Source organism: Microbacterium fluvii, from assembly GCF_025515205.1.
In the GTDB taxonomy this organism is placed as follows: domain Bacteria; phylum Actinomycetota; class Actinomycetes; order Actinomycetales; family Microbacteriaceae; genus Microbacterium; species Microbacterium fluvii.
Map to the genome: position 1 here is coordinate 279,818 of NZ_JAOPFX010000002.1, position 226,911 is coordinate 506,728.

At 70.8% G+C, this 226,911-nt stretch carries 204 protein-coding genes, 2 tRNA genes and 1 riboswitch (2 of these 207 only partly in view); of the genes, 126 read left to right on the top strand and 80 right to left on the bottom strand.

The genetic code is table 11. The annotated features are described in order from the left end of the window. Nucleotides 1–547, top strand: the 3' portion of a protein-coding gene (locus OAW74_RS09975) for an enoyl-CoA hydratase/isomerase family protein (protein WP_262874211.1). Its footprint begins 518 nt before the window's first position; 547 of the gene's 1,065 nt are visible here — the last part of the coding sequence; its start codon lies off the left edge, out of view; its stop codon occupies nt 545–547. 1 nt (nt 548) lies between these two features. Further along, on the top strand, nt 549–1,484 hold the full coding sequence (locus tag OAW74_RS09980; protein WP_262874212.1) for a J domain-containing protein: 936 nt from the start codon (nt 549–551) through the stop codon (nt 1,482–1,484). Nucleotides 1,485–2,004: 520 nt separating this feature from the next. Here OAW74_RS09980 and OAW74_RS09985 read toward each other — a convergent pair. Both OAW74_RS09985 and OAW74_RS09990 read right to left on the bottom strand, forming a co-directional pair. After that, a complete protein-coding gene (locus OAW74_RS09985; protein WP_262874213.1) occupies nt 2,005–2,424 on the bottom strand; it encodes a GIY-YIG nuclease family protein in 420 nt (139 codons plus the stop codon). A gap of 4 nt (nt 2,425–2,428) precedes the next feature. Continuing rightward, on the bottom strand, nt 2,429–3,322 hold the full coding sequence (locus OAW74_RS09990; RefSeq protein ID WP_262874214.1) for a zinc-ribbon domain-containing protein: 894 nt from the start codon (nt 3,320–3,322) through the stop codon (nt 2,429–2,431). A gap of 78 nt (nt 3,323–3,400) precedes the next feature. Here OAW74_RS09990 and dinB point away from each other — a divergent pair, with 78 nt between their 5' ends. Continuing rightward, on the top strand, nt 3,401–4,597 hold the full coding sequence (gene dinB / locus OAW74_RS09995; protein WP_262874215.1) for a DNA polymerase IV: 1,197 nt from the start codon (nt 3,401–3,403) through the stop codon (nt 4,595–4,597). A 100-nt stretch (nt 4,598–4,697) separates the two neighbouring features. On the opposite strand, the gene OAW74_RS10000 is transcribed toward dinB, so the two are convergent. Continuing rightward, the gene (locus OAW74_RS10000) at nt 4,698–7,898 is read right to left on the bottom strand and encodes a glycosyl hydrolase 53 family protein (RefSeq protein WP_262874216.1); all 3,201 of its coding nucleotides are present in this window, start codon (nt 7,896–7,898) and stop codon (nt 4,698–4,700) included. A 217-nt stretch (nt 7,899–8,115) separates the two neighbouring features. Further along, nucleotides 8,116–9,666 (bottom strand): D-alanyl-D-alanine carboxypeptidase family protein, encoded by a 1,551-nt coding sequence (locus OAW74_RS10005; protein WP_262874217.1) that lies wholly within the window; start codon nt 9,664–9,666, stop codon nt 8,116–8,118. 38 nt (nt 9,667–9,704) lie between these two features. Beyond that, nucleotides 9,705–9,814, top strand: a riboswitch (TPP riboswitch). Between OAW74_RS10005 and OAW74_RS10010 the strand changes: the two genes are divergently transcribed. The 3 genes from OAW74_RS10010 to OAW74_RS10020 all read left to right on the top strand — a co-directional run bounded on the left by OAW74_RS10010 (nt 9,813) and on the right by OAW74_RS10020 (nt 12,692). Next, on the top strand, nt 9,813–10,436 hold the full coding sequence (locus OAW74_RS10010) for an ECF transporter S component (protein ID WP_378733786.1): 624 nt from the start codon (nt 9,813–9,815) through the stop codon (nt 10,434–10,436). Its footprint overlaps the riboswitch before it by 2 nt. After that, complete coding sequence (locus tag OAW74_RS10015; RefSeq protein WP_262874219.1) at nt 10,429–11,907, top strand: ABC transporter ATP-binding protein; 1,479 nt, start codon at nt 10,429–10,431, stop codon at nt 11,905–11,907. The genes OAW74_RS10010 and OAW74_RS10015 overlap by 8 nt, the downstream gene beginning before the upstream one ends. After that, on the top strand, nt 11,904–12,692 hold the full coding sequence (locus OAW74_RS10020; RefSeq protein WP_262874220.1) for an energy-coupling factor transporter transmembrane component T family protein: 789 nt from the start codon (nt 11,904–11,906) through the stop codon (nt 12,690–12,692). The genes OAW74_RS10015 and OAW74_RS10020 overlap by 4 nt, the downstream gene beginning before the upstream one ends. Here the strand turns inward: OAW74_RS10020 and OAW74_RS10025 are convergent. Together OAW74_RS10025 and OAW74_RS10030 are read right to left on the bottom strand one after the other, a co-directional pair. Beyond that, nucleotides 12,673–13,086, bottom strand: a complete 414-nt coding sequence (locus tag OAW74_RS10025; protein WP_262874221.1) for an MmcQ/YjbR family DNA-binding protein — start codon at nt 13,084–13,086, stop codon at nt 12,673–12,675. The genes OAW74_RS10020 and OAW74_RS10025 overlap by 20 nt on opposite strands. Then, nucleotides 13,083–13,442, bottom strand: a complete 360-nt coding sequence (locus OAW74_RS10030; RefSeq protein ID WP_262874222.1) for a DUF488 domain-containing protein — start codon at nt 13,440–13,442, stop codon at nt 13,083–13,085. The genes OAW74_RS10025 and OAW74_RS10030 overlap by 4 nt, the downstream gene beginning before the upstream one ends. A 111-nt stretch (nt 13,443–13,553) precedes the next feature. Between OAW74_RS10030 and OAW74_RS10035 the strand changes: the two genes are divergently transcribed. Genes OAW74_RS10035 through OAW74_RS10045 form a run of 3 tightly spaced genes read left to right on the top strand, consistent with a single transcriptional unit; the run spans nt 13,554 to nt 15,927 of the window. Continuing rightward, nucleotides 13,554–14,315, top strand: coding sequence for an SDR family NAD(P)-dependent oxidoreductase (locus tag OAW74_RS10035; RefSeq protein ID WP_262874223.1), 762 nt, complete (start codon nt 13,554–13,556; stop codon nt 14,313–14,315). Further along, nucleotides 14,312–15,103 (top strand): enoyl-CoA hydratase/isomerase family protein, encoded by a 792-nt coding sequence (locus OAW74_RS10040; RefSeq protein WP_262874224.1) that lies wholly within the window; start codon nt 14,312–14,314, stop codon nt 15,101–15,103. Before OAW74_RS10035 ends, OAW74_RS10040 begins: the two co-directional genes overlap by 4 nt. After that, nucleotides 15,100–15,927, top strand: coding sequence for an SDR family oxidoreductase (locus OAW74_RS10045; protein ID WP_262874225.1), 828 nt, complete (start codon nt 15,100–15,102; stop codon nt 15,925–15,927). The genes OAW74_RS10040 and OAW74_RS10045 overlap by 4 nt, the downstream gene beginning before the upstream one ends. Nucleotide 15,928: 1 nt before the next feature. Here the strand turns inward: OAW74_RS10045 and OAW74_RS10050 are convergent, their stop codons facing one another. The 5 genes from OAW74_RS10050 to OAW74_RS10070 all read right to left on the bottom strand — a co-directional run bounded on the left by OAW74_RS10050 (nt 15,929) and on the right by OAW74_RS10070 (nt 21,803). After that, a complete protein-coding gene (locus tag OAW74_RS10050; RefSeq protein WP_262874226.1) occupies nt 15,929–16,750 on the bottom strand; it encodes a Cof-type HAD-IIB family hydrolase in 822 nt (273 codons plus the stop codon). Further along, nucleotides 16,747–18,165 (bottom strand): glycoside hydrolase family 1 protein, encoded by a 1,419-nt coding sequence (locus tag OAW74_RS10055; RefSeq protein WP_262874227.1) that lies wholly within the window; start codon nt 18,163–18,165, stop codon nt 16,747–16,749. The genes OAW74_RS10050 and OAW74_RS10055 overlap by 4 nt, the downstream gene beginning before the upstream one ends. A gap of 66 nt (nt 18,166–18,231) precedes the next feature. Continuing rightward, nucleotides 18,232–20,091: a beta-glucoside-specific PTS transporter subunit IIABC gene (locus OAW74_RS10060; protein WP_262874228.1), complete on the bottom strand. Its 1,860-nt coding sequence runs from the start codon at nt 20,089–20,091 to the stop codon at nt 18,232–18,234. 147 nt (nt 20,092–20,238) lie between these two features. Continuing rightward, nucleotides 20,239–21,120 (bottom strand): PRD domain-containing protein, encoded by an 882-nt coding sequence (locus OAW74_RS10065; protein WP_262874229.1) that lies wholly within the window; start codon nt 21,118–21,120, stop codon nt 20,239–20,241. A 41-nt stretch (nt 21,121–21,161) separates the two neighbouring features. Beyond that, a complete protein-coding gene (locus OAW74_RS10070; protein ID WP_262874230.1) occupies nt 21,162–21,803 on the bottom strand; it encodes a LysE family translocator in 642 nt (213 codons plus the stop codon). A gap of 49 nt (nt 21,804–21,852) precedes the next feature. On the opposite strand from OAW74_RS10070, the gene mmuM reads away from it, so the two are divergent. Then, nucleotides 21,853–22,728 (top strand): homocysteine S-methyltransferase, encoded by an 876-nt coding sequence (mmuM, locus tag OAW74_RS10075; protein WP_262874231.1) that lies wholly within the window; start codon nt 21,853–21,855, stop codon nt 22,726–22,728. Nucleotides 22,729–22,734: 6 nt separating this feature from the next. On the opposite strand, the gene OAW74_RS10080 is transcribed toward mmuM, so the two are convergent. After that, a complete protein-coding gene (locus OAW74_RS10080; protein WP_262874232.1) occupies nt 22,735–23,562 on the bottom strand; it encodes a hypothetical protein in 828 nt (275 codons plus the stop codon). 120 nt (nt 23,563–23,682) lie between these two features. On the opposite strand from OAW74_RS10080, the gene rlmN reads away from it, so the two are divergent. The 3 genes from rlmN to OAW74_RS10095 all read left to right on the top strand — a co-directional run bounded on the left by rlmN (nt 23,683) and on the right by OAW74_RS10095 (nt 25,846). Further along, nucleotides 23,683–24,927 carry a 23S rRNA (adenine(2503)-C(2))-methyltransferase RlmN gene (gene rlmN / locus OAW74_RS10085; RefSeq protein WP_262874233.1) on the top strand — a complete coding sequence of 415 codons (1,245 nt, stop codon included), beginning with the start codon at nt 23,683–23,685 and terminating at the stop codon, nt 24,925–24,927. 4 nt (nt 24,928–24,931) lie between these two features. Further along, entirely contained in the window at nt 24,932–25,408 is a 477-nt protein-coding gene (locus tag OAW74_RS10090; RefSeq protein ID WP_262874234.1) for an NUDIX domain-containing protein, read from the top strand. Between the two features lie 75 nt (nt 25,409–25,483). Then, nucleotides 25,484–25,846: a VOC family protein gene (locus OAW74_RS10095; RefSeq protein WP_262874235.1), complete on the top strand. Its 363-nt coding sequence runs from the start codon at nt 25,484–25,486 to the stop codon at nt 25,844–25,846. 6 nt (nt 25,847–25,852) lie between these two features. On the opposite strand, the gene OAW74_RS10100 is transcribed toward OAW74_RS10095, so the two are convergent. From OAW74_RS10100 to OAW74_RS10115, 4 genes are read right to left on the bottom strand one after another with little or no spacing between them, the layout of a single operon-like run. After that, complete coding sequence (locus tag OAW74_RS10100; RefSeq protein ID WP_262874236.1) at nt 25,853–26,833, bottom strand: squalene cyclase; 981 nt, start codon at nt 26,831–26,833, stop codon at nt 25,853–25,855. Nucleotides 26,834–26,843: 10 nt separating this feature from the next. Next, on the bottom strand, nt 26,844–27,320 hold the full coding sequence (locus OAW74_RS10105) for a GbsR/MarR family transcriptional regulator (RefSeq protein WP_262874237.1): 477 nt from the start codon (nt 27,318–27,320) through the stop codon (nt 26,844–26,846). Then, entirely contained in the window at nt 27,317–28,939 is a 1,623-nt protein-coding gene (locus OAW74_RS10110; protein ID WP_262874238.1) for an ABC transporter permease, read from the bottom strand. Before OAW74_RS10110 ends, OAW74_RS10105 begins: the two co-directional genes overlap by 4 nt. Further along, nucleotides 28,936–29,892: an ABC transporter ATP-binding protein gene (locus tag OAW74_RS10115; RefSeq protein ID WP_262874239.1), complete on the bottom strand. Its 957-nt coding sequence runs from the start codon at nt 29,890–29,892 to the stop codon at nt 28,936–28,938. Before OAW74_RS10115 ends, OAW74_RS10110 begins: the two co-directional genes overlap by 4 nt. A gap of 145 nt (nt 29,893–30,037) precedes the next feature. Here OAW74_RS10115 and OAW74_RS10120 point away from each other — a divergent pair, with 145 nt between their 5' ends. The 5 genes from OAW74_RS10120 to OAW74_RS10140 all read left to right on the top strand — a co-directional run bounded on the left by OAW74_RS10120 (nt 30,038) and on the right by OAW74_RS10140 (nt 35,217). Further along, nucleotides 30,038–30,685, top strand: coding sequence for a GntR family transcriptional regulator (locus tag OAW74_RS10120; RefSeq protein ID WP_262874240.1), 648 nt, complete (start codon nt 30,038–30,040; stop codon nt 30,683–30,685). Next, nucleotides 30,682–32,202: an MmgE/PrpD family protein gene (locus OAW74_RS10125; RefSeq protein WP_262874241.1), complete on the top strand. Its 1,521-nt coding sequence runs from the start codon at nt 30,682–30,684 to the stop codon at nt 32,200–32,202. Before OAW74_RS10120 ends, OAW74_RS10125 begins: the two co-directional genes overlap by 4 nt. Nucleotides 32,203–32,347: 145 nt before the next feature. Further along, nucleotides 32,348–33,247, top strand: coding sequence for a methylisocitrate lyase (gene prpB, locus OAW74_RS10130; RefSeq protein WP_262874242.1), 900 nt, complete (start codon nt 32,348–32,350; stop codon nt 33,245–33,247). Between the two features lie 9 nt (nt 33,248–33,256). Next, nucleotides 33,257–34,441: a bifunctional 2-methylcitrate synthase/citrate synthase gene (locus tag OAW74_RS10135; protein WP_262874243.1), complete on the top strand. Its 1,185-nt coding sequence runs from the start codon at nt 33,257–33,259 to the stop codon at nt 34,439–34,441. Then, nucleotides 34,441–35,217 carry an enoyl-CoA hydratase-related protein gene (locus OAW74_RS10140; RefSeq protein ID WP_262874244.1) on the top strand — a complete coding sequence of 259 codons (777 nt, stop codon included), beginning with the start codon at nt 34,441–34,443 and terminating at the stop codon, nt 35,215–35,217. The genes OAW74_RS10135 and OAW74_RS10140 overlap by 1 nt, the downstream gene beginning before the upstream one ends. A gap of 231 nt (nt 35,218–35,448) precedes the next feature. Here the strand turns inward: OAW74_RS10140 and OAW74_RS10145 are convergent, their stop codons facing one another. Continuing rightward, nucleotides 35,449–37,101, bottom strand: a complete 1,653-nt coding sequence (locus OAW74_RS10145) for an alcohol dehydrogenase catalytic domain-containing protein (protein ID WP_262874245.1) — start codon at nt 37,099–37,101, stop codon at nt 35,449–35,451. A gap of 4 nt (nt 37,102–37,105) precedes the next feature. Next, on the bottom strand, nt 37,106–38,677 hold the full coding sequence (locus OAW74_RS10150) for an AMP-binding protein (protein WP_262874246.1): 1,572 nt from the start codon (nt 38,675–38,677) through the stop codon (nt 37,106–37,108). Between the two features lie 181 nt (nt 38,678–38,858). Between OAW74_RS10150 and OAW74_RS10155 the strand changes: the two genes are divergently transcribed. Next, nucleotides 38,859–40,223: a TetR/AcrR family transcriptional regulator gene (locus OAW74_RS10155; RefSeq protein ID WP_262874247.1), complete on the top strand. Its 1,365-nt coding sequence runs from the start codon at nt 38,859–38,861 to the stop codon at nt 40,221–40,223. 7 nt (nt 40,224–40,230) lie between these two features. Here OAW74_RS10155 and OAW74_RS10160 read toward each other — a convergent pair whose 3' ends face one another. Continuing rightward, nucleotides 40,231–41,724, bottom strand: a complete 1,494-nt coding sequence (locus tag OAW74_RS10160) for an aldehyde dehydrogenase family protein (RefSeq protein ID WP_262874248.1) — start codon at nt 41,722–41,724, stop codon at nt 40,231–40,233. A 238-nt stretch (nt 41,725–41,962) separates the two neighbouring features. Between OAW74_RS10160 and OAW74_RS10165 the strand changes: the two genes are divergently transcribed. Further along, nucleotides 41,963–42,571, top strand: a complete 609-nt coding sequence (locus OAW74_RS10165) for a TetR/AcrR family transcriptional regulator (RefSeq protein ID WP_262874249.1) — start codon at nt 41,963–41,965, stop codon at nt 42,569–42,571. A gap of 84 nt (nt 42,572–42,655) precedes the next feature. Here OAW74_RS10165 and OAW74_RS10170 read toward each other — a convergent pair whose 3' ends face one another. The 4 genes from OAW74_RS10170 to OAW74_RS10185 form a co-directional block, all read right to left on the bottom strand. Then, entirely contained in the window at nt 42,656–43,621 is a 966-nt protein-coding gene (locus OAW74_RS10170) for an NAD(P)H-dependent flavin oxidoreductase (protein ID WP_262874466.1), read from the bottom strand. A 109-nt stretch (nt 43,622–43,730) separates the two neighbouring features. After that, a complete protein-coding gene (locus OAW74_RS10175; RefSeq protein WP_316250217.1) occupies nt 43,731–45,908 on the bottom strand; it encodes a 3-hydroxyacyl-CoA dehydrogenase NAD-binding domain-containing protein in 2,178 nt (725 codons plus the stop codon). A gap of 23 nt (nt 45,909–45,931) precedes the next feature. Beyond that, nucleotides 45,932–47,140 carry an acetyl-CoA C-acetyltransferase gene (locus OAW74_RS10180; RefSeq protein WP_262874250.1) on the bottom strand — a complete coding sequence of 403 codons (1,209 nt, stop codon included), beginning with the start codon at nt 47,138–47,140 and terminating at the stop codon, nt 45,932–45,934. 14 nt (nt 47,141–47,154) lie between these two features. Then, the gene (locus tag OAW74_RS10185; RefSeq protein WP_316250218.1) at nt 47,155–48,306 is read right to left on the bottom strand and encodes an acyl-CoA dehydrogenase family protein; all 1,152 of its coding nucleotides are present in this window, start codon (nt 48,304–48,306) and stop codon (nt 47,155–47,157) included. Between the two features lie 160 nt (nt 48,307–48,466). Between OAW74_RS10185 and OAW74_RS10190 the strand changes: the two genes are divergently transcribed. From OAW74_RS10190 to OAW74_RS10230, 9 genes are all read left to right on the top strand, one after another. After that, nucleotides 48,467–49,228: an SDR family oxidoreductase gene (locus tag OAW74_RS10190; protein WP_262874251.1), complete on the top strand. Its 762-nt coding sequence runs from the start codon at nt 48,467–48,469 to the stop codon at nt 49,226–49,228. Further along, entirely contained in the window at nt 49,225–50,430 is a 1,206-nt protein-coding gene (locus tag OAW74_RS10195) for an acyl-CoA dehydrogenase family protein (RefSeq protein WP_262874252.1), read from the top strand. The genes OAW74_RS10190 and OAW74_RS10195 overlap by 4 nt, the downstream gene beginning before the upstream one ends. Next, the gene (locus OAW74_RS10200) at nt 50,427–51,485 is read left to right on the top strand and encodes a phosphotransferase family protein (protein WP_262874253.1); all 1,059 of its coding nucleotides are present in this window, start codon (nt 50,427–50,429) and stop codon (nt 51,483–51,485) included. The genes OAW74_RS10195 and OAW74_RS10200 overlap by 4 nt, the downstream gene beginning before the upstream one ends. Before the next feature lie 76 nt (nt 51,486–51,561). After that, a complete protein-coding gene (locus OAW74_RS10205) occupies nt 51,562–52,338 on the top strand; it encodes an electron transfer flavoprotein subunit beta/FixA family protein (protein WP_262874254.1) in 777 nt (258 codons plus the stop codon). Between the two features lie 12 nt (nt 52,339–52,350). Then, nucleotides 52,351–53,337 carry an electron transfer flavoprotein subunit alpha/FixB family protein gene (locus OAW74_RS10210; RefSeq protein ID WP_262874255.1) on the top strand — a complete coding sequence of 329 codons (987 nt, stop codon included), beginning with the start codon at nt 52,351–52,353 and terminating at the stop codon, nt 53,335–53,337. A gap of 330 nt (nt 53,338–53,667) precedes the next feature. Next, the gene (locus tag OAW74_RS10215; RefSeq protein WP_316250219.1) at nt 53,668–55,194 is read left to right on the top strand and encodes a cytochrome b/b6 domain-containing protein; all 1,527 of its coding nucleotides are present in this window, start codon (nt 53,668–53,670) and stop codon (nt 55,192–55,194) included. Nucleotides 55,195–55,407: 213 nt separating this feature from the next. Then, complete coding sequence (locus tag OAW74_RS10220; RefSeq protein ID WP_262874257.1) at nt 55,408–56,676, top strand: sensor histidine kinase; 1,269 nt, start codon at nt 55,408–55,410, stop codon at nt 56,674–56,676. After that, nucleotides 56,664–57,335 (top strand): response regulator, encoded by a 672-nt coding sequence (locus OAW74_RS10225; RefSeq protein ID WP_262874258.1) that lies wholly within the window; start codon nt 56,664–56,666, stop codon nt 57,333–57,335. The genes OAW74_RS10220 and OAW74_RS10225 overlap by 13 nt, the downstream gene beginning before the upstream one ends. After that, nucleotides 57,332–58,204: a DUF4097 family beta strand repeat-containing protein gene (locus OAW74_RS10230; RefSeq protein WP_262874259.1), complete on the top strand. Its 873-nt coding sequence runs from the start codon at nt 57,332–57,334 to the stop codon at nt 58,202–58,204. Before OAW74_RS10225 ends, OAW74_RS10230 begins: the two co-directional genes overlap by 4 nt. A 123-nt stretch (nt 58,205–58,327) precedes the next feature. Here OAW74_RS10230 and OAW74_RS10235 read toward each other — a convergent pair whose 3' ends face one another. Beyond that, the gene (locus OAW74_RS10235; protein ID WP_262874260.1) at nt 58,328–59,116 is read right to left on the bottom strand and encodes a coenzyme F420-0:L-glutamate ligase; all 789 of its coding nucleotides are present in this window, start codon (nt 59,114–59,116) and stop codon (nt 58,328–58,330) included. A 2-nt stretch (nt 59,117–59,118) separates the two neighbouring features. Further along, entirely contained in the window at nt 59,119–59,625 is a 507-nt protein-coding gene (locus tag OAW74_RS10240; protein ID WP_262874261.1) for a GNAT family N-acetyltransferase, read from the bottom strand. Nucleotides 59,626–59,758: 133 nt separating this feature from the next. On the opposite strand from OAW74_RS10240, the gene OAW74_RS10245 reads away from it, so the two are divergent. The 3 genes from OAW74_RS10245 to OAW74_RS10255 are packed head-to-tail and all read left to right on the top strand — an operon-like array spanning nt 59,759 to nt 65,364. Further along, nucleotides 59,759–60,319 (top strand): acyl-CoA thioesterase, encoded by a 561-nt coding sequence (locus OAW74_RS10245; RefSeq protein WP_262874262.1) that lies wholly within the window; start codon nt 59,759–59,761, stop codon nt 60,317–60,319. Nucleotides 60,320–60,353: 34 nt separating this feature from the next. After that, nucleotides 60,354–64,067 (top strand): bifunctional proline dehydrogenase/L-glutamate gamma-semialdehyde dehydrogenase, encoded by a 3,714-nt coding sequence (locus tag OAW74_RS10250; RefSeq protein WP_262874263.1) that lies wholly within the window; start codon nt 60,354–60,356, stop codon nt 64,065–64,067. A gap of 58 nt (nt 64,068–64,125) precedes the next feature. Then, nucleotides 64,126–65,364: a D-arabinono-1,4-lactone oxidase gene (locus OAW74_RS10255; protein ID WP_262874264.1), complete on the top strand. Its 1,239-nt coding sequence runs from the start codon at nt 64,126–64,128 to the stop codon at nt 65,362–65,364. Between the two features lie 153 nt (nt 65,365–65,517). Here the strand turns inward: OAW74_RS10255 and OAW74_RS10260 are convergent, their stop codons facing one another. Beyond that, on the bottom strand, nt 65,518–66,255 hold the full coding sequence (locus OAW74_RS10260) for a hypothetical protein (protein ID WP_262874265.1): 738 nt from the start codon (nt 66,253–66,255) through the stop codon (nt 65,518–65,520). A 151-nt stretch (nt 66,256–66,406) separates the two neighbouring features. On the opposite strand from OAW74_RS10260, the gene ddaH reads away from it, so the two are divergent. Then, on the top strand, nt 66,407–67,282 hold the full coding sequence (ddaH, locus tag OAW74_RS10265; protein ID WP_262874266.1) for a dimethylargininase: 876 nt from the start codon (nt 66,407–66,409) through the stop codon (nt 67,280–67,282). An 11-nt stretch (nt 67,283–67,293) separates the two neighbouring features. Further along, nucleotides 67,294–68,517: an ornithine--oxo-acid transaminase gene (rocD, locus tag OAW74_RS10270; protein WP_262874267.1), complete on the top strand. Its 1,224-nt coding sequence runs from the start codon at nt 67,294–67,296 to the stop codon at nt 68,515–68,517. A gap of 6 nt (nt 68,518–68,523) precedes the next feature. On the opposite strand, the gene OAW74_RS10275 is transcribed toward rocD, so the two are convergent. Next, nucleotides 68,524–70,047 (bottom strand): molybdopterin-dependent oxidoreductase, encoded by a 1,524-nt coding sequence (locus OAW74_RS10275; RefSeq protein ID WP_262874268.1) that lies wholly within the window; start codon nt 70,045–70,047, stop codon nt 68,524–68,526. 106 nt (nt 70,048–70,153) lie between these two features. Between OAW74_RS10275 and OAW74_RS10280 the strand changes: the two genes are divergently transcribed. The 4 genes from OAW74_RS10280 (at nt 70,154) to OAW74_RS10295 (ending at nt 74,239) form a co-directional block, all read left to right on the top strand. Beyond that, a complete protein-coding gene (locus OAW74_RS10280; protein ID WP_262874269.1) occupies nt 70,154–71,878 on the top strand; it encodes a circularly permuted type 2 ATP-grasp protein in 1,725 nt (574 codons plus the stop codon). A 64-nt stretch (nt 71,879–71,942) separates the two neighbouring features. Then, complete coding sequence (locus tag OAW74_RS10285) at nt 71,943–72,875, top strand: alpha-E domain-containing protein (protein WP_262874270.1); 933 nt, start codon at nt 71,943–71,945, stop codon at nt 72,873–72,875. Next, the gene (locus tag OAW74_RS10290) at nt 72,872–73,717 is read left to right on the top strand and encodes a transglutaminase family protein (protein WP_262874271.1); all 846 of its coding nucleotides are present in this window, start codon (nt 72,872–72,874) and stop codon (nt 73,715–73,717) included. Before OAW74_RS10285 ends, OAW74_RS10290 begins: the two co-directional genes overlap by 4 nt. 21 nt (nt 73,718–73,738) lie before the next feature. Further along, a complete protein-coding gene (locus tag OAW74_RS10295; RefSeq protein ID WP_378733806.1) occupies nt 73,739–74,239 on the top strand; it encodes a MarR family winged helix-turn-helix transcriptional regulator in 501 nt (166 codons plus the stop codon). Between the two features lie 6 nt (nt 74,240–74,245). Here the strand turns inward: OAW74_RS10295 and OAW74_RS10300 are convergent, their stop codons facing one another. Beyond that, nucleotides 74,246–74,716: a MarR family transcriptional regulator gene (locus OAW74_RS10300; RefSeq protein WP_262874273.1), complete on the bottom strand. Its 471-nt coding sequence runs from the start codon at nt 74,714–74,716 to the stop codon at nt 74,246–74,248. A 138-nt stretch (nt 74,717–74,854) separates the two neighbouring features. Between OAW74_RS10300 and OAW74_RS10305 the strand changes: the two genes are divergently transcribed. After that, complete coding sequence (locus tag OAW74_RS10305; protein WP_262874274.1) at nt 74,855–75,208, top strand: DUF7882 family protein; 354 nt, start codon at nt 74,855–74,857, stop codon at nt 75,206–75,208. Next, nucleotides 75,205–75,546, top strand: coding sequence for a peptide ABC transporter permease (locus OAW74_RS10310; RefSeq protein WP_262874275.1), 342 nt, complete (start codon nt 75,205–75,207; stop codon nt 75,544–75,546). The genes OAW74_RS10305 and OAW74_RS10310 overlap by 4 nt, the downstream gene beginning before the upstream one ends. Before the next feature lies 1 nt (nt 75,547). Here the strand turns inward: OAW74_RS10310 and OAW74_RS10315 are convergent, their stop codons facing one another. The 9 genes from OAW74_RS10315 to OAW74_RS10355 form a co-directional block, all read right to left on the bottom strand. After that, nucleotides 75,548–75,886, bottom strand: coding sequence for a protein-L-isoaspartate carboxylmethyltransferase (locus tag OAW74_RS10315; protein WP_262874276.1), 339 nt, complete (start codon nt 75,884–75,886; stop codon nt 75,548–75,550). Nucleotides 75,887–75,957: 71 nt separating this feature from the next. After that, a complete protein-coding gene (locus OAW74_RS10320) occupies nt 75,958–77,394 on the bottom strand; it encodes a rhamnulokinase (protein WP_262874277.1) in 1,437 nt (478 codons plus the stop codon). 91 nt (nt 77,395–77,485) lie between these two features. Further along, nucleotides 77,486–79,522, bottom strand: coding sequence for a bifunctional aldolase/short-chain dehydrogenase (locus OAW74_RS10325; protein WP_262874278.1), 2,037 nt, complete (start codon nt 79,520–79,522; stop codon nt 77,486–77,488). A gap of 2 nt (nt 79,523–79,524) precedes the next feature. After that, nucleotides 79,525–80,691 (bottom strand): L-rhamnose isomerase, encoded by a 1,167-nt coding sequence (rhaI, locus tag OAW74_RS10330; RefSeq protein ID WP_262874279.1) that lies wholly within the window; start codon nt 80,689–80,691, stop codon nt 79,525–79,527. Next, the gene (locus OAW74_RS10335; RefSeq protein ID WP_262874280.1) at nt 80,688–81,086 is read right to left on the bottom strand and encodes an L-rhamnose mutarotase; all 399 of its coding nucleotides are present in this window, start codon (nt 81,084–81,086) and stop codon (nt 80,688–80,690) included. The genes rhaI and OAW74_RS10335 overlap by 4 nt, the downstream gene beginning before the upstream one ends. Nucleotides 81,087–81,147: 61 nt before the next feature. After that, nucleotides 81,148–82,191, bottom strand: coding sequence for a rhamnose ABC transporter substrate-binding protein (rhaS, locus tag OAW74_RS10340; protein ID WP_262874281.1), 1,044 nt, complete (start codon nt 82,189–82,191; stop codon nt 81,148–81,150). A 61-nt stretch (nt 82,192–82,252) separates the two neighbouring features. Continuing rightward, nucleotides 82,253–83,305, bottom strand: a complete 1,053-nt coding sequence (locus OAW74_RS10345; RefSeq protein WP_262874282.1) for an ABC transporter permease — start codon at nt 83,303–83,305, stop codon at nt 82,253–82,255. Beyond that, a complete protein-coding gene (locus tag OAW74_RS10350; protein WP_262874283.1) occupies nt 83,302–84,333 on the bottom strand; it encodes an ABC transporter permease in 1,032 nt (343 codons plus the stop codon). The genes OAW74_RS10345 and OAW74_RS10350 overlap by 4 nt, the downstream gene beginning before the upstream one ends. Continuing rightward, nucleotides 84,330–85,835 (bottom strand): sugar ABC transporter ATP-binding protein, encoded by a 1,506-nt coding sequence (locus OAW74_RS10355; RefSeq protein WP_262874284.1) that lies wholly within the window; start codon nt 85,833–85,835, stop codon nt 84,330–84,332. Before OAW74_RS10355 ends, OAW74_RS10350 begins: the two co-directional genes overlap by 4 nt. A gap of 159 nt (nt 85,836–85,994) precedes the next feature. Between OAW74_RS10355 and OAW74_RS10360 the strand changes: the two genes are divergently transcribed. Next, the gene (locus OAW74_RS10360) at nt 85,995–86,999 is read left to right on the top strand and encodes a LacI family DNA-binding transcriptional regulator (RefSeq protein ID WP_262874285.1); all 1,005 of its coding nucleotides are present in this window, start codon (nt 85,995–85,997) and stop codon (nt 86,997–86,999) included. Here OAW74_RS10360 and OAW74_RS10365 read toward each other — a convergent pair whose 3' ends face one another. Beyond that, a complete protein-coding gene (locus OAW74_RS10365) occupies nt 87,000–88,343 on the bottom strand; it encodes an MFS transporter (RefSeq protein WP_262874286.1) in 1,344 nt (447 codons plus the stop codon). Continuing rightward, nucleotides 88,340–88,792, bottom strand: a complete 453-nt coding sequence (locus OAW74_RS10370; RefSeq protein WP_262874287.1) for a MarR family winged helix-turn-helix transcriptional regulator — start codon at nt 88,790–88,792, stop codon at nt 88,340–88,342. The genes OAW74_RS10365 and OAW74_RS10370 overlap by 4 nt, the downstream gene beginning before the upstream one ends. An 81-nt stretch (nt 88,793–88,873) precedes the next feature. On the opposite strand from OAW74_RS10370, the gene OAW74_RS10375 reads away from it, so the two are divergent. The 4 genes from OAW74_RS10375 (at nt 88,874) to OAW74_RS10390 (ending at nt 92,749) form a co-directional block, all read left to right on the top strand. Next, entirely contained in the window at nt 88,874–89,737 is an 864-nt protein-coding gene (locus tag OAW74_RS10375) for an alpha/beta hydrolase (protein ID WP_262874288.1), read from the top strand. Nucleotides 89,738–89,757: 20 nt separating this feature from the next. Continuing rightward, nucleotides 89,758–90,807 carry a lipoate--protein ligase family protein gene (locus OAW74_RS10380; protein ID WP_262874289.1) on the top strand — a complete coding sequence of 350 codons (1,050 nt, stop codon included), beginning with the start codon at nt 89,758–89,760 and terminating at the stop codon, nt 90,805–90,807. Continuing rightward, nucleotides 90,804–91,670 carry a DNA-methyltransferase gene (locus tag OAW74_RS10385; protein WP_262874469.1) on the top strand — a complete coding sequence of 289 codons (867 nt, stop codon included), beginning with the start codon at nt 90,804–90,806 and terminating at the stop codon, nt 91,668–91,670. The genes OAW74_RS10380 and OAW74_RS10385 overlap by 4 nt, the downstream gene beginning before the upstream one ends. 92 nt (nt 91,671–91,762) lie before the next feature. Beyond that, nucleotides 91,763–92,749, top strand: a complete 987-nt coding sequence (locus OAW74_RS10390; RefSeq protein ID WP_262874290.1) for an LLM class F420-dependent oxidoreductase — start codon at nt 91,763–91,765, stop codon at nt 92,747–92,749. A 3-nt stretch (nt 92,750–92,752) separates the two neighbouring features. Here the strand turns inward: OAW74_RS10390 and OAW74_RS10395 are convergent, their stop codons facing one another. Genes OAW74_RS10395 through OAW74_RS10410 form a run of 4 tightly spaced genes read right to left on the bottom strand, consistent with a single transcriptional unit; the run spans nt 92,753 to nt 94,675 of the window. Next, a complete protein-coding gene (locus OAW74_RS10395; protein WP_262874291.1) occupies nt 92,753–93,190 on the bottom strand; it encodes a hypothetical protein in 438 nt (145 codons plus the stop codon). Nucleotide 93,191: 1 nt separating this feature from the next. Then, entirely contained in the window at nt 93,192–93,605 is a 414-nt protein-coding gene (locus OAW74_RS10400; protein ID WP_262874292.1) for a VOC family protein, read from the bottom strand. Between the two features lie 4 nt (nt 93,606–93,609). After that, nucleotides 93,610–94,047 carry a helix-turn-helix transcriptional regulator gene (locus tag OAW74_RS10405; protein ID WP_262874293.1) on the bottom strand — a complete coding sequence of 146 codons (438 nt, stop codon included), beginning with the start codon at nt 94,045–94,047 and terminating at the stop codon, nt 93,610–93,612. Continuing rightward, nucleotides 94,025–94,675 (bottom strand): TetR/AcrR family transcriptional regulator, encoded by a 651-nt coding sequence (locus OAW74_RS10410; RefSeq protein ID WP_262874294.1) that lies wholly within the window; start codon nt 94,673–94,675, stop codon nt 94,025–94,027. Before OAW74_RS10410 ends, OAW74_RS10405 begins: the two co-directional genes overlap by 23 nt. Before the next feature lie 92 nt (nt 94,676–94,767). On the opposite strand from OAW74_RS10410, the gene OAW74_RS10415 reads away from it, so the two are divergent. Then, nucleotides 94,768–97,053 (top strand): glycoside hydrolase family 3 C-terminal domain-containing protein, encoded by a 2,286-nt coding sequence (locus OAW74_RS10415; RefSeq protein ID WP_262874295.1) that lies wholly within the window; start codon nt 94,768–94,770, stop codon nt 97,051–97,053. Between the two features lie 2 nt (nt 97,054–97,055). Here the strand turns inward: OAW74_RS10415 and OAW74_RS10420 are convergent, their stop codons facing one another. The 3 genes from OAW74_RS10420 to galT form a co-directional block, all read right to left on the bottom strand. Continuing rightward, nucleotides 97,056–97,892 (bottom strand): alpha/beta fold hydrolase, encoded by an 837-nt coding sequence (locus OAW74_RS10420; RefSeq protein ID WP_262874296.1) that lies wholly within the window; start codon nt 97,890–97,892, stop codon nt 97,056–97,058. 93 nt (nt 97,893–97,985) lie between these two features. Then, entirely contained in the window at nt 97,986–99,107 is a 1,122-nt protein-coding gene (galK, locus tag OAW74_RS10425) for a galactokinase (protein ID WP_262874297.1), read from the bottom strand. Next, complete coding sequence (galT, locus tag OAW74_RS10430; protein ID WP_262874298.1) at nt 99,104–100,279, bottom strand: galactose-1-phosphate uridylyltransferase; 1,176 nt, start codon at nt 100,277–100,279, stop codon at nt 99,104–99,106. Before galT ends, galK begins: the two co-directional genes overlap by 4 nt. Before the next feature lie 74 nt (nt 100,280–100,353). Here galT and OAW74_RS10435 point away from each other — a divergent pair, with 74 nt between their 5' ends. Further along, nucleotides 100,354–101,340, top strand: coding sequence for a LacI family DNA-binding transcriptional regulator (locus OAW74_RS10435; RefSeq protein WP_262874299.1), 987 nt, complete (start codon nt 100,354–100,356; stop codon nt 101,338–101,340). A 2-nt stretch (nt 101,341–101,342) separates the two neighbouring features. Here the strand turns inward: OAW74_RS10435 and galE are convergent, their stop codons facing one another. Continuing rightward, entirely contained in the window at nt 101,343–102,320 is a 978-nt protein-coding gene (galE, locus tag OAW74_RS10440) for a UDP-glucose 4-epimerase GalE (protein ID WP_262874300.1), read from the bottom strand. Between the two features lie 136 nt (nt 102,321–102,456). On the opposite strand from galE, the gene OAW74_RS10445 reads away from it, so the two are divergent. Then, nucleotides 102,457–103,647: a glycerate kinase gene (locus OAW74_RS10445; RefSeq protein ID WP_262874301.1), complete on the top strand. Its 1,191-nt coding sequence runs from the start codon at nt 102,457–102,459 to the stop codon at nt 103,645–103,647. A 230-nt stretch (nt 103,648–103,877) separates the two neighbouring features. Here the strand turns inward: OAW74_RS10445 and OAW74_RS10450 are convergent, their stop codons facing one another. Next, nucleotides 103,878–105,032, bottom strand: coding sequence for an ROK family transcriptional regulator (locus OAW74_RS10450; RefSeq protein WP_262874302.1), 1,155 nt, complete (start codon nt 105,030–105,032; stop codon nt 103,878–103,880). Nucleotides 105,033–105,176: 144 nt separating this feature from the next. Between OAW74_RS10450 and OAW74_RS10455 the strand changes: the two genes are divergently transcribed. From OAW74_RS10455 to OAW74_RS10470, 4 genes are read left to right on the top strand one after another with little or no spacing between them, the layout of a single operon-like run. After that, on the top strand, nt 105,177–106,481 hold the full coding sequence (locus tag OAW74_RS10455) for an ABC transporter substrate-binding protein (RefSeq protein WP_262874303.1): 1,305 nt from the start codon (nt 105,177–105,179) through the stop codon (nt 106,479–106,481). A gap of 2 nt (nt 106,482–106,483) precedes the next feature. Further along, nucleotides 106,484–107,476: a carbohydrate ABC transporter permease gene (locus tag OAW74_RS10460; protein ID WP_262874304.1), complete on the top strand. Its 993-nt coding sequence runs from the start codon at nt 106,484–106,486 to the stop codon at nt 107,474–107,476. A gap of 1 nt (nt 107,477) precedes the next feature. Continuing rightward, entirely contained in the window at nt 107,478–108,368 is an 891-nt protein-coding gene (locus OAW74_RS10465; protein ID WP_262874305.1) for a carbohydrate ABC transporter permease, read from the top strand. After that, nucleotides 108,365–110,665 carry a beta-xylosidase/alpha-l-arabinosidase gene (locus tag OAW74_RS10470; protein WP_262874306.1) on the top strand — a complete coding sequence of 767 codons (2,301 nt, stop codon included), beginning with the start codon at nt 108,365–108,367 and terminating at the stop codon, nt 110,663–110,665. Before OAW74_RS10465 ends, OAW74_RS10470 begins: the two co-directional genes overlap by 4 nt. 8 nt (nt 110,666–110,673) lie before the next feature. Here the strand turns inward: OAW74_RS10470 and OAW74_RS10475 are convergent, their stop codons facing one another. After that, entirely contained in the window at nt 110,674–111,675 is a 1,002-nt protein-coding gene (locus OAW74_RS10475; RefSeq protein WP_262874307.1) for a LacI family DNA-binding transcriptional regulator, read from the bottom strand. A gap of 120 nt (nt 111,676–111,795) precedes the next feature. Between OAW74_RS10475 and xylA the strand changes: the two genes are divergently transcribed. Then, nucleotides 111,796–112,983, top strand: coding sequence for a xylose isomerase (xylA, locus tag OAW74_RS10480; protein ID WP_262874308.1), 1,188 nt, complete (start codon nt 111,796–111,798; stop codon nt 112,981–112,983). A 311-nt stretch (nt 112,984–113,294) separates the two neighbouring features. Further along, nucleotides 113,295–114,632 carry an FGGY family carbohydrate kinase gene (locus OAW74_RS10485; RefSeq protein WP_262874309.1) on the top strand — a complete coding sequence of 446 codons (1,338 nt, stop codon included), beginning with the start codon at nt 113,295–113,297 and terminating at the stop codon, nt 114,630–114,632. Nucleotides 114,633–114,738: 106 nt separating this feature from the next. Here OAW74_RS10485 and pgm read toward each other — a convergent pair whose 3' ends face one another. Both pgm and OAW74_RS10495 read right to left on the bottom strand, forming a co-directional pair. After that, nucleotides 114,739–116,382 (bottom strand): phosphoglucomutase (alpha-D-glucose-1,6-bisphosphate-dependent), encoded by a 1,644-nt coding sequence (gene pgm, locus OAW74_RS10490; protein WP_262874310.1) that lies wholly within the window; start codon nt 116,380–116,382, stop codon nt 114,739–114,741. A 58-nt stretch (nt 116,383–116,440) separates the two neighbouring features. Next, nucleotides 116,441–117,085 (bottom strand): hypothetical protein, encoded by a 645-nt coding sequence (locus OAW74_RS10495; RefSeq protein ID WP_262874311.1) that lies wholly within the window; start codon nt 117,083–117,085, stop codon nt 116,441–116,443. Nucleotides 117,086–117,173: 88 nt separating this feature from the next. On the opposite strand from OAW74_RS10495, the gene pheA reads away from it, so the two are divergent. Continuing rightward, on the top strand, nt 117,174–118,133 hold the full coding sequence (pheA, locus tag OAW74_RS10500; RefSeq protein WP_262874312.1) for a prephenate dehydratase: 960 nt from the start codon (nt 117,174–117,176) through the stop codon (nt 118,131–118,133). 1 nt (nt 118,134) lies between these two features. After that, nucleotides 118,135–118,974, top strand: coding sequence for a PhzF family phenazine biosynthesis protein (locus OAW74_RS10505; RefSeq protein WP_262874313.1), 840 nt, complete (start codon nt 118,135–118,137; stop codon nt 118,972–118,974). Nucleotides 118,975–118,980: 6 nt separating this feature from the next. Here OAW74_RS10505 and OAW74_RS10510 read toward each other — a convergent pair whose 3' ends face one another. Both OAW74_RS10510 and OAW74_RS10515 read right to left on the bottom strand, forming a co-directional pair. Further along, the gene (locus tag OAW74_RS10510) at nt 118,981–120,027 is read right to left on the bottom strand and encodes an LLM class flavin-dependent oxidoreductase (RefSeq protein ID WP_262874314.1); all 1,047 of its coding nucleotides are present in this window, start codon (nt 120,025–120,027) and stop codon (nt 118,981–118,983) included. Nucleotides 120,028–120,067: 40 nt separating this feature from the next. Beyond that, entirely contained in the window at nt 120,068–122,218 is a 2,151-nt protein-coding gene (locus OAW74_RS10515; protein WP_262874315.1) for a hypothetical protein, read from the bottom strand. A 102-nt stretch (nt 122,219–122,320) separates the two neighbouring features. Between OAW74_RS10515 and OAW74_RS10520 the strand changes: the two genes are divergently transcribed. From OAW74_RS10520 to OAW74_RS10540, 5 genes are all read left to right on the top strand, one after another. Then, a complete protein-coding gene (locus tag OAW74_RS10520) occupies nt 122,321–123,328 on the top strand; it encodes a LacI family DNA-binding transcriptional regulator (protein WP_262874316.1) in 1,008 nt (335 codons plus the stop codon). A gap of 198 nt (nt 123,329–123,526) precedes the next feature. After that, on the top strand, nt 123,527–125,230 hold the full coding sequence (locus OAW74_RS10525; RefSeq protein ID WP_378733862.1) for a glycoside hydrolase family 13 protein: 1,704 nt from the start codon (nt 123,527–123,529) through the stop codon (nt 125,228–125,230). A 38-nt stretch (nt 125,231–125,268) separates the two neighbouring features. Then, on the top strand, nt 125,269–126,639 hold the full coding sequence (locus OAW74_RS10530; RefSeq protein WP_262874318.1) for an ABC transporter substrate-binding protein: 1,371 nt from the start codon (nt 125,269–125,271) through the stop codon (nt 126,637–126,639). A 189-nt stretch (nt 126,640–126,828) separates the two neighbouring features. Then, nucleotides 126,829–127,791 carry a carbohydrate ABC transporter permease gene (locus tag OAW74_RS10535; protein ID WP_262874319.1) on the top strand — a complete coding sequence of 321 codons (963 nt, stop codon included), beginning with the start codon at nt 126,829–126,831 and terminating at the stop codon, nt 127,789–127,791. Then, nucleotides 127,788–128,783 (top strand): carbohydrate ABC transporter permease, encoded by a 996-nt coding sequence (locus tag OAW74_RS10540; RefSeq protein ID WP_262874320.1) that lies wholly within the window; start codon nt 127,788–127,790, stop codon nt 128,781–128,783. Before OAW74_RS10535 ends, OAW74_RS10540 begins: the two co-directional genes overlap by 4 nt. Before the next feature lie 88 nt (nt 128,784–128,871). On the opposite strand, the gene OAW74_RS10545 is transcribed toward OAW74_RS10540, so the two are convergent. Beyond that, nucleotides 128,872–129,819: a hypothetical protein gene (locus tag OAW74_RS10545; protein ID WP_262874321.1), complete on the bottom strand. Its 948-nt coding sequence runs from the start codon at nt 129,817–129,819 to the stop codon at nt 128,872–128,874. Between the two features lie 184 nt (nt 129,820–130,003). After that, entirely contained in the window at nt 130,004–131,008 is a 1,005-nt protein-coding gene (locus OAW74_RS10550) for a diacylglycerol/lipid kinase family protein (protein WP_262874322.1), read from the bottom strand. Between the two features lie 73 nt (nt 131,009–131,081). Here OAW74_RS10550 and serS point away from each other — a divergent pair, with 73 nt between their 5' ends. The 5 genes from serS to OAW74_RS10575 all read left to right on the top strand — a co-directional run bounded on the left by serS (nt 131,082) and on the right by OAW74_RS10575 (nt 134,981). Next, nucleotides 131,082–132,347 carry a serine--tRNA ligase gene (gene serS, locus OAW74_RS10555; protein WP_262874323.1) on the top strand — a complete coding sequence of 422 codons (1,266 nt, stop codon included), beginning with the start codon at nt 131,082–131,084 and terminating at the stop codon, nt 132,345–132,347. After that, nucleotides 132,344–133,261: an HAD family hydrolase gene (locus OAW74_RS10560; RefSeq protein ID WP_262874324.1), complete on the top strand. Its 918-nt coding sequence runs from the start codon at nt 132,344–132,346 to the stop codon at nt 133,259–133,261. Before serS ends, OAW74_RS10560 begins: the two co-directional genes overlap by 4 nt. A 108-nt stretch (nt 133,262–133,369) precedes the next feature. After that, nucleotides 133,370–133,454 (top strand) — tRNA-Ser (locus tag OAW74_RS10565). Between the two features lie 109 nt (nt 133,455–133,563). After that, nucleotides 133,564–134,811 (top strand): LCP family protein, encoded by a 1,248-nt coding sequence (locus OAW74_RS10570; protein ID WP_316250220.1) that lies wholly within the window; start codon nt 133,564–133,566, stop codon nt 134,809–134,811. 78 nt (nt 134,812–134,889) lie between these two features. Beyond that, a tRNA-Ser gene (locus OAW74_RS10575) sits at nt 134,890–134,981 on the top strand. A gap of 250 nt (nt 134,982–135,231) precedes the next feature. Here the strand turns inward: OAW74_RS10575 and OAW74_RS10580 are convergent. Both OAW74_RS10580 and OAW74_RS10585 read right to left on the bottom strand, forming a co-directional pair. Beyond that, the gene (locus tag OAW74_RS10580) at nt 135,232–136,647 is read right to left on the bottom strand and encodes a DUF1593 domain-containing protein (protein ID WP_262874325.1); all 1,416 of its coding nucleotides are present in this window, start codon (nt 136,645–136,647) and stop codon (nt 135,232–135,234) included. 28 nt (nt 136,648–136,675) lie between these two features. After that, a complete protein-coding gene (locus OAW74_RS10585; protein ID WP_262874326.1) occupies nt 136,676–138,124 on the bottom strand; it encodes an NAD-dependent epimerase/dehydratase family protein in 1,449 nt (482 codons plus the stop codon). Between the two features lie 126 nt (nt 138,125–138,250). Between OAW74_RS10585 and OAW74_RS10590 the strand changes: the two genes are divergently transcribed. The 6 genes from OAW74_RS10590 to OAW74_RS10615 all read left to right on the top strand — a co-directional run bounded on the left by OAW74_RS10590 (nt 138,251) and on the right by OAW74_RS10615 (nt 149,524). Next, nucleotides 138,251–139,243: a LacI family DNA-binding transcriptional regulator gene (locus OAW74_RS10590; protein ID WP_262874327.1), complete on the top strand. Its 993-nt coding sequence runs from the start codon at nt 138,251–138,253 to the stop codon at nt 139,241–139,243. A gap of 114 nt (nt 139,244–139,357) precedes the next feature. Beyond that, entirely contained in the window at nt 139,358–140,641 is a 1,284-nt protein-coding gene (locus OAW74_RS10595) for an MFS transporter (RefSeq protein WP_262874328.1), read from the top strand. Nucleotide 140,642: 1 nt separating this feature from the next. Next, nucleotides 140,643–143,087: a glycoside hydrolase family 3 N-terminal domain-containing protein gene (locus OAW74_RS10600; protein WP_262874329.1), complete on the top strand. Its 2,445-nt coding sequence runs from the start codon at nt 140,643–140,645 to the stop codon at nt 143,085–143,087. After that, nucleotides 143,084–145,540: a DUF4982 domain-containing protein gene (locus tag OAW74_RS10605; RefSeq protein WP_262874330.1), complete on the top strand. Its 2,457-nt coding sequence runs from the start codon at nt 143,084–143,086 to the stop codon at nt 145,538–145,540. Before OAW74_RS10600 ends, OAW74_RS10605 begins: the two co-directional genes overlap by 4 nt. Next, the gene (locus OAW74_RS10610) at nt 145,537–146,907 is read left to right on the top strand and encodes a family 43 glycosylhydrolase (protein ID WP_262874331.1); all 1,371 of its coding nucleotides are present in this window, start codon (nt 145,537–145,539) and stop codon (nt 146,905–146,907) included. The genes OAW74_RS10605 and OAW74_RS10610 overlap by 4 nt, the downstream gene beginning before the upstream one ends. A gap of 58 nt (nt 146,908–146,965) precedes the next feature. Beyond that, nucleotides 146,966–149,524, top strand: coding sequence for a glycoside hydrolase family 78 protein (locus OAW74_RS10615; protein WP_262874332.1), 2,559 nt, complete (start codon nt 146,966–146,968; stop codon nt 149,522–149,524). A gap of 72 nt (nt 149,525–149,596) precedes the next feature. Here OAW74_RS10615 and OAW74_RS10620 read toward each other — a convergent pair whose 3' ends face one another. After that, nucleotides 149,597–150,280: a response regulator gene (locus OAW74_RS10620; RefSeq protein WP_262874333.1), complete on the bottom strand. Its 684-nt coding sequence runs from the start codon at nt 150,278–150,280 to the stop codon at nt 149,597–149,599. Next, the gene (locus OAW74_RS10625) at nt 150,277–151,557 is read right to left on the bottom strand and encodes a sensor histidine kinase (RefSeq protein WP_262874334.1); all 1,281 of its coding nucleotides are present in this window, start codon (nt 151,555–151,557) and stop codon (nt 150,277–150,279) included. Before OAW74_RS10625 ends, OAW74_RS10620 begins: the two co-directional genes overlap by 4 nt. A gap of 148 nt (nt 151,558–151,705) precedes the next feature. Here OAW74_RS10625 and OAW74_RS10630 point away from each other — a divergent pair, with 148 nt between their 5' ends. Then, on the top strand, nt 151,706–153,151 hold the full coding sequence (locus tag OAW74_RS10630; protein WP_262874471.1) for a cation:dicarboxylate symporter family transporter: 1,446 nt from the start codon (nt 151,706–151,708) through the stop codon (nt 153,149–153,151). A gap of 48 nt (nt 153,152–153,199) precedes the next feature. Here the strand turns inward: OAW74_RS10630 and OAW74_RS10635 are convergent, their stop codons facing one another. Then, nucleotides 153,200–153,775, bottom strand: a complete 576-nt coding sequence (locus tag OAW74_RS10635) for a TetR/AcrR family transcriptional regulator (protein WP_262874335.1) — start codon at nt 153,773–153,775, stop codon at nt 153,200–153,202. Nucleotides 153,776–153,849: 74 nt separating this feature from the next. Here OAW74_RS10635 and OAW74_RS10640 point away from each other — a divergent pair, with 74 nt between their 5' ends. The 6 genes from OAW74_RS10640 (at nt 153,850) to OAW74_RS10665 (ending at nt 157,755) form a co-directional block, all read left to right on the top strand. Then, a complete protein-coding gene (locus tag OAW74_RS10640) occupies nt 153,850–154,833 on the top strand; it encodes a hypothetical protein (RefSeq protein ID WP_262874336.1) in 984 nt (327 codons plus the stop codon). A 9-nt stretch (nt 154,834–154,842) separates the two neighbouring features. Then, on the top strand, nt 154,843–155,193 hold the full coding sequence (locus tag OAW74_RS10645; protein WP_262874337.1) for an ArsR/SmtB family transcription factor: 351 nt from the start codon (nt 154,843–154,845) through the stop codon (nt 155,191–155,193). Further along, complete coding sequence (locus OAW74_RS10650; RefSeq protein ID WP_316250221.1) at nt 155,190–156,419, top strand: MFS transporter; 1,230 nt, start codon at nt 155,190–155,192, stop codon at nt 156,417–156,419. Before OAW74_RS10645 ends, OAW74_RS10650 begins: the two co-directional genes overlap by 4 nt. 68 nt (nt 156,420–156,487) lie before the next feature. Next, complete coding sequence (locus tag OAW74_RS10655; protein ID WP_262874338.1) at nt 156,488–156,886, top strand: VOC family protein; 399 nt, start codon at nt 156,488–156,490, stop codon at nt 156,884–156,886. Beyond that, nucleotides 156,883–157,167 carry a winged helix-turn-helix transcriptional regulator gene (locus OAW74_RS10660; protein WP_262874339.1) on the top strand — a complete coding sequence of 95 codons (285 nt, stop codon included), beginning with the start codon at nt 156,883–156,885 and terminating at the stop codon, nt 157,165–157,167. The genes OAW74_RS10655 and OAW74_RS10660 overlap by 4 nt, the downstream gene beginning before the upstream one ends. 30 nt (nt 157,168–157,197) lie before the next feature. After that, nucleotides 157,198–157,755, top strand: coding sequence for a hypothetical protein (locus OAW74_RS10665; protein ID WP_262874340.1), 558 nt, complete (start codon nt 157,198–157,200; stop codon nt 157,753–157,755). 28 nt (nt 157,756–157,783) lie between these two features. Here the strand turns inward: OAW74_RS10665 and OAW74_RS10670 are convergent, their stop codons facing one another. Both OAW74_RS10670 and OAW74_RS10675 read right to left on the bottom strand, forming a co-directional pair. Further along, a complete protein-coding gene (locus tag OAW74_RS10670) occupies nt 157,784–158,086 on the bottom strand; it encodes a DUF1540 domain-containing protein (RefSeq protein ID WP_262874341.1) in 303 nt (100 codons plus the stop codon). Between the two features lie 123 nt (nt 158,087–158,209). Continuing rightward, nucleotides 158,210–159,235, bottom strand: a complete 1,026-nt coding sequence (locus OAW74_RS10675; protein ID WP_262874342.1) for a lactonase family protein — start codon at nt 159,233–159,235, stop codon at nt 158,210–158,212. A gap of 141 nt (nt 159,236–159,376) precedes the next feature. Between OAW74_RS10675 and OAW74_RS10680 the strand changes: the two genes are divergently transcribed. From OAW74_RS10680 to OAW74_RS10690, 3 genes are read left to right on the top strand one after another with little or no spacing between them, the layout of a single operon-like run. Next, nucleotides 159,377–159,889: an RNA polymerase sigma factor gene (locus OAW74_RS10680; RefSeq protein WP_262874343.1), complete on the top strand. Its 513-nt coding sequence runs from the start codon at nt 159,377–159,379 to the stop codon at nt 159,887–159,889. Further along, nucleotides 159,886–160,884, top strand: coding sequence for a hypothetical protein (locus OAW74_RS10685; protein ID WP_262874344.1), 999 nt, complete (start codon nt 159,886–159,888; stop codon nt 160,882–160,884). Before OAW74_RS10680 ends, OAW74_RS10685 begins: the two co-directional genes overlap by 4 nt. A gap of 9 nt (nt 160,885–160,893) precedes the next feature. Further along, a complete protein-coding gene (locus tag OAW74_RS10690) occupies nt 160,894–161,322 on the top strand; it encodes a hypothetical protein (protein WP_262874345.1) in 429 nt (142 codons plus the stop codon). Nucleotides 161,323–161,425: 103 nt separating this feature from the next. Here the strand turns inward: OAW74_RS10690 and OAW74_RS10695 are convergent, their stop codons facing one another. The 4 genes from OAW74_RS10695 to OAW74_RS10710 all read right to left on the bottom strand — a co-directional run bounded on the left by OAW74_RS10695 (nt 161,426) and on the right by OAW74_RS10710 (nt 166,094). After that, on the bottom strand, nt 161,426–162,439 hold the full coding sequence (locus OAW74_RS10695; RefSeq protein ID WP_262874346.1) for an ABC transporter permease: 1,014 nt from the start codon (nt 162,437–162,439) through the stop codon (nt 161,426–161,428). Continuing rightward, nucleotides 162,432–163,457, bottom strand: a complete 1,026-nt coding sequence (locus tag OAW74_RS10700; protein ID WP_262874347.1) for an ABC transporter permease — start codon at nt 163,455–163,457, stop codon at nt 162,432–162,434. Before OAW74_RS10700 ends, OAW74_RS10695 begins: the two co-directional genes overlap by 8 nt. After that, the gene (locus tag OAW74_RS10705; protein ID WP_262874348.1) at nt 163,454–164,929 is read right to left on the bottom strand and encodes a sugar ABC transporter ATP-binding protein; all 1,476 of its coding nucleotides are present in this window, start codon (nt 164,927–164,929) and stop codon (nt 163,454–163,456) included. Before OAW74_RS10705 ends, OAW74_RS10700 begins: the two co-directional genes overlap by 4 nt. Nucleotides 164,930–165,011: 82 nt before the next feature. Further along, nucleotides 165,012–166,094 carry a substrate-binding domain-containing protein gene (locus OAW74_RS10710; RefSeq protein ID WP_262874349.1) on the bottom strand — a complete coding sequence of 361 codons (1,083 nt, stop codon included), beginning with the start codon at nt 166,092–166,094 and terminating at the stop codon, nt 165,012–165,014. A gap of 278 nt (nt 166,095–166,372) precedes the next feature. On the opposite strand from OAW74_RS10710, the gene OAW74_RS10715 reads away from it, so the two are divergent. From OAW74_RS10715 to OAW74_RS10760, 10 genes are read left to right on the top strand one after another with little or no spacing between them, the layout of a single operon-like run. After that, complete coding sequence (locus OAW74_RS10715) at nt 166,373–167,467, top strand: Gfo/Idh/MocA family protein (RefSeq protein ID WP_262874350.1); 1,095 nt, start codon at nt 166,373–166,375, stop codon at nt 167,465–167,467. Between the two features lie 41 nt (nt 167,468–167,508). After that, nucleotides 167,509–168,426 carry a sugar phosphate isomerase/epimerase family protein gene (locus OAW74_RS10720; protein ID WP_262874351.1) on the top strand — a complete coding sequence of 306 codons (918 nt, stop codon included), beginning with the start codon at nt 167,509–167,511 and terminating at the stop codon, nt 168,424–168,426. Nucleotides 168,427–168,428: 2 nt separating this feature from the next. Continuing rightward, nucleotides 168,429–169,190 (top strand): SDR family NAD(P)-dependent oxidoreductase, encoded by a 762-nt coding sequence (locus OAW74_RS10725; RefSeq protein WP_262874352.1) that lies wholly within the window; start codon nt 168,429–168,431, stop codon nt 169,188–169,190. Next, nucleotides 169,187–170,299 carry an aldose 1-epimerase family protein gene (locus OAW74_RS10730; protein WP_262874353.1) on the top strand — a complete coding sequence of 371 codons (1,113 nt, stop codon included), beginning with the start codon at nt 169,187–169,189 and terminating at the stop codon, nt 170,297–170,299. Before OAW74_RS10725 ends, OAW74_RS10730 begins: the two co-directional genes overlap by 4 nt. A gap of 56 nt (nt 170,300–170,355) precedes the next feature. Next, the gene (locus OAW74_RS10735; RefSeq protein WP_262874354.1) at nt 170,356–171,573 is read left to right on the top strand and encodes a CaiB/BaiF CoA transferase family protein; all 1,218 of its coding nucleotides are present in this window, start codon (nt 170,356–170,358) and stop codon (nt 171,571–171,573) included. A gap of 2 nt (nt 171,574–171,575) precedes the next feature. Next, nucleotides 171,576–172,733 carry an extracellular solute-binding protein gene (locus OAW74_RS10740; protein ID WP_262874355.1) on the top strand — a complete coding sequence of 386 codons (1,158 nt, stop codon included), beginning with the start codon at nt 171,576–171,578 and terminating at the stop codon, nt 172,731–172,733. Further along, nucleotides 172,730–173,512, top strand: a complete 783-nt coding sequence (locus OAW74_RS10745; protein WP_262874356.1) for an enoyl-CoA hydratase/isomerase family protein — start codon at nt 172,730–172,732, stop codon at nt 173,510–173,512. Before OAW74_RS10740 ends, OAW74_RS10745 begins: the two co-directional genes overlap by 4 nt. Before the next feature lie 10 nt (nt 173,513–173,522). Further along, nucleotides 173,523–174,710 (top strand): fumarylacetoacetate hydrolase family protein, encoded by a 1,188-nt coding sequence (locus OAW74_RS10750; protein WP_262874357.1) that lies wholly within the window; start codon nt 173,523–173,525, stop codon nt 174,708–174,710. 53 nt (nt 174,711–174,763) lie between these two features. After that, a complete protein-coding gene (locus OAW74_RS10755) occupies nt 174,764–175,759 on the top strand; it encodes a LacI family DNA-binding transcriptional regulator (RefSeq protein WP_262874358.1) in 996 nt (331 codons plus the stop codon). Nucleotides 175,760–175,779: 20 nt separating this feature from the next. Next, on the top strand, nt 175,780–177,306 hold the full coding sequence (locus OAW74_RS10760) for an aldehyde dehydrogenase family protein (RefSeq protein ID WP_262874359.1): 1,527 nt from the start codon (nt 175,780–175,782) through the stop codon (nt 177,304–177,306). A gap of 35 nt (nt 177,307–177,341) precedes the next feature. On the opposite strand, the gene OAW74_RS10765 is transcribed toward OAW74_RS10760, so the two are convergent. Then, on the bottom strand, nt 177,342–177,884 hold the full coding sequence (locus tag OAW74_RS10765; RefSeq protein ID WP_262874360.1) for a Dps family protein: 543 nt from the start codon (nt 177,882–177,884) through the stop codon (nt 177,342–177,344). A 178-nt stretch (nt 177,885–178,062) separates the two neighbouring features. Between OAW74_RS10765 and OAW74_RS10770 the strand changes: the two genes are divergently transcribed. From OAW74_RS10770 to OAW74_RS10785, 4 genes are all read left to right on the top strand, one after another. Then, nucleotides 178,063–179,757 (top strand): MDR family MFS transporter, encoded by a 1,695-nt coding sequence (locus OAW74_RS10770; protein WP_262874361.1) that lies wholly within the window; start codon nt 178,063–178,065, stop codon nt 179,755–179,757. 1 nt (nt 179,758) lies between these two features. Beyond that, a complete protein-coding gene (locus tag OAW74_RS10775) occupies nt 179,759–180,211 on the top strand; it encodes a MarR family winged helix-turn-helix transcriptional regulator (RefSeq protein ID WP_262874362.1) in 453 nt (150 codons plus the stop codon). Between the two features lie 76 nt (nt 180,212–180,287). After that, nucleotides 180,288–180,698, top strand: a complete 411-nt coding sequence (locus OAW74_RS10780; protein WP_262874363.1) for a DUF4383 domain-containing protein — start codon at nt 180,288–180,290, stop codon at nt 180,696–180,698. Nucleotides 180,699–180,724: 26 nt separating this feature from the next. Further along, complete coding sequence (locus tag OAW74_RS10785) at nt 180,725–181,231, top strand: hypothetical protein (protein ID WP_262874364.1); 507 nt, start codon at nt 180,725–180,727, stop codon at nt 181,229–181,231. Nucleotides 181,232–181,275: 44 nt separating this feature from the next. Here the strand turns inward: OAW74_RS10785 and OAW74_RS10790 are convergent, their stop codons facing one another. From OAW74_RS10790 to OAW74_RS10805, 4 genes are read right to left on the bottom strand one after another with little or no spacing between them, the layout of a single operon-like run. Next, nucleotides 181,276–183,192, bottom strand: a complete 1,917-nt coding sequence (locus OAW74_RS10790) for a glycoside hydrolase family 127 protein (RefSeq protein ID WP_262874365.1) — start codon at nt 183,190–183,192, stop codon at nt 181,276–181,278. Then, on the bottom strand, nt 183,189–184,085 hold the full coding sequence (locus OAW74_RS10795) for a carbohydrate ABC transporter permease (RefSeq protein ID WP_262874366.1): 897 nt from the start codon (nt 184,083–184,085) through the stop codon (nt 183,189–183,191). Before OAW74_RS10795 ends, OAW74_RS10790 begins: the two co-directional genes overlap by 4 nt. Nucleotides 184,086–184,088: 3 nt before the next feature. After that, on the bottom strand, nt 184,089–184,997 hold the full coding sequence (locus OAW74_RS10800) for a carbohydrate ABC transporter permease (protein ID WP_262874367.1): 909 nt from the start codon (nt 184,995–184,997) through the stop codon (nt 184,089–184,091). A gap of 54 nt (nt 184,998–185,051) precedes the next feature. After that, nucleotides 185,052–186,353 (bottom strand): ABC transporter substrate-binding protein, encoded by a 1,302-nt coding sequence (locus OAW74_RS10805; RefSeq protein WP_262874368.1) that lies wholly within the window; start codon nt 186,351–186,353, stop codon nt 185,052–185,054. A gap of 175 nt (nt 186,354–186,528) precedes the next feature. Between OAW74_RS10805 and OAW74_RS10810 the strand changes: the two genes are divergently transcribed. Continuing rightward, nucleotides 186,529–187,554 carry a LacI family DNA-binding transcriptional regulator gene (locus OAW74_RS10810; RefSeq protein WP_262874369.1) on the top strand — a complete coding sequence of 342 codons (1,026 nt, stop codon included), beginning with the start codon at nt 186,529–186,531 and terminating at the stop codon, nt 187,552–187,554. Nucleotides 187,555–187,584: 30 nt separating this feature from the next. Then, nucleotides 187,585–188,781 (top strand): sensor histidine kinase, encoded by a 1,197-nt coding sequence (locus OAW74_RS10815; protein WP_262874370.1) that lies wholly within the window; start codon nt 187,585–187,587, stop codon nt 188,779–188,781. A 6-nt stretch (nt 188,782–188,787) separates the two neighbouring features. Here OAW74_RS10815 and OAW74_RS10820 read toward each other — a convergent pair whose 3' ends face one another. After that, complete coding sequence (locus tag OAW74_RS10820; protein ID WP_262874371.1) at nt 188,788–189,633, bottom strand: SDR family NAD(P)-dependent oxidoreductase; 846 nt, start codon at nt 189,631–189,633, stop codon at nt 188,788–188,790. Between the two features lie 163 nt (nt 189,634–189,796). Between OAW74_RS10820 and dctP the strand changes: the two genes are divergently transcribed. Further along, the gene (gene dctP / locus OAW74_RS10825; protein WP_262874372.1) at nt 189,797–190,852 is read left to right on the top strand and encodes a TRAP transporter substrate-binding protein DctP; all 1,056 of its coding nucleotides are present in this window, start codon (nt 189,797–189,799) and stop codon (nt 190,850–190,852) included. Nucleotides 190,853–190,900: 48 nt separating this feature from the next. On the opposite strand, the gene OAW74_RS10830 is transcribed toward dctP, so the two are convergent. Together OAW74_RS10830 and OAW74_RS10835 are read right to left on the bottom strand one after the other, a co-directional pair. Further along, complete coding sequence (locus tag OAW74_RS10830; protein WP_262874373.1) at nt 190,901–191,485, bottom strand: IclR family transcriptional regulator; 585 nt, start codon at nt 191,483–191,485, stop codon at nt 190,901–190,903. A 3-nt stretch (nt 191,486–191,488) separates the two neighbouring features. Further along, on the bottom strand, nt 191,489–192,241 hold the full coding sequence (locus OAW74_RS10835; protein WP_262874374.1) for an IclR family transcriptional regulator: 753 nt from the start codon (nt 192,239–192,241) through the stop codon (nt 191,489–191,491). Nucleotides 192,242–192,414: 173 nt separating this feature from the next. Between OAW74_RS10835 and OAW74_RS10840 the strand changes: the two genes are divergently transcribed. From OAW74_RS10840 to OAW74_RS10910, 15 genes are all read left to right on the top strand, one after another. Next, a complete protein-coding gene (locus OAW74_RS10840) occupies nt 192,415–193,002 on the top strand; it encodes a TRAP transporter small permease (protein WP_262874375.1) in 588 nt (195 codons plus the stop codon). 3 nt (nt 193,003–193,005) lie between these two features. Then, on the top strand, nt 193,006–194,286 hold the full coding sequence (locus OAW74_RS10845; RefSeq protein ID WP_262874376.1) for a TRAP transporter large permease: 1,281 nt from the start codon (nt 193,006–193,008) through the stop codon (nt 194,284–194,286). Between the two features lie 16 nt (nt 194,287–194,302). Next, the gene (locus OAW74_RS10850; protein ID WP_262874377.1) at nt 194,303–194,740 is read left to right on the top strand and encodes a type II 3-dehydroquinate dehydratase; all 438 of its coding nucleotides are present in this window, start codon (nt 194,303–194,305) and stop codon (nt 194,738–194,740) included. Next, complete coding sequence (locus tag OAW74_RS10855) at nt 194,737–195,636, top strand: shikimate dehydrogenase (RefSeq protein ID WP_262874378.1); 900 nt, start codon at nt 194,737–194,739, stop codon at nt 195,634–195,636. Before OAW74_RS10850 ends, OAW74_RS10855 begins: the two co-directional genes overlap by 4 nt. Then, nucleotides 195,633–196,259 (top strand): TetR/AcrR family transcriptional regulator, encoded by a 627-nt coding sequence (locus OAW74_RS10860; RefSeq protein WP_262874379.1) that lies wholly within the window; start codon nt 195,633–195,635, stop codon nt 196,257–196,259. Before OAW74_RS10855 ends, OAW74_RS10860 begins: the two co-directional genes overlap by 4 nt. 9 nt (nt 196,260–196,268) lie before the next feature. Then, a complete protein-coding gene (locus tag OAW74_RS10865; protein WP_262874380.1) occupies nt 196,269–196,919 on the top strand; it encodes a TetR/AcrR family transcriptional regulator in 651 nt (216 codons plus the stop codon). Nucleotides 196,920–197,256: 337 nt separating this feature from the next. Beyond that, entirely contained in the window at nt 197,257–198,126 is an 870-nt protein-coding gene (locus tag OAW74_RS10870; RefSeq protein ID WP_262874381.1) for a sulfurtransferase, read from the top strand. Nucleotides 198,127–198,132: 6 nt separating this feature from the next. Then, the gene (locus OAW74_RS10875; RefSeq protein ID WP_262874382.1) at nt 198,133–199,296 is read left to right on the top strand and encodes an LLM class flavin-dependent oxidoreductase; all 1,164 of its coding nucleotides are present in this window, start codon (nt 198,133–198,135) and stop codon (nt 199,294–199,296) included. Then, entirely contained in the window at nt 199,293–200,450 is a 1,158-nt protein-coding gene (locus tag OAW74_RS10880) for an acyl-CoA dehydrogenase family protein (RefSeq protein WP_262874383.1), read from the top strand. Before OAW74_RS10875 ends, OAW74_RS10880 begins: the two co-directional genes overlap by 4 nt. A gap of 81 nt (nt 200,451–200,531) precedes the next feature. Beyond that, nucleotides 200,532–202,199 (top strand): ABC transporter substrate-binding protein, encoded by a 1,668-nt coding sequence (locus OAW74_RS10885; protein ID WP_262874384.1) that lies wholly within the window; start codon nt 200,532–200,534, stop codon nt 202,197–202,199. A 2-nt stretch (nt 202,200–202,201) separates the two neighbouring features. After that, nucleotides 202,202–203,158: an ABC transporter permease gene (locus OAW74_RS10890; RefSeq protein ID WP_262874385.1), complete on the top strand. Its 957-nt coding sequence runs from the start codon at nt 202,202–202,204 to the stop codon at nt 203,156–203,158. Beyond that, on the top strand, nt 203,155–204,060 hold the full coding sequence (locus OAW74_RS10895) for an ABC transporter permease (RefSeq protein WP_262874386.1): 906 nt from the start codon (nt 203,155–203,157) through the stop codon (nt 204,058–204,060). The genes OAW74_RS10890 and OAW74_RS10895 overlap by 4 nt, the downstream gene beginning before the upstream one ends. Further along, nucleotides 204,057–205,682, top strand: coding sequence for a dipeptide ABC transporter ATP-binding protein (locus OAW74_RS10900; RefSeq protein ID WP_262874387.1), 1,626 nt, complete (start codon nt 204,057–204,059; stop codon nt 205,680–205,682). Before OAW74_RS10895 ends, OAW74_RS10900 begins: the two co-directional genes overlap by 4 nt. Then, nucleotides 205,679–206,683 (top strand): ketopantoate reductase family protein, encoded by a 1,005-nt coding sequence (locus tag OAW74_RS10905; protein WP_262874388.1) that lies wholly within the window; start codon nt 205,679–205,681, stop codon nt 206,681–206,683. Before OAW74_RS10900 ends, OAW74_RS10905 begins: the two co-directional genes overlap by 4 nt. Then, nucleotides 206,680–208,005: an FAD-binding oxidoreductase gene (locus OAW74_RS10910; RefSeq protein ID WP_262874389.1), complete on the top strand. Its 1,326-nt coding sequence runs from the start codon at nt 206,680–206,682 to the stop codon at nt 208,003–208,005. The genes OAW74_RS10905 and OAW74_RS10910 overlap by 4 nt, the downstream gene beginning before the upstream one ends. Nucleotides 208,006–208,012: 7 nt before the next feature. Here the strand turns inward: OAW74_RS10910 and OAW74_RS10915 are convergent, their stop codons facing one another. Next, nucleotides 208,013–208,366 carry a carboxymuconolactone decarboxylase family protein gene (locus OAW74_RS10915; RefSeq protein ID WP_262874390.1) on the bottom strand — a complete coding sequence of 118 codons (354 nt, stop codon included), beginning with the start codon at nt 208,364–208,366 and terminating at the stop codon, nt 208,013–208,015. 122 nt (nt 208,367–208,488) lie between these two features. Between OAW74_RS10915 and msuE the strand changes: the two genes are divergently transcribed. Both msuE and OAW74_RS10925 read left to right on the top strand, forming a co-directional pair. Continuing rightward, a complete protein-coding gene (gene msuE / locus OAW74_RS10920) occupies nt 208,489–209,118 on the top strand; it encodes an FMN reductase (protein WP_262874391.1) in 630 nt (209 codons plus the stop codon). Nucleotides 209,119–209,158: 40 nt separating this feature from the next. Continuing rightward, the gene (locus tag OAW74_RS10925; RefSeq protein ID WP_262874392.1) at nt 209,159–209,854 is read left to right on the top strand and encodes an SDR family oxidoreductase; all 696 of its coding nucleotides are present in this window, start codon (nt 209,159–209,161) and stop codon (nt 209,852–209,854) included. A gap of 151 nt (nt 209,855–210,005) precedes the next feature. On the opposite strand, the gene OAW74_RS10930 is transcribed toward OAW74_RS10925, so the two are convergent. Further along, nucleotides 210,006–211,793, bottom strand: coding sequence for an ABC transporter ATP-binding protein (locus tag OAW74_RS10930; RefSeq protein WP_262874393.1), 1,788 nt, complete (start codon nt 211,791–211,793; stop codon nt 210,006–210,008). Between the two features lie 132 nt (nt 211,794–211,925). After that, nucleotides 211,926–212,558 (bottom strand): TetR/AcrR family transcriptional regulator, encoded by a 633-nt coding sequence (locus tag OAW74_RS10935; RefSeq protein WP_262874394.1) that lies wholly within the window; start codon nt 212,556–212,558, stop codon nt 211,926–211,928. 100 nt (nt 212,559–212,658) lie between these two features. Here OAW74_RS10935 and OAW74_RS10940 point away from each other — a divergent pair, with 100 nt between their 5' ends. From OAW74_RS10940 to OAW74_RS10980, 9 genes are all read left to right on the top strand, one after another. Then, a complete protein-coding gene (locus tag OAW74_RS10940; RefSeq protein ID WP_262874395.1) occupies nt 212,659–214,338 on the top strand; it encodes a CocE/NonD family hydrolase in 1,680 nt (559 codons plus the stop codon). Continuing rightward, nucleotides 214,335–214,793: a DUF3237 domain-containing protein gene (locus OAW74_RS10945; protein ID WP_262874396.1), complete on the top strand. Its 459-nt coding sequence runs from the start codon at nt 214,335–214,337 to the stop codon at nt 214,791–214,793. Before OAW74_RS10940 ends, OAW74_RS10945 begins: the two co-directional genes overlap by 4 nt. 40 nt (nt 214,794–214,833) lie before the next feature. Continuing rightward, nucleotides 214,834–215,694, top strand: a complete 861-nt coding sequence (locus OAW74_RS10950; protein ID WP_262874397.1) for a PfkB family carbohydrate kinase — start codon at nt 214,834–214,836, stop codon at nt 215,692–215,694. Beyond that, on the top strand, nt 215,691–216,623 hold the full coding sequence (locus tag OAW74_RS10955) for a nucleoside hydrolase (protein ID WP_262874398.1): 933 nt from the start codon (nt 215,691–215,693) through the stop codon (nt 216,621–216,623). Before OAW74_RS10950 ends, OAW74_RS10955 begins: the two co-directional genes overlap by 4 nt. A 143-nt stretch (nt 216,624–216,766) precedes the next feature. Beyond that, entirely contained in the window at nt 216,767–218,131 is a 1,365-nt protein-coding gene (locus OAW74_RS10960) for an NAD(P)H-dependent oxidoreductase (protein ID WP_262874399.1), read from the top strand. A gap of 92 nt (nt 218,132–218,223) precedes the next feature. Further along, entirely contained in the window at nt 218,224–218,961 is a 738-nt protein-coding gene (locus tag OAW74_RS10965) for a FadR/GntR family transcriptional regulator (protein ID WP_262874400.1), read from the top strand. 75 nt (nt 218,962–219,036) lie between these two features. Then, nucleotides 219,037–220,362: an MFS transporter gene (locus OAW74_RS10970; protein WP_262874401.1), complete on the top strand. Its 1,326-nt coding sequence runs from the start codon at nt 219,037–219,039 to the stop codon at nt 220,360–220,362. A 62-nt stretch (nt 220,363–220,424) separates the two neighbouring features. Then, nucleotides 220,425–221,684: a four-carbon acid sugar kinase family protein gene (locus OAW74_RS10975; RefSeq protein ID WP_262874402.1), complete on the top strand. Its 1,260-nt coding sequence runs from the start codon at nt 220,425–220,427 to the stop codon at nt 221,682–221,684. Next, nucleotides 221,681–222,007: a putative quinol monooxygenase gene (locus OAW74_RS10980; protein ID WP_262874403.1), complete on the top strand. Its 327-nt coding sequence runs from the start codon at nt 221,681–221,683 to the stop codon at nt 222,005–222,007. The genes OAW74_RS10975 and OAW74_RS10980 overlap by 4 nt, the downstream gene beginning before the upstream one ends. A 28-nt stretch (nt 222,008–222,035) precedes the next feature. On the opposite strand, the gene OAW74_RS10985 is transcribed toward OAW74_RS10980, so the two are convergent. From OAW74_RS10985 to OAW74_RS10995, 3 genes are read right to left on the bottom strand one after another with little or no spacing between them, the layout of a single operon-like run. After that, complete coding sequence (locus OAW74_RS10985) at nt 222,036–223,418, bottom strand: pyridoxal phosphate-dependent decarboxylase family protein (RefSeq protein ID WP_262874404.1); 1,383 nt, start codon at nt 223,416–223,418, stop codon at nt 222,036–222,038. Next, nucleotides 223,415–225,124, bottom strand: a complete 1,710-nt coding sequence (locus tag OAW74_RS10990) for an amidase (protein WP_262874405.1) — start codon at nt 225,122–225,124, stop codon at nt 223,415–223,417. Before OAW74_RS10990 ends, OAW74_RS10985 begins: the two co-directional genes overlap by 4 nt. Further along, nucleotides 225,121–226,266, bottom strand: coding sequence for an agmatine deiminase family protein (locus OAW74_RS10995; RefSeq protein WP_262874406.1), 1,146 nt, complete (start codon nt 226,264–226,266; stop codon nt 225,121–225,123). Before OAW74_RS10995 ends, OAW74_RS10990 begins: the two co-directional genes overlap by 4 nt. Before the next feature lie 66 nt (nt 226,267–226,332). Between OAW74_RS10995 and OAW74_RS11000 the strand changes: the two genes are divergently transcribed. Then, nucleotides 226,333–226,911, top strand: partial view of a TetR/AcrR family transcriptional regulator gene (locus OAW74_RS11000; protein WP_262874407.1) — the 5' portion only. 45 nt of this gene lie beyond the right edge of the window; 579 of the gene's 624 nt are visible here — the first part of the coding sequence; its start codon is at nt 226,333–226,335; the stop codon falls past the right edge of the window.

Consider the following 226,911-nt stretch of genomic DNA (forward strand, 5'->3'; position numbering starts at 1 on the left):
CACGATGGATGCCGCCGATGCCGTCTACGCCGGCTTCGCCGACCACCTCGTGCCCGCGGATCACCTGGAGGGCCTGCGCGACGCGCTGGAGACCCGCGCCGATCCGTCGGGCCCCGCGGAGCTCGTGCTGCTGTTCGACGAGACGCCGGGGACCTCGCGGCTCGAGGCCGCGCGCCCCTGGATCGACGACGCCTTCGCCGCCGACACGGTGCCCGAGATCATCGAGCGGCTTCGAGCGCGCCCCGAGTCGGAGGCGCACGCCGTGATCGCGACGCTCGGCGAGCTCTCGCCCACCGCGATGGCGGTGACCCTCGCCGCCGTGCGCTCGGCGCGCGAGCTGCCCGACCTGCGCGCCGCGCTCGCGCAGGAGTACGGCCTCGTGCTCTGGTTCGCGCACACCCAGCCCGACCTCGTCGAGGGGATCCGCGCGCAGCTCGTCGACAAGGACCGCTCGCCGCGCTGGACCCCGCCGACCCCGGCCGACGTGCCGGCGGAGCTGGCGGCATCCGCCCTCGCCTTCGTTCCGTCGACCCCGCTGTGGGCCTGACGTGTTCGACAGCCCGCTGTCGGCCTCGGCCTACGAGGTGCTCGCCGTCGCGCCCGATGCCGACGACGAGGCGCTCAAGCGCGCCTACCGGCTGAGGCTGCGGCAGGCGCACCCCGACACCGGGGGAGACGCGGCGACGTTCATCCAGGTGCAGCGGGCGTGGGAGCTCGTGGGCACGCCCGAGGCGCGCGCCGCCTACGACCGCGGGCATGGCTTCGCCGACGAGGCGCCGTCGTTCGCGCCGACCGACGCCGCATCGTGGCGGCCGCGATCGGGTCCTGCCGACACCCGGCCGCGGGCCCGGTCGCACGGCCACCCCGGCGGGTGGCGGCGGGAGCGCTACCTCGACCTCATGCGCGAGTGGGTGGGCCGCGGCGTCGAGCTGGCCGACCCCTACGATCCTGCGCTGGTGCGCACGGCGCCCGTCGAGATCCGTCGGCTGCTGGCCGATGCGCTCGCCGAAGAGGCCACCGCCCGCATCGTCGCCGACCTCGGCATGGGCTACACCGTGTGGCACGACGTCGCCTCGCCGCGCGAGCCCGACCCCGACGCGAAGCTCGACCACGTCGTGCTCGGTCCGAGCGGGCTGTACGGCGTGCTCTCCGAAGACTTCGGCGGCCCCGTGCGGGTGCGCCGCGGCGAGCTCGTCGGCGACGGTGTCGATGGTGCACCGATCGCGACCCTCGTGGGGCGGATGCGGCAGCTCGCCCGCGCGGCCGGCGTGCGCTTCAGCGGCGCGATCGTCGTGCTGCCCGACGACGACGTGCTGCAGGCGATCGACGAGCTCGGCAAGGTGCGGGGGACTCCGGTGGTGCTGGTCGGCCGCAGCGCGCTGTCGACGGTGCTGCGCCGGGGACTCACCGGCGCCCGCGCGATCGGCGGCAACGAGCTGTTCGACGTGCGCACCCGCCTGCAGCAGGTGGTGCGCTACGCGTAGGCGCGAGCGCGAGTCGCCGGCGTGGACCTGCCCGACCTGCGGCGAGCGGCTGCGGTGGGAGATCCTCGACGACGAGAGGTTCGTCGTGGCCTGGTCGTGCCTGAACTGCGGGCTCATCCGCACGACCGAGCCGACCTGACCCCGGAGTCTTGGGCAGGCGCAGGTGACCGCATCCGCCCGCCGCTGCCGGTCGCAGAAGGTGCGGCTTCCGGCGCCCCGGGGTGGCATCTTGTGCGACTGGGCCCCGGGTGTGGTCGCAGAAGATGCGGCTTCCGGTGCCCGAGGCGGCATCTTGTGCGACCGAGGTGCGACCGGATGTGCGACCCGGCCCGTGGTCGCAGAAGTTGCGGCTTCCAGCGCCCGAGGCGGCATCTTGTGTGACCGAGCCCTGGGATGGTCGCACAAGGTGTGGCTCACCGGCACCGGAGTCGCCCTATAGTGCGACCTCCCGCGACTCGCGGTCGCCCTATAGTGCGACCAGCAGTCGGCGGGGGAGAGCGGGGCGACCTGCGATCGGCCGTCAGCTCAGGTTGTGCCGCAGGGCATCGGCGACCCATCGCGCATACGAGTGCCAGGGCGGTGTGCCGGCGGCCGCGGCTTCGGCGTGCGCGCGCAGCTCTGCGTCGGCGCGGAACCACTCGCCGCCCTCGCGCAGGTGCGCGAACTGCGCGTGCCGCGCGCGCTCGAGCGTACGGTCGCCGAGCTCGAACGCGAGCAGCTCGTGATGCCAGATCGCCGCGAGTCGCCGCTGCGGCTGCGACGAGGTGCCGATCTTGATGCGCGCGTCCCACCGCAGGTAGTAGACGACGTCGACCCGCGGGCGCGGCAGGTCGGGATCGGGGCTGTCGCCGAGGCGCCAGCCGCAGACGGGGCAGGTGCGGATGCCGGGAGCCCCGGCATCCGATTCGGGTGCGGCCAACCCGCACAGCACGCAAGCCACCGGCTCAGACACGGTAGGCGTCCACGATCAGGGGGCCGCGGATGTCGCGGAGCGCGTCGATCAGGCGCTCGATGCCACGGCGGCTCGTCGTCGCGCCGGTGATGTCGTGCGGGCCGAGGGGGCGCAGAGGGCCGGTGCGCAGGCGCACCACCTCCCAGCCGGCCGCGCGCAGCAGCCGGTCCTTGCGACGGTCGGTCTCTTCGTGCGGTCCGACGTGCTCGAGGCCGAACCGCCCGACGGTGTCGTATTCGATGGCGACGCGCAGTTCGGGCAGCAGCAGATCGGGCCACACCTCGAGGTGCTCGAAGAAAGGCCGTGCGACGCGCACGGCGTTCATCCCCGGTGTCACCGCGAGAGCGGAGAACACGGCGGCCCGCAGTGCCCCCTCGGCCGCGGATGCGGGTCTGGGCGCGCACGCGCTCACGAACGCCGAGCCCACCGGCACATCGGGCGTCTTCGCGCAGATGCGCGCCCGCCGGGGGCGACCGGCGGCCTGCGGCGCCGCGGAAGCACCAGACCCGGACACACCCGACCCGGGCATACCCGACCCTGCGCCGCCCGCCGCTGCACGCGTGGGCGCCGCGACCCGCCTCGGCACTGCGCCGGCCGTGCACTCCGGGCACCAGGCCGATCGGCGCCGGCGCCCACCGGGTCGTGAGCGCTGCTCGCTGGGGGTGGCCACGAAGAGATGCCCGGCCTCGCACTGCCACAGCAGCAGCACATCGGCGGCAGGGGGGATCTGCGAGAGCACGATCCCGGCGTTGAGCTCGGGGTGATACTGCCGCACCAGCAGGGGGTACGCCGCCCACGCCTCGCGGTAGGCGCCCACGTCGTAGGGCACCTCCCGGCCGCGCGAGAACTGCCGTCGCGCCCACCAGTCCTCCACGCGCTCGGCCACGTCGTGCACAGTACGCGCGGCCTCCGACGTCGCTGTCGGTGGCCGGTGCGACCATCGCCTCAGACGATCGGGGGAGAGATGCGGGGGGAGGCGACCGTGCTGCACGCCGATCTCGACGCCTTCTACGCGTCGGTCGAGCAGCGCGATGCGCCCGAGCTGCGCGGTCGGCCGGTCATCGTCGGCGGCGGGGTCGTGCTCGCCGCCAGCTACGAGGCCAAGGCGCGGGGTGTGCGCACCGCGATGGGCGGGCGGCAGGCGCGCGAGCTGTGCCCGGATGCCGTCATCGTGCCGCCGCGCATGGAGGCCTACACGCAGGCCAGCCGTGCGGTCTTCGCGATCTTCCGCGACACGACTCCGCTGGTCGAAGGCCTCTCGATCGACGAGGCGTTCCTCGAGGTCGGTGGCCTCCGTCGCCTCGTCGGGCCTCCCGAGCAGATCGCCGTGCGACTGCGTGATCGGGTGCGCACCGAGGTCGGGCTGCCGATCTCGGTCGGGGTCGCGCGCACCAAGTTCCTGGCCAAGGTCGCCAGCGCCGCCAGCAAACCCGACGGGCTGCTGCTGGTCGATCCCTCGGCGGAGGAGCAGTTTCTGCATCCGCTCCCGGTCGAACGGCTCTGGGGCGTCGGCGCCGTGACGGCCGAGAAGCTCCACCGCCTCGGCATCCGCACCGTCGGCGAGTTGGCAGAACTCGAGTCGGCCACCGCGGAGCGGCTGCTCGGCCGGGCCGCCGGAGCACACGTGCACGCGATGGCAAGGCTGCGCGATCCGCGGCCGGTCGTCAGCACACCCCGCCGAGGGTCGATCGGCTCGCAGCGGGCGCTGGGCGCTGCGCCGCGCACCGCCGACGAGCTCGAGGTCATGCTGACCCAGATCATCGACCGTCTCGCCCGCCGACTGCGCGATGGCGGCCGCGGGTGCCGCAGCGTCGTGCTGCGGCTGCGATTCGGCGACTTCTCGAAGGCGACGCGCTCGCGCACACTGCGGTCGCCTACCGATCGCACGGCCGTGCTGCTGGCGGCGGCGCGCGGGCTGCTGCAGGCGGCGCAGCCGCAGATCGCCCAGCGTGGGATCACCCTCATCGGCGTCTCTTTCGGCCAGCTCGTGCGCGGCGCCGAGGTGCCGGCCGAGCTCCCGATCGACTGGGCCGAGAACGCCAGGCTCGATACCGTGCTCGACGCCGTGAAAGACCGCTTCGGGTCGGCCGCACTCGCCCGCGCCGCTCAGCTCGGCCGCGACCCGGGCTGGGACGCGCCGCTGCTTGCGGAGCACGAGTGATCGGATGCGGGATCCCGATCGGTCGGACCTCCCGCAGACCGGAGAAGGGCCGCCACGCCGTGCGGCGAGGCGGCCCTTCCCCCGGGGGGTCCGTTCGCCGCTACTTGGCGATCTTGGTGGCGGCCGACACCTTGCTCACGCTCTGGTAGCCGCTCCGAGCGACCGTGATCTTGACGGTGAGCTTCTTGCCCGCATCCGCCTTCTTCACGGTGTAGGTCGACTTCTTGGCTCCCGAGATGGCCTTGCCGTTGACGTACCACTGGTACGTCTTGGTCGAGGCCTTCGGGCTGACCGTGATGCTCGCGGTGAGCTTCTTGCCGACCTTCGCGGTGCCGGTGATCTTCGGCGTCGAGACGCTCGTGAACACCTTCGCCACGGTGGTCGACGCCGAGGTCTTGGTCACCGACTCATAGCCGGTTCTCGCGACCGTGATCTTCACGGTGAGCTTCTTGCCCGCATCCGCTTTCTTCACGGTGTAGGTCGAGCTCTTCGCGCCCGAGATCGCCTTGCCGTCGGCGTACCACTGGTAGGTCTTGGTCGACGCCGTCGGGCTGACCGTGATGCTCGCGTTGAGCTTGTTGCCGACCTTCGCGCTGCCGGTGATCTTCGGCGTCGAGACGCTGGTGAACACCTTCGCCACCGTGACCGAGGCCGAGGTCGCCGTGGCGGGCTCGTAGCCCGCGCGCGACGCCGTCACCGCGACGGTGATCGACTTGCCTCGATCGGCCGTCGCGACGAGGTAGGTCGCCGACGTGGCGTCCTCGACCGGAGTGCCGCCGACCGACCACTGGTACGCGAGCTCCTCCGCGGCGGGAGTCCACGTGCCGGGCTGCGCGGTGAGCGTCTTGCCGGCCTGGGCGGTGCCGGTGATCGCCGGGGTGCCGATCGTCGAGAACACGCGGTCGATCGTCACCGGCTCCGAGTCAGCGGATGCCGACGTGTAGCCGTCGAGTGTCGCCGTCGCCCGCACCGCGATCTGCGCGCCTCGGTCGGCAGCGGTGACGGTGTAGGCCTCGCCGTTCTCGCCTGCGATCGCTTCGCCGTCGCGCAGCCACTGCAGCTCGACGGCGGCGGTGCCGGGCTCGAACTCGCCGGCCGTCGCGGTCAGCGTCTCGCCTGCGCGAGCCGTCCCGGTGAGGGTCGGTGCCGACACGGCCGTGATCGCGGGCGGGGTGACCAGCTCGAGACCGTCGAGCGCGGCGGTGAGCAGCGCGACGGCGGTCGTCGCCTGGTCTTCGGTGGGAGCCGATGCCGCCAGCACGATCCGCGCCTTCTCGAGCGCCCGATCGAGCTCGGCGAGCGAGGCGTCGGTGTACAGCGAACGGCTCACCTCATCGGCCTGCGCGACGAGTGCCGCGAGCTCGGTGGTGTCGATGTCGGACGCGGAGTACTTCATGAGGGCGAAGTCGTCGAACGTGCCCCACGTGCCGGCGGATGCGGACGCCAGTGCACCCGAGACGACGGCCTGCCCGTTCGAGCCGACCTCGACCACGACGCTCGAGGCGTTGTGCTCGCCCCATGCGGTGATCTTCAGCGGGGTCTCGTACGTGCCCACCGAGGTGACGGCTCGCAGCGTCGCCGATCCCGAGGTGAAGGCGCCGCCGTGCGCGACCGCCGACAGCAGGTAGGTGCCCTCGTCCAGCCCGGTGATGGTCTGGGTGACCGCGGTGGTCATGGTGTTGGCCGAGTAGAACTTGAAGGCCTTGGTGCCCGAGGAGGCGTCGGTGGTCGTGGTGATCGAGCCACCCGAGCCGGAGACCGCCCACGGCGTCGCCGCACTGTTCTCGAAGCCGGGGTTGACGACGTAGTTGGTCGTCGACGCGGTGACCGTGATGCTCGCGCTGACCGCGAGGCCCTCGGCGGTGACGCCCGAGACGGTGTAGGAGCCCGGGCTCGTGATCCAGGACGCGGCGTCGGACCAGGTGACCTCGGCGGTTCCGGTGGAGCCGTCGTTGTACTCGACCGTCACCGTGGCGGGCAGCGCGACAGCCGACGCGGCGGCGAAGGTCAGCGACACCGACTGGTACGACACGACCTCCCGGTCGGTGGTGGTTCCGGTGTAGACGTAGTCGAACGTCGAGAGCGATTCGAGCGGGGTGCCGTTCGCGGCGAACAGCGCCTGGTTCTCCCAGGCCGAGCCGCCGTAGTAGACGCCGGCGTCCGCCGGGTCGTATTCGGCGGCCGCCGAGCTCGCCCAGCCGGAGCCGTCACGCTCCCACAGCACCTTGTTGGCCTCGAGGGTGTCGGCGGTGCCGACCGGCAGCCAGGCCGGCTCCCAGTAGAAGACTCCGATGCCGGCGTTCTGGTCCACGGAGCTGACCGTCGCGATCACGTCGCGCAGCGCCCGCGCCTGTCCCTGCACCGACACGGGGTACTGGGTGGCGGCCGCGGCCGTGCGGATGACGTTGTCGTGACCGTCGAAGTCGTCGAGGGTGTACGCCCACGAGGTCTCGGCGACGAGCACCTTCTTGCCGTACTGGTTCACGATCTTGTTGAGCTCGCTCTTGAGGTTCGCCAGCGTGCCGTGCCAGAACGCGTAGTACGACGACGCGAACACGTCGTAGTCGACGTTGTTCGTCTTCAGGTACCCCGCGAAGGTCGTGTAGTTCGCCCGGTTCGGGTTGGTGAAGTGCACGGCGACGAGCGCGTCGGGGAACACCTGACGGATGCCCTCGGAGCCCGCCTGGAAGATCTTCGAGATGTTCGTCCAGTTGGTCTCGCCGGCGACGCCGTTGGTGGTCTCGTTGCCCACCTGCACCATGGTGACGTCGACGCCGGCCTCGGCCATGAGCTCGAGGGCGCTGATCGTGTACTCCTTGGCGGCAGCGACCTTCTGGTCGATCGTGAAGCTCGACCAGGCCTTGGGTGCCTTCTGCTTGCCGGGGTCGGCCCAGAAGTCCGAGTAGTGGAAGTCGACGAACACGCTCAGCCCCGCGGCCGTGGCGAGTGCGCCGATCTCGGCGGCGCGCTCGGCGTCGACGTTGCCGCCGCCGTATCCCTGGCCCGTCGTGGAGTTGAACGGATCGTTCCACACGCGAAGGCGCACGTCGGTGACACCGTGATCGGCGAGCACCTCGAAGAGGTTCGCGGGCTGTCCTTCGTCGTCGCGGAACACGACGCCCGACTCGATGAGCGAGAGGTACGACGAGATGTCGACGCCCATCTTGAAGTCGTCGGAGAGGCCGTCGACCTTCTCGACGAAGATCCCCGCTTCGACAGGGTCGTCCTGGGCGAGCGCGGGTGAGGCCCCGGCCATCACCAGCATCGCCGCCGCCGTCGCTACCGCGATGGCTCTCGACACGAACCGTTTCATACGTCTGCCTTCCAATCCCCTTCGACTGGTCGTAGCTCTCGGCGTCGTCGCCATCCTGGTCAGAACGCAGAGACTGTGACCGGTCACAGTCTGTGACCGGTCCCAGCGTAGAGCGAACGGCCTCACCCAGGTAAGGCCTGACCACACTCCGAGATCATTTCGTTATCTGTGGGCGGCTCGGCGGTGCACGAGGCCGCGACCGGGATCAGCCGACGAGCCCCCACAGCTGCAGGGGGTGCGTCAGGCGCCACCACGCCGACGGGTCTTCGATGTCGCCCGCCAGTGCCACCTCGACAGTGGTGTCGTCGAGGGGTCCTGTCACCGCCAGCGAGCCGATCACGGCGCCCTCCGAGCGGGCACTGCCGAGGTCGAGCGTGGCCTCGGTCGTCGCCGATGCCCCGTTCCACAGGATCGCCTGCGCGTCGGCCGTGGTGACCGCATCCACCTGCTCGCCCCATGCCGTCTCGACGGTGCCGACGACGGTGCCGGCGGGAACGGCGGTCATCGGCACGAGCTCCTTCTGCACGCTCAGATAGAGGTCGCGCGACGTGTCGAAGCGGTCTTCGTCCTTCGTCTGCCCGAGCACGGCGGCATACATGACCACGGGCGTCGTTCCGACGACGATCTCCCTCGCCGACAGCAGGTTGTACCCCTCGAGCCAGCCCGTCTTGATGCCGAGCACTCCCGAATCGGCCAGCAGCTCGTTGGTGTTCTCGACCTCGCCCGCGCCGGGCAACTCGATCGACTCGGTGCCGACGATCTCGGCGAACACCGGGTTCTGCATCGCGAGTTCGCCCAGGTGCACCAGCGACGCGGCGTCGGCCGTGTTTCCGGCATCGATGCCGGTGGGATCGGTGATCGTGATGCCCGACAGGTCGTGCTCGGCCAGCCACGCCTTCGCGTCCTTCACGAAGGCGCGATCCGAGCTCCAGTACTCGCTCGCCAGTCGATCGGCGTAGTTGTTCGCCGAGCCGATCAGCATGCCCTGCAGCAGCTGCAGCTCGGTCAGGGTGCCCCCCACCGGCACGTCGAGCGCCGACTCGTTGCGGTAGAGGTACGCCCAGTAGTCCTGGCTGTCGGCGTAGGTGAACGAGAACGCGTCGCCGCTCTCGCCCTCGGCCAGCGGTGCAGCCTCGAGCACGAGCATCGCGGTGACCACCTTGGTGATCGAGGCGATCGAGAGCACGTCGTCGTTCGCGCTCGCGAGCTGGTCGATGCCCTCCACCGCGACGGCGGCGGTGCCGTCGGCCGGCCACGCGGCGGCGGATGCGGGGGCCGCCGCCGACGTCACGGTCACCGCTTCCGCGGTCGGGGTGACGGCGGTCAGCGGCCAGAGCAGGGTCGCCGCCGCGTACGCGGCCACGATCAGCACCACCGCCGTGATCGCGAGCGCGATGCGTCGACGCAGCGGTGAGCGCAGGGGCTCGTCGTCGGTGAGCAGGTCGGCGGTGACGGGGATGTACGGGCTCGCAGCCTCGGCGATCTCGGCCTTGGTCAGAGGGCGCACCACCGTGTTCTCGTCGACCCAGGTGAGGGCCGCGGTGCGCGGCTTCTGCTCGAACAGTCCGGAGACATCGAGGTCGCCGGAGGGCGCCGAGGCGGTGGCGAGCACAGGTGCAGCAGACAGCGACGACTCGACGGGCAGCTCGTCGTCGATCCCCTCGTCGTCGGGGTCGACCGGCGTCGACTCGGCCTCACGCGCCGCCTCCTGCTCGCGACGTCTGCGGCGCGTGGGCGGCGTCTCCTCCTGAGTCACCCGCCAAACCTACCTTGTCGCCGTCGGCGTATACTCATCGGCGAAACCACGGGAGTCCGGTGAGCCGGGCTGAGAGGAAGCGACCCACGCTTCGACCGTCGAACCTGATCCGGATCATGCCGGCGCAGGGAGGAGCAGAAATGCACATGTCCACGTCTACGCCCACCGGGGCGGCAGCATCCGTCCGCACTCTGCGCTGGAGAGTCGTCGACATCGTCGTCGCCAGCGTCGTCGGGGTCGCCGCGGGGTTGATCTTCCTCTTCTGGAACGTCGCCTACGTCGGGCCCAAGAGCCTGCTCGAGCCGCTGCTGCCCGGCCTGCAGGGGTTGCTCGACGGCCCCTGGCTGTTCGCCGGCGTGCTCGGGGCGCTGATCATCCGCAAGCCCGGCGCCGCGATCTACACCGAGACCCTCGCCGCCGTCGTGAGCGCGCTGGTCGGCAACACGTGGGGCGGCTTCCTCACGATCGAGGCGGGGCTCGTGCAGGGCCTCGGCGCCGAGCTCGTCTTCGCGCTGTTCCTCTACCGCCGCTGGAACCTGCCGGTCGCCGTTCTCGCCGGCGTGGGCGCGGCACTGGCCGGAGGCATCAACAACCTCGTGCTCTGGTATGCGGGCGCGGGTCCCGCCTTCACCGCCGTGTATCTCGTGAGCACCGCGATCTCGGGCGCGGTCATCGCGGGCGGACTGTCGTGGCTGCTGGCCAGGGGCCTGGCCGCCACGGGAGCCCTCGACCGGTTCGCCTCCGGGGCGGCCGTGCGCGAGCGTGTCTGAGACGCTGCATCCGTCTGCCGTCGAGGCGCGCGGCTGGGGGTGGCGGCACTCCGGCCGCCGCGCCTGGGCGGTCGCGGGGGCCACGCTGCGCATCGAGCCCGGTGAGCGCGTGCTGCTGCTGGGCGCGTCGGGCGCGGGCAAGTCGACGCTGCTGCAGGGTCTTGCCGGCGTGCTCGGCGGCGACGAAGAGGGCGAGCAGGTCGGCGAACTGCTCATCGATCGGATGCCGGCGGCCCGCGCGCGGGGGCGCGCAGGGCTCGTGCTGCAGGACCCCGATGCGCAGGTGATCCTCGCCAGGGTCGGCGACGACGTCGCGTTCGGCTGCGAGAACCTGGGCGTGCCGCGCGAGCTCATCTGGACCAGGGTGCGGGAGGCGCTTGACGCCGTGGGCCTGGACGTGCCCCTCGACCGGCCGACCAAGGCCCTGTCGGGCGGGCAGAAGCAGCGGCTCGCCCTCGCCGGGGCGATCGCGATGCGCCCGGGGCTGCTGCTGCTCGACGAGCCCACCGCCAACCTCGACCCCGACGGGGTCGCCGAGGTGCAGGGTGCCGTCGCGCGGCTCGTCGACGATCGGCGCACGACGCTCGTGGTCGTCGAGCACCGTGTCGAGGTGTGGCTGCCGCTGGTCGATCGCGTCATCGTGCTGGCCGCCGGCGGCGGCGTGATCGCCGACGGCACCCCCGACGAGGTGTTCGCCGCCGAGGGTGCGGCGCTGGCGGCCCAGGGGGTCTGGGTGCCCGGCCATCGACCCGAGCTTCCTCCGGCTCCGGCGCGCGAGCCGGGCGAGGTGCTGCTGTGCGCCCGCGATCTCGCCGTGCAGCGGGTGCGCGGTCAGGCGGTGGCCTCCGGCATCGACCTCGATGTGCGCGCGGGAGAGGCGCTCGCGATCACGGGGCCCAACGGAGCCGGCAAGTCCACGCTCGGCCTCACGCTGGCGGGACTGCTGGCCCCGGCATCCGGTCTGCTCGCGGCCGCGCCCGCGCTCGCCGCCGGCGTCGGCCCGCAGCCGATCGACTGGCGCTCGCGCGAACTGCTCACACGGCTCGGCATGGTGTTCCAAGAGCCCGAGCACCAGCTGCTGGGGCGCACCGTGCGCGACGAACTCGAGGTCGGCCCCCGCGCGCTGGGGCTCGGCGAGGCCGAGACGGCCGTGCGCGTCGATGAGCTGCTCGAGCGGCTGCGCCTCGACCGCCTCGCCCGTGCCAACCCCTATACGCTCTCGGGCGGCGAGAAGCGGCGGCTCACGGTCGCGGCAGCGCTCGCGACCAGGCCCCGCGTGCTCGTGCTCGACGAGCCGACGTTCGGACAGGACGCCCGCACGTGGGGCGAGCTGGTGCGGATGCTGGCGGCTCTGCGCGACGCAGGCGACGCGACCGGCGAGGGCACCGCGCTGGTCGCGATCACGCACGACGCCGACATCGTCGCCGCGCTGCACGCGCGCCGCTTCGCCTTCGAGGCGGTGCCGGCATGACCCTGCTCGAGTCCCGCGCGCGCTCCGGGCCGCTGGCCGGCATCAACCCCGTCGCGAAGCTCGGCGCAGCCGCCGCGCTGACGATTCCGCTCGTGCTGACTCTCGATCCCGTCTCGGCCGGCGTCGCCCTCGTGCTCGAGCTGCTGCTGTTCCCGTTCGCGGGGCTCGGCTGGCGCGAGTTCTGGTCGCGCACGGCGATCGTGTGGGTGCTGGCGCCGTTGACGGCGGTGACGATCGCGCTCTACGGAGAGACCAGCGGCACGGTCTACGTCGACTGGTTCCTGGTGCGCATCAGCGAGGGCTCGCTGCAGCTGGCGCTGGCGACGATGCTGCGGGTGCTCGCGATCGCGCTGCCATCGGTCGTGCTGTTCGCCACCGTCGACCCGACCGATCTCGCCGACGGCCTCGGCCAGGTGCTGCGGCTGCCGGCCCGCTTCGTCATGGGCGGGCTCGCGGGGCTGCGGATGGTCGGGCTCTTCCTCGACGACTGGCGTGCGCTCGAGCTCGCCCGCCGTGCGCGCGGCGTAGCCGACCGCGGGCGGCTGCGGCGCTTCGCCGGCATGGCCTTCGCGCTGCTCGTGCTGTCGATCCGCCGGGGCGCGAAGCTCTCGACCGCGATGGAGGCGCGCGGCTTCGGTGCGCCGGGGCAGCGCACGTGGGCGCGGCCATCGCCGTTCGGCCGGCGGGAATGGATGCTGATCGCCCTGGGCCTCACGATCGCTGCCGTCGCGATCGTCGCCGCCGTGGCCACGGGGGCGTGGAACTTCATCCTCGGCCCGGGCTGAGTCCTTCGTCGTCGAGCCGCCGCACGAGGCGCCTCGCCGCGGTCGCCCGGTACGACGCGTCGATGAGCTCGGCGATCTCGCCCCAGTCGGCGCGTTCGTCGAGATCGAGGCCGAGCCAGCCCCGAGGGCCGAGATAGGCGGGCACCCAGAACCGCGGGTCCTGTCGCAGAGCGGGGGCGTCGCCGGGGTCGGGGACGACCAGCACCGCGCGGTCGTGGCGCACCCACTCGTCGTCGATGCGCTGCGAGCCTCCGTAATAGCAGAACACCTTGGTCGTGAAGAAGGTCGGGCGCCCGTGCGACACCTTCTCGTCGGCCTCGGGGAGCGCCAGCGCGACCCGGCGCACCCGCCCCAGCACCGGGTCGTCGTCGTCGAACATGATCGGGTGGCTCACGGCGGCGTGCCCTCCAGCGCGTCGCGCAGCACCAGGGCGTGGTTGTGCACGAGGTCGTGGTTCGCGAACACCAGCGTCACGACCGGGTGGGCCCCGAGCTCGCCCCGCAGCGCGTCGAGGGCTCCTCGCGCAGGCCCCGCGAGCTCGGCGCCATAGGCGGCGGCGAAGGCGTCCCACCCCATCTCCTCGTGGTGGAACGCGTGGCGCAGCTCGGCGCTCGGCGCGACATCCTTGCCCCACCTATCGATCGCCGCGCGCTCCTTCGACACCCCTCGAGGCCACAGCCGGTCGACGAGCACGCGGAACCCGTCGCCGGGGTCGGCCGGCTCGTACACGCGCTTGAGCTTGAGCTGCATCCGCCCAGTCAACACCGGCCGCCGATACCCTGGAAGAGGATGCGTGCTGGTACTGAGTGCCGCGTATGCTGACACTGGATGCCGCAGCATCCGTCGTTCGAAGGAGAACCCATGCAGATCACCGGCAGCTCCGCGCTGATCACCGGCGGCGCGAGCGGACTCGGGCTTGCGACCGCGAAGCGCCTCGCCGCGGCCGGCGCGATCGTGACGATCGTCGACCTGCCCGGCTCGACCGGCGCCGAGGCCGCAGCCGAGCTCGGCGGCGCGTTCGCCCCCGCCGACGTCACCGACCCGAGCCAGGTCGCCGCTGCCGTCGCGACGGCCGCGAGCCTGGGGCCCCTGCGCATCGTCGTCAACTGCGCCGGCATCGCTCCGCCGGCCAAGGTGCTCGACCGCGACGGCAACCCGGGGAGCCTCGCCGACTTCGCCCGCATCATCCAGATCAACCTCATCGGCACCTACAACATGATCGCCCAGGCCTCGGCCGCGATCGCGAAGACCGAGCCGGCCGACTCCGGCGACCGCGGCGTCATCGTCAACACCGCGAGCGTCGCCGCCTTCGACGGCCAGATCGGCCAGCCCGCCTACTCGGCGAGCAAGGGCGGCGTGCACGCCATGACCCTGCCGATCGCGCGCGAGCTCGCGCGCCACAGCATCCGCGTCTGCACGATCGCCCCGGGCATCATGGAGACCCCGATGCTCGCGGGCCTGCCCGAGGCCGCCCAGCAGAGTCTCGGCCAGCAGGTGCCCTACCCCGCCCGCCTCGGCAAGCCGGACGAGTATGCCGCGCTCGTGCAGCACATCGTCGAGAACGGCTACCTCAACGGCGAGACCATCCGCCTCGACGGCTCGATCAGAATGGCACCGCGATGAGCGACACGATCCTCCTTCACATCGAGGCGGGCCTGGCCCGCGTCACCTTCAACCGCCCTGCGTCGCTCAACGCGATGGACCTCGAGATGGGCGCGCGCTGGCGCGACGTCGCGCGGCAGGTCACGAGCGACCCGGCGGTGGGAGCGGTGATCCTGGATGCCGCAGGCCCCGCGTTCTGCGCCGGCGGCGATGTCGTCGCGATGAGCTCCGCCGTCTCGGGCAGCGACGAGATCGCCCAGATGGCGCACGTGATCCACGAGGGCATCCGCACGTTCGTCGAGTCCGACAAGCCGATCGTCGCCGCGGTGCAGGGCGCGGTCGCGGGTGGGGGCCTCGGACTCATGCTCGCGGCCGACTACATCGTCGCGAGCGACCGCGCGAAGTTCGTCTCGAAGTACGCGAACATCGGCCTGACCCCCGACCTCGGCGTCTCGACGCTGCTGCCGGCCGCGATCGGCCAGCGCCGTGCTCTGCAGCTGCTGCTGCAGGACACCACGATCGACGCGGCCACGGCACTCGAGTGGGGCCTGGTCGCCGAGGTCGTCGGCGCGGATGCCGTCGCCTCCCGTGCCGCAGAGATCGCCGCCTTCTGGCTCGACGGCGCGACCGCGGCCTTCGGCCAGGCCAAGCGCCTCGTGCGCACGGGCGCCCACCGGCCGTTCTCGACCAACCTCGACGACGAGGCGGCGACCATCGGAGCCGCCTTCGGCACCGATGCGGCCCGCGCCCGCATCGCGGCGTTCGCCGCCGCATCCCGCAAGACCGCAGCAACCAAGGAGAACTCATGACCCTCGCGGGCAAGACCATCCTGATGTCGGGCGGCAGCCGCGGCATCGGCCTGGCGATCGCGCTGCGCGCTGCGCGCGACGGCGCGAACATCGCCCTGCTGGCCAAGACCGACACTCCGCACCCCAAGCTCGAGGGCACGGTGCACTCCGCGGCCGAGCAGATCAGGGCCACGGGCGGTCAGGCGCTGCCGATCGTCGGCGATGTGCGCAATGACGACGACATCACCGAGGCCGTGCTGAAGACCCAGGGCGAGTTCGGCGGTATCGACATCGTCGTCAACAACGCGTCGGTCATCGACCTGTCGCGCTCGCTCGACCTCGCCGCCAAGAAGTACGACCTCATGCAGGACGTCAACGTCCGGGGCACGTTCATGCTCTCGCGGGCGGCGGCCCCGATCCTGAAGGATGCCGAGAACCCGCACATCCTCTCGCTGTCGCCGCCGCTGAACCTCGACCCGAAGTGGCTCGGCGCGCACACCGGCTACACGCTCGCGAAGTACGGCATGACGATGGCGACGCTGGGCCTGGCGGCAGAGCTCGCCGATGCCGGCGTCGCGGCCAACACACTGTGGCCTCGGACGACGATCGCCACCGCGGCCGTGCAGTTCTCGCTCGGCGGCGACCGGATGATGCGGGTCAGCCGCACGCCCGAGATCTACGCCGACGCGGCCTACGAGATCCTGCTGAAGCCCTCGCGCGAGTACACCGGGCAGACCCTCATCGTCGAAGACGTGCTGGAGGCCGCCGGCGTCACCGACTTCTCGGGCTATGCCGCCGTGCCGGGCACCCCGGATTCCGAGCTGTTCCCGGATATCTTCCTCTGAGTCAGCCCGGGATGAGCCCGTGCTTCACGAAGGCGTTGTAGACGCCGTCGTGGGCGACCGACGTGGTGATCTCGTCGGCGCGCTCCTGCAGCTCGGGCTCGGCGTTGCCCATCGCGATGCCCACGCCGCAGACCTCGAACATCTCGACGTCGTTCCAGCTGTCGCCGATGCCGATCGCATCCGCCGCCGTGCGGCCGAGGTGCTCGAGCACCGTCGTGATGGCGGAGCCCTTGGTCACGCCTCGGAGCCCCACCTCGCCGTTCGAGCCGCCGGGCAGGGGCATCGATCCGGGCACCACGTGGAACGAGGCGCCGAGGTCGGCCTGCACCTGGTCGACGGTCCCGGTGCGGTCACTCACGAAGACGGCTTTGGCCACCGCATCCATGTCGATGCCGTCGAGGTCGTGGAACCTCGGCATCGCGACGTTGTCAGGGCGCTGCATCCAGCGGGAGGCGAGCGACGAGACCAGTTCGCGCACGCGCGCGCTGGCATAGACGCCGTCGTCGGACTGCAGGAAGAAGTGGATGCCGTGCTCGTCGAAGTAGGCCATGAGCCGCTGTGCGGCGGCCCGCGGCATGGGCCGGGCCACGACGGTCTCGTCGCCCACGGTCGCGAACGCGCCCCCGTTGGTGATGGCGCCGTCGAAGCCGATGGCGCGCACCTCGGGGTGGATGTCGGCGGCCGACCGCCCCGTGCTCAGAAGCACGAGGTGGCCGGCCGCGCGGGCTCCGCGGATCGCTTCGACCGTCGAGGGTGCGACCGTTCGGCCGTGGTCGAGGATCGTGCCGTCGACGTCGAGGAAGGCGATGCGCGAGGAGGTCATGCCTTCAAGGATGCCCCGTTGGTGCGGATGACTTCGGTGTACCAGTCGAACGACTTCTTCTTGAAGCGCTCGAGGGTGCCCGACCCGTCGTCATTGCGGTCGACGTAGATGAAGCCGTAGCGCTTGCTCAGCTGCGCCGTCGACGCCGAGACGAGGTCGATGCAGCCCCACGTGGTGTAGCCGAGCACGTCGACGCCGTCGAGCACCGCTTCGCCCACCTGCACGAGGTGGTCGTTGAGATAGGCGATGCGGTAGTCGTCGACGACCGTCTTGACGCCGTCGACCTCGACCAGCTGGTCTTTCGCGCCCAGGCCGTTCTCGACGATGAACAGCGGCTTCTGCCAGCGGTCCCAGAACTGGTTGAGCACGATGCGCAGCCCCACCGGGTCGATCTGCCAGCCCCACTCGCTCGCCTCGAGCGTGGGATTGGGAACGCCGCCCATGATGTTGCCCTCGCCGGAGACCTTCTTGGCCGGGTCGGCGGTCGCGGCGACCGACATGTAGTAGCTGAACGAGACGAAGTCGACCGTGTGGGCGAGGTCTTCGCGGTCCTGGTCGGTGATCTCGAGCTCGATGCCCTTCTCGCGGAGGGTCCGCAGGAAGTAGCCGGGGTAGGCGCCGCGGGTGTGCACGTCGCCGTAGACGAGGTTGGAGTGGTCGAAGTCCATCACCGCGAGTGCGTCGGCGGGCGACGGGCTCAGCGGATAGACGGGCATCGACAGCACCATGCAGCCGATCTGCGCGTTCGGGGCGACCTCGCGCGCGATGCGGGTGGCCCGGGCGGATGCCACGAGCTCGTGGTGCATCGCCTGGTAGAGGGTCTGCTCGTCGAGCTCGTCCTTCGGGGTGTTGATGCCGCCCGACATGAAGGGGGCGTGCAGCAGCGAGTTGATCTCGTTGAAGGTCAGCCAGTAGGTCACGCGCGAGCCGAAGCGCTCGAACAGGGTGCGGGCGTAGCGCTCGTAGAAGCCGATCATGCGGCGGTCGGTCCAGCCGTCGTAGGTCTCTGCCAGGTGCAGCGGCGTCTCGTAGTGCGAGATCGTCACGAGCGGCTCGATGCCGTGCTTCTCGAGCTCGTCGAGAAGCCGGTCGTAGAAGGCCAGGCCCTCCTCGTTGGGCGCCTCTTCGTCGCCCAGCGGGAAGATGCGGCTCCACGCGATCGAGAAGCGGTAGGTCTTGAAGCCCATCTCGGCGAACAGCGCGATGTCTTCGGCATAGCGGTGGTAGTGGTCGATGCCGACGAGCTTGAGGTTGTCGGGCGTGGGCTCGGCGGTGCGCGGGCCGACGATGCCGCGGGGCATGACGTCCTGCACCGACAGCCCCTTGCCGCCCTGGTCGTAGGCGCCCTCGAGCTGGTTGGCGGCGGTCGCGCCGCCCCAGAGGAAGCCGTCGGGGAAGGTGATCTGCGTGCTCATGTTCTGTATGTCTCTCTTCGGGTGAGGCGGGTGGGATGCTGCTGCACCCCACCCGCCGGCATTGCTCTAGTTGACCGCCACGGCGTCGGGCACGTGGGCCGCGACCGCGAGGAACAGCGGGTCGCCGTGGGCGACGGGGCCTGCGGCCTCATCGCCGATGGCGGGGAACGCGTCGCCGTTGGTGACGATGACGGGGGTGATGGTGTCGTAGCCTGCGCGCTCGATCGCGTCGCCGTCGAACTCGACCAGCAGGTCGCCGGCCTTCACCTCCTGGCCGCTGGTGACGTGCAGCGTGAAGTGCTCGCCGTTCAGCTTGACCGTGTCGATGCCGATGTGGATGAGCACCTCGGCGCCGTTGACGCTGCGCAGCCCGATCGCGTGCCCGGTGGGGAACGCGGCGACCACCGTGCCGTCGAACGGGGCGAACACGGCACCAGAGGCGGGCTTGATCGCGACGCCTTCACCCAGGCCGCCGCTGGCGAACGCCGCATCCGGAACCTCGCTCAGCGGCACGACGGTGCCGTCGACGGGGCTCGTGATCTCGACGTCGTCGGTGGCGACGGCCGCGGGGGCCTCCTCGGCCGGCTCCTTGAAGCCGATCAGCACGACCATGAGGAACGGGATGAGGATCGCGGCGCCGAGGCCGAACACGAGGAACCACATGTTGCCGTTGCCCAGCAGCGCCGGGAGGGCGAGGGCCGAGGGCACGACGAACGCCGTGGAGAACACGCCGCCCATCGCGATGATCGCGCCGCCGATCGCGCCGCCGACGATGCCGAAGGCGAAGGGCCGCTTGAGGGGCAGGTTGATGCCGTAGATGGCGGGCTCGGTGATGCCGGCGAGGAAGCCCGAGAGCGTCGCGGGGGCCGCGAGCGACTTGAGGTTCTTGTTGCGGGCACGCACCCAGACACCTGCGACGGCGGCTGCCTGGGCGAGCACGGCGGCGAAGACGGGGGCGATGAGCAGCATCTGACCGGTCGTCTGGAACTCGATCTGGAAGACCGGCACGAGACCCCAGTGCAGACCGAAGATCACGAACACCTGCCACAGGCCGCCCATGATGGCGCCGCCCAGCCACGGCACGACGCTGAAGACCCAGCCGATGCCGTCGCCCAGCCAGCCGCCGAGCAGGTCGGAGATCGGGCCGATGACGAGGAACACGATCGGAACGGCGACCAGCACGACGATCATCGGGGTGAGGAAGCGCTTGACCGAGCTGTGCAGCTTGGCATAGAGGAACTTCTCGGCGTGGCTCTGCAGCCACACGATGATGACGATCGGGATGACGCTTGAGACGTAGCTGACCATCGTGAACGGGATGCCGAAGAGCGTGAGGCCCTCGGCGCCGACCGCGGCGGTGATCGTCGGGTAGAGCAGCGCACCGGCGATCGCCAGCGACGTCCACTCGTTCGCCTTGAAGTAGCGCGCGGCGGTGATCGCCAGGGCCATCGGCAGGAAGTTGATGAACGCGTCGGACAGCGCGTACAGCACGAGGTAGGTCGAGCCCGCCGTGTCGATCCAGCCGAAGGTCGCGGCTGCGGCGAGGAACGCCTTCAGCAGACCGGTGCCGGCGAGCGTCCACAGCACGGGGGTGAAGATGCCCGAGATCATCGTGATGAAGCGGGTGAACAGGCTCCCCTTGGGGCCCGCCTCAGCAGGGGCCGACTCGGTGCCGCCGAACTTCGAGATCTTGCCGATCTCGGCGAACACCTCCGGCACGTCGTTGCCGATGACGACCTGGTACTGGCCGCCGGCCTGCGCCACCGTCACGACACCGGGGATCGCCTTGACCGCCGCGGTGTCGGCCTTGCTGTCGTCCTTCAGGACGAAGCGCAGACGCGTGGCGCAGTGCACCAGGTTCTGCACGTTCTCTTCGCCGCCGACGCCTTTGAGCACGCCCGCCGCGGTCTTCGCGTAATCCGCCATCGGATCCGCCCACCTTTCCATTAAGGGTCCCCGGGCAACAAAAAAACCTGGACTCGGAGAATGCCCGAAATGGCATTCGATGAGTCCAGGTTTCGCCTGCTGATGCAGTAACGATCCGGAGATCTGATGCTCATGCTAGCGCATGGATCACTCCGTGGGCAAGGAAAGCTGCGATTTCAGCCGCTCGACATGCACGATGACGTAGAGCAGCTCCTCGTCGGTGAGCTCCGATCCGGTCGCCTCGCGCACGTAGTCCTTGACCTGCTCGGCGATCTCGAACGACCGCGGATAGCTGTGCTTGGCGAACTCGAAGAACGACGAGTCCTGGCTGTGCAGCATGCTGCGGTTGACCAGCCGCTGCAGCAGGAACTGCACGTGCAGGATGAATCGCGCGTAGTCGGGGCTGGTCGCATCGAGCGTCACCCCCAGCCCGTTCTCGACGGTGTGCACGACGTGCTGCACGCGGCGGAACAGCAGTGCGGCGGTGCCGTTGGGCTCGTCGCGGGTGGCGTTGAGCAGGTGCATCGTGAGGAAGACGGCCTCTTCGTCGGGGAGGGTCATCTCCAGCGCCGAGCCGATCGAGGCTGCCATGGCCTCGGCGGTCGCGAACTCCTGGGGATGCAGCACCCGCAGCTCGGGCATCGAGGCGGTGGGGATGCGGATTCCCTGTGCGAGCCGCTCTCGGACGAACTGGATGTGGTCGATTACGGCCATGGTGAAGCGCCGGCCGAGGCTGCGCTCCAGCATCCGCTCCGCCTCGTCGACGGCGCGGGAGACCGCCTCGATGACCGGGTAGGGCACATCGGTCAGCATCTGAACCGCGCGGTCGCCGTCATCGCCGCCATCGAGCACGAAGGTCTTCTCGACCCGCGCCGGGTCGATGACGTCGGTGGGCTTGAGGGCGAAGCCCAGCCCGCGGCCCATCAGCACCCGCTCGCGGCCGGACTCGTCGATCGAGATCACGACGTTGTTGTTGAGCACCTTGTGCACGACCGTGCCGGTCAGGTGCGCATCGGTGCCGTCGGCCATGCCAGCAGTCTAGGAGCGAAGCGGATGCGGGAGGCCGAGCCTCAGTGGCTGCCGCCGGAGACGAGCAGGATGCCGCCGAGGCCGACCATCATGCCGCCGCCGGTGGCGGTGAGGCGCTCGATGCGCCGGGGCGACTTGGCGAACCACGCGCGCGCGGCAGCGGCCAGCAGCACCCAGCACGTGTCGGAGACGACGCCGATGACGCCGAAGACGAGGCCGAGCTCCATCATCTGCAGCGGCACGGATCCCGCGGAGAGGTCGACGAACTGGGGGAGCACGGCCACGAAGAAGGCGATCGTCTTGGGGTTGGTGATGCCCACGACGAAGCCCTGCCAGAGCTGCCGGCCGTGGGTGCGGGGGAGGGCCGCGGGGTCGATCGCGGCGGCGGCCGCCTGCTTGCGGTGGCGGATCGCCTGCACGCCGAGCCAGGCGAGGTAGAGGGCGCCGGCGACTTTCAGCACCGTGAACAGCACGACCGACTGCGCGACGATGCCGCCGACCCCGAGAGCGACCAGCCCCACGATCGGAAAGAGCGAGAGCGTCACGCCGACGACGCTGAGCAGGCCTCCCGCGCGGCCGAGCGCGAGCGTGCGGCCGACCGAGAACAGCACGGCGGGGCCCGGGATGACGATCAGCACGAGCGAGGCGAGCGCGAACGCGAGGAGGTTGTCGAGCGGGACCACCGGTCAAGGTTAGTGCCGGGGCGGGTGGGCGCGCGCCTAGAGTGAGCGGATGGCGCACCTCACCGAGATGCTGGCGGCCGGGCCGATCGTGCTCGACGGCGGGCTCGGCACGCTGCTCGAGTCTCGGGGCCACGATCTGTCGTCGTCGCTGTGGTCGGCTCGGCTGCTGGCCGAACAGCCCGACGAGGTGCGGGCCGCGCATGCCGAGTTCGCCGCCGCGGGGGCGCAGGTGGCCACGACCGCGTCGTACCAGGTGAGCTACGACGGGCTCGGCGCGGCGGGGTTCGATGACGCAGGCGTCGACGCGCTGCTGCAGCGCAGCATCCGCCTCGCCCGCGAGGCCGGAGCGCCGCTCGTGGCGGCATCGGTGGGGCCCTTCGGCGCCGCGCGGGCCGACGGCAGCGAATACACCGGCGACTACGGCGTCGGAGTCGCCGAGCTGCGCGCGTGGCACCGTCGTCGGCTTCACGTGCTCGCCGACGCCGGGCCCGACCTGCTGGCGGTCGAGACGGTCCCGAGCCCCGCCGAGGTGGAGGCCATGTGCGCCGAGATCGAAGGGCTCGGCGTGCCGGTGTGGGTGAGCCTGTCGGCGGCGAGCACCGGCTTCGACGCGGACTCGCTCGCAGCCGCGCTGCGCGGTGCGGCCTCTGCCGAGGGCGTCGTCGCGGTCGGCGTCAACTGCTGCCCGCCCGAGTCGGTGCTGTCGGCGCTCGCCGAGGTCGAGGTGGATATTCCCTTCGTGGCATATCCCAACAGCGGCGAGCGCTGGATCGCCGCCGATCGCCGCTGGGCGGGCGACGGCGGGGCGGTTGTCGGCCTGGTCGACGTCTGGCTCGACGCCGGCGTCCGCCTCGTCGGCGGATGCTGCCGCACGACGCCGGCCGACATCGCCGACGTCGCCGCACGGGTCGCACAGCGCCGCTGACCCCGCTCACTCGCGCGCATCGGCCAGCAGCACCATCACGCCGGTGTCGCCGCCGGTCCACCACAGCCCGATGCGCTGCCGTGGCGTCATCTGCGCAGGCCGGTCGCCGGCGGGGATGAGGTCGTAGGGCAGGGTCGCGGCCAGGGCGCTCTGGCCGCGCAGCACGGCGTTGACGCAGCGGGCGCGGGTCGTGTCGTCTCGGCGCAGCGCGATGCAGTCGACCGGCTGGGCGACGCCGTCGACGCCGCCGAGCCACACCTCCCAGCCATAGAGCGTGCCGGCAGAGAACGCCCAATTCACCTCGCCGCTGCTGGGAAAGTGCGGGCGCTCGCTCTGCGGCACGAGGTGCTGGTCGTAGTCGGTCTCGAGGGGAATGCGCTCGAGCACGATCGCGTCGGGGTCTCGCACGAGCGTGTAGGCCTCGGCCGCTTCGATCACCACGGTGCGCTCCGGGGCGCGCTGTTCGAGAAGGCGCACGAGGTAGGGGCCCACGACGGCGGCGGCGGCGATCACCACGATGCCGACCGCGACCGCGCGGGCCGTGCGCCCGCCGCGCTCGGAGGGGGCCGCCGCCGAGCGGCCGGTCGCCGGGGGCGTCTGCGAGAGGGGCGCCGCCGAGGTGCGGCTCCGCGCGGGAGCGGTGGCGACGCCCCGAGGGGGAGTGATGCGAGCGGCCGACGTGTCGGCGTCCGCACCTGTCGTGGGCCGCGCCGCCGCATGGGCGACCGCTTCGAGTTCGGTGAGGCGCGCGATCTCGGCCGAGGTGGCGCCGGCGTCGGGGCCGTACACCCGGCGGCGCAGGCGATCCAGCTCGGCGCGGGCGGCAGCATCCATCACGCGCGCTCCGCGTGCGCACCCCGCCGGGCGATGTCGAAGGCCCGCCCCCTCGCGTCCACCTCTTCACGGTACGCCCGCTCCCCGGCGCTGCCCAGGTGCCTCCTCTACCCTGGAGGAATGACCGAACCCACTCCCGTGCGCGCCACGAAGCCCCGCCAGGTGCGGCCCGCCACCGAGGGGTGGACGCAGCAGAAGGATGCCGAGGGGCGCCCGCTCCTGCAGTTCGCCTCGCCCAAGCGCGGCAAGCCGCCCGTGCACCTCGCCGACCTCACCCCGGAGGCGCGCGTCGAGAAGGTCAAAGAGCTCGGCCTGCCGGGCTTCCGGGCGAAGCAGCTCGAGAAGCACTACTTCCAGCACTTCACGCACGACCCGGCCCAGATGACCGACCTGCCCGCCGAGGGGCGCGAGCAGTTCGTGCACGGCATGCTGCCGCCGCTTCTGACCGAGGTGCGCCGGCTCGAGACCGACCGCGGCGACACCATCAAGTTCCTGTGGAAGCTGCACGACGGCGCGCTCGTCGAGTCGGTGCTCATGCGCTACCCGGGCCGCATCACCCTCTGCGTGTCGTCGCAGGCCGGCTGCGGAATGAACTGCCCGTTCTGCGCCACCGGCCAGGCGGGCCTGACCCGCAACATGTCGGCGGCCGAGATCATCGAGCAGATCGTGCGCGCCAACCGGCTCATCGCCGACGGCGGTCTCGGCGACCCCCGCCGCGTCGGCCACGAGGGCGAGCGCGTCACCAACATCGTGTTCATGGGCATGGGCGAGCCGCTGGCCAACTACGCCCGCGTCATGCAGGCGGTCAGGGTGATGACCGACAAGAAGCACGGCATGGGCATGAGCGCCCGCGGCATCACCGTGTCGACGGTGGGTCTCGTGCCGGCGATCCGCAAGCTCGCCGACGAGAGCATCCCGGTGACCTTCGCCCTGTCGCTGCACGCACCCGACGATCGCCTCCGCGATGAGCTCATCCCGGTGAACTCCCGGTGGAAGGTCGACGAGGCGCTCGACGCGGCCCGCGAGTACTTCGAGAAGACCGGCCGCCGCGTCTCGATCGAGTACGCGCTCATCAAAGACATGAACGACCACGCGTGGCGCGCCGATCTGCTGGCGACCAAGCTCAACGAGCGCGGACGCGGCTGGGTGCACGTCAACCCGATCCCGCTCAACCCGACCCCCGGCTCGATCTGGACCTCCTCCGACGTCGACGTGCAGAACGAGTTCGTGCGCCGACTCAACGACGCCGGCATCCCGACGACCCTGCGCGATACCCGCGGCAAAGAGATCGACGGCGCGTGCGGCCAGCTCGTCGCCACCGAAGAAGACGCGGCGGTCGCCGCATCCGTTCCCGCCGAGGTCTGATCTCATGGCGGCCCGCAGCGCCGGCATCCTGCTCTACCGCCTGACGGGCGGCGGCACCGAGGTGCTCATCGCGCACATGGGCGGCCCGTTCTGGGCGGGCAAAGACGATGCCGCGTGGTCGATCCCGAAGGGCGAGTTCGACCCCGAGACCGAGGCGCCCGCCGACGCCGCGGTGCGCGAGTTCCGTGAGGAGCTCGGCCTCGACCCTCCCGCTCCGCTCGCCGAGCTCGGCACGTGGGCGTATTCGGGGGGCAAGCGCGTCACGGTGTTCGTCGCCGACGGCACGGCGTTCTCGCTCGACGGCGCGGTGTTCGGCGAGTTCGAGCTCGAGTGGCCGCCGCGGTCGGGTCGCACGCAGCGGTTCCCCGAGGTCGACCGCGCCGCGTGGACGACGACGGATGCGGCCGCCACCCGTCTCGTGAAGGGCCAGCGGCCCGCGCTGGCCGCGCTCGAGCAGCACCTCGCGGCCCTCGATCGCTAGGGGCTCACCGACCCCGTTGCCGGTGTCGGACCCCCGGTGCACACTGGGCGGGTCGGACTCACGAGGAGGCGCATCATGGCGCACGGAGACATCACCCACATCGACATCCCGGTCAGCGACCTGGGCAGGGCGAGCGAGTTCTACTCGCGCCTGTTCGGCTGGCAGATCGCCGAGGTGCCCGGCTTCGAGGGCTACCCCATGTGGCATGCGCCCAACAAGATCAGCGGCGGCGGACTCGCTCCGCGCAGCGAGGGCTTCACGCAGCCGCGCTCGTACGTCGAGGTCGATTCGATCGACCAGACGGTCGAGGCTGCCGAAGCTGCCGGCGCCACGGTGTTCATGGCCAAGAGCGAGATCACCCCGACCAGCTGGTGGGCCGTCATCGGCGACCCCGACGGCAACGCGATCGGCCTGTTCGAGGGCAGCACCGGCATGTGACGGGCGTCAGTGCGCGGCGTCCCACCAGTCGAGCACACGCGTGCCGATGAGGGTCAGCCACTTCGAGCGCTCACCGGCGGGCACGTCGATCTCGAACCAGACGGCGCCCGGATGCCGGCGCTCCTGCATCCATGTTCCGTCGGGCCGGCGCTTCTCGCGCACTGCCGTGATCGCGTCGGAGATGCGCTCGTCGGGCGCCACCCCGTCGTGCAGCGAGGCGGCGCGGAAGTAGTCGGCGGCGTTGAGTGCGGAGTAGTACGCGCGGAACGGATAGGCGATGTGCGTCGCATACGGCGCGAAGAGCTCGCCCGTGGTCCGCCGGAACAGCAGGCGCCGCTCCAGCAGGAACTCCTGCCCTCGCCATCGCGAGGCACGCTGAGCGTCGGAGCCGGTGCGCTGCTCCCACTCGAGCATGCCCTTGAGGGCGTTGAGGGTCGAGGGGAACGACGAGCGGGTCGAGCCCTCCTCCCACTCGCAGTTCCAGCCGCCCTCGGGGAGCTGATGTGCGGGGAACCACTCCGCCAGGGCGGACACGTCGGCGCCCAGCCACGCGCCGGTGGCGAGGGTGTAGCCGTTGATGCAGCAGTCGACCTCGCCCTGCCAGTACGGCAGGTCGTCGTACTCCCACCGGCAGTTCGCGGCGAGCTTCTCGACGGTGCCGGCCAGGGCGGCGGCATCCGTTCCCCACTCGCGCAGGGAGTTGAGGCTCCACGTCGTCGCCGTCCACGGCTGGCCCCGCCCATCGGGGTGCTCGCTGCGGGCCTCGTCGGGTGCGTCGTCGCCCGGGAAGAACGCGCCGTTCGCCCACTGCCCGTCGGCATCCTGCCTGGCCAGCAGCGCCGCCCCGAAGCCCTCGGTCGCCACCCGCGCGCGCGTCGCCTGCCACTGCTCGGGCGCGGCGCCGACCAGGTCGCGCTCGACCTGCCAGCGCAGCGCAGGGTCGGAGTCGAGCAGCCAGGGCAGAAGGTCGTCGGCCGACGTCGTCATGGCCAACAGGCTAGGCCCCCGCCGAGCGGCGGTGCTCCCACTCGTCGATGAGCCGCGGCATCCGCTCGGCGAGAAACCGGAAGAACGCCGCCATCTCGGCGGCTCGCTCCTGCGCCACCGCGTCATCGGAGGTCTCGTCGGCGATGCGATCCATGAGGTCGGCCGAGTGCTCGTAGAGCGCCGTGTTGCTCGTCATCGACCCGTAGAAGACCTCGGGCACGAGTTCGTAGCGATCGCGCCGGTCGCCGGGTACGGCCCGCCGACGGATGAAGTGCACCCGCTGCAGGTAGCGCACGGCGCCCGACACGGCCGCCGCCGAGACGCCCAGCCGGTCGGCGAGATCGGCGGCGGTGTAGCCCTCGCCGGGCGCTGCGACGAGCGCCATCATCACCCTCGCCGGCATCCGCGGCATCCCTGCCGCCGTCATCATCGCGGCCGCCTGTTCGGCCGGTTCGATCGCGCGGTGCTCGCCGCCGGCGCCGCTCATCCGTCGGCCGCCAGCTCGCGACGGCGCATGAGCGACAGCGTCGCGGTCGCGCCGACGGCGACCGCGAGCAGCAGCCACCAGAGTCCCTTGAGGTCGACACCGTCGGAAGTCATCGTCGGCGCGACGCCGATGGGGGCGAGGTTCACGAGCCAATCGGGGAAACCGAACAGCGGGCCGAAGAGCCCCAGGATCATGCCGACCATCACGAGCGTCCACCCGAGCGGAATCGTGAGGCGAGGCGCCAGCACGAACACGAGCGCCGTGATCACGAGGAACACGGATGCCGCGGCCACCTGCCCGCCGCCGGTGACCAGCACGTCGGTCATCAGCGACCAGTCCGGATCGTCCAGGCTCGCGATGCCGAGCAGGGCCCCGACCACGGCGGAGGCGACGACGATGACGATGCCGGCGAAGGCCACCACGACGTAGTCGGCGAGCCACCGCGCGCGGTCGACCGGTGCGGCCAGCACGATCTCGGCGGTGCCGTGCGTCTCTTCCTGCCTGGCACGGCAGATCACCTGCACGGCGCAGCACGCGGCGAGGATGCCGAGCATCGTGAAGAAGATCACCACCGCCCCCTCCTCGAGCGATCCGCCCGCCGACAGCGCCGTCAGGATCGCCTCCACCGACGGCAGACTGGCCGCGGTCTCCTGCAGCGGCGCGGAGAGGCTGGTCGCCAGCATCCCGGTCAGAAGACCCCCGATCGCCCAGCCGATCAGCGCGCCGGTGTTCAGGCGCCACACGAGAGCCATCGGCGACGCGAGCGCGGGCCGTGCGGCCGGTCGCCCTGAGCGCTCGGCCACGAAGCTCGAGCCGAGATCGCGCACCGACTGCAGGGCGAACGCCAGGCCCACGAGCGCCAGGCCGACGAGGGCGCACAGCACGACCGGCCACCCGGCATCGTCGGCGAACGGGCGGGACTGCTCGGCCCAGCCGAAGGGCGACAGCCACACGAGCCATGAGCTTTCCAGCCGCTGCAGGTCGCTCGTCGGGGTGCCGAGGGCACTGCCGATGCCGGCGATGAGGTAGGTCAGCAGCACGATCCACACCGACGCCGCGTTCGCGGCGCGCGGCGTGCGGAACAGCTGCCCCATCACGAGGCCCACTCCGAGAAAGGTGAGACCCGCGGCTCCCGTCGCGCACCCGGCGATCAGCGATCCTGTCACCGGCAGGCCGACGGCGAGGTAGGCGAGGGTCGTGAGCGCGGCGAGGATGGCGCCTGCGATCAGGCCGTGCGCGGCCGTCGCCGCGAGCGGCGTGAGGCGCCCGGCCGCGGTGGCCCCGACGAGCTCGGCGCGACCCGACTCCTCGTCTGCGCGGGTGTGCCGCACGGCGAGGAACGTGCTCATGAAGGCCGCCATCATCACGAGGAACGGCAGGATCAGGAACAGCATGAACGCGCCGTCGTCGGCGCCCGAGGGGAGCCCGCGGAAGAGCAGGATGACCCGGTTGGCCATCACCGTCGACAGCAGCGCCTCGCGGTCTGCTTCCGTGCCATACGACTGCGCGACGCCCACGTAGGAGAGATAGGCGAGGAGGGCGGTGCCGACCGCCCAGAGCGGCACCTGCATCCGGTCGCGGCGCAGGCGCTGCGCCAGCAGTGCGCCGAATCCGCTCATGATCGGCGCCGTTCTCGACGGGTGGCCGGCGGCGCGTCGGTCGTGCCGGCCTCACCGAGGTCGTCTCCGTAGTGCCGCAGGAAGAGCTCCTCGAGCGACGGCGGTTCGACCCGCAGACCCTGTACGTCGCGCGCGGCGAGCACGGGCAGAGCGGATGCGACGGCGTCGCTGTCGATCGTGAAGTGCGCGCGCCCCTCGGCGAACCCGCCGTCGTGCGCGCCGGGGATCCCGTCGACCGCGGCGGCGTCGGTCGCCTCGAACGAGACCTCGGTGCGGGTCAGGTGGCGCATGTCGGCCAGCGACCCCGACTCGACGACGCGGCCGGCGCGGATGATCGAGACGCGGTCGCAGAGCACCTCGACCTCGGAGAGGATGTGGCTCGACAGCAGCACCGTGGCCCCGGCATCCCGCACCCGCGTCAGCTCGCGACGGAACACCTGCTCCATGAGGGGGTCGAGGCCGCTCGTGGGCTCGTCGAGGATGTAGAGGTCGGCAGGCACGGCCAGCGCCGCGATCAGGGCGACCTTCTGGCGGTTGCCCTTGGAGTAGGCGCGGCCCTTCTTGCGCGGGTCGAACTGGAACGCCTCGAGCAGTCGCTGCCGCTCGTCGCGATAGGCCGGGTCGGCGGAGCGGGCTCCGCGCAGGCGTGCGAGCAGGTCGATCGCCTCGCCGCCGGAGAGGTTCGGCCAGATGCTCACATCGCCCGGCACGTGCGCGATGCGGCGGTGCAGGGCGACAGCGTCGACCCATGGGTCGCCTCCCAGCACCGAGACCTCGCCGCCGGTCTTGCGTGCGAGGCCCAGCAGGATGCGGATGGTCGTGGTCTTGCCGGCGCCGTTCGGCCCGAGAAAGCCGTGTACCTGGCCTTCGTCGACGGCGAGGTCGAGTCCGTCGAGAGCGTGGATGCGGCCGTAGTGCTTGGTGAGGCCGCGGGCGTCGATGACGGTGGTCATGAGCCGTACGATACGCTGACTTCACAATTTTGTGAATACTCCGAACGGCGAATGCGGAGTGTATACGCAAAACGGGGTGTTGGGCATCCGCCTGGCACCGATGCCCGCTTTGTGTATACACTGAGGCGTCCGAGGAGGTGACGCCGTGCGCGCAAGCGATCGTGCCTATCGGGTGCTCCTCGATGAGATCCAGACCGGGGCGCTCGCCCCCGGCACCGTGCTGGGTGAGGTCGAGCAGTCCACCCGACTGGGCGTGAGCCGCACGCCGCTGCGCGAGGCGCTGGGGCGCCTGGGCGCCGACGGCCTCGTCGCCCAGCAGTCCGCCCGCGTGACCGTGGTCACCGACATCGATGCCGACGACATCCGTGAGCTGTTCGAGCTGCGCCGCGCCCTCGAAGAGACGACCGCGCGACTGGCCGCCGCCCGGCAGCGCGACCGGACCCCTGCCACGGCCGACGTCTTCTCGGGATTCGCTGCGGAGTTCGCCGCGGTCGACCCCGTCGCCGATGCCGACGCCTACTACGGCGTCATCGCCCGCTTCGACGCCGCTCTCGACGCGGCCGTCGCCAACGACTACCTCACCGCGGCCCTGCGGACGGTGCGCACCCACCTCGTGCGGGTGCGCCGGCTCGCCCGCGACAATCCCGACCGTCTTTCGGCCTCCGTGGCCGAGCACCGGCTGATCGCCGCGGCGATCGCGGCCGGAGACACCGACCTGGCGGCCCACGCCACGCACGTGCACCTGCACAACGCGCTCACCAGCATCCTCGATTCTCTGGAGGCAGCATCATGACCATCACCCACCACCTGCGTGTGCACCGCAGCGACGAGAACCTGGCCCGCGAAGGCCAGCTCGCGTGGCATCTCGCCGAGATCGCCGCCGACCCGGTCGCCGTCGACGACGACGTCGTCGAGATGATCATCAACCGTGTCATCGACAACGCGTCGGTGGCCGCCGCATCCCTCACCCGCGCACCCGTCAGCGCCGCCCGCCAGCAGGCGCTCGACCACGCCGTGTCGGTGTCGGGATCGGGCGCCACGGTGTTCGGCTGCTCCCTCGACCGCAAGACGAGCCCGGAGTGGGCGGCGTGGGCCAACGGAGTCGCGGTGCGCGAACTCGACTACCACGACACGTTCCTCGCCGCCGAGTACTCGCACCCCGGCGACAACATCCCGCCGATCGTCGCGGTCGCCCAGCACGTCGGCGCCGACGGCGCGGCGCTCGTGCGCGGCATCGCCACCGGCTACGAGGTGCAGATCGACCTCGTGCGCGCCATCTCGCTGCACAAGCACAAGATCGACCATGTGGCACACCTGGGCCCCTCGGCGGCCGCCGGCATCGGGACCCTGCTCGGCCTCGACGTCGAGACGATCTACCAGGCGATCGGCCAGGCCCTGCACACGACGACGGCGACCCGCCAGTCGCGCAAGGGCGAGATCTCGACGTGGAAGGCGCACGCCCCGGCCTTCGCCGGCAAGATGGCCGTCGAGGCGGTCGACCGCGCGATGCGCGGCGAGACCAGCCCGTCGCCGATCTACGAGGGCGAAGACGGCGTGATCGCGTGGATGCTCGACGGCCCCGACGCGTCGTACGACGTGCCGCTGCCGGCCGCCGGCGAGCCCAAGCGCGCGATCCTCGACTCGTACACGAAGGAGCACTCGGCCGAGTATCAGGCGCAGGCGTGGATCGACCTGGCGCGCAAGCTCCACAACGAGGCCGCCTTCGACCCGGCCGATGTCGAGGCGATCGTGCTGCACACGAGCCACCACACGCACTACGTGATCGGCTCTGGGGCGAACGACCCGCAGAAGTACGACCCGACCGCCTCCCGCGAGACGCTCGACCACTCGATCCCGTACATCTTCGCGGTCGCTCTGCAGGACGGCGGCTGGCACCACGTCGACTCGTACCTGCCTGAGCGGGCGGGCCGTGAGGACACCGTCGCGCTGTGGCACAGGATCACGACGGCAGAAGACCCGGAGTGGACGCGCCGCTACCACTCCGAAGACCCGAACGAGAAGGCCTTCGGCGGTCGCGTCGAGATCCGCCTGACCGACGGCACCGTGATCGAAGACGAGATCGCCGTCGCCGATGCGCACCCGCTCGGCGCCCGCCCGTTCGCCCGCGAGGACTACGTGCGCAAGTTCCGCATCCTCGCTGAGCCGGTGCTCGAGCCCGAAGAGATCGAGCGCTTCCTCGAGCTCGCCCAGCGCCTGCCCGAGCTCAGCGCCGACGAGGTGCAGCAGCTCACGATCGTCGCGAAGCCCGGCCTGCTGCTCGGTGCCCCCGCGCCGAAGGGGCTCTTCTGATGTCGGGCCGTTTCGTCTCGCTGCGCTCGCTCAACGACCGGAAGGCGTCGGGCCGTTTCGTCTCCCGGAAGCACCCGGTCGTTGAGCGAGGGAGCGCAGCGACCGAGACGAAACGCTCGCAGCTCTCGACGACGGGGGCCCGCTGATGCTGTACTCCACCGTGCCGGCGCACTCCAAGCGCCGCGCGTTCCGCGAACGACTGGCGACGGGTGAGCTGCTGCGCTTTCCCGGGGCGTTCAATCCGCTGAGCGCCCGGCTCATCGAGCGCAAGGGGTTCGAGGGCGTCTACATCTCGGGTGCCGTGCTCTCGGCCGACCTCGGGCTCCCCGACATCGGCCTGACGACACTCACCGAAGTCGCCGGGCGCGGGCAGCAGATCGCGCGGATGACCGACCTCCCCGCCCTCATCGACGCCGACACCGGCTTCGGCGAGCCTATGAACGTCGCCCGCACGATCCAGACCCTCGAAGACGCCGGGATCGCCGGCGCTCACATCGAAGATCAGGTCAACCCCAAGCGCTGCGGTCACCTCGACGGCAAGGCGGTGGTCGACGAAGGCACGGCGCTGAAGCGCATCCGCGCCGCCGTCGATGCCCGCCGCGACGACAACTTCCTCATCATGGCGCGCACCGACATCCGCGCCGTGGAGGGGATGGATGCCGCCACCGACCGCGCCAAGGCGCTCGTCGACGCGGGGGCCGACGCGATCTTCGCCGAGGCGATGCGCACGCTCGAGGAGTTCGCCGCGATGCGGGCGGCGGTCGACGTGCCGATCCTCGCGAACATGACCGAGTTCGGAAAGAGCGACCTCTTCTCGGTCGACCAGCTGCGCGACGTCGGGGTCAACATCGTGATCTGGCCCGTGTCGCTGCTGCGGATCGCGATGGGCGCAGCATCCCGCGCACTCGATACGCTCACCGACGAGGGGCACCTCACCTCCAAGCTCGGCGAGATGCAGCACCGCGCCGACCTCTACGACCTGATCGACTACGAGGACTACAACCACTTCGACACGAGCGTCTTCAACTTCCAGATCGAGCGCTAGGAGCACCGCATGACCGACATCAAGAAGGGCCTCGCGGGAGTCGTCGTCGACTACACCGCGGTCAGCAAGGTCAACCCCGAGACCAACTCGCTGCTGTACCGGGGCTACCCCGTGCAGGAGCTGGCGGCCACGCAGCCCGCCGACGCCGTCGCGTACCTGCTGTGGAACGGCGAGCTGCCGACCGCCGAGCAGCTCGAGGCGCAGCGTGAGGACGGCAGGCCGTGGCGGGCGCTGGCGCCCGAGGTCAAGGCCGCCATCGATGCGCTGCCGCTGGACTCGCACCCGATGGACGAGGTGCGCACCGCCGTCAGCGTCATCGGGGCGCTCGACCTCGCCGGCATCGAGAACGTGCTGGATGCCGTCGGCACCGTCGAGCAGAACCGCGAGCGCAGCCTGCACCTCTACGCCGCCCTCCCCGCCATCGTCGCCTACGGGCAGCGCCGCAGGCACGGGCTCGAGCCGATCGAGTGGCGCGAAGACCTCGACTACGCGGCGAACTTCCTGTGGATGACCTTCGGTGAAGAGCCCGACCCCCTCGTCGTCGACGCGTTCAACCGGTCGCTCGTGCTCTATGCCGAGCACTCGTTCAACGCCTCGACTTTCACGGCGCGCGTGATCACGTCGACCCTCAGCGACCTCTACTCGGCCGTCGTCGGGGCGATCGGCGCGCTCAAGGGGCCGCTGCACGGCGGGGCGAACGAGGCCGTCATGCACATCTTCGACGAGATCGGCGAGGCGTCGAACGTCGTGCCGTGGCTCGACGAGGCACTCGCCTCGAAGCGCAAGATCATGGGCTTCGGGCACCGCGTCTACAAGCGCGGCGACTCGCGGGTTCCCACGATGCAGGCCGCGTTCTATTCGCTCGTCGAGCACTACGACCGCGCAGACATCCGCGAGCTCTACGACACCCTCGAGGGCGAGTTCGTGGGGCGCAAGGGCATCTACCCGAACCTCGATTACCCCTCTGGGCCCGCCTACAACCTCATGGGCTTCGACACGCTCACCTTCACGCCGCTGTTCGTCGCGGCGCGCGTGGTCGGGTGGACGGCGCACATCATGGAGCAGATGGCCGCCAACGCACTCATCCGCCCGCTGTCGGAGTACAACGGCCCCGACGAGCGCCACATCGAGGGCTATGTCGCCGACACCGCGACACTCGAGGCGCTCGAGCGGCCGGAAGAGGCCGCGAGCTGATGGCCGAGTACGAGACGATCCTCGTCGAGCAGCGCGGCCGCGTCGGCTGGATCACCCTCAACCGTCCGCAGGCGCTGAATGCGCTGAACTCGCAGCTGGCCTCCGAGCTGGCGGCGGCAGCATCCGCCTTCGACGACGACGAGGGTGTCGGCGCGATCGTGCTCACCGGCAGCGAGCGGGCGTTCGCGGCGGGCGCCGACATCAAGGAGATGGCCGACAAGTCGGCGCACGAGATGTCGATGCAGAATCCGTTCGCGGGCCTCGAGACCTTCTCGCGGCTGCGCACTCCCGTCGTCGCGGCGGTCGCCGGCTATGCCCTCGGCGGCGGGTGCGAGCTCGCGATGATGTGCGACGTGATCCTCGCCGCCGACACCGCCGTGTTCGGCCAGCCCGAGATCAACCTCGGGGTCATCCCCGGGCTCGGCGGAACGCAGCGGCTGCCGCGGGCGATCGGCGTCTACAAGGCCGCCGAGCTCGTGCTCACGGGGCGCACCATGGATGCCGCCGAAGCCGAGCGCGCGGGCCTCGTCTCGCGCGTGGTGCCGGCCGCCGAGCTGCTGGACGAGGCGGGACGGGTCGCCGAGGTGATCGCGTCGAAGTCGCTGCCGGTGGTGTATGCCGCCAAAGACGCCCTGCGCGCCGCGCAGCAGACGACGCTGGCCGAAGGGCTGCGGCTCGAGTCGCGCGTCTTCGCCTCGCTGTTCGCCCTCGACGACCAGAAGGAGGGCATGGCCGCCTTCCGCGAGAAGCGGGCCCCCGAGTTCCGCCACCGCTGAGCGCGCCGCGCGCGGGCCGCGCACGCGGCGATCTCCACGGACCCGGGGTCGCCGCATCCGATCATTCGGTCGTCACATATGGCGACCTCGAATGACAGTTCGGTCGCCGTTTACGACGACTGAACGGAGGGGGTGGATGCTGCGCGGGCTTCGGTCGTCACGTATGGCGACCTTGAGGGGCTTCGGGTCGCCGTTTGTGACGACTGAACGGGGCGGGTGCCGGCCGCGCGGTCAGAGGGCGAGGTCCCCGGAGCGCTCGAGCACGAAGAAGTACGACCCGGGGGCGGCGGTGCCGCGGCCGGTCATGACCCCCAGCACCGCGTCGGGCCCGATCCGGGTGAAGCAGTCGACGATCGGCTGCCCGTCGTAGAGCATCGCGGCCGTGGTGATGCCGTCGTGCACGACGGTGCGCAGGCTCGCGCCGCCGCGGGCGGTCTCGACGTCGGCGAAGGGCGCGTCGTTCTCGTCGAGGCCCACGATCGGGGCGACGTCGTCGTCGCCGCGGAAGAGCTTGCCGATCCAGCGGTGCCGCACCAGCAGGCGGTGCGCGGGGTGGGAGGCCGTCAGGCCGGTGCCGCGCCAGAAGCCGCGCAGCTCGGCCGGCGACACCGGCGGCAGGGAGCGCCACAGGGCGGGCAGGTCGTCGGCAGGTACGGCGCCGCTGCGCAGCAGGGCTGTCAGTTCGGCGGGTGCTTCCCCCAGCGCGTCCCCGGCGGGCACCCGCGCCGCATCCGCCCCGAGCGCGGCCGCCGCATCCGACGTGCGTGCGGCGCTCGCGCTGTACGCCCCCGCTCCGGCCGCTGCGGGCTCGACCATGACGACGGCCTTGACCACCTCGCCGCTGCGCGCGTCAGCGATGGCGGCGTCGAGGTCGTCGAACGAGTACCGCCGGATCAGCCGCTCCACCGGCAGCCGCCCGGCGTGCCACAGCGCGACCAGGCGCGCGATGTCGCGGGGCACGTCGGCGTCGCCCTCGATGACGCCGCGCAGGCCCCGCCCCCACAGCAGTCGCGACTGCGACACGAGCACGGGGTTCTCGCCGGGCTTGAGCGCGATCGTCGCGCACACGCCGCCCTGCGCGAGCGATTCGAGTGCCGCGTCGACCGTGCCCTGCGTGCCGACGGTGTCGAGGGCGTGGGTCGGGCGCACCGAGCCCCACGCGGCACCGAGGTCGGCGGGCGCGACCGCCCGCGTCGCGCCGACCTCCAGGGCGAGCGCGCGTCGTTCGGCGACGCTCTCGCACACGACGATCTCACCGACTCCGCGGTGGGCGGCGGCCATGACGGCGGCGAGCCCGGTCGTGCCCGCCCCGATCACGAGCAGCACGTCGCCGGGCCCCGGTGCGAGCACGTTGAACACGGTGCCCGCGCCGGTGAGGATGCCGCAGCCGAGCGTCGCGGCGACCTCCCACGGCACGTCGGGCGCGATCACGGCGGCGCTGCGCTCGCGCACGATCACCCTGGTCGCCCACGACGACTGCGCCATCCACGCGGTGCGCACCGGCTCGCCGGTCGCATCCACCGCCAGGTCGTCGAGGCGGCCTCGGTAGTTCAGTGCCGCGAAGCGCGCGCACGAGGCCGGATGGCCTCCGCGGCACGCGTCGCAGAAGCCGCACGAATCGAAGCCCAGCACGACATGGTCGCCGGGGCGGATGCGGTCGACCCCTGTTCCGATCGCCTCGACGACCCCGGCGCCCTCGTGGCCGAACACGGCCGGGAACACGTCGCCTGCGCCCCCGTCGATCGCGAACAGGTCGGTCGGGCACACGCCGCTCGCGGCGATCCGCACGAGGATCTCGCCCTCGCCGGGCTCGCGCAGCCGCACCGCCGTGAGCGCGGCGGATCCGCCGCGCTCACGGACGAGGGCGGCCACAGCATCCGTCATCGCATCACACCGCAGACGGCTCGCGGTCGGCCGCGCGCAGCGCGACCTTGTTGACCTTGCCCGCCGCGTTGCGGGGGAGGGCCGGCACGATCACGAGCGCCTTGGGCTGCTTGAAGCGGGCGAGCTTGTCGCTGAGCCACTCCTGCAGCTCCTCGATCGTGAGCTCCTGCTCGGGCTGGAGCGCGATCGCGGCGACCGGCACCTCGCCCCAGCGCTCGTCGTCACGGCCGTAGATGGCCGCTTCGAGCACCTTGGGGTGGCCGAACAGCACGTTCTCGACCTCGGCGCAGTAGACGTTCTCGCCGCCGGTGATGATCATGTCTTTCTTGCGGTCGACGACGTAGACGAAGCCCTCCTCGTCCTGTCGCACGAGGTCGCCGGAGTGGAACCAGCCGCCCTCGAAGGCCTCGGCCGTCTCGGCGGGCTTGCGCCAGTAGCCCTGCATGAGGTTGGGGCCGCGGTAGAGGATCTCGCCGACCTCGCCGGGCGCGACATCGCTGCCGGCGGCGTCGACGACGCGGTACTGGATGGTCGGGATGGGCCGGCCGACCGACCCGATCTTGCGGAGCGAATCCTCGCCTCGGAGCGCGCACGTGATGGGCGAGAGCTCGGTCTGCCCGAAGACGGCGACGTTCAGGGCGTTCGGGAAGGCGTCGGCCATCGCGTGCAGCACCGTCGTCGAGGCGGGGGCCGCGCCCCAGCTGATGATGCGAAGGTGCAGATCGCGCTCGTGGATGCCGGGGACGGCGCAGATCGCCTGCCACTGCTGCGGCACGTTGAACACGACCGTCGCCTTCTCGGCCTCGTAGGCGTCGAGCAGAGCCACCGGGTCGAAGGCGCCGAGCGGGTGGATCACCGTCGGGATGCCGATGATGAAGTTCGGGGCGATCGACCCGAGACCGGCGATGTGGAAGAGCGGCGCCGTCATGAACGAGATGTCGTTCTCGGTGAACACCTCGTTGACGCGGATGCAGGTGATCGCCTGGCTGAACAGGTTGATGTGGTCGAGCATCGCGCCCTTGGGGCGCCCCGTCGTGCCGGAGGTGTACATGATGAGGCAAGTGGTGTCTTCCGGCACGTCGGGGGCCTCGAAGTCGCCGACGGGCTCGGCGAGCAGATCGGTGAAGCTCTCCTGGCCCTCGCCCGCGGCCCCGAACACGATGACGCGCGTGAGGCGGTCGGTGAGCTGGCCGACGGCCCCGACCAGCGGCGCCAGCTGCGCGTCGACGAGGATGATGTCGGCATCCGCGTCGTCGACGATGTAGGCGATCTCGGGCGGGGTGAGTCGCATGTTGATGGGCACGGCGATCGCTCCCAGGCGGTTGATGCCGAAGACGGCCTCGACGACGCCGGGGTGGTTGAGGGTGAGCAGCAGCACGCGGTCGCCGAAGCCGACGCCCCGGCGCTGCAGGGACGCGGCGAACGCATCCATGTGGTCGGCCGCCTGCCGCCACGTCGTCACGACGCCCTGGAACTTGAACGCCGTGGCGTCGGGCTTCATCTCGGCGTGCGTCGTCACCTGGTTCATCCAGTGGTTGCGACGCAGGGATGCGGGGATCAGGGTCTGCTCTGACATGACTCACCTTCGGGACTGTCGTCGCCCGCGCCTCATCGCGCGGGCCGCTGCTGGTGTCGAGTATGTCACCGGAGGAGCGGGTTTGTCACGCGTTTTGTTAACCATGATTCACGTATTTCGAGTGGGCCGAAGTGAACACGGAATCCCTCCGGCCGTCCCCGGTCGCACTAAAGTGTGACCCATGTCGACGACGGCTCCCGAGCGCACCCGGCCGCGCGACCGCAAGCAGCGGATCGAGGATGCCGCGGCCCTCGCCTTCGCCGAGCACGGGTATCACGGCGTGGGCATGAGCGACGTCGCCGCGGCCGTCGGCATCTCGGCGCCGGCGCTGTATCGGCACTTCCCGAACAAGTACGCCCTGTTCGTGCGCACCGCCCTCGCCCTCGCGCATCGACTCATCGAAGACACCGACGCCGCCGCGGCGCTGCCGCTGGACTCGCCGGGCGAGGCCCGTGCGGCCATCGACGCTCTGCTCGACGCCGTGATCTCGACGACGATCCAGCTGCGCGCCACCGGCGGCATCTATCGCTGGGAGGGTCGCTACCTCGAGCGCGACGACCGCGATCGGCTGACGGCAGAGTTCACGCGGCTGCGAGGTCGGTTCGAGGTCGCGCACCGCGTGCTGCGGCCGGAGGTCGACGAGACCGACCGGCGGCAGCTCGTGCTAGCGGCGCTGAGCGCCGTGGCCAGCATCACGGCGCACCACACGGTGGTCGCCGCCAAGTCGCTGCGGATGCTGCTTCGCGGCGCCGCGTGGCGGGTGCTCGAGGCCGATCTCCCGGCGGCGTCGTCGGCTGGGGGCGTTTCGTCTCGCTTCGCTCGCAGGGCGCCCGGGGAGGTCGAGGACGTTTCGTCTCGCTTCGCTCGCTCAACGCCCGGAGAGGTTTCCGCCCCCGTTCGCGAGGCGCCCGATGAACCGGTTCCGGGCGCCCCGCGAGGAGCGCAGCGACGAGACGAAACGCAGCAATCCCACTCCGACGAATCGCCCCTGCCCTCCACCCCCCGCCGCGAGCAGCTGGTCGAGAGCGCGATCCGCCTGTTCGCCGCGCGCGGCTACAACGAGGTGACGATCGAAGACCTCGCGACTCAGGTCGGGCTCACCCCGTCGGGCATCTACCGGCACTTCGAGGGCAAGTCGGCCCTGCTGCTGGCGGCCTGCGACCGGGCGGCGGTCGAGCTCGAACGCGCGGTGCTGCGCGAGCGCGAGGCGGCAGCATCCGCCGACGACGCCCTGGCGCGCCTCTGCCGCGCCTACGTCGACCACACCTTCGCGCACCTCGGCCTCATGCGCGTGTACTTCTCCGAGATCGGCAACCTCGCCCCCGACGAGCAGCGGCGCCTGCGCGCGCTGCAGCGCGCGCACATCGCCGACTGGGTGGCGCTGCTGCAGGCCGTCCGGCCTGAACTCAGCGGCCGAGAGGCCGCCGTGCTCGTGCATGCGGGGCTGGGCGTCGTCGCCGACCAGGCTCCGCTGCTCGAGCACCGCGACGCGTCGGCCGCCGTGCGCCTCACCCACCTCGTCGAGGTCGTGCTCGGCGTCGCGTGATCGGCGCTCAGCGGCCCTTGCCGTGCAGCATCGGAATCATGCGGTCGACCAGGTGCATGTCGCGGTCGCTGCGCTCGAGCGTGAGCAGATTGAGGGCTCCTTTGCGGGTCTGCCGGGCGATCGACTTGGGCACGCTGAACTCGCGCAGCCCGTCGGCGCCGTGGATGCGGCCGAAGCCCGATCCCTTGCGTCCGCCGAAGGGCAGAGCGCCGATCGCCGCGAACCCGAGCACCGAGTTGATCGTCACGACGCCGGCGACCAGCTGCGCGGCGACCTTCTCGCCCTTGCGCGCGTCTTTCGTGAAGACGGCGGCGCCGAGGCCGTAGGCGGTCGCGTTGGCCCGGGCGACGGCCTCGTCGAGACCCGCGACGGTGTTGATGACGACGGTGGGCCCGAAGGTCTCGAGCTGCACGGCGTCGGAGTCCTCCGGTACGTCGACCAGTACGACCGGGCCGATGCGGCGGCCGGCGACCGACTCCTCGCCGCCGAAGGCGGCCTTCCCGCCGCGGGCGAGGGCGTCATGCACGTGTGCCGCGACGACGCCGGGCTGGGTGCCGAGGGTCATCGGGCCGTAGGTCGCGGTGTCGCCGTCGACCTCGATGCGCTTCGCGCGCTCGACGACCTTGGCCACGAGCGGGTCCCGCACGGGCTTCTCGACGTAGACCCGCTCGACGCCGACGCACGTCTGCCCCGCGTTGCCGAAGGCGCCGAACGCGATGAAGTCGGCCGCGGCGTCGAGGTCGGCATCCGCCGCGACGATGAGTGCGTCCTTGCCGCCGCACTCCGCCACGAGGGGAGTGAGGTTCTCGGCGCAGGCGGCCATGACCTTCTTGGCGCTCGCCGTCGAACCGGTGAAGGCGACCTTGTCGACCCCCGCGCGCACCAGGGCGTCGCCGGTCGTGCGGTCGCCGGTGACCACCTGGAAGACGGGCTTCGACGAGACGGTGCGCCACTTCGCCGCGAGCCACTCGGCGGTGCCGGGGGTCAGCTCGCTCGGCTTGAAGACGATGGCGTTGCCGGCGGCGAGGGCGTACGAGATCGACCCCATCGGCGTGTAGAACGGGTAGTTCCACGGTCCGATGACCCCGACCACGCCGTAGGGCTCGTAGCCGAGGCTGCCGTGCTGGTTGTAGTTGGCCAGCCCCGCCTTCACCTTGCGGCGCTTGAGCACGTGCTCGGCGTTCTTGGCCGCCCAGTCGAGGTGGCCGAGGGTGAGCATGACCTCCAGCAGTGCGTCGCCGGCGGGCTTGCCCGTCTCGCGGGCGATGACGTCGGCCAGGCCGTGCGCGTCGCGGGCGATGGCGCCCTTGAATGACAGCAGCAGCTTCTTCCGCCCGTCGAAGCCCTGGGCCGCCCACCAGCGGGCGGCCTCGCGGCCGGCGGTCACCGCCGCGGCCACGGCGGCGGCATCCGCCACCGGATAGGTCGCGATGACCGTGCCGTCTTTCGGGTCGGTGGTGGTGAGCGTCGTCGCGGCGGCGCCGTCTGCGAGCAGGGACATGTCGGGTCCTCTCGTCGTTGAGCAGGAAGTGAACAGCGATTCACAGTATCGCCGGTGCCGACGGCGCGCACAAGGCTTGCGCGGAAGTTTTTCGAATCCCCGTTAGAATGAGGCCCGCGGGGCGAATCGCTTCACCCCCACCCCGCAAGTTGGCAGTTGTGGTCGCTCGCGTGCGGGTCGAACCGGCAGAAGGTGCCAAGTTGCGGGCGGGGAGCGGCGGTCGGAACGGGAGGCGCGGGTGAGCGAAGGACAGGACGGCGCGACGGCGAAGTCGCAGCGCACCCGTCAGCGCATCCTGGATGCCGCAGCCCAGGTGCTCAGTCGCAAGGGCTACGCCGGCACGCGCCTCACCGACGTCGCCGAGGCCGCCGGAGTGCAGGCGCCGGCGATCTACTACTACTTCGGCTCGCGCGACGACCTCGTCGAAGAGGTGATGTGGGCGGGGGCCCACCGCGTGCGCGTGCACGTCGAGGAGGTGATCGCGGCCGCCGCCCCGTCGGCGACGCCGATGGACCGCATCCTCGCTGCCGTCGACGCCCACCTGCGCTACGAGCTGCAGATCTCGGACTACACGACCGCCTCGGTGCGCAACGCGGGGCAGGTGCCCGAGCACCTGCGCGTGCGGCCCGCCGCCGAGGAGGCGGCCTACAGCCGCATCTGGCGCGACCTCTTCCACGCCGCGCAGGATGCCGGCGAGCTGCGGCCCGAGATCGACCTCAACATCTTCCGCCTGCTGCTGCTGGGCTCGATGAACTGGGCCGTGGAGTGGTGGAACCCCCGCACCCGCACCCTCGACGAACTCGTGCGGGCGACGCAGGACATGGTGCGCTTCGGTGCCGGCGCCTGACCCGCTTCTCCATCCCGCGACTTGGCACCTTCTGTCGCTCCAGCTCGGGGCGCAGCGGCAACAGATGCCAAGTCGCGGGGTGGTTCAGGCGAACTGGGCGAGCCGGGCGGCGAGCACCTCGCGGGCCTGGGCGACCGTGCGGCGCACGACCTCGCCCGCGTGCGGGATGTCGCGGATCAGCCCCTGCACCTGACCGACCGTCCAGATGCCGGCCTCGATGTCGCCGTCTTCGAACACCGTGCGCCCTCGGGCGCCGGCGACGAGCGGCTGCACGTCGGGGAACTGGCCGCCGGCCGCGAGGATCTGCACGACCTCGTCAGACACCGAATTCTTCGCGACCCGCGCCGTGTTGCGGAGGGACCGGAAGATCAGGTTCGTGTCGAGCTCGGATGCTGCCACGATGCGCTCCTTGACCGCCTGCGCGATCGGCGACTCGATCGTGCACATGAACCGCGAGCCCATGTTCACGCCGTCGGCCCCGAGGGCCAGGGCGGCAGCGAGGCCCCGCCCGTCGGCGAATCCGCCGGAGGCGATGAACGGGATGCTGAGCGCATCGGCCGCCGCCGGGATCAGCACGAGCCCCGGCACGTCGTCTTCGCCGGGGTGCCCCGCGCACTCGAAGCCGTCGATCGAGACGGCCGTCACGCCGACGCGCTCTGCCTTCAGGGCATGCCGCACCGACGTGCACTTGTGGATGACCCGCACCCCGTGCTCGCGGAAGAGCTCCATGTGCGGCTCGGGGTTGGCGCCTGCGGTCTCGACGATCGTGATGCCCGAGTCGATGATCGCTCGCCGGTACTCGTCGTAGGGCGGCGGCGTGATCGACGGCAGGATCGTGAGGTTGACGCCGAACGGCTTGTCGGTGAGGGTGCGGGCGCGCTCGATCTCTTTCACGAGGTCGGCGGGGGTGGGCTGGGTGAGCGCGGTGATCATGCCGAGGCCGCCGGCCTCGCTCACGGCCGCAGCCAGCTCGGCGCGACCGACCCACATCATGCCGCCCTGCACGACGGGGTGCTCGATGCCGAGCGCCTCGGTGAACCGGGTGCGGATGCGGGTGGGTTGCGACGTTTCGTCTCGTCGCTGCGCTCCTCGCGGGGCGCCCGGAGCTTCTTGTTCGGGCGTTGAGCGAGCGGAGCGAGACGAAACGCGCTCAGCCGACTCACTCATAGGTCTCACCGGCCTCGGCCTTGGCCACGAGCGACGCCGGCGGCTCGAAGCGCTCGCCATAGGTCGCCGCGAGCTCGCGCGCCCGCTCGACGAACCCGGGCAGGCCGCCGGAGTACTGATTGACGTACTGCAGCACGCCCCCGGTCCACGCCGGGAACCCGATGCCGTAGATCGAGCCGATGTTGGCATCGGCGACTGAGGTCAGCACGCCCGCGTCGAGGCACGCGATGGCATCCAGAGCCTCGGCGAACAGCATCCGCTCCTGCAGATCCTTCAGCGGCAGCGTCGTGCGACCAGACCCGTACTTCTCGCGCAGCCCCGGCCAGATGCCGGCCCGCCGGCCGTCGACGTAGTCGTAGAACCCCGCGCCGGCCTTGCGGCCTGGGCGCTCGGCGTCGACGACCATCCAGTCCATGACCGCCTCCGACGGATGCTCGACCCACGCCCTGCCGGCTGCCTCCTCGGCCGCGCGCGTCTCGAGGCGGATCTTGCGCGACAGCGAGATCGTGAGCTCGTCGAGCAGCTGCAGCGCACCCGCGGGATAGCCCGCCTGCAGCGCCGCCTGCTCGACCGAGGCCGGCTCGACGCCCTCGCCGACGGCGGCGACCGCCTCGGCGATGAACTGGCCGATCACCCGCGACGTGAAGAAGCCGCGCGAGTCGTTGACGACGATCGGGGTCTTGCGGATCTGCAGCACGTAGTCGAACGTCTTCGCGAGCACCTCGTCGCTCGTGTTGCGCCCCCGCACGATCTCGACGAGCGGCATCTTGTCGACGGGCGAGAAGAAGTGGATGCCGATGAAGTCGTCGCGGCGCTTCACGCCTTCGCTGAGCTCCGTGATCGGCAGGGTCGACGTGTTCGAGCCGAGCACGGCGTCGGGGGCGACGATGTCTTCGATCTCCTGGAAGACGCCCTGCTTGACCGGCACCGACTCGAAGACGGCCTCGATGACGAAGTCGACGCCGGCGAAGTCGGCGGCATCGCCGGTGGGGCGGATGCGGCCCAGCAGCGCATCCGACCGGTCCTGTGTCGTCTTGCCCCGCGCCAGGGCCTTGGCCTCGAGACCCCTGGCGTAGTCCTTGCCCTTCTCGGCGGCCTCGGCCGAGACGTCCTTGAGCACGACGTCGATGCCGGCTTTGGCCGAGACGTAGGCGATCGCAGCCCCCATCATGCCGGCTCCGATCACGCCGACCTTCGTGGCCTGGAACCGGGGGAAGCCCTGCGGGCGCGACGCCCCCGAGTTGATCTGCTGCAGGTCGAAGAAGAACGCCTTGATCATGTTCTTGGCGACCTGGCCGTGCGTGAGCTGCACGAGATAGCGGGTCTCGATCGTCGAGGCCGTGTCGAAGTCGACGTAGGCGCCCTCGACGGCGGCGGCCATGGCGGCGCGCGGCGCCGGCATGGGCGCGCCCTTGAGCTGCTTGCGCAGCAGGGCAGGCATCGCCGGCAGCATCGAGGCGACGCCGGGGGAGGTGGGGGCGCCGCCGGGCAGGCGGAAGCCCTTCTCGTCCCAGGGCTTGACCGGCGCGGGGTTCGCCGCGATCCAGGCCTTCGCGCGGTCGACGAGCTCGGCACCCGGCACGACCTCGTCGATGATCCCGACCGCGAGCGCGTCGTCGGCGCGGAAGCGGGTGGCCGGCAGGATCACGTCCTGCAGGGCGCGCTGGAGTCCCAGCATCCGCACGGTCCTCGTCACGCCGCCGCCGCCGGGGAGGAGGCCGAGCGAGACCTCGGGCAGGCCGAACTGGGCGCCGCGCGCGTCGGAGGCGGCGATGCGGTGGTGGCATGCGAGGGCGACCTCGAGGCCGCCGCCGAGCGCCGTGCCGTTCATCGTCGCGACGACGGGCGTGCCGAGCGTCTCGATGCGGCGCAGCAGCGCCTTGACGTGCTCGATGTGCGCCGTCTCCTCCGCCGACTTCGCGGGGTCGGCCGCGCGCAGCAGGTTGAGGTCGCCGCCGGCGAACCAGCTCTTCTTCGCCGAGGCCAGGATGACCCCCGCGATCCCGTCGCGCTCGGCCTCGAGGCGCTCGACGGTCGCCTCGAGCGCCTGCACGAAGTGCGGGTTCATCGTGTTGACCGCGCTGCCCGGATCGTCCATCGTCACGGTCACGATGCCGTCGGCATCCTGCTCCCACGCGTACCCGTCGTAGCTGATGGATGCTGCGGCCACTGTCGTCTCCTCGTTCATGTCTCTCACACCCGCTCGATCACTGTCGCGATGCCCATGCCCGCGCCCACGCACAGGGTCGCGAGGCCCCGCTTGAGGTCGCGGCGCTCGAGTTCGTCGAGCAGGGTGCCCAGGATCATGGCGCCGGTGGCGCCCAGGGGGTGCCCCATCGCGATGGCGCCGCCGTTGACGTTGACCTTGTCGTCGGGGATGCCGAGGTCCTTCTGCCACTTCATGACGACGGCCGCGAACGCCTCGTTGAGTTCGAACAGGTCGATGTCGTCGGTCGTCAGCCCCGCGCGCTCGAGCGCCTTGCGGGTGGCGGGGGTGGGGCCGGTCAGCATGATGGTCGGCTCGGAGCCGGTGACCGCCGTCGCCACGATGCGGGCGCGGGGCGTGAGGCCGAGGCGCTCGCCGGCCTCCTTCGACCCGACGACCACGAGGGCCGCGCCGTCGACGATGCCCGACGAGTTGCCCGGGCCGTGCACGTGGTCGACCTTCTCGACCCAGTGGTACTTCTGCAGCGCGACGGCGTCGAAGCCGGCCTGGTCGCCGATGCCGGCGAAGCTGGCCGGCAGCGCGCCCAGGCTCTCGACGGTCGAGCCAGGGCGACGGTGCTCGTCGGCGTCGAGCACGAGGACGCCGTTGATGTCGCGCACCGGAACGATCGAGCGGGCGAACCTGCCCTCCTGCCACGCCGTCTCGGCGCGCTCCTGCGATCGGGCGGCGAACGCGTCGACGTCTTCGCGCGAGAAGCCCTCGAGCGTGGCGATGAGGTCGGCGCCGATGCCCTGCGGCACGAAGTAGTTGTCGTAGCCGGTGGTCGGGTCCTGCGCGTAGGCGCCGCCGTCCGAGCCGATCGGCACGCGCGACATCGACTCGACGCCGCCGGCGAGCACGAGGTCTTCGTAGCCCGACGCGACCTTCTGGGCCGCGAGGTTCACGGCCTCCAGGCCCGACGCGCAGAACCGGTTGACCTGCACGCCGGCGACGGTCTCGGGCAGGCCGGCCACGAGCGCCGCCGTGCGCGCGATGTCGCCGCCCTGCTCGCCGACCGGCGACACGACGCCCAGCACGATGTCGTCGATCTGCTCGGCGTCGAGCCCGGGGTTGCGCTCGAGCAGGGCGTCGATGAGGCCGACCACGAGGTCGACGGGCTTGGTCGCGTGCAGCGATCCGCCCCGGTTCTTGCCGCGCGGGGTGCGCACGGCGTCGTAGATGTACGCGTTCGTCATGGGTGTCTCCCTGCTCACAGGCCGAGGTCGCGGCCGACGATCTCTTTCATGATCTCTGTCGTGCCGCCGTAGATGGTGGTGATGCGCGCATCCTGGTAGTCCTGCGCGATGCGGTATTCGAGCATGTAGCCGTAGCCGCCATGCAGCTGCAGGCACCGGTTGACGGTGGTCACGAGCTGCTCGGTCGTCCAGAACTTGGCGGCTGCGGCATCCGTCGCGCTCAACGCGCCCGCGCAGTGCTGGCGGATCGCGGCGTCGATGTAGGCGCGGCTGACGGCCGCGGCCGTCGACATCTCGGCCAGCTCGAACCGGGTGTTCTGGAACGATCCGATGGGCTTGCCGAACGCGGTGCGCTCGGTCACGTAGCCGAGGGTGCGCTCGATGACGCCTTCGGCCGAGGCGACGGCGGCGGCCGCGATCGAGAGGCGCTCCTGCGGCAGGTTGCGCATGAGTCCGAGAAAGCCCGAGCCCTCGTCGCCGAGCAGGTTCGCCGCGGGTACCCGCACGTCGGCGAAGACGAGTTCGCTCGTGTCCTGCGCGTGCAGGCCGATCTTGTCGAGGTTGCGCCCGCGGGTGAACCCCGGCATGCCGTCTTCGACGACCAGCAGGCTGAGGCCGCGGTGCGGGTCGGCGCTCGTGCGCACCGCCACGACGACGAGGTCGGCGTTCTGGCCGTTGGAGATGAAGATCTTCGAGCCGTTGACGACGTAGTCGTCGCCGTCGCGCACCGCCGAGGTGCGGATGCCGGCCAGGTCGCTGCCGGTGCCGGGCTCGGTCATGGCGACCGCGACGATCTTCTCGCCGGCGGCGATGCCGGGCAGCCAGCGCTGCTTCTGCTCGTCGCTGGTCAGCTCGGTGAAGTAGGGGATCACGATGTCGTTCGACAGCGCGATGCCGGCCATGCCGCTCGAGACCGGGTGGCGGGCGAGCTCTTCGCCCATGATCGCGTTGAAGCGGAAGTCGTCGGCGCCGCCGCCGCCGTACTCCTCGGGGATGCCGAAGCCGAGGATGCCCGCCTCCGCGGCGGCCGTGAACAGCTCGCGGTCGACCTTGCCCGCCGCGTCCCACCGCTCGACGTTCGCGCGGGCGTGCTTGTCGACGAAGTCGCGCACGATCTCGCGGAACTGCTCGTGCTCCTCGTCGTACAGGTCTCGGGTCAGCGCCATCGCCGGCATCCCTTCCGCGCCGCGTCGATGCGGCATCCGTTTTTATTATGCATTCAAAAGCGCAGGATGCAAGTGGGCTTCGGTTCTCTGTATGTGTGGCGCTTGCGCGCGGCGCCGAGTTTAATCAAGATGAGAAAATCCGTGGATCGAAGGAGATGCCATGACCGAGGCGGAGTTCGCCGGAAAGGTCGCCGTCGTCACCGGCGCGAGCCGGGGCATCGGGCTGGCGATCGCACAGCGCCTCGCCGCAGGCGGTGCGTCGGTGTGCCTCACGGCCCGTCGCGCCGAGGCGCTCGCCGAGGCGGTCTCGGCGCTGCCCGAGGGGCGCGCGATCGGCGTCGCCGGTGGGGCGGACGACCCCGCCCATCGCGAAGAGGTGTTCGCCGAGGTCGACCGCGCGTTCGGCCGCCTCGACATCCTCGTCAACAACGCCGGCATCAACCCCGTCTACGGGCCGCTCGCGGAGCTCGACCTCGAGGCCGCGAGAAAGATCCTCGAGGTCAACGTCGTCGGCACCCTCGCCTGGACGCAGGGCGCACTGCGCAACGGCCTCGGCGCTCACGGCGCCGGCGCCGTGGTCAACCTGTCGTCGGTCACCGGCGACATGCCGTCGGCCGGCATCGGCTGGTACGGCGTGAGCAAGGCGGCCGTCAGCCACCTCACCCGCACCCTGTCGGTCGAACTCGCCCCCTCGGTGCGCGTCAACGCCGTCGCCCCCGCGGTCGTCAAGACCCGCTTCGCCCGCGCGCTCTACGAGGGGCGGGAAGACGACGTGGCGGCGGAGTATCCGCTCGGCCGGCTCGGGGTGCCCGAAGACGTCGCCGAGACGGTCGCGTTCCTGTGCTCGGAGCGGTCGTCGTGGATCACGGGGCAGGTCGTCACGCTCGACGGCGGGCTGCTCAACGCGGGAGGGACGGCATGACGACGGATGCTGCCACCGCCCTCGCGGCCCGCACACGCGCGTTCGTGCGCGAGGTCGTGATCCCCGCCGAACCCGGGTGGGGCGAGACCCTCGGCGCCGATGTGCTCGACGAGCTGCGCGCGGCCGCCCGCGACGCGGGCGTCTACGCGCCGCACGCCCCGGTCGCCTTCGGCGGGCTGGGGCTGCCCCTGACCGACTGGTCGCCGGTGTTCCAGGAGGCCGGGTACTCGCCGATCGGCCCCGCCGTGCTCAACTGCATGGCTCCCGACGAGGGCAACATGCGCCTGCTCGAAAAGGTCGCCACCCCCGAGCAGCAGGAGCGGTGGCTGCGGCCGCTGGTGGCGGGGAGCATCCGCTCGTCGTTCGCGATGACCGAGCCGCACCCGGGCGCCGGATCCGACCCCGACGCGCTCGCCACGACGGCGCGGCGGGTCGAGGGCGGCTGGGCGATCGACGGCGAGAAGCGGTTCATCTCGGGAGCAGAGGGGGCGGGCTTCGCGATCGTGATGGCCCGCACCGAGGCCGAAGGCGACTTCGAGGCCGGCGCGACGATGCTGCTGACGCCGCTCGATGCCCCCGGTATCACGATCGGCCCGTCGATCCGCACGATCGAGGCGGCGATCGCGGGCGGCCACCCGCACGTGCGGTTCGACGGCGTGTTCGTGCCCGACGCAGAGGTGCTCGGCGACCCCGGTCAGGGCTTCCGCTACGCGCAGGTGCGGCTCGGGCCCGCCCGCCTGACGCACTGCATGCGGTGGCTGGGGCTCGCGCGCCGCTCGTTCGACATCGCGCTCGACCGCGCCAACGCCCGCGAGCTGTTCGGGTCGCCCTTGGCCGACCTCGGCGTCGCGCAGGCGCTGCTGGCCGACAGCGCGATCGACCTCGAGACCGCCGACGCGCTCATCGACAAGGCCGCCCGGGTGCTCGAGACCGACCCCCGAGCGGGGGCGGCGTTGTCGTCGATCGCGAAGGTGCACTGCTCCGAGGCGGTGTGGCGGGTCATCGACCGCGCCGTGCAGCTGTGCGGCGGCGACGGCGTGAGCTCGGGCCTGCCGCTCATCCAGTACCTCAACGAGGTGCGGCCGTTCCGCATCTACGACGGCTCGAGCGAGACCCACCGCTGGGTGATCGCGCGCCGTGCGGCGCGGGCCCGTGCCCGCGAGGTGGCCGCCGGCGAGCCGCGGCGAGACGAGGTGTCGTGAGCGACGACGTCGCCCTGACGCGCGCCGACGCGCAGAGGATGCCGCATCCGCCCCTCTTGGTGATCGAGTCGCTGCGCGAGTATCTGTCGTCGGTGGGGCTCTCGGGCGACCTGTCGTGGGCGCGCATCGGCGACGGGCACTCGAACGTCACCTACGGCCTCGATGTCGGCGCGCGGCGGCTCGTGCTGCGCCGCGGACCGCGCCCGCCGCTGCCGCCGACGACGCACGACATGCTGCGGGAGGCGCGGGTGCAGCGGCTGCTCGCCGATGCCGGCGTGCCGGTGCCGCGCATCGTCGCGGTGTGCGACGACGAAAGCGTGCTGGGCGTGCCGTTCTATCTCATGGAGCGGCTCGACGGGGTCGTGGTGACGGATGCGGTGCCTGCCATGTCCGCGTCGGACCCCGCCGCGATCGCGTGGGCCGCGGTCGACGCCCTCGCCGACCTGCACGCGGTCGACGTGTCGCAGGGCGAGCTCGCGACGCTCGGCCGCCCAGACGGCTATCTCTCGCGCCAGGTGTCGCGGTTCGCGTCGCTGTGGCCGACGGTGTCCAGGCGGTCTTTCGTCGAGGTCGACCGGCTGGCGGAGGGGCTCGCGACGCGCGTGCCGACGTCGGCGCGCGCGTCGGTCGTGCACGGCGACTATCGCATCGGCAACCTGATGCTCGCGCCGGAGGCGCCGGTGCGGGTGCAGGCGATCCTCGACTGGGAGATGGCGACCCTCGGCGATCCGCTCGCCGATCTCGGCTATTTCCTCGCGACCTATGCCGAGCCCGGTGCCGCCGTGACGCCGCTGGAGCTGACGCCGGTCACGCGAGGGGAGGGATTCCCCTCGCGCGCGCAGCTCGCCGAGCGCTACGCCCTGCGCACCGGCGCCGACCTCGGCGCGCTCGGCTGGTATCGGACGCTGGCCCTGTTCAAGGCCGCCGTGTTCTGCGAGGCGATCTACACCCGCTGGTGCGACGGCGAGCGGCCGGGCGACGAGTTCGCGCCCCGGCTGGCAGAGGGCGTTCCCCTGCTGCTGCGGGAGGCCGAACGCGAGGCGCGGGGCTCGTAGTCGGTGCGACTGAGTCTCAAGAAATGCGAGACTGGGTCGCACCTCCTAGAATGAAGATCCCCCAGAAGGAGAACCGATGAAGATCGTCGTGCTGGTCAAAGAAGTCCCGGATACGTACGGAGATCGCAAGCTCTCGCTCGAGACGGGGCTTGCCGACCGCGAGGCGTCTGACCGGGTGCTCGACGAGATCGGCGAGCGTGCTCTCGAGGTGGCGCTGTCGTACGCCGACGCCAACGCGGGCACCGAGGTCGTCGTGGTGTCGATGACGCCGGAGGCTTCTGCGGCGACGGTGCGCAAGGGACTCGCGATGGGTGCTGCATCCGCCCTGCAGGTCGTCGACGGCGCCCTCGCCGGTGCGGATCTGTCGCTGACCGCCGAGGTGCTGGCCGCCGCGGTGCAGCGGGTCGGGTTCGACGTGGTGATCACGGGCAACCAGTCCACCGACGGGTCGGGCGGTGTGCTGCCGGCGATGCTCGCCGAGCGCCTGGGTGTGCCGCAGGCGACGGCGCTGACGTCGGTGTCTCTGACCGATTCGGCCGTGTCGGGAACGCGGGCGACCGACTTCGGGGTGGCGCAGGTCGAGGCCGCGCTGCCGGCGGTGATCTCGATCACCGAGGCGCTGCCCGATGCGCGGTTCCCGAACTTCAAGGGGATCATGGCGGCCAAGAAGAAGCCGTTCGAGACGGTGTCGCTGGCCGACCTCGGCGTCGATGCCGAGCGCCTGGATGCGCCGCGGTCGATCATGACGGCGGTGGCCGAGAAGCCGGCGCGCGGCGCGGGCGTGAAGATCGTCGACGAGGGCGATGCGGGCGACAAGCTCGCCGCCTTCCTGATCGAGAACCGACTGGCGTAAGGGGTCATGGCGATGGGTTTTGCTGCAGATGCGGTTCTCGTTCTTCTCGAGGTGACCCCCGGGGGCGAGCTGGCGAAGTCGTCGGCCGGGCTGCTGGGCGCCGCCGCATCGGTCGGGTCGCCGGTGGCTCTGGTTGTGGCCGGCGAGGCGCGGCATGAGGCGCTGGCGGCGGATGCTGCCGCCCTCGGCGCCGCCTCGGTGCTGGTGGCGGGCCTGGGAGGCGCCGACACGGCGCTGACGGTGCCGCTGGTCGACGCACTGTCGGCGGCGCACGCGCTGGTGGCGCCGGATGCGGTTCTGATCTCGAACTCGATCGAGGGCCGCGATGTCGCCGGCCGGTTCGCGGCGCGTGCGGGGCTCGGGATCGCGGTGGATGCGGTGGGTGTGATCCGCGACGACCTCGGCGTGCTGGCGCAGCACTCCGTCTACGGCGGCGCGTACAACGTGGAATCCTCGGTGACGTTCGGGGCCCCGGTGATCACGATGCGTCAGGGTGCGATCGAGGCGCGGGCCGACGCGCAGCCGGTGGTGTCGCAGGTGCTGGAGGTGGCGGCATCCGGGGCGCCTGCCGCGACGATCGTGTCGTTCGACGAGGCCGTCGCGACGTCGTCCCGGCCCGAGCTGCGCGGTGCGGCGAAGGTCGTCTCGGGCGGGCGAGGCCTCGGCTCGGAGGAGAAGTTCGACCTCGTCGGGCAGCTCGCCGACGCGCTGGGCGCCGCGGTGGGCGCGTCGCGCGCGGCGGTCGACGCCGGCTACATCCCGTACGCGCACCAGGTCGGACAGACCGGGGTATCGGTGTCGCCGCAGCTGTATGTCGCGCTCGGCATCAGCGGTGCGATCCAGCACAAGGCGGGCATGCAGACGGCGAAGACGATCGTCGCGATCAACAAAGACGCCGAGGCCCCGATCTTCGAGATCGCCGACTTCGGCGTCGTCGGAGACCTGTTCACCGTCGTACCGCAGCTGATCGCGGCGCTCGAGGCGAAGAAGAAGGCCTGACCTGTGGCGACCTACGGTTCCGCGCTGCGCCGCGGGCTGCCCCGCGTCGCCGCCGGCGACCCCTGGCCGCCGGCAGGCGTCGCGCCGGTCGCTGCCCAGTCGTCATCTTCTGCGGCCGCGGAGGCAGCCGAGTCGCACTATAGGGCGACCGACGCCGCGGTGCCGGCGGCTCAGTCGTCACAGATGGCGACCGCGGATGCTGCGGAGTCGCCGTTTACGACGACTGAAGCGAGCGTGCCGGCTGGTCCCTCGGTTCAGTCGTCACAGATGGCGACCGCGGATGCTGCGGAGTCGCCGTTTACGACGACTGAAGCGGCAGCCGCTGCTCCCGTGACCGTGCGTCGTGGGCTGCCCCGGGTGCCCGGCGGCGAGCCGTGGCCGCCCGCGTCGTTCGCGGCGGTCGGGGCGGCAGCATCCGCATCTGTCTCCGCAGCCGATCCGCCCGCTGCCGTCGCAGCTTCCGCTCCCGACACCTCCCGCGACATGGCGGCTTCGGTCGTTGCGGACGCCGCGCAGCGACGGGAGGTGCCATATCGCGGTGCCGATGGCGAGCCACAGGCGGCGGATGCTGCCGACGCTCCCGCGGTGCGCCGCGGGCTTCCGCGGGTGGCCGGTGGCGAGCCGTGGCCTCCGGCGGAGTTCACCGCGCGGCGGCCAGGTGCGGCAGCATCCGCCGTCGCATCGACTGTCGTCGCAGGGACCGAGACCACTTCCGCCGCCCAGACCACCGCTCCGGCCGCGCCCGCAGCACCCGCCGCAGCACCCGCCGCCCCCCAAACGCCCGCGGAGTTGGCAGGTTCGGTCGCCGCTGAGGCCGCGCAGCGGCAGGAGGTGTCAACTCGCGAGACCGAGACGACGGCCGTCGCGACCGTGCGCGAGCCGCTGCCGTTCACGCCCACGGTGTGGGCGGGCGCGAACGCGTTCACACGCCCCGCACCCAAGCCCGAGCCGAGGCGCATCGGCCCGTTCACGCGCCTGCAGTGGGCGGGCGCAGTCATCATCGGCGGCGCCGGGATGCTGTTCGCCGCGGCGATGGTGGTGTTCTTCGTCCGCTGGTTCATCTCGCTGGAGTTCATGCAGGACTTCCTGACGACCTACCCCGGCGAGTACCACCTTCCCGAGACGGCTCCGGTGGGGCTTCCCGCGTGGATCGGCTGGCAGCACTTCTTCAACGTGTTCCTGATGGTGCTGATCATCCGCAGCGGCCTGCAGGTGCGGAACGAGAAGCGCCCGTCGGTGTTCTGGGCGCCCAAGAAAGACCCCAAGGGCAAGATCAGCCTCGCGCTGTGGTTCCACCAGGGCCTCGACATCCTGTGGCTGGTCAACGGGGTCGTGTTCGTGGCGCTGCTGTTCGTCACGGGGCAGTGGATGCGGATCGTCCCCACCAGCTGGGAGGTCTTCCCCAACGCGATCAGCGCCGCCCTGCAGTACGTGTCGCTGGACTGGCCCACCGAGAACGGCTGGGTCAACTACAACTCGCTGCAGCAGCTCGCCTACTTCACGACCGTGTTCATCGCGGCGCCGCTGGCCGCGATCACCGGCTACCGCATGACGAAGATGTGGCCGAAGAACGCCAAGACGCTCAGCCGCATCTATCCGGTCGAGTGGGCGCGGGCCGTGCACTTCCCGGTGATGATCTTCTTCGTGCTGTTCATCATCGTGCACGTCACGCTCGTGTTCGCCACGGGTGCCCTGCGCAACCTCAACCACATGTACGGCGCGCAGGATGCGGTCAATTGGACCGGATTCTGGATCTTCGCCGCATCCATGCTGGTGATCGCGGGCGGCTGGGTCGCGGCGCGCCCGCTCGTGCTCGCCCCCATCGCCCGCCTGTTCGGAAACGTCAGCGGTCGCTGAGACCCGCCCTCCATCCGCCGAAACCCACCTCCCAGACCGAGACCGCGCCCGCAGGGGTGGGTTTCGCTCTGAAAGTTGGGTTTCGCGGATGCGGGGCGCACATGCACCGGGGCGGGCGTCGGCGGATGCGGGGGTCGGCCGGGGGATAACCCCACCGCAATCGTCCGGCCACCCCCGAGGCGCGGCGGCGGCCCCGCGGCCTACCGTGGGGGCATGACTTCGGAAACCACCGCCCGACCACCCCGCACCGTCACGTCGCCACTCGCGATCGCGGGCGCCGTGGCGCAGCTCGTGGCCGTCGGCGTGGTCGGATCGGTCGCGTTCGGGATGCTGTTCCTCCTTCTCGGACTCGGCCTCGGTCTTCTCCCCGTGCTCGGCATCGGCCTGCTGCTGCTGATCGCCCTCGTCTACGCGATGTACGCCCTGGCCTGGGTCGAGGGCGCCCGAGTGGAGGGCCTGTACCGCTTCGGCATCCCGCCGCTGCGGGCCCGCCACAGTGGTCGCCCCGGGTTCGGCGGGTTCCTCCGCACGATCTGGCAGCAGTTCATTGACCCCGGCATGTGGCGGGGCATCGCGAACGCCGCCGTCTCGACGATCCTCGGCGTCATCACGCTGTCGCTGACCACCCTCGTCTTCTCGGGTCTCGTTCTGGCACTGGCGCCCGCGATCGCCGAGACCGACACCGTTCGGCTCTATCGCCCCCCGATCGACGTGCCCACCGCCTGGGCGACGGTCATCGGGCTCATCATCGCGATCGTCGCGTTCGCCGCCGTCGTGGGTCTCGCGATCGTGCACGGCGTCGTCTCGCGGGCGATCCTGGTGCCCAGCCGCGAGGCGCAGCTGACCGAGCAGGCCCGCACTTCGCAGACCCAGCGGGCCGGCGCCGTGCGTGCCGCCGAAGTCGAGCGCACCCGCATCGAACGCGATCTGCACGACGGAGTCCAGCCCCGGCTCGTCTCGATCGGCATGACCCTGGGCATGGCCCAGCAGAAGGTCGACTCCGATCCCGACGCGGCCAAGGCGCTCATCGCCGAGGCGCACACCTCGACCAAAGCGGCGGTGACCGAGCTCCGGCAGCTGGCCCGCGGCATCCACACGTCCGTCCTCGACGACCGCGGCCTCGACGCGGCGCTGTCGGCGCTCGCCGGCCGCTCGCACATCCCCGTGGCCCTCGACGTGCGCCTCACCGAGCGCTGCAGCCGGGCCGCCGAAGCCGCCGTGTACTTCGTCATCGCCGAGGCCCTCACCAACGCCGCGAAGCACTCGCGGGCGGGCGAGGTGCGCGTGGTCGTGCGTCAGCGCGACGGCGGGATGCTGTGGGCCAAGGTCGAAGACAACGGCATCGGCGGCGCCCAGATCGCCGCAGGCGGTGGCCTCGACGGCATCGCGAACCGCGTGCTGGGGGTGGGCGGCACGTTCCGCCTCGACAGCCCCGTCGGCGGCCCGACCACGGTGGAGGTGAGCGTGCCGTGCGCATTCTGATCTGCGAAGACTCCGTGCTGCTGCGCGAGGGGCTCGTGCGGCTGCTCGAGGACTCCGGCCACGAGGTGGTCGCCGCCCTCCCCGACGCGACGGCCCTCGACGAGGCGGTCGGGCAGAGCGACCCCGAGCTGTGCATCCTCGACGTGCGCCTCCCCCCGACCCACACCGACGAGGGCATCCGTGCGGCGCTCCGCCTGCGCGCCGCCCGCCCCGAGCTGCCGGTGCTCGTGCTCTCGCAGTACGTCGAAGAGCGCTACGCCGCCGACCTCATCGCCGGCAACGGCGGAGCGCTCGGCTATCTGCTGAAAGACCGCGTCGCCGACGTCGCCGAGTTCGTCGACACCGTCGAGCGCATCGGCGCGGGGGCCACCGTGTTCGACCCCGAGGTCGTCGCGCAGCTGCTGAGCCGTCGTTCTCTCGACGAGCGGATGCGGCGACTCACCGACCGCGAATCGACGGTGCTCGCCCTCGTGGCCGAGGGCAAGTCGAATCAGGCGATCGCCAAGGCGCTGTTCGTCACCGAGGGCAGCGTCGAGAAGCACATCACCTCGGTGTTCCAGAAGCTCGACCTCGAGCCCGACGACGGCAACCGCCGCGTGCTGGCGGTGCTCGCCCATCTCGAGCACGGCGGCACCCCCACGACAGGAGACCAGCGATGACCACGATCACCCCTCCGCCCGTTCCGCCGCTGCCGCCGCAGGTCGATCGACCGCAGGAGGCCGCGCCGAGTGGGCGCCCGCATCCGGCCGCCACGGTGATCGCGGTGCTCGCGATCGTGCTCGGCGCGCTCATCGTCGCGGGGGCGGCGACCGGCGCGATCGTCGGCGGGATCGCCGCCGCGAGCGTGCGCACCGACACCCGCACCGTGACGGCGGCGGGCCTCGGCGACCTCGACCTGGACGTGTCGGCAGGAGATGTCAGCGTCGAATACGGCGACGTCGCCGAGATCACCCTCGACGTCACGAGCACCCTCGGCGCCGACGCCTGGACGTTCGAGCGCGACGGCGAGACCCTGCGGGTGCGCACCCCCGACGGCTTCCTCGGCCTTGCGTGGGTGTTCGGCGGCAACGGCAGCGCCGTGATCACTCTGCCCTCGGCGCTCGAGACGCAGCTGCTCGACGCCGATCTCAACCTGTCGGCCGGCTCTTTGACCGCCGCGGGCACCTTCGGCACGCTCGACGCGACCGTCAGCGCCGGCAGCCTCGAGGTCGACGGCGCGGTGAGCTCGCTCGCCACCGACGTCAGCGCCGGCAGCGCGCAGCTCGAGCTCGCCTCGGTCGACGACGCCCAGCTGTCGGTGAGCGCCGGCGAGCTCGTCGCCGAGTTCACGGGCACGGCGCCACGCTCGGTCGCCCTCGACCTCAGCGCGGGCTCGCTCGAACTGACCGTGCCCGACGAGGTCTACGACGTGCAGGTCGACGTGTCGGCCGGCGAGCTGCGCAACCATCTCGACACCTCGGTCGGCTCGGGGCACCAGATCACCGGTCAGATCTCGGCCGGCGACGCCGTGCTGCGCGCCGGCAGCTGACCCGACGCGGGCGCCGCGGCCACACAGGTCGCTGACCTTTCTGCCGGCGCGCCGCGTGGGCAGGGCGAGGCGCGGGGTGTCGCCCAAGATCTCAGTGAGTTGTGCGGCTGGCGCGGCCCGGGGTCAGTCGCCGTCGGCCTCGATGCGGGCCGACTCGAAGCCGTCGGCGTAGCCCTCCTCGTAGCCCTCTTCGCGCGCCTCGTCGGCGCCGAGGCGGAAGAAGTCGCGCTCAGCGGGTCGCACGACCGAGCGGGCGCCGGGCAGATCGAGCGCCCCGACCAGGTCGGCGCGCCCCCGCACGACGGCGACCGGCAGTCGCGCGGCCTTGCCCTTGACCAGATCGGATGCTGAGGCCAGCTCGTCCGCCACGCACGGCTGCGTCACGAAGAGCGGCCGGCCCTCGGCATCCGTTCCGCCGCGGAGGTCGTCGAACACGTGCACGCCGCCGGCGCCGATCGCGTTGTCGGTCTGGCCCTCACGCCAGGCCCTGCCATGAGTGTCCGAGACGATGACGCCGATCTCGACGCCCAAGAGCTCCCGCAGGCCCGTCGCGAGCGCCCTCGCCGACGCGTCGGGGTCGACCGGCAGCAGCAGCACCGTGCCGTGCGGGGTGTTCGACGCGTCGACGCCCGCGGCCGCCGCGACGATGCCGAGGCGGTTCTCGACGATGCGGGTGGTCTGCCCCGTCGGCGACGTGCGCGAGGCGACGATGCGCACCGTCTCGGCGGTGATCGCGTCTTCACGGTCGGAGGCCGACACGAACCGGCCCTCGGCCTTCGAGACGATCTTCGAGGTCACCACCAGGATGTCGCCGTCGCGCAGCGCATCGCCGGCCGCGTCGGCGATGAGGGCGACGAGGTCGTCACCCTCCCGCACTTCGCCGATGCCCTCGAGGGCCCAGATCTGCAGCACGGTCAGCGGACGAACCGCACCTCGGTCAGCGTCTCGCCCAGGAACGGCTCGGTGTGCGAGGCACCATCGAGGGCGAAGCCGTTGCGCGTGTAGAAACGGTGCGCGCGGGGGTTGTCTTCGGCGACCCACAGGTAGAGGGACTCGCCGTCTTCTGCGACGGCGTCGAACAGCTTCTGTCCGATGCCGGTGCCGTGCCAGGCGTCGAGCAGATAGATGAAGTAGAGCTCGCGGTTGCGGGGCGCGTCGCGGTCGCGCGCGGGTCCCGATCCGGCGAAGCCGACGATCTCGCCGCCGACGAGCGCCGCGAAGATGCGGAAGTCGTCGCCCTGCTGGGCCCAGTGGGTCCACAGCTCCGCGAGGCGCTTGGGAGAGACGCGCTCGAGCGCGGCCTTCGAGATGACGTGGTCGTAGGTCTCGTGCCAGCAGGTCGCATGCACGCGGCCCAGGGCCTCGGCATCCACATCCCGCACCGGACGGACCACGATGTCTGTCTGCAGTTCGGCTTCCATGGCCAGGACTCTACGTCTGGCCAGGGGATTCGCGAAATCGCACGGGCCGTGACAAGTCCTGCCGCACCGAAGCTGTAGAACCTCCACAGTCGGGTTCGCCGAACACCTTCTGATCTCGCTAACATCGCGCTTCGTGAACGTGCTGTGGCGAACCCTTCTGACGATCTGGCGCGCGAAGGTGATGCTGCGGCGCAAGGGCGCCGTGCCCCCGACCTCGGTCGGCCGCATCCGCGTGCGCACCCTTCCCACCGACATCGATCTTCTCGGCCACATGAACAACGGCCGCTACGGTTCGCTGTTCGACCTCGGCCGCTTCGACCTGCTGATCCGCACCGGCATGTGGGATCTCGTGGAAGAGAAGGGCTGGTACGCCGTCGTCGCCAGCGAGACGATCACGTTCCGCAAGTCGCTGCAGCTGTGGCAGCGCTTCACGATCGAATCGCGTCTGCACGGCCACGACGAGAAATCGGTGTACCTGCTGCACCGAGCCGTCGTCGGCGGCGAGGTCTACGCCGAGATGCTGGTGCGGGCGCGGTTCCTGCGCAAGGGTGGCGGCATCGTGCCGCTCGACGAGCTGTTCGAGGCCCTGCACCGCCCAGACGATCTGCCTCCCCTCGAGCCGTGGATCGCGCAGTGGGCTGCCGCCTCTGCGCTGCCCTCGACCAAGAGCCCCGCGCCGAGCGTCTGGCGCTGATCGGCGGGCGGGTGCCCCGACGTACTCTGGACGCATGGCGAGCGCAGAACGCACCCCCCACCCGAACGATCTCGCCGACAGCGCGGTCGCGCTCGCGCGGGTGTGGGTGGGCGAGAGCGCAGAGGTGGCCGCCGATGCGGCCGCGCAGCGCCTGGCCGGAGTGCTGAAAGACCCCAACGGGCTGCCCTTCACGATCGGGTTCGTCGACGGCGTCATGCGGCCGGAGAGCTTATCGGCGGCGGCCTCCCGGCTGCACCGGGTCGCCGACCTCGTGCCTGGGTTCCTTCCCTGGTACCTGCGAGGCGCCGTGCGTGCGGGCGGCGCGATCGCGCCGGTGCTGCCGACACCCACCGTGCCGATCGCGCGGCGCGTGCTGCGCGAGATGGTCGGGCACCTCGTGGTCGACGCCCGCCCCGACAGGCTCGGACCGGCCATCGCTGCACTGCGGGCAGACGGCGCCCAGCTGAACCTGAACCTGCTGGGCGAGGCCGTGCTCGGCGAGGGCGAGGCACGGCGCCGACTCGAGGGCATCCACGACCTCATCCGTCGCGACGACGTCGACTACGTGTCGGTGAAGGTCTCGGCCATCGCCTCCCATATCTCGATGTGGGCGTTCGACGAGACCGTCGACACCGTCGTCGAGCGGCTGCTGCCGCTGTATCTGACCGCGGCCGGGCAGCCTCTGCCGACCTTCATCAACCTCGACATGGAGGAGTACCGCGACCTCGACCTGACGATCGCCGTCTTCACTCGCCTCCTCGAAGACCCCCGGCTGCAGCAGCTCGAGGCGGGCATCGTGCTGCAGGCCTATCTTCCCGACGCGCTGCCGGCGCTGCAGCAGCTCACCGCCTGGGCGCAGCAGCGCGTCGGCGCGGGGGGAGCGCGCATCAAGGTGCGCCTGGTCAAGGGTGCGAACCTCGCCATGGAGACGGTGGATGCGGTCATGCACGGGTGGCCGGCGGCGCCCTACGCGACCAAGCTCGACACCGACGCCAACTACCTGCGGTGCCTCGATTTCGCGCTGGATGCCGGGCGCACCGCGGCGGTGCGACTCGGGGTCGCAGGGCACAACCTCTTCGACGTCGCCTATGCGTGGCTGCTGGCGGGGCTGCGCGGCGTGCGCGACGACATCGAGTTCGAGATGCTGCTGGGCATGGCCCAGGGCCAGGTCGCGGCGGTGCGCCGGGAGGTGGGCTCGGTGCTGCTGTACGTGCCGGTGGTGCGCCCCGACGAGTTCGACGTCGCGATCAGCTACCTCGTGCGGCGGCTGGAGGAGAACGCGTCTGACGAGAACTTCCTCTCCGCCGCGTTCGACCTCGTCGACGAGCCCGCGCTGTTCGACCGCGAGCGCGATCGCTTTCTCGCGTCGGTCGGGCGCGCCGCCGACCCGGCGCTGGAGCTCGGTCCGAACCGCACGCAGGACCGCTCGTCCGATCAGGCGTCGGGCCCCGGTCGCGCCGAGACGAGAGCACTGCGCGCTCCGGCAGCGGCCGATGCCGACCTCACGCAGGCGGTGCTCGAGATCGCGCGAGGGTCGACCGTCGATCCGTCCGAGACCGTGCCGATCGCCCCCGTCTCCGACGCACAGCTGTTCGGCGGCGTCGCCTTCGTCGAGACGGCGGTGTTCGCCCCCCGTGAAGACGACCTGCAGGCGCAGGGCGCCCCCGGGTTCCGCAACGCCGCCGACACCGACCCGGCGCTGCCGGCCAACCGCGCGTGGGCCCGTCAGGTGCTCGAGCGCATCGACGACTCGCGACTCGGCGAGGCGACAATCGCCGCATCCGTCGTCGACGACAGGCGCACTCTCGAGGCGATCATCGCGCGTGTGCGGGATGCCGGGGCCGCCTGGGGCGCGAAGCCTGCGGCCGAGCGCTCGGCCGTGCTGGCCGCCGCCGCCCGCGTGTTGGAGGCGCACCGTGCCGACCTCATCGAGGTGGCCGCCGCCGAGACCGGCAAGGTGTTCGCCGAAGCCGACGTCGAAGTGAGCGAAGCGGTCGACTTCGCCGCCTATTACGCGGCGACCGCCAGGGAGCTCGACCGCGTCAGCGGCGCGGTGTTCGAGCCGGCGCGGCTGACGGTCGTGGCACCGCCGTGGAACTTCCCCGTGGCGATCCCGGCCGGCGGCGTGCTGGCGGCGCTCGCGGCCGGCTCCGGCGTCGTGTTCAAGCCGGCCCCTCAGGCCAGGCGCTGCGCCGCCGTGGTCGCCGAGGCGCTGTGGGAGGCGGGGGTGCCCCGAGACGTGCTGGCCCTCGTCGACCTCGACGAAGACGCCCTCGGCGCGGCGCTGCTCGCCCACCCCGGCGTCGACAGGGTGATTCTGACGGGCTCGTGGGAGACGGCGGCGCTCTTCCGCTCGTGGCGGCCCGAACTGCCCCTGCTGGCCGAGACCAGCGGCAAGAACGCCATCGTCATCACGCCCTCCGCCGACCTGGATCTTGCGGCATCCGACCTCGTCAAGAGCGCCTTCGGCCACGCCGGACAGAAGTGCTCGGCGGCGTCTCTGGCGATCCTGGTCGGGTCGGTCGGGCGCTCGAAGCGGTTCGCGCGGCAGTTGCAGGACGCCGTGCGATCGCTGCGCATCGGGCCGCCCTCTGCAGCGACGAGCGAGGTGGGGCCCGTGATCGAGCAGCCCACCGGCAAACTGGCGTGGGCGCTGACCACCCTCGACGACGGCGAGCAGTGGCTGGTCGAACCGGCCCTCCTCGACCGCGGGCGCGCAGGCGAGGGGCGGTACTGGTCGCCCGGCATCCGCGTCGGCGTGCAGCCGGGGTCGCGCTTCCACACCGAGGAGTTCTTCGGCCCCGTGCTCGGCATCATGCACGCGCACTCGCTGGCGGAGGCGATCGAGTTGCAGAACGCCGTCGCCTACGGCCTCACTGCCGGGCTGCACACGCAGAACCCCGACGAGCTGCGGCTGTGGCTCGAGCAGGTCGAGGCGGGCAACCTCTACGTCAACCGCGGCATCACCGGCGCCATCGTGCAGCGCCAGCCCTTCGGCGGATGGAAGCGCTCGGCGGTCGGGCCCGGCGCCAAGGCGGGCGGACCCAACTACCTCATCGGGCTCGGCAGGTGGCGTCAGAGCGCGGGCGGTGCGCCATCGGCGACGCTCCACCTGCGCGGCCTCGACTCGCGCATCACCTCGATCATCGAATCGGCCCAGCCGAGCCTGGACTACGAGTCGTTCGAGTGGCTGCGCCGCGGTGCGCTGTCCGATGCCATCGCGTGGGACAGGGAGTTCGGCCGGGTCAAAGACGTGTCGCGGCTCGGCGTCGAGCGCAACCTCTTCCGCTATCGGCCGGTGCCGCTGGTCGAGGTGCGCGCGACCGGCGATGCACGGTGGCACGAGCTGCTGCGCGTCGTCGTGGCGGGGGTGCGCTCGGGTGCGCCCTTCGTGCTGAGCGTTCCCGTGGGGCTTCCGGCCGAAGTGCGCAGGGCCCTCGGTGAGCAGCAGATCCCGGTGTTCGTCGAGACCGACGCCGAGTTCGCCGAGCGCCTGGCTGCGCCGCACGACGAGACCGGTGCCCCCGAGGCCGCGCGCGTGCGTCTCGTCGGGGCCTCCGCATCCGTCGCCGCGGCCCATCGCGCGCTCGCCGAGGCGGTCGCCGGCAACCCCGACATCGCCGTGTACGACAACGAGGTGACCACGGCGGGGCGACTGGAGCTGCTGCCGTTCCTGCGCGAGCAGGCGATCGCGATCACGGCCCACCGGTTCGGCAACCCCGACCCCTGGTCGCAGGCCGTCATCTGAGACGGCCCTCGCCCTGGCATGACGCAGAGCCCGGCCGAGGGGTGGCAGGATCGCTCTCGTGCGTGAGACGAACTGGGCGGGGAACGTCGCGTACCGCGCACGCGTCGTCGCCCCCCGCACGATCGACGAGCTCGCCGAGACGATCGCCGGAGCAGACCGGGTAAGGATGCTGGGCAGCCGGCACTCGTTCAACCGGCTCGCCGACAGCGATGGGCTGCTCATCTCGCTCGCCGCGCTCGCCGACGAGCCCGTCGTGTCGCACGACCGCACGAGCGTGCGGGTGCCGGCCGGACTGAGGTACGGCGACCTGGTGCCCACGCTCGAGGCGGAGGGCCTCGCCCTGGCGAACCTCGCCTCGCTGCCGCACATCAGCGTCGGCGGAGCTGTGCAGACGGGCACCCACGGCTCGGGCGACGCCATCGGCACCCTCGCGACGCAGGTGCGCGCGCTCGAGCTGATCGCCGGCTCAGGGGAGCGGATGCGATTCTCCCGCGGCGAGGAGGGGTTCGCCGGCGCCGTGGTGGCGCTGGGCGCACTCGGCGCCGTGACCCATCTCGAGATCGACGTCGAGCCCGCTTACGAGGTCGCGCAGACGGTCTACGAGGATGCGGCGTGGGATGCGATCCTCTCCGACCTCGACGGCGTCACCTCGGCGGGTGACAGCGTGAGCCTGTTCACGACGTGGCGCAGCGCGCAGCGCGTCGACCAGATCTGGGTCAAGCGGCGCGCCGACCGAGGGCGACCGGCGCCCGCCGTCGCCGGTGCGTCGCGCGCCGCGGGGAAGCGGCATCCGATCCCCGGCATATCGCCGGATCCGTGCACGTCGCAGGGTGGGGTGCCGGGGCCGTGGTTCGACCGGCTGCCGCACTTCCGCCTCGCCTTCACCCCGTCAGTGGGTGCCGAGCTGCAGAGCGAATATCTCATGCCGCGCGACGACGCGCCCGCGGCGATCGAGGCGCTGCGCGGCCTCGCCGATCGGATCTCGCCGCTGCTGTTCGTCTGCGAGGTGCGCACGATGGCCGCCGACGACCTGTGGCTGTCGGGGGCATACGGCAGCGCGACGGTCGGCCTGCACTTCACCTGGCACCCCGACGAGCCGGCGGTCGCTCGCCTGCTGCCGGAGATCGAGGCGGCACTGCCGTCGACGGCCCGCCCGCACTGGGGCAAGATCTCCTGGGTCGAGCCGAGGGAGATCACCCGGAGGTACCCCCGATGGCGCGATTTCACGGATCTTCGGGCTCGCTTCGACCCGGATCGCCGGTTCGTCAACGACCACCTGACGCGATTCGGACTGTGAGCGGAATGTACCGCGCGGTTCGGTAACAGTTTTCTCTGGATTTACCTGCGCGTCGCGAGGATCATCTCTGGCACGGACGTGTCGAGCGGGTTGGGGGCAGCGCGACGACCGTCTGTGTGGAGGGAAAACCGCTGGGGAGCTGCGGCCCCGGTTTCAGGACGGCTCTTGTCCTGAGCCGGTGGCCGCTTCCGCAGCTGAGGGGTCCTTCGGCACGAAGAAGCTGTCGGCCAGCGCCCGCACCGCCAGGCCGAACAGGCTCCACTGGCCGGGGGCGAGCTCGTCGCCCTCGGCGATCTCGTAGGTGGGATGGATGAGTCCCTCGGCGGCGCGCACCGCAAACCCTTCACCGAGTGCGGCGAGCACCTCGGCGAAGTCGTCGACGGTCAGCGGCGTGCGCATGCGATAGCCGAATCCCTCCATCAGCTCGGCGTACATCGCGGCATAGGCGGCGACCGACTCGGCGTGGCGCTGGGCGCTGGCTTCGCGCAGCTCGGGCCAGGCGCCGGCCGCGGTGCGCAGCGCGAGCGCCGTCGTGAACGCGTGCGAAGCTCGCGACTCGGGCTCGAGGTGGAAGAGCTCGGCGTTCGAGACGTGCTCGCGGGTCGCCGCGCGGATGACGTCGTCCATCGATGCGGCGTCGGCGATCGCGGCCGCCACGTTCGCCGTCGGCGAGGCGAAGCGCAGCCGCACCATCGCGATCGCGAGGTCGCGGTGGTACTCGGTCTGGTCGGCCCAGATGCGATACGCGGCGCCCGTGGTCAGTCCCACGTTGCGCAGCACCTCCTGCAGCCGGATGTGCTGCACCCCCGCCGACGCGCCGCGTTCGAGCAGCAGCTGGAGGCCCGCGTCGAGGAGGAGCCTGCGGGTGTCGTCTGCGGTGCGGCGCGCCATGGGTCCAGATTGGCAAAGGTTCGGCCCGTGCGACAATGGACGCGGCGTGCCCGGGTCGTCCCCTGAGATCACTGTTCCCGAGGGAACAGCCTGAGTCGAAGGTCCGCCGGGCCACAGGACAGCGTCCGCCATCCCCTCCTACAGGAGCGAAATGACGCACAACATCGCGCCGGCGGCTGAGTCCGCCACCACCCGCACCGCCCACCGCCGCCGTTACCTGATGTGCCGCCCCGAGCACTTCACGGTGAGCTACACGATCAATCCGTGGATGGAGCCGGCCAACCCGACCGACACCGCCAAGGCCGTGCGGCAGTGGGAGGCGCTGTACGACGCCTACCTCGGCTTCGGCCACGAGGTGCACCTGATCGACCCCATCGAGGGCCTGCCCGACATGGTCTACACCGCCAACGGCGGCTTCGTCATCGACGGCACCGCGTACGGCGCGAAGTTCCGCTTCGCCGAGCGAGGCCCCGAGGGCCCGGCGTTCATGGACTGGTTCCGCGACAACGGCTTCACGGTCGCCGATCCCGTCGAGGTGAACGAGGGCGAGGGCGACTTCCTGCTCGTGGGCGACGTGATCCTGGCCGGCACCGGCTTCCGCTCCACCGGCGACAGCCACCGCGAGGTCGGCGAGGTGTTCGGCAAGGAGGTCGTCTCGCTCACGCTGGTCGACCCGCGCTTCTACCACCTCGACACGGCCATCGCGGTGCTCGACCCCGTTCAGGGCGTCGAGAACGGCGGGCCCGAGAAGGCCAACATCGCCTATCTGCCGCACGCGTTCGACGAGCGCAGCCGCAGCATCCTGGCCGAGCGCTTCCCCGATGCGATCCTGGTCTCCGACGACGACGGCGCCGTGTTCGGGCTGAACTCGTCGAGCGACGGATACAACGTGATCATCTCTCCCCGCGCCGTCGGCTTCGAGGCGCAGCTGCGCGAGCGCGGCTACAACCCCGTCATGATCGACCTGTCCGAACTGCTGCTGGGCGGCGGCGGCATCAAGTGCTGCACGCTCGAGCTGCGTCGCTGAGAGGAACCACGATGACTCCGGCACCCGCCCTCGACACGACGACGCTGAAGATCATCGACGTCGAAGACACCCACCTCGCCCACAACTACCACCCGCTGCCGGTCGTGATCGCCCGCGGCGAGGGCTCGTGGGTCACCGACGTGGAGGGCAGGCGCTACCTCGACCTGCTCTCGGCGTATTCCGCGCTCAACTTCGGGCACCGGCATCCTGCCCTCCTCGACGCCGTCACCGAGCAGCTCGGCCGCGTCACGCTCACGAGCCGCGCCTTCCACAACGACCGCCTCGGGGCGTTCGCGGCGGCGCTGGCGCAGTTGTGCGGCAAAGAGCTCGTGCTGCCGATGAACACCGGCGCCGAGGCCGTCGAGACCGGCATCAAGGTCGCGCGCGCGTGGGGCTACCGGGTCAAGGGCATCGCGGCGGATGCGGCGACCATCGTCGTGGCGGACGGCAACTTCCACGGCCGCACGACCACGATCGTCGGCTTCAGCGACGACCCCTCGGCCCGAGAGGGCTTCGGACCGTTCACCCCCGGGTTCGTCTCGGTGCCCTTCGGCGACGCGGCCGCGATCGAGGCGGCCATCACGCCGTCGACGGCGGCCGTGCTCGTCGAGCCCATCCAGGGCGAGGCGGGCGTCATCATCCCTCCGGCGGGCTACCTCCAGGCGGTGCGCGAGATCTGCTCGCGGCACAACGTGCTCATGATCGCCGACGAGATCCAGGCGGGCCTCGCCCGCGTCGGCACGACCTTCGCATGCGAACGCGAACAGGTCGTTCCCGACGTGTATCTGCTGGGCAAGGCCCTGGGCGGCGGCATCCTGCCGGTGTCGGCGGTCGTCGCGAACGCCGACGTGCTCGGCGTGATCGCCCCCGGGGAGCACGGCTCGACCTTCGGCGGCAACCCGCTGGCGGCGGCCGTCGGCCTGCGGGTGGTCGAGATGCTCGCCTCGGGCGAGTTCCAGGCGCGTGCCGCAGCCCTCGGCGAGCACCTCGAGACGCGCCTGGCGGCGCTCGTCGGCCACGGCGTCACCGCCGTGCGCGTGGCCGGGCTGTGGGCCGGCGTCGACATCGACCCCGCCGTGGGCACCGGGCGCGAGGTCGCGGAGCGGATGCTGGCGCGCGGCGTGCTCGTGAAAGACACCCACGGACAGACCATCCGCATCGCCCCGCCGCTGGTCGTGCGTGCGACCGAGCTCGACTGGGCCGTGGAGCAGCTGAAGCACGTACTGGCCGGCTGACCCCGGTCAGGCCACGCTCACCTGCACGGCGTGCCATCCGGTGGCGCCGTCGGGTGCGGGAGGGGCGACCTGCGCGGTCTGCACCTCGCCCTCGGCGCTCATCGCGCGGCACCGGAGCGTGTGATCGCCCGAGGTGGCCCGCCACGGCAGGCTCCACTGCACCCACGTGTCGTCCGAGATCGCCGTCGCCAGTGCCGCCGGCATCCAGTCGCCCTCGTCGATCTGCACCTCGACGCCGGCGACTCCGGTGTGCTGCTGCCAGGCGACCCCGGCGATCACGGTGTCGCCTGCGGTCACGCGGCTGCCGGCCCGCGGCACGTCGATGCGCGACTCCAGCTTGACCGGGCCGCGCGCCGACCAGCCGCGGTCGGTCCAGTACGCCGTCGCGGCGTCGAACCGCGTGACCTCGAGCTCGGTGACCCACTTGGTCGCCGACACGTAGCCGTAGAGGCCCGGCACGACCATGCGCACCGGGTACCCGTGCTCGGCCGGCAGCGGCTCGCCGTTCATCCCGACCGCGAGCACCGCGTCGCGGTCGTCGGTGAGCACTTCCAACGGCGTCGACGCCGTGAAGCCGTCGATCGAGCGCGAGAGCACCATGTCGGCCTGCGCCGTGGGCTTCGCGCGGGCGAGCAGTTCGCGGATCGGGTAGCCGAGCCACACGGCGTTGCCGATGAGGTCGCCGCCCACCTCGTTCGACACGCACACGAGGGTCGTCGCGCTCTCTTGCAGGGGGAGGGCGAGCAGCTCGTCCCACGTGAGGGTGAGCTCGTGCTCGACCATTCCGTGGATGCGCAGGGTCCAGGTCTGCGCCTCGACGGTCGGCACGATCAGCGCCGTGTCGATGCGGTAGAAGTCGGAATTCGGGGTGACCACCGGCGCGAGCCCGTCGATGCCGAGGTCGGCCGTGGCCGGAACCGGTGGCATGGTCTTCGCGGGGCGGGGCAGCGTGATCGCCTCGCGCACGGCGGATGCGGCCTGCCGCCCGCTCTGCAGGGCCGCGGCTCCGAGGGCTGCCAGCACACCGGCGGCGGCCGCGGCGCCGCCGTAGACGAGGAACCGGCGGCGGTCGATCCCCGGCTGCTCGCCGGCGTCGGACTCCGCCTCGGTCAGCCGCACGAGGGGCCTCAGGGCGAGGGCGGCCGTGAGCGCGGCCACCGCCGACGGCACCCACCAGAATGTGCCCGCGTCGGGCCTGGTCGGGGCGATCAGCGCTCCGACGGCGCCGAGAGTCAGCACGGCCACGCGGCCCCACGGGGGGAACCGTGCCTCGAGCAGGCCGGCGGCGGCCGCGACGAGCCCCAGCACGAGCGCGATGCCGACCACGAGCGCGAGCTTGTCGGCCGTGCCGAACAGGCCGATCGCCGCATCCTTCGCCCAGGCCGGCGCGGCATCGATGAGGGCACCGCCGATGACGGCGATCGGGCTCGCACCGGGCACGAACAGGCCGGCGACGAGCTCGCCGACGCCCGCGCCGAGCACGACGGCGGCGACGCCCGCCGCCGCAGCGAGAACGCGCGGCCCGGCCATTCGCCCAGCGTACGTCGGGTCGTGGCGCCGTGGGCCGTTCGCGCCGCGCAGCCGGGCAGCATCCGTCGTCACACTTCCGAAACACGCCCCGGGCTAGGCTCTCATCATGGGTGATCTGTTCGACGGCTACGGCTCCACGCTGGCGCCGCGCAAGACCGTCTCGGGCACCCCCGCGTTCGACGAGATGTTCGGCAGCCCGTCGCACCCCGGGGCGCCGGCCGAGTCCAGGCAGGCCTATCGCGAGCTCTACCAGGCACTCGCCCAGATGACGCAGGAAGAGCTGCGAGGGCGCACCGATTCGCTCGCCAGCTCGTACCTCGCCCAGGGTGTGACCTTCGATTTCGCCGGCGAGGAGCGCCCGTTCCCGCTCGACGCGGTGCCCAGGGTCATCGAGTTCGACGAGTGGTCGCGCATCGAGGCGGGCGTCAAGCAGCGCGTGCACGCGCTCGAGGCCTTTCTCGACGACGCCTACGGCCACCAGCACTGCGTGCGCGACGGCGTACTGCCGGCCGCGCTCATCGCGAGCTCGCAGTACTTCTATCGCCAGGCCGCCAACATCCATGCGGCCAACGGCGTGCGCATCCAGGTGTCGGGGATCGACCTCATCCGCGACGAGCACGGCGAGATGCGCGTGCTCGAAGACAACGTGCGGGTGCCGTCGGGCGTCAGCTACGTCATCTCGAACCGGCGGGTCATGGCCCAGACGCTGCCCGAGCTGTTCGTCTCGATGCGCGTGCGCCCCGTCGGCGACTACCCCAACAAACTGCTCGCCGCGCTGCGCGCCTCGGCGCCGGCCGGCATCGACGACCCCAACGTCGTGGTGCTCACCCCCGGCGTCTACAACTCCGCCTACTTCGAGCACACGCTGCTGGCGCGGCTCATGGGCGTCGAGCTGGTCGAGGGGCGCGACCTGCTGTGCATCGGCGGCAAGGTGTTCATGCGCACCACGCGCGGTCCCAAGCGCGTCGACGTGATCTACCGCCGCGTCGACGACGAGTTCCTCGACCCGCTGCAGTTCCGCGCCGACTCGATGCTCGGCGCCCCTGGGCTCATGCTCGCCGCGCGCCTGGGCAACGTCACGATCGCCAACGCCGTGGGCAACGGGGTCGCCGACGACAAGCTGCTCTACACCTACGTGCCCGACCTGATCCGCTACTACCTCGCCGAAGAGCCGATCCTCAAGAACGTCGACACGTGGCGGCTCGAAGACCCGGGCGCGCTCGAAGAGGTGCTCGACCGCCTCGACGAACTGGTGGTCAAGCCGGTCGACGGCTCGGGCGGCAAGGGGCTCGTCGTGGGTCCGGATGCCTCGCGCGACGAACTCGACAAGCTGCGCACGCGCCTGATCGCCGACCCGCGCGGCTGGATCGCGCAGCCCGTGGTCATGCTCTCGACCATCCCCACGCTCGTCGAAGACGGCATGCGGCCGCGGCACGCCGACCTGCGCCCGTTCGCGGTCAACGACGGCGAAGACGTCTGGGTGCTCCCGGGCGGCCTCACCCGCGTCGCCCTGCCGGAGGGCCAGCTCGTGGTCAACTCGAGCCAGGGCGGCGGATCGAAAGACACCTGGATCGTCGGCGGCGCGGCCCCCGGCCACGTCGAGTACGGCCAGGGCGTCGGCGTCGGCGGGCTCGTGGCCGACCAGGCCGCGACCATCACCGCCGCCATCCCGATCATCTACGACGACCAGGACGAGGTCACCCACTCCCCGCAGGACCGCCCGCGCTCGCGGGTCGAGCAGCAGGAGCAGCAGCAGCAGTCCGCCGAGGGTGCGGGCGTCTCGTCTCGCTTCGCTCGCTCGACGACCGAAAGCGGGGCGGACGGATGCTGAGCCGCATTGCCGATGGTTCGACACGCGCGCTGCGCGCGCTGCTCACCAACCAGGAGGTCGGCTCATGCTGAGCCGCATTGCCGAATCACTGTTCTGGATCGGGCGCTACATCGAGCGCAGCGACGGCACCGCGCGCATCCTCGACGTGCACCTGCAGCTGCTGCTGGAAGATCCCTGGATCGACGAGGACACCGCGTGCCGGTCGCTGCTGAGCGTCATGGGCACCTTCGCGCCGGAGGGCGTCGACAACGTCACCCGCGCCCACGTGCTGCAGGGCCTGGCCGGCGACCGGATGAACCCGGCATCCATCTCGTATTCGCTGTCGGCGGCGCGCGAGAACGCCCGCCGAGCGCGCGAGATCGTCTCGACCGAGCTGTGGGAGTGCCTCAACACGACCAATGCCCGCATGCCGCGGCGACTGCAGACCGAGAAGGCGCACGAGTTCTTCCAGTGGGTGCGCGAGCGGGCGGCGCTGGCAGTGGGCATCGTGGATGCCTCGACCAGCCGCGATGAGGCGTGGCAGTTCTTCACCCTCGGGCGCTCCATCGAGCGCGCCGACATGACGGCGCGCATGCTCGCCACCCGCTCGCTGACCGAGGCGTCCGGCCCCTCGTGGACGACGATCCTGCGCTCGTGCGGCGCCTACGAGGCGTACCTGCGCACCTACCGCGGCATGCCCAGCGCCCGCAACGCCGCCGAGTTCCTGCTGCTCGATCGGCTCTTCCCGAGGTCGATCATCTACTCCATCCAGCGCGCAGAGGACTGCATGAGCGCCATCGACCCCCGCGCCGACCGCGTCGGCCACTCCAACACGGTGCTGCGCGCGCTCGGCCAGATCCGCAACGACCTGGAGTACCGCCCGATCAGCGAGATCCTCGCGGAGCTTCCGGCCGACATGCGCCGCGTGCAGAAGGTCACGCGTGAGGCGTCGGAGGCGATCCGCCAGCGGTTCTTCCCCACGCAGGCCGAGCCGAGCTGGATCGGAGAGATCTCGTGAAGCGCCTCCGGATCGAGCACCAGACCGGCTTCTCGTACCAGGGCGACGTGTCGGCCTCGTACAACGAGGCGCGGATGCTGCCCGGCTCCACCGACAGTCAGTTCGTGCTCAACTCGACCCTCGACATCGAGCCGTCGACCTCGGTGAACCAGTACGTCGACTACTTCGGCACCCGCGTCGCCGCGTTCGATGTGCTCTCGCCGCACAGCGACCTCGTCATCACCGCACGCTCGCTCGTCGAGGTGCGCCCGCGGCCCATCGAGCACGTCGACATCACGTGGGAGCAGCTGGCCGAGCGGGCCTCGCGCTCGATCGAGACCGTCGAGCAGCTCGGGCAGACCGGCCGCACGCGTCCGCATGCCGAGGTCGCCGAGCTCGCGCGCTCCATCGCCGCCCAGCACGACCACCCCGGCGAGGCCGCGCATGCGATCTCGATCGCGATCGGCGACGCCGTCGAGTACATGCACGGCATCACCGGAGTGCACTCGACCGCGAGCGAGGCGTGGGAGGCCCGCAAGGGCGTCTGCCAGGACATCGCGCACATCACCCTCGGTGCGCTCCGAGAGGTCGGCATCCCGGCCCGCTATGTCTCGGGATACCTGCACCCGCGGCCGAATGCCGACGTCGGCGTGGCGGTCACGGGCGAGTCGCACGCATGGATCGAGTGGTTCGCGGGGGAGTGGACCGGGTTCGACCCCACCAACAACATCGAGATCGGCGATCGCCACGTGCTCGTCGGCCGCGGCCGCGACTACGGCGACGTGCCGCCGCTGCGCGGCGTGTACGCGGGCCCCTTCAAGAGCCACCTGCACGTCAAGGTGACCATCACGCGAGAGGCGTGAGCGGCTGCCCCATGGGGCAGGATGGATGCTGTGAGCGAGAGCGACCAGTCGGGCGAGGGCTATTGGTACCCCGGCGACGAATCTCCCTCGACGAGCGTGCTCGAGGCGCTGCGCGCCTACCGCGCGGCTGAGACGGCGATGCGCCGGCGCACGCGGCAGTCGATGGAGATGGGTGAGAACGAGCTGCTCGTGCTGCGCTATCTCGCCCGCGCCAAGCGCCGCGGCGAGGGCGTGACGCCCGTGCACCTCAGCCGCTACCTCGGCATCACGTCGGCCTCGACGACGGCTCTGCTCGACCGGCTCGTCAAGAGCGGCCACATCGCGCGGGTGCCGAACCCGGGCGATCGGCGCAGCATCCTGATCACCTCCAGCGAGCACGCGGAAGAGGAGATCCGGCAGACCCTCGGGGCCATGCACGAGCGCATGATGTCCGTCGTGCAGCCGATGACCGAACAGGACCGCGCCGCCGTCATCTCGTTTCTCGACGGAATGCGCGCGGCGGTCGACCAGATCGACGGGTGAGCCGCCTCAGCGGGTGAGCACGCCCGCGGCGGTCGCATCGGCGGCGTCGGCGAGGGCCGTGAGGTAGGCCGCGACGTTGCGTCGCTCGGCCTCATCGAGGCCCGACGCCAGCTCGGCCAGTCGCCGATCGAATTCCTCGATCGTCTCGGCGAGCGCCTGTTCGGCGCGGGGAGTGGCCGCGATGAGGATGCTGCGGCGATCGGTCGGGTGACTGACCCGCTCGACCATGCCGGCGCGCTCGAGTCTGTCGAGGAGGGCCGTGGTCGACGCCGACGTGATCTCGAGGTGGCGCGAGATCTCGCTCGGCTTGACCTCGTGGCCCACCCCGCGCTCGCTGAGGAGGAAGCGGACGATGCGCAGTTCGTTGTCGGTCATTCCGGTCGCCGTGCGGATGCGCACGTGCATCGCCACATCGGCGTCGCGGAACCGGCGGTACGCCTCGCGGACGACCGTGGCCGGATCCGAGTTCTCGTTCACGCCCATGTCCCCTCCCGACTGCTCTCGGGACAACTATACAGGTTCCAGAGTATCTCGCTTGACTAACTACTTTTCTTGTGAGTAACGTTTCGAGTAAGCCAAAACTCACTCGGCCGAACCTCAAGAAGGAGTCAGCTCATGGGACGTCTCTACTACGGCAGCAGCCTCGACCCGATCGAGATGCCCGACCGCGTGCTCGCGCACGTCAAGACCGTCGCGGCGACCAAGCTCCGCCGCCTCGAGAGCTTCACACTGACGTGGACCTACGGCACCGAGCACGAGGGCGGTCGCTCGACCGTCTGGCTGCACTGCTCGATTCCGCTGCGGTTCGATTTCGACACGCTCGAGGCTCAGCAGCTCGACCGCGACTATCTGCAGGAGCTCGCGCAGGCGGCGTCGTCGTCAGCCGGGATCGTGCTCGACCTCACCGAGAACCTGACCGCGATCGCCGAGCCCGTCGTGCTCGCGACCGAACTGGTGCGTGCGGCGTGAGCGCCCCCGCGCTGACCGTCGTGCCGGGGGATTCTCGCCGCGCGACCTGGGCTCGGGTCGACTCGGGCCTGTACGTCGCCTCGCGCGAGGGCGAGTTCGTCGGCTACGTCGACACGGCCCCCGGTGGCAGCTACATCGCCTTCGACGGCCACTCGACGCCGGTCGGCCGCTACGACGACCTTCGCGCTGCCCAGCGGGCGGTGACCTCGGTCACCAACACTCGCGAGATCACGTCTCAGCGCAAGACGCTGCAGGCCCTGCATGCCGTCGCGGCGGTATCGGGAACCGTCGCGGGCGTCATGGTGCTGGCCGCCGGCACCATGGCTCCCTACCTGTAGGTCAGCGAGCGCTCAGCGCGGCATCCGTCTTGTCCTGAAGGTGCTCGCACAGCCGGGCGAGCGTGTCCAGGTCATGCGCCAGGGCTGCCACGCCCGCGGCATCGAGGTCGAAGCTCTCGGGACGTGCTTCGAAGGTGACGACCCAGTGCGGGGTGCCGTCGGTGACGACCGCCTGGATGTAGGTCACCGTGGATGCGGTGCGCAGCGACACCACGACGAGGCCTGAGTCGGGGCCTGCCTGGAAGTCCTTCTCGAGCACCGACACGTCGGTGGCGATGGGCTCGCGGCGACGGAATTCGTCCACCCACGATTCGACCGTCGCCTGATCGCGATACGGCATGGCACCTCACTCATCTGGGTGCCCGGGGAAGACACCCACCCATTATGCCTGGCGGGAGCGCCCGATGCGGACTATGCCGTCCGGTCGGCGCGCGGAGCGTAGCGGCGGGGCCGGTGCGTGTGGGCGACGAGGTCGCGCAGGGCCTCGAGCGAGCCGCTCACCAGGCCCAGCGCCCGCGCCTGCACGAGCACATTGCCGAGGGCCGTCGCCTCGACGGGGCCGGCGAGCACCGGCATCCCGGCGCGGTCGGCCGTGCGCTGGCAGAGCAGCTCGTTGAGGGCTCCGCCGCCGACGATGTGGATCGTGCGCACGTCGACGCCGCCGATGCGACCCGCCTCGAGCGAGGCCTCGGCGAACGCCTGCGCGAGCGATTCGACGATCGAGCGCGCGTACTCCGCGCGGGTGCGCGGGGCGGCCACGTCGTGCTCGGCGCACCACGCGTCGATGCGCGCGGGCATGTCACCGGGGGCGAGGAACCGCGGGTCGTTCACGTCGAAGACCGGGACGGATGCCGCGGGCACCTCTTCGGCCGAATCGAGCAGCGTCGGCAGGTCGATGCGATGCCCCTCTTCGCGCTCCCACGTGCGCACGGCCTCGCTCAGCACCCACAGCCCCATGACGTTGTGCAGCAGCCGCACGCGACCGTCGACCCCGCCCTCGTTCGTGAAGTTGGCCGCGAGCGCCTCGGGGGTCAGCACCAGCCGGTCGACCTCGACTCCGACCAGGCCCCACGTTCCGCACGAGATGTACGCGGCGGCATCCGCCTGCATCGGCACGGCCACGACGGCAGACGCCGTGTCGTGCGAGCCGATCGCGGTGACGTGCGCGCCGGCGCCGGCCCCGAGCGCCGCGGCGACGTCGGTGCGCAGCGCCCCGAGCGTCTCGCCGGGAGCGATGAGCGGGGGGAGGATGCTGCGGGGCACGCCGAGCGAGGCGATGAGCTCTTCGTCCCACTCGCCGCCCGGCACCCGCAGCAGCCCCGTCGTCGACGCGTTGGTCTGCTCGGCGCGCGCGACGCCGGTGAGCCAGTAGCCGATGAGGTCGGGGATCAGCAGGGCCGTGTCGGCGAAGGCGAGCACGTCTCGGGGCTCGGCGGCGAACTGGTAGAGCGTGTTGAACGGCAGGAACTGCAGTCCGTTCCGCTCGAACAGCTCGGCGTGCGGCACGCGGGCGTGCACGGCGTCGACGCCTGCCGCCGTGCGCTCGTCCCGGTAGTGGAAGGGATCGCCCAGCATCCGTCCGTCGCGGAGCAGCGCGTAGTCGACGGCCCACGAGTCCACGCCGATGCTGGTGATGGCGGGCTCGGTGCGGAACGCCTCGCGCAGGCCCTTGAGCGCCGCGCCGTAGAGGCTCAGCACGTCCCAGTGCAGACCGTCGCCGGTGGCGACGGGTTCGTTCGGGAAGCGCGTGACGAGGGTCGTCTCGAGCGTGTCGGGGCCGACGTGGCCGACGATGACCCGGCCGCTCGTCGCGCCCAGGTCGATCGCCGCGACGGCGCCCCCGCTCATCGCAGCCCTCCACACCGGTTACGGTCGCGACGCGCCGCGCGTGGCCGCGGCCGTACGGCGCGTCCCGTCCGTAAGCGGAGGTGAAGGGTGCTCATCGCAGGAACGCCGCGGCGACGCCCGAGTCGACAGGGATGTGCAGGCCCGTCGTGCGGCTGAGCTCGGGACCCGTGAGCACGTACACGGCGTCGGCGACGTTCTCGGGCACGACCTCGCGCTTGAGGATCGTGCGGTTCGCATAGAACTGCCCGAGGTCCTCTTCGTTCACGCCGTAGGTCGCGGCGCGGTTGGCGCCCCAGCCGCTGGCGAAGATGCCCGAGCCCCGAACGACGCCGTCGGGGTTGATGCCGTTGACCCGAACGCCGTGCTCACCGAGCTCGACCGCGAGCAGCCGCACCTGGTGCGCCTGGTCGGCCTTGGTCGCCGAGTAGGCGATGTTGTTGGGGCCGGCGAAGACGCTGTTCTTCGACGAGATGTAGATGACGTCGCCGCCCATCCGCTGCTCGATGAGCGCCTTGGCGGCGGCCTTCGACACGAGGAACGAGCCCTTGGCCATGACGTCGTGCTGCAGATCCCAGTCCTTCTCGGTGGTCTCCAGCAGCGGCTTCGACAGCGACAGCCCCGCGTTGTTGACGACGAGGTCGATGCCGCCGAACGCCAGCACGGTCGCGTCGATCGCGGCCTGCACGCCGTCGGCGTCGGCCACGTTCGCGGCGACGCCGATCGCGACGTCGGTGCCGCCGAGTTCGGCGGCGGCGGCCTGCGCCTTCTCGAGGTCGAGGTCGGCGACGACGACGCACGCGCCCTCGGCGGCCAGGCGCGTCGCGATCGCCTTGCCGATGCCGGATGCTGCGCCGGTGACGAACGCGATGCGGCCCTGGTGCGTCTTGGGCTTCGGCATGCGCTGGAGCTTGGCCTCCTCGAGCGCCCAGTACTCGATGCGGAACTTCTCGGCATCCGAGATCGGGGCGTAGGTCGACAGCGCCTCGGCGCCGCGCATGACGTTGATCGCGTTGACGTAGAACTCGCCGGCCACGCGCGCGGTCTGCTTGTTGGCGCCGTACGAGAACATGCCCACACCCGGCACGAGCACGATGAGCGGGTCGGCTCCGCGGATCGCGGGGCTGTCGGCATCCGCGTGCGCGTCGTAGTAGGCCTGGTAGTCGGCGCGGTACTCGGCGTGCAGCTCCTGCAGGCGGGCGACGGATGCCTCCACCGACGCGTCCGCCGGCAGGTCGAGGATCATCGGCTTGACCTTGGTGCGCAGGAAGTGGTCGGGGCAGCTGGTGCCCAGCGCCGCGAGTTCGGGCGCGCGCTCTGCCGCGAGGAAGCCCGTCACGACGTCGGAATCGGTGAAGTGGCCGACCATCGGCTTGTCGGTCGAGGCGAGACCGCGGATCGTGGGGGCGAGAGCGGCCGCCTTCGCGCGTCGCTCTGCCTCGGGGAGGGCCTCGAAGCCGGCGCGCACGCCGCCGAACGGGTCGGCCTTGCCGTGCTCCGCGATGTAGGCGGCGGCGGTCTCGATGATCCACAGCGAGTTCGCCTCGGCCTCATGCGACGTCTCGCCCCACGCCGTGATGCCGTGGCCGCCGAGGATCGTGCCGATCGCCTGCGGGTTCTGCGCCTTGATGGCGGCGATGTCGAGGCCGAGCTGGAACCCGGGGCGGCGCCAGGGCACCCACACCACCTTGTCGCCGAAGATCGTCGAGGTGAGCTCCTCGCCGTCGGCGGCGGTCGCGATCGCGATGCCGGAGTCGGGGTGCAGGTGGTCGACGTGCGCGGCGTCGACGAGGCCGTGCATCGCGGTGTCGATCGAGGGGGCGGCCCCGCCCTTGCCGTGCAGGCAGTAGTCGAAGGCCGCGACCATCTCGTCTTCGCGGTCGACGCCGGGGTAGACGTCGACGAGCGCGCGCATGCGGTCGAGGCGCAGCACCGCGAGGCCCTCGGGCTTCAGCGTCCCGAGGTCGCCGCCGGAGCCCTTGACCCACAGCAGCTCGACCGGCTCGCCCGTCACCGGGTCGGTCTCGGTGCCCTTGGCGGAGGTGTTGCCGCCGGCGTAGTTGGTGTTCTTCGGGTCCGCGCCCAGGCGGTTGCTGCGGGCGATGAGCGCCGCGACGGTGTCGTTGGTCATGCTCATGCTCCCCATCCGGCCTGCACGCCGCCGACGCGGTCGGCCTCGATCTTCTCCTGGTAGCCGGATGCCGCGTACGCGGCCATCGGGTCGGCCGGAAGGCCGCGCGACTCACGCCATTCGGCAAGGGCCGGGCGCACGTCGGTGGAGAACGCGTCCATGAACACGGCGTGGGCGGCGAGCACATCCTCAGCCTCCTGCGCGGCGGCGAGCGCGGCACGGTCGACCAGCAGCGCGCGGGCGGTCATCTCCTGCACGTTGAGCACGGAGCGGATCTGCCCGGGGATCTTCTTCTCGATGTTGTGGCACTGGTCGAGCATGAAGGCGACGTCGGGGTTGTTGAGGCCGCCGCCGCGGATGACCTCGAAGAGGATGCGGAACAGCTGGAACGGGTCGGCGGCGCCCACGATGAGGTCGTCGTCGGCGTAGAAGCGGCTGTTGAAGTCGAACGAACCGAGCTTGCCCAGGCGCAGCAGCTGCATCACGATGAACTCGATGTTGGTGCCCGGAGCGTGGTGGCCCGTGTCGAGGCACACCATGGCGCGCTCGCCGAGGGCGGCCACCTGCACGTACGAGGTCCCCCAGTCGGGAACATCGGTGTGGTAGAACGCCGGCTCGAAGAACTTGTACTCGAGCACGAGGCGCTGCTCGCCCGACAGGCGCGCGTAGATCTTCTGCAGCGACTCGGCGAGGCGGTCCTGGCGGCCGCGCAGGTCGGCCTGGCCGGGGTAGTTCGAGCCCTCGGCCAGCCAGATCTTCAGATCGCGCGAGCCCGTGGCATCCATGATGTCGATGCACTCGAGGTGGTGGTCGATCGCCTTCTGCCGCACCTTCGGGTCGAGGTGGGTGAGCGCGCCGAACTTGTAGTCGTCGTCCTGGAAGGTGTTCGAGTTGATCGTGCCGAGGCTCACGCCCAGGTCTTCGGCGTGCGCGCGCAGGGCGGCGTAGTCGTCGACCTTGTCCCACGGGATGTGCAGCGCGACGCTCGGGGCCAGGGCCGTGACGCGGTTGACCTCAGCGGCGTCGGCGATCTTCTCGAACGGGTCACGCGGGGTGCCGGGGGTGCCGTACACCTTGAACCGGGTGCCGGAGTTGCCGAAGGCCCACGAGGGCAGCTCGATGCCCTGGGCTTCGAGGGAGGACTGGATGTCGGGAGTCAGGATGCTCACGATGCGTCGCTTTCGATGGTGGATGGATTCGTGGGGTCTGCGGAGTCGCCGGCGGCGGAGCCTGCGGCGGCGAGCTGGTCTTCGAGGTGGAACACCTCGGTGAGGGGGGTGGCGGCCTGGTCGGGCCGCCCGTCGAGGCCGACGAAGAAGCGGCCCATCTCGGCCTCCCAGCGGGCGGCGACGGCGGATGCTGCCAGGTAGGCCTGCGCGGCGGCATCGTCGTCGGTCTCGTAGTAACCGACCAGGCGTCCGCCGTCGGCGAGGAAGAGGGAGTAGTTGCGCCGGCCGGCCGCCGCGATCTCGGCGAGCATCTCGGGCCAGACGGGGGTATGGCGGGCGATGTACTCGTCGAGGAGCTCGGGGCGGACCTGGAGCTGGAACGAGACGCGCGTCATGGGAGGGGCCTTTCGGGGGTGGGGTGCCCGGCCGGCCCTGAGGACCGGCCGGGCAGGCGACTCAGAAGTCGAAGTCGCCGATGTTGTCCGCGTCGAACACGTACGGGTCGCCCAGCAGCACCGTCGCGTCGGCGCCGACCTCGTAGGAGCCGAGCTTGCCGGCCTCGAACGAATCGCCCTCGGCGCCGGTGATCTCACCGGTGATCAGGGCCTGCGCGGCGTAGGCGGCGAGGTAGCCGAGGTCTTCCGGGTTCCAGAGGGCGAACGCCGTGACGGTGCCGTCTTCGACGTACTCGCGCATCTGGTTGGGGGTGCCCAGGCCCGTGATGGCGACCTTGCCCTTGTAGTCCGACGTCGAGACGTAGCGGGCTGCGGCGGCGATGCCGACCGTGGTGGGCGAGACGATGCCCTTCAGGTCGGGGTAGGTCTGCAGCAGCGCCGCGGTCTTGTCGAACGACGTCTGGTCGTCGTCGTCGCCGTAGACCACGTCGACGAGCTCGATGTTCGGGTGGTCGGAGGCCAGCAGCGTCTTCATCGTCTCGATCCACGCGTTCTGGTTGGTCGCGTTGGCCGAGGCCGACAGGATCGCGATCTGGCCCTCGTCGCCGATCTGCTCGGCGATGAGGTCGACCTGCACCTTGGCGATGCCGTCGGCGGTGGCCTGGTTGATGAACAGGTCGCGGCAGTCGGGGTTGGTGTCGGAGTCGAAGGTGACGACCTTGACGCCCGCGTCGCGCGCCTCGTTGAGGGCGTCGCAGATGGCCTCGGGGTCGTTGGCCGACACGACGAGGCCGCCGACACCCTGCTGGGTGGCGGTGTTGATGTAGCTGACCTGCGCGTCGGGGGTCGCCTCGGCGGGGCCGACCTCGGCGAACGTGCCGCCGAACTCCTCGACGGCCGCCTTGCCGCCCTTGCTCGAGGTGTCGAAGTAGGGGTTGCCGAGGTTCTTGGGCAGGAACGTGATCGCGAGGTTCGCGTCACCGCCGGCGGCGGCCGACTCGCTGGGCGAGCTGCTCGACCCCGTGTCGGCGCAGCCGGCGAGTGCCAGCACCGCCGTCACGGCGACGGCTGCGACAGCCGCCACACGCTTGCGTGCAAACGTCATTGTTCTTTCCTTTCGTGGGGTCCACCGCGGCGGGTGCCGTCGGCGGGCGGTTGCGGTCTCGTCATGATGCTGTGGAGACCGCGACAGGTGAGATCCGGCCGGGGCGCCTGCGGGCCCGCTGCAGCCATCCGAGGATGCTGCCGGCGACGACCGAGAGCACCAGGAGCACGCCGGTGATGATGTTGATGACGTCGGAGGTGACGTTGGCCAGGCGCAGGGCGCTGGAGAGCACGCCGATGAGCACGGCCGCGGCGACGACGCCGTGCAGGGCGCCGCGGCCGCCGAACACCGACACCCCGCCGAGCACGACCGCCGCGATCACCTGGAGCTCGAGCCCCGTCGCGTTGTCGCCGCGGGCGCTGCCGAACCGCAGGGTGAAGAAGATGCCGGCGAAGGCCGACACGACACCGGCGAGCACGAACAGGATGAAGCGGGTGCGCTCGACGTTCACGCCCGAGAACCACGCGGCATCCTTCGACAGGCCGATCGCGAAGATGCCGCGGCCGAACGGGGTGAAGTGCAGCAGCACGACGAAGACGACCAGCAGGATGAGGAACGGCACCATGATGTAGGGGATCGTCGTGCCGGCGATCTTGGCCTTGGCCAGAGCCGTCCACAGCTCGGGGAAGTCGGTGACGGCCGTCGTGCCGAGAAGCCCCACCGCGAGGCCGCGGAAGAGCGCGAGCGTTCCGATCGTGACGGCGAGCGAGGGCAGCCCCACGACTGTCACGAGGAATCCGTTGAGCGCACCGCCGACGACGCTCACGAGCAGGGCGAGCAGGGCCGCGACCTCGAAGGGCAGCCCGGCGCTCACGCCGACGCCGGTCACGACGCTCGCGAGCCCGACCATCGAGCCCACCGACAGGTCGATGTCGCCCGTGATCATGATGAGGGTCATCGGCAGCGCGATGAACAGGATCGGCGCGATGTCGAGCAGCAGGTAGTTCAGCGTGATCGGCTGGGCGAAGCCGCGCACCGAGAACGATGCGACGAGCACGACGACGATCAGCAGGGCGATGATCGCCGACTCGCGGGTGAGCAGCACGCGTCGCCAGAGCGGACGGTCGAAGTCGCGGATGACGCGAGTCGTGGCGGTGGTGGTGGCCGTGGTCATGAGTGGTCCCTCGCCTCGATGAGCCGCCGTTTCTGCCGCACCGCGAGCACGCGGTCGAGCACGATGGCGCCGATGATGAGCACGCCGACGACGGCGCGCTGCCAGAAGTCGGGGATGCCGAGGATCGGCAGCGCCCGGTTGATGGTCATCAGCAGCACGGCGCCGATCGCCGCGCCCCAGACCGAGCCGACGCCGCCGGTGATGGCGACGCCGCCGATGACGGCAGCGCCGACAGCATCCAGTTCCCATCCGGCACCGGCCTGCGAGCTGACCGAGCCGTATCGGGCGGCGTAGAACACGCCCGCCAGGCCCGCAAGGGCGCCGGAGAGGATGAAGGCGGTGAGGATGCGGCGGGTCACCCGCAGTCCGTAGAGCTCTGCGGCCGAAGGGTCGGAGCCGATCGCGTAGTACTCGCGGCCGCCGCGGGTGTTGCGCATGTACCAGGCGGCGGCGGCCAGCACGACGAGGGCCACGATCGTGAGGATCGGGATCGTGAGGATCTGGCCGGTGCCCAGCGCAAGGAAGTCCTTGGGCATGTCGGACGCGTTGACGCGGTTGCTGCCGGCCCACGCGACGTTGATGCCGCGGTAGGCGTAGAGCGTCCCGAGGGTGATCACCATGGCGGGCACCTTGGCGTAGGCCACGAGCGCGCCGTTGATCAGGCCCAGCACGCCGCCGAAGAGCACCGCGAGCACGACGACGGCGATGATCGGAAGGCCAGGCACGTCGATGAACAGACGCCCCGTGAGGTAGGCCGACAGGCCCATCACCGAGCCGACCGAGAGGTCCACGTTGCGCGTGATGATGACGATCGCCTGGCCGACCGCCACGAGCACGAGGATCGAGGGGGTCAGCAGCAGGTCGCGCCAGCCGTCGGTGCTGAACAGGAACGCGGGGTTCTTGACCGTGGCGGCGACGATGACGATGGCGAGGGCGACGAGGATGCCGAACTCGCGGGCCTTGCCGAGCGCGCCGATGCGCTTGGTCATCCCCGAGACGGGGATGCGGGTGGTGGAGGTGAAGGTCATGAGTGCTGTCCCTCTGCGTGCGTGGCGGCGTACATGACGTTCTCGCTGGTGGCGTTCTCGCGCGCGATCTCGGCGGTGATGCGGCCCTCGCGCATGACGAGCACGCGGTCGGCCATGCCGAGCACCTCGGGGAGCTCCGACGAGATCATGAGGATGCCCATGCCCTGGCCCGCGAGCTGCGAGATGAGGCGGTGCACCTCGCTCTTGGTGCCGACGTCGATGCCGCGGGTGGGCTCGTCGATGATGAGCACAGTGGGGTTGGTGGCCAGCCACTTGGCCAGGACGACCTTCTGCTGGTTGCCGCCGGAGAGGGTCGCGGCGACCGTGTCGAGCGCGTGCGACTTGACCTCGAGGCGGCTCGCCCACTCCTTGGCGGCGCGGTTCTCCATGCCGGTGGTCAGCAGCCCGAACTTCGCGAGCTGGCGGCGGATGGCCAGCGTGATGTTCTGGCCGACGCCCGACTCGATGACGAGGCCCTGCTTGCGGCGGTCTTCCGGCACCAGGGCGATGCCGGCGCGCATGGCGTCGGCGGGCTTGCCCTTGGGCACCGTCCTGCCCGACAGGCGCACCGTGCCCTCGCGGTAGTCGTCGACGCCGAAGACGGCGCGGGCCACCTCGCTGCGGCCGGCGCCCACGAGGCCCGCGAGCCCCACGATCTCGCCGGAGCGCACCGTGAACGAGATGTCGTGGAAGACGCCGGGGCTCGTGAGCCCCTCGACCTCGAGGAGGGCCTCGCCTATCGCGGCCTCCTGCTTGGGGAAGAGGTCGGTGACCTCCCGGCCGACCATCTGGTGCACGATCTCGTCGACGGTGGTGTCGGCGATCGCGCTCGTGGCGATGTAGGCGCCGTCGCGCATCACCGTGATGGTGTCGCACAGGTCGAAGACCTCGTCGAAGCGGTGCGAGATGAAGATGAGGGCGCGTCCCTCGTCTCGGAGGCTCCGCGCGATCGTGAAGAGGCGCTCCACCTCGACGCCGGAGAGGGCGGCGGTCGGCTCATCCATGATGAGCAGGGTCGCGTCGAGCGAGACGGCCTTGGCGATCTCGATGACCTGCTGGTCGGCGATCGACAGGCCTTCGGCCGGGCGGTCGGGGTCGATCAGCACGCCCAGGCGCGTGAACAGGCGCTCGACCTCGTGGCGCATCGCCTTGCGGTCGATGCGGCCGGCGCGGCCGGTGGGCTGGCGCCCCATGAAGATGTTCTCGGTGACCGACAGGTCGGGGAACAGCGTCGGCTCCTGGTAGATCACCGCGACCCCGGCGGCCTTGGACTGCGCCGTCGAGGTGAAGTCGACGTCTTCGCCCTTGAGGCGGAAGACGCCGCCGTCGCGCTGGTAGAGACCGGCGACGATCTTGACCAGTGTCGACTTTCCGGCGCCGTTCTCACCCACGAGGGCATGGATCGACCCGGCGTCGACCGAGATGGTGCCCGAGCGCAGTGCGATCACCGCCCCGAAGGCCTTCTGCACGTCCGCGAGTTCCAGCACAGGCGCTGCTGACATCGGGGACACCACCCACTCTCATCATTGAGGGAGTGAATCGTTTCAGTCCCTGCCGAAGCGAGATTAGGACACGCTCCGATCCGGTGTCAAGATGAGCCGGACGATCGTGCATGATTCGTTTCACATCGATCGGATAGAGTGCACGACGAAGGAGGACCGATGGCGGTCAGCGTGCGGGACGTCGCCGACGACGCGGGAGTGTCGGTGGGCACGGTCTCGAACGTGCTCAATCGGCCCGAGAAGGTCGCCGCCGACACGGTCGCCCGTGTGCAGGCCTCGATCGCCCGGCTCGGCTTCGTGCGCAACGACGCCGCAAGGCAGCTGCGCGCCGGCCGCAGCCGCACGATCGGCCTCGTCGTGCTCGACCTGCGCAACCCCTTCTTCACCGAGGTCGCCCGCGGCGCCGAGGAGCGCGCCGCCGAGCACGGCCTGTCGGTGCTCGTGGCCAACAGCGACGAGAAGCACGATCGCGAGGCCACCCACCTCGACCTGTTCGAAGAGCAGCGCGTGTTCGGCGTGCTGGTCACCCCCGTCGCCGAGAACCTGCCTCGCCTGAGCCGCATGCGCGACCGCGGCATCCCCACCGTGCTCGTCGACCGCGAGTCGCACGATCCGACCTTCGCGTCGGTCGCCGTCGACGACGTCGAGGGCGGGCGCATCGCCGCCGAGCACCTCCTCGCCCAGGGGCGGCGCCGCCTCGCGTTCGTCGGCGGTCCTGTCGCCATCTGCCAGGTCTCCGACCGCCTCGCCGGCGCCGAGGCCGCCGTCGCCGCGGCGGGCGGGATGCTGGAGTTCATCGGCACCGACGCCCTCACCGTCGACGAAGGCCGGCGTGCGGGGCGCAGCATCCTGAATCGCCCCGCCGCCTCGCGACCCGACGCCGTCTTCGCCGCGAACGATCTGATCGCCCTCGGCATGCTGCAGAGCCTCGTCATGACCGGCGACGTGCGCGTGCCCGACGACATCGCGCTGATCGGCTACGACGACATCGACTTCTCGGCCGCCGCCGTCATCCCGCTGAGCTCGGTGCGCCAGCCTGCCGCGCTGATCGGCTCGAACGCCGTCGACCTGCTGCTGGAACTGCAGCAGGGCTCGGTGCTGCAGCGCCAGCACATCGTCTTCCAGCCCGAGCTCGTGGTGCGGGCCTCGACCGTCGGGGTCTGATCAGCCGCGGACGCGCGCCTCGCGGGGGAGGGCGATCGGGGTCGTGCCGGCGACCTCGTCGGAGAACTCCGCGGGGGCGGGCGTGACGATCGCGATCGGCACGGTCTCGTCGATCGTGAGGCGGAAGCGCTTGGTCTCGTGACGGCTGATGCGGCCGGAGGCCAGCATCCACGTCGCCCCGATGGCGAACGCGACGAACGCCGCCGCCGAGCCGACGAGGATCGCGGTGCGCGGGCCGAACTCCGACGCCACCCAGCCGACGATCGGGGCGCCGATGGGGGTGCCGCCCATGAGGATCGCCATGTAGAGCGCGAGCACGCGGCCGCGCAGGGCCGGGTCGGTCGTGGTCTGCACGTAGCCGTTGGCGGTGGTGAGGGTCGTCACGACGGCGAAGCCGGTCAGCGGGATCACCAGCGCGTAGGTGAGGTAGGTGGGCATGAACGCCGAGAGCAGGGATGCGGCGGCGAACAGTGCGGTGCCGGCGATCACGACCCGCACCCTGGCGCGGTCGCGACGGGCCGCGAGCAGGGCCCCGGCGAGCGAGCCGATCGCGATGATCGAGCTGAGGAGGCCATAGCCGTCGGCCTCGCGGCCGAACTCGAGCGCCATCGTCGAGGCGAAGATCGGGAAGTTCATGCCGAAGGCGCCCAGGAGGAACACGACGGCGAAGATCACGACGAGGTCTGGCCGCTTCGCGACGTAGCGGAAGCCGTCGGCCAGACGCGCCGAGCCGTCGGCCTTCGCGCGGGGGATGAGGTCGTCGGTGCGGATGAGCTTGAGGGCCACCAGCATGCCGACGAAGGTCAGCGCATTGACCAGGAACACCCACCCGGTGCCGACCGCCACGATCACGATGCCCGCCACTGCCGGGCCGATCATGCGGGCGCCGTTGAACGACGCGGCGTTGAGGGCGACCGCGTTCGACGCGTTCTCGCGGCTCACGAGGTCGGAGACGAACGCCTGCCTGGCGGGGTTGTCGAAGGCGGCGACGACGCCCAGCGCCAGAGCGAAGACGTACATGAGCGGCAGGGTCATCATGCCCATCAGCAGCAGGGCGCCGATCGCGAGGCCGAGCACGAGCAGCAGCGACTGGGTGAGCAGCAGCAGGCGGCGGCGGTCGAAGCGGTCGGCGACGTAGCCGGTGACGCCGACCAGCAGCAGCGGCGGCGCGAACTGCAGCGCCATCGTGATGCCCATCGCGGCGGCGTCGTTGTGGGTGAGCTCGGTGAGCACGACCCAGCTGAGGGCTGTCGACTGCATCCAGGCGCCGACGTTCGACACGAGTGCGCCGATGAACCAGACGCGGTAGTTGAAGACCGAGAACGAGCGGAACATGGCGCTCATGACGACGCCACCTCCCGCATCAGGTCGGCCGCGGCGGCCAGGGTCGCCAGCTGGTCGGGCGAGAGGTCGGCGAGAGCGGCCTCGAGCCACGCGTCGCGGCGGCGTGTGGTCTCGTCGACGGTGGCTTGACCGAGGTCGGTGAGGGCGATGTTGACCTTGCGCCGGTCGGCCTCGTCGGGGGTGCGCGAGAGGTAGCCGCCCTCTTCGAGGCAGTTGACCGTGCGGTTCATCGAGGGGGCGGTGACCCGCTCGCGGTCGGCGAGCTCCGAGAGGGTGTGCGGGCCGTGCACCTTGAGGGCGGCGAGCACGGCGTACTGCCCGTCGCTCATGGTGTCGACGGCCTGCTGGGCGCGCAGGCGCCGGGCGAGGCGGAAGGTCGCCATGCGCAGATCGGATGCCGCGTGGGCGAGGTCGGGGGAGGCGTCTGAGGGGGTGGTGCTCGTCGTCATCAGAATCCTTAGCTTAGCTCATTAGCTGTGCTAAATAAATGTCGTCTCGCCCACCGCGCGGGCGGGTCCTAGAGTCGTGCCATGCCCGCATCCACCCGCTCCTTCACCGACGCGCACGGCATCGAGATCTTCTTCGACGTGCACCCGGCGGCATCCGCCCCGCGCGCCGTCGTGCAGCTGCTGCACGGCGTCGGCGAGCACGTCGGGCGCTACGCCGCGCTCATCGAGGCGCTCGTCGCCGACGGCTACACCGTCTATGCCGACGACCACCGCGGGCACGGCCGCACCGGCATGACGCAGCACGGCGGCGATGCGACGAAGCTCGGCGAGCTCGGCCCCGGAGGGCTGCGCGCGGCGGTGGCCGCCGTGGCGCAGCTGACCGAGCTGATCCGCGCCGAGAACCCCGACCTGCCGCTCGTGCTGCTCGGGCACTCGTGGGGGTCGTTCCTGGCGCAGATGCTCGTCGACCGCGACCCCGAGGCCTACGACGCCGTCGTTCTCAGCGGCTCGTCGCTGCGCTGGCCGGGGTCGCTGAACTCGGGCGACCTCAACAAGCCGTGGAAGAAGCCGGGGGCGATGGGCACCGAGTGGCTGTCGTCCGATCTCGCGGTCGGTCAGGCGTTCCTCGACGATCCGCTCACGACGACCCGCACGCTGCCGCAGCTGTTCGGGGTGTTCGATGTGCTGCGCCTGATCGGAAAGCCCCGCAAGAGCCTCGGCCGCGACCTCCCCGTGCTGCTCATGGTCGGCCGCGACGACCCCGTTGGCGGGCCGCGGAGCGTCCACCGCCTCGCCGACGCCTACCGCACGCGGTCGGGGCTGACCGACGTGACGACCCTCGTCTACCCCGGCGCGCGGCACGAGATCTTCAACGAGGTCGCCCAGGTCGATGTGCGCGCCGACCTGCTCGCCTGGCTCGACCAGCGCTTCGCCGCCCGCGACTGACCCGCGCCTAGGCTGGAGCCATGCACGGTGAGTACAAGGTTCCTGGCGGAAAGCTCGTCGTCGTCGACCTCGAGGTCGTCGACGGTCGCATCGCCGACTTCCACCTCGCGGGCGACTTCTTCCTCGAGCCCGACGACGCGCTCGCCGACATCGATGCGGCCGTGACGGGGCTGCCCGTCGAGTCGGATGCCGCCACCATCGCCGCGGCGGTGCGCGCGGCCCTCCCCGAGGGTGCGCAGCTGCTGGGGTTCACTCCGGATGCCGTCGGCACCGCCGTGCGGCGGGCCCTCGTGACCGCACCCGGCTGGAAGGACTTCGACTGGGAGATCGTGCACGAGCGCCCCGTCTCGCCGCGGATGAACCTCGCCCTCGACGAGGTGCTCACGACCCGCGTCGGCGACGGCCGGCGCAACCCCACCCTGCGGCTGTGGGAGTGGAACGAGTCGGCGGTCGTGATCGGGTCGTTCCAGTCGCTGCGCAACGAGGTCGACCCGGAGGGGGCTGCCCGCCACGGGTTCGACGTCGTGCGGCGCATCTCGGGCGGCGGCGCGATGATGATGGGCGCGAACTCGATCGTGACCTATTCGCTGTACGTGCCGGCATCCCTCGTCGCCGGAATGACCTTCGCCGACTCGTACGCCTTCCTCGACGACTGGGTGCTGCAGGCGCTGCGCTCGCTGGGCATCGAGGCGACCTACCAGCCCCTCAACGACATCGCGTCGCCCAGCGGCAAGATCGGCGGCGCTGCGCAGAAGCGCCTCGCCAACGGCGGCGTGCTGCACCACGCGACCCTCAGCTACGACATGGATGGCCAGGTCATGACCGAGGTGCTGCGCATCGGTCGCGAGAAGCTCAGCGACAAGGGCACGGTGTCGGCCGCCAAGCGCGTCGATCCGCTGCGCAGCCAGACCGGCCTGCCGCGCGAGGCGATCATCGAGCGGTTCATCGAGACCTTCGCCAAGCTCTACGGCGCCGTGCCCGGCACGATCTCGGCCGACGAGTACGCCGAGGCAGAGGCCCTCGTCGATTCGAAGTTCTCGACCGACGCGTGGCTGACGCGGGTGCCGTGACGGATGCTGCGCCCGGCGCCGCCCCCGCCGGCACGGTCGAGATCCACCACGGAGACAATCTCGAGGTGATCCGCGGCTTCGCCGACGCGTCGTTCACGCTGATCTACCTCGACCCGCCCTTCAACACCGGCCGCCCTCGCCACCGCGCCATCGAGACCGCCCTGCCCGCGAGCGGGGACGAGCGCGAGGTCAAGGGCGGGTTCCGGGGCGCGCAGTACGCGCGGCTGCGGGGCGACCTCCGGCGCTACGACGACCGGTTCGACGACTACTGGAGCTTCCTGGAGCCGCGGCTCATCGAGGCCTGGCGACTGCTGGCGCCCGACGGCACGCTGTACCTGCACCTCGACTACCGCGAGGCGCACTACGCGAAGGTGCTGCTCGACGCCCTCTTCGGCCGCGAGCACTTCCTCAACGAGCTGATCTGGGCCTACGACTACGGCGCCAAGAGCAAGCGCCGCTGGCCCACCAAGCACGACACGATCCTCGTGTACGTGAAAGACCCCACGGCCTACTGGTTCGACTCCGAGGAGGTCGACCGCGAGCCCTACATGGCGCCCGGTCTCGTCACCCCCGAGAAGGCCGCTCGGGGCAAGCTCCCCACCGATGTCTGGTGGCACACGATCGTGCCCACGAGTGGCCGCGAGAAGACGGGGTACCCCACCCAGAAGCCCGAGGGCATCCTCCGTCGCATCGTGCAGGCCTCCAGCCGCCCCGGTGATCGGGTGCTCGACTTCTTCGCCGGCAGCGGCACGACCGGGGCGGTCGCCGCATCCCTCGGCCGCCACGCCGTGCTCGTCGACGACAACGCCGAGGCGATCGCCGTGATCCGCGCCCGCATCCCCTCCGCCGTGCTCGCCCCCTGACCCCCACTCCGATTACGGTCACGACGCGCCGTGCGTGCGACGCGTGCACACGGCGTGTCGCGTCCGTAAGCGGGATGGGGGATGCTGGGGGCATGCGATTCGGAATCTTCATCCCCCAGGGCTGGCGGCATGACCTCGTCGGCATCGAGCCGGCCCAGCAGTGGCGGGTGATGAGCGAACTCGCTCAGCGCGCCGATGAAGGCGCGTGGGAGTCGCTGTGGGTCTACGACCACTTCCACACCGTTCCGGTGCCGAGCGACCAGGCCACCCACGAGGCGTGGACGCTGATGGCGGCCTTCGCGGCGGTGACCGACCGCATCCGCCTCGGCCAGATGTGCACGTGCATGGGCTACCGCAACCCCGCCTACCTGGCGAAGGTCGCCGCGACCGTCGACCACATCTCGGGCGGCCGCGCCGAGATGGGCATCGGCGGCGGCTGGTACGAGCATGAATGGCGGGCCTACGGCTACGGCTTCCCGCCGATCGCCGAGCGGCTGGGTGCGCTCGATGAGGGCGTGCAGATCATGAAGCAGGCGTGGGAGACCGGCACGGCGACCCTCGACGGAAAGCACTTCCAGGTCGACGGTGCGATCGTGCAGCCGCTGCCCGTGCAAGAAGGCGGCATCCCGATCTGGGTCGCCGGCGGCGGCGAGCGCAAGACACTGCGCACCGTCGCGCGCTACGCCGACTACGCGAACTGGGTGCCGGTGCTGGCCGAGTTCACCCGCAAGCGCGAGATCCTCGCCGAGCACTGCGCGGCGGTCGGCCGCGACCTCGCCGAGATCACCCTGTCGACCAACTTCAACACGGTGATCGGCGAGACCGAGGCCGACGTCGCCGAGCGGCTCGACCGCATCGAGGCCCGCGTCGCGCCCTTCCTCGGCGATGCCACCGAGGGCTTCATGCGCGATTACCGCAACGGCACGGCGCTGGTGGGCACCCCCGCGCAGGTGATCGAGCGCATCCGCGAGATCCAGGGCGCGGGCATGACCTACGCGATCCACTACTTCCCCGAGCACGCCTACGACCGCTCGGGCATCGAGCTGTTCGAGCGCGAGGTCATCCCCGCGCTGGCCTGAGCCTCAGCCGGCGGCCCTGGCCACCAGCTCGCGCAGCGTCTTCTCGACCGCCGGGGTCACCTCGATCACGGCATACGAGGTCGCCCACATCTCGCCGTCGTCGAGCAGCGCGTCTTCTTGGAAGCCGACGGTGCCGTAGCGCGTGTCGAACTTCGAGGCGGGCTGGTAGAACACGACGACCTTGCCGTCGCGGGCGTAGGATGGAAAGCCGTACCAGGTCTTCGGGTCGAGCTGCGGGGCGACCTCGGTCACGATGCGGTGCAGCGTCGAGGCGACCTCGCGATCGGTTCCCGAGAGCGCGTCGATCGCCTCGACGCACGCCTCGAGCTCCTTGGCGAGCTTCGCAGCTCCCTTGAGTCCCTTCGAGGTGCGCAGCTCCTCGGCGCGCTGCTGCATCGCGGCGCGTTCGGCGTCGCTGAACCCGGTCTTGGTGTCGGCCATGTCAGGCCCCCTTCTGCTGGATGCGGATGAGATTGCCCGCGGGATCGCGGAAGGCCGCGTCGCGCACGCCGTAGTCCTGCTCGATCGGCTCCTGCACGATGTCGGCGCCGGCCGCCTCGATGCGCGCGAACGTGTCGTCGAGGTCGTCGGTGGCGAGGTTGACGCCGAAGTAGGAGCCCTTCGCGATGAGCTCGAGAAGCATCTCACGTTCGTCGTCGGAGATGTCGTGGCCGACGCCGGGCGGATGCAGCACGATCGCGGTATCGGGCTGGCCCTGCGGTCCCACGGTGATCCAGCGCATATCGGCGTAGCCGACGTCGAGGCGCACCTCGAAGCCGAGCACATCCCGGTAGAAGGCGAGGGAGGCGTCTGGGTCGGTGTGCGGCAGGAAGCTCGAGTGAATCGTGATGTCCATGCCCTCACGGTACGAGCGGTGCCCCCTGGCGCGCTTCTCGATTCCTGATCGGTTTGGTGATCTGCTTGGCGATGCACGGCAGCATCCCCGGTCTGAACTCCGCGCCGCGCTCGCGGTAGACGCTCGGCGGCACGCCGACCAGCTCGGTGAAGCGCGTGCTGAAGGTGCCCAGCGACTGACACCCGACGGCGAAGCACACCTCGGTCACCGACAGGTCGCCGCGGCGCAGCAGGGTCATGGCGCGCTCGATGCGGCGGGTCATCAGGTACTGATAGGGCGACTCGCCGTAGGCGCGGACGAACTGGCGGCTGAGGTGCCCCGCAGACAGGTGCACCCCGCGGGCGAGCGTCTCGACGTCGAGCGGCTGGGCGTAATCGCGGTCCATCCGGTCCCGCACGCGCCGCAGCAGCACGAGGGTCTCAAGATCCGGGCGGTCGGGCATCTGCCGATGATCGCACGGCCTCGCCGGGCCCGCCAGGAGCGGCGAGTGCCGAGAAGAGCGCGTCGATCGTCGCGGCCATGTCGAGGTCGGGCTCCAGCATGAACTGCAGCTGCAGTCCGTCGGCGACCGCCTGCAGGATGCGGGCGAGCGTCTCGGGCGCGACGGCATCGGTCAACTCGCCGCCGGCCTGCTGCGAGGCGAGGGCGGCGGCGAAGGTCTCGCGCAGGCGCCGCCCGCGGTCGACGAAGTAGTCGTGGGCCGGATGCTGGGGGTCGGCGCCGTCGACGGCCAGCCGCGAGAACAGCTGCACGAGCCCCGGCACCTCGGCGTTGTGGCGCGTGACGGCGAGGTAGGCCTCGCGCATCTCGGGGAGGGCGGTGCCCTCGGCATCCCACGGTCCGTACGCCGCCCCATCGACCTCGTCGCGTTTGCGCAGGATCTCGGTGAAGAGCTCTTCTTTCGAGTCGAAGTAGTGCAGCAGGCCGGCCTGGCTGAGCCCCACGGCGTCGGCGATCTCTTTGACGGATGCCCCGCGATAGCCCTCGCGCGCGACGACCTCGAGGGCGCGGGAGAGGATCTCTTCGCGCTTGGCGATGCCCTTGGCGTACGAGCCGCGCGTGCCGGTCATACCGAGAGTCAACCGCACCGACGGTTGAACTTCAAAACCTAGTGTCATATGGTTTTTCTGACGGCCAGGGCGGCCGCCGAGAGGAGACGTGGATGTCCGACACCTCGAGCACCGAGGCGCTCGTCGCCGAGCTCACCCTGGACGAGAAGGCGGCGCTGACCAGCGGCCTCGACTTCTGGCACACGAAGCCGATCGAGCGGCTCGGCATCCCCTCGATCATGGTCACCGACGGTCCGCACGGTCTGCGCAAGCAGGCGGAGGGCGGCGACCACCTGGGGCTCGGCTCGTCGGTGCCGGCGACGTGCTTCCCGCCGGCTGTCGGCCTCGGCTCGTCGTGGGACGTCGAGCTCGTCGAGCGCGTCGGGCAGGCCCTCGGCGTGGAGACCGCGATCGAGAACGTCGGGGTGCTGCTGGGTCCCGGCATCAACATCAAGCGCTCGCCGCTGTGCGGTCGCAACTTCGAGTACCTCTCCGAAGATCCGATCATCTCGGGCGTCATCGGTGCGGCGCTCGTGCGGGGCATCCAGTCGCAGGGCGTGGGCACCTCGCTCAAGCACTTCGCCGCGAACAACCAGGAGAGCGACCGCATGCGGGCGAGCTCCGACATCGACCCCCGGCCGCTGCGCGAGATCTACCTGCGCGGCTTCGAGCGGGTCGTCACCGACGCGCAGCCGTGGACGGTCATGTGCTCCTACAACCGCATCAACGGCGTCTACGCGTCGGAGGACCCGTGGCTGCTCACCCGGGTGCTGCGCGACGAGTGGGGCTTCGAGGGGCTCGTGGTCAGCGACTGGGGCGCCGTGAACGACCGCGTGGTGGGTCTTCCGGCCGGTCTCGACCTCGAGATGCCGTCGTCGGGCGGCCGCACCGACGCGCAGCTGGTCGCCGCCGTCGAGGGCGGCACGCTCGACGAGAGCGCGCTCGACCTCGCGGCCCTTCGCATCGTCGACCTCGTGCGCAAGACGCAGGAGGGCGCGGGCCGCATCGCCGGCCCCCTCGACGTCGACGCGCACCACGCCCTGGCCCGTGAGGCGGCCGGCCGCTCGATCGTGCTGCTGCGCAACGACGCCGTCGACGGCGAACCGCTGCTGCCGCTGCGCCGCGACGCGAACATCGCCGTCATCGGCGCGTTCGCCGAGAAGCCGCGCTACCAGGGCGCCGGGTCGTCGATGATCAACCCCACCCGCCTCGACCGTGCGCTCGACGAGATCCGTGCGCTCGCAGGCGGCGAGGTCGCGTACGCCGCCGGATTCAGCATCGAGAAGGATGCCGCAGCCGACGAGACCGCGCGCCTGCGCGATGAGGCGGTGGCGGCCGCATCCGCTGCAGACGTCACCGTCGTGTTCGCGGGCCTGCCCGCGCGCCTCGAGTCCGAGGGCTACGACCGCACCGACATCGACCTGCCGGCCGACCAGCTCGCCCTCATCGACGCGGTCGTCGCGGCCAACCCGCGCACCGTCGTCGTGCTCTCCAACGGCGGCGTCGTCGCGCTGCCGTTCGCGGGCCGCGTGCCGGCGATCGTGGAGGGGTGGCTGCTCGGACAGGCGGGCGGCGGGGCGACCGCCGACGTGCTGTTCGGCGTCGTGAACCCGTCGGGCAAGCTCACCGAGACCATTCCGGTGCGCCTCTCCGACACCCCGGCGTTCCTCGACTTCCCCGGGGAGTTCTCGCACGTGCGCTACGGCGAGGGGCTGTTCGTCGGCTACCGCTGGTACGACGCGCGCGGCCTCGAGGTGGCCTTCCCATTCGGGTACGGCCTGTCGTACACGACGTTCGCCTACGCGGATGCCGCGGCCACCGTGACCGCCGACGGCGACGTCGAGGTGCGCGTCGCGATCACCAACACCGGCGCGGTCGCCGGCCGCGAGGTCGTGCAGGCCTACGCCGCGCTCCCCGGCGGCACGGTGCAGCGCCCGCAGCGCGAGCTGAAGTCGTTCGCCGTCGTCGAGCTGCAGCCGGGCGAGACCCGCGAGGCCGTGCTCACCGTGCGCCGCGCCGACCTCGCCTACTGGGACGTGCGCGTCGACCGCTGGGTCGTCGAGGGAGGCCGGTACCTCATCGAGGTCGGCGCCTCGAGCCGCGACCTCCGCTCGTCGGCGGCGGTCGAGGTCGACGGCGACGCCGTGCAGGTGCCGCTCAGCCGCGACTCGTCGCTCGGCGAGGTCATGGCCCACCCGATCGCGGGCCCCGTGGTGCAGGCTGCGATGGCTCAGATGGCGGGCGCCCTCGAGGGCGCGGGCGACATCTTCGCCGACCAGGAGGCCGTGCAGCAGATGATGGCCTCGTTCCCGATCGGCCGCATCGGCATGTTCGGGGCAGAGGGCATCAGCCCAGAGATGATCGACGGCCTGATCGCGATGGCGAACGGGGCCGCATAGGGTCAGGAGGCGAGAAAGTCCAGGATCGCCTCCGACACCTCGTCGCCGTGGGTCCACAGCATCCCGTGCGGCGCGCCCTCGATCTCGAGGTAGCGCGCCGTCGGGAGCAGGTCCTTGAAGCGGCGGGCCGTCTTGTCGATCGGCAGGATGTTGTCGGCCGTGCCGTGCACGATGAGGGTGGGCACATCGATGTGGGGGATGTCGGCGCGGAAGTCGGTGGGCCAGGTCAGTGGGGCGGCGATGATCGCCGTGCTGCCGGCCTGATTGGCGACCTGGATGCTGGCATCCAGCGCCTCCTGCGAGATGCGCTCGTCGAGGAACTCGTCGAGGTTGTAGAAGTCGCTGAAGAATCCGGTGAGGAAGGCGTAGCGGTCTTCGCGGACGGCCGCGGAGGTGTCGTCGAAGAACGACTGCGGGCCCGCGCCGTCCGGATTGTCGTCGGTGACGAGAAGATACGGCTCGAGCGACCCGAGGAACACGGCCTTCGCCACCCGCGCGCTGCCGTAGCGCGAGAGGTAGCGCGCGATCTCGCCCGTGCCCATCGAGAAGCCCACGAGAACGGCGTCGTGCAGCTCGAGGTCTTCGATGAGCGCGTGCAGATCGGCCGCGAACGTGTCGTAGTCGTAGCCGCTGCCGGCCTTGGTCGAGGCGCCGAACCCGCGGCGGTCGTAGGCGATCACGCGGTAGCCGGCGTCGAGCAGGGCCGCCTGCTGCTTCGTCCATGACTCCCCGTTGAGGGGGAAGCCGTGGATCAGCACGACGGGGTCGCCGGTGCCCTGGTCGGTGTAGAAGAGTTCGACGTCGACCGAGTTCTCGGTGCCGACGGTGATGTACGCCACGGTGACTCCCTTGCCGAGGGGATCGGATGCCTCGGCCTCCGGTTCGACGTTAGGCGGCGGCATCCGTCCCCGGAAGGGGGTTGACGACTCGATTCAGGCGTCGCGGCCGGCGCCGGCCGACGGGAGCACGGTGAAGATGTTCGGGGCCGAGAACCCGCGGTCGGCGAAGGCGGCGGTCACGGCATCCGTCACGGCGGGAACGTCGGCGTGGCGCACGAGCGCGATCGCCGCGCCGCCGAAGCCGCCGCCGGTCATGCGGGCGCCGATGGCGCCTGCGGCCATCGCGGCCTCCACGGCGGTGTCGAGCTCGGGCACCGAGATCTCGAAGTCGTCGCGCATCGAGGCGTGCGAGGCCAGCAGCAGCGGGCCGATCGCCTCGGGGCCGGAGCCTGCGAGGATCGCGACGGTGTCGAGCACGCGCTGGTCTTCGGTCACGACATGGCGCACGCGGCGGAAGGTCACGTCGTCCATGAGCTCCTGCGCGCGGGGGAGATCCTCGGGGGTCAGATCGCGCAGCGCGGGCACCCCCATGATCTCGGCGCCCCGCTCGCACGCGGCGCGGCGCTCGCCGTAGCCGCCGGTGGAGTGCGCGTGCGTGACGTGGGTGTCCATCACGAGCAGCTCGAGGCCCGCCGCGGCGAAGCCGAGGTCGACGACCTGGGCGTCGAGCGAGCGGCAGTCGAGGAAGATCGCGGCGTCTTCGCGGCCGAGCATCGAGGCCATCTGGTCCATGATGCCCGTCGGCGCCCCGACCGCCTCGTTCTCGGCGGTGCGGCCGATCCTGGCCAGGGCGACGCGGTCCAGGCCCAGCTCCCACACGTCGTTGAGAGCGGATGCGGTGGCCCCCTCGATCGCGGCCGACGACGAGAGTCCGGCCCCGATCGGGACGTCGCTCGTGATCGCCAGCTCGACGCCGGCGACAGCATCCGCCCCCGTCGCCTGCAGCAGCGCCCATGCGACGCCCAGCGGGTAGCGGGCCCACTCGGGAACCTGGTCGCGGCCGTCGGGGAAGATCTCGGCGAGGTCGGCGATGGCGACCTCGACCGGCTCGGGATCGAAGCTCGAGCTCACGCGGATACGGGCGTCGTCGCGCGTGGCGAGGGCGACCGATGTGCGGTACTCGATCGCGAACGGCAGCACGAAGCCCTCGTTGTAGTCGGTGTGCTCGCCGATGAGGTTGACGCGGCCGGGGGCCGACCAGGTTCCGGTGGTCACAGTTCGATTCCTTCCACGGCGGCGCGCAGGCGCTCTGCGGCGGTCTCGGGGGGCACATCGCCGATCCAGGCGCCCATGGCGGCCTCGGAGCCGGCGAGGTACTTGAGCTTGTCGGCGGCGCGGCGGGGGCTGGTCAGCTGCAGGTTGAGCCGCACCGTGTCGCGCCCGCGGTTCACGGGGGCCTGGTGCCACGCGGCGATGTAGGGGGTGGGGGTGTCGTAGAGCGCGTCGACGCCTCGGAGCAGCCGCAGATAGAACGGCGCGAGCTCGTCGCGCTCGGCGTCGGTGAGGCCCGTGAAGTCGGCGACCTGGCGGTGCGGCAGCACGTGCAGCTCGATCGGCCAGCGCGCGGCGAACGGCACGAATGCCGTCCAGTGCTCGCCCCGCAGCACGACGCGGGGGCCCTGCTGCTCGAACTCGAGGATGCGCGCGAACAGGTCGGGCGAGGTGCCCTCGATGCTGGCCAGCAGCCGCTGCGTGCGCGGCGTGATGTAGGGGTAGGAGTAGATCTGCCCGTGTGGGTGGTGGAGGGTCACCCCGATCGCCTCGCCGCGGTTCTCGAACGGGAAGACCTGCTCGATGCCCGGCAGTGCCGAGAGGGCCGCAGTGCGGTCTGCCCATGCCTCGATGACGGTGCGGGCGCGGGTGACCGACTGCGTGCCGAACGATCCTGCGTGCTCTGGACTGAAGCACACGACCTCGCAGCGGCCGACGCTCGAGCGGGTGCGGCCGAGGCCCAGGGCGTCGAGGTCGTCGAGTCCGCGGGGCGGGTCGGCGGCGGCGGGTGCGTCGCCGGTGGCGACGGCCAGCGCGGGGCCGAACGACGGCGACTTGTTCTCGAAGACGGCGACGTCGTAGCGGGAGGGGATCTCACTCGGGTTCGTCGGCGTCTGCGGTGCGAGCGGGTCGAGCTCCGCCGGCGGCAGGAAGGCGCGGTTCTGGCGGGCGGCGGCGACCGAGACCCAGTCGCCGGTGAGCACGTCCTGACGCATCGTGGCCGTCGCCGGCCGCGGGTCGACCTCGCGGGCGTCGACGGCGCGGTCGGGGCCGAGCGTCGTGTCGGGGTCGTCGAAGTAGATGAGCTCGCGCCCGTCGGCGAGGCGCGTGGGACGCTTGACGACACCGGCGCCGAGCGTCGTGGGCTCGGCCGGGGGGAACGCAGCGGAAGTCATGTCTCGACGGTAGCAAGAGATCGTGTTATCGTCAACATGGTTAGACTCGACGGAGTTCAGCACGGGAGGCGCGCATGGCTGCCAAGAGGGTCTCGATGGCCGATGTGGCCGCGGAGGCGGGGGTGTCGGGGCAGACGGTGTCGCGCGTCGTCAACGACAGTCCGCGGGTCGACCCCGCCACGCGTGCGCGCGTCGAAGAGGCGATGGAGCGGCTCGGCTATCGCATGCATCGCGCGGCCCGCGCCCTGCGCACCGGCCGCACGCACACGATCGGCCTCGTCGTCTCGACGCTCGCGACCGTCGGCAACTCGCGCATGCTGCAGGCGGTGACGGATGCGGCTGCCGCCCGCGATTACGGCGTCACGGTCGCGACCCTCGCCGCCGGCGCCTCGGTCGACGATGCGTTCGAGCGCCTGCACGACCAAGGAGTCGACGGGGCGATCGTGCTCAACGAGGCGACGGCCTCCCTGCACGACACCGATGTGCCCGCCGGGCTCGACCTCGTCGTTGTCGACGCGCCGTCGTCCGACGGCGCCGACCTCACGATCGTGCAGTCCGATCACGCCGGCGGAGCACGCAAGGCCGTCGAGCACCTGCTCGGACTCGGCCACGCGACCGTGCATCACCTCGCCGGTCCCGCGGACTCCTACGCCTCCCGCGAGCGCGAGCACGGGTGGCGCGACGCACTCGCGGGGCGCGAGGTGCCCGAGGTGCTTCGGGGAGACTGGAGCGCCGCGTCGGGGTTCGCCGCAGCATCCGGCCTGGACCCTGCCGCCACGGCGCTGTTCGCCGCGAACGACCAGATGGCCCTCGGTGCGCTGCGCGCGCTCGCCGAGGCGGGGCGCGATGTGCCGGGCCTCGTGAGCGTCGTCGGGTTCGACGATGTGGCCGACGCCGGCGAGTACCGCCCGCCGCTGACGACGGTGCGACAGGACTTCGACGCGCTCGGCGAGCTCGCCGTCACGGCCCTCATCGCGCGCATCGAGGGCAGCTCCACACACGTGCACGGACGAGTGCCGACCTCGCTCGTGGTGAGGTCGAGCACCGCGGCGCCGCGCTGAGCTCAGCCGGCTGCCCTTCGGGCCTCCCATCCCGAGCGCACCATGTCGTCGACCGAGAAGCGGTTCGCCCAGTCGAGGTCGCGTGCGGCGAGTTCGCCGGTCGCGACGATGCGGTCGGGGTCGCCGGGGCGACGGGGAGAGATCTCGGGCTCGAAGGCGATGCCGGTCACCCGCGCCATGGCGTCCATGATCTCGCGCACGCTCAGGCCGTTCTGCGAGCCGAGGTTGTAGGCCGGCTCGACCTGCTCGCCGGCGGCGAGGCGCTGGGCCGCCACGACGTGCGCGGCGGCGATGTCGCCCACGTGCACGTAGTCGCGCACGTTGGTGCCGTCGGGGGTGTCGTAGTCGTCGCCGAAGATCTTGGGGGTGTTCCCGGCCAGCAGCGCCTCGAACACGAGGGGGAAGAGGTTGTGCGGGCTGGAGTCGTAGATCGAGGTGTCGCTCGAGCCGACGACGTTGAAGTAGCGCAGCGAAGTGTGCCGCAGCGGCTGCGATGAGCCGGCGGTCGCGACGCCCTGGTCGCGCAGCATCCATTCGCCGATGAGCTTCGACTCGCCGTAGGGCGACGCGGGGCGCTTGGGCAGGTCTTCGGTCACGAGCGGCACGTCGGGCGTGCCGTAGACGGCCGCGCTCGACGAGAAGACGATGTTCGTCACGCCTGCGGCGGCCATGGCGGCCAGCACGACGCGGGTGCCCTCGACGTTCTGCTCGTAGGTGTGCAGGGGGCGCTGCACCGAGACGCCCGCGTACTTGAAGCCGGCGACGTGGATCACGCCCTCGACGCCGTGCGTGCGCAGCGTGTCTTCGACGAGCGCCTGGTCGAGGATCGTGCCCTCGACGAACGGCACGCCCTCGGGGACGAACGACGCGTGGCCGCTGGAGAGGTCGTCGATCACGACCGGATCGATGCCGGCTGCCGCCAGCGCCCGCACGACGTGGGCTCCGATGTATCCCGCTCCGCCGGTGACAAGCCAGGTCATGCGTCCTCCTCGTTTCGAACCATGTTGACGTCAACATCCTACGCGATATCCGGATGCGGCGCACCGTCCACGAGCCTATCGGCGCACTCGCGCGGCGTGGGAGGATCGATCGCCTGGCATGCGGAGAGGAGCGCCGGTGACGACAGTGGTGATCGCCCCCGACGGGTTCAAGGGCTCGATCGCGGCCGCGGATGCGGCATCCGCCCTCGCCGACGGCTGGCGGTCGGTGCAGCCCGATGCCGACATCGTGGTGCGGCCGATGGCCGACGGCGGCGAGGGCACGCTCGCGGCGTTCGCGGCTGCCGTGCCCGGCGCGCGGCGGATGCCGGTGCGCGTGAGCGGGCCCGCCGGCGATGTCGTCGACGCGGCATGGCTGCTGCTGCCGGACGCCACCGGCGTCGTGGAACTCGCCTCGACGAGCGGCATCGAACTGCTCGGCGACCGGCGGCTGCCGTGGGACGCCGACACGACGGGGTTCGGCCAGGCCATCGCCGCGGCGCTCGATGCCGGCGCGCGCCGGCTCGTGCTCGGCATCGGCTCGAGCGCCTCGACCGATGGCGGCGTGGGGATGCTGTCGGCCCTGGGCGCCCGATTCGTCGATGCCGCGGGGGCTGCGGTGGCGCGCGGCGCGCGCGGGCTGGTGCGGCTCGCGGCGGTCGACCTCGTGGGCCTGCGGCCGCTGCCCCCGGAGGGCGTCGTCGTGCTGAGCGATGTGACCCACCCGCTGCTCGGGCCTTCGGGCGCGGCCGCCGTGTTCGGGCCGCAGAAGGGGTTCGCCCACGACGAGCTCGCCGCGGCCGATGCCGGCCTGGTTCGGCTCGCGGACGTGCTGGGTACGGTGCACCGTGGCGTCGACCTGGTCGTGCCCGGCTCCGCCGACCTGGCCGCGCCCGGCCCCGCCGACCTGGCCGCGCCCGGCTCCGCCGCCCTGGCCGTGCCCGGCTCCGCGACCCCGGGCGCCGGCGCCGCCGGCGGCACCGGCTTCGGCCTGCTCGCGTGGGGTGCGCGGCTCGTGCCGGGCTCGGCCGAAGTGGCCGAGCTGATCGGGCTGCCCGACGCCCTCGCCCGCGCCGACGTCGTGATCACGGGCGAGGGTTCGTTCGACGGACAGTCCGCCGCCGGCAAGGCGCCCGCCCGTGTGACAGAGCTCGCCGCATCCGCCGGAGTGCCCGCGCTGCTGGTCGCCGGACGCATCGCCCCCGACGCCGATCTCGGGGGTTTCGCCGCGGCCCTCTCGCTCACCGAACTGGCGGGTTCACCCGCATCCGCCCTCGCCGATCCCGCCCGCTGGCTGCGCGCTGCCGGCGTCGCCCTCGCCCGCCGCTGACCCTCCTCCCGCGACTTGGCAGCTGTTGCCGCTTGCCCGCCCGAAATGGCGACCAAAGGTGCCAAGTCGCGGGGTGAGGGGCTCCGATGGGCGAGGTTCTGATGCCCGCTTCCCTCCCGCGACTTGGCAGCTGTTGCCGCTTGCCCGCCCGCTCAGGCGACCGAAGGTGCCAAGTCGCGGGGTGGGGACGAGGGGGCGAGGCGCTCAGGCGAGGCGCTCAGGCGCGGTGCTCAGGCCAGGGGGTCGGCGAGCAGGTCGGCGAAGGCGGCTTCGGCCGCTCCGATGAGCAGGCGATCGGCGCCGAGCCCCGCGGGGAGGATGCGAAGGCCCTCGGTCGTGGCCGGCATCGCCTGGGCGGCGACGGCGTCGAGCAGTCCCTCGAGGTCGTGCGCGGCGAGGGTCGCGAGAAAGCCGCCGAGCACGACGGCCGAGGGGTTGAGCACATTGACGGCGTTGGCGAGGGCCGTGGAGAGGATGCGGCGCTGCCGCTCGACTTCGGGATGCACCGCGACATCGGCCGACGCCTCGAGGGCCGCCGCGAGGGTCGCCTCGTCGGCGTGGTGCAGGCGCAGCACCGAGAGCAGGCGCGCGCGGCTCACCTCGTCTTCGAGCACGCCCTCGCCGGCGCGGCGGTCGGCGGGGGAGGCGATCCCAGGGCGGTTCTGGCCGAACTCTCCCGCATAGCCGCCGGCGCCGGTCACCGCGACGCCCTGCACGATGAGGCCGCCGCCGATGCCGCTCGCACCGCCGTTGAGATAGACGACGTCGTCGATGCCGCGCGCCGCGCCGAACAGGTGCTCGGCGAGAGCGCCGAGCGACGCGTCGTTGCCGACCGCGGTCGCGAGGCCGGTGGCCTCCGAGATCAGTTCGCCCACCGGCTCGTCGATCCAGCGCAGGTGCGGCGCATTGCGCACGAGTCCGTCGGCGGCGCGCACGAGCCCGGGCACGGCGACGCCGACGGCGACGATGCGGTCGAGCTCGCCGCGCCACTGGTCGACCGTGCGCGCGATCAGGTCTGCGGTGTGCGCCGGCGTGAGCAGGTCGTCGACCTCGATGCGGGTGCGCAGGCGGATGCTGCGATCCAGCCCGACCGCCGCGATCTCCAGCGCGTCGACCTCGGGGTTGGCGGCGATCGCCACGACCCCGGGCGCGGGGGCGACCACCGGTGACGGACGCCCGACCCGGCGGGAGGGGTCGGGGGCGTGCTCGGCGACCAGCCCCGCCGCGACGAGCTCGGCGACGAGGTCGGCGATCGTGGAGCGGTTCAGCCCGGTCGCCTCGGTCAGTGCGGCGCGCGAGAGGGGGCCGCCCTGGTGCACGAGGCGCAGCATCCGTGCCAGATTGCGCCTGCGCACGCCCTCGATGCGTCCCGATGCGTCGCTCACGTGAACACCCTAGGTCACTCCGGGTGACCTGATCGTTATCGACCATCCCATTTGTTGTGCTTGACCACGAAACTCTGCGCACCTATTCTGGGCACGTCCAGATCACTTTCGACGCAGACGTCGAAACTTTCGAGAGGTTCAAGGATGAACAGACGCAGCACCGTGCGTGCCGCTGCCGGCCTTGCCGCGGCAGGACTCGCCATCGGCGCCCTGGCCGGCTGCTCGGGCGGCTCCGACCCCGACAGCACCACGGGCGGCGGCGAGGAGGTCACCATCACGTGGTGGCACAACGCCACCTCCGGGCCGCTTCCCGCCGTGTGGGAGCAGGTCGCCGCCGACTTCGAGGCCGCCCACCCGGGCGTGACGGTCGAGCAGACCGGCTACCAGAACGAAGACCTGCAGCGCACGCTCATCCCCAACGCGCTCGCGGCGGGCGACCCGCCCGACCTCTTCCAGGTGTGGCCGGGCGGCGAGATCCGCGATCAGGTCGCCAACGGCTACCTCATGCCCCTCGACGACGTCATCGGCGACACGATCGACAGCGTCGGCGCGACCGTCGGGCCCTGGCAGGTCGACGGCAAGACCTACGCCATCCCGTTCACGTTCGGCATCGAGGGCTTCTGGTACAACAAGGACCTCTTCGCCGCCGCCGGCATCGACACCCCGCCGACGACGCTCGCAGAGCTCAAGGACGACGTCGCGAAGCTCCGAGACTCCGGCACCGTGCCGATCGCCGTCGGCGCGGGCGACAAGTGGCCTGCCGCGCACTGGTGGTACCAGTTCGCGCTGCACTCCTGCTCGCCCGACACCCTCACGGCCGCCGCCGCGTCGTACGACTTCAGCGACCCCTGCTTCGTCGAGGCGGGCCAGGAGCTCGAGGACTTCATCGGCATCGACCCGTTCCAGGAGGGCTTCCTCGGCACGCCGGCGCAGACCGGTGCGGGCAGCTCGGCGGGCATGCTCGCGAACGGCCAGGCCGCCATGGAGCTCATGGGCCACTGGAACGCCGGCGTCATCGGCGGGCTCACCCCCGACCAGAAGGTGCCCGACTTCCTCGGCTGGTTCCCGTTCCCCGCGATCGAGGGCTCGGCGGGCGACCCCGGCGCATCGCTCGGCGGCGGTGACGGATTCGGATGCTCGGCCGAAGCACCGCCGGAGTGCGCGGAGCTGCTGGCCTACATCATGAGCGAAGACGTGCAGAAGCAGTTCGCCGCCAGCGGCGCCGGCATCCCCACGGTCGCCGCCGCCCAGTCCTCGCTCGAAGACCCGAACCTCAAGCTCGTCGCCGACGGCCTGGCCGCCAGCACGTTCGTGCAGCTGTGGCTCGACACCGAGTACGGCACGACGGTCGGCAACGCGATGAACGAGGGGATCGTGAACCTCTTCGGCGGCGCGGGAACGCCCGAAGACATCGTCACCAAGATGCAGGACGCGGCCAAGACGCTGTGACCATGACCGCCATCGCACCCGGGCCCGCGGAGATCACCGCGGGCCCGGGCCCTGCCCCCGCCCCCCGTCGGCGCTCCGGCGCCACGCGCACCCGCGTCGAGATCGCGGTGTTCCTCGCCCCCGCGCTGATCCTGTTCCTCGGGTTCGTGATCCTGCCGGTGATCCTCGCCGCCGTCTACAGCTTCTACAACCTGCCTGCCGCCTTCCAGTGGTCGCACCTGGCCGACCCCGAACGCTTCGTCGGCTTCGAGAACTACGTGCGCGCCCTCACGACCCCCGCCTTCCTCCAGGCGATCGGCAACACGTTCCTCATCCTCTTCGCCTCGCTCCTCGTGCAGGGTCCGCTCGCGATCGGCATCGCACTGCTGCTGAATCGGCGGATGCGGGGGCGCGCGGCGCTGCGTCTGCTCATCTTCGTGCCCTACGTCCTCGCCGAGGTCATCGCCGGTCTCGCGTTCAAGCTGCTGCTGCAGCCGGCCGGCGGCGTCAACGCGCTCCTGGGCGCGGTGGGCCTCGAGAGCCTGCAGCGCAACTGGCTCGCCGACCCCGCGATCGCGCTGTGGACGATCTTCCTCATCCTCACCTGGAAGTACGTCGGCTTCGCGATCCTGCTCATGCTCGCCGGTCTCCAGGGCGTGCCAGACGAGCTGAGCGAGGCCGCCCAGCTCGACGGCGCGAGCTGGTGGCAGATCCAGCGGCACATCACGCTGCCGCTCCTTGCCCCCACCATCCGCATCTGGGCGTTCCTGTCGATCATCGGCTCGCTGCAGGTCTTCGACATGGTGTGGGTCACCGTCGCCCCCACGGTGCGCCAGATGGCCACCGAGACCATGGCGACCTACATGGTGCAGCAGGGCCAGTTCGCCGGTCAGCCCGGCTACGGCAGCGCCATCGCCGTCATCCTCTTCGTCATCTCGCTCGTGATCGCCCTCACCTATCAGCGCGTCGCGCTGCGGCGCGATCTCGCCGGCGCCGTCACCTCGGGAGTGCGCTGACATGACCGCCACCGCCACTCTTCTCACGGCGGATGCCCCGGCATCCGCCCCCGCCGGTCGCCGCTTCGACTGGGGCCAGCCCTTCGTCTACCTCGTCGCGCTCGTCATCGCCGCCGTCGCGGTGGGCCCCGTGCTCTACGTCTTCATCGGCGGATTCCGCACGACCGCCGACCTGAACGCCAACCCGGCCGGCATGCCCGACCCGTGGACGTTCCAGAACTGGGAGCTCGTGCTCACGGCGCCCCGCTTCTGGGGCAACGTGATGGCGAGCCTCATCCTGGCCACCGCCACCACGGCCGGCGTCGTGATCGCCGGCATCATGGCCGCCTTCGTGCTGGCCCGGTACGAGTTCCGCGGCCGAGGAGGGCTCTACACCCTCTTCGCCGCGGGGCTCATGTTCCCCCTCACCGTCGCGGCGCTGCCGCTGACCCTGCTGCTGCGCACCCTCGGTCTGCACGGCACGTATCTCGGCGTGATCATCCCCGGAATCGCCTTCGCCCTGCCCACCACGATCATCATCCTGGTGCCGTTCCTTCGGGCCATCCCCGACGAGCTCGAAGAGGCGGCGCGCATCGACGGCGCGACGCGCATGCAGTTCTTCTGGCGCATCATGCTGCCGCTGTCGAAGCCGGGCCTGGTCACCGTCGGCATCCTCGCGTTCGTCGCGAGCTGGAACGGCTATCTGCTGCCGCTGCTGGTGATCTCCACCGGCACGCTGCCGCAGGAGCTGTGGCCGCTGCCGCTCGGGGTCACCCAGTTCTCGACGCAGTACTCGCAGGACACCGGCGCCGTGCTCGCCTACACGTCGCTCGCGATGATCCCCGCGCTCGTGTTCTTCCTCGCGATGCAGAAGCAGATCGTGGGCGGCCTCACCGGGGCGGTGAAGGGATGAGCGTCCGCGTCGAAGAGCTCATCGCCGCGATGACCCTCCCCGAGAAGATCGCGCAGCTCTACGGCGTGTGGGTGGGGGCCTCCGACTCGGGCGGCGACGTCGCCCCGCACCAGCACGACCTCGACGACACCGTCGACCTCGACGCGCTGCTGCCGGCGGGCCTCGGGCAGCTGACCCGCCCGTTCGGCACGCGGCCGATCGATGCGGCCGTCGGAGCGCTGTCGCTGGCGCGTACGCAGCAGCGCATCCGCGCGGCCTCACGCCACGGCATCCCCGCCCTCGCGCATGAGGAGTGCCTCGCGGGCTTCGCGGCGTGGGGGGCCACGGCCTATCCCGTGCCACTGTCGTGGGGCGCGACCTTCGACCCGGAACTCATCGAGCAGATGGGGCGCCGCATCGGCGACGACATGAGATCGGTGGGCGTGCATCAGGGGCTCGCGCCGGTGCTCGACGTCGTGCGCGACGCCCGCTGGGGGCGGGTGGAAGAGACCATCGGCGAAGACCCGCACCTGGTCGCGACCGTCGCGACGGCGTATGTGCGCGGCGTCGAGTCGGCCGGAGTGGTCGCGACGCTCAAGCACTTCGTCGGGTATTCGGCCTCGCGCGGCGGGCGCAACCTCGCCCCGGTGTCGATCGGGCGGCGCGAGCTCAACGACGTGCTGCTTCCGCCGTTCGAGCTGGCGGTGCGCGAGTCGGGCGTGCGGAGCGTCATGAACTCCTACACCGACCTCGACGGCGTGCCCACGGCAGCCGACCGGTCGCTGCTGACCGAGCTGCTGCGCGAGACGTGGGGGTTCGAGGGCACCGTCGTGGCCGATTACTTCTCGGTCGCCTTCTTGAAGCTCCTGCACGGCGTGGCGGAATCGTGGACGGATGCCGCCGCCCAGGCGCTCGCGGCCGGCATCGACGTGGAGCTTCCCACCGTCAAGACCTTCGGCGTGCCGCTGATGCGCGGGGTCGAGAGCGGCGTCATCGACGTCGCGCTGATCGACAGAGCACTGCGGCGCGTGCTGGTGCAGAAAGAACAGCTGGGGCTGCTCGACCCCGACTGGTCGGCGGTGCCGCCGGCGCTCGCGGGGGCCTCGCTCGACGACCCGGAGGCGCTGCGGGGTTCGATCGACCTCGACCCGCCGGCCAACCGGGCGCTCGCATCGCGCATCGCCGAAGAGGCGATCGTGCTCGTGCGCAACGAGGGGATGCTGCCGCTGCGGGCACCCTCGACGATCGCCGTGATCGGGCCCAACGCCGACGACCCCTACGCGATGCTCGGGTGCTATTCGTTCCCGACGCACGTGGTGTCGCAGCATCCGGGGGTGGCCCTCGGCATCGAGATCCCGACGCTGCTCGATGCGGTGCGCACGGAGTTCCCCTCGGCCGTCGTCGAGTGGGAGCGCGGCACGTCGGTCGACGGCGGGGAGCTCGGCGGGATCGTCGACGCGGTCGCGCTCGCAGCCCGCGCCGACGTCGTCGTGCTCGCACTCGGCGATCGGGCCGGTCTGTTCGGCCGCGGCACGAGCGGGGAGGGCTGCGACGCCGAGACGCTCGAGCTGCCGGGCGCCCAGCAGCAGCTCGTCGACGCGGTGCTCGAGGTCGGGGTGCCGACGGCCGTCGTGCTGCTCGCGGGCCGGCCGTATGCGCTGGGCTCCGCCGTGGCGCGCAGCGGCGCGATCGTGCAGGTGTTCTTCGCGGGCGAAGAGGGCGCGGCGGCGGTCGCGGGGGTGCTCAGCGGACGCGTGAATCCCTCTGGACGGCTGCCGGTCAGCATCCCTGCCGGGTCCGGATCGCAGCCGACGACGTATCTGGCGGCGCCCCTGGGTCGACGAACCGACGTGTCGAACGTCGACCCGACGGCTGCATTCCCATTCGGGCATGGACTCTCGTACACCGCGTTCGAGTGGTCGCCGCTGGCGGCGTCGACAACGTCGCTGGCGACCGAGGGCGCCGTGACGGTGTCGCTCGAGGTGACCTGCTCGGGCCCGAGGGCGGGCGCCGACATCGTGCAGCTGTATCTGCACGACCCGGTCGCCGAGGTGGCCAGGCCCGTGCAGAAGCTCATCGGCTATGCGCGCGTCGCACTCGAGCCGGGGGAGTCGGCGACGGTGGAGTTCGACGTGCCCGCCGACCTGTTCGCCTACACGGGGCGGACGCTGGAGCGCATCGTGGATGCCGGCGAGATCGTGCTCAGCGCGGGTCGCTCGAGCGCCGACCTCGTCTCGGGCGTGACGCTGCAGCTCTCCGGGCCGACCCGGGTCGTCGACCACACCAGGGCCCTCGTGCCGGGGGTCGTGGTCTTGTAGAGACGAGCTCAGGCGGGCGGGGCGGAAGTGCTGCCGCGCACGACGAGGTGGGTGGCCAGGTCCATCCGCAGGGTATCCGGCTCGGCGCCCTGGGCCATCCGCAGCACGAGGCGGGTCGCCTCTTCGCCCATGCGCCGCAGGGGCTGGTGCACTGTGGTCAGCTGCGGGCTCATCCAGCGGGCCAGGGCGATGTCGTCGTAGCCGACGACCGAGAGGTCGCTGGGCACCGACAGCCCCGCATCGCGGGCCGCCGAGATGGTGCCGAGCGCCTGCAGGTCGCTGCCGGCGAAGATCGCCGTCGGCGGGTCGGGGAGGGCCAGCAGTTCGCGTGCGCGGGCCTCGCCGCCGCCGGGGTGGAAGTCGCCGTAGCGGATCCAGGCCTCGTCGATCGGCAGCCCCGCGGCGTTCATCGCCGAGCGGTAGCCGTCGACGCGGGCCAGCGAGCACATCATGTCTTCGGGGCCGGTGATCGCGGCGATGCGGCGGTGACCGAGGTCGATGAGGTGGCGGGTGGCCGCGAGGCCGCCCGCCCAGTTGGCCGAGCCCACCGAGGGCACGTCGGGCGAGGGGTCGCCCGCGGGGTCGACGATGGCGAACGGGATGCCGCGGGTGCGCAGCTTCTCGCGGTGCGGCGCCGAGATGTCGCTGAAGACGAGCACGACGCCGGCGGGGCGGCGCCGCAGCACGCCCTCGATCCAGTCCGGGGCGGGGGAGTGGCGGTTGCCGCTGACGGTGAGCACGACCGACATGCCCGCGGCGGCCGCGACGTCTTCGACGCCCTCGACCACCTGCATCGACCAGCTGCTCTCGAGCTCGTGGAAGACGAGCTCGATCAGCTCGGCGTGCTGCTGCGTGCTGCGGCGGGTGTAGCCGTGGCGGTTCAGGTGCTCTTCGACGCGGGCGCGCGTCGTCGCGGCGACGTCGGAGCGCCCGTTGAGCACCTTCGAGATGGTGGCCAGCGACACCCCGGCCTCGGCGGCGATCTCCGCCAGTGTGATCCTGCCCGACATGTTTCGAGAGTAGCGCTCGAAACTATCGGAATGCGGGTGGACGCAGCATCCGTCGCGGTATAGGTTGTTTATCGCAACAATTCGTTCCGGCATCCGCACGGACACTCGCGAAGGAGCGCCATGCCCACCCCCACGCCCGCCGACAAGTTCACGTTCGGCCTCTGGACGGTCAACTACAACGGCACCGACCCCTTCGGCGGCCCGACGCGACCCTCGATGGACGTCGTGCACGTCGTCGAGAAGCTCGCCGAGATCGGCGCTTACGGCATGACCTTCCACGACGACGACCTGTTCGCCTTCGGCTCGACCGACGCCGAGCGCCAGGGCCAGATCGACCGCCTCAAGGGCGCGCTGGCCGACACGGGGCTGAAGATCCCGATGGTCACGACGAACCTCTTCTCGGCCCCCGTCTTCAAAGACGGCGGCTTCACCTCGAACGACCGCGCCGTGCGGCGCTTCGCGATCCGCAAGGTGCTGCGTCAGATCGACCTCGGTGCCGAGCTCGGCGCCGAGACCTTCGTCATGTGGGGCGGTCGCGAGGGCGCGGAGTACGACTCGGCCAAAGACATCCGCCAGGCCCTGGAGCGCTACCGCGAGGCGGTCAACTTCCTCGGCGACTACGTCGTGTCGAAGGGCTACAACCTGCGCTTCGCGATCGAGCCCAAGCCCAACGAGCCCCGCGGCGACATCCTGCTGCCCACGGTCGGTCACGCGCTCGCGTTCATCGACTCGCTGGAGCGGCCGGAGCTGGTGGGCCTGAACCCCGAGGTCGGCCACGAGCAGATGGCGGGGCTGAACTTCGCCGCCGGCATCGCCCAGGCGCTGTACCACGGCAAGCTCTTCCACATCGACCTCAACGGCCAGCGCGGCATCAAGTACGACCAGGACCTCGTGTTCGGCCACGGCGACCTGCACAACGCGTTCGCGCTCGTCGACCTGCTCGAGAACGGCGGCCCGAACGGCGGCCAGGCCTACGAGGGTCCCCGCCACTTCGACTACAAGCCGTCGCGCACCGAAGACGAGTCGGGCGTGTGGGATTCGGCCAAGGCCAACATCCAGACCTACCTGCTGCTCAAGGAGCGCGCCAAGGCCTTCCGCGCCGACCCCGAGGTGCAGGCGGCCCTCGAGGCGGCCCGTGTCGTCGAGCTCGCGCAGCCGACCTTCGGCGAGGGTGAGACCTACGACGCCTTCGTCGCAGACCGCTCCGCCTACGAGGACTTCGACCCGTCGGCCTACCTCGGCGGCAAGGGCTTCGGCTTCGTGCGGCTGCAGCAGCTCGCGACCGAGCACCTGCTCGGCGCCCGCTGACCGGGGCGCGGGTTTCGGCGGCGGCCCGCGCCGCCTCCGAAACCCCCACCCGCCGCCGAAGCCCCGCCTCCCGCACGCGAGACCCCGCTTTCGGCGCGAAACCCGGAGCCACAGGCGGGGTCTGGCGGTGCAACCCGGGTTTCGCGTGAGACCCACCCCATCCACCGAAACCCGGGCAGGGTCCCGACACCCTGCATCCGGATCGCGAGCCCCCGAATTCGGGGTCAGATCCGGCGCCACAGGCGGGGTCTGACGGCGGAAGCAGGGTCTCGCGTGAGACTGGTCGAAGAATCCGAGCGAAGGAGCAACCCGTGAGCCTCGTTATGGGCGTCGACTCGTCGACGCAGTCGTGCAAGGTCGTGATCGTCGACGCCGCCACCGGCGCGGTCGTGCGGGAGGGACGCGCGAGCCACCCCGACGGCACGTCGGTCGATCCCGAGGCGTGGTGGCAGGCGCTGCAGCAGGCGATCGCCGCAGCGGGCGGCCTCGACGACGTCGAGGCGCCTGCGCTGAGCGAGGGCGCCGCGGGTGGCCGAGTCGAAGCGTGGGCCATCGGCGGCCAACAGCACGGCATGGTCGCCCTCGATGCCGAGGGCAGGGTCATCCGCGACGCCCTGCTGTGGAACGACACGCGATCGGCGGATGCGGCATCCGCCCTCACCGCCGAATTCGGCGCCGCGGCGCTCGCCGAGCGCTCGGGGCTCGTGCCGGTGGCCTCGTTCACCATCACGAAGCTGCGATGGCTGCGCGACCACGAGCCCGACAACGCCGCTCGGGTGGCGGCCGTCGCCCTGCCGCACGACTGGCTCACGTGGCGGCTGCGCGGCTTCGGTCCGGAGAGCCCGCGCGGCCCCGTGCTGGACGAGCTCGTCACCGACCGCTCCGACGCCTCGGGGACCGGCTACTGGAACCCCGAGACCGGAGACTACGACCGCGACCTGCTGATCGCGGCGCTCGGCCACGACGCCGTGCTGCCTCGCGTACTCGGTCCGACCGAGTCGGTCGCCGACGCCGACGGGCGCCTCGTCGGCCCCGGCGCGGGCGACAACGCCGGCGCGGCGCTGGGCCTTGCGGCGGCCCCCGGCGACGTCGTCGTCTCGATCGGCACGTCGGGCACCGTCTTCGCCGTCAGCGAGCGGCGCACGATCGACCCGACCGGCACGGTCGCCGGCTTCGCCGACGCCGACGGGTACTTCCTGCCGCTCGTGGCGACCCTCAACGCCGCCCGCGTGCTGAGCGCGATCGCGGGCCTCCTCGGCGTCGACCACGCCGGCCTCAGCGACCTCGCCCTGGCCGCAGGGCCGGGCGCGGGAGGGCTCACGCTGCTGCCGTATTTCGAGGGCGAGCGCACTCCCAATCTGCCGGATGCGACAGCATCCCTCTCGGGAATGACCCTGGCCTCGACGACCCGCGAGAACCTGGCCCGCGCCGCGGTCGAAGGCATGCTCGGCGGGCTCGGCGCGGGGCTCGAGGCCCTGCGCGGTCTTGGCGTGCCGCTCGAGCGGGCGCTGCTCATCGGCGGCGGCGCGCAGTCGGAGGCCGTGCGGGCGATCGCCCCGCGGGTGCTCGGGCTGCCGGTCGAGGTGCCCGCGCCCGCCGAATACGTCGCGCTCGGCGCCGCCCGCCAGGCCGCCCGCCTGCTCACCTGATCCTGACCCGCAACTTGGCACCTGCGGTCGCCTGAGCCGAGCCCGCAGCGACCAAAGCTGCCAAGTTGCGGGAAGGGGAAGGGGAAGAGGGGGAAGAGGCTCTGGGCTAGGCGTCGCCGAGGGCGGCCGACACCACCGACCTGGCCTCGGCCTGCACTTCGCGCAGGTGATCCTCGCCCCGCAGCGACTCGGCGTAGAGCTTGTAGACGTCTTCGGTGCCCGAGGGGCGCGCGGCGAACCACGCGTGCTCTGTGACGACCTTGAGTCCGCCGATCGCTGCGCCGTTGCCCGGCGCGTGCGAGAGCTTCGCGGTGATCGGCTCGCCGGCGAGCTCGGTCGCGGTCACCGCGTCGGGCGACAGCTGTGCGAGCGCGGCCTTCTGGGCCTTGGATGCCGGGGCGTCCACGCGCTGATAGACCGACGCACCGAACTCGGCCTCGAGCTCGGCGTAGCGCTGCGATGGCGTCTTGCCGGTGACGGCCAGGATCTCCGAGGCCAGCAGACACAGCAGGATGCCGTCTTTGTCGGTCGTCCAGATCGACCCGTCGAACCGCAGGAACGAGGCCCCTGCCGACTCCTCGCCGCCGAACGCGATCGACCCGTCGAGAAGGCCTGGGACGAACCACTTGAACCCGACCGGCACTTCCACCAGCGTCCGCCCGAGCGAGGCGGCGACCCGGTCGATGATCATCGACGAGACGAGAGTCTTTCCCACCCCGGCGTCGGCGCGCCAGTTCGGGCGGTGCGCATAGAGGTAGTCGATCGCCACGGCGAGGTAGTGGTTGGGGTTCATGAGCCCCGCGTCGGGGGTCACGATGCCGTGGCGGTCGGCGTCCGCGTCGTTGCCGGTGAGCAGGTCGTACTCGTGGCGACGGGCGACGAGGGCCGCCATCGCCGACGGCGACGACGGATCCATGCGGATCTTCTCGTCCCAGTCCAGCGTCATGAACCGCCACGTCGGGTCGACCTCCGGGTTGACCACCGTGAGGTCGAGGCCGTAGACCTCGGCGATGAGCGCCCAGTACTCCACCGACGCGCCGCCCAGCGGATCGGCGCCGATGCGCACGCCCGCGCGTGCGATCGCCTCGACGTCGATGATGTTCGCGAGATCCCGCACGTACACGTCGCGGAAGTCGTATTCGCCGATCGCGTCGGCATCGAGGTCTTTGAACGGGGTGCGCCGCACGCCCTCCAGGCCCCCCGCGATCAGCTCGTTCGCGCGGTCGGCGATCCACGAGGTCGCATCGGTGTCGGCGGGCCCGCCGTTCGGCGGGTTGTACTTGAAGCCGCCGTCACGCGGCGGGTTGTGCGACGGCGTCACGACGATGCCGTCGGAGCGGCCGGGGTCGTCGTCCGCGCGCCCCCTGTTGTAGGTGAGGATCGCGTGCGAGAGGGCCGGGGTCGGCACCCACGAGTCGCGGGAGTCCGTGCGCACGTCGACGCCGTTGGCCACGAGCACCTCGATCGCGCTGCGCTCGGCGGGAAGCGACAGGCCGTGCGTGTCGCGTCCCAGGAAGAGGGGGCCGGCGATCCCCTGTCCGTTGCGGTAGTCGACGATCGCCTGGGTGGTGGCCAGGATGTGGTCTTCGTTGAAGCTCGTCGTCAGCGCCGAGCCGCGGTGGCCGCTCGTACCGAACACGACGCGCTGCTCCGGCACGGAGGCGTCGGGCTTCCGGTCGTAGTAGGCGGCGATCAGCTCGTCGATGTCGATGAGGTCGGATGCTTCAGCGGGCTGTCCTGCGCGACTCATGGGCCTAGTCTGCCCGCTCACGGCATCCGGCGCACCCGTCGCGTGGACAGCAGGGACCTCAGTCGCGGCTGAGCGTCGCGATCGCCGTGCCGTCGGCGACCGCGGTCTCGAGCACCAGCGTCTCGTCGGTGCACGTGAAGGTCGCGTCGGTCAGCGGCGCCCCGGCGATCTGCTCGGCGATCGCTCCTGCGTCGATGGCCTTGCCCGCAGCATCCGCGACGATCACGAGGTCGTTCACCGAGGTCGTGCCGGTCGTGAGGTGCCCGGGCGTCGCGGTGTAGTCGCCGCTCATCGACCCGCCCACCTCGACCGACATCGGGGTGCCGGCGGCGTCGATGGCGAGGGTCAGATCGGGGGTCCAGGTGAACGTGTCGGCGGTGATCTCGAGCCCCGCGCTGCCGTCGGGGGTGAACGTCATGCCCGCTTCGCTCGAGATCGCACCGATCTGGTCGTAGAAGTCGGTCAGCGCCTGCTGATCCATCGTCCACGCACCGAGCAGGCAGGCCGGGTCGTCGTCGGCCATCGTCGAGGGGGTCGCCGACGCGGACGCCGAGTCCGAGGGCAGAGCCGAGGGGGCGGATGCCGTGGCCTGCGGCGTCGGTTCGGTCTCTGCCGCCGTGCAGCCGGTCAGCGCCAGCACCGCCAGCAGAGTCGACGTGCCCGCGAGGGCACAGGTGTGCAGCATCCGTTCGCGCGTCATCATCTCGCTTCCCTGTGCGATCGACCCTAAGCGGGGCCGGGAGCGCATGCAACGCTCGCCGGCCCCTGCGCCGGGGCTAGGCTGGGTGCCCGTGAGCACAGTGCCCGAGGCCGACGCCCGCCGCAGCTACAGCTATCTCGGACCGGCCGGCACCTTCACCGAGGCCGCCCTCGCGCAGGTGCCCGAGGCGCGCGGCCACCACTGGAACCCGGTGCGCAACGTCGGCGAAGCGCTCGCCGACGTGGTCGAGGGGCGGTCGGACGCGGCGATGATCGCGATCGAGAACTCGGTCGACGGCGGCGTCTCGACCGCGCAGGACGCCCTGGCGACAATGCCGGGTCTGCGGATCGTCGGCGAATACCTCGTGCCCGTCGACTTCGTGCTCGTCGGGCGGCCCGGCGCGCGGCTCGAGGACGTGTCGGTCGTCGCGGCGCATCCCGTCGCCTACGCGCAGTGCCTCGGCTGGCTCGGACAGACCCTTCCCGCCCACGCACACATCCCCGCCTCGAGCAACGTCGCGGCGGCGATGAGCCTGCTCGACGGCACGAGCGACGCCGATGCCGCGATCGCCCCGCCCGGAATCCTCGAGCACCACGAGCTCGAGCTGCTCGCCGAGCACATCGGCGACAACGAGAACGCCGTCACGCGCTTCGTGCTCGTCGCCCGCACGACGGCTCCGCCCTCGCCCACCGGCGCCGACAAGACCTCGCTCATCGTCGAACTCCCAGACGACCACCCCGGGGCGCTCCTCGAGATGCTCGAGCAGTTCGCGACCCGCGGCATCAACCTGTCGCTGCTCGCGTCGCGCCCGATCGGCGACGCCCTGGGCCGCTACCGCTTCGTCATCGACGCCGACGGGCACGTGTTCGACGAGCGCATGGCCGACGCGCTCATGGGGCTTCGCCGCTTCAGCCCCAAGGTGATCTTCCTGGGGTCGTACCCTCGCGCCGATCACGCGATCGTGCGCTACCCCGAGCGCTACGCCGACGACGTGTTCGTCGAAGCGCGCGACTGGCTGCGCGGGCTCGTCTCGGGCGCGCCGCAGGAGTGACATGACAGACGTGCTCCGTTACGCCGCCTTCGTCGACCCCGCTCAGCCGGGCGGCGGCAATCCGGCCGGCGTCGTGCTCGACGCGGCATCGCTGACCGACGAGCGGATGCAGGCCATCGCGGCCGAGATCGGCTATGCCGAGACCGCCTTCGTGCTCGGGGCGACCGGTGACGGTGCGCGCCGCATCCGCTATTTCTCGCCGATCGCCGAGGTGCCCTTCTGCGGCCACGCGACGATCGCGACGGCCGTCGCGATCGCCGAGCGCGAGGGGGCGGGACTCGTGCGGTTCGCCACGCCCGTCGGCGAGGTGCCGATCGCGACGGATGCCGCCTCCGCCGGCCTGCGCGCGACGTTCACGAGCGTCGAGCCCACCGTCGGCGCCTTCGACGAGGGCGTGCTCGCGCGCCTGCTCGCGCTGCTGGGGTTGGAGACGGCCGACCTCGACCCTCGCTTTCCGCCGCGCATCGCGAACGCGGGCAACCCGCATCCGGTGCTCGTGATCGCCTCGGCAGAGCGCTTCGACGGGTTCGGCTTCGCCCAGGCGGCGGTGCGCGCGCTCATGGACGAGCAGGGCTGGAGCGGCACCGTCACGGTGATGCACGGCGAAGGCGCCGAGTGGGAGGCGCGCAACCTGTTTCCCGTCGGCACGATCTCGGAAGACCCGGCGACGGGGTCGGCGGCAGCGGCGTTCGGCGGCTATCTGCGGGCACTCGGCGCCGTGCCGGCAGACGGCCGGGTGCGCGTGCGGCAGGGCAGGCACGTCGGCAGCCCGTGCCTGCTCGAGGTCGAGATCCCGTCGGCGGGCGGCGTGCGCGTGAGCGGCGGCGCCGCGGCTCTGTGACCTGTCTCAGCCGGCGATGAGCTCGAGGGTCTGGATGCGGCCGGTCGCGGCATCCATCGGCTCGGCGTCGTAGGCGCCCGACACCGGCGAGACCATGATCTCGTCGACCCCGTACTGCGCAGCCAGAGCGGTGAGGGCCGCGGTGACGTCGCTGCCGGTGCCGATCGCCCATCGGCGGCGGATGCCGTCGATGATCGGGGCGGCGAGCTGGTCGACCGCCTCTGCCGCCGCGGCCTGCTCGACCGTCTCGAGCGCCGTGAGCGGCCGATTGCCGCGGAGCCTCGCCATCATCCGCGCCTGCGGCAGCGCGCGGGCCTCGGCCTCGTCGGCGGTGGGGGCGGCCACGACGTTCATCGTGAGGAAGGTGCGCGGCTGGGGGTGCGCCTCGCTCGCGACGAACCCCTGCCGGTAGAGGTCGAGCGCCCGCTCGAGGCCTTCGCCGGAGAAGTGGTTCGCGAACACGTAGGGCAGGCCCAGGGATGCCGCCAGCTGCGCCGAGTAGTCGCTCGAGCCCAGCAGCCACACCTCGGGCGTCGAGGTGGCGGCGGGGGTCGCGTGCACGTCGTAGGTGCCGCCGCTCGTGAATTGGAGCGAGGCGCCCTCGGGCGAAGCGAGGGCGAGGATGTCGTGGATGTGCTGCGGAAAGCGCTCGACGTCGCTGGAGGTGCCCGACTGCCGCAGCAGCTGCGTGATGACGGGGTCGCTGCCCGGCGCCCGGCCGATGCCGAGGTCGATGCGGCCGGGGGCGATCGCCTCGAGCGCGGCGAACTGCTCGGCGACCACGAGCGGGGCGTGGTTGGGCAGCATCACGCCGCCCGAGCCGACGCGGATGCGGTGGGTGCGGGCCGCGGCCGCCGCGATCAGCACCGGCGGGGTCGTCGAGGCGACGGCGGGCATGTTGTGGTGCTCGGCGAACCAGTAGCGGCGGTAGCCCAGCTCGTCGGCGCGCTGCGCGAGGCCGAGCGATGCGGCCACGGCCTGGGCGCTGGTCTGACCCGTGCGCACCGGCACGAGATCGAGCACGGACAGGGCAGGGGCAGGGGTGTCGCTCATCGTGAAGAGCAACGTCGCGGCGCCGAAGGTATTCCGCGACTCACCGGCGCGAGCGCCACGCGCGTCGCAGCTCCGCGATCGCTTCGGCCGCCGGCACGTACCCGTCGCCACGGCGGACGCCCCGCACGGCGTCGTCGAGCACCGTCAGCATCCGTCGCTTCGACAGCGCACGCAACGCCGAGACGTCGTGCACTCCGGCTGCCGACAGTCGGGCGTACAGCAGCGGCACGCGCGCCCGCCACCGCTTCGGGGTCGTCGAGATGAGGTGCGTGGCCAGTCGCGCGGCCCGCCGCAGATAGGCGTAGGCCTCGGGCTGAAGCCAGAGGTAGCGCGACAGATCGATCGACCGCGCGGCCAGCACGGCCGGGTCGGTGATCCCGATCTCGGCCAGGCGCTCGCGGTGGGCGGCCAGCGGTGGGCTCTGCCACACGTCGGCCGGCAGGTCGGGGTGCAGCAGCATCCATGCCGAATCGCGGATGCGGGCCAGCTCGGGGTCGCGCGGAGCCCACGCGCGGATGCGCGAGTGGCGCAGCGCGATGACCAGCTGGGGCTCGCACGGGCGCCCTGACATCGCCAGATACGTGGCGACCGAGTAGGCGACCGTCGGCACCTCGGAGCGCATGGCGGCCGCGAACCATTTCTCGGTGTCGCGCAGCTCGTCGGCGAGCCCGGTGGGATACAGCCCGCTGTCGGCGAGCCGGTGCAGGGTCATCGCGGTGCGCCCCTGCAGGTCGGCCACGAACTCCTGATCGTCGAACCGCGGGTTGCCGGCCATCGCCTCGATCAGCTCGATCAGCTCGACGATCACGCGCACGTCGTGCTCGGGGATCGGCCGACGATACGGAGCGCGCGCGGGGGGCGCCTTCTTCGGCTTCTTCGACGCCGTGGCCGTCGACAGCTCGTCGACGGCGACCCTGTTGCGCAGGGCCATGAGCCACAGCACGAGCGTGCGCGCCAGCAGCGCGTAGGGGGCGTCTTCGACGCGCAGGCGTCGCCACGCGGGCTGCGCGCGGCGGTGCAGGGTGCGGCCGAAGGGCTCTCGACGACCGCACAGCGGAGCGATGCGGTCGGCCAGCTGTTCGAGGGCCGCCATGTAGGCCTCGAGTGCGTCGGCGTCGTTGGCGGTGCGCCCCGTGCGGGTCACCGAGCGAGCGGTGGCCAGGGTGTTGTCGGGGTCGTGCCGAAGGGCGGCGCGGATCAGCAGCTCTTCCTGCGCTCCGCCCGGCTGGAGGCTCGCCAGATCGACCAGTCCCACGCTCTGCCACTTCTTCGCGCCGTACAGCCCCCGCACGTCGCGGTAGCCGCGGGCGAGCGAGACCGCCACCACGGCGGCGGCCATGCGCAGCGGCGTGTCGTCCGGCAGCTCGAGATCATCGAGTTCCAGCTCGTCGAGGTCGATCAGCTCGCTGGCCATCGACCTGCCGTTCCAGTCCACGCGCACCACGGCCCTGCGCGTGTCGAGCAGATGCACGTCGACCCGCCATGGCGAGACGTTCGCGACGAACTGCCAGATCGTGAGCACCGCCTTGACCAGGGCGTTGTCGGTGACGGTCGCCGTGGCCTCGGTGAGCTGGGTGATGTCGCTGGCCCCGGGGATCTCGACGCCGCGGGGCTTGGTCGCGCCCATCCGCCGCACCAGCAGCACGAGTCGCGCCGAGGCGCCCGGCGACGCCGTGCCGTCGTCGGCGGCGACCGAGGCGAGCAGACGAGGGCGCACTCCGAGCCACCACGACAGTCGCGCCGTGCCGACGGCGACCGCCAGCACGCCGACGACCGAAGCGAGCCAGGCGGTGGCGGTGACGCCGGTGACGACCAGGCACCATCCGATGAAGATCGTGAAGGCCCAGGCGGCGCCCTGCCAGCCGGTGATCGGCGCGCCGTCTGCCGTGCGCTGCGAGCGCGGGCGGAGCCGCTGCCAGGGGATGGCGAAGACGATCAGTCGTGCCAGCACGGCGCAGATCGCCGTGGCCCCTCCCGCCCACAGGGCGAGGGTGAGCAGGGGCTCGAACCAGCCCGAGCGGAACAGCTCCCATCGCGCGGCGCCGGCGAGGGCCGCGGTCGAGGCCGTCGGCGACGGCGATGCGGATGCGGCGACGCCGGGCGCTGCGGCGGGGGCGCTCGAGCAGGCGGTCATCGTGGCGCCGGCGGCGATCGTCATCACCACCAGCGCGACCCGCGCGCTGCTCTTCACGGCAGACCCCCCGGTGCTCCCCTGTGCCCTGCAAGATATCGGGCGACGGATCGCACGGCAAGAACCTGCAAGCTCTTGCAAGTTCTTGCGTACACTGTCGCCATGTCGAAGCGGTTGGCGGAGGTCGCGCGCAAGGTCGGGGTGAGCGAGGCGACGGTCAGTCGCGTGCTCAACGACAAGCCCGGCGTCTCGGAAGCGACCCGCCAGGCCGTGCTCACGGCCCTCGACGTGCTCGGCTACGAGCGACCCACCAAGCTCCGCGGCGAGCGGGCGCGCCTGGTGGGTCTCGTGCTGCCCGAGCTCACGAACCCGATCTTTCCGGCGCTCGCCGAGATCATCGGCGGAGGCCTCATGCAGAGCGGCTACACGCCGCTCATGTGCACGCAGAACGCGGGCGGCATCACCGAGTCCGACTACGTCGACCTGCTGCTGCAGCAGCAGGTGTCGGGCGTCGTGTTCCTGGGCGGCAACTACAGCCAGGCCGACGCCCCTCACGAGCACTACGAGCGTCTCCGCCGCGTGAACCTGCCCACCGTGCTCATCAACGCACGCACCGACGGCATGCCGTTCGCGACCGTCTCGACCGACGACGCGGCGGCGGCCGAGCAGGCGGTCACCCACCTGCACCAGCTCGGTCACCGCCGCATCGGGCTGCTGCTCGGGCCGGCCGACCACGTGCCGTCGGAGCGCAAGCTCGCCGCCGCGCGCCGCGCCCTCGAGGGCCTCGGCGCGCGCCTCGACGAGCGCCTCGTCGTGCGCGGGCTCTATTCGCTCGAGTCGGGGCAGGCCGGCGCGACGCGCCTGATGGATGCCGGCGCCACCGCGCTCGTCTGCGCGAGCGACCCGCTCGCCCTCGGCGCCGTACGGGCCGCGCGCCGTGCGGGCCGCCGCGTGCCGCACGAGATCAGCGTCGTGGGCTTCGACGACTCCGCGCTGATGAGCTGCACCGAGCCGCCGCTGACCACGGTGCGCCAGCCGATCGACGCGATGGGCCGCACCGCCATCGACCTGCTGCTCGCCCAGATCAACGGCGGCGCCCGCACCGGCGAAGAGCTGCTGTTCGAGCCCGAGCTCGTGCTGCGCGCCTCGACGGCTCCCCTCTCGGCCTGACCCCCGGCATCCGTCCCCGCTCGCCTCGACGCACAAGTCGCTGAGGTCTGGGCCGACACGCCGCCACCCGTGCCGTGGCCCCGGCGTGTCGGGTCGTATGTCAGCGAGCTGTGCGCGGCCGCTGCGGCGGTGAGATCGCAAGCGGATGCTGTGGGCGCAAAATTGCAGAGAAGTGTTTAGTTCTTGCATTGATTGGTGATGAAGGCTACATTCGGCGATGCAGCACCGTTCGAGCCGAGGAGCCACGTGGACACCGACGTCCTGAGCGACACCGCCGCCGTCGCCACCGACGACCGCGACTGGTGGCGCACCGCCGCGATCTACCAGCTCTACGTGCGCAGCTTCGCCGATGGCAACGGCGACGGCACGGGTGATCTGGCGGGCGTGCGCTCGCGGCTGCCGTACCTGAAGGCCCTCGGCATCGACGCGATCTGGTTCAACCCGTGGTACCCCAGCCCGCTCGCCGACGGCGGTTACGACGTGCAGGACTACCGCGCCATCGACCCCCGCTTCGGCACCCTCGCCGAGGCCGAACAGCTCATCGCCGAGGCGCTGGCCCTGGGCATCCGCACGATCGTCGACATCGTGCCCAACCATGTGAGCGACCGGCACCCGTGGTTCCAGCGGGCGCTCGCCGCGGGCCCCGGCAGCCCCGAGCGGGCGCGCTTCTGGTTCCACCCCGGGCTCGGTCCCGACGGCGACGGCATGCCCACCGACTGGGTCTCGAGCTTTCAGGGCAGCACGTGGACCCGCACGACCGAGGCCGACGGCACGCCGGGGGAGTGGTACCTGCATCTGTTCACCCCCGAGCAGCCCGACCTCAACTGGAACCATCCCGACGTGCGCCGCGAGCACGAAGACATCCTGCGGTTCTGGTTCGACCGGGGCGTTGCGGGAGTGCGCATCGACTCGGCCGCGCTGCCGGTGAAAGACCCGGCGCTGCCGCCCGTGCCGGCCGAGGTCGCCCCGGGCGAGCACCCGCACCTCGACCGCGACGAGCTGCACGACATCTACCGCGGCTGGCGGGCCGTGGCCGACGGCTACGCCGGCAGCCGCATCCTCGTCGGCGAAGTGTGGCTCGACGACGCCGAGCGCTTCGCGCGGTATCTGCGCCCCGACGAGATGCACACGGCGTTCAACTTCGACTTCATGACCCGGCCATGGAGCGCGAACGAGCTGCGTGCCTCGGTCGAGCGCACCCTCGCCGAGCACGCGCCGATCGGGGCCCCCGCGACCTGGGTGCTCTCCAACCACGACGTCACGCGTCCGGTCACCCGCTACGGGCGGGCCGACTCGGGGTTCGCGTTCGAGCGCAAGCGCTTCGGCACCCCCACCGATCTCGCCCGCGGCACCCGCCGCGCCCGCGCGGCCGCGATGCTCACCGCCGCCCTCCCCGGCTGCCTCTACATCTACCAGGGCGACGAGCTGGGGCTGCCGGAGGTCGAGCTGCCACGAGAGGTGATCGAAGACCCGATGCACTTCCGCTCCGGCGGCGTCGACCCGGGGCGCGACGGATGCCGCGTACCGCTGCCGTGGGCAGGCAACTCCGCACCCTACGGCTTCGGCACCGACGCCGACCACGACACCTGGCTGCCGCAGCCCGGCGACTGGGCCGAGCTCACGGTCGAGGCCGAAGAGCACGACCCCGCCTCGACGCTCGCCCTCTATCGCGCGATGCTGCGGCTGCGCCGCGACCGCCCCGACTTCGGTGCCGCCGAGCTCGACTGGCTCGAGCTCGGCTCGGACGTCGTGGCGTTCCGCCGAGGGGAGCGCACCGCATCCGTCACGAACTTCGGCCCTGCGCCGATCGACCTCCCCGCACACCGCGGGGTGGTGCTCGTCAGCACTCCCCTTGAGGACGGGATGCTGCCGCCCGACGCCACCGCGTGGCTCGAGCTCTGAAAGACCCTCACCCGCACACAGCACGAAAGGGAAAGACAATGAAGTCACCAGCACGGGGCCTGCTGACCGGGGTCGCGGTCGCCGCGACCGTCGGCGCGCTCGCCGGATGCTCGGCCGCAGACGCCGACCAGGCGACCGACGGAAAGGTCGAGCTGCGCGTCGCGACGTTCCCCCCGGGGGCGGACGCCGCCGCCTACGAGGCCTTCGCCGCGCAGGAGAAGCAGTTCGAGGCCGACAACCCCGACATCGACATCATCGGCGTCGAATACGAGTGGGAGGGGCCGACCTTCGCGGTGCAGCTCGCGGGCGGGAGCCTCCCCGACGTCTTCACGGTGCCGTTCACCGACTCCAAGACGCTGCTCGAGAACGGGCAGCTCATGGATGTGACCGACGAGATGGAGGAGCTCGGCTACACCGACAGCTTCAACCCGATCATCCTCGACGGCGTCACCGACGACGAGGGGCGCATCTTCGGCTTCCCGCGGCAGGCCTACGCGATGGGCCTGCACTACAACCGCGACCTGTTCGAGCAGGCGGGGCTCGACCCCGACAGTCCGCCCACCACGTGGGACGAGGTACGCGAGTACGCCCAGCAGATCTCCGAGGAGACCGGCAAGGCGGGCTACGCCCAGATGGCGATCAACAACACCGGCGGCTGGCAGCTGACGGCGCAGACGGTCGCACGAGGCGGGCGCACCCAGACCGACGGTCAGGACGGCACCGCCACTTCCACCATCGACAACGACGGCACCAAGGCGACGCTGCAGTTCCTGCACGACCTGCGCTGGGTCGACGACTCGTTCGGCTCGAAGGTCGACCTCGACTGGGGCACGATCAACCAGGAGTTCGCCGCGGGCAACATCGGCATGTACACGTCGGGCTCCGACGTCTACACGGCGCTCGTGCGCGACTTCGGACTCGACCCCGAGGTGTACGGCCTCACCGTCGTGCCGACCGAGGGCGCCGACCCCGGCACGCTCGGCGGCGGCGACATCGCCGTGGTGAGCCCCACCGTCGACGATGCGACGAAGGCGGCCGCGGTCACCTGGATCGACTGGTACTACATGCAGAAGCTCCTCGACGAGGATGCCGCAGTGCTCGACGCCAAGACGCTCAGCGAGTCGGGCCAGGCCGTCGGCACCCCGGTGCTGCCGGTGCTCAGCCGTGAGCTGTACGAGGAGTCGCTGGGCTGGATCGAGCCCTACATCAACGTGCCGCGCGACCAGATGACGCCGTTCACCGACGCCATCTGGGACCAGACGCCCGTGGGCGAGCCCAAGAAGAGCACGCAGGAGGTGTACGCGCTGCTCGACGGCGTCGTGCAGACCGTGCTCACCGACGAGAACGCCGACATCGACGCGCTGCTGGCTCAGGCCCAGACCGACGCGCAGGCGCTGCTCGACCAGTAGGCCGAGACGTTTCGTCTCGCTTCGCTCGCTCAACGACCGGTCCCTCCGTTCGGTCGTGGTGCTCCTCGCTCAACGACCGGTCCCTCCGTTCGGTCGTGGTGCTCCTCGCTCACGACCGGTCCCCCTCCGGGCGTTGAGCGAGGAGCACAGCGACGAGACGAAACGCAGCAGCCCAGAGAAGAAGTGATCATGACCATGACGATCCCGCGGCAGAAGGCTGCAGCATCCGCCGATCCCCCCGACGTGCCTCCGCGCCGCCGGCGCACGCCTGCGACGTGGTACCGCGGCGGAGGCCTCGCGAACCTGCTGTTCGTGCTGCCGATGGTGTTCGTGTTCTTCTTCTTCTCGTGGTCGCCGATCGTGCAGTCGGTGATCATGAGCCTGCAGAAGACCAATCTGCTCGTGAGCGAGTGGGTCGGGTTCGACAACTACGTCACGGTGCTCACAGACCCCGCCCTCGGTCGCGCCGTGGTCAACACGCTGTACTTCGCCGTGCTCGCGCTGCTCTTCGGGTTTCCGCTCCCGCTGCTGATGGCCGTGCTCATGAGCGAGGTGCGCCGCTGCAAGGGGCTGTATTCCGCGCTGGCCTACCTGCCGGTGGTGATCCCGCCGGTGGTCGCGGTGCTGCTGTGGAAGTTCTTCTACGACTCGTCGCCGAACGGCGTGTTCAACACGGTGCTCGGGTGGGTCGGCATCCCCCCGCAGCCGTTCCTGTCGTCGGCGACGCAGGCGATGCCCTCGCTCGTGCTCGAGGCGACGTGGGCGGCTGCCGGCGGGTCGATCATCATCTACCTCGCCGCCCTGCTGTCGGTGCCGCCGGAGCTCTACGACGCGGCCGAGGTCGACGGCGCCTCGATCTGGCGCAAGGTCTGGCACGTCACGATTCCGCAGCTGCGCGGCATCCTCTTCATCATGCTGATCCTGCAGGTGATCGCGACGGCGCAGGTGTTCCTCGAGCCGTTCCTGTTCACCGGCGGAGGGCCGGCGGGAGCGACCAAGACGATCCTCCTCTATATCTACGACAAGGCGTTCCGCAACAGCCTCGGCGGCGACTACGGCGAGGCGACGGCGGTCTCGGTGCTGCTGGCGATCGTGCTCGCGGTGCTGTCGTGGCTCTACTTCAGGCTCACCGATCGATGGAGCACGTCATGAGCGCACCGCTGTCGACCTCGCCCGTGCGGGAGGGGATGCGGGGCTCCCTCTCCCGCCGCAACGTGTTCGGCCGCGCCAAGCGGCGGTCGCTGAGTCCGTCGAAGGGCGACGACCTCGCGGGCCGCACGATCGTCTCGGACTCGGAGCGTCGCCGCCCCGGCACGCGCCTGAGCATGTCGCTGACCCACGGCTTCCTCTTCGTCTCGCTCGTGGTCGCGGGTCTCGGGCCGATCCTGTGGCTGGCGAAGGCCGCGATCACCCCGACGCAAGACACCCTGACCCAGCCGTTCGCGCTGTGGCCGAACGGCGTGGACTGGGCGAACCTGTCGACGGCGTGGAACGACATCCACATCGACCAGTACTTCCTCAACACGATCGTGATCGCCGCAGGCGCCTGGCTGTCGCAGCTGTTCGTCGCGACGACGGCGGGCTACGCGCTGTCGGTGCTGCGCCCGAAGTACGCGCCCGTGCTCAACGCGCTCGTGCTGGCGACGCTGTTCATCCCCGGGATCGTGCTGCTCGTGCCGCTGTATCTCACGATCGTGCGGCCGCCGTTCGGGGCACCCTCGATGCTCAACACCTACCTCGCGGTGTGGCTGCCGATGGCGGCGAACGCGTTCAACATCCTGTTGGTCAAGCGCTTCTTCGACAACCTGCCCCGGGAGGTGTTCGAGGCGGCCCAGACCGACGGCGCGGGGCCGTTCCGCCTGTTCTGGTCGGTCGTGCTGCCGATGTCGAAGCCGATCCTCGGCGTCGTGTCGGTGTTCGCGATCATCGCGGCGTGGAAGGACTATCTCTGGCCCAAGCTCGTGCTGCCAGACCCCGCCGTGCAGCCGCTGTCGGTGCGGCTGCCCGACGTGCAGAGCCAGACCGAGCTCGATGTGTTCCTGGCGGCCCTCGCGATCGCGACCCTCATCCCGATCGCGATGTTCCTGCTCTTCCAGTCGGTGTTCCTGCGCTCCGCGGGTCTGGGCGGCGCGGTCAAGGGCTGACCCTCCTCCTCCCACCCGTTTACGGTCATGACGCGCCGTGCGCGGGCTGCGCCCTCGCGGCGCGTCGTGACCGTAACCGTCTATGGGCCTAGGTCGGGACGCCGCGAGAACGCAGCGCGCGGCGCACGCGAGCGGCGATCGCGCGGTTGTCGCGGTCGCCCTTGCGCACGCGGATGACGAGCCAACCCGCCTCCGCGGCCCGCTCGAGATCGCGGGCGTCTTTCGCGTATTGGTCGGAGTCGGTGCGGTGCTGCTCGCCGTCGTACTCCACCAGCACTTTCGCTTCTGCATACACGAGGTCGCCGAGCTTGATGCGCCGTCCGTCGCCGTCTCGAACCACGATATTCACCGCCGGTTCAGGCAGGCCGGCGCGCAGCAGCGCCAGGCGCAGCCGCGTCTCGCGCACGGAGTCGGTGCGCTCCCGCACCAACTCGAGCGCGGCGCGGAGTTTCTTGGCGCCGCGGCGTCCCCCGTATCGGCGCACGCCCTCGCGCAGCTGCGTCAACGTCGCATCCGGCTCCTGTCGCCGCACGAGGTGGTCTCCGAGCTCGACGAGCTCATCGAGGGGGAGCATCGACGCGAGCGCGCACCACGTGTCGAGCGGATGCGTGAGCCACATGTCGTCGACCACCACCCGTCGCTCGTCACGCGGGAGCGGGTGGACTTTGACTCCTCTGTGACGTCGGCGTGCAGCATCCGATGTCGTCGTGATGTGGATGGTTCCGGATGCGAGGCGCTTCATCGACAGGGGGAAGCCGTGGACAGCGGCTGCAGTGAGGTGACTGAGCGCCGCTCCGGTCGGAAGGCGCAGATGCTCGGCGCGGGCTCGGGCGAGCAGCTCACGGCGGGCCTTCTGCCACGGCTGCTCGTCGGGGTCGACGGGCGCTGGTTCGGTGCGGGGCTCGTGATGGCCTCGCACAGGCGTCGAGAGGTCGGACCTGCGCAGGCGCGACTTCGAGACTCCGTGCGCGGCAGCCTCGCCGGTCGTGAACGCGCGGCCCTGGAGCGTGGGAGGGAGCGGCTTCGGTTTCGGCATGCGTACACGGTGCGCCGGCGCGCAGCCCGCCGGTCCCGGCCCGTACCGATTCGTGCACAGTTCAGCCCGACCCACCCCCTGGGGAGGAGTCCCACCCCTCACGGTTACGGTCACGACGCGCCGCGCACGGGGCACGCCCTCGCGGCGCGTCGTGACCGTAAACGGATTGGGGGGGGGTGGGGGGTCAGAAGGTCGTCGACACGTGGCCGCGGGGAACCACGACCTGCAGCGACCCCGCCTCGACGCGCACCGCGACCTGGGTCGCCTCGCCGAACTCGTCGCCGTCGAGCTGCACCGGCTGCACCGCCTGCGCCGCCACGTCGATGCCCGTGCCGCGGGTGTACCGCACGGCGTTGTCCTTCGTGCGCAGCGAGAGGATCTGCCTGCCCGCGCGGAAGCGCCGCAGCACGCTGTTGTCCCACGCGACCCGGCGCCACACCAGCAGCCATCCGAGCGGGTTCTTGGGCTGGAAGATGACGATGTCGAGCTGTCCGTCGGTGATCGAGGCCTCCGGGATCAGCTCCAGCCCTGCCGGCAGCGACCCGCAGTTCGCGAACAGCACGCTCTGCACGTTCGCCCGGTGCATGCGGTGGCCCGGCACCTGGTACATCACGGGGAACGGCTTGGCGTTCACGAGCGACCGCGCCGCGCCGTCGACATAGGCGACCCAGCCGACCTTCTTCTTGAGGTCGCCGCTCGTGTTCGCGATCATCGCGGCGTCCAGCCCCATGCCGCCCATCACGACGAAGGCGTGCTCGGCCTTCTCTCCGTCTGGGCGGGTGAGCTTGGCGAAGCCCACGTCCATCGCGTGCACCTCGCCGTCGAAGGTCGCGCGGATCATCGCCTCGCGGTCGTCGAGCGGCAGACGCAGGTTGCGCGCCAGCAGGTTGCCGGTGCCGCTGGGCACGATCGTTAGCGGAACGCCTGTGCCGCTCATCGCCTCCGACACGGCGCGCACCGTGCCGTCGCCGCCGGCGACCAGCACCGCAGCGGCGCCCTCGGCCACGGCCTGACGGGCGACGTCGTCACCGAGATCCTCGATGCGGGTCTCGTAGAACAGCGGCTCGTCCCAGCCGGCCTCGCTCGACAGGGCGATCACCTCCGCGCGGATCGCGTCGCCGTCGACCTTCGTGGGGTTGTAGACCAGGGCGGCGCGTTTGCGGGTGGCGTCGGCATCCGGGTCTGTCATGGACTCACGATAGCGGGATGCTGCCGCCCGAGGCCCGGTCGGCGCACGGGGCGCCCCGGCTAGACTCGATCACGTGATCGATCCCGCACTTCTTCGTGAAAGCCCCGAGCTGGTCAAGCGCTCGCAGGAGGCCCGCGGGGAGTCGCCCGACACCGTCGACGAGGCGCTCGCCGCCGACGCCGCCCGCCGTCAGGCGATCACGGCCTTCGAAGAGTTGCGCGCCGCCCAGAACGCGCACGGCAAGAGGGTCGCGCAGGCGCCGAAAGACGAGAAGGCGGCCCTGGTGGCCGAGGCCAAGGAGCTCAGCGACCGCGTCAAGCAGGCCCAGCACGCGGTCACCGCCGCGGAGGAGGCGTTCACCGCCGCCTTCAGCCGCATCGAGAACATCGTCATCGACGGCGTCCCGGCCGGCGGCGAAGAAGACTTCATCACCCTCCGCACCCACGGTGAGCCGGTCGCGTTCGACTTCGAGCCGCTCGACCATCTCGCCCTCGGCGAGAAGCTCGGCGCCATCGACATGGAGCGCGGCACCAAGGTCTCGGGCAGTCGCTTCTACTTCCTCACCGGCATCGGCGCGCGCCTCGAGTACGCGCTCATGTCGCTCGCGCTGCAGCGCGCCGTCGATGCCGGGTTCATCCCGATGATCCCGCCGACGCTCGTGCGGGCAGAGGTCATGCGCGGCACCGGCTTTCTCGGGCAGCACGCCGACGAGGTGTACCGCCTCGAAGAAGACGACCTCTACCTCGTGGGCACGAGCGAGGTGCCCCTCGCCGGCTACCACATGGACGAAATCGTCGACCTCGGCGCGGGCGCCAAGCGCTACGCCGGCTGGTCGACGTGCTACCGCCGCGAGGCCGGCTCGTACGGCAAAGACACCCGCGGCATCATCCGCGTGCACCAGTTCAACAAGCTCGAGATGTTCGTCTACACGACCCCCGAAGACGCCGAGGCCGAGCACCTGCGCCTCGTCGCGCTGCAGGAGGGGATGCTGCAGGACCTCGGCCTGAGCTACCGCGTCATCGATGTGGCCGCCGGCGACCTCGGGTCGTCGGCCGCGCGCAAGTACGACGTCGAGGCGTGGGTGCCGACGCAGGACGCCTATCGCGAGCTCACCAGCACCTCGAACTGCACGACGTATCAGGCGCGGCGGCTCAGCATCCGCCATCGCGTCGAAGGTGGCAAGACGCAGCCGGTCGCGACCCTCAACGGCACGCTGGCAACGACCCGCTGGATCGTCGCGCTGCTCGAGACCCACCAGCGCGCCGACGGATCGGTCGTCGTGCCCGAGGTGCTGCGCCCGTACCTCGGCGGCCTGGAGGTCATGGAGCCGATCGCGTGAGCGACTCGCATCTGCCGCCCACTGGGTCGATCGAGGTCGTGCGGCCCGTCGAGGCCGCCGAGCTCGTCGAGCAGGTCGCCGAAGACACCGAGAACCCGGCCGTCGCGACGGAGCGGATGCTGATCGCCCTCGATATCGACGGCACGATCCTGCTCGAAGACGAGTCGCTGAGCCCTGGGGTCGTGGATGCGGTCGCCCACGCGCACCGCGCAGGGCACGAGGTCATGCTCGCCACCGGCCGCAGCTGGGAGGGCACGCGCGGCATCGTGCGGGTGCTGAACATCGCGCCGGAATACGTCGTGTGCTCCAATGGCGCCGTCATCATGCGGCGGCGGGAGGGCGACCTCGCCGAAGAGAGCCAGTACGAGCGCTGGCACGTCGAGACCTTCGACGCGACCGAGGTTCTCGAGCTGCTGCGCACCCACCTGCCCGACGCCCGCTACATGGTGGAACTGCGCGACGGGCGGCGCCTGTACACCGAAGTGCTCGCCGACTGGAACCTCAGCCAGGCGGCACGTGTGCCCTTCGAGCAGCTGTCGGCCGAACCTGTGTGCCGCGTCGTCGTGGTCTCGCCGGGGGAGGACGAGCGCGACTTCTCGGCGCTGATCGCCCGGATCGGGCTCAACCAGGTGTCGTATGCCGTGGGCTGGAGCGCGTGGCTCGACATCGCCCCGCACGGCGTCGACAAGTCCACGGCGCTCGAGCGGGTGCGCACCGAGCTCGGGGTGGACCCGGCGCACGTGCTCGTGATCGGCGACGGACGTAACGATGTCGGCATGTTCGCGTGGGCGCGCCGCAGCGGCGGGCGAGCGGTCGCGATGGCGCAGGGGCCCCAGGAAGTGCGGGATGCCGCGTCCGAGACCACAGGGTCGGTCGACGCCGGGGGCGTCGCGGCGGTGCTGAAGGCGCTGTGAGGCGCGCCGCATCCGCTATCAGCGCCCGCACAGATGCCGTTGGGAGAATGGCGGACGGTCCGGTCGACTAGACTCGACGCCTGATCGGCAGGGTGTGAGCCCTGATCGGGAGGGTTGTCCGAGCGGCCGATGGACCTGGTCTTGAAAACCAGTGGGCAGAGATGTCCCGTGGGTTCGAATCCCACACCCTCCGCAGTACGGCGCCTCGCGTGCCGGTTCGGAGGTCCCCCCGGCCCGAGAGGACTCGAGTGAGCAGGAAAAGCGAGACGAAGGCGCGTCGCCATACGCTGGCGCGGCACGGTGTGCTGACATCGCCCAACGCCTTCACGCAGCTCTTGACCATCGTGGCCGTGGGCATGGCCGTCGTCCTCGTCTCGGTCACCGGTGTCGCCGGCTTCGCCCTGTGGAACACCGCGCAGGCGATCAGCGCGAACGCCGTCTCGATCGGCGGCGACGACGAAGACGAGATCCCGCCGTCGATCGGCGCGATCGAGGGCGGCGTCAACCTGCTGCTCGTGGGCAGCGACTCGTGCGAAGGACAGGATGTCAAGCTCTTCCCCCGATGCGCGCACGACACCGGCGGTGAGCGCAACGATGTGACGATGCTCGTGCACATCAGCGACGAGCCGCGCCGCGTGACCGTCGTCTCGTTCCCCCGCGACATGCTCGTGCCGATCCCTTCCTGCCCCTATGAGGACGGCACGGGTTCGTACTCGGCGATGAGCTCGCAGATGATCAACTCGTCGTACGGCTACGGCGGCCTGCAGTGCACCGTGCTGACCGTGGAGGCGCTGACCGGCGTCGACATCCAGTTCGCCGGCGCGATCCGCTGGACCGGCGTGATCAACATGTCGGATGCCATCGGCGGCGTCGACGTGTGCGTCGAGGGCGACATCAACGACTCGCACACGGGCCTGCACCTGACCGCCGGCAACCACACGCTCGTCGGCGAGGAGGCGCTGCAGTTCCTGCGCATCCGCCACGGCATCGGCGACGGCTCCGACCTCGGACGCATCTCGAACCAGCAGCAGTTCATGAGCTCTCTCGTGCGCAAGCTGCAGTCGGAGTCGGTGCTGGCCAACCCCGCGACGCTGTTCAACCTCGCCACGACCGCGATGAACCAGGTCGACGAGGGACAGCTGCTGCTGAGCAAGTCGCTGGCCAACCCCACCCTCATGGTGCAGATCGCGATGGCGGTCAAGGACGTCGACTACAGCGACATCGTGTTCGTGCAGTACCCGACCGTCTACGCGTCGGGCAACGGCTCGAGCCGCGTGCTGCCGGTGACGGATGCTGCCGCCGTGCTCTTCCAGGCGCTCGAAGACAACAAGCCCATCACGCTGACCGGTGAGGCCAGCCAGGGCTACGGCGTCGAGGTGACCGGCGAGGCGACTCCCGAGCCCGACCCGTCGGCATCCGCTTCGGCTTCGCCGTCTGCTTCCGCCTCGCCGTCTGCCACCGCCGAGGAAGAGGAGGAGGCCGTCGAGCTGCCCTCGCAGATCGCCGGTACCACCGCCGCGCAGGTCACCTGCACCAAGCCGCAGCAGTAGGCGGCTCGGTTCGGTCGGGGCCGCGCGAGCGGTTATGATTGCTGGCAGTGCTCATCGGCCTCGGCCGGTCGAGCGCTTGGAGACGTCGCATAGTCAGGCCTAGTGCACCACCCTGCTAAGGTGGAGTCCCCGTAAGGGGACCGAGGGTTCAAATCCCTCCGTCTCCGCCACAACGCCCTGGTCAGGTTTCATTCCGGGATCCCGGAGGAGTTCCTCCGTTCAGCTCGATGCGTCGGACTGTGCTGTTGCTTGGCGATTGTGAACTGCTTCGTCCGCTGCAGACGACGACATCGACCGGGCGATCGGCGAGTCGGTCGCGCTGTCGCTGCGGGTGCTCGGCGGCAGGGCCGACACGATCGACATGAAGGCGGAGTAGTCCAGGCGCGGTGCCCTCACGAAGACGAACGCTCCTGGTCGACTTCAACCCGCCGCCGGGGAGACCGTCACGGTCACCCGGCGATAGCGCGCAATCGGCTCGGCTCCCACGGTGCGCGCGGCGACGATGAACACGAAGGATGCAGCATTGCGGACGGCGGGAGCGATGAACGAGCATCGAGCCGATGTCGCGTCGCGCAGCTCGACCGCCGTGACGTGCGGGGCCATGCCGATTTCGGGGTAGGGGATCCATTCGAATCTCAGCCCGCGACCGTCGCTGTCGCGCGAGGGCGACGCGTCGAGGGTGACCTCGGCGCCCGTGACAACGTCGACGCGGTCGGGGTGTGCGAGCGTGACGACGGGCGGGTGGTCGGCGATGCTGCGGTCGGCTGACCCCGCCCACCGCAGCCTGTTCACGAAGTCGTTCTGGATGTCGGTGCGCCATCGCCAGATGGTCGCCTGCGGGCTGGTGTGCGGTGCGCCGTCGTGGCCGATCACCGTATCGGAGGCGTTGGTCCAGATCGGGTGTCGTTCGTTCGTGCCGGTGTATGCCATGTCGGGGACGTAATGCGCATACCGCCCGCCCCAGCCGCCGGCTCCGGGCTGCTCGGGCACGTTCAGTCCGTTCGGTATCAGCCCGAGGTACGACGGGGTGTCGCCCTCCATGATGAACCTGTGCACCGGATACCTCCGGCCGTACGCGCCGGTACGCCGCACGACGTCCTTCACCCACTGCCTCGTCACGAGTGACGCGTCGGCACCCGCGAAGCCGCCGCCCTGCACTCCGTCCTCGCTGCCGTGGCCGAACCGGTCGGCGGACAGTCCCGGCCACGTGGCATGCCGATACAGCTTCCCGCCGATCGTCGAGGGCGAGACGATGGTGAGAATCCGGTCGCCGTAGCGCTGCCGGATCCAGTAGCCGGCGGCGTCCTGGTCCGAGATGGCGTGCACGCGCAGTCGTGCGAGCAGCGCCGCGAACCGGGCGTCATCGAGCTCGCGCTCTGCTGTCCACAGCGCCTGTGCGAGTGTGTTCGCCCCTCCCCACAGCGCGACCCACAGGGGGCGTGGGTCGTCGCGATCGGCGGCGGAGACGAGGGCGCGGACGCCGGGAACGTCGTTCCATCTCGTCTCGGCGAACCCGTCGCCTGGTGCTCTGCCGTACGCGGGGATGCCGAGGGCCGTGACCTTCCGCAGCGCATCTGCGGAGGGGAAGCCGCCCTCGTGCGCCTCGAGGTTGCTCCGAGCGTGTTCGTACGCGTCGATGACGCGGTGGATCAGCCGCGCGTTGCGGACGCGCGCGGCGCGTCTCTGCCAGCACGACGTGACCGCGACGATGCCCTCGACGTCGATGACGTTCGCGTACAGCAGGAGCCTCGCGAGCGACTGGATGTCGTCGTTCTCGAGCCCGCCGGCGATATCGGTGAGAACGAAGAGCCTCGGGGCGGCGCTGTCGTCCGTCATGTCGTCATTCTTCTCCGCCGCGACGCTGTCAGGCGCGCGCCGCGGGCACGCGCGCGCCCGTGTACAGCTGCGCGAGGAACGCGTTGTGCTCGCTCTGCGCCTCGTACGCCGTCGTGTCGCGGACGCAGTCGGGGCACCAGTGACCGGCGGTGAGGATGAGTCGCGGGCTGCCTGCGAACACGTGCCCGAGGTGGCAGGCCCACACCAGCGGGGTCGCGATGTCGCCGCGCGCCGCGTCCGGGGAGACCAGTTCGCCGCCGCGGAAGTCCGCGACGCCCCGGTAGACCTCGGGGCCCCAGGCGGACGCCTCCACCGTTTCGTCGTAGCCGTGATCGAGGAAAGCCGGTACGCGGGTAGGCTCCGGCGGCGTGAAGCTCGACCAGTCGCCGATCCGCTGCCACGCCTCGTACGAGCCGAAGTGCGCGGTGATCTCGGCCTGGTCCCGGTGTGCGATCGCGTGCATCGTGCCCCGGGGCTTGCGCGTCAGCGGCTTCATCACGAGGTTCTTCACGATCCAGGAGGGGACCTTGCCCGCCGAGCGGACGGAGGACGGCGCCGCGGCGATCGCGCGACCGAGGGCGTCCTCGAAGGTGTCTTCGCGAAACGGGACGAGCTCCTGCAGGCGGTCGCTGTCGGTGTACCACTGGCCGTGGAAGTTGCGGGTCGCGAACCAGTCGCGGTCGTACCAGGTGCGGATGTCGGCGACGCCCATCGCCCCGCCGATCGCCTCCTGCAGCTGCCAGTTGGTCAGGCGCCAGCCCGCGCCGCCGCCGATGTTGTAGACGCCGCCCCAGAACTCCTCGGGTGCGGGCTCCGCGGCAAGCCGAACGAGCAGCCGGGCCGAGTCCTCGGCGGAGACCCACTCCATGACGCCCGTGAACGGCGAGTGGGTCATGATGGGGTCGCGGATCTCGAGCATCGCGGGGTGGAAGATCCCCGTCTGCCGCATCCATGCCCATCGCGGCAGGCCAGACTCGACCAGCAGCTTCTCTGCGACGATCTTGGTCTGGCCGTATTCGTCGAACGTCGAGACCCGCAGCGGGTCGCCGACGCGTCCCCAGTGCACAGGCTCCTGTCGGTCGCCTGTCTCGGCGACCGACCCGATTCCGATGACCTCGACGGCCGCTGGGTCGGGCAGCGTCTTGACCGCCCGGATGATGTTCTGCATGCTGCCGATGTTCACGCGATGCGCCAGGGCGGGCTGCGCGTCGGCGAGCGGCGAGACGACCGCGCCGACGTGCAGGATGACGTCGACGCCGGACACGGCGCGGGCGACGTCGTCATACCGCGTCAGATCGCCCCATGCGATCTCGATGTTCGGCATGTCTTCGAACTCGGCGAGGACGGCGCGGTCGCGATCGGTGGGCTGCGCGAAGGCCCGCACGCGCACCTCGGGGCGATCGCGGAAGGCGCGAAGTGTGGCGCGTCCCCAGTTGCCGGTTGCGCCGGTGAGCAGGACGGTACGGGCTGTCGTCATCGAGGCATCGACCTTTCACAGAGCTAGCACGCGCTAGTTCTCCCGGCATGCTACGGTGATTCACTAGCGCGTGCAAGCCGCGGTCTTCCGGATCCGCGCGGTCGATGGCGCCGGGGAGAGCACTTCATGACGACGAACGTGGGCTCGACCAAGCGCGTGACGGCGGCGGACATCGCGCGGTCGCTCGGCGTCTCACGGGCCACGGTCGGCTTCGTGCTCAACGACACCCCCGGTCAGAAGATCTCGCAAGCGACGCGAGATCGGGTTCTCGGCGAGGCTGCGCGCCTCGGCTACCGCGCGAACGCAGCCGCCCGCGCGCTCGCGAGCGGCCGCAGTCGGATCGTGCTCCTCGTCATGCCGGACTGGCCGCTCGACCACAACCTCCGTGCGAATCTCGACGAGGCATCGCTCGCGCTGGATCGCGCCGGCTATTCTCTGGTCACCTCGACGACCCACCCGGGGGGTCGTGCGCAACCGCTCTGGGAGACGCTCAGCCCCGACGTCGTCATGGGTCTGACTCCGTTCTCCCGTGACCAGATCGCCGCCTTCCGAGCCGCGGGCGTCGAGCACATCGTGCCGGACACCTCGCGTGAGGACGGTTTCGCTTTCGGCGAGCTGAGTGACGGCGCGACCCTGCAGGTGCGCCACCTGGTCGAGCGCGGCCGCACGCGGATCGCGGTCGTGGGTGCGGTCGATCCCCGGTTGGCCGAGCTCGTCGCCCTTCGACGATCGGCGGCCATGGCCGAGATCGAGAGGCACCCGGGCGTCGAGCTTGTCGCGACGTCGGCGATCGACGCCGAGTCGGCCGCTTCCGTCCTCTCCGAGATCGTCGCCGCCGGTGCCGACGGCGTCGTCGCATACAACGACGATGTCGCCGCGTGGCTGCTGCGCGCGGCCCTGCGGGCCGGGCTCGACGTTCCTGGATCGCTGGCGATCGTGGGCCACGACGACGCCCCGGTCGCGGGGCTTCTGGTGCCGGCGCTCACCAGTGTGCGCGTCGACATCGCCGGTCTCGGGCGCTACTTCGCCGAACTCGCCCTCGAGGCGGCGGATGGAGTTCCGCTGCCCGCTGATCTGCCGACGGCGACGACCGAGATCGTCCCGCGAGAGACCACCTGAGGGTCGAGACCTCTTGCCCGCGGGCGCGCAGCTTGCGCGCGATAGTTGGTCGTCGTATGGTGAGTAGCGCGCGCTAGTAATGGATCGCGCACACCTTGGACATCGGAGTCACCCATGACCGCCAACGACGGCACCGCCACCCCCCTCGATGCTGAGCCCGCTGCCGCCCTCGGGGAGCCTGTCCAGCGGGTAGGCAAAGGGTTCCTCGCCCTCTTCGGCTTCCTCAACTTCGCCCTGTACCTGACTGTGATGATGCCGGCGCTGTTCAGCCTTCCGTACAAGATCCAGCTCCTCGACCCGGCGAGCAAGGCCGTCAATCTCGGCATGGTCGCGGCCGTCGGCGCCGTTGTGTCGCTCATCGCCGGTCCTCTGGCAGGCGTCCTCAGTGATCGCACGCATTCGCGCTGGGGTCGTCGACGCCCATGGATGATCGGCGGTGTGGTGGTCGCAGCGGCGGGTGCGATGATCGTCGCGATCGCGCCGAGCCTCCCGATCGTGCTGATCGGCTGGGTCATCGTCTGCATCGGAGGCTCCGGGGTCTCGGCGGGTGTCACGCCGATCGTCGCCGAGAAGGTGCCGGAGAGCCAGCGCGGCTCGGTCGGGGCGATCGCCGGCGTCGCGACTCAGCTCGCGGGTGTCCTCGGCTACACCATCGGCGGCCTGCTCACGTTCAACGCGCTCCTTCTGTTCGGGGTGCCGTATCTCGTGCTGGGCATCGTCGTCCTGCTGTGGGCCTGCCTCATCCCGGATTCGTCGGTGGAGCTGCCGACGACCACGGTCGCGCAGACATTCCGCCTCATGGTGTTCAACCCGCGCATGCACCGCGACTTCGGGTTCCTCTGGCTCGGCAAGCTTCTGATGCAGATCGCGCTCGCATTCCTCACCACCTACCAGCTCTACTATCTCGGTGACCGTCTGGGCTTCACACCTGAGGAGGCCGGGCAGAAGTTGGCCCTCGTGGGCGGCATCGGCATCCTCGTCACGATGACGTTCGCCGTCGTCTCGGGAACGCTCTCCGACAAGCTGCGCCGTCGCCGTGTCTTCGTCATCACTGCGGCCGTGCTGGCGGCGGTCGGGCTCGCCCTCATGGCTTTCGCGAGCGGGTTCGGTCCGTTCTTCGGTGCCGTCATGTTCATCCTCGGCGGTGCGGGCATGTTCGGCGCCGTCGACGTCGCGATGGCGAGCGACCTCGTTCCCGACCGCGAGCAGGCGGGCCGCTGGATGACGATCTACAACCTCGCTGCGACGCTTCCGACAGCGATCGCTCCGGTGTTCGGCGCCTTCCTGTTGACGCTCGGCAGCCCCGACGGCACGAACTACACTGCTCTGTTCATCTCGGGCGCCGTGATCGCAGTCGGCACTGCATTCACCACCCTCGCGATCAAGGGCGTGCGTTGAGATGACCGACACCGCTGCCCCCTCGATCACCGATCTCGTCGCGCAGCTGACGCTCGACGAGAAGGTGCTGCTGCTCGAAGGCGTCGACTCGTGGAACACGAACGGCATCCCGCGGCTCGGAGTCCGGCGGCTCTTCCTCACGGACGGGCCACACGGGGTGCGGAAGGTGCGCAGCGACTCCGGGGCGTTCGGGCTCGCCGAGGCCGAGCCGTCGACCGCGTTCCCGACATCGACGACGCTCGCCAAGACGTGGGACCCCGCGCTCGCGCGCGAGGTCGGTGCGGCGATCGGGCGCGAGAGCGCTGCGCTCGGGGTCGACGTCCTGCTCGCGCCCGGCGTCAACATCATGCGGAGCCCTCTGTGCGGGCGCAACTTCGAGTACTTCTCGGAAGACCCGCTGGTCGCGGGCGTCTTCGGTGCGGCATTCGTCCAGGGTGTGCAGAGCACAGGCGTCGCGGCGAGCGTCAAGCACTTCGCCGCGAACTCGAACGAGGACTACCGCTTCGTCGGCGATAGCGTCGTCGACGAACGGGCGCTGCGCGAAATCTACCTGCGCGCATTCGAGCGGATCGTGAAGGATGCTGCGCCCGCCACCGTGATGTGCGCTTACAACCGGCTCAACGGCACGTTCTGCTCCGAGGACCGCGAGCTTCTCACCGACATCCTTCGCGACGAATGGGGGTTCGACGGACTGGTCATGACGGACTGGGGTGCGACGAACGACCGCGTCGCCGGTATCGTCGCGGGTTGCGAGCTCGATATGCCCGGCGGCGTCGAGCACAACCGCACGGAGCTCCTCTCGGCCGTGCACGACGGGCGCCTGCCCGAGGAGATCCTTGACCAAGCGGTCGCGCGTGTGCTCTCGCTCGTCGAGCGCTGCACTCACGACCACGAAGCCGCGCCGGTGGATGCCGCCGCACACGGCGCTCTCGCGACGCGCGTCGCCGTCGAGGGAGCCGTGCTGCTGGCGAACGACGGCACGCTTCCCCTCGCGGCCTCAGCAGGTGGCCTCGTCGTGATCGGGGAGCAGTTCGAGCGGATGCGCTACCAGGGTGCCGGATCGTCGCTGATCTCACCGCCGGCGACCGTCTCGCCGCGCCGGGCATTCGACACCCGCTCGGTGGGCTACCGGTACGCGCGAGGCTATCGATCCCTTGACGTCCGCGGCGACTCCGATCTGCACCGTGAGGCTGTCGAAGCCGCGCGCGACGCTGAGACGGTGCTCTTCTTCGGTGGGCTCGGAGACCTCGAGGAGAGCGAAGGATTCGATCGCTCGTCGATGACGCTGCCCGCGGCGCAGGTCGAGCTGCTGAACGCGCTCGTCGACGCCGGTGCGCGCGTCGTCCTCGTGCTCTCGACCGGTTCGCCCGTCGAGATCCCCCGTCACGACGAGCTCTCCGCTGTGCTGCTGCTCTCACTGCCCGGCATGAACGGCGGTGAGGCCGCAGCGCGGCTGCTCTTCGGTGAGGAGGGGCCTTCCGGGCGGCTGACCGAGAGCTGGCCCCTGACCGCAGCTGATGCGAGTTGCCAGGCGGATTACGACCGTTCCGCGATCGCCGCCTACTACGAGTCGATCTATGTCGGCTATCGGTTCTACGACGCCGCCGGCACGGCATTGCGCTACCCGTTCGGTCACGGCCTCGGCTACACCGAGTTCGTCTCGCGCGATCTCGAGGTGACCATCGCCGACGGTCGTGTCATCGCCTCGGTGACGGTAGCCAACACCGGCGAGCGTGCCGGTGCGGAGGTCGTGCAGGTCTACGTGCGGAACAACCGGGGTCGCGTCTTCAAGGCGGAGAAGGAACTGCGTGTGTTCGAGAAGGTGCGCCTCGCAGCCGGGGCATCGCGCCGGGTGACGCTCGAATTCCCCGTGCACGATCTCGCATTCTGGAGCGTTGAGGAGCACGACTGGGTGCTCGAAGACGGTGAGTACGAGGTGCTGGTCGCGGCATCGGCCGCCGATGTGCGACTCTCCGCACCGCTCGTCGTCGAAGAGGGGTGTGCATCGCGGTCGCCCTATCCGGCATCCGTCGATGCGGCATATGCGGCTCCACCCACCTCGATCCCCGCCGCCTTCTCCACCCTCATCGGACGCCGCCTGCCGGTCGCCCCGACGGAGCGTTTCGGCATGCAGACGAGACTCGGCGATGCGCGGGGCACGATCCTCGGCGGCCTCTTCCTGCGCGCGGTCATGGGGCGCGTCACCCGTGACTTCACCACCGCCATGGCCTTGCCCGACTCCCTCGAGCGTGACGCGCGCGTCAAGAGTGCGCACTTCGTGATGCGCATGATGCCCGCTATGTCGTTGCGTGCGATGGTGATGTCCTCGTCGGGAGGGCTGCCGTTGCCGATCGCAGAGGGCCTCTCTCTCTTGTCGGCCGGCCATCCGGTCCGCGCGGCCCGCGCGTTCCTCTCGCGGGGGCACCGGCCCTTCACAGCGCGATGACAGGCGAGGAGTTCGCATACGGCTGGGCCGTGATGCGCGATGGGATCGAGAAGACGGTCGACATTCCGCACGACGCGATGATCGACCGACCGCGGCGCAAGGACGCGCCCGCCGGAGCCCACAACGGATGGTTTCCCGGCGGGCGGGCCGTCTACAGACGATCGTTCCGCATGCCCGCTGACGCCGATGAGCGCAGTCTCGCGCTTCGATTCGAAGGCGTGCAGGGCGAGGCTGCAGTGCGCGTCGACGGTCGTCTGCTTGCTCAGTGGCACAGCGGGTATCGCGAAGTGATCGTGCCGCTCGACGGGACCGGTGCCCCCGGCGCAGAAGTGAGCATAGAGGTCGACGTCGATCACACCGGCCACCCCGATTCACGCTGGTACACCGGCACCGGGATCTACCGAGACGTCACGGTGCTCGATCGTCCGCGAGCGCACATCGTCGCGGACGGCATCCGCACATCCTTCGCCGGTGACGGCACTCTCGGGCATCTTTCGGTCGACGTCGAGACGTCAGCCGCCGTCGTGGCCGGAGACGAGATCGTCGCGCGTCTGGTGGATGCCCAGGGTCGAGACGAGACCATCGTCGCGAGTGCTTCCGCAGAGCCACGAGACGGAACGCTCACGCTCGAAGTGGACCGCCCGAGGCTCTGGTCGGCGGAGCGTCCCGATCGGTATCGGCTCGAGGTCGCGGTGCGTCGGGACGGGATCGAGCTCCACACAGTTTCGGCTCTCATCGGGCTGCGAACGGTGACCGCCGATGCGCGCAGGGGCTTGCGCGTCAACGGCGACACCGTGCTGCTGCGGGGCGCATGCATCCACCACGACAACGGTCTGCTCGGCGCCGCGACGCTGCGCAGCGCCGAGTTCCGCCGCGCGCGCCTGCTCAAAGAGGCTGGATACAACGCGGTGCGCAGCGCGCACAACCCTCTGTCGCGGCATTTCCTGGATGCCTGCGACGAGTTGGGGCTGTATGTCGTCGACGAGCTGACCGACGTCTGGTTCCTGCCGAAGACGACGCACGACGGCGCCGACCGCTTCGCGTCGGCGTGGCGGTCCGACGCCCGCTCCATGGTCCGGAAGAACCGGCTGCATCCGAGCGTCATCATGCACTCGATCGGCAACGAGAACCCCGAGACCGCTACGGCGGAGGGCGTCCGGATCGCTGCAGAGATCGTCGATTTCCTGCATGCCGAGGATCCGCGTGGGCTGGTGACGACGGGGATCAACTTCATGCTGAATGCGGTGTCCAAGCCGGAACGCGGTGCCGGCGCACCGAGTCTGCCGGACACCACCGTCGACAACAGCGACCCGTCGCTGCTGACCAGCACCATGATCAACGTGATCGCGAACAGGCTCGGGCCTATCACTCAGGCTGTCTCGCGGCTTCCTGCTGCCGAGCGTCGCACGAAGGACGTCGCGGCCGTGCTCGACGTCGTCGGCTACAACTACGCGTGGGGAAGGTATCGGCGGGATGCTCGGCACCACCCGGCCCGCGTCATTCTCGGCACAGAGTCCTTCGCGGGCGATCTGGCGCGGATCTGGCCGCGCGTGGAGGCGATCCCTGCGGTGATCGGCGACTTCGTGTGGACCGGGTGGGACTACCTCGGCGAGGTGGGGATCGGATCGTGGACGTACGAGCCCGGCCGCCGGGGCACTGCGTTCGGAAAGTCATTCCCGCACGTGATCGCGGGCCCCGGGGCGATCGACATCGTCGGCACACCGGGCGCCCCGGTCGCCTACCAGCGAGCCGTCTGGGGGCTCTCGGACGCCCCCGAGATCATGGTGCGCCCGCTCGACGTGTCGAACCGTCCCGCCTCGCGGACGGCGTGGCGCTCGACTGACGCGATCGCGAGCTGGTCGTGGCCCGGTCACGAGGGCGAGCGGGCCGAGGTCGAGGTGTATTCCGACTGCGACGACGTCGAACTCCTCCTCGACGGCCGCAGCCTGGGACGCAAGCGCGCCGGCCGGCGCGCAGGATACCGCGCGCGCTTCCGCGTCGTCTACGCGCCCGGAGAACTGACCGCGATCGGGTATCGGGGCGGGCGCGAGGTCTCGCGCGCGGTGCTGCGTTCGGCGGGGTCGGCGAGACTCGCGCTGCGTCTCGACACACGCGACGGCAGTGGGGCGGACGCCTGGTTCGTGTGGGTGGAGGTCGCCGACGACGACGGTATCGTCGACACGACCGCGGATGTGTCGGTCGAGCTCGCGGTCGAGGGAGCGACGCTCGCCGGCTTCGGAAGCGCCAACCCTGCACCGGCCGCCGAAACGTCGTTCGCCGACCGTGTCTCCCGCACGTATCGCGGCCGCGCGCTCGCGGTCTTGCGCCCGCGTGCGGACTGTCCGCCGGTCACGATAGCGGCGCACAGCGATGCCCATGGCGACGCAGTCCTCGTGATCGACCCGAGCGCGGACGCCGCGACGGCCCGCACATCGACGAAGGGCGCCCGATGAGCACCGAGACTCCGAGTGGCACCGTGGTCTGCAGCGGTGAGGGGCGCAACCCGGTGCTTCCCGAGGTGTTCAGCATCCCTGACCCCGAGGCCCATGTCGTCGGCGACGGACGGCTGTTCGTGTACGGCAGCCTCGACGGTCCGGAAGACACGTACTGCAGCGGGGTGTATCGGCCCGTCTCGACCCGTGACCTCCGCACGTGGACCGTGCACGACGTGGGATTCCGTGCGGAACAGGCGCCCTGGTTCGGCGAGCCACTCGTCGAAGCCGTTCCGTACCCGCAGAAGCGCACGCCGTTCATGATCGAGAGCGCACGCCGGATGGGCCCGGGGATGCTCATCCGGAGCCTGTGGGCGATGGCCTTCACGCGGAGCCGCGAGCGGTTCCTCTACGCGCCCGACGCTGTCGCGCACGGCGGCCGTCACTACCTGTTCTTCTGCATGACGGACGGGTCGGAGGGGGTCGCCGTCGCCGACGTGCCCGAGGGGCCGTTCCGCGACCCGGTGCGCCTGCCCTGCACCGGCATCGACCCGGCTGTCTTCGCCGATCGCGACGGCGCCGTCTACCTCTATTGGGGGCAGTGGAGCGCTCACGGCGTGCGACTCGACGGCGATCTGCGCTCGTTCGACCAGGCATCGGTCTCGCGGGCACTGCTCACCGAAGAGGAGCACGGATTCCACGAGGGATCCTCGGTCCGGCGGATCGGCGACACCTATTACTTCGTGTTCGCGGACATGCATCGCGGCAAGCCGACGTCGCTCGGCTACGCCACCTCCTCCTCGCCACTCGGGCCGTTCCGCTACCGCGGCATCATCGTCGACAGCGATGGGTGCGACCCCGAAGCGTGGAACAACCACGGCTCGATCGAAGAGGTCGACGGCCGGCACTATGTCTTCTACCACCGCAGCAGCCGTGGCACCCGCTACCACCGGCGGCTGTGCATCGAGCCGATCGAGATCCTTCCCGACGGCTCGATCCCCGAGGTTCCGATGACCTCGCAGGGCGTCGGCGACCCGTTCCGCCCGGGTGAGGCGCTCCCTGCGCGTTCGGCGTGCGTGGTCGGCGGCCGGGCGCGCATCGACGTCGACGAGGCCGGGCTCGAGGTGCTCGAGCTTCCCCGAACGGGGGATCGCGCCGTGTTCCGATACCTCGCGCAGGGTGAGTTCGCGGGTCTGACGCTCGACGGCTCCGGGGCGGGGACGGTTCGCGTTCTCGTCGACGGACGCACGATCGGCATCGCGGCCCCCGGAGACGACGGCGTTCTGCGCCTGGCGACGCCGTTCCTTGTCGACGGCGAGGGCGAGCTCGTCATCGAGGCGGTCTCCTCTCGCAGCCTGCGCGTGCGAACGCTGACGCTGAACGGATGACCGTGAGACGGCATCCACCGACACCCGCCCTTCGACCTCGGACCGCACAGGAGAACTCGTGAAGATCACCCGACTGACCCTCGACGGCCTCGAGTCAGGGCTCGTCACCGACGAGCATCCCACGATCGCCTTCGCCCTCGCCTCCGACGTGCCAGGCGAGGCGCTCGCCTCGGCCCGCGTGCACGTCGACGAGTGGGAGGTCGACACTGACCGGCAGGTGGGCATCGTCTACGGCGGGCCGCTCGCGCCCTACACCGAATACTCGGTGCGGGTGGATGCCACAGGGACGAGCGGTGAGACGGCGTCGGCGGCGACGACCTTCCGCACCGGGCGGCTCGACCTGCCGTGGACCGGCCGGTGGATCACCGACGCGGCATCCGAGACGCCGAAGAAGCAGTCGCCGGTGCCGATGGTGTTCCGACGCCGTTTCTCGCTCGAGAAGCCCGTCGCTCGGGCGTGGATCGAGGCGACCGCCCTCGGCGTGTACGAGCTCGATCTCAACGGCGGCAAGGTGGGCGACGACTACTTCGCACCCGGATTCACCTCGTACGCACACCAGCTGCAGTACCAGACGTACGAGGTCACCGACCAGCTCGGTGACACCAACGAGCTGATCGCGACCGTCGCGGGCGGCTGGGCGGTGGGCTCGTTCACGTTCGCCCGGAAGAACAAGATCTACGCCGATCGGCAGGGGCTGCTCGCGGAGCTCCACATCGAGTTCGCCGACGGCACGCAGCGGGTAGTCGCGACCGACGGGGACTGGGAGGTCGCCACCGACGGACCGGTCCGGATGGCCGAGTGGTACGACGGTGAGACGGTGGATGCCCGCGTCACGACAGCGCAGATGTCGTGGAAGCCGGCCTCCGAGACCCGACCCCGCGCGAACCCGCGGATCCTCGCGCAGTACGGCCCGCCCGTCCGTGTGCAGGACACGTTCACCCCGGTCGAGGTGACGACGGCGCCGAGCGGCGAGACCGTCTACGACTTCGGGCAGAATTTCGCGGGTGTCGTCCACGCGCGCCTGCGCGGCCGCGACGGTCAGACCGTCGTTTTCCGACACGCCGAGGTCCTCGTCGAGGGCGAGCTGTTCGTGAAGTCCCTGCGGACGGCGAAGGCCACCGCCACCTACACGTGCGTCGAGGGCGACCAGACCTACTCGCCGAAGCAGACCTACATGGGGTTCCGCTACGTCGGGGTCACCGGGATCGACCCGGCCGACCTCGAGCTGACGGCGCTCGTGCTGCACAGCGACCTGCGCCGCACGGGATCCTTCACCTCGTCGAACGAGCGCCTCAACAAACTGCAGTCGGCGATCGAGTGGGGCGGGCGGTCGAATTTCGTCGACATCCCCACCGACTGCCCGCAGCGCGATGAGCGCGAAGGCTGGACAGGTGACTACGCCGCGTTCGCGACGACGGCGAGCTTCAACTTCGACATGACCCGGTTCCTCGACAAGTGGCTGCGCGACATGGCGTCCGAGCAGGGGCGCGGCGGCGGCATCCCGATGGTCGTCCCGCGCTCGGGCAACGGCTTCCCCGTGATGGCGACGGCGATGTGGGGCGACGTGTGCATCCTCGCCCCGTGGGCGGAGTACCGCGCACGAGGTGACCTCGGGATGCTGCGTCGCAGCTACCCGATGATGACGAAGTTCCTGGGTGCGGCCGATTGGTGGTCGAAGCTGCTCTCGATCGGCGACCGCCGGCACATCTGGCAGTTCCCGTTTCACTTCGGCGACTGGACCTCGCCGGACGGCTCGGCGAAGGAGTGGATCCAGAAGGGCCGCTGGGTCGGCACCGCGTTCTTCGCCCACTCGTGCGGCATCGTGGCGGAGATCGCCGATCTCCTCGGCGAGCCGGCCGATGCTGCGCGGTACCGAGCGCTGCAGTCCGACATCGTCCGCGCCTACCGAGCCGTCTTCACCGACGGCGCGGGGACGCTGAAGAACGAGTTCCAGACTGCCTACGTGCTGCCGCTGCACTTCGGGATGACCGAGGGGGCCGAGACCGAGCGGATGGTGGAGAACCTCGTCCACCTGATCGCCGAGTCCGACGGCCACCTGCGCACGGGCTTCCCCGGCACGCCGTATATCCTCTTCGCGCTCTCCGACAACGGCCGAGTCGACGAGGCGTTCGACCTGCTGCTGCAGACCAGCCCGCCGTCGTGGCTCTACATGGTGGATGCCGGCGGTACGACGATCTGGGAGCGATGGGATGCCCTCCGTCCCGACGGCACGGTGAACACGATCGACCTGCAGACCGGCAAGGACACCGGCGGCATGGTCTCGTTCAACCACTACGCGGCGGGGGCAGTCGGCGACTGGCTGTACACCCGCATCGCAGGGATCGAGCCCACCTCAGGCGGCTACCGCACGTTCCGCGTCGCACCGCTCCTCGGCGGCGGCCTGACCTCGGCCGAGGCAGTCGTGGAGACGCCGTACGGGCACGCCTCCTCGTCGTGGACACTCGCGGACGACGTGTTCACTCTGCGGGTCGAGGTGCCCGTATCGACGTCGTGCACCGTCGTGATGCCCGACGGGTCGGAGCGCACGAGCGACAGCGGCGTCTTCACGTACACATGTGAGCTCGGGGCGCTCTCCGGACACGTCGCTCACACGTGATCCGGCGTGGGCATGCAGCCGGCGGCTGCGCGATGGCAGGTCGTCTCGCCGCTGGGTGAACGCTCCGTGCTGTCAGCGCCAGAGGTACTCGGTCTCGGGACGTCCGCGGGTGCCATAGCGGTGGGACCGCTCGACGCGGCCGAGGTCGGCGAGGTGCTCCAGGTAGCGCCGTGCCGCGACGCGCGACATCTCGAGCGCCTCGCCGGCCTCCGACGCCGACAGCGGCCCGCGCTCCCGCACGGCATCGGACACCCGCGCGAGTGAAGCGGCCGACAGTCCTTTGGGCAGACGAAGGGCGGATGACGTGGGGCTCCGCGCGCCGAGGAGAGCGTCAATCTCGCTCTGCGTCGCCGACCCCGTCGTGCTGCGCGTCTGCTCACGGTAGGCGCGATAGTGCTCGAGCCGTTCGCGGAAGGTTGCGAACGCGAACGGCTTGACGAGGTAATGGGTCGCGCCGAGGGCGATGACCTGACGCACCGTGTGGGCGTCTCGTACCGACGTGATCGCGATGACGTCGACATCCGCCGAGCGTGCACGCAGATGACGGAGGACGTCGGTGCCCGACCCATCCGGCATGGTCATGTCGAGGAGCACGAGATCGATCCGCTCCCGCTGGGGGGATTCGAGGATCGCCGTGAGCGCTGCCCGGGCGCCGGCGCACTCCGCGACCACCTCGAAGCCGGGAATCCGCTCGACATAGGAGCGGTGAAGCTCGAGGGTGAGGGCCTCGTCGTCGACGAGGAGCACACCGATCATGTGACCTCCGTGCTCGCCGGGGTGGGCAGGACGACGCGAAACGTCGTGGGTGGGCCGTCGTCGAGCCTGATGGAGCCCCCGGCGTCGTCGACGATCGCGGCCGCGAGCGCGAGACCCACGCCGCGGCCCTCGGGACCCGCCGGCTTCGTCGAGAACCCGCGTTCGAAGATCGACTCCCGCAGTGCGACGGGGACGCCGGGGCCGGAGTCCGAGACGACGAGCGCGAGTTCGCACTGGGCGGTCGGCGCGAGGCGCACCCGCACCCAGCGCGGCTCGGCGCCGGTGGCCGCGGCATCGAGCGCGTTGTCGATGAGATTTCCCACGAGCGCGACCGCGTCGGTGGGGGTGAGGACCGAGCGCGGGGCCTCGGGGTCGATGTCGGTCTCCCAGCGGATGCCGCGTTCGATCGCTTGCGACGCCTTGCCGAGGAGCAGCGCCCCGACGGTCGGGTCGCCCTCGGTGCGCGCCGCGACCTGGTCGACGAGCGCCTGGCTCTGCCGTGCCGAGTCGGTGAGGATCTCGATCGCCTCCCTCGTACGGCCGAGCTCGAGCAGCGCGACCGCGGTATGCATGCGGTTGCCGTGCTCGTGGGTCTGTGCGCGCAGCGCCTCCCCGAGCGTCCGCATGGACTCCGCCGAGGCGAGCGTGTCGCGGATCGTGCCCGCCGGAAGGTCGCCCGCGAGGCCGCGCGTCGCGCGCCGCGCGACGACCGCGCCCGCGAGGCCCGCCGCGATGAGCGCGAGGGCGATCGCGACGACGACGACCAGGCGCGGCCCGAGCTGTGCGGCGACCGAGTCGATCGTGACGCCGACCGAGACCCAGCCGAGCGCTGCGCCGGAGGTGCTTTCGACCGGCACGATCGTGCGCAGAGAAGGCCCGAGGGTTCCCGTGAACTCCTCGGTGAGCGCCTCGATCGTGGCCGGAATCGTCCCGATGTAGCGCTGCCCGATCTCGTCCACGTCGCGATGTGTGATGCGGATGCCGGAGGTGTCCATGATCGTGACGAAATCGACCCGCGCATCGCCCATCACCTCCTCGGCGACAGGCTGGAGCACCGAGGTCGCAGCGCGGTCGTCGAGCGCGAGCGCATCGCGGACAGTCGGCGAGTGCGCGAGCGTCTCCGCGACGGCCTGCGTCACGCGCTCCGCCTCCGCGCGCACGGAGCGGTGGGAGTCGAGCACCAGCAGCCCCGCTGTCACGATGGCGAAGACGAACGTAGCCACGGCCAGCCAGATGAACAGCCGCGAGGCGACGCTCCGTCCTGCTCCCACTGCCACCGCCGTTCCGCCTCCTCGCGCGCGCGTCTGCGACCAATACGACCACAAACCCCTCGTGTCACCCAAGCGCCACCAGTGTGTCTTCATCCCCCCAGCGCCGGCGGGACTCGAACAACGACGGTTCACACACCAGGAGGCTGACATGCAGATCGCACCCACCACGACCTTCCGGCTCCCTCGCCTCACCGGGCGCCGAGGCAAGTCCCCGTGGGACAAGCACACCTGGCTCTACGTCTCGGTGATCGTCGCCGTCGTGGCGGGAGCGGCGGTCGGGCTCATCTGGCCCGACTTCGCACAGGGACTCGAGCCGGTCGGCAAGACATTCGTCAACCTGATCAAGATGATGATCGCACCGATCATCTTCTGCACGATCGTCGTCGGGATCGGATCGATCGCGAAGGCCGCGACCGTCGGAAAGATCGGCGGCCTCGCACTCGCCTATTTCATGGTGATGACCACGTTCGCCCTCTTCATCGGGCTCGTCGTCGGCAACATCATCCACCCTGGCGAGGGCCTGGACATGTCGAGTGCGACGTATGACACGTCGGACCTCGAGCCCAAGACGACGACCGAGTTCCTCATGGGCATCATCCCGACGACCTTCTTCTCCGCGTTCACCGGCGAGAGCGTCCTGCAGGTGCTGTTCATCGCGCTGCTGGTCGGGTTCGCGCTGCAGAAGCTCGGCACGAAGGGCGAGTCGATCATGTTCGCCGTCAAGCAGCTGCAGATGCTCGTCTTCCGCATCCTCGGGATGATCCTGTGGCTCGCCCCCATCGGCGCGTTCGGTGCGATCGCCGCGGTCGTCGGCAAGACCGGGTTCGCGGCGATCGTGAGCCTCGGCATCCTGATGATCGCGTTCTACATCACGTGCGCCGTGTTCGTCTTCGGTGTCCTCGGCGTGATGCTCTACGTCGTCACCCGCGTCAACATCTTCAGCCTCATGAAGTATCTCGGCCGTGAGTACCTGCTGATCGTGGGCACATCCTCCAGTGAGTCGGCGCTGCCGCGCCTCATCGCGAAGATGGAGCACCTGGGAGTCTCGAAGCCGGTCGTGGGCATCACGGTGCCGACCGGCTACTCGTTCAACCTCGATGGGACGGCGATCTACCTGACGATGGCGTCGCTGTTCATCGCAGCCGGCATGGGGACGCCGATGTCGATCAGCGAGCAGATCGGGCTCCTGGTCTTCATGGTCATCGCCTCGAAGGGCGCGGCCGGGGTGACCGGTGCGGGCCTCGCGACCCTCGCCGGCGGGCTGCAGGCCTTTCGCCCCGACCTCGTCAACGGCGTCGGCGTCATCGTCGGGATCGACCGGTTCATGTCCGAGGGCCGTGCCGTCACGAACTTCACCGGCAACGCGGTCGCGACGCTTCTGATCGGCACGTGGACCAAGCAGATCGACCGTGATCAGGTGAGCAGCGTGCTCGCCGGGCGCTCCCCCTTCGACGAGTCCACTCTGACGGGCGACGATCACGACGGCGGAGTGCGGGTCGATCAGGCCGTCGGCGCCGCGGAGACAGCCCAGCGGGCGACGCGGGACCCCGCGTCGATGCAGAAGCGGCAGGAGCCGGTCGCCGAGATCGCCCACCGTTGACCCGGCCCCCGGCGCGCTCGTGCAGCGCTTCCACGCCTGACCTGCGGATCAGGAAGTCGCCGCCATGCGCGCGAGCGCGCGTGCCTGCGCGATCACCAGTTCACGCCGTCGGGCACGGGAGATGCGGGGCGCGACGAGCGTGCGGAGGTGGGGGAGGCACTCGTCGAGAACGGCGATCGCGATGACGCTGAGCAGCAGCGCCTCCGCCTCTTCCCGCCCCAGACCGGGGAGCAGCCGGCGGAGGGTGTCCACCATCTCGGCGCAGCCCTTCGCGCGGGCGACGGCGGCGACCGGTTCATCGAGCTCGAGGCTCTCCCAGGCGAGCAGGCGTGGCAGTCGGGGGTCTTCGTGCGCGCGATCGAAGAGGATGCCGGCGAGCACCCCGACCGCCTGTTCGCCCGGTCCGGTGAGCTCGATCCCGTGGAGGAAGTGCTCCACCTGGGCGGCCACGACCGCCGCGAACAGACCCGCCTTGTCGCCGAAATAAGGGTAGATCCGTTCCTTGTTCACGCCCGCGGTGCGCGCGATCGCGTCCACGCGCGCACCGGCGTATCCGTCGGCGGCGAAGTGCGTCGTCGCCGACCCCAGCAGTCTCGCGCGCGTCGCGTCGGTGTCCCACGGCATGCGAGCAGTCTACGCACTTCCAACCGTTCGGTTGGACATGTTAGGTTCGATCCAACTGAATGGTTGGAGTTGGAATGGACGACGTTCGGATGCTGGTGCTCGGCGCGCGCGGCGCGGTGGGGGCGGCGGCGATCGCTGCGCTCGCCGATCTCGGAATTCCGGCCCTGCGGGCGGGGCGTACCGGTGGGCCGGGAATCGTCGCGATCGATGTGACGACGGTCGACGGGCTGGCCGACCTCGCGGCCCTGGTGCGCGAGGTGAGCGTCGTGATCGATGCGACGGGACTCGAGCTCGCCGCGGTGCAGGACGCGGTCGGCGAGACGGCGCTCGTCGATGTCTCGGCGAGCGCTCCGCATCTCGAGCGACTCGCCGCGCGAGTGCCCGAGGGTGGCGCGGTCGTGCTCGGTGCGGGCATCGCACCCGGGATCAGCACGATCCTCGCCCGCGCGCTCGGTGCCCTCGCCGGGGACTCCATCGACATCGGCGTCATGCTCGGCGGCGGCGAAGCGCACGGTGCCGCCGCCGTCGAATGGACGGCTCGCCTCGCCGGCACCGTCGTCTATGCCGCGCCGGAGGAGCGGCCGGTCACGAATCTCCGAGGCCGTCGTCGGCTGCCCATCGACACCAGGTCGTCCCGCACCCACCTGCGAGCGGACTTTCCCGACGACCTCCTCATCGGCGCCGCGACAGGAGTGCAGGTGCGCAGCTGGCTGGCGATGGACACCGTCACGGCGACCGCCGCGCTGGGGCTCGTCGGTGCTGTGCCCCGGCTCGGCCCGCTGCTGAAGCGCGCACCGCACCTCGGCGGCAGCGGCTGGCGGGTGAGCGCCACCCACCGCGAGTCGCGGCGCACGCTGAGCGCCGCGGGCATCGGTCAGTCGGCCGCGACCGGTCTCATGGCGGCGCTCGCCGCCCAGCGGATCGCCGTGCGCGATCGCCGGGGCGGCGTGACGATGGCGGATCTGCTCGACCTCGATGATCTCCGCACACTGCCCGGCATCCTCATCGAGGAGCACTCGGCGTCGGACGACTCATCCATCGCGAACGCCATGCGTTAGTATCTTCGCATGCACGCAGATACGAACTCTGAACATCTCGGCGTCGACTCCCCGTACATCGAGGTAGCCGTCGAGGTGTTCCGGCTGCTGGCGGATCAGACCCGTGTGCGCATTCTGCTGGCGTTGCGCGACGGTGAGCTGTCGGTCAATCACATCGCAGACATCGTCGACAGGCCGGGCCCCGCCGTCTCGCAGCACCTCGCGAAGCTGCGGTGGGCGCGGATGGTGACCGCGCGCAACGACGGGAACAGGGCGTTCTATTCGCTGACCGATGAGCACGCGACCCGGGTGATCCGGGAGGCGATCCTGCAGGCCGAGCACGCCGTCGACGCCGACCCGGTGCACCATCGCGCACCGTGAACGCGAACCTGCTCACCGTTCTGCGCGACCGCTCGTACCGCAAGCTCTTCACCGCCCAGGTGATCGCACTTCTCGGCACGGGCATGCTCACCGTCGCGCTCGGACTGCTCGCATTCGAGCTCGCCGGCGAGAACGCGGGCGCCGTCGTCGGCACGGCGCTGACGATCAAGATGGTCGCGTACGTCGGCCTTGCCCCGATCATCGCCGCCGCCGTCGACCGCCTGCCACGCAAGACCGTGATGATCGGCGCCGACGTCGTCAGGGCGCTGATGGCGCTCGGGCTGCCGTTCGTCACCGAGGTGTGGCAGATCTATGTGCTGATCTTCCTGCTGCAATCGGCCTCGGCGACCTTCACCCCGACGTTCCAGTCGACGATCCCCAGCATCCTCACCGACGAAGGCGACTACACCAAGGCCCTGTCGCTGTCGCGCTTGGCCTACGACCTCGAGGCGATCGTCAGTCCCATCGTCGCGGCGGCGCTGCTCACCGTCATCTCTTACAGCAACCTCTTCGCCGCGACCGTCATCGGGTTCCTGGGCTCCGCGACGCTCGTCCTCTCCACCGCCATCCCGCCGCGCGCTGTCGGCCCGGTCGCGATGAGCTTCTGGCGGCGGACCATCGAGGGGGTCCGCATCTTCGCGCGCACCCCCAGCCTGCGGTTCCTCATGCTGATGAACGTCGTCGTCGCCTCCGGCACGGCGCTCGTCCTGGTGAACAGCGTCGTCTACATCAAGAGCGTCTTCGCTCTGGGCGACAGCGCTCTCGCCGTCGCCTATGCCGCCTACGGAATCGGATCGCTGCTCGTCGCACTGAACACCCCACGCCTCGTCGACAGGCTCGGCGTCGCGCGGACGATGCGCGCGGGCGCCGTCGTCATCGTCGCCGGGCTCGCCGCCGCGCTGGTCTTCACGATCGCGATCGGGGCGGGCATCGCCTGGTGGCCGCTCCTGGTCGTCTGGGCCGTGCTCGGCGCCGGCACCTCGCTGATCAACACCCCGTCCGCGCGCCTGCTGCTGGCCGCATCCGACGAAGGCAACCGCACCCTCGTCTACACGGCGCAGTTCTCGCTCTCGCACGCCTGCTTCCTCATCGGCTACCCGGTCGCGGGATGGCTCGGGGCGCAGAGCCTCGCCGGCGCAGTGCTCGCACTGCTCGTCGGCGGCGCAATCGCCGCGATGGTCGGCCGGCGCGTCGAAGTGCGCGCCGAGTCGCTCGCTCTTCGCTGACGGCGTCGGCGACCGCAGTCTGCGTCGGGGTCTTGACGAAGCACTTGCATTTTGCAAGTATCACCCGCATGAGCATCTTCATCACCTGCCCGGTCGCCGACGTCGAGCGCGCGACCGTCTTCTACACGGCTCTCGGCTGGACCCTCAACGCGGAGATGTCGGATCACAACGTGTCGTGCTTCGCGATCGCGCCCGAGCAGTACGTCATGCTCGGCAGTCGCGAGATGTACGCGAGTGTCGGCGGCAGCGAGGAGCTGATCGGGGGCCCTGACACTCCCTCGAAGGTCACGGTCTCGTTCGACCTCGGCAGCCGAGAGGCGGTCGACGAAATCGTCGAGCGCGCCGGGGCCGCCGGCGGTCGCATCGGCGACACCGACGACTACCCGTTCATGTACCAGCGCCAGTTCGACGACCCCGACGGCTACCACTACTCGCCGTTCTGGATGAAGCCCGACGCGACGGCGTGAGCGACCTCGCCGCAGCACTCGAGGTCGTCGGAGCGCGCTGGGCGCTGCTCATCGTCGAGCAGCTGCTGGAGGGTCCGCAGCGCTACGGAGACCTGCAGCGCGAACTCGGGGTGCCGACGAACATGCTCGCGACCCGCCTGCGCGAACTCGAAGCGGCCGGCGTGCTCCGGCGACTGCCTCTCCGGCACAACACCCGCGCCTACGCGCTGACCGACCGCGGGCGCGCGCTGGGTGAGGCGATCGAGGCGCTCGGCCGCTGGGGCCGCGGAGCGCCTGACTAAGGTGAGGGCATGCGTCACCGTTCATGGTCGATGACCGTCGCGCCCCTGATCGCGCTCGCCCTCGCCGGCTGCGCCACCGACGTCGGCGATGCTGCGCTGGGTGCGCCGGCCGAAACGAGTGCGCCCGCCGGGTCGAGTGCGTCGACGCCGACGACGGATGCTGCCGCACTCGCGCAGGCGCAGGCGTGGCTCGACGCCGCCAGCCTTCCGGCGGGAGCGGTGCCCGCTCGCCCCGAGGTCGCGCGGTTCAGTTCGTACACGGGATGGGTGTGCAGTCCGGTCGAGAAGCTCGTGGCCTTCTGGGCGATCCCCGACACGACCGTCGGCGAGGCGACGCAGTGGTTCATCGAGAACCCCACTGCCGACCTCGTCTCGACGGCCGTCGGACCGGCATCCGACGACCCTGCGATCCAGTCGGCGACGGTCGGCTACATTCCCGCCCCCGGGTCGCAGGAGGGCATCGTCTACACGGTCGAGAAGATCCACGACGGGGTGGCGGTGAGAGCCGAGATCGCTGCGCTCGCCGAGGGTGCTGTGTGCCCGACGCCGCCCGGCGGCGGGGTATGGGGCGCGCCGGGGCAGGGGTAGCGGCGGTCGAGGCGGTGCCGAGCGCCCGTCAGGCCGGCTGATAGGTGAGGCAGTCGGCCGCTTCTGCGCCGGGGCCGATGCGCACCGCATCCGCAGTGCACTCGAGCGACTCGTTGTGCACGCACTCCGAGCGCTTGCACGCGCCGACGTGCGTGACGACCTTGTCGAGGCCGCCTCTCGTGCCCAGCGGCACGAAGGTCGCGCATTCCGTCTCGCCCGCGGAGGTGCCGATCGTGACGGCGGCGGCGTGGCAGTGCGAGTGGTCGTTGTAGGAACAGCCCGCCACCGCGCACTCCGACACGCGGGGAAGGTCTTCGAGGGTCATGCTCATGGGAGCCTCCTGAACTCGTCTGCGAAGAGGCTACGCCGCGCGCCGGCTTCGCAACAGGAGGGTCCGCCGTTTTTATCCCAGATCAAAGACGCTTTCTGGTAAGCGTAGCCTTACCTCGCCAGGTCAGGCGAAGCGCACCCAGTTGGCGCCCCAGCCGGTCTCTGCCTGCTGCAGCAGGTCGAGGCGGTCGCCCTCGACGGCATAGAGCGACACGGTGGTCGACCGCTCACCGGCGGCGACCAGCCGCGACCCGTCGGGGGTCAGGGCGAAGCCACGCGGCTGGGGCTCGGTGACGGTGAAGCGGGCGGGTGGCGTGAGTGTGCCGCCGGCGCCGACGGTCACGGCGCCCAGCGTGCTCTCGGTGCGCTCCGACGCCCACAGGGTCTGCCCGTCGGCGCCGAAGTGCAGGTCGGCACCCCAGATGAGGTGCTCGGCGCGCGGGTCTGCGCCGAATCGGCTGCGGCCGAGGCCCGCCGCGGCGTCGAACGCGGCCGTCGCGCCCTGGAGCGACAGCATCCCGGTGTCGAGGTCACGGGCGAAGTGCAGCACTTCGGCCGAGAACTCGGTGAGCACGTACACGGCGTCCTGCGCGGCCGACAGCACGAGGTGCCGAGGGCCGCTGCCGGCGGAGGCGGCGACGGTGGGCTCGGCGAGCGGGGTGAGTAAGAGGTCGTCGGCGATCGCGTACTGCGCCACCAGATCGGCGCCGAGCGAGACGAAGTAGGCGAAGCGGCCGTCGGCGCTGGGCAGCACCGAGTGCAGGTTCGGGTACGAGATGCGCGAGACGTCGGCGCCGATGCGGCTTCCGTCGATCGGGGCGATGATGCCGTACCCGCCGCCGTACGACGCACCCAGAAGCGCGGTGCCGCCGCGGGTGAGGGCGATGTAGTTGAGGCCCCCGCCGTCGAGGTCGCGGCGGGCGACCTCGGTGAGCGCGCCGGTTTCGCGATCCAGCGCGAGGGTGACGATGCCGGCGGGGGCGCCCTTGACGGCTGCGTACACCAGATCGCGCTCGCCGTCGACGACGAAGGTCGAGCAGCCGGTGAGTCCTTCGGTCGTCGACAGGAGTTCGAGGGCGTCGCCGGTGAACCGGAAGGTCGAGATGGTGCCGTCGCCGGCGTTTGCGACGAAGACGAGGGATGCGCTCATCCTTCGATCGTATGGGCCGGCGAAGACGAGGGCGCGGGCGCGATTGCACGAATCCCGGATCGGTTTGTAAGGATCGTTCGGATGCGACGACTTTGAAGGTGAGGGGTCGCGGGGTGCGGCGCCCATGTCGCAGAAACGGAAGTGTCGTTGGGCAGTCGTGAGGAGGCGTTCGTCGAGTTGTTCGACGAGCACTGGGCGACCGTCTCCGCCTACGTGCGCCGGCGCCTGAGCGATGAGGGGATCGCTGAGGAGATCGCTGCGGACGTGTTCCGCATCGCCTGGGAGAAGCAGCAGCCGGAAGACCCCTTCGGCCGGGGCTGGCTGCTGCGCACCGCGATGAACCGGCTGTCCGACCACCTCCGTCGGCACGTGCGCCGCACCCGCGCAGAAGAGGCCCTCGCCCGGCGGCTCGAGGAGGCGCCCGACCGCGCAGACCTCGACGACCTGCTCACGCTGCACGATGCGATGGCCGGGCTCGCCGAGCGCGAGCGCGAGGCACTGCTGCTGACCTATTGGGAGGGGCTGAGCGCCGATGAGGTGGGGGAGGTGCTCGGCTGCAAGCCGGGTGCCGTGTGGACGATGCTGACCCGGGCGCGCGCCAAGCTGCGTGCGTCGATCGGCGAGGCCGCTGCGGTGGGAGGTGCGAAGCGATGACCGGCGACGAGAACCTCGAGCGGATGCTGCGCCTGGCCGATCCGTTGAAGGAGGGCGCGATGCGTGGCCCGGGGCCGCGCGAGCTCGCGCTGCGCGATCGGATCATGGCGCAGCATCCGACATCTCCCGTCCCCGCGCCCCGCAGGCGGGGCCTGCGGCCGCTGTGGTGGTCGCTGCTGGCCCCGCTCGCGGCGATCGTGGCGACCGTGCTCGTGCTCGCCACCCCGACGGGCGTCGGAGACACGACTGCGACCGCCGCGAAACCCGAGCCGATGGCGTTCACCGACGAGGGCAAGACACTGGAGGACGTCGTGACCGATGCGGAACGTGCCCTCTTGCGCGGCGACGGACCCGCCGAGCCACGGCGCGAGGTCGTGACGACCGGCTGGTACTACGACCTCGATGGCGACGATCAGAGCGATCCCCGCCGCCTCATCCGGGCCGAGGTGTCGACGCTGCGCTGGAACGAGGATCTGTCGGGCAGCGTGCGGGTCGTCGCCGGAAAGCCGTACTGGGGCGACGACGACACCACCGAGATCCCGACGGCCGCCCGCACGCCGGGCACGCTCGTCTGGGAGATAGAGTTCGCGCCGGGCGAGTTCGGCACGCCCGTCGTCGACCCGCCGGGCGACTCCGCCGACGACATCGCCGACATGCTCGCGGCGCTCGGCCTGACCGATCCGTCGTCGGGCTACGCGGTGTTCGTGGCGACCGAGTCGGCGCTGCAGCAGTGGACGCTCACCGACGCGCAGCACGCGCAGCTGCTGCGTGCGCTCCTGGCCACCGACGACGTGCGGGTGCTCGGTTCGGGCGTCGACCGCACGGGGCGCGCGGTCGTGGGTCTGTCGGTCGTTCAGCCCGAGGGGTTCGTCGAGATGCGGATGCTGGTCTCCCAGGAGTCCGGACGCATCGTCGGCTTCGAGGTGGTCGCGCTCGAAGCGAACCCGCAGCTGCCCGTCGACACCGTGCTTTCGTATTCGCTCTACGAGGATTGAGAGGCCGCCGTGACCGACGTGGCGAAGTTGACCCTGGTCGATCTGGAGCGGGTCGCCCAGCGCCTGCACGGGGACTTCCCCGGGCGGCTGCAGACCGAGGCGGGCAGCATCGCCGGCAGCGTGCTCTATCTCGATGTCGCGCCCGCCGGAGCGCCGCCCGAGCGCGGTGTCGTGGTGATCATCGACGACGAGGTGTCGATCAACGACCCCGGCGGCTTCCGCCACAGCATCGACCTCGACCGCGGCGATCCCGCGACGGCGCTCATCGAGGCGCTGCGGCGCATCGTCGCCTACGGCCACATCGCGGCCAAGCGGTTCGGCTTCACAGTGAGCCTCATCGCCGGCGAGAACGACGATCCCGCTGTCGCGCGCCTTCGGGCCCGAAGCCGTCAGCTGCGCTCGCTCAGCGACGGGTGGCTCACGCCGGAGCCCGACTGATCGACCTCGCTCTGTCGGATGAAGACTCCCCGCCCGGCGAGCCGAGCGGGGAGTCTTCATCCGAGTTCGCTGCAGTTCTCGATCAGTGTTCTCCGGGGCCTCGTCATGAGGTGCGTTCGCGTCCGTAGGCGGCCAGCACGGCGAGGATGATGACGCCGTAGATGAGGTTCTGCACCGTCGCACCGAGGTTGAACACGGCGACGAGCGTCGAGACCTGGCCGAGCACGAGGGCTCCGACGAAGGTGCCGATCATCGATCCTCGGCCGCCGAACATGGATGCGCCGCCGACGATGACGGCCGCCACCGAGCCGAGCAGGTAGGAGTTGCCCATCGTGGTCTCGGCCTGCTGGAAGTAGCCGACGATGACGATGCCGGCGAAGGCCGCGAGCAGCCCCGAGACGGCGTAACCCGAGATGCGGATGCGGGCGACGGGCTGCCCCGCCAGCCGCGCCGCCTCTTCGCGGGCGCCGACGAGGAACAGCGAGCGGCCCCATCCCGTCCAGCTCAACACGATCTGCAGCACGATCATGAGGATGATCGCCGTGGGCAGCACTGCGGCGACCGACAGTCCGAAGATCGACACCTTGGCGGCGGTGAACGCCGTCACGAGATCGGGCACGACTGTGAGTTCCGACAGGCGGAAGTTCAGCAGCAGCAAGCCGAACAGCAATCCGTTCATGGCGATCGTCGTGACGATGGGGGTGAGCCCGATCTTCGCGATGATCAGACCGTTGAGCAGCCCGATGACGACGCCGCTGGCGAGTGCCATCGCCAAGGCCACGCCCGGGCCGAAGGCGGCCGTCCAGGTGAGGAAGCCGAGGGCGGAGAAGGCGATCGTGTTCGGCACCGACAGATCGATGCCGCCCTGGATGACCGCGATCGTCTGCCCGTACGAGGCGACCGCGAGGATCGCCGCGAAGGTCGCCGTGCTGATCAGGCCGGGGAGGGTGAACAGCGACGGCCTCAGGATGCCGCCGATCACGAACAGCGTGACGAAGATGACGATGCCCCATCCCGCGCGCGGCATGCGTGAGACCACGCGTGCGACGGCGCCCTGTGCCGGGCGAGGTTCGGGGGCGTCCTCTTGCTCATTGACGACGGTCTGCGTGTCACTCATCGTGCTTCCTCCGCAGGGTTGAGGTTCGGACGGCGAAGCCGACCAGGCGCGGGATGACGACCACCGCGAGGATGATCAGCGCGCTGATGACGTATTGCCAGTAGGAGTTGATGCCGGCGAAGAAGAGCAGATTGCCGACCATGCCCAGCACCGCGGCGGCCAGGACCGTTCCGAGGATGCTGCCGCGCCCGCCCGCGAAGGCAGCCCCCGACAATGCGACCACCGCGATGGAGTTGAGCAGGTAGGGGTCGCCGCTGCGCGGGTCGCCGGTGAGGGTGGACCCGGCGAGGAGGATCGACCCGAGCGCGACGAGACCTCCCGAGATCATGAAGGTCACAAGGATCGTGAGCCGAGGCTTGAGCCCGGCCGACTGCACGGCCTGACGACCCGAGCCCACTCCGTAGACCTGACGACCGAACGCTGTGCGCTGCAGGAAGAACCACAGTGCGACGGCGATGAGGGCCAGCCAGACGACCGAGATCGGCACGAAGGGCACCAGCTCGCCGCTCGTGATCAGGTAGATCTCCTCACTGAGCGCTCCGCCGGGGCGGTCGAGGATCTGCCTGGCGAGCGCCGCGAAGATGAAGGCGGTCGCGAGCGTCACCGCGATCGCCGGGAGGTTCGCGTATGCCACGAGCGCCCCGTTGAGCGCTCCGCACAGCACACCCGTGGCGATGCACATGAGCAGAGCCCCTGGCCCGGAGAGGTTGGCGATCTGCGTGGCGAAGACGACGTTGCACAGGCTCGTGATCGCGCCGATCGAGATGTCGATGCCGCCGATCAGGACGATCAGCAGCTGGCCGAGCGCGATGAGAGCGAGGGGGGCGATGAGGTTCGCCGCCGACTGCAGCTGGAACCGGGTGAGCAGGCCGGGGTTGATCGCGAGATACACCCCGAAGAACACCACGAAGGCGAGGACGGGAGCGATGGCGCCGTCGTACTTCATGCGGCGTACACCGCTGCGCACAGCTCCGACCGGCTGCGGCGGCGCAGGAATGGTCGTGGTGGTGGGACTCATGCCGTACCCACCGCCGCTCCGACGATGGCGTCCGGCGTGATGGCGTCGCCCTCCAGGACGCGGGCGACGCGTCCTCGGTAGAGCACCGCGACGCGGTGGCACAGGTGCACGAGTTCCTCCACTTCGGTCGAGAACCACACGATGGCGACGCCGGCTTCGGCGAGGGCGAGCATGGCCCGGTACAGCTCCTGCTTCGCGCGCACGTCGATGCCGCGCGTCGGGTCGTGCAGCAGCAGCACGGTTCGATCGCGATCGATCCAGCGACCGAAGACGACTTTCTGCTGGTTGCCGCCGGACAGTGCCGAGACGGTCTCTTTCGGCCCTCGGGTGCGCACGCTCAGGCTCGACAGCACGTGGTCGATCCAGGTGCGCGAGCGCTGCAGGGCGAGATCGCCGCCGGGGGATGCGGGACGCAGCCACGGGGCGAGCAGGTTCTCGCCCACGCCGAGCGTCAGCGCGAGTCCTTCGGTCTTGCGGTCCTCCGGCACGAAGCCCATCCCTCGCGAGACGGCGCGCGTGGGCGAGAGGCGGCGCACCGGCCGCCCGCCGACGTTCCACGTGTCGGCGAGGGCGGGGGTGGCGCCGAAGAGGCAGCGCAGCAGCTCTGCCTGGCCCTGCCCCTGCAGCCCGCCGATGCCGAGGATCTCGCCACGACGAGCCGTGAGGTCGATGTTCTCCAGCCCCTCCGAGCGGAGGCCGGCGACCTCGAGTGCGAGGGGAGCGGACTCGTCGGGCAAGGCGGGCCGCTCGGGGAAGTGGCGTCGAGCCGTTCGGCCCGCCATGAGCGAGACGAGGTCATCGTCCGACCATGAGCCTCGCGTGAACTCGCCCACGGTCGTGCCGTCGCGCAGCACCGTGCCGCGGTCGGCGATCTCGGAGATCTCGCTGAGGCGGTGCGAGACGTAGATGATGCCCACGCCGGTGGCCGTGAGGTCTCGGATCCGGTCGAAGAGCCACTGCACGCCGGTGGGGCTCAGCGCAGACGAGGCCTCATCGAGGATCAGCAGGCGAGGATCGGCCGCGATCGCTCTGACGATCTCGATCACCTGCCGATCGGCCAGCCGCAGATCTCCCAGCACGGCAGACGGGTCGATGTGGGTGACGTCGAGGCCGGTCAGCAGCTCGTCGGCCAGTTCTCTCGCCGCGCGCTGTGAGAACAGCCCGCGACCTCGGCGCTCGGGGAGCGCGAGGTTCTCGGCGACCGTCCAGTCGGGCACGAGTGCGAGCTCTTGGAAGGCGCACGCGACGCCACGGGCACGGGCCTCGGCGATCGAGGAGACCTCGAAGCGCGACCCGTTGAAGGTGATGGATCCGGATGTCGCCGCGGTCGCGCCGGCGAGGATCCGTGAGACGGTGCTCTTGCCCGCCCCGTTCTCGCCGACGAGGGCGAGTACCTCGCCTCGGCGGCACTCGAAGTTCGCGTCTTCGAGGGCGCGCACCGCGCCATACCTCTTGGTCAGATCGGAAGCCACCAGGAGTGGCTCCGTCCGGAGCGCCGCCTCATCGGCGGCGCTCCGGAGGATGTTGTTGTCCACGACGTCTCCAGGTGTCGGCTTACTGCTGGTAGTACTTCAGGACCTCGTCGACGGTGAGGTCGAGGCCGGGGAAGTCGTAGCCGAGCTGGAAGTTGTCTGGCTGGTCGGGCAGGCAGAAGTCCTCGGCGTTGTCGGCCGTGATCTCCAGCGGGGGGTAGAACTGCGTCTGCTCGATCTCGTCGCCCTGCAGCAGCATGACCGCCTGCTCCAGGCCCTTCGCGTAGATGGCGGGCTGGCCGAAGACCATGTTGCCGACCAGGCCCTCCGGTGCGTACTCCACGAGTGTGCACGCCTCGCCGTTGTAGCCGGAGCCGCCGACGACCGGCACGAAGTCGATGCCGGCGTCCTTGAACGCCGCCGGGATCCCCTGACCGCCGGTCAGGAACGAGTAGACGCCGCCGAGGTCGGGGTTCGACTGCAGGATCTGCGCCATGTTCTTCTGTGCGTCGGCCTCGTTCCACCCGTTCGTTCCGCGGGCGACGATGTTGGCGCCGCCGCTGGTGAGGATCTCTTCCACGCCGGGCATCGACCCGTCGTTCAGCGGGACCCCCGCAAGACCTTCGAGCACGGCGACATCCTTGTTGTCGCCGAGCTGGTCGACGAGCCACTCCGCGCCCACGGTGCCGGCGTTGGCCCAGTCGGTGGACACCGTGTACACGTAGTCGTTGTCGTAGGGTCCGCCGTTGGCGAAGACCGGGATTCCTGCCGCCTTCGCCTGAGCGATTGCCGCGTCGGCGCCGGTGGCGGAGGCGGGGTCGAAGAGGATGGCATCGACGCCCTCCGCGATGAGGTTCTGGATCGCGGCGTTCTGCTGAGCGGCGTCGTTGTCGTTGGTGCGGACGATCTTCAACTCCACGATGTCGGCGTACTCGGGGCGAGCCGCCAGCGCCTGCAGCGAGGCGAGTCCCATCTCGCGCCAGGCCTGGCCGCCCAGCGGCTGCTGGAAGCCGATGACGAACTTCTCGTCGCCGCCGTTTCCCGTCGTATCGCCCGTGTTGTCGGCAGGGGCAGAAGTGCAGCCGCCGAGTACTGCTGCGGCAGCGAGGATCCCCGCTGCGGTTGCTGCCGTGACGCCCCACTTGCGGGTGCGCTTTGAGTGCATGTCTTCTCCTTTGAATGATGCGATCGGCCCGGGTTCGGCCCGTGCAGTCGGCCGTCTCTGGCCGGTTGCACGACATCGTCGACTCGGTGTTGACGGATGTTGCCGTGGACATTACCGTAACTTTGACAGCGCTGCCAGTAGCGTTAGCAAAAGCGTTACCAGTAGCGTTGCCGCAAGTCACGGGTAGCGTTGGCGAAGACCGGAAGACGACCGTTCGATCCACCGACGGCGGTGAGGATCCGCTCGCGAAGAGGCGAGCAGAGGGGAGACAGGACGACATGGGTTCTGCAGCAGTGGAGGAGTTCGCTCCCGACGTGGTCGTGCGCGAGGCGGGCTTCCGCATCGGCGCGATCGGCGCCGGCATGATCATGGCCGACGTGCACCTCGAGGCGTATCGCCAGGCGGGGTTCCCCGTCGTCGCGATCGCGTCGCGGACGCCGTCCAAGGCAGAGGCACTCGCGGAGCGCTACGGCATCCCCACGGTCCATGAGACTCCGCTCGAACTCATCGCCGACGAGAACGTCGACATCGTCGACATCGCCTTCCCGCCCGACCAGCAGCCCGCACTCATCCGAGCCGCGCTCGCGCAGCCGCACGTCAAAGCCGTTCTTGCGCAGAAGCCGCTCGCCCTCACCCTCGAAGAGGCCGCGTCGCTGCGAGACGAGGCCGCCGCCGCCGGCAAGCTGCTCTCGGTCAACCAGAACATGCGCTTCGACCAGTCGATCCGCGTCCTCAGCCAGATCCTCGACCGCGGCGATCTCGGCGAGGTCGTCTTCGCCCAGATCAACATGAACGCGATCCCGCACTGGCAGTCTTTCCTGGAGGGATACGACCGCCTCACGCTCGCGAACATGAGCGTGCACCACCTCGACGCGCTGCGGTTCCTGTTCGGAGACCCCGAAGAGATCCACACCGTCACGCGCACCGACCCCCGGACCGAGTTCGCGCACGAGGACGGCATCGTCGTCTCCACGCTGCGCTTCCCCTCAGGCCTTCTCGCGCTCTCGGTCGAAGACGTCTGGTCTGGTCCGCGCGAAGACGGCTACGAGTCCGACGTCGCGATCACCTGGCGCGTGGAGGGCACCAAAGGTGTCGCGAAGGGCACGATCGGCTGGCCCACCGGCGAGCCCTCGACGCTCACCTACGCGTCGACCCTCACGACCGACGGTCAGTGGGTGACCCCCGAGTGGGAAACTCACTGGTTCCCGCACGCTTTCATCGGCGTCATGGAGCAGCTGCAGTATGCGCTGGCCAGCGGGACCGAACCCGAACTGACGGTCGCCGACAACGTGCGCACGATCCAGCTCATCGAAGCCGGCTATCGCTCGATCCGTGAGAACCGCCCCGTGCGGGTCGACGAGATCGCCATCTGACCCATCCCACCCGACATCCACCACTGCAAAGGAGCAAGACCATGATTCAAGTCGGCATCTTCTCGGGGTACTTCCCCTACGACCTGGAGACGACCGCGAGCAAGATTCGCGACCTCGGCTTCAACACCGTTCAGCTCGACCTGCACTTCAGCGACATCGACCTGAGTGCGGGCCAGATCACCGACGAGAAGGCCAAGCGCGTGCGCGACACCTTCCGCGCGCACGATCTGCCGATCTGTGCGATCTCGGGGTACACGAACATCGTCCACCCCGACGTCGACGAGCGTAAGCGCCGGGTCGACTATCTCAAGGAGATCATCCGCAACGCCCGCAAGTTCGGCACCCCCTACGTCATCTCGGAGTCCGGCACCTTCAACTCCGAGAGCGACTGGGTCCACGACGACAAGAACAAGACGGAGGAGGGCTACCAGACCGCCCTCGCCGTGCTCGACGACCTGCGCCAGACCGCCTACGATCACGGAGCGACGTTCCTGCTCGAGACCTACGTGAACAACGTCATCGGCTCGCTGGAGGAGACCGAGCGCGTCTTCGCCGATCTGGCGGGCAAGCCCGGCATCGAGCTGCTGATGGACCCGACGAACTACTTCGAGACGCACAACATCGACAAGCAGCAGGAGGTGCTCGGCGCCGTCTTCGACAGCCTCGCCGACCGCGTGCGCATCGCTCACGCGAAGGACGTCAAGCGCTCCGGCGATGACAAGAGCGAGAAGCACGCCGACATCGGCGACGAGAACGCGCTCGAATCGCACACCTTCCGCGGTGTCGGCGAGATCGAGCTGCCCGCCGCCGGTCTCGGCGAGCTCGACTACGAGTTCTACGTCAAGCGGCTCGCCGAAGTGAGCCCGAACGTTCCGCTGATCATCGAGCACCTCGATGAGAGTGACGTGCCGCGCGCGAAGCGGTTCGTCGACGACATCCTCGTGAAGGTGGGTGTCTGAGGATGGCACAGAACCCGTCGGCATCTCGCGGATCGGCACTCGTCACCGGCGCGGGCGGAGCTCTGGGTCGGGCGATTGCGTTGCGCTTGGGTGCCGACGGGTTCGCCGTCGGCGTCCTCGGGAGGGAAGGCGACCTGCTGCGCGAGACGGCGCAGCTGCTCGCCGACGCGGGCGTCCACCACCATGTGCTCCCCGCAGACCTGAGAGATCCCGCGGCGATCGACGCCGCGCTGACCGAGACCGAGTCCGAGCTCGGCCCTCTCGAGGCGCTCGTCAACAACGCCGCCATCTATCCTGCGACGCCGTTCCTCGATATCTCGCAGGACGAGTACGAGGACGTCGTGCGCGTCAACCAGACGGCGTACTTCCTCGCCGCGCAGGGCGCTGCCAAGCGCATGGCGCCACGGAAGTCAGGTGCCATCGTGAACATCGGCTCCATCACTTTCCACGGTGGCTGGGCGAACCTGGCGAGTTATGTCTCGACGAAGGGCGCCTCGGTCGGACTCACTCGCGCACTGGCGCGAGAGCTCGGTGCCCACGGCATCCGTGTCAACGGAGTCTCGCCGGGCGCCTTCCCGACCAAGGCCGAGGAGATCCACGAGAACCCCGAGGAGTACAACAGGTTCGTCATCGATCGGCAGTCGATCAAGCGCAGAGGAGCGGATGCCGAACTCGCCGCCGTGGTGTCGTTCCTCGTCGGAGCGGATGCGGCGTTCGTGACCGGACAGACGATCAACGTCGACGGCGGATGGGTGATGGAATGACCGAGGTATTCCCCTCTGGAGCGGATCGCACGACCCTCGGCCTGCGGCGCCGCACCGGCGACCTGGCCGCCTTCGCGGGCGTGCAGGAGGTCGTCCTCAAGAACGGCCGCGAGGAAGGCGTGCGCGCCCTGGTGCTGCGCAATGCCTCCGGCCTGGAGATCGAAGTGCTCATCGATCGCGCGTTCGACCTGGGCGGCGCCCGCTACCGCGGCGCACCGTTCGGGTGGCGAAGCGGCAACGGCTTCCGTCACCCCGGTCTGCACGAGGCCGACGCGGAGGACGGCCTGTCGTGGTTGCGCGCGCTGGACGGGCTGCTGGTGACCGGCGGTCTCGATCACGCCCTGTTCGGCGGCGAGTACGACGCGACGCACTACAACTACCCGCCGAAGCAGACGGTGCGCCACGGGCTGCACGGCCGACTCACTGCGATCCCCGCGCGGCTGCTGCGCGTCGAGGAGCACTGGGACGAGACCGGCGGCGTGCTGCGGGTCGTCGGAGAAGTGGTGCAGGCGACCTCGTTCGGTGAGCACCTGAGACTCACCAGGACGATCGAGGTGGACGTCTTCGGCACCGAGGTGCGCGTGCACGACGTCGTCGACAACCTCGGCTTCGAACCGACCCCGCACATGTTCCTCTACCACCTCAACATCGGCTACCCCTTCGTCGACGAGGGCACCTCGTTCGTCGCGGATGTCGACGGGCACGAGTGGGCGTCGGATTCGACGTCGCAGCAGGGTGTCGCCTTCGACAGGCTGTCCGCGCCCATCGACGGCTTCGTCGAACAGGTGTGGGAGCACCGTCTGCGGGCAGGCGTTGACGGGTGGCACCGGGTCGCACTGCATGCGCCCGGCGGAGAGCGGGGCATCGAAGTGGCCTGGGATGCGGCGACGCAGCCGTACTTCTTCGAGTGGCAGAACCTCCGCTCGGGACAGTACGGCGTCGGCCTCGAGCCGTCGAGCAACCACGTCTCCGGCGAGGCGGCTGCGCGCGAGGACGGAAGCCTCGTGTGGCTCGGCCACGGCGAGAGTCGCACCTATCGCATGACGATCTCGATCCTCGACGGCGCTGACGAGATCGCGCAGTCCGCTGATCGCATCCGCGGTCACTGAGCAGCAGCGCCAGAGCCAAGACAACACAGAACGCATCAGGAAACGGAAGTCGCCACATGTCACAGCCGAGCACCGCAGGCGGGCGGATCCTCGAGGGGATCCGCGTACTCGACTGCTCCATCGCGATGGCGGGTCCCTTCGCGGCACAGCGACTGGGAGACCTGGGGGCCGACGTCATCAAAGTCGAGCCGACGACGGGCGAGTGGCAGCGCCACGCCGCCGCCGGCGGCGCGCGGGGGAACCGCATCAACGTGTCGTTCATGTCACTCAATCGCAACAAGCGATCTCTCGCCGTCGACCTCAAGAGCGAGAAGGGTCGCGAGGTGCTCTACCGGCTCGTCGCCGAGTCCGACGTGTTCCTCCAGAACTATCGCCCAGGGGTCGCCGCGCGTCTGGGGGTCGACTACGAGACGCTGAGCGCGATCAACCCCGCACTGGTGTACGTGTCGATCTCTGGCTACGGCGAAGACGGGCCCTACCGGGATCGACCTGGCCAGGACCTGCTGCTGCAGGCCCTCAGCGGCGCGATGCTCTCGTCAGGGGCGGCCGGGACCCCTCCGCAGGCGGCCGGTCAGTATCTCGTCGACGCGGTCACGGCTTCGACGGCGTTCGAAGCCGTGATCGCGGCTCTGCTCCACCGGGAGCGCACCGGCGAAGGTCAGCAGGTGTCGGTCAACATGCTCGACGTCATCACGACGCTGCAGATGCAGGAGATCTCGGTGTACACGATGGGCGGTGTTCCTCAAGAGCGCAGCGCCGAGCCGCATGCGCACGTCTACATCAAGTCGCCGTACGGCACCTTCGCAAGTGCCGACGGCTACCTCGCGCTGGCGATGCCACACCTTCCGACGCTCGGCGAGCTCATCGACGAGCCCTCGTTCGCCGACATGGACGGCGAGATCGACGGGTGGACCCGTCGCGACGAGATCTTCGCGACCGTCGCCGAGAAGCTGCGCGGCCGTACGACGCAGGAGTGGCTCGATGTGCTCCTGCCGGCAGGCGTCTGGGTCGCGCCGGTCTACTCATACGCCGACCTCGTCGCCGACCCCCAGATCGCACACAACGGCACGTTCGTCGAGTACGACCACCCGACCGAAGGACACGTGCGCACGCCCGGGTTCCCCTACCGATTCTCCAAGACGCCGGCGCGCATCGACCGGGGAGCGCCGCTCGCGGGTGAGCACACCCGCGAGATTCTCGTCGAACTCGGTGTCGCCCCCGACGACGTCGACGGGCTCGTCGAGGCCGGCGTCGTCGCGGTCGCCGAGGTCTGAGCATGCATCGAATCGTCGGCCTCACGTGGGACCATCCGCGCGGCCATGATGCGCTCGCGGCGGCGGCGACGTCGCTGCGCGCTCTCGACGTCGATCTGAGGTGGGAGGTCCATCCGCTCGAGGGCTTCGAGTCGGCCCCCATCGCAGATCTCGCCGCTGGATACGACCTCATCGTGCTCGATCATCCGCACTTGGGCGATGCCCTGGCCGCCGACTGCCTCCAGCCGATGGAGGAGGTCATCGGAGACGACGAGATCGCGGCGCTCTCGTCCAGGGTGGTCGGTCCGTCGCTGCGCTCGTATCAGGCGCGGGGACTGACGTGGGCGCTGCCGCTGGACGCCGCGACGCAGGTGGCTGCGTGCCGCGCCGACCTCAGCGGGTCGGCTCCCACGACGTGGGAGGACGTGCGCGCTCTGTCATACGAGGCGCCCGTCGCCCTCTCGGTCTCGGGCCCGCACGCGTACCTCACCTTCGCGTCGGTGTGTCACGGTCTCGGAAGCCCGCTCGCACACAGTGCCGCCGAGCGGATCGTCGATGACGCCGTCGGCCTCGAGGCGATCGCCCTGCTCGCCGACCTCTTCTCCCGTGCTCCCGAAGGAAGCGGCGGACAGAACCCGATCGCGCTGCTCGAGCGCATGTGCGCCACCGACGAGATCGCCTACATCCCGCTCGTGTACGGCTACGTCAACTACGCCGATCGCGCACGCCGCCACCCTCTCGAGTTCGGCCCCTCGCCGGTCGGGCGTGGGGGATGCAGCGGATCGACGATCGGGGGCACAGGGCTGGCCGTGACCCGGCGAGCGGAGGTCCCCGCCGCCCTTCGGGCGCATCTGGTGTGGCTCCTCTCCGACTCGACGCAGGCGGGCTTCATCCCGCGCAACGCCGGTCAGCCCAGCGCCGTGGCCGCCTGGGAGGATGCGGAGCTCGATGCCCGCTTCGGCGGGTTCTACCGCCGTACCCGCTCGACGATCGACACCGCATGGGTGCGTCCTCGCTTCGCCGGGTTCACTGCCGTGCAGTCGGAGATGTCGCACGTGCTGCGTGACGCGATGCGCGGAGCAGTGGGTGCCCGCGACGCACTTCGGACCATCACCTCCCTGCAGAACAACGAGTACGAACGCTCCGCTGCCGCGGACGTCGAAAGGAGCTCGCTCGCATGATCTCTCCGGCCATCGATGAAGTCGGCGTCGAAGTCGACGGCGCCTGTCTCGTCGTCACGCTCAATCGCCCTGAGAAGCTCAATGCGGTCACCCCCGCCATGAGCAAGGAGCTGACCAGGCTCGCGCACGCCGTCAACGATGACGACGACATCCGTGTCGTCGTCATCACGGGTGCGGGGGAGCGCGCGTTCTGCGCGGGATCGGACATCCGCACCCTCGACGAGTACGCGACGCCATGGGAGTTCCGCAACCGCGTCGATTACTGCGACGCGCTGCGCGAGGTGCGAAAGCCCCTCATCGCGGCCGTCAACGGCTACGCGTTCGGTGGTGGCGTCGAGACGGCGATGATCTGCGACATCCGTCTCGCATCCGAGAACGCACAGCTGGCAGCATCCGAGATCAAACTCGGCTGGATCGGGGGCGGTGGCATGAGCGCCTTCCTCGCGCACTCGGCGGGCGCATCGAACGCGGCGCTCATGCTGCTCACCGGCGAGCCCATCGACGCCACCACGGCGAAGGACTGGGGACTCGTTTCTGAGGTCCATCCCCAGGGCGACCTGCTGGGGCGCGCCCGCGAGCTCGCCCAGACGATCGCCTCGCGCGCGCCGATCGCGGCGCAGACGGCCAAGGCCAACCTCCGAGCCGCCTTCACAATGCCTTTCGATGACGCCATGCGCTATGAGCGCGACCTGCAGACGATCTGCTTCGCGACCGAGGATGCGGCCGAGGGACGCCGCGCGTTCGCCGAGAAGCGCCAGGCAACCTTCACGGGTCGCTGAGATGTCGCACATGCCTGTCACCGACCATTGGCTCCCGTCGCTCGACCGGGGGCTGCCGACCGACGCCGCCGACGCGCTGCTGGTCGGTCGCGTCTGGGACCCGCGCCATCAGGGGCCGACCCCGGTCGTCGTCCTCGACGGCGAGGTGCGTTCGCTCGCGCCGCGGCACGCGACGATCAGCGACCTCGTGGAGCAGCGCGATCCCGTCGCGGCGGCCGAGGCCGCAGCCGCAGAAGTGATCGGTCCCCTCGCGGAGATCTACGCGAACACCGCGTTCGACACGCGTGATCGCGCGCGGCCGTGGCTGCTCGCGCCGCATGATCTGCAGGCCGTCAAAGCCGCGGGCGTGACCTTCGCGGTCTCGATGATCGAGCGAGTGATCGAAGAGCGGGCCCGCGGCGACCTCGACGCCGCAGCGCACCTGCGTGCGACGATCCTCGATCGGATCGGCGGCGATCTGCGCGGCATCCGGCCGGGTTCGCCCGCCGCGGCTGAGCTCAAGGAGTTCTTCATCGGCGAGGGTCTGTGGTCGCAGTACCTGGAGGTCGGCATCGGTCCCGATGCCGAGATCTTCACGAAGGCGATGCCCCTCTCCTCGCGGGGCACCGGAGAGCAGATCGGTGTGCTCTCGACCTCGACGTGGAACAATCCGGAGCCCGAAGTCGCGCTCGTGGTCGCATCGGACGGCCGGGCGGTGGGGGCCACGCTCGCGAACGACGTGAACCTTCGCGACGTCGAAGGGCGCAGTGCTCTGCTGCTGCCCAAGGCGAAGGACAACAACGCCTCTTGCGCGACAGGGCCCTTCATCCGGCTCTTCGATGAGGGGTTCGGCATCGATGATGTGCGCGCCATGGAGGTCTCGGTCTCGGTTGCGGGCGTCGACGGATTCACGATGGTGGCATCGTCCGACATGCGGCAGATCAGTCGTGATCCCCTCGAGCTGGTCCGTCAGCTCATCGGCCCTCACCACCAGTACCCCGACGGTGCGATTCTCATGATGGGCACGCTGTTCGCGCCGATCGAGGACCGCGATGCCCCCGGCAAGGGGTTCACCCATAAAGTGGGTGACGTCGTCTCGATCCGCTCCGAGCAGCTGGGCACCCTCACCGATGTCGTGGCGCACAGCGAGGAGTGCGAGCCGTGGACGTTCGGCCTGAGTGCCTTCATGCGCAACCTGTCGGCGAGAGGACTGCTGTGACCGACGACGAAGAAGCCCCTCCGCCGCGCAGAACACGGCGGAGCACCCGCACAGTGACCATCGACGAGGTCGCCGCGCTCGCCGGAGTGTCTCCGTCGACGGTGTCGCGCGCGATCCGCAACCCCGATCAGGTGTCGGAGGCGGCCTATGAAGCAGTCATGCGTGCAGTCGACGAGACCGACTATGTGCCCAACAGGGCTGCCGCCAACCTCGCGTCCAACCGCAGCGGCACCGTCGCCGCCGTCATGCCCGCGATGTCGTACTCCGTCTTCGCCGACACCGTGCACGGCCTCGAAGAGGTGCTGACAGAGGCCGGCATCCACCTCTTCATCGGCACCACCGGATACGACCTCACCCGGGAGGAGCAGCTCGTGCGCGCCTACCTGGGGCGACGGCCCGATGGCATCGTCATGGTGGGTGCGTCGCACACCGAAGCGGTGCGGCAGCTTCTCGGCCGCGCCCGGATCCCCATCGTCGAGACGTGGGACTGGACCACCGACCCGATCGACTCGCTCGTCGGATTCTCCAACGGCGACGCCTTCGCGGCCATGGCGGACTACATCGTCGAGGCCGGCTACCGCCACCCCACCTTCGGCGGCTGGATCATGGGCGGCGACTCCCGCGCCCAGGCACGTCTGGACGGGTTCCGTCAGCGCATCGTTCAGCTGCTTCCCGACGAGCCGGTGCGCATCATCGACACCCGCGAGCGCGGCATCAGCGTAGACGCCGGGAGCTGGCTGCTCGACCACGCACTCGAGCAGTACCCCGAGACCGACGTCCTGGTCTGCGCGAGCGACATCTTCGCGACGGGCGCGGTGCTGCGCGCGGCCGGCCGCGGACTCGCGGTGCCCGCAGACATCGCCGTCACGGGCTTCGGCGACTTCGAGGTGAGTCGGTTCCTGCATCCGTCACTCACGACCATCCAGACGCCGAATGCCAGCATCGGGCGCCGTGCGGGACAGATCCTGCTCGAGCGGATCGCCGACTCGCACGCGCCGGCGGTCACGGTCGACCTCGGCTTCACCCTCATCCCGCGCGAGAGCGCCTGAACCACGCCGATCGAGGAGAAATGACCCCGACCCTTTCGACAACCGATCCCCGCACCGGAGTCGTCGCCGACACCGGCATCGCCCCGACGTCGGACCACGCGGTCGACGCGATCGTGGAAGCCGCCGTGGGCGCGGCCGAACAGCTGGAGGGGTTCGACCGCCACTGGCGCGCCGATCTGCTCGACGCGATGGCCGCGGCGCTGGAAGAGCGCAGGCAGCTCCTGGTTGACATCGCCATGGCCGAGACCGGTCTGGGGGAGCCCCGACTGCAGGCTGAGCTGACACGCACGGTGTACCAGCTCCGGCTCTTCGGCGACGCAGTGCGCGAAGGAGGCTACCTGGAGGCGGCGATCGACCACGCCGGCGACACCCCGATGGGCGCACAGCCGGACGTACGAAGGATGCTGGTGCCGATCGGTCCCGTCGCGGTCTTCGGATCGAGCAACTTCCCCTTCGCCTTCTCCGTGCCCGGGGGTGACACCGCGGCCGCCATCGCGGCCGGCAATCCCGTGATCGCAAAGGCGCACAGCGCGCATCCGCTCACGTCGCAGGCGAGCTTTGCGGCTCTCTCGGCGGGCGCAGATCGGGTCGGCGCCCCGGCGGGCACGGTGAGCATCGTCTACGGTCAAGCGGCGGGCAGTCGGCTCGTGGCCCACCCCGGCCTGAGCGCCGTGGGCTTCACGGGGTCGCTGGGCGCAGCCAGCCGGCTGCAGGAACTCATCGCCCAGCGCGAGCGGCCGATCCCGTTCTACGGCGAGCTGCAGAGCATCAATCCGATGATCGTGACTTCGGCCGCACTGCACGCGCGCGGAGCTGACATCGCCAAGGGGCTTGCCCTGTCGGTCACGGGTTCGGGCGGGCAGCTCTGCACGAAGCCGGGCATCGTCCTGCTGCCTCGCGGCGCGGCGGCGGACGAGTTCGCACGCGCTCTCGTCGATGAGATGTCGTCTGTCGAGGCGAGCGCCCTGCTCAACGAGCGCGTCCTCACGTCGTTCCGCGAGTCCGAGTCCGAGCTCGAAGCAGCCCGTGGCACCACCTCGCTGCTGGGCAGCTCCGGCGCCCCTGCCTCCGCAGGCGAGGGGTTCTTCGTCGAGCCCCGAGTGCTGCGCGTACCCGCGGCCGAGATCACAGAGGAGCACACCGTGGAGGCATTCGGCCCTCTGGTCGTGCTCGTGGACTACGACACCACCGCACAACTCCTCGGTGCGCTTGATGTCGTTCCGGATTCGCTGACGATCAGCGTCCACTCCGAGGCAGACGAAGCCTCGCAGGTTGCGGGGATCCTTCCTCGACTGACTGCCACGGCGGGTCGTGTGGTCTTCGATGGATTCCCCACCGGGGTGCGGGTTTCGTGGGCACAGCACCACGGCGGGCCGTGGCCGGCGACGAATTCGATCCACACGTCCGTGGGCGTCACCGCGATCCGGCGCTTCTTGCGCCCGCTGGCATGGCAGAACGCCCCTGAGCAGCTGCTCCCGACGGAACTGCGCGACGACTACCTGGGTGTGCCGCGTCGCGTCGACGGGGTGCTTCACCTACCGAGCTGACGTCGCCGTCATCGTGGTGCGGCGCAGTCGGGGCCTCAGGCGCTCCGGGGCGTGCGGTTCTCGGCGCTGATCATCCACGCGAACTGCTCGAGCTTCTCGATGACCTCGTGCAGGATGTCGGCGCTCGTCGGGTCTTCCTCGTCCACAGCGTCGTGCACCTCGCGGCAGGTGGCCACGGTATCTTCCAGGCGCACGGTGACGAGATCGATCACCTCGCTGGTGGCGATCTCACCGTGCGGGAACTCGGGCAGCGTCGTGGTCGCCGCGATGGTGTCGCTGCGCCCGTCGGGCAGTGCGTGCAGCGCGCGCATGCGCTCGGCGATCGTGTCGCTGAACTCGCGGGCCGCGTCGATGATCTCGTCGAGCTGCAGGTGAGTGTCGCGGAAGTTCGGGCCGACGACGTTCCAGTGCGCCTGCTTGCCCTGGGAGGCGAGCTCGATGACGTCGACGAGCACCCTCTGCAGGTTATCGCTGAGCGCCTTGCTCGCGGAGAAGCCGCTCTCGGCGTTCTGCTCGTCGGTCAGCCGGGCTCCGCGGGCGGGCTTGCGCTTGTTCTTGGTCGTGGTGCTGGTTGCCATGCTCCGACGGTACGGGGGGCCGAACCTGCCCAGCCGGGGATTGCGCCGCACCTGCGGCGGTGCTAACCCCGCGTCGCAGGGCACGCGAATTGGTTGACTCAAGGCAATAGTTGACTTTGCGCAACGAGAGTCGTATGGTTGACGCCGATCAACCAAATTTCGTAGGAGCATTCCGCCTTTGTCTGTCACCACTTCTCCCGCCGTAGAGACCGCGCGGTCGCACCGTGAGGTGTTCACCGCGATCTCCGGCCTCGTCATGGGCATGTTCGTCGCCGTCGTCTCGGGGACACTCGTCTCGACGTCGATGCCCGTCATCGTCTCCGACCTGGGCGGCGACCAGTCCGCCTATACCTGGGTCATCACCGCGAGCCTGCTCGCGACCGGCGTCTCGACCCCGATCTGGGGCAAGCTCGCCGACCTCGTCAACCGCAAGGCGCTGCTGATGATCGCGCTGAGCCTGTTCACGGTCGGCACGGTCGTCGCCGGCTTCTCCACCAGCACCTCGATGCTCATCGGCGTGCGCGTCGTTCAGGGCTTGGGCGCCGGTGGCCTCATGTCGCTCGTGATGATCGCGATCGCCCTCATCATCTCGCCGCGCGAGCGCGGCAAGTACATGGGCGTCGTCGGCGGCATCATGGCGCTCGCCACCATCGGCGGTCCACTGCTGGGCGGCGTGATCACCGACGCCTGGGGCTGGCGGGCGAACTTCTTCGTCAGCGTGCCCATCGCGATCGTCGCGCTGTTCATGATCCACAAGACCCTGCACCTGCCCAAGCCCTCGGCTGGCAAGGTCACGATCGACTACCTCGGCGCGGTGCTGCTGGCCGTGGGCGTCTCGACGCTGCTGATCTGGGTGTCGATGGGCGGCAGCCAGTTCGAGTGGGACTCGATGACCAGTTACGTGCTGGTCGCCATCGCGGCCGTCGGCATCGTCGCGTTCGTCATCACCGAGCTGCTGGTCTCGGAGCCCATCGTGCCGATGACGCTGTTCAAGAACCGCACGTTCACCCTTTCGGTGATCGCCTCGATCGCCATCGGCGTTTCGATGTTCGCGACCTCGGTATTCCTCGCTCAGTACTTCCAGCTCGCCCGTGGCGCGACCCCGACCGAGTCGGGCCTCATGACGATCCCCATGATCGTCGGCCAGATGGGCGCCTCGATCCTCATCGGCCAGCTGGTGAGCCGCTTCGGCAAGTGGAAGGGCTACATGGTGCTGGGCTCGGTGCTCAACATCGTGGGCGTGACCCTGATGTCGACGCTGCGCTACGACACCCCGTTCGTGTGGGTCTCGGTCTACATGTTCGTGCTGGGCGCGGGGCTCGGCATGGTGATGCAGAACCTCACCCTCATCGTGCAGAACGACACCCCCGCCGCCCAGCTGGGAGCGGCGAGCTCGAACGTGAACTTCTTCCGCACGATCGCCGGCACCATCGGCGTCACGATCATGAGCTCGACCCTGGCCACCCAGGTGCAGGAGCACGTGACCAACGGCTTCAGCAACTTCGTGCCGCAGTCGCAGGAAGAGATCGATGCGCTCACCGGGCTCTCGTCCGGCAACATCCCCGTGGTCAGCGCTCTGCCCGAGCGTATCCGCGAGATCGTCGAGGCCGCCTACGGCCACGGCATCGCCGACGCCTTCATCATCGCCATTCCGCTGGCCGTCATCGGGCTCATCGCACTGCTGTTCGTCAAGAACAAGCCGCTGTCGACCAAGAACGCCGCCGAGACGCTGGCAGAAGAGGCCGAAGAGGTGCTGATCGATGTCGCCGAGACCCGTGCCGGAGGCGCGGCGACCGCGTCGATCGCACTGGCCGAGGCCGACCGCGAGCTCGGGCAGCAGCATCCGTCGCGCGAAGAGCAGACGACGCGCTGACATGAGCGCGGCAGTCGGGGTGGACAGCGAGGCCGAAGAGGCGATTCTCGAGCTCGAGAGCGGGATGAACCTCGTCTTCCGCCGGGCGAGCATCGCCTGGAAGGAATCGGCCGCGCTGATCCACCCCGAACTGCAGCCGAGCGGCTACAAGCTGCTCGCGCATGTGGTGCGCATGGGCACGTGCAACGCGCACCAGCTCGCCGAGCTGTTCGACATGGACAAGTCGGTCATCAGCCGACAGATGCGCCAGCTCGAAGAGCTCGACCTCATCCGCTCCGTGCCCGACGAGCGCGACGGGCGGCTGCGGGTGCTCACCCCCACCGATGAGGCGCGCGCGGCGCTCGCGCACGTACGGGAGTGCAATGCGGCGCGCATGCGCCGAGTGCTCGAGACGCTCGACGCCGACGAGATCCGCACCTGCGCCAAAGTGTTCCGCAGTCTCGCGGAGGCCTGAGCGCCGCCCATCCGATTCGCACACGGCTCCGAACACCTTCTCGAGCGGCATTCGCCGCGCACCTGAGGAGGAAACAATGAGCTCGTCACCGAACCGTCTCGTCGCCGTGATCTTCGGCGCCGTCTACCTGCTGGTGGGCGCCCTCGGCTTCGCCGTCACCGGCGGCGTCTCGTTCCTCGCCACCGAGGGCGGCCTGCTGCTGGGCATCTTCATGGTCAACCCGCTGCACAACATCGCGCACCTGCTCATCGGCGCCGCGCTGCTGGTGGCCGGGCTGATCTCGGTGAAGGCCGCCAAGACGACCAACACCGTCGTCGGCGCCGCCTACCTGCTGCTGGGCATCGTCGGGTTCTTCCTCGTGGGAACCGCCGCCAACGTGCTCGCACTGAACACCTTCGACCACTTCCTGCATCTGGCCAGCGCTCTGCTGCTGCTGGGCGTGGGTCTGGGGGCCGAGCGCACACAGACCCGGTCGGCCGTCGCGTGATCGACGGCCTGATTCGGGACTGACGGATGCTGCGCACCTGGCCCGCCCTGTTCGCCTTCGGTGCGGGTCTGCTGCACCTGGCGGCCGGGGCGGCCGTGGTGCACGGCGGCGGTGCCTCGACGGCGGCGGTGCTCTGCGCGCTGATCGTCGTCGGGGCTGCGGAACTGATCTGGGCGGGGGCCTCGCTGCACGCGGGCAGGCCGCGGCGCCCACGACTCGCGGTCGGCGCGGCAGCGGCAGCGCCCGTGTGGGGGGCCGCGGCGCTCGCCGTCGGATGCTCGCCGATCGCGATCGCGGCGGCATCGGGCTTCGCTGTCACAGCGGGCGCGATGACCGCACGCGGCTGGGGGGAAAGGGCGCGTCGGGCGGCGAGCGGAGGGAGCGCCGCCCGACGTGCTCATCCGGCGGTCGCCTGGACGATCGCCGGTGCTCTGGTGGTCGCCGCCGTCGCGACGCCGGCGCTGGCGACGACCACCGCGGGCCTGTCGGCCGTGCACGACCATGGTGGGAGCACCGATCCGCATGGCCACTGACTGCGGTCGCTGACGCCCCCTCGCACCCTCGCCCTCTCGCGTGCTCACCCTCGAGGGATCCAGACGCGCATGGTCGAGGGGCCGCGGCGGGCCCACGCTCGGTAGGGAACGACCCGCACTTCGGCGATCTCGCCGCGCGCTGCGTCGGCATGAGCGTCGTACGGCCAGTCGTCCGACTCGATCGCGAGCGCCCGCACGGGCAGCACCACCGCGCCGTCGCGCTCGGCGGGCTCGCCGACGGCCACGACCGTCGAGACGTCGGCGGCGCCGAGCGCCTCGAGGTCGACGGACTCGAGGGCGAACACCTCCGGTCCGCGTTCGACCGCGACGCATCCGCGCACGGCATCGATGCGCGCATCAGGTTCGGTGAGCCGGGGCGCGAGCGGCAAGCGCAGCTCGACGACGTCGCCCCGGCGGAACGCGCGGTGCACCCGCGCGACGCCGGGCTCGACGGGCTGCGACTGCGCGCCCGCGACCTCGATGGACGCCCCCTCCGCCCATGCCGGCACACGCAGGCTCAGCGTCCAGGCCTCGTCGGGCGAGTCTTCGACGACGACGCGCACCAGGCCGGCGGCCGGGTAGTCGGTCTCGACCCGCAGCGCGATCTCGCGACCGTCGTCGAGCGTCGTCGCCACGCGCGAGGGCGCGTATTGGTGCAATTGGATGCCGTCGGCATCGGCCGTGGCGAGGTACGCGCCGAGGCTCGCGAGCGTGCGGGCGACGTTCGGCGGGCAGCACGAGACCTCGAACCACGGCGCCCGCAGCGCCGACCCCGCCCGCGGCGAGGTGGAATCGGGGTCGACCGGCGTTCCGGGCACACGCTGATGCAGGGTGTTGGCGTAGTAGAAGGCGCGGCCGTCGTCGCTCGGCGAGGTCGCGATGACGTTGAAGAGCGTGCGCTCGATGAGATCGGCGTAGCGCACGTCGGCGCTGTGCAGCAGCATCCGCCACGAGAACATGATCGAGCCGACGCCGGCGCAGGTCTCGGAGTAGGCGCGGTCGGGCGGCAGCTCCCAGTCGGCGCCGAACGCCTCGTCCTGGTGGTGCGAGCCCTGGCCGCCGGTGAGATAGGTGCGACGGGCCACGGTGGTGCGCCACTGTCGCGCGAGCGCGTCGAGCAGCTCTGCATCGTCGCTTTCGACCGCGACGTCGGCGGCGCCGGCGGAGAGGTAGTTGGCGCGCACCGCGTGGCCGCGCAGCACCTCGGCGTCGCGCACGGGGACGTCGTCTTGGAAGTACGAGCGTCCCCACTCGATGTCGTGCAGCAGACCGTGGCCGTGGCGGTCGACGAACAGGCGCGCCTGCGCGAGGTAGCGGGGCTCGCCGAGGGCCCGACCGAGCTCGGCGAGGCCCACTTCGACCTCGGCATGCCCGCAGATCGCCTCGCGTGCGCCCTCGCCGAACTCGCGGCACACGAGGTCGGCCGCGCGGCGGGCGATGCCGACGAGCCCGTCGTCGGCATCGGGCCGCGTGCGCACGCGGGCGACCGCCGCCTGGAAGAGATGCCCGAGGCAGTAGAGCTCGTGACCCCACTCCAGATCCGACCACCGCGGCTGCTGGCCCGGTCGGCCGAAGTTCGTGTTGAGGTAGCCGTCGGCCTCTTGGGCCGCGCCCACCCGTGCGACCACCTCTCGGAAGCGCCGCTCGAGTGCCGCGTCGTCGCTGCGCCCGATCTCCCATGCCATCGCCTCGAGGTACTTGTAGATCTCGGAGTCGGCGAACTCCCGCCCCCGACGCCCCTCGGGAAGGGTGCCGGCCGCGGCGCGGTCGAAGTTGGGCAGCCACCCCTCGCTCTCGAGGCGGTCGCCGATGTGGGCGATCGTCGCCTGCGCGTTGACCACCTGGCGCTCACCCCAGAAGCCGCCGACGATCTGCACCTCGTCGAGCCCCAGCGGGCGCAGCGCCCCGCGCGAGGGCGCGACCGGGGCGACGGGGGTGGGTCGTGTCGAAGTCATCGTCATCCCTTGAAGGCGCCGGACATGAAGCCGCGGACGTAGTGCCGCTGCAGGATCAGGAAGAGCAGGATGCAGGGCAGCGCCAGCACGACGACGCCCGCCTCGGTGGCCCCGTAGTCGATGACGCCCTGCACCTGCACGCGGAGGTTCGCCACCGCCAGCGGCAGCGTCATGCGGTTCGTGTCGGTGATGAGGATGAGCGGCGCCATGAAGTCGTTCCACGCCGCCAGGAACGCGAACATGCCCACCGTGATGAGCCCGGGCTTGACGGCGGGAATGAGCACGCGCCACAGGGCGCCGAAGCTCGACGCCCCGTCGACGAGCGCCGCTTCGTCGAGCTCGCGGGGGATCGACTCGAACGAGATGCGCATCATGAACATCGAGAACGGCAGCTGGAACATCGTGAGCACCACGGCGACGCCCACGAGCGAGTTGCTCAGTCCGACCGCGTTGAGGATCACGTACAGCGGGATCAGCAGGGTGGCGTACGGCACCATCAGGATCGCGAGCACCGTGAGGAACAGCACATTCTTGCCGGGGAAGCTGAAGCGGGCGAACGCGTAGCCGCCGAAGGTCGAGACCACGAGGGTCAGCAGCACCGTCAGCAGCGACACGAACGCCGAGTTGCCGAGATACACCCAGATGCCCGCCTGGTAGTTCGCCAGGGCCGCGTAGTTGCCCAGGCCCCAGCCCTCGGGCTGGCTCGTGCCCGGGCGAGGGGCGACCGACGATACCGCCGTCCAGATGAGCGGGTAGAGGAACATGATCGCCAGCGCCGTCGTCAGGACGGCGTAGGGGATGCCGAAGGCGACGTGGCCTCGGGGCCTGCGGCGGCCTGCATGCCGCCGAGATTCCTCGACCCGGATGAGGTCGGTGGCGGGAAGCGTCTGCGTCGACATGGATCAGCTCTCGTCGGGGCGGCGGAACGCGCGCAGCTGGAAGATGTTGATGACGATGAGGGCCAGCAGCACGATCACCGACAGCGCCGCGGCCACCCCGAGATCGTTCTGCCCCTGGAAGGCCACGTTGTAGATCAGCTGCACGATCGTCATCGTGCTGTTGTCGGGGCCGCCCTTGGTGAGGATGTAGAACTGCTCGAAGGCCAGCAGCGACCCTGTGACGCACAGCACGATCGTCAGCGCGAAGGTGGGTCGCAGCAGCGGCACCGTGATGCCGCGGAAGGTCTGCCACGCCGACGCCCCGTCGATGCGGGCCGCCTCGTAGACATCGTCGGGGATCGCCTGCAGGCCTACGAGCATGAGCAGCATGTAGAAGCCCGCGTACCGCCAGACGATGAGGAACACCGTCGACCACAGGGCGCCTTCGGGGGTGCCGAGGAAGGTGAAGCCCCATGCCTGCATGAGGTCGGCGAAGGGGCCGGCGTAAGGGGAGTAGAGCACGTAGAAGAGGAGGGATGCCGAGGCCAGCCCGAGCGCGCTCGGCACCAGGAACGAGGTGCGCAGGATCGACTTCCACCGCGTCGATTCCTGCACGAGCAGCGCCAGGGCGAGGCCGAGGCCCACCAGCAGCACCGTGGTGATCACGGTGTACTTCAGGGTGAACCAGATCGAGTCCCAGAAGAGCCGGTGGTCGACGGCATCCGCGTAGTTCTCGGGGAAGTTCCACCCCCGGTTGCCTGCCAGCAGCGGCCAGTCCGACGCCGACATCTGCAGCACCAGCCCGAGCGGCACGAGGAAGACGAAGACGACGAACAGCAGCGTCGGCGACGAATACAGCCAGCCCTGGATCGCGTCACGCCGCGCTCGGCGCGATCGGCGTGCGCGGGGTGCGGCCGCGGTGGTGGTGTGCATGCTCTCTCCGGGGGAGTCGGGCGGTGGCGCGGATCCGCGCCACCGCCCGGGCGGTCACTGACCGAGGATGTCGGTGATGCCGTCGTTGTCGGCGTCCACGGTGTCGGTGCCTTCGAGCACGGCGTTGCGCACCAGCGTCAGCCAGGGGCTGCCGGGGGCGTTGAATGCCTGCTGGAAGTTCATCGCCACCGGGGTGTCGCCCTGCCCTGCCACCTGGTTGATCGTCACCAGGCGCGGGTCTTTCGACGCGTACTCGTTGTCGGCGAAGTCGGCACGCGAGACGACGTCGTTGTTCTTCGCGAGCACGCCCACCTGGGCGTCTTCCGACATCAGCCACGTGAGGAAGTTCCACGCCTGCGCCGACTTCTTCGAGTCCTTCGAGATGCCGATGCCGTCGCCGCCGACGAAGGTCGAGGCTCCGCCGTCGACACCGGGGATGCCGGCCACGCCCGCATCGAACGGCGTCGACGACAGCAGCGTCGCGGGGTAGAACATCAGGCCCACGTTGCCCTCGGTGAACCCGGCGGTCCAGGTCGGGCCCGCCTCATCCTGCGAGCTGGGCAGAACGGCGCCCGACTCCCACAGGTCGCGCCACGTCGAGTAGACCTCCTTGGCGGCGTCTCCCGCCAGGAGCGACTCGGTGCCATCGTCGCTGAGCACCTCTTCGCCGGATGCCCAGATGCTCGGGAACCACGTGAACACGAGGCACCCGCCGCAGTTGAGCCCCGTCGCGGTGCCGTACACGCCGTCCTTGTCGAGCGCCTGGATCTTCTTGGCCGCATCGGCGAACTCGGCCATGGTCGCCGGCGCCTTCTCGGGGTCGAGACCGGCCTCGGTGAACAGCTCCTTGTTCCAGAACAGCATCGACAGGTCGAGCACGAACGGCAGTACGTGCTCCTTGCCGTCGGAGGTGCCCGCCGCGAGGTGCCCCTTGTTGATCTGGTCCTTGTAGTCGAGGGCGTCGATCTGGGCCGTGATGTCTTGGAAGAGCCCCTGCTCGACCCAATTGGGCACGTAGACGATGTCGGCGGCGAACAGGTCGGGCAGGCCGTTCGCGCCGGCGGCGGCACCGACCTTGGCGACATAGTCGTCGTTGGGCACGACCGTCAGCTCGACCTGGTTGTCGTGGGTCGCGTTGTAGGCGTCGACCAGCAGGTTCGCCTGCTTCTCGAGCGGCGCGCGCGTCCACAGGGTCAGCGTCGAGCCGTCGTCGACGCCGTCGCCCGACACCGACTCGGCGGGTGCGGCCGTCTGGCCGCCGCCGGAGCAGGCGGCCATCCCGCCGATGAGTGCTCCGGTGGTGATGATCGCCGCGAGCGACCGCGTCAGGGCGCGTCGGCGTGGCTGCGTTGTCATGCTTTCTCCTCTTGCTCGTCATTGAGCGGAAGCGCGAGCTGCGGACCGCTGGGCAGGGCTTCGAGATTCCGAAAACTACGAAATCCCTTTCGGGACGGTATCGTGCATGTCGGGAAGCGGTCAAGAGTTCCAACCGATAACGTTTACGGAACGCCCGAGCAGAGGAGGTCGCGCCATGTCGTCCAACGACTCCGCATCGCGCGCGGCGACCCTGAGCGATGTCGCTCAGCGTGCCGGAGTATCGATCGCGACGGCGTCCAAAGCCCTCAACGGTCGAGGCGATGTCGCTCCCGCGACCCGCACGCGCGTGCTCGAGGCCGCCGAGGCGCTCTCGTTCACGCCGAATGCGATGGCCAGGGGCCTGCTCGCCGGCCGCACCGGCACCGTGGGACTTCTCACGAGCGACCTCGAGGGCCGCTTCATGATCCCGATCCTGATGGGCGCGGAGGATGCGTTCGGCGCCGGCCAGGTGAACGTCTTCCTCTGCGACGCCCGCGGCGATGCCATCCGCGAGCAGCATCACCTCAAGGCGCTGCTGAGCCGCCGCGTCGACGGCATCATCGTCGTGGGGCGCCAGACAGACCCGCGCCCGTCGCTGGGGCAGGACATCCCGGTTCCGGTCGTCTACGCCTACGCGCCCTCCGACGACGCCCGCGACCTCTCGCTCACGCCCGACAACTATGCGGGCGGGCGCCTGGCGATCGAGCACCTGCTGGCCTGCGGGCGCACCCGTATCGCGCACGTCTCGGGCGACCCGGCCTACGCGGCGGCGCAGGACCGGCTGGCCGGCGCGAGAGCAGCGCTCGAATCGGCAGGACTCGAGCTGATCGGGCAGCCGATGTTCTCGGAGTGGTCGGAGCAGTGGGGGCGCGACGCCGCCGCGATGCTGCTCGGGCAGCATCCCGAGATCGATGCCGTCTTCTGCGGCTCGGATCAGATCGCCCGCGGCGTGCTCGACACCGCGCGCGATCTCGACCGCAGCGTGCCCGACGACCTCGCCGTGATCGGCTACGACAACTGGGAGCTGCTGGCGTTGAACTCCCGCCCCGAGCTGACGAGCATCGACGCCAACCTCCAGCAGCTCGGGCGGCAGGCCGCGCAGCGCGTGTTCGATGCCATCGACGGGGTCGACATCGGCGAAGGCACCCACCACCTGCCGGTGCGGCTCGTGATCCGCGGCTCGACGATCGCGCGACGCTGATCACCGTCGCCGCGCGGGTAGGGTGACGGGGTGGGTGCTGAATCTTCCGCTGCGGTGATCACCGTCGACGACATCGCGCGCCGTGATGCGATCGCCGACTACGGACTGATCGGCGCAGCTCCGGAGGCCGACCTGCAGGGCATCGTGCGACTGGCGGCGACGGTGTGCGACGTCGACACGGCGGTCGTCAATCTCATCGACGACCGATCGCAGCATCAGGTCGCCGCGATCGGCTTCGAGCCGTCGGTGTGCGCCCGCGAGGACTCGATGTGCGCGGTCGTGCTGCAGCATCCGGGTCGCGTCATCGTGAGCGACGCGAGCGTCGACGAGCGCTTCGCGCAGAACCCGTTCGTCACGGGGCGCTTGGGGCACGTGCGGTTCTACGCGTCGAGCCCGCTCGTCACCCCCGACGGCGTCGCGATCGGCACGCTGTGCGTCTTCGGCGAGGAGCCCGGCGACCTCGACGCGGCCCAGAGCGCGGCGCTCGACCTGCTGGCGCACCAGGTGGTCGACGTGATCGAGCTGCGGCGCATCACCCGCGAGCTCGAGCGCTCCAACGAGCAGCTCGCCCGCTTCGCGGGGCAGGTGAGCCACGATCTGCGCAATCCGCTGACGGCTCTCGCCGGCTTCATCGAGCTGGCCGTCGACGACCCCGAGATGGATGCCGCCCCCTCCGCCGCCCGTTCGCTCGCGCGCGCCGAGGCCGCCGCCGACCGCATGGCCGACATGCTCAGCGACCTCTACGAGTTCGCGCGCCTGGGCGGCGCGCAGCCGCGGCACGAGCAGGTCGAGCTGGCCGAGGTGGTGCGGTCGGCCCTCGACGACCTGCAGACCGTGATCGCCGAGGCAGGGGCCGTCGTCGAGGTCGACGCGCCGATCAGGGTGGCGGGCGACGCGACCCTGCTGCGCGCCCTCTTTCAGAACCTCATCGCCAACGCCGTCAAGTTCAGCGCCGCCTCCGGGGCGACCCCGCGTGTCGAGGTGCGCGTCGAGCCCGCCGCCGGCGCGTGGCGCATCACGGTCGACGACAACGGCCCCGGTATCGCCGTCGACGAGCGCGAGCGCGTCTTCGGGCTCATGCAGCGCGGCGGCACCCGTGAGGCGGCGGGTCTGGGCATCGGCCTGTCGACGTGCCGCACGATCGTGCAGGCGCACGGCGGCCGCATCGGCATCGACGAGTCGCCCGCCGGCGGCGCGCGCGTCTGGGTGATGCTCCCCGCGCAGTGAGCGGGCTCAGGCCCCCGCACGACCCGTGAAGTGGTCCATCGACGAATAGACCTTGAACACGCGGGCCGCGATGACATCCCAGGCGCGCGTGGGCAGCACGCCGCGCAGGGCCATGCCGAACTTCACGGTCCACGGCTTGTTGACGACGGGCTTGGCCGCCAGCATGCCGCGCCAGGCCGCATCCGTCGCCTGCTCGGGCGTCATGATGGGCGTCAGCAGCGGCCCGCGGGCGCCCGCGAACATGCCGGTGGAGACATAGCTCGGGCAGAACACCGTCACCCCGACGTGCCGATGGCCGGCCCGGGCGAGCTCGAGTCGCATCGACTCGCTCCAGCCGATGAGGGCCCACTTCGATGACGCGTAGACGCTCATGTTGGGGTTGGCGAGGGTGCCGGCCGCCGATGCGATGTTGAGGATCCGCTGCGGGCGCGAGGTGTCGGCCATCATGTCGGGCAGCACCTCGCGGGTGAGCCACATCGGCGCGAGCGTGTTGATGCGCATCGTCAGTTCGGTGTCGCGCACCTGATCGTGCTCCCAGAAGGGCGCCCCGCGCACAATGCCGGCGTTGTTGATCAGGATGCTGGGCGCACCCAGGTCGGCGCGCGTCTGCGCGATGCCCTCGCGGATGCTGTCGAGCTGCGACACGTCGACCCGATACGCGCGGGCGTCCGCACCGACGGTGGACAGCTCGTCGGCCAGGCGCCGGGCCTCCTCGCCGTCGATGTCCCACAGCGCGATCGCCCGTGCCCCCTCGGCCGCCGCGCGCCGCGCATAGATCGCGCCCATGCCGCGGGCTGCTCCCGTGATCAGCACCGTCGCCCCGCGCATGGGGTTCGCCGCATCCGTGGTCATCTCTCTCCTTCGAAATCGTCCAGCGACCACCCTAGGGCCGCGACGGCTGTTCCATTCGACGGGACGTCGCTAGGCGATCGTGAGGGGCTGCATCAGAGTCGCACCACCACGAGCCGCGTGCCGGCGACCCGCGTCGGCACCGCGAAACCAGAGGAGAACTCACATGGGTACACGCCGCACGACGCGCGGAGGCATCGCCGCCGCGTCGGCGCTCGCCGCAGCCGCCCTGATCGTCACCGGCTGCTCCGCGGGCACCACCCCCGAAGGCGACGCCACCGAGGGCGCCGCCGAGAACAGCCCCGTCACGCTGTCTGTCGCCACCAGCCAGAACGAGCAGACCCCGAATTACTACTGCGGCGTCGAGCTGCTCAAGGAGAGGCTGGAGTCGGCCGACATCGGCTTCACGGTCGAGCTCTACCCGGCCAGTCAGCTCGGCCCCGACGCCGACCGCTTCCCGCAGGTGCAGGCCGGCGACATCGACATCGATCTGCAGGGGGCCTCAGCGCTGAGCGCCACCTTCGAGCCGATCGGCGTCGTCGACGCCGCCTACGCCTTCGACAACGTCGACCACGCGTTCAAGTGGATCGACGAGGGCTCGGCCGACCTGTTCGGGCAGTTCCAGGAGGCCACCGGCGTGCACATCGTCGACGGCTGGTTCTTCGGCAACCGCACCTTCACCACGAAGGACGTCGAGGTGCACAGCCCCGACGACCTCGCCGGCGTGCCGATCCGCTTCCCGAACTCGCCGCAGTTCCTCGCCAACGCCGAGGCGCTCGGGGTCACCAACCCGGTCTCGGTCGCCGTCGAAGAGGTCTACACGGCCCTCCAGCAGGGCATCGCGGTCGGCCAGGAGAACCCCATCGTCGCCACGCGCTCGTCGAGCTACGACGAGGTGCTCAACACGGCGGTGCTCAACGACCACAACGTCGGCATCCACTGGATCCTCGTCAGCGGCAAGACCTACGAGAAGCTCAGCGAAGAGCAGACGGCGCTCCTGGAGAAGACCATCCACGAGATCCGCCCCGAGAACGCGGCCTGCGTCGACGAGGCGACCGAGGAGATCCTCGACGAGTACCGCGAGAACTCCGCGTTCACCGTGATCGAGCAGGACGACATCGACATGGACGCCTTCATCACCAAGGCCGAGACCTACTTCGAGGGCTACTTCACCGGCGACGCGCTGGCCGCCTACCAGGCGATCCGCGCGATGGCCGGCTGACCCGACGGCACGACGGGCGGGGCGGATGCTGACAGCATCCGCCCCGCTTCACGTGCGCGGCGCGCGCAGCCGCTGACCGATCATCGCGGCCGCGCGCCGAACGAGCGGGGCGAGGCGGTCGGGGTGGAAGTCCGACCTGTCGGCTTCTGCGGCGATCTCGAGGCGTGCGATCTCGGCACCGGAGCGGGCGGGCACGGCGGAGCCGACCGCGGGTGCCCCACCGGCGATCCTGCTGCCGACGGCGGGGGTCCTGGCGGTCTCGACCCGCCCTCGGGCGACGGCGATCACGACGCGCTCGACGTCGTCTGCCACCGTGAGCCGCACAGTCTCGCCCGTCGCGTCGCGCAGCTCGGTCATCACCGGCAGAGCCGCCGCCCGCAGTCGCCGGGGCAGGTCGACCGCGCGGCCCAGGTCGTGCAGGCGCGCGCCGACGTAGAGCCTGCCCTCGTCGCGCTCGAGCAGCCCTTCGGCGACGAGGTCGGCGGCGATGCGCGACACGGTCGACTTGGGCAGGTTCGCGCGGCGGGCGAGCTCGCTCACGCCGATGCCGTCGTCGCCCGCGTCGAAGGCGTCGAGCACGGCCGTCACGCGGTCGAGCACCGTGACCTGCTCGGTCCACCCTGCGGTGCGCACGGCTCAGGCCGCAGCCAGGCGCCGGGCGAGCTGCACCGATGCCGCCCGCACGAGCGGCGCGACCCGCTGCGCGTCCATGCCGTCGCTCGGGCCGGCCAGCGACAGAGCGCCCAGCACGATGCGGTCGGCAGACAGCACGGGGCTCGCGACGGCGGCGATGCCGGGGAAGGCCACCCCGTGATCGGTCGCGACGGCGCTGGCGCGCACCGAGTCGAGCTCGCCGCGGAACCGGCGGGCGGCATCGCGCACGAGGGGCGCGCTCACCCGCTCGACGACGGCGGGGTCGGCGCAGAACGCCAAGTAGGCCTTGCCGCTGGCGGTGGTCAGGGCGGGGGAGCGCATGCCGGCGCGCGTGGGCAGCATCGGCAGGCGCCCCGCGACGGCGGCGAGCGAGACCATCTCGGTGCCGTGGTGCACCCACAGCCCGACGCGCTCGCCCGTCGTCTCGCGCAGCTGCGCCATGATCGGCGCGGCCGCAGCCCGCAGCCGCCGGGGAAAGCTCGCCCGAGCGCCGTATTCAAACAGCCGCAGTCCTAGCGCGACGCCCCCCTCGGCGCGGCCGAGGTAGCGCTGCTCGACCAGGCCGGCGACCAGCCGCGACACGGTGGACTTGGGCATGCCGGTGCGTGTGGCCAGCTCGGTGACAGAGATCACTCCGCCCGAGGCCTCGACGGCGTCGAGCAGAGACAGGATGCGCCCGAGCACCGAGCCCGGTTCGCTCGTGGGGGCGGGGGTCGTTCCGGGAGAGCTCGACATCGAGGAGTCCTTTCGCGAGCGGGTCCCCATCGACCCGCTTGGCGTCGAACGTACTGGTTAGTACGTTCCGTCGCAACACCCCCCCGACACCCGTTGCGCCATCGTGATCTCGGGTGTCCCATTCGGCGAAACTCGGCTTGGCCACAGCGCCCGTTCGCCGCAGAGTCGCAGGCATGAGCGACGAGAACGAGACCGACGAGTCGATCTACGGTCACACCGACACGGTCTTCACGGCCCCCCAGCGCGACCGCGGAGTGCCACCGGATCCGCTGGTGCTGCGCGTGCTGTCGCACATCGAAGTGACCGTGGCCGTCGTGCTGTTCGCATTCATCTTCGTCGGCGTCATGTACCAGGTGCTCGGCCGCTACGTTCCGGCGATGGGCTGGGTGGGCGCCGGCGAGATGGCCCTGCTGTCGATGATCGCGCTGACCTTCATCACGACGGGCTATCTCGTCGGGCGCAACGGACACGTCGTCATCGAGGTGTTCGACGGGATGCTGGCGGGCACCAGGCTCTTCGTCGCGCTGCGGGTCGTCTCGGCCGTCGTCATGGCGGCCACCTCGCTCGCCCTGGCCTACGAGGCCTGGGTCAAGATCGGCGCCGAGTGGGGGCGCTCGAGCGCCGCCGTGCACCTGCCGCTCGGGGTGCTGTACATCTTCGCGCTGGTCGGGTTCGTCTCGGCCGCCGTGCACTCGGTCTACAAGATCCCCTACACGAACCGCCCGGAGCGTCAGCTCGACATCTCCGAGATGGAGGGCTGAGGCATGGATCTCTGGCTCTACATCCTGCTGCTGGTCGCGCTGCTGCTGCTGCGGGTGCCCGTCGCCTTCGCGATGATCGCCGCCAGCATGCTGTACTTCTACACGAACGGGCTCTCGGCCGGCTACACGCTGACCTACATCGTCAACGGCATCAACAGCTTCCCGCTGCTGGCCGTGCCGCTGTTCATCTTCGTCGGCACGATCGCCAATCACCTCGGCATCGCAACGCGGCTCTACGACTTCGCCCGCGCCCTGCTGCCGCGGGTGCCAGGCAACCTCGCCTACGTCAACCTGGGCACGGCGATCGGGTTCTCGTGGATCAGCGGCTCGGCCCTGGCCGACGCCGCCTCCACGAGCAAGGTGCAGATCCCGCAGATGCTGAAGGCCGGCTACCCCTACGGCTTCTCCGCAGGACTCACCGCATCCGGTTCGCTCATGAGCACCGTCATGCCGCCGTCGATCCCCGCCGTGCTGTTCGCCGCGACGGCGTCGATCTCGACGGGGGCGCTGTTCGCCGGGTCGATCCTGCCGGCAGGACTCATGGCGCTGGGCCTCGCGCTCTACATCTTCATCTGGGTGAAGCTGCACCCCCAGGTCGCCGGCGGCAAGCCGTTCAGCGCCGCGATGCTGGGCAGGGCCTCGCTGCGGGTGCTGGGGCCCGCGATGCTTCCTGTGATCATCCTCGGCGGCATCTTCAGCGGCTGGTTCACACCCACCGAGAGCGCCGGGATCGCCGCGGCCTACATGCTGGTGCTGGGCCTGGTCTACCGCACGCTCACGTGGAGCACCTTCTGGCGGGCCGCGAAAGAGACCGTCGTGATCTCGGGCGGGATCCTGCTCATCCTCGGCGCCTCGAACCTCATGGGCCAGGTGCTCGCCCGCGAGCAGGTCTCGCGCAGCCTCGGCGAGTGGCTGACGACCCTCACCGAGAACCCGATCGTGTTCCTGCTGCTGCTGAACGTGCTGCTGATCCTGCTGGGGATCTTCCTCGAGGCGGCTCCCGTCATCCTCGTGCTCGTGCCGATCCTCATGCCGGTGGCCGCACAGTTCGGCATCGACCCGGTGCACCTGGGCGTCATCATGATCCTCAACCTGATGATCGGCTCGCTCACCCCGCCCGTGGGAGCGGTGCTGTTCGTCGTCGGTTCGATCACCCGCAGGCCCATGGGGGAGCTGTTCCGCGGCATCCTGCCCTTCCTCATTCCACTGGGCGCCGTGCTGCTGCTGCTCACCCTGTTCGAGCCGATCGTGACGATCGTGCCGACGCTGCTGGGCCTGCACTGACGACGAAGGAGCCGACATGAAGCTGTATGTGCTGAACGGACCGAACCTCGACATGCTGGGCCTGCGCGAGCCCGAGCTCTACGGCACGACGACCCTGGCCGACGTGCGGGCGGAGTGCGAGCGCGTGGCCGCCGAACTCGGCCACGAGCTTTTCTTCGCGCAGTCCAACGCCGAGCATCAGCTCATCGACTGGCTGCACGACGCGTTCCACGAACGCGCCGGGGTGGTCATCAACCCGGCCGGGCTGTCGTTCCGCTCGGTGCCGCTGCTCGACGCGCTGCGGATGCTGCCGACGCCCATCGTCGAGATCCACCTGACCAACATCCACGCCCGTGATGCCGCGCACCGCGACTCGCTCGTGTCGACGGTGGCGCGTACGGTGATCGCGGGGGCGGGCGCCTACGGCTACGAGCTGGCGATCCGGGCGGTCGACCGGCTGGCGGCCCCGGCGTGACGGCATCCGATCCGATCCCCCCGGCCGATCAGCCCGACGGCTATGTCGTCGGGCTGATCGGAGACGGCATCGGCCGCTCCTTGACCCCGCCGATGCACATGGTGGAGGCCGCCCGCCTCGGGCTCGACTACGACTACCGCATCTTCGACCTCATCGAGCTGGGCCTTCCTGCCGACGCCGTGGGCGGCCTGCTGGCCTCCGCCCGCGACCGCGGCTATGCGGCCATGAACGTCACCCACCCGTGCAAGCAGCTCGCCCTCGAGATCGTCGACGAGCTCGACGGCGACGCGCAGCGCCTGGGCGCCGTGAACCTCGTGGTGTTCGAGGGCGGCCGCATGACGGGCTGGAACACCGACTGGCTCGGCTACCGCGATGGCCTGCGCGAAGGGCTGCCCGACGCCGATCTCGGCGAGGTCGTGCAGCTCGGCTGCGGCGGTGCGGGGGCCGCGACGGCGTATGCGCTGCTGTCGAGCGGAGCCGAGCACCTCGTGCTGTCGGATGCCGACGCCGACCGCGCGGGAGCGCTCGCCGAGCGGCTGCAGGCGCTCTTCCCGGCGCAGCGCGTCTCGGCCGTCGTCGATGTCGACGCGCCCCTGGCCCGCTGCACCGGCGTCGTGCACGCGACTCCCACCGGCATGGCGCACCATCCAGGCATCGCCGTCGACCTCGACCTGCTCGCACGCGACGCGTGGGTGTCGGAGGTGGTCTACCGGCCCCTGCGCACCGAGCTCGTGCAGCGCGCCGAGGCCGCGGGGCGTCGGGTACTCGACGGCGGGCGCATGGCGGTGGGGCAGGCCGTCTCGAGCATGGAGATCATCACCGGGATCCGCGCCGATCGGCAGCGGATGCGGGAGCACTTCCTCGCGCTGATCGACGACGAGGAGCACGCCGGGTGACCACGATCACGACGCAGCAGGACATCCTCGATGTCGCGACCGCCGAGTTCGCCGCGCACGGGTTCGCCGGCGCCAGGGTCGACGAGATCGCCGCGCGCACCCGCACGACCAAGCGGATGATCTACTACTACTTCGCCTCGAAGGACGACCTGTATCTCGCCGTGCTCGAGCGGGCTTACGCCCACATCCGCGCCGTTGAGCGCGACGTGCGGGTGGCAGAGCTCTCACCGGCCGACGCGCTGCGCACGATCGCCGAGGCGACCTACGACCACCACACGACCCATCAGGAGTTCATGCGGCTCGTGAGCACCGAGAACATCCTGCGCGCCCAGCACCTGCGCCGGTCGCCGACGATCCTCGCCGAGAACTCGTCGGCCATCGGCGTGCTCGAGCAGGTGATCGCCCGCGGGGTGGCGACCGGCGACTTCCGCGACGACGTCGACGCGCTCGACGTGCACATGATGATCAGCGCCTACGCGTGCTTCCACGTCGCCAACCGCCACACCTTCGACGCGATCTTCGGCCGCGACATGCTCGACCCCGCGCTGCAGCCTGCGCACCGCGCGCTCATCGGCGACATGATCGTCGCGACGATGACGTGCCGGGCGCGAACGGGCGGATAGTCTGCGGTCATGACCTCGACCGCCGCCGCCGATCCGGTGCGCCGCCGCGACCCCGAGCGCACGCGCCGCGACATCCTCGCGGTGGCGACGACGGAGTTCGCCGCGAACGGCTACGACGGCGCGCGGGTCGACGAGATCGCCGCGCAGACGCAGACCACCAAGCGCATGATCTACTACTACTTCGAGTCGAAGGAGCAGCTGTATCTGCGGGTGCTCGAGGGCGCCTACCAGGTGATCCGCGAGCTCGAGCAGACCCTCGACGTCGCCCACCTCGAGCCCGTCGCGGCGCTGCGCCGGCTCGCCGAGGCGACCTTCGACCACCACACGACGCATCGCGACTTCATCCGGCTCGTCTCGATCGAGAACATCCACCGAGCCGAGCACATGGCCACCTCGGCCGCCCTCACCGACCTGAACCAGACGGCGATCGCGACCCTCAGCGAGGTGCTGCGCCGAGGTGTGGCCGACGGCGTCTTCCGCGACGACGTCGATGCGCTCGACGTGCACGCCGCCATCAGCTCCTACGCCTTCTTCCACGTCGCCAACCGGCACACCTTCGGGGTGCTGTTCGGCCGCGACCTGCTCGACCCCTCCCGCCATGACCACAGCCGCCGCATCGCGGGTGATCTCGTGGTCGGGCTGATGGCGCAGCATCCGTAGTCCGTCGTCATCTTTCGACGCATTCGGATGCTGCGCGCCGCGTCGTTGCGCGGTGCAGGCGGCGATCGTGAAACGCGGCGACACATAGCGCCCGGAGGTCTCGTCAGGCCCCCTCGCGGGTTCCTATGGTGGGTGTCACCTCACCGACGACAGGGAACCGACATGACCAGCAGCATCGCCTCCGCCGCGCACCGCGCCGGCGTCGAGCGCGCGCGGGTCTCGGTGATGCCCTGTCGAATGTGCGGCTCGATGCCTCGCTGAGCTCTGCTCGCCCGCTCGACCCGCACCACTCCCGCCGCGCTGCTGCGCGCCCTTTCGCCATACCCAAGGAGCCCTCATGTCCGACATCCTCATCACCGCCGACGAGCTCGCCGAGCTGGTCGTGCGCTCGCCCGACACCCTGCGCATCCTCGATGTGCGCTGGCGGCTCGACCGTCCGGACGGGCGGCCCGAGTACCTCGCGGGGCACATCCCCGGCGCCGTCTACGTCGACCTCGACCACGAGCTGGCCGAGCACGGCGTGCCCGCCGACGGGCGGCACCCGCTGCCGTCGACGGGGCGCCTGCAGGCCGCCGCCCGCCGATGGGGGATCGACCCAGGTGACACCGTCGTGGTCTACGACGACCTCAAGTCGCTCTCGGCGGCGCGAGCCTGGTGGCTGCTGACCGACGCCGGCCTTCCCGACGTGCGCATCCTCGACGGGTCGCTGCGGGCCTGGACCTCGTCGGGGCGTCCGCTCGAAGAGGGCGCGGTGGTGGCCGAGCCCGGCTCGGTCGTGCTGCGCAGCGGATTCCTGCCGAGACTCACGATCGACCAGGCCGCGGCGCTGCCGACAGACGGCGTGCTCATCGACGTGCGCGCCGAAGAGCGCTATCGCGGCGACACCGAGCCGATCGACCCGCGGGCAGGGCACGTGCCGGGCGCCGTCAATCTGCCCACGACCGCCAACGTCGCCTCCGACGGCCGCTTTCTCGACGCCGCCGCGCTGCGCGCGCAGTTCTCCGGCGTCGGCGTCGATCAGGGCGCACCGGTCGGGGTCTACTGCGGCTCGGGCGTCACGGCATCCCACGCGTTCGTCGCGCTCACCCTCGCCGGCTTCACGCCGCAGCTGTACCCCGGCTCGTGGAGCCAGTGGTCGAACCACCCCGATCGCCCCGTGGCGATCGGCTCGCAGCCGGGCGCCCTCGCTCCGGCCGGAAAGGAATGATCCGCCATGACCGTCGAGTTCATCAGCGCCGTCAACACCCGACCGGGTGACGAGCTCAACCCGCAGCCCGGGGGACGCCCGCTCGACCCCGCCTACCTCCGCCGCTACGCGCGCACGCTCGAAGACGCCGGCTTCGACTACACGCTCGTGCCCTACGGCTCGAGCTCGGCCGACTCGTTCGTCGTGGCCACCGCCGTGGCCGCGGCCACCGAGCGCATCAAGCCGATCGTCGCGGTTCGGCCCAACACGGTGTTCCCGCTCGTGGCCGCGCAGCAGCTGGCGACCCTCGACCAGATCTCGGACGGCCGCGCCGTGGTGCACATCATCTCGGGCGGCAGCGACGCGGAGCAGGCGCGGCAGGGCGACTACCTGAGCAAAGACGAGCGCTACGACCGCTCCGAGGAGTGGATCCGCATCGTCCGCCGCGCGTGGACGGAGCGGGAGCCCTTCAGCCACGAGGGCACCTACTACCGGTTCGACGACTTCGGCCCCGGCTTCCCGCCGGCAGGCATCATCCCGATCTCGGTGGGCGGCTCGTCCGACGCGGCCTACCGCGTGGGCGGAGCGCTCGGCGACATCTTCGGCCTGTGGGGCGAGCCCCTCGCCGACACCCGCGAGCAGATCGCGCGGGTGAACGCCGAGGCGGCCGCCGCCGGTCGCGCCGACCGCCCCCGCATCTGGGTCACCTTCCGCCCCATCGTCGCCGAGACCGACGAGCTCGCGTGGGAGAAGGCGCACCGTCACATCGGCCGCGTCGCCGAGACCTACGCCAACGCGGGGCTCGTGCCGTTCCGTCACCACAGCAAGGCCGCGCCGCAGAACGTCGGCTCGCAGCGGCTGCTCGATGCCGCCGCCCGCGGCGAACTGCACGACCGGGCGCTGTGGACCAAGCCCGCAGAGGTCACGAACGCCGGCGGCGCCTCGACGGCGCTCGTGGGCAGCTACGAGACGGTCGCCGCCGCGATCCTCGACTACGTCGACCTCGGCGCCGACCTCGTCTCGATCCGCGGCTACGACAACCTCAACGACGCGATCGACTACGGCCGCTACGTGCTGCCGCTCGTGCGGCAGGAGCTCGCCCACCGCGAGGCCACGGGTGCCCGCGGGCAGGTCGTGCCGCAGCCGCCGATCGTCGAGGGCGCCCGCACGCTCGAGAGCGCACGCGGATGAGTGCGACGGAGGCCGTGGGCATCCAGGCGGCGCGGACGGATGCCGAGACCCTCGGCGCCCTGACGCACCGGCTCGCGCTGCACGCGCCCGCGCACGACCGCGACGGCTCCTTCCCGTGGGAGGGCCTGCGCGCCGTGCACGAGGCGGGGCTGCTCACGGCCTCCGTCGGCCGTCGCTACGGCGGCGTGGGGCTGGAGGCACGCGACACCGTCGAGGTCTTCCTCGCTCTCGGCGAGGGCGACCCCTCGGTCGCGCTGATCTCGGCGATGACGGTGTTCCAGCACGCGGCGCAGGATGCCGCCGGCACGTGGCCGGAAGAGCTCTACGCCCACGTGCTCGCCGAGTCGCAGGTCAGGCCCGTGCTGATCAACGCCGTGCGCGCAGAGCCCGAGCTCGGAGCCCCCGCCCGCGGCGGGCTGCCCGCGACGGTCGCCCGGCGCACGTCCGACGGCTGGTCGGTGTCGGGGCACAAGGGCTTCGCCACCGGCTCGGAGGGCCTGGACTACCACCTCGTCTGGGTCGTCACCGACGAGCCGGAGCCCCGGGTGGGGCACGTGATCGTGCCGGGGGATGCCCCCGGCATCCGCATCGAACGCACGTGGGACCACCTCGGCATGCGCGCGAGCTCGACCCACGATGTCATCTACACCGATGTCGCCGTGCCGTTCGAGAACTTCTCCGGCGCACCGGTGGGCACCGTGCCGAACAACGGCGCCCCGCACGGCGTGTTCGCCCTTGCCGTTCCGGCCCTCTACGTCGGCGTCGCGCGAGCCGCGCTCGAGGCCTTCGCGACGTTCGCGCAGGAGCGCGTGCCGACCTCGCTCGGGCGGCCGATCGCGACGCTCGAGCGCATCCAGTCGGTCGCCGGCGAAGCGCGCGCGCAGATCGTGCAGGCCGAGCTCGTGCTGGCGGCGCTCGCCGCCGACGTCGACGCCGGCACCGCCGACCCCGCGCGGCTGGGGCTCGCGAAGCTCCTCACCTCGCGCGCCGCGATCGGCGCCGTCGAGGCGATCACCGCCGCCATCGGCAACCCGGCGCTGACCCGCAGCCTGCCCTTCGAACGGCACCTGCGCGACGTGCTGTGCGCACGGCCCCATCCTCCGCAGGACGACGCGGCGCTGGTCGCCGCGGGCCGCTCCCTCCTTCAGCTCTGACAGACGACTGCGTTTCGTCTCGTCGCTTCGCTCCTCGCTCAACGACCGGGGATATCCACCACCAAGAGAGGCACCACCATCATGAGCACCACCCATCGCTACCGAACCGCGGCGCTCGCCGTGCTGGCGGCAGCATCCGTCGCCGTCGTCACGGGGTGCGCGAGCACCGCGAGCGCACCGGCGGCCGATTCCACCGAGGGCACCCCGGTCGCGGGCGGCGAGCTGACTGTCGAGTTCTGGCCCGACAACGCCGCGTTCGCCTGCGTCGACCCGTTCCAGACCTACTGGATCGAGCACCGCCAGGTGATCCGCAACTTCGCCGATTCGCTCACCGACCAGGACCCCGACACCGGCGAGATCGTGCCGTGGCTCGCGACCGACTGGACGGTCAGCGACGACGGCCTCACCTACACCTTCGACCTCCGCGACGACGTCACCTTCAGCGACGGCACGGCGTTCACCGCCGACTCGGTCGTGCTCGCCCTCGACAGTGCGGCGCAGACGATCAAGGATGTGCCAGGCGCCTACGGCGGCGTCTACATCGCCGGCTACGAGTCGTCGACCGCCGTCGACGCCGACACCGTCGAGGTGCACTTCGCCACGCCCAACGCCGCCTTCCTGCAGGGCACGTCGACGACCAACCTCGCGATCCTCGCGGCCTCGTCGTACGAAGCGACGCCCGAAGAGCGGTGCCTCGGCGACGTCGTGGGCTCTGGATCGTTCGTGCTCGACTCGTACACGCCCGGTGAGGGCATCGAGCTGAGCAAGCGCGACGGCTACAACTGGGCGAGCGACCTCAACGCCCACCAGGGCGAGGCCTACCTCGACGCCATCCACATCCACTACGTCGCAGAAGACAGCGTGCGCACCGGCAATCTCGCCAGCGGCGCGAGCGACATCGCGTGGCCGCGCAACCCCTTCACCCCGGAGGATGCGGCGCTGCTGACCTCGGCGGGAGCCACGATCGAGTCGCGCTCGCTCCCCGGCCCGTCGTACGCGTTCTACCCGAACGTGTCGGGCGACAAGCCGCTGTCGGATCCGCTCGTGCGCGACGCGCTGCAGAAGGCGATCGACCGAGAGACCTACGCCGCGACGATCTACGGAGACGACTACCCGGTCGTCGAGGGGGCGTTCAACTCGACCACGCCGTTCTTCGTGAGCGAGGCCGACCAGCTCGCCTACGATCCCGAGGGCGCCGCGCAGCTGCTCGACGAGGCCGGCTGGACGCTCGAAGAGGGCGCCGACTACCGCACGAAGGACGGCGAGACCCTCACCCTCGTCGAGCCGATCACGGCCGAGACGCCCGGCGACGTGCTGCTGCAGGACCAGCTCAAGCAGGTGGGCATCAAGCTCGACCTGTCGGTCTACCAGGCCGCGGAGCGGGCGAGCATCATCACGAACGGCGACTACGACCTGCTGGCGACCTACTACACGCGGGCAGACCCCGGCGTGCTGCAGTGGATCCTCGATGACCGGTACGCAGGCTCGAAGGAGTTCGCCGCGAACGCGCAGAGCCCCGAGACCGCTCAGCAGGTCAAGGACCTCTTCGACGCGGGCCTGGAGACCACCAACACCGACGAGCGCGCGGCGGTCTACGCCGAGCTGCAGGAGCTGCTGATCTCCGACGGCGTCTCGTTCCCGGTGTTCGAGCGCGTGCAGCAGGCGGCCACCGCAGGCGACGTGCACGGGTTCCGGTTCACGAGCGAGTCGTTCCTGTCGTACTACGACATCTGGAAGGACGCCGCGTAATCATGCTCAGGTACGTTCTCGGACGGGTCGGTCAGGCAGCCCTCGTGCTGTGGGCCGCCTACACCGTGACCTTCGTCATCCTCTACCTGCTTCCGAGCGATCCGGTGGCGCTGCAGCTGTCGGCGAACAACATCGAGATCGATTCGCTCACCGAGGCGCAGCGCGAGCAGGCGGCGGCGCGGCTGGGGCTCGACCGGCCCGTCTGGGAACAGTACCTGGGTCTTCTCACGGCGGCCCTGCGCGGCGACTTCGGCACCTCGTACGCCAAGGGGCTGCCGGTGACCGACCTCATCGCGCAGCGACTGCCCGGCACCGTGACCCTCAGCATCCTGGCCGTCACGATCGCCCTCATCGCCGGCACGGCGCTCGCCGTGATCGCCACGCGACTGCCGCACGGGCCGCTTGCGACCTTCCTGCGGCGGCTCCCGGCAGCGGGGGTGAGCGTGCCGAACTTCTGGATCGGGCTGCTGCTGATCCAGATCTTCGCCTTCACCCTCGGCTGGTTCCCCGCGATGGGCGACGACGGGCCGCAGAGCTACGTGCTGCCGGCCGTGACGATGGCGATCCCGACGGCGGGGGTGCTCGCGCAGGTGCTCATCCGCAGCTTCGACGACACCCTCGGCGAGGCCTACATCGCCACGGCGCGCGCCAAGGGGCTCAGCCGCGGGGCGGTGCAGCTGCGCCACGCGTTCCGCAACGCGGCCCTCCCGACCCTGACGATCCTGGGCCTTCTCGTCGGGGCGACCGTGACCGGATCGATCGTCGTCGAGACCGTCTTCTCGCGCAACGGCCTCGGCCGGCTCGCGCAGGAGTCGGTGCTCGCGCAGGACATCCCCGTCGTACAGGCGATCGTCGTGATCGCCGCCGCCGCATTCGTGGTCGTCAACCTCGTCGTCGACCTGCTCTACCCGCTGCTGGACCCCCGCATCGCCCGCACGCCGAAAGTGAGTCGCGCATGACCGAGCTGCTCGAGAAGCCCGTCGCCCTGTTCCCTGCGAGGGAGCGGGCGGATGCCGTCGCCACGGCGTCCCCGCCGGAGCGCAGGGCGCCGCATCCGCTGCTGGCCCTGCTGCGCCGCCCCGGCGTCGTGATCGCGCTCGCCCTGGTCGTCTTCGCGGTGCTGACGGCCGTGTGGCCGGCGCTGTTCGCGACGCACGACCCGACCGCCACGGCCCCGGCCGAGCGCCTGCAGGCGCCGGGCCTCGCGCACTGGTTCGGCACCGACGAGCTCGGCCGCGACCTGTATTCGCGCGTCGTGCACGGCTCGACCCTCACGCTCGCAGCGACCGCACTCGCGATCGGCCTGGCGCTCGTCGTCGGCCTGTCGCTCGGCATCCTCTCCGGCTTCGTCGGCGGAGGGACGGATGCCGTCATCATGCGCATCGTCGACGTCTTCCTCGCGATCCCGGGGCTGCTGCTTGCCCTCGCGATCGTGACGGCGCTCGGGTTCGGCACCCTGCCGGTGGCGATCGCGGTGGGCATCGGCATCGTGCCGGGCTTCGCCCGCACGACCCGCTCCGAGGTGCTGCGGGTCAAGACCCTGCCCTACATCGAGGCCGCCCGCGCGGGCGGCGCCTCGTGGCTGCGGGTGCTGCTGACCCACGTGCTGCCGAACTCGTGGGGGCCGGTCGTGGTGCTCGCGGTGCTCGACTTCGGTGCGGCGATCCTCGCCGTGGCGGCGTTGAGCTTCCTCGGGTTCGGGGCGGCGCCGCCGGCCGCGGAGTGGGGGACGCTCATCTCGAACGGGCGAAACTACCTGATCACGGCGCCGTGGGTGTCGCTGCTGCCGGGCCTGTTCGTCGCGGCCGTCGTGCTGAGCCTCAACCACCTCGCCAAGACCCTCGAGGAGACCCAGCGATGAGCGATCCGGTCATCCAGATCACGGGCCTCGCGGTCGACTACCGGCTCTCCGACGGGCGCGCGCCGCGGCGGGCCCTCGCCGGCATCGACCTCACCGTCGCCCGCGGCGAACGCGTCGCGATCGTGGGGGAGTCGGGCTCGGGCAAGAGCACGGCCGCGCTGGCCCTCCTCGGCCTCCTGCCCCACAACGCGAGCATCGCCGCAGGCTCGGCCAGAGTCGCGGGGGTCGAACTCGCCGGCGCCTCCGAGCGCGTGGCGCGCCGGGTCCGCGGCCGCGTGGTCGGGCTCGTGCCGCAGGATCCCACCGTCTCGCTCAACCCCACCCAGCGCATCGGCCACCAGGTAGCCGAAGCCGTGCGGCTGCGCGGGGTCGCGAAGCCGCTCGTCGATGCCGAGGTGCTGACCGCGCTCGAGCAGGCCGGCATCGACGATCCGGTCGTGCGGGCGCGGCAGTACCCGCACGAGCTGTCGGGTGGGCTTCGCCAGCGTGTGCTCATCGCGATCGCCCTCGCCGGCGACCCCGACGTGATCGTGGCCGACGAGCCCACGAGTGCCCTCGACGTCACGGTGCAGCGCCGCATCCTCGACCACCTCGACCGGCTCGTGCGCGAGCGCGGCATCGGCCTGGTGATCATCACGCACGACCTGGGCGTGGCCGCCGACCGCGCCGACCGCATCGTCGTGCTGCGCCGCGGCGAGGTCGTCGAGACCGGCGACGCGCTCCCGGTGCTCGCCGCCCCCGCCCACGAGTACACGCGCCGGCTCGTGCAGGCCGCTCCTGGGCTCACCGCGCCGGTGCCGCCCCCGTCCGCCCCCGCCGATGCTCCCGTGCTCGTGCGGTGGGACGGGGTCGTCAAGGAGTTCGCGCTGCCGCGGGCGGAGGGGGCGGCATCCGTCGAGCGCGCCGTCGACGGCGTCGACCTCGAGGCGCGTGCGGGCAGGACCCTCGCCATCGTCGGGGAATCGGGGTCTGGGAAGACGACCATGCTGCGTCTCGCCCTGGGCGTCGAGCGGCCGACGGCCGGCGCCGTGCGGTTCGACGGCGTCGAGGTCGGCGCGCTCGGCTGGCGCGAGGCGCGGGCGCTGCGGCGGCGGTTCCAGCTCGTGCAGCAGAATCCGTATGCCGCGCTCGACCCTCGATTCTCGGTGGGCCGATCGATCGCCGAGCCGCTCGTCGCGTTCGGCGTGGGCGATCGGGCGTCGCGGCGGGGGCGCGTGCGCGAACTGCTCGACCTCGTCGGTCTGCCGACGGATGCCGCCGGCCGCCGCCCCGCCGAGCTGTCGGGCGGTCAGCGCCAGCGCGTCGCGATCGCACGGGCGCTCGCCGTCGAGCCCGAGCTCGTGTACCTGGATGAGCCGGTGTCGGCCCTCGACGTCTCGGTGCAGGACCAGGTGCTGCGGCTGCTCGCCGACCTGCAGGCGCGCCTCGGAGTCGGCTACGTCTTCGTCTCGCACGACCTCGGCGTCGTCGAGGCCGTCGCGCACGAGGTCGCCGTCGTGCGGCAGGGCCGGGTCGTCGAGCAGGGCGCGGCGGAGAAGGTGCTGCGGTCGCCGCAGCACGACTACACACGGGCGCTGCTGGCGGCGGTGCCGGGGCAGAGGCTGAAGGAGGCCGTGGCGTGAGCAGGTATATCGTGGTGGGGGCGGGGGCCCTCGGCGGGCTGCTGGCCGCGCAGTGGACGCTGGCGGGGGTGCCGACGACGCTCGTGGCCCGAGGCGCTGCGCGGGAGGTGATCGCGCGCGATGGCCTGCGCATCCGCCGTCCGCACGGCGACGACGTCGTGCGGGTCGACGTGGTGGGCTCGATCGCCGACGCGCGCCCGACGGCCGCCGACACCGTCGTGCTGGCGGTCAAGGCGCAAGACGCCGAGGGGGCGATCGCGGCGATCGCGTGGGTGGAACTGGCAGACGGCACCGGCGTCGTGGCCGACCTGCCGGTGCTGACGCTGCAGAACGGCATCTCGGTCGAAGACATCGCGCTGCGCCGCTTCGAGACCGTCATCGGGGTGTCGGTGGGGATCCCCGCCAGCCACCTCGAGCCCGGCGTCGTCGTGTCGCCCGCCTACCCGATCGTCGGGGCGGCGTGGCTCGGCGGCTACCCGCAGTCGCTCCCCGGCGAAGAGGAGCGGCATCGCGTCGCCCTCGCCCGGGCGGGCTTCGCGACCTCGGTCGAGCCCGACATCGCCGCCGCGAAGCGCCGCAAGCTCATCGCGAACCTGCGCAATGTCGTCGACGTGTTCGAGGCGACCGTCGACGAGGCGGAGCACGCCGAGGCGGCCCTCGCGGCCGAGGCGCGGGCGGTGTTCGCCGCGGCGCGGCTCGCGGTGGCGCCACCGCCGTTCGACGGCGTGCGGCTGCAGATCGGCGAGGTGCCAGCGCATGACTCCGGGCATCTGTCGACGTGGCAGAGCTTCGCCCGCGGCACCTCGAGCGAGGTCGACTTCCTCAGCGGCGAGATCGTGCTCATCGCCCGGATCATCGGCGTCGAAGCGCCGCTGAACACCGCCGTCGTGCGTGCGCTCGGCGCGCTGTCGGCCCGCGGCGGACGCCCGGGAGAGGTGCCGTTGCCGGTCGAGTTCGGCTATGACCTGTTCACCCGAGACCGCAGGGTGGTCGGGGCGTGACGGCGCTGCATCCGCTCGTCGAGGTCGCGCCCGATCGCCGGCATGCCGTCGCCGTCGACCGCTCGGGGTGGCCCGCGGTGTGGCCGGACGGCGTGGCGACGCCGCGGACGGTCGACGAGGTGCGCGAGGTCGTGGCGTGGGCCGCGGCCACCGGCACGGCCGTCGTGGCGCGCGGCGCGGGATCGGGCCTCGCGGCCGCCGCGGTCGGGGTGCCGGGGGCGATCGTGCTCGACCTCTCGGCGCTGCAGCGGTTCGAGATCGACGCCGACGAGCAGCTGGCGCGGGTCGAGCCCGGCGTGATCACGGCGGTGCTGGATGACGCCGCCGCGTCTCACGGGCTGATGTACGCGCCCGATCCGGGGAGCGTCGGCATCTCGACCGTCGGCGGCAACATCGCCACGAACGCGGGCGGGCTGCGCGGCGCCAAGTACGGCGTGACCCGCGATCACGTGCTCGCCTTCGACGTCGTGCTGGCCGACGGCACCCTCGTGCACGTCGGCCGCGACACCATCAAGGGTGTCACGGGCTATGACCTCGTCGGGTTGTTCACGGGGTCCGAGGGCACCCTCGGCATCGTCGTGGGGGCGACGCTGCGGCTGCTGCCTCGTCCCGTGCGGGTGGCGACCGCCGCGGCCTACTTCGCCGACATCGAGACGGCCGCCCGCGCCGTCACCGCCATCACGCGCTCGGGCGCTCGGCCCGCCGTGCTCGAACTGCTCGACGGTCCGACGCTCGGCGCCGTGGACGCCCTCGAGGGCACGGCGCTGCGCGCCCGCGGCGAGGCGCTGCTGATCGCCCAGACCGACGGCTTCGGGGCGTTCGAGGAGCTGTCGGTGGTGGCAGACGCGGTCGCGCCCCTGGCGACCCTGGTCGAGACAGAGACGGATGCTGCCGCGTCCGCCCGCCTGCTGCTCGCGCGACGCCAGGCGCTGCCCGCCCTCGAGGCTCTGGGGCGGCCGCTGATCGAAGACATCGCCGTGCCGCGGGGCCGCATGGCCGACGCCGTGCGGGAGATCGGGCGGATCGCCGACGAGGAGGGCGTGCGGATCTTCGTGTTCGGCCACGCCGGCGACGGCAACCTGCACCCGATCATCGTTACCGAGCGCGGCGAGGGTGTGCCGGCTGCCGCCCAGCGGGCCGCCGATCGCATCTTCGCGCTCGCGCTCGAGCTCGGCGGCACCATCACCGCCGAGCACGGCGTGGGGCGCCTCAAGCGCGAGTGGGCCGCGCGCGAGCTCGGCCCCGACGTGCACGCGCTGCAGCAGCGCCTGCGCGCGGTGTTCGACCCGCAGGGAATTCTCAACCCCGGGTCGTCGCTGTAGGGCTTGCTCAGTGGGTGTGCGCCGGGGCCGCATCCTGGGCGAGCTTGAAGGCGAGGCGGCCGTGCGCGAAGCCGCCGCCGGCGCGGATCGCGGTGGCCACCCACGCGGCCTCGGCGAGCTCTGCCTCGCTCGCTCCGGCGCGCACGGCCTTCTGCGCGTGCGCGTCGATGCAGTAGGTGCACTGCGTCGTCACGCCCACCGCGAGGGCGATGAGCTCGCGGTACTTCAGCGGGATCTCGCGGCCCTCGGGCGCGAACACGGCGCTGTCGAAATCGACCCAGGCCTTGAGGATGTCGGGGGTCTCGGCCTTGTACACACGGTTGTAGGCGCGGTCGCCCTCGCGGTCGAAGAAGTCGCTCATGCCCGCCACGCTACGGCCGCGCACAGCTTCCACGACCCGCACGTTACGCGGCATGACGGCCGCATGACGTCGCGTGTCCGCGGCCGCGAGACAGCAGCATCCGCTCGACGTAGCGTCGGGGCATGACGACGACTCCGGCACTGCTCGAGACCAACTCCGGCGACACCGCGCGCTCCGCCCGGCGCCCCCTGCGGGTCGTCGGCGTCTCGGGTTCGCTGCACGCTCCGAGCAAGACCACGACGCTCGTGCGGGCGGTCCTCGACGAGGTCGCCGGGCGCTCCGCCGTCGAGACCCGGCTCGTCGAGATCGCCGAGATCGGCCCTGCCCTTGCCGGTGCGCTTACGCGGTCCGCGCTGCCCGCCGAGGTCGAAGACGCTCTGCGCGCCATCGAGACCGCCGACCTGCTCGTGGTCGCGAGCCCCGTCTACCGCGCGTCGTACACGGGGCTGTTCAAGCACCTCTTCGACTTCGTCGAGCAGTACGCGCTCGTCGGCCAGCCGGTGCTGCTGGCCGCGACCGGCGGCGGCGACCGGCACGCCCTCATCATCGACCACCAGCTGCGGCCGCTGTTCGGGTTCTTCCAGGCGCTCACGCTGCCGCTCGGCGTCTATGCGAGCGCCGGCGACTTCGAGGGTGCCGCCCTGCGCGAAGGCCCGGTGCGCGAGAGGGTCGCCCAGGCGGTCGCCCGCGCACTGCCGCTCATCGAGCAGTCGGCGCAGCAGCGCACCTCGGAGTACGTCTCGAACTGGTGAGCGCGTCTCGCGAGGCAGTGCGCGGTGCGACGATAGACGGATGCCGCACACCCACGTTCTCACCGGTGCCGGATCCGGCATCGGCGCCGTCGTCGCCCGCCGCCTCGCCGATCGAGATGACCGGCTGATCATCGTCGCCCGCGACGCAGAGCGCGCCGCCGAGCTGACCGAAGCGCTGCCCGGATCGATCGCCATCGTCGCCGACCTCGCTCGCCCGGAGACCATCGCCGAAGCCGTCGCGGCGGCCGAGCTGCCCGACAGCATCGACAGCGTCATCCACGCCGCCGGCATCGTCGACCTCGGCCACGTCGCCGACCTGCCTCTCGAGGCCTGGACCAGCCAGCTGGCCGTCAACCTCGTCGCGCCCGCCGAGCTCACGCGGCTGCTGCTGCCGGCGATCCGCGCCGCCCGCGGGCAGGTGCTGTTCGTCAACTCCGGTGCGGGGCTGAACGCCCATCCCGACTGGGCCGCCTACGGGGCCAGCAAGCACGGGCTCAAGGCCCTCGCCGATGCCCTGCGCGGCGAAGAGGCGCCGCACGGCGTGCGCGTGACGACCGTGTATCCGGGCCGCACCGCGACCCCGATGCAGCAGCGCGTGCACGAGCAGGAGGGGCGGGAGTACGAGCCAGGCGCCTTCATCGATCCCGAGTCGGTGGCCACCGGCATCCTCACCGCCCTCGATCTGCCCCGCGACGCCGTGATCAGCGATCTGACGGTGCGCCCCGGCCCGCGCTGAGCCTGCGTCGACCGCCCCTCCTCGCCCGAAGCGAGGAGATTGCGCGAGCCGAGGACCGAAACGCGCAGATCGGCCCTCGCGCCGCGAGATCTCCTCGCCTCACGCGAGGGCGCGACCTCCTCGCGCGAAGCGAGGGGCGGATGCTGCTCCCTCAGGCCCCGTGCAGCGCGGCGTAGCGGCCGCCGCGGGCCAGCAGGTCGTCGTGCCCGCCGACCTCGACGGCCCGCCCATGCTCGATCACGACGATGACGTCGGCGCCGCGCACGGTCGAGAGGCGGTGGGCGACGACGAGGGTCGTGCGACCGCGGCGCGCACGGTCGAGGGCTTCGGTCACGCGGGCCTCGGAGTGCGGATCGAGCGCGCTCGTGGCCTCGTCGAGCACGAGGATGCGCGGGCCGCGCACGAGCGCCCGGGCGATCGCGAGCCGCTGCCGCTGCCCGCCCGACAGGCCCGCGCCGCGCTCGCCGATCATGGTGTCGAGCCCGTCGTCCGAGCCCTCGATGATGTCGAGCGCGTTGGCCTCTCGCATCGCGGAGAGGATGTCGTCGTCGTCGATGTCGGTGGCGCCGTAGGCGACGTTGTCGCGCACGGTGCCGGCCATGAGCACCGTCTCCTGCGGCACGATCGAGACATGCCGGCGCAGTGACCGCAAGTTCAGCCCTGCCAGGTCGCGGCCGTCGATGAGCACGGCGCCCGCACTCGGCCGCACGAAGCCGAGCACGGCGTTGAGCACCGTCGATTTGCCCGAGCCCGACGGCCCGACGAAGGCGACCGTCTGCCCCGGCTCGATGCGCAGACTCAGTCCGTCGAGGGCGGGGGCGTCGCCGTCGTCGTAGCGCACGACCACGTCGCGCAGCTCGATCTCTCCTCGGACCGAGTCGACGGCGGCCTTGCCGGTGTTGTCTTCGACGTCGAGCTCTTCTGCGACGTCGGCGATCGAGCGCATCGCGTCCATGCCGCGGGCGAGAATCGGGGCGACGTTCATGAGCATGACGATCGAGTTGGTGAGGAGGCCGAAGTACGTGCTCAGCAGCACGACCTGGCCGGGGGTGATCGGCAGCACCCCGGTGACCGACAGGGTCGCAGCTCCCACGAGGCACAGCAGCCCCAGCACCTGGTACGAGATCCACGAGATCGCCCCGAAGCGGCCGTTGAGGATGTCGAGGTCGCGGCCGGCCTTGCGCACCGAATCGGCGCGCTCGGCGACGCGCTCGGTGGCGACGTCTTCGAGGCCGTGGCCTCGGGTGATCGGCAGCAGCGCCGCCATCTCGCCGACCTGGGCGGCGAGGCGCTCCACCTCGTGGCGGAACACCTCGTTGCGGTGCGCCGCGCGGCGGCGGATGTAGACGATGAGGGAGGCCGCGATCGGGATCGCGAGGGCGAACACCGCGACGAACCACGGCACGGCGAAGGCGGTCACCACGATCGCGCCGACGAGGGTCGCGACCGCCGAGACGATCGTCGGGAACAGCTGGGCGATCATCAGCTCGAGGTTCTCGACGTCTCGCACGATCTTGGTCTGCACGATCGAGGCGCTCACGCGGTTGTGGTAGCCCAGCGACAGGCGCTGCAGGCGGGCCGCGAGCCCCGCGCGCACGGTGTAGGCGAGCGTGCGGGTCGCAGTGCTCGTGAGGCGCACCACGATCATCGAGAACGGGTAGTTCAGCAGCAGCACGAGAAGGGCCACGCCGCCCCACACGGCGATGCGCCACAGCGGGCCGCCGGCCACGACGATGTCGATGATGGCGGCGGTCACCGGCGGCAGGATCCAGATCGGCGAGTCTTTGACCACGAACGCCGCGACGGCGGCGACGAGGCTCCACCGATGCGGCTGCATGAGGCGCAGCAGCGACCGCAGCGGCCGATCGTGGCGCACGCTCCGGGCGAGCAGGGCTTCGGTGTCGGGGAGCGGGATGGTCCCCGTGCGCGGCGCGGTCACGCCCACCAGACTAGGGGCGCCGCGACGCCGCATCCTCGCCTCACGCGAGGAGGTCTCGCGAAGCGAGGACCGGAATGCGGAATTCGCTCCTCGCCCGGCGAGATCTCCTCGCTTCGGGCGAGGAGGGCGCGCTCAGCGCGCGAGCGAGCGCAGCCAGTCGGCGAAGCGGTCGTCGGGCAGGGGCGGCGGGACGGATGCCGTGTCCGGCGTCGCGGCGAGCCCCTTGATCAGCAGCTCGAGGTGGCGCTCCGCGAGCGCCCGCCCGCCGTCGGGCATCGCCGCGACGGTGCTGATGGCGTGGGTGAGCACGGGGATGTCGGTCGCGGCGAAGTCCGAGCGCACGGCGCCCTCCGCCTGCGCGCGGGCGACGATGGCGGTCAGCTGCGGCTCGACCTCGCGGCGCAGGCGCGCGGCCTCTGCCTCGATGTCGGCGAACATGAGCTCCTGCACGGCGCGGCTGCGGGTCTGGATGTCGACGAACGTGCGGAGCACCGACTCCAGCGCCTCGCGCCCCGTCGGTGCGGCCGCGCACCGCTCGATCATGCCGGTCACCTCCGACATCCGCTCGGTGAAGAGGGCCTCGATGAGCTCGCCCTTCGACCCGATCCGGCGGTAGACGGTGCCGACTCCGACGCCCGCCTCCGCGGCGATCTCCTCGATGGATGCCGCCAGCCCCGCCCGCGCGAAGACCCGCTCGGCGGCGGCCAGCACCTCGGCGCGGTTGCGCTGGGCGTCGCGCCGAAGGGGCCGGGCGGGGGTGCTCACGCCACGAGTCTAGGAGTCGGCATCCGAAAACGGAGCAAGAAGTTCCGTTTCGTGTACGCTGACGCCATCCCCCCGGATACCCACACCGCAAGGAGGCGGCATGGCATCGCTGAAGCAGCGTGTCACGAAGGCGCTCGACGCGCGCACGCACAAGGGCGTCACCGCAGGCCGACACGACATCGTGATCGAGAAGGACCTGCGCGTGCCGATGGACGACGGGGTCGTGCTGCTGGCCGACCTCATCCGCCCGGTCGGCGCCGACCCGTCGCTGCCGACCATCGTGATCCGCGGCCCCTACGGTCGCCGCGGCCTCCTTGCGGGCTCCGCGCGCATGCTCGCCTACGAGGGATATACGGTGCTCTTCCAGAGCTGCCGCGGCACGTGGGGCTCGGAGGGGGTGTTCACCCCGCAGATCGACGAGCAGCGCGACGGCATCGCGACGCTGCGCTGGGTCAGGCAGCAGCCCTGGTTCACCGGCCGGCTCGTCACCTACGGGCAGAGCTACATGGGCTTCACGCAGTGGGCGGTCGCCGGCACCCTCCAGCGCAACGAGCCCGAGACGGCGCCCGACGGCCACGTGCTGCTCATCACGATGCCCGACTTCGGCGCCATCACGTGGGACAACGGGGCGTTCGCGCTGCGCAACGCCCTGGGCTGGAGCCGCATGATGGTGCGGATGCGCAAGGGCGGCCTCGCGCTGCTGGCACAGGCCCTGCCCGACCCCAAGCTCGAGAAGGCCTTCGACGTGCTGCCGCTCAGCCGCGGCGACATCGCCGTCACCGGCGAAGAGGTGCACTGGTACCAGGACTGGGTGCGCCACGAGCGGCTCACCGACCACTACTGGACCCAGCAGTCGCACACCGCCTCGGTGCCCGACGTGACCGCCCCCGTACTCATGGTGTCGGGGTGGTACGACATCTTCCTGCCGTGGCAGCTGCGCACTTACCGTCAGCTCGTCGAGGCGGGCAATGCGCCCCGGCTCACTGTCGGCCCGTGGGGGCACGTGTCGCCCGGCATGGGCGAGCCCACCCACACCGACACCCTCGCGTTCCTCCGCGAGGCGATCGGCGGCGCCGCATCGACGCGGCCCGCTGCGGTGCGGGCGTTCCAGACCGGGGCCGAGCAGTGGCACGACCTGGAGGTGTGGCCGCCGGCGGGTTCGGCGGCACAGCCCTGGTACCTCACGGCAGACGGTGGACTGGAGACGGATGCCGCCGGCGCGGGCGTCACGACATACACGTACGACCCGCAGCATCCGACGCCGGCCCTCGGCGGTCCGAGCCTGCTGCCCAAGACGGCACCGGTCGACAACGCGGCGCACGAGCAGCGCGACGACGTCGCGGCGTTCCGCTCTGCCGAGCTTGCGGTGCCCGTCGAGGTCGCCGGGGAGCCGGTGGCCCGCATCCGGGTGCGCTCGAGCGCCCCCAGCTTCGACGTGTTCGTCCGGCTGACCGACGTGCACCCCGACGGCCGTGTCATGACGGTGTGCGACGGCATCCGCCGCGTCGGGTCGATCGCCACGACCGACACCGATCCCGAACCCGATGAGGAGGGATTCCGCGAGGTCGCCGTGACGCTCTGGCCGACCTTCCACCGCTTCGCGCCAGGGCACCGCATCGGCGTGCAGGTCTCCAGCGGCGCGCACCCTCGCTACGCCCGCAACCCCGGCACCGGCGAGCCCGCGTTCTACGCCGCCGGCACGGTGGTCGCGCGGCAGGAGGTGTCGCACGACGGCGGGCTGGCGGCGTCGCGCATCGACCTGCCAGTGTGGACGCCGTGACCCAGCCCCCCGTGCCGGCCCTCGAGCCCGCCTTCGAGGTCGTCGTCGAGCTCGGTCCGCTCGAAGACCACGGCATGACGCGGGCCGGGCATCGCCGGGTCGTGCCGATCATCGGCGGGGCGATCACCGGCGGCATCGAGGCCGAGATCGTGCCGGGCGGCGCCGACTGGCAGCTCGTGCGGGCCGACGGCTGCATCGAGGTCGACGGACGCTACACGGCGCGGGCCGCAGACGGGTCGCTGCTCTACCTGCACGCGGTCGGCGTGCGCAGCGGAGATCCGGCCGTGCTTGAGGCGCTGCTGCGCGGCGACGACGTCGACCCCTCGCAGTACTACTTCCGCGCGACCGTGACGATCGAGTCCGCCGCGCACCCCGAGCTCGAGCGCTCGCTCTATGTCGCCTCGTATGTCCGAGAGGCGACCCGCGTGCGCTACGTCGCCTATCGCGTGACCTGAGCGGTTGCGGCTCCGGGCGCCCGCCGTGTGGGATGGGGCCATGACGGTTCACGTGGTCGGCAGCATCAACCTCGACACGATCGTGCGCGTCGCCGTGTTCCCCGCGCCGGGTGAGACCGTGCTCGGCTCGGCGGCGCGTCGCGTGATCGGCGGCAAGGGCGCCAACCAGGCGCTCGCCGCCACCGCGGCGGGCGCGCGCACGACCTTCACCGGTGCGGTCGGCGACGACGAGGCCGGCCGCGACGCCCTCGCGCAGCTGCGCGGCGCCGGCATCGACATCGGCGGGGTGCGGACGACGGATGCGGCGACCGGCATCGCGCTGATCGCCGTCGATCCGTCGGGCGAGAACACGATCATCGTCGCGTCGGGCGCGAACGCTCTGGTCGACCCGAGCTGGTGCGACAGGCTCGCCCTCGAGGCGGGCGATGTCGTGCTCGTGCAGGGCGAGGTTCCGGTGGCGGCGATCGATGCGGCCGCCGCTGCCGCCGCCCTCGGCGGCGCGCGATTCGTGCTCAACCTCGCGCCGCCCGTCGAGGTCTCTGCCACGACGCTGGCGGTGTGCGATCCGCTCGTGGTCAACGAGCACGAGGCGTCTGCTCTGGGCATCGCGGTCGACTCGGCGGGCGGCCGCGTGCGATCGCTCGTGATCACGCTCGGCGCCGCCGGCTCGGCCTACGCCGATGCCCAGGGGAAGGGCACGCTGCCAGCCGCCCCGGCCGAGGTCGTCGACACGATCGGAGCTGGCGACGCGTTCACCGGTGCGCTCGCCGCGGCTCTCGCGGGCGGTGCGGGGCTGCCGGCCGCGGTCGAGGCCGGCGCCGCCTACGCCGCCGAGATCATCGGCGCGGTCGGGGCCAACGCCCTGGCGGGGAGCGCCCTGATCAGCGGGAGCGCGTCATGACCACCCCCGTGATCCTCGACTGCGATCCGGGGCACGACGACGTCTTCGCGATCTGGCTGGCCGCCGCCCACCCGGCGATCGATCTGCGGGCGATCACGACGGTCGCCGGCAACGGCAGCCTCGCGCACACGACGCTCAATGCGCGCATCGCCTGCACCGTCGCCGGCATCCACGACGTTCCGATCGCCGCGGGCGCCGACCGCCCTCTTGAGGGCGAACTGCACGTCGCCGCCGACATCCACGGGGCGAACGCGCTCGGCGGGCCTGCGCTGCCCGAGCCCGACGTCGCGCTCGACGACCGCAGCGCCGTCGAACTCATGCGCGATGTGCTCACGGAGGCGAGCGAGCCCGTGACGATCGTGCCCACGGGGCCGCTGACCAATGTCGCGACGCTACTGCGGCAGCATCCGGAACTCCTGGCTCGCATCGCGCGGATCGTGTGGATGGGCGGATCGACGGGCCGCGGCAACTCGACCCCCTACGCCGAGTTCAACGCGTGGACCGACCCGGAGGCCGTGCACGAGACGATCGCGAGCGGCGTGGATGTCACGATGGTCGGGCTGAACATCTCGCATCAGGCCCTCGTGACCGCCGACGTGCGCGAGCGCGTGCGGGCGACCGGCACGCGCACCGGGGCGTTCGGCTTCGAGCTGATGGAGTTCTTCTGCGCCGCCTACGCGCAGGTCGAGGGGATGCCGGACGCTCCGCTGCACGACCCGATCACGGTCGCGATGGTCGCCGATCCCGCCGTCGCCACGATGGTGCGCACGCGCGTCGACGTGGAGCTCACCGGCACCCACACGCGCGGCGCGACGAGCGCCGACCTGCTCGGGGTCGTGCCGGGGGAGCGCAACGCGAACGTCGCGCTCGACCTCGACGTCGACCGGTTCTGGAGCATGATCGTCGACGCGGTCGCGGCGCTGCGCTGACGGCATCCGCGAAATCCATCGTTGACGGATGCGGGGGCATCGGTTATCGTCTTGGTTAGCTGGTCAGACCAATTGACCAACAAACCATTTTGAACAGATCCGGCGCAGTCGCCGGCCGTTCGGTTCACAAGGAGGTAGAACACGTGAATCTGTTCTCGCTCATGCAGTCCCGCACCGCAGCCTTCGGTCCCATCCGGGTCGGGGTCATCGGCGCCGGAAAGTTCTCGTCGATGTTCCTGACGCAGGCCGTGGGTGCTGCGAACATCCACGTGGTCGGCGTCGCCGACATCAACATCCCGAAGGCCAAGGCGGCCCTCGCTCGCACCGGATGGCCGGCCGAGCGCTACGCCGCCGGCAGCCTCGACGAGGCCGTGCGCACCGGTGGCACCGCCGTCATCGAAAGCGCCGACGCCCTCATCGCCCACCCGGCGGTCGAGGTGATCCTCGAGATCACCGGCAACCCGCTCTACGGCACCTACCACGCCGTCACCGCGATCGACCACGGCAAGCACGTCATCATGGTCAACGTCGAGGCCGACTGTATGGTCGGGCCGATCCTGCAGCGTCGCGCTCAGGCGGCGGGCGTCGTCTACTCGATGGCCTACGGCGACCAGCCCGCGCTCATCTGCGAGCTCGTCGACTGGTGCCGCACCGTCGGCTTCGACGTCATCGCGGCGGGCAAGGGCACGAAGTACCTGCCCGAGTACAACTACTCCACGCCCGACACCGTGTGGAACTACTACGGGTTCACCGACGAGCAGCTCGCCAGCGGCGACTACAACCCGCAGATGTTCAACTCGTTCCTCGATGGCACCAAGTCGGCCATCGAGATGGCCGCCGTCGCCAACGGCACGGGCCTGCTGCCGCAGGAGGAGGGGCTGCTGTTCCCGGCGGCGTCGAAAGACGACCTTCCCACCGTGTTCCGCGAGAACTCGTACCCCGGCGGCAGCCTGACCCGCCGCGGCACGGTCGAGATCGCCTCGAGCATGTACCGCGACGGCACCGAGGTGCCCGACAACCTCCGCTGGGGCGTCTACGTCACCTTCGAGGCCGTCACCGACTACGCCGTGCAGTGCTTCGCCGAGTACGGCGTGCACACCGACGAGACGGGGCGCTTCGCCTCGCTCTACCGTCCGTACCACATGATCGGGCTCGAACTCGGGGTGAGCATCGCGTCGGCCGTCGTCCGGGGCGAGGCCACCGGCGCGCCCACCGGCTTCCGCGGCGACGTCGTCACGACGGCCAAGAAAGACCTGCGGGCGGGCGACCGCCTCGACGGCGAGGGCGGCTACACCGTCTTCGGCAAGCTGGCCCCCGCGGCCACGTCGCTCGCGAAGCGCGCACTGCCGCTCGGACTCGCGCACGGGGCGCGCGTCATCCGCGATGTGCCCAAAGACCAGACGGTCTCGTGGGACGACGTCGAGGTCGACGAGAGCCAGTTCGCCGTGCAGATCCGCCGCGAGCTCGAGGCCGAGTTCCGTGCAGAGCACGCCGCCGCGGTGGCGTGACGCAGGAACGTCTGACCATCCGACCATGGAGACTACGCTGAGGGGGACGGCGCGCGGGATCGTGTGGCCGGCCAGAACCGAGGAGTCTGACGATGGCGGCGGCCGAAGCCTGGGAACCCGTGCAGCGGGTCCGCACCTACGAGCAGGTCATGCAGCAGATCGAGGATCGCATTCTCGATGGGCGCTTGAAGGCGGGCGACCGTCTGCCGAGCGAGCGCGATCTGGCTGCGTCTCTCGGGGTCTCGAGGCCCTCGCTGCGCGAGGCGCTGCGGGTGCTCGAGGCGCTCGGCATCGTGGACATCCGTCCAGGCGGAGGCTCGGAAGGTGGGGCGGTGCTGGTGGGAACGCCGGGGCCCGGCTTCGTCAACCTGCTCAAGCTGCAGCTCGCGCTCGGACACTTCAGCCGCACGAACGTGCTCGAGACGCGCATCGCGCTCGAGTCCTGGTCGTGTCAGGAGGCCGCCTATCGATCCGATGACCACGACCACGCCGAACTGGCATCCATCCTCGACGCGATGGATGACCCGGCCATCACCACCGGAGAATTCAACAGACTCGACACGGCGTTCCATGTGCGGATCGCCGAGTCGACGGGGAACGCCCTCATCGCGCACCTGATGGGCTCCCTGCGCATCGCGGTCAACCGCCAGATGATCGAGGCCTACGCGGCCCTGCCCGACTGGCGCGAGACGGCGAAGACGGTGCGGCACGAGCATCGCGAGATCCTGGAGTCGATCCAGGACGGGGATGCTGCCGAATCCGTCGAACGGGTGCGCGCCCACATCCAATCCTTCTACGCCCTCGGCACGGTCGGGGGGAGCAGCAGCTGACAGCGGCGGAGCCGCCCAGCGGCTCCACCCGCTCACCGAGGCGGACGTCCTCGACATCAAAGGAGATCGTCAGCCATGACCGCCATCGACTCTCGACCCCTCGCCGCACAGGCGAAGAACGGGTCGCCCGACAAGCTCAAGACCGCCATCGGCTCGACCGTCGGCACCACCATCGAGAACTACGACTTCCTCGCCTACGGCACCGCCGCGGCCCTCTACTTCGGCACAGACTTCTTCCCCTCCGAAGACCCCGTGGTCGGCGTGCTGCTGGGCTTCCTCACCTTCGGCATCGGCTTCGCGATGCGCCCGCTGGGCGGCATCATCGGCGGCTACCTCGGTGACAAGTACGGTCGCAAGCCCGTGCTGGTCGGGGCGCTGCTGATCATGGGCATCGCGACGGTGCTCATCGGTCTGCTGCCCACCTACGCGCAGGTGGGCATTCTCGCGCCGCTCCTGCTGACCTTCATCCGCATCGTGCAGGGCCTCGCCTTCGGTGCGGAGTGGGGCGGTGCGGTGCTCATGACCTTCGAGCACGCCCCGTGGCGCCAGCGCGGCAAGTGGGCCGCCATTCCGCAGCTCGGCGTGCCGCTGGGCGTGTTCCTGGCCAACATCGCCTTCCTCATGACGGCGGGCCTCGACAGCGAGCTGGCCTGGCGCATCCCGTTCCTCCTGAGCGCCGTGCTGATCGTGGCCGGCATGCTCATCCGCCTCAAGGTGTCGGAGTCGCCGGAGTTCGAAGAGGCCAAGGCCGAGGGCAAGCTCGAGAAGAACCCGATCTGGACCGTGCTGCGCGACGACTGGCGCACCGTGCTGCGTGTCATCGCGCTGCGCCTGGCCGAGACCGGCGGCTTCTACGTCATCGTCACCTACCTCATCTCGTACCTGACGACCAACGACATCGCCACACGAGAGAACGCGCTCACGGGGCTCATCATCGCCACCGCACTGGGAGCTGTGACCACCGTGCTCTGGGGTGCGCTCAGCGACCGCGTCGGCCGCCGCACGCTCTACCTCATCGGCTGCCTCGCGACCGTCGCGTTCGGCTTCCCGCTGTTCCTGCTTGTCAACACCGGCATGCCCGCGATGGTCGTGCTGGTCTACATCATCGGCCTGCCGATCATCCACGACATGCTCGCCGGCACGCAGGGCGCGTACTTCAGCGAGCTGTTCCAGACGAGCACCCGCACGTCGGGGGCGTCGCTGGGCTACCAGTTCTCGGCCGCGCTGTCGGGCTTCATCCCCTTTATCGCCGCGGCGGTCGCCGCGAGCTCCGGCTGGCCCGGGGTCGCGCTGATCTACGTCGCCGTCGGCGTCATCGGACTCCTCGGCGTCGCCTTCACCCGCGAGACCTGGGGGCGCCGCGAGCGCGCCGAGGTCGAGAAGGTCATCGCCGGCCAGTGAGAGCTCGGGTGCGGGGGCGGTGTCGTCGCCCCCGCACCCGCACCACCACGGGAGAAACCCTCATGAAGACCATCGTCCTGGACGACGACCCGACCGGCACACAGTCCGCCACCGGCGCCACCGTGCTGCTCGAATACGACGCCGACGCCATCGCCGACGTGCTCGCCGCGAGCGACAGCGTCTATCTGCAGACCAACTCACGCTCCCTGGGGCGCGAGCAGGCCGCGGCGCTGGCGCGCAGCATCCGCTCCGAAGGCGAGACCGCCGCCCGACGCCTCGGCGTCGACGTGCGGTTCGTGCTCAGGGGCGACTCGACGCTGCGCGGCCATGTGTTCGCCGAGACCGAGGTGTTCCTCGACGATGCCGTGATGCTGTTCGTGCCGGCCTTTCCCGACGGCGGACGCACGACGGTGGGCGGAGTGCACTACGTGCGCATCGACGGGGAGCGCATCCCCGCCGACCGTACGGAGTACGCCGACGACCCGGTGTTCCCCTTCGACACGGCGGTGCTCGTGGAGTACGTGCACCGCGCATCGGGGCGGCACGCGACCAGCGTGCCCCTCGCGGAGGTGCGCGCGGGCGACCTGTCATCGGTGCTGGAGCTGGCGAGCCCCGGCACCGTCGTGGTGCCCGACGCCGAGACCGACGACGACATCCGCGCGATCGCTCGGGCCGTCGACGAGGCTGCCGCACGCGGCGTGGCCGTGGTCGTGCGCTCGGCGTCGCCGCTGGCGGCCGAGCTCGCCGGCGTCGCGAGTTCCGGACTGATGCCCACGCCGCTGGTCGCAGGGCCCGTGCCGACCCTGCTCGTGTGCGGATCGCACACCGTCGGGGCGACACGGCAGCTCGCGGCGGTGGAGCAGGGCGGCAGGGCCGCGGAATATCTCGACACGGGCGCGGCGCTCGCCGACCCGGTGCGCGAGGGCGCCGCCGCGGCCGCACGCGTGCGCACCGCCGTGCACGAGTCGGGCTTCGGCATCGTCGCGACGGCCCGCGAGCGCTCGAGCGACCACGGCACGCTCGATCACGGCGAGCGGGTCATGACGGCGCTCACCACGGCCGTGCGCGAGGTGCTGCCCGAGGTCGAGGTCGTCGTCTCGAAGGGCGGCATCACCTCGGCCGACGTCGCGCGCATCGGCATCGGAGCGACCCGCGCGCGGGTGCTCGGCCAGGTGCTGCCTGGCGTCTCGGTGTGGCGGATGGCCGATCGCACGGGCCGCGATGTGCTCTATGTCGTCGTGCCTGGCAACGTCGGCGGGCCCGAGACCCTCGTCGACGTGCTCGCCGCGCTGCGACTGGACGCCGTGGCGGTCGCCCGGTGAGCGCCGTCGTGGTCGTCGCGGTGTTCACTCCGCGAGACGGGATGCGGCAGGCCCTGGTCGACGCGATGCGCGCCGGCATCGAGGCCACGCACGCCGAGCGCGGCTGCCTGCTCTATGCCATCCACGACGCCGACGACGGCACGGTCACGATGATCGAGAAGTGGGCGACCCTGGGCGACCTCGACGCGCACGCCGCCGGTGACGCGATCGCGCTGCTGCAGCGCGACACGACGCCGCTGCTGGCGGCTCCTGTCGTGGTCACGACGATGACCCCGCTGCCGGTGGGAGACCCCGCCCGCGGCGCTCTCGCCCACACGGCCTGAGCGGCGGATGCCGCGGGTGCGCGGCCCGCTACTGCATCGTGTCGAGGATGGCCGTCAGGTGCTCGAAGGTCGTGCGGGGGTTGAGGATCGCGAACCGTGCGTTGGGGCGGCCGCGGTGCGAGCTCGGCACCACGAACGCGTGCTGGCGGTCGAGCAGGCCCGTCGACCAGCGGTCGTAGTCGGCCTTGCTCCACCCGTCGCGCTCGAAGACGACGACGCCCAGCTGCGGCCGGCGCACGAGGGTGAGCCCGGGGCGGCGCTCGATCTCGTCGGCGATGCGGGTGGCCAGGTCGACGGCGGCGGTGATCGCCTCGCGGTAGACGGCGGCGCCGTAGGTGGCCAGCGAGAACCAGATCGGCAGGCCCCTGGCGCGTCGCGTGAGCTGCACGGCGTAGTCCGACGGGCTCCAGTCGGCCGTCTCGGTGAGGGTGTCGAGGTATTCGGCGTGCTGCGTGTGCGCGGCTCGGCCACGCTCGGGGTCGCGGTAGATCAGGGCGCACGCGTCGAAGGGGGCGAACAGCCACTTGTGCGGGTCGACGATGAGCGAGTCGGCGTGCTCGACGCCGGCGAACAGGTGCCGCGTGCGCGGCGAGAGCATCGCGGCCAGGCCGTAGGCGCCGTCGATGTGCAGCCAGACTCCTCGGTCGCGGGTGACCTCGGCGATGCCGGCGATGTCGTCGACGATGCCGAAGTTGGTCGAGCCGGCCGTCGCGACCACGGCGAACACGCTGTCGCCGTGCTCGTCGAGCGCGGCGCGCACGGCCTCGGGGCGCAGCATCCCGTCGTCGCCGGTCGGCACTGCGACGATCTCGACGTCCATGACGCGGGCTGCCGACGCGATCGAGGAGTGCGCTTCGGCCGAGCAGACGACACGCCAGCGGTCGGGCGTCGCTGGTCCCTGAGCCTGTCGAAGGGCCCGCGACCGCGCGGCCTCGCGGGCCGCCACAAGCGCCGAGAGGTTGCCGAGCGTGCCGCCCTGCACGAACACGCCGCCGGCACCCTCGGGCAGACCGAACTCGGCGGCGAGCCAGCGCAGCACCTCGTTCTCGGCGTGCACGGCGCCCGCCCCTTCGAGCCACGACCCGCCGTAGAGCGAGCTGGCCGACACGACGAGGTCGAACGCGGCGGCCGCCTTGGAGGGCGCAGACGGGATGAACGACAGGTACTGCGGGCTGTCGGTCGTGATGCAGGCGGGGGCCAGCACGTGCTCGAACACCGAGATCGCCTGGCGTGCGCCGATGCCCTGCTCGTCGATCGTGCGACCGGCCGCCTGGACGAGTTCGTCGGGCGTGAGCGGCTTGTCGAGCGGAGTGTCTTCTGCGAGCAGCCGGGTGCGCGAGTAGTCGAGCACGATGTCGACGATCGCGCGGGTCTCGTCGGTGATCTCGTGCATGCGGGCGGCGTCGGTCATGAGGCTCCCTGGTCGGAGAGGCGCGGAGTGCGCGGCGGCGGGATGCGGCGGCTGCCGGTCGCCTCGAAGGCGGCGGCCAGGCGCAGCAGCGCCGTGTCATCGTAGGCACGTCCGGCGAAGGTGAGGCCCACCGGCATGCCGATATCTGCCATGAGGCCCATCGGCACGGTGACGGTGGGGATGCCGAGGTGGCGGATCGCGAGGTTGCCGTTGGCGACCCACGTGCCGTTGCGCCAGCCGAGGTCGGCGCCGGCCGCATCCACGTCCATATCGGCAGGGCCGACGTCGGCGACGGCCGGGAAGACGACGGCGTCGAGGCTCTGGGCATCGAGCCACTGCTCGAGGTCGACCTGCCGCGTGCGCTCGAGTCCGCGCAGGCCCTCTTCGAGCTCGGGCATGTCGTCGAAGCTCGCGTCGGGGTGGTCGCGCACCCAGTCGGGGTATTCGGCGATGTCGTCGTCGAAGCCCGTGTAGCGGTCGGGCAGCGCGCCGGGTGGCGGCGGGAAGATGGCGGCGCCGTCGACGGCGGCCAGGGTGTTCAGCCCGGGGTCGCCGTTGGCCCGCAGGAAGTCGTCCCACGCCCACGCCGACAGATCGACGATCTCGCGGTGCAGGAACTCGGGCGTGACGAACCCGCGGGTCGCGATCGTCGGCGCCCATGGACGGTCGCCCTCGTAGTTGCTCACCACCGGGAAGTCGACCTCGACGACCTCGGCGCCGGCCGCCTCGAGGTCGCGCCGCGCCTGCTGCCACAGGTCGAGCACGCTCGCGCGGGTCTGGATGCGCCGGCCGGTCGGTCCGCCGATGCCCTCGCCGTCTGGCGCGTCGTCGCCGTTGATGTACATGCGGGGGATGCCGATGCGCGCCCCTCGGAGCGAGGCGTCGGCTGCCAGCGCCGGGTACGCCGAGGGGCGGATGCTGCTGCTCGCCGGGATCTCGACCCACGGCTGCACGCGCCAGAAGTCGCCCCGGGTGTCGGGGTCGTCGGCGACGATCACGTCGAGCACGTCGAGCAGGTCGGCCATCGTGCGGGTGTGCGGCACGACGACGTCCATCGTGGGAACGAGCGGCCAGTTGCCCCGCACCGAGATCACGCCGCGCGAGGGCGTGTAGGCGCACAGTCCGTTGCTGCTGGCCGGCCCTCGGCCGCTCGACCAGGTCTCTTCGCCGAGGCCGAACGCCGCGAAGCTCGCCGCCGTCGCCGTGCCCGAGCCGTTCGACGAGCCCGAGGCGAAGGGGGCGGTGAGGAAGTCCGCGTTGTACGGGCTCTCGGCGCGACCGTAGAGGCCGCGCTGCATGCCGCCGTTGGCCATCGGCGGCATGTTGGTCAGCCCCAGGCAGATCGCGCCGCCCGACCGCAGACGCTCGATCGTGAACGCATCGCGCTGGGCGACGAGCTCGGCGAAGGCGGGCGAGCCGGCGGCGGCGGTGAGGCCCTGCACGAGGTACGAGTCCTTCGCCGTGTAGGGGATGCCGTCGAGCGGCCCGAGGCTCTCGCCGCGGGCGCGGCGGGCGTCGGATGCCGCGGCTTCGGCCCGCGCGTCGGGATTGTGCACGACGACGGCGTTCAGCTTCGTCTCGGTGTCGGGGCCGTCGTATGCCGCGATCCGCATGAGGTACGCATCGACGAGCTCGACGGCGGTGGTCTCGCCGGATTCGAGGGCGGCGCGCAACTGTGCGATGGACGCTTCGATGACGTCGATCATGCGAGGTCACCCCGTTTCGTCTCGTCGCTGCGCTCCTCGCTCAACGCCCGGGGGGTGCGGGGGGAAGCATCGGGCGTTGAGCGAGCGAAGCGAGACGAAACGTCGGTGTGCGCAGTCTCGACCGCCGGCTGCTGCTGCGTGATGCAGTGGATGCCGCCGCCCCGGGCGAACAGCGGCCGGGCGTCGACGGTCACGACCTCGCGCCCCGGATACGCCTCCGCCAGGATCGCGCGGGCGGCAGCATCCGCCTGCTCCTCGCCGAACCCGCAGGCGATGACGCCGCCGTCGACGACGAGGTGGTTGACGTAGCTCCAGTCGACGAAGCCCTCGTCGTCGCGCACGGTCTCCGGCGCCGGCAGGTCGACGATCTCGAACCGGCGTCCGGCGGCGTCGGTCTGCTCCGCCAGCAGCGCGCGCAGCTCGGCCGAGACGGCGTGGTCGGGGTGCGCCGCGTCGCGCTGGTCGTGCAGCAGCAGGCGCCCCGGCGACGGGATCGTGGCGACGATGTCGACGTGCCCGTTCGTGCCCATGTCGTCGTAGTCGCGGGTGAGGCCGCGGGGCAGCCACACGGCGTGGGTCGCGCCGATCGTGCGGGCCATCTCGGCCTCGACGCGGGCGCGGTCGGCGAATCGGTTGCGGTGGGGGTCGAGCTGCACCGTCTCGGTGAGCAGCACCGTGCCCTCGCCGTCGACGTGGATGCCGCCGCCCTCGTTCACGAGCAGCGAGCTGACGAGCTCGGCTCCCGTTTCGGCGGCGATGAGCCGCGCGTGCTCTGCCGACAGGCGCCAGTCGGCCCAGTCGGGGGCGCCCCAGCCGTTGAAGATCCAGTCGACGGCGCCCAGGCGCCCGGTCTCGTCGTCGACGACGAAGGTGGGGCCGTGGTCGCGCATCCAGAACTCGTCGACGGGCGCTTCGATGATCTCGACCTCGCCGGGCAGCATCCGCCGCGCGCGGGCGAGTTCGCTGGGGTCGACGAGCATCGTGAGCTTCTCGAAGCCGGCGACGGCCGTTGCGACGGCCGTCCACGCGGCGTAGCCCTCGTCGCGCAGCGCGGCGGTGTCGCCGAGGGTGTGCCCCTCCCGAGGGAAGGCCATCCAGATGCGCTCGTGCGGCGCGGTCTCGGCGGGCATGCGCCAGGCCATCGCGTTCTCCTCGTTCGGCGGGTAGTGTATTGATCGAGCGATCAATAACGAGAGGGTAACCAGCCGATGGCCGCCACGTCAACTGCCCGCCGGGTGCGCAAGAGCCCGGCCGAGCGTCTCGACGAGGTCGCCGAGGCCGCCCGCGCGATCGCGCTCGCCGACGGTCTCGGCGCCGTGACGCTGCGGGCCGTCGCGGCGCGCATGGGTGTCGCCTCGGGCCTGGTCGCCCACTACGCGCCCAGCATGGACGACCTCGTCGCCGACACCTTCGCGGCGATCGTGGCGGCCGAGCTGCGCGAGGTCGAGCTGGTGATCGCGTCCGGCGCGACGGCGACCGACCGCCTGCGGATGCTGCTGCACACCGTGCTCGACGGATCGCGCGACGACATCGGGCTGGTCTGGGTGCAGGCCTGGGCCGCGGGTGCCCGCAACGACGCCCTGGCCGCGCAGGTGCGGGCGCAGATGGACGACTGGCAGGGTGTCATCGAGCGCGAGATCAGCAGTGGCGTGGCTGCGGGGGAGTTCTCGGATGCTGTGGCCCCGGCATCGGTCGCCTGGCACCTGCTCGCGATGATCGACGGGCTCAACGCGCACTCGCTGGTGCGGTGGGGGCAGCATCCGGATCAGACGACCCTCGTGAAGCGG

Coding starts and splice junctions, on each gene's coding strand:
- dinB (WP_262874215.1), top strand. CDS start 3,401: ATGCGGGGGGAGGCGACCGTGCTGCACGCCGATCTCGACGCCTTCTAC.
- OAW74_RS10010 (WP_378733786.1), top strand. CDS start 9,813: ATGTCCACGTCTACGCCCACCGGGGCGGCAGCATCCGTCCGCACTCTG.
- OAW74_RS10020 (WP_262874220.1), top strand. CDS start 11,904: ATGACCCTGCTCGAGTCCCGCGCGCGCTCCGGGCCGCTGGCCGGCATC.
- OAW74_RS10030 (WP_262874222.1), bottom strand. CDS start 13,442: ATGCAGCTCAAGCTCAAGCGCGTGTACGAGCCGGCCGACCCCGGCGAC.
- OAW74_RS10035 (WP_262874223.1), top strand. CDS start 13,554: ATGCAGATCACCGGCAGCTCCGCGCTGATCACCGGCGGCGCGAGCGGA.
- OAW74_RS10040 (WP_262874224.1), top strand. CDS start 14,312: ATGAGCGACACGATCCTCCTTCACATCGAGGCGGGCCTGGCCCGCGTC.
- OAW74_RS10045 (WP_262874225.1), top strand. CDS start 15,100: ATGACCCTCGCGGGCAAGACCATCCTGATGTCGGGCGGCAGCCGCGGC.
- OAW74_RS10050 (WP_262874226.1), bottom strand. CDS start 16,750: ATGACCTCCTCGCGCATCGCCTTCCTCGACGTCGACGGCACGATCCTC.
- OAW74_RS10055 (WP_262874227.1), bottom strand. CDS start 18,165: ATGAGCACGCAGATCACCTTCCCCGACGGCTTCCTCTGGGGCGGCGCG.
- OAW74_RS10060 (WP_262874228.1), bottom strand. CDS start 20,091: ATGGCGGATTACGCGAAGACCGCGGCGGGCGTGCTCAAAGGCGTCGGC.
- OAW74_RS10065 (WP_262874229.1), bottom strand. CDS start 21,120: ATGGCCGACGGCACCGATGCGCACCTGACCGGCACGGTCGTGCACAAG.
- mmuM (WP_262874231.1), top strand. CDS start 21,853: ATGGCGCACCTCACCGAGATGCTGGCGGCCGGGCCGATCGTGCTCGAC.
- OAW74_RS10080 (WP_262874232.1), bottom strand. CDS start 23,562: ATGGATGCTGCCGCCCGCGCCGAGCTGGATCGCCTGCGCCGCCGGGTG.
- rlmN (WP_262874233.1), top strand. CDS start 23,683: ATGACCGAACCCACTCCCGTGCGCGCCACGAAGCCCCGCCAGGTGCGG.
- OAW74_RS10090 (WP_262874234.1), top strand. CDS start 24,932: ATGGCGGCCCGCAGCGCCGGCATCCTGCTCTACCGCCTGACGGGCGGC.
- OAW74_RS10095 (WP_262874235.1), top strand. CDS start 25,484: ATGGCGCACGGAGACATCACCCACATCGACATCCCGGTCAGCGACCTG.
- OAW74_RS10100 (WP_262874236.1), bottom strand. CDS start 26,833: ATGACGACGTCGGCCGACGACCTTCTGCCCTGGCTGCTCGACTCCGAC.
- OAW74_RS10105 (WP_262874237.1), bottom strand. CDS start 27,320: ATGAGCGGCGCCGGCGGCGAGCACCGCGCGATCGAACCGGCCGAACAG.
- OAW74_RS10110 (WP_262874238.1), bottom strand. CDS start 28,939: ATGAGCGGATTCGGCGCACTGCTGGCGCAGCGCCTGCGCCGCGACCGG.
- OAW74_RS10115 (WP_262874239.1), bottom strand. CDS start 29,892: ATGACCACCGTCATCGACGCCCGCGGCCTCACCAAGCACTACGGCCGC.
- OAW74_RS10125 (WP_262874241.1), top strand. CDS start 30,682: ATGACCATCACCCACCACCTGCGTGTGCACCGCAGCGACGAGAACCTG.
- prpB (WP_262874242.1), top strand. CDS start 32,348: ATGCTGTACTCCACCGTGCCGGCGCACTCCAAGCGCCGCGCGTTCCGC.
- OAW74_RS10135 (WP_262874243.1), top strand. CDS start 33,257: ATGACCGACATCAAGAAGGGCCTCGCGGGAGTCGTCGTCGACTACACC.
- OAW74_RS10140 (WP_262874244.1), top strand. CDS start 34,441: ATGGCCGAGTACGAGACGATCCTCGTCGAGCAGCGCGGCCGCGTCGGC.
- OAW74_RS10145 (WP_262874245.1), bottom strand. CDS start 37,101: ATGACGGATGCTGTGGCCGCCCTCGTCCGTGAGCGCGGCGGATCCGCC.
- OAW74_RS10150 (WP_262874246.1), bottom strand. CDS start 38,677: ATGTCAGAGCAGACCCTGATCCCCGCATCCCTGCGTCGCAACCACTGG.
- OAW74_RS10155 (WP_262874247.1), top strand. CDS start 38,859: ATGTCGACGACGGCTCCCGAGCGCACCCGGCCGCGCGACCGCAAGCAG.
- OAW74_RS10160 (WP_262874248.1), bottom strand. CDS start 41,724: ATGTCCCTGCTCGCAGACGGCGCCGCCGCGACGACGCTCACCACCACC.
- OAW74_RS10180 (WP_262874250.1), bottom strand. CDS start 47,140: ATGACGAACGCGTACATCTACGACGCCGTGCGCACCCCGCGCGGCAAG.
- OAW74_RS10185 (WP_316250218.1), bottom strand. CDS start 48,306: ATGGCGCTGACCCGAGACCTGTACGACGAGGAGCACGAGCAGTTCCGC.
- OAW74_RS10190 (WP_262874251.1), top strand. CDS start 48,467: ATGACCGAGGCGGAGTTCGCCGGAAAGGTCGCCGTCGTCACCGGCGCG.
- OAW74_RS10195 (WP_262874252.1), top strand. CDS start 49,225: ATGACGACGGATGCTGCCACCGCCCTCGCGGCCCGCACACGCGCGTTC.
- OAW74_RS10205 (WP_262874254.1), top strand. CDS start 51,562: ATGAAGATCGTCGTGCTGGTCAAAGAAGTCCCGGATACGTACGGAGAT.
- OAW74_RS10210 (WP_262874255.1), top strand. CDS start 52,351: ATGGGTTTTGCTGCAGATGCGGTTCTCGTTCTTCTCGAGGTGACCCCC.
- OAW74_RS10220 (WP_262874257.1), top strand. CDS start 55,408: ATGACTTCGGAAACCACCGCCCGACCACCCCGCACCGTCACGTCGCCA.
- OAW74_RS10230 (WP_262874259.1), top strand. CDS start 57,332: ATGACCACGATCACCCCTCCGCCCGTTCCGCCGCTGCCGCCGCAGGTC.
- OAW74_RS10240 (WP_262874261.1), bottom strand. CDS start 59,625: ATGGAAGCCGAACTGCAGACAGACATCGTGGTCCGTCCGGTGCGGGAT.
- OAW74_RS10250 (WP_262874263.1), top strand. CDS start 60,354: ATGGCGAGCGCAGAACGCACCCCCCACCCGAACGATCTCGCCGACAGC.
- OAW74_RS10260 (WP_262874265.1), bottom strand. CDS start 66,255: ATGGCGCGCCGCACCGCAGACGACACCCGCAGGCTCCTCCTCGACGCG.
- ddaH (WP_262874266.1), top strand. CDS start 66,407: ATGACGCACAACATCGCGCCGGCGGCTGAGTCCGCCACCACCCGCACC.
- rocD (WP_262874267.1), top strand. CDS start 67,294: ATGACTCCGGCACCCGCCCTCGACACGACGACGCTGAAGATCATCGAC.
- OAW74_RS10275 (WP_262874268.1), bottom strand. CDS start 70,047: ATGGCCGGGCCGCGCGTTCTCGCTGCGGCGGCGGGCGTCGCCGCCGTC.
- OAW74_RS10280 (WP_262874269.1), top strand. CDS start 70,154: ATGGGTGATCTGTTCGACGGCTACGGCTCCACGCTGGCGCCGCGCAAG.
- OAW74_RS10285 (WP_262874270.1), top strand. CDS start 71,943: ATGCTGAGCCGCATTGCCGAATCACTGTTCTGGATCGGGCGCTACATC.
- OAW74_RS10295 (WP_378733806.1), top strand. CDS start 73,739: ATGGATGCTGTGAGCGAGAGCGACCAGTCGGGCGAGGGCTATTGGTAC.
- OAW74_RS10305 (WP_262874274.1), top strand. CDS start 74,855: ATGGGACGTCTCTACTACGGCAGCAGCCTCGACCCGATCGAGATGCCC.
- OAW74_RS10315 (WP_262874276.1), bottom strand. CDS start 75,886: ATGCCGTATCGCGATCAGGCGACGGTCGAATCGTGGGTGGACGAATTC.
- OAW74_RS10320 (WP_262874277.1), bottom strand. CDS start 77,394: ATGAGCGGGGGCGCCGTCGCGGCGATCGACCTGGGCGCGACGAGCGGC.
- OAW74_RS10325 (WP_262874278.1), bottom strand. CDS start 79,522: ATGACCAACGACACCGTCGCGGCGCTCATCGCCCGCAGCAACCGCCTG.
- OAW74_RS10335 (WP_262874280.1), bottom strand. CDS start 81,086: ATGACGCGCGTCTCGTTCCAGCTCCAGGTCCGCCCCGAGCTCCTCGAC.
- rhaS (WP_262874281.1), bottom strand. CDS start 82,191: ATGACGTTTGCACGCAAGCGTGTGGCGGCTGTCGCAGCCGTCGCCGTG.
- OAW74_RS10345 (WP_262874282.1), bottom strand. CDS start 83,305: ATGACCACGGCCACCACCACCGCCACGACTCGCGTCATCCGCGACTTC.
- OAW74_RS10350 (WP_262874283.1), bottom strand. CDS start 84,333: ATGACCTTCACCTCCACCACCCGCATCCCCGTCTCGGGGATGACCAAG.
- OAW74_RS10355 (WP_262874284.1), bottom strand. CDS start 85,835: ATGTCAGCAGCGCCTGTGCTGGAACTCGCGGACGTGCAGAAGGCCTTC.
- OAW74_RS10360 (WP_262874285.1), top strand. CDS start 85,995: ATGGCGGTCAGCGTGCGGGACGTCGCCGACGACGCGGGAGTGTCGGTG.
- OAW74_RS10365 (WP_262874286.1), bottom strand. CDS start 88,343: ATGAGCGCCATGTTCCGCTCGTTCTCGGTCTTCAACTACCGCGTCTGG.
- OAW74_RS10370 (WP_262874287.1), bottom strand. CDS start 88,792: ATGACGACGAGCACCACCCCCTCAGACGCCTCCCCCGACCTCGCCCAC.
- OAW74_RS10375 (WP_262874288.1), top strand. CDS start 88,874: ATGCCCGCATCCACCCGCTCCTTCACCGACGCGCACGGCATCGAGATC.
- OAW74_RS10380 (WP_262874289.1), top strand. CDS start 89,758: ATGCACGGTGAGTACAAGGTTCCTGGCGGAAAGCTCGTCGTCGTCGAC.
- OAW74_RS10390 (WP_262874290.1), top strand. CDS start 91,763: ATGCGATTCGGAATCTTCATCCCCCAGGGCTGGCGGCATGACCTCGTC.
- OAW74_RS10395 (WP_262874291.1), bottom strand. CDS start 93,190: ATGGCCGACACCAAGACCGGGTTCAGCGACGCCGAACGCGCCGCGATG.
- OAW74_RS10400 (WP_262874292.1), bottom strand. CDS start 93,605: ATGGACATCACGATTCACTCGAGCTTCCTGCCGCACACCGACCCAGAC.
- OAW74_RS10405 (WP_262874293.1), bottom strand. CDS start 94,047: ATGCCCGACCGCCCGGATCTTGAGACCCTCGTGCTGCTGCGGCGCGTG.
- OAW74_RS10410 (WP_262874294.1), bottom strand. CDS start 94,675: ATGACCGGCACGCGCGGCTCGTACGCCAAGGGCATCGCCAAGCGCGAA.
- OAW74_RS10415 (WP_262874295.1), top strand. CDS start 94,768: ATGTCCGACACCTCGAGCACCGAGGCGCTCGTCGCCGAGCTCACCCTG.
- galT (WP_262874298.1), bottom strand. CDS start 100,279: ATGACTTCCGCTGCGTTCCCCCCGGCCGAGCCCACGACGCTCGGCGCC.
- OAW74_RS10435 (WP_262874299.1), top strand. CDS start 100,354: ATGGCTGCCAAGAGGGTCTCGATGGCCGATGTGGCCGCGGAGGCGGGG.
- galE (WP_262874300.1), bottom strand. CDS start 102,320: ATGACCTGGCTTGTCACCGGCGGAGCGGGATACATCGGAGCCCACGTC.
- OAW74_RS10455 (WP_262874303.1), top strand. CDS start 105,177: ATGAACAGACGCAGCACCGTGCGTGCCGCTGCCGGCCTTGCCGCGGCA.
- OAW74_RS10460 (WP_262874304.1), top strand. CDS start 106,484: ATGACCGCCATCGCACCCGGGCCCGCGGAGATCACCGCGGGCCCGGGC.
- OAW74_RS10465 (WP_262874305.1), top strand. CDS start 107,478: ATGACCGCCACCGCCACTCTTCTCACGGCGGATGCCCCGGCATCCGCC.
- OAW74_RS10470 (WP_262874306.1), top strand. CDS start 108,365: ATGAGCGTCCGCGTCGAAGAGCTCATCGCCGCGATGACCCTCCCCGAG.
- OAW74_RS10475 (WP_262874307.1), bottom strand. CDS start 111,675: ATGTCGGGCAGGATCACACTGGCGGAGATCGCCGCCGAGGCCGGGGTG.
- xylA (WP_262874308.1), top strand. CDS start 111,796: ATGCCCACCCCCACGCCCGCCGACAAGTTCACGTTCGGCCTCTGGACG.
- pgm (WP_262874310.1), bottom strand. CDS start 116,382: ATGAGTCGCGCAGGACAGCCCGCTGAAGCATCCGACCTCATCGACATC.
- OAW74_RS10495 (WP_262874311.1), bottom strand. CDS start 117,085: ATGATGACGCGCGAACGGATGCTGCACACCTGTGCCCTCGCGGGCACG.
- OAW74_RS10505 (WP_262874313.1), top strand. CDS start 118,135: ATGACAGACGTGCTCCGTTACGCCGCCTTCGTCGACCCCGCTCAGCCG.
- OAW74_RS10510 (WP_262874314.1), bottom strand. CDS start 120,027: ATGAGCGACACCCCTGCCCCTGCCCTGTCCGTGCTCGATCTCGTGCCG.
- OAW74_RS10520 (WP_262874316.1), top strand. CDS start 122,321: ATGTCGAAGCGGTTGGCGGAGGTCGCGCGCAAGGTCGGGGTGAGCGAG.
- OAW74_RS10525 (WP_378733862.1), top strand. CDS start 123,527: ATGAAGGCTACATTCGGCGATGCAGCACCGTTCGAGCCGAGGAGCCAC.
- OAW74_RS10530 (WP_262874318.1), top strand. CDS start 125,269: ATGAAGTCACCAGCACGGGGCCTGCTGACCGGGGTCGCGGTCGCCGCG.
- OAW74_RS10535 (WP_262874319.1), top strand. CDS start 126,829: ATGACCATGACGATCCCGCGGCAGAAGGCTGCAGCATCCGCCGATCCC.
- OAW74_RS10540 (WP_262874320.1), top strand. CDS start 127,788: ATGAGCGCACCGCTGTCGACCTCGCCCGTGCGGGAGGGGATGCGGGGC.
- OAW74_RS10545 (WP_262874321.1), bottom strand. CDS start 129,819: ATGCCGAAACCGAAGCCGCTCCCTCCCACGCTCCAGGGCCGCGCGTTC.
- OAW74_RS10550 (WP_262874322.1), bottom strand. CDS start 131,008: ATGACAGACCCGGATGCCGACGCCACCCGCAAACGCGCCGCCCTGGTC.
- OAW74_RS10580 (WP_262874325.1), bottom strand. CDS start 136,647: ATGACGGACGACAGCGCCGCCCCGAGGCTCTTCGTTCTCACCGATATC.
- OAW74_RS10585 (WP_262874326.1), bottom strand. CDS start 138,124: ATGACGACAGCCCGTACCGTCCTGCTCACCGGCGCAACCGGCAACTGG.
- OAW74_RS10590 (WP_262874327.1), top strand. CDS start 138,251: ATGACGACGAACGTGGGCTCGACCAAGCGCGTGACGGCGGCGGACATC.
- OAW74_RS10595 (WP_262874328.1), top strand. CDS start 139,358: ATGACCGCCAACGACGGCACCGCCACCCCCCTCGATGCTGAGCCCGCT.
- OAW74_RS10600 (WP_262874329.1), top strand. CDS start 140,643: ATGACCGACACCGCTGCCCCCTCGATCACCGATCTCGTCGCGCAGCTG.
- OAW74_RS10605 (WP_262874330.1), top strand. CDS start 143,084: ATGACAGGCGAGGAGTTCGCATACGGCTGGGCCGTGATGCGCGATGGG.
- OAW74_RS10610 (WP_262874331.1), top strand. CDS start 145,537: ATGAGCACCGAGACTCCGAGTGGCACCGTGGTCTGCAGCGGTGAGGGG.
- OAW74_RS10620 (WP_262874333.1), bottom strand. CDS start 150,280: ATGATCGGTGTGCTCCTCGTCGACGACGAGGCCCTCACCCTCGAGCTT.
- OAW74_RS10635 (WP_262874335.1), bottom strand. CDS start 153,775: ATGCCGTGGGACACCGACGCGACGCGCGCGAGACTGCTGGGGTCGGCG.
- OAW74_RS10640 (WP_262874336.1), top strand. CDS start 153,850: ATGGACGACGTTCGGATGCTGGTGCTCGGCGCGCGCGGCGCGGTGGGG.
- OAW74_RS10645 (WP_262874337.1), top strand. CDS start 154,843: ATGCACGCAGATACGAACTCTGAACATCTCGGCGTCGACTCCCCGTAC.
- OAW74_RS10655 (WP_262874338.1), top strand. CDS start 156,488: ATGAGCATCTTCATCACCTGCCCGGTCGCCGACGTCGAGCGCGCGACC.
- OAW74_RS10665 (WP_262874340.1), top strand. CDS start 157,198: ATGACCGTCGCGCCCCTGATCGCGCTCGCCCTCGCCGGCTGCGCCACC.
- OAW74_RS10670 (WP_262874341.1), bottom strand. CDS start 158,086: ATGAGCATGACCCTCGAAGACCTTCCCCGCGTGTCGGAGTGCGCGGTG.
- OAW74_RS10675 (WP_262874342.1), bottom strand. CDS start 159,235: ATGAGCGCATCCCTCGTCTTCGTCGCAAACGCCGGCGACGGCACCATC.
- OAW74_RS10685 (WP_262874344.1), top strand. CDS start 159,886: ATGACCGGCGACGAGAACCTCGAGCGGATGCTGCGCCTGGCCGATCCG.
- OAW74_RS10695 (WP_262874346.1), bottom strand. CDS start 162,439: ATGAGTGACACGCAGACCGTCGTCAATGAGCAAGAGGACGCCCCCGAA.
- OAW74_RS10700 (WP_262874347.1), bottom strand. CDS start 163,457: ATGAGTCCCACCACCACGACCATTCCTGCGCCGCCGCAGCCGGTCGGA.
- OAW74_RS10710 (WP_262874349.1), bottom strand. CDS start 166,094: ATGCACTCAAAGCGCACCCGCAAGTGGGGCGTCACGGCAGCAACCGCA.
- OAW74_RS10715 (WP_262874350.1), top strand. CDS start 166,373: ATGGGTTCTGCAGCAGTGGAGGAGTTCGCTCCCGACGTGGTCGTGCGC.
- OAW74_RS10720 (WP_262874351.1), top strand. CDS start 167,509: ATGATTCAAGTCGGCATCTTCTCGGGGTACTTCCCCTACGACCTGGAG.
- OAW74_RS10725 (WP_262874352.1), top strand. CDS start 168,429: ATGGCACAGAACCCGTCGGCATCTCGCGGATCGGCACTCGTCACCGGC.
- OAW74_RS10730 (WP_262874353.1), top strand. CDS start 169,187: ATGACCGAGGTATTCCCCTCTGGAGCGGATCGCACGACCCTCGGCCTG.
- OAW74_RS10735 (WP_262874354.1), top strand. CDS start 170,356: ATGTCACAGCCGAGCACCGCAGGCGGGCGGATCCTCGAGGGGATCCGC.
- OAW74_RS10740 (WP_262874355.1), top strand. CDS start 171,576: ATGCATCGAATCGTCGGCCTCACGTGGGACCATCCGCGCGGCCATGAT.
- OAW74_RS10745 (WP_262874356.1), top strand. CDS start 172,730: ATGATCTCTCCGGCCATCGATGAAGTCGGCGTCGAAGTCGACGGCGCC.
- OAW74_RS10750 (WP_262874357.1), top strand. CDS start 173,523: ATGCCTGTCACCGACCATTGGCTCCCGTCGCTCGACCGGGGGCTGCCG.
- OAW74_RS10760 (WP_262874359.1), top strand. CDS start 175,780: ATGACCCCGACCCTTTCGACAACCGATCCCCGCACCGGAGTCGTCGCC.
- OAW74_RS10765 (WP_262874360.1), bottom strand. CDS start 177,884: ATGGCAACCAGCACCACGACCAAGAACAAGCGCAAGCCCGCCCGCGGA.
- OAW74_RS10775 (WP_262874362.1), top strand. CDS start 179,759: ATGAGCGCGGCAGTCGGGGTGGACAGCGAGGCCGAAGAGGCGATTCTC.
- OAW74_RS10780 (WP_262874363.1), top strand. CDS start 180,288: ATGAGCTCGTCACCGAACCGTCTCGTCGCCGTGATCTTCGGCGCCGTC.
- OAW74_RS10785 (WP_262874364.1), top strand. CDS start 180,725: ATGCTGCGCACCTGGCCCGCCCTGTTCGCCTTCGGTGCGGGTCTGCTG.
- OAW74_RS10790 (WP_262874365.1), bottom strand. CDS start 183,192: ATGACGATGACTTCGACACGACCCACCCCCGTCGCCCCGGTCGCGCCC.
- OAW74_RS10795 (WP_262874366.1), bottom strand. CDS start 184,085: ATGTCGACGCAGACGCTTCCCGCCACCGACCTCATCCGGGTCGAGGAA.
- OAW74_RS10800 (WP_262874367.1), bottom strand. CDS start 184,997: ATGCACACCACCACCGCGGCCGCACCCCGCGCACGCCGATCGCGCCGA.
- OAW74_RS10805 (WP_262874368.1), bottom strand. CDS start 186,353: ATGACAACGCAGCCACGCCGACGCGCCCTGACGCGGTCGCTCGCGGCG.
- OAW74_RS10810 (WP_262874369.1), top strand. CDS start 186,529: ATGTCGTCCAACGACTCCGCATCGCGCGCGGCGACCCTGAGCGATGTC.
- OAW74_RS10820 (WP_262874371.1), bottom strand. CDS start 189,633: ATGACCACGGATGCGGCGAACCCCATGCGCGGGGCGACGGTGCTGATC.
- dctP (WP_262874372.1), top strand. CDS start 189,797: ATGGGTACACGCCGCACGACGCGCGGAGGCATCGCCGCCGCGTCGGCG.
- OAW74_RS10835 (WP_262874374.1), bottom strand. CDS start 192,241: ATGTCGAGCTCTCCCGGAACGACCCCCGCCCCCACGAGCGAACCGGGC.
- OAW74_RS10840 (WP_262874375.1), top strand. CDS start 192,415: ATGAGCGACGAGAACGAGACCGACGAGTCGATCTACGGTCACACCGAC.
- OAW74_RS10845 (WP_262874376.1), top strand. CDS start 193,006: ATGGATCTCTGGCTCTACATCCTGCTGCTGGTCGCGCTGCTGCTGCTG.
- OAW74_RS10850 (WP_262874377.1), top strand. CDS start 194,303: ATGAAGCTGTATGTGCTGAACGGACCGAACCTCGACATGCTGGGCCTG.
- OAW74_RS10865 (WP_262874380.1), top strand. CDS start 196,269: ATGACCTCGACCGCCGCCGCCGATCCGGTGCGCCGCCGCGACCCCGAG.
- OAW74_RS10870 (WP_262874381.1), top strand. CDS start 197,257: ATGTCCGACATCCTCATCACCGCCGACGAGCTCGCCGAGCTGGTCGTG.
- OAW74_RS10875 (WP_262874382.1), top strand. CDS start 198,133: ATGACCGTCGAGTTCATCAGCGCCGTCAACACCCGACCGGGTGACGAG.
- OAW74_RS10880 (WP_262874383.1), top strand. CDS start 199,293: ATGAGTGCGACGGAGGCCGTGGGCATCCAGGCGGCGCGGACGGATGCC.
- OAW74_RS10885 (WP_262874384.1), top strand. CDS start 200,532: ATGAGCACCACCCATCGCTACCGAACCGCGGCGCTCGCCGTGCTGGCG.
- OAW74_RS10890 (WP_262874385.1), top strand. CDS start 202,202: ATGCTCAGGTACGTTCTCGGACGGGTCGGTCAGGCAGCCCTCGTGCTG.
- OAW74_RS10895 (WP_262874386.1), top strand. CDS start 203,155: ATGACCGAGCTGCTCGAGAAGCCCGTCGCCCTGTTCCCTGCGAGGGAG.
- OAW74_RS10900 (WP_262874387.1), top strand. CDS start 204,057: ATGAGCGATCCGGTCATCCAGATCACGGGCCTCGCGGTCGACTACCGG.
- OAW74_RS10915 (WP_262874390.1), bottom strand. CDS start 208,366: ATGAGCGACTTCTTCGACCGCGAGGGCGACCGCGCCTACAACCGTGTG.
- msuE (WP_262874391.1), top strand. CDS start 208,489: ATGACGACGACTCCGGCACTGCTCGAGACCAACTCCGGCGACACCGCG.
- OAW74_RS10925 (WP_262874392.1), top strand. CDS start 209,159: ATGCCGCACACCCACGTTCTCACCGGTGCCGGATCCGGCATCGGCGCC.
- OAW74_RS10940 (WP_262874395.1), top strand. CDS start 212,659: ATGGCATCGCTGAAGCAGCGTGTCACGAAGGCGCTCGACGCGCGCACG.
- OAW74_RS10950 (WP_262874397.1), top strand. CDS start 214,834: ATGACGGTTCACGTGGTCGGCAGCATCAACCTCGACACGATCGTGCGC.
- OAW74_RS10955 (WP_262874398.1), top strand. CDS start 215,691: ATGACCACCCCCGTGATCCTCGACTGCGATCCGGGGCACGACGACGTC.
- OAW74_RS10965 (WP_262874400.1), top strand. CDS start 218,224: ATGGCGGCGGCCGAAGCCTGGGAACCCGTGCAGCGGGTCCGCACCTAC.
- OAW74_RS10970 (WP_262874401.1), top strand. CDS start 219,037: ATGACCGCCATCGACTCTCGACCCCTCGCCGCACAGGCGAAGAACGGG.
- OAW74_RS10975 (WP_262874402.1), top strand. CDS start 220,425: ATGAAGACCATCGTCCTGGACGACGACCCGACCGGCACACAGTCCGCC.
- OAW74_RS10985 (WP_262874404.1), bottom strand. CDS start 223,418: ATGACCGACGCCGCCCGCATGCACGAGATCACCGACGAGACCCGCGCG.
- OAW74_RS10990 (WP_262874405.1), bottom strand. CDS start 225,124: ATGATCGACGTCATCGAAGCGTCCATCGCACAGTTGCGCGCCGCCCTC.
- OAW74_RS10995 (WP_262874406.1), bottom strand. CDS start 226,266: ATGGCCTGGCGCATGCCCGCCGAGACCGCGCCGCACGAGCGCATCTGG.